201 protein-coding genes, 4 pseudogenes and 1 riboswitch are annotated in these 227918 nt (G+C 62.6%); of the genes and pseudogenes, 109 read left to right on the top strand and 96 right to left on the bottom strand.

The window, feature by feature from the left end:
* Positions 1-176: 176 nt before the first annotated feature.
* From ACR64R_RS00285 to ACR64R_RS00300, 4 genes are all read right to left on the bottom strand, one after another.
* Entirely contained in the window at positions 177-1499 is a 1323-nt protein-coding gene (locus ACR64R_RS00285) for an NAD(P)/FAD-dependent oxidoreductase (RefSeq protein ID WP_487359711.1), read from the bottom strand.
* 103 nt (positions 1500-1602) lie between these two features.
* Complete coding sequence (locus tag ACR64R_RS00290) at positions 1603-2001, bottom strand: RidA family protein (RefSeq protein ID WP_487359712.1); 399 nt, start codon at positions 1999-2001, stop codon at positions 1603-1605.
* Positions 2001-3083 carry an alanine racemase gene (locus tag ACR64R_RS00295; RefSeq protein WP_487362582.1) on the bottom strand — a complete coding sequence of 361 codons (1083 nt, stop codon included), beginning with the start codon at positions 3081-3083 and terminating at the stop codon, positions 2001-2003. The genes ACR64R_RS00290 and ACR64R_RS00295 overlap by 1 nt, the downstream gene beginning before the upstream one ends.
* A 185-nt stretch (positions 3084-3268) precedes the next feature.
* Entirely contained in the window at positions 3269-4708 is a 1440-nt protein-coding gene (locus ACR64R_RS00300; protein WP_487359713.1) for an aldehyde dehydrogenase family protein, read from the bottom strand.
* A 141-nt stretch (positions 4709-4849) separates the two neighbouring features.
* Here ACR64R_RS00300 and ACR64R_RS00305 point away from each other — a divergent pair, with 141 nt between their 5' ends.
* Positions 4850-5755 carry a LysR family transcriptional regulator gene (locus ACR64R_RS00305; protein WP_487359714.1) on the top strand — a complete coding sequence of 302 codons (906 nt, stop codon included), beginning with the start codon at positions 4850-4852 and terminating at the stop codon, positions 5753-5755.
* Between the two features lie 86 nt (positions 5756-5841).
* On the opposite strand, the gene ACR64R_RS00310 is transcribed toward ACR64R_RS00305, so the two are convergent.
* Positions 5842-6951, bottom strand: a complete 1110-nt coding sequence (locus tag ACR64R_RS00310) for an NAD(P)/FAD-dependent oxidoreductase (RefSeq protein WP_487359715.1) — start codon at positions 6949-6951, stop codon at positions 5842-5844.
* A gap of 112 nt (positions 6952-7063) precedes the next feature.
* Between ACR64R_RS00310 and ACR64R_RS00315 the strand changes: the two genes are divergently transcribed.
* The 5 genes from ACR64R_RS00315 (at position 7064) to ACR64R_RS00335 (ending at position 13796) form a co-directional block, all read left to right on the top strand.
* Positions 7064-7960, top strand: coding sequence for a LysR family transcriptional regulator (locus ACR64R_RS00315; RefSeq protein ID WP_487359716.1), 897 nt, complete (start codon positions 7064-7066; stop codon positions 7958-7960).
* A gap of 97 nt (positions 7961-8057) precedes the next feature.
* Entirely contained in the window at positions 8058-10145 is a 2088-nt protein-coding gene (locus tag ACR64R_RS00320; protein ID WP_487359717.1) for a hydantoinase/oxoprolinase family protein, read from the top strand.
* Between the two features lie 5 nt (positions 10146-10150).
* The gene (locus tag ACR64R_RS00325; protein WP_487359718.1) at positions 10151-12136 is read left to right on the top strand and encodes a hydantoinase B/oxoprolinase family protein; all 1986 of its coding nucleotides are present in this window, start codon (positions 10151-10153) and stop codon (positions 12134-12136) included.
* On the top strand, positions 12133-12432 hold the full coding sequence (locus ACR64R_RS00330; RefSeq protein WP_487359719.1) for a (2Fe-2S)-binding protein: 300 nt from the start codon (positions 12133-12135) through the stop codon (positions 12430-12432). Before ACR64R_RS00325 ends, ACR64R_RS00330 begins: the two co-directional genes overlap by 4 nt.
* Positions 12429-13796, top strand: coding sequence for an FAD/NAD(P)-dependent oxidoreductase (locus ACR64R_RS00335; RefSeq protein WP_487359720.1), 1368 nt, complete (start codon positions 12429-12431; stop codon positions 13794-13796). Before ACR64R_RS00330 ends, ACR64R_RS00335 begins: the two co-directional genes overlap by 4 nt.
* Before the next feature lie 26 nt (positions 13797-13822).
* On the opposite strand, the gene ACR64R_RS00340 is transcribed toward ACR64R_RS00335, so the two are convergent.
* Positions 13823-15148, bottom strand: coding sequence for an NAD(P)/FAD-dependent oxidoreductase (locus ACR64R_RS00340; protein WP_487359721.1), 1326 nt, complete (start codon positions 15146-15148; stop codon positions 13823-13825).
* Positions 15149-15371: 223 nt separating this feature from the next.
* On the opposite strand from ACR64R_RS00340, the gene ACR64R_RS00345 reads away from it, so the two are divergent.
* The gene (locus ACR64R_RS00345) at positions 15372-15848 is read left to right on the top strand and encodes an Lrp/AsnC family transcriptional regulator (protein ID WP_127283402.1); all 477 of its coding nucleotides are present in this window, start codon (positions 15372-15374) and stop codon (positions 15846-15848) included.
* Positions 15849-15925: 77 nt separating this feature from the next.
* On the opposite strand, the gene ACR64R_RS00350 is transcribed toward ACR64R_RS00345, so the two are convergent.
* From ACR64R_RS00350 to ACR64R_RS00380, 7 genes are all read right to left on the bottom strand, one after another.
* Complete coding sequence (locus tag ACR64R_RS00350) at positions 15926-17578, bottom strand: ABC transporter ATP-binding protein (protein WP_487359722.1); 1653 nt, start codon at positions 17576-17578, stop codon at positions 15926-15928.
* Positions 17575-18426, bottom strand: a complete 852-nt coding sequence (locus ACR64R_RS00355) for an ABC transporter permease (protein WP_487359723.1) — start codon at positions 18424-18426, stop codon at positions 17575-17577. The genes ACR64R_RS00350 and ACR64R_RS00355 overlap by 4 nt, the downstream gene beginning before the upstream one ends.
* Positions 18423-19373, bottom strand: coding sequence for an ABC transporter permease (locus tag ACR64R_RS00360; RefSeq protein WP_487359724.1), 951 nt, complete (start codon positions 19371-19373; stop codon positions 18423-18425). The genes ACR64R_RS00355 and ACR64R_RS00360 overlap by 4 nt, the downstream gene beginning before the upstream one ends.
* 84 nt (positions 19374-19457) lie before the next feature.
* Complete coding sequence (locus ACR64R_RS00365; RefSeq protein WP_487359725.1) at positions 19458-21068, bottom strand: ABC transporter substrate-binding protein; 1611 nt, start codon at positions 21066-21068, stop codon at positions 19458-19460.
* A 66-nt stretch (positions 21069-21134) separates the two neighbouring features.
* A complete protein-coding gene (locus ACR64R_RS00370; protein ID WP_487362583.1) occupies positions 21135-21827 on the bottom strand; it encodes an HAD-IA family hydrolase in 693 nt (230 codons plus the stop codon).
* A gap of 266 nt (positions 21828-22093) precedes the next feature.
* A complete protein-coding gene (locus ACR64R_RS00375) occupies positions 22094-23467 on the bottom strand; it encodes an aminotransferase class III-fold pyridoxal phosphate-dependent enzyme (protein ID WP_487359726.1) in 1374 nt (457 codons plus the stop codon).
* A gap of 14 nt (positions 23468-23481) precedes the next feature.
* A complete protein-coding gene (locus tag ACR64R_RS00380; protein WP_487359727.1) occupies positions 23482-24321 on the bottom strand; it encodes a GNAT family N-acetyltransferase in 840 nt (279 codons plus the stop codon).
* Between the two features lie 319 nt (positions 24322-24640).
* Between ACR64R_RS00380 and ACR64R_RS00385 the strand changes: the two genes are divergently transcribed.
* Positions 24641-25309, top strand: a complete 669-nt coding sequence (locus ACR64R_RS00385; RefSeq protein ID WP_487359728.1) for a haloacid dehalogenase type II — start codon at positions 24641-24643, stop codon at positions 25307-25309.
* A 16-nt stretch (positions 25310-25325) separates the two neighbouring features.
* The gene (locus tag ACR64R_RS00390) at positions 25326-26600 is read left to right on the top strand and encodes an NAD(P)/FAD-dependent oxidoreductase (protein ID WP_487359729.1); all 1275 of its coding nucleotides are present in this window, start codon (positions 25326-25328) and stop codon (positions 26598-26600) included.
* Positions 26601-26620: 20 nt separating this feature from the next.
* Here the strand turns inward: ACR64R_RS00390 and ACR64R_RS00395 are convergent, their stop codons facing one another.
* From ACR64R_RS00395 to argE, 6 genes are all read right to left on the bottom strand, one after another.
* On the bottom strand, positions 26621-28078 hold the full coding sequence (locus ACR64R_RS00395; protein ID WP_487359730.1) for an NAD-dependent succinate-semialdehyde dehydrogenase: 1458 nt from the start codon (positions 28076-28078) through the stop codon (positions 26621-26623).
* 17 nt (positions 28079-28095) lie between these two features.
* Entirely contained in the window at positions 28096-29139 is a 1044-nt protein-coding gene (locus ACR64R_RS00400; protein WP_487359731.1) for a tartrate dehydrogenase, read from the bottom strand.
* Between the two features lie 10 nt (positions 29140-29149).
* Positions 29150-30613 (bottom strand): aldehyde dehydrogenase family protein, encoded by a 1464-nt coding sequence (locus ACR64R_RS00405; RefSeq protein ID WP_487359732.1) that lies wholly within the window; start codon positions 30611-30613, stop codon positions 29150-29152.
* A gap of 134 nt (positions 30614-30747) precedes the next feature.
* The gene (locus ACR64R_RS00410) at positions 30748-31101 is read right to left on the bottom strand and encodes a cupin domain-containing protein (RefSeq protein WP_487359733.1); all 354 of its coding nucleotides are present in this window, start codon (positions 31099-31101) and stop codon (positions 30748-30750) included.
* Positions 31102-31123: 22 nt separating this feature from the next.
* On the bottom strand, positions 31124-32047 hold the full coding sequence (locus tag ACR64R_RS00415; protein ID WP_487359734.1) for a 2-hydroxyacid dehydrogenase: 924 nt from the start codon (positions 32045-32047) through the stop codon (positions 31124-31126).
* Complete coding sequence (argE, locus tag ACR64R_RS00420) at positions 32044-33186, bottom strand: acetylornithine deacetylase (protein WP_487359735.1); 1143 nt, start codon at positions 33184-33186, stop codon at positions 32044-32046. The genes ACR64R_RS00415 and argE overlap by 4 nt, the downstream gene beginning before the upstream one ends.
* Positions 33187-33463: 277 nt before the next feature.
* On the opposite strand from argE, the gene ACR64R_RS00425 reads away from it, so the two are divergent.
* Positions 33464-34321 carry a GNAT family N-acetyltransferase gene (locus ACR64R_RS00425; protein WP_487362584.1) on the top strand — a complete coding sequence of 286 codons (858 nt, stop codon included), beginning with the start codon at positions 33464-33466 and terminating at the stop codon, positions 34319-34321.
* A 91-nt stretch (positions 34322-34412) separates the two neighbouring features.
* On the opposite strand, the pseudogene ACR64R_RS00430 reads toward ACR64R_RS00425, so the two are convergent.
* The 3 genes and pseudogenes from ACR64R_RS00430 to ACR64R_RS00440 form a co-directional block, all read right to left on the bottom strand.
* A pseudogene (locus tag ACR64R_RS00430) lies at positions 34413-34541 on the bottom strand (ABC transporter ATP-binding protein); the annotation flags it as partial.
* A 140-nt stretch (positions 34542-34681) separates the two neighbouring features.
* Entirely contained in the window at positions 34682-35041 is a 360-nt protein-coding gene (locus tag ACR64R_RS00435) for an ATP-binding cassette domain-containing protein (protein ID WP_487359736.1), read from the bottom strand.
* A gap of 7 nt (positions 35042-35048) precedes the next feature.
* Entirely contained in the window at positions 35049-35867 is an 819-nt protein-coding gene (locus tag ACR64R_RS00440; RefSeq protein ID WP_487359737.1) for a hypothetical protein, read from the bottom strand.
* 258 nt (positions 35868-36125) lie between these two features.
* Here ACR64R_RS00440 and ACR64R_RS00445 point away from each other — a divergent pair, with 258 nt between their 5' ends.
* A complete protein-coding gene (locus tag ACR64R_RS00445) occupies positions 36126-36857 on the top strand; it encodes a glycosyltransferase family 25 protein (protein WP_487359738.1) in 732 nt (243 codons plus the stop codon).
* A gap of 36 nt (positions 36858-36893) precedes the next feature.
* Here ACR64R_RS00445 and ACR64R_RS00450 read toward each other — a convergent pair whose 3' ends face one another.
* Together ACR64R_RS00450 and ACR64R_RS00455 are read right to left on the bottom strand one after the other, a co-directional pair.
* Entirely contained in the window at positions 36894-37982 is a 1089-nt protein-coding gene (locus ACR64R_RS00450; RefSeq protein WP_487359739.1) for a tetratricopeptide repeat-containing glycosyltransferase, read from the bottom strand.
* 28 nt (positions 37983-38010) lie between these two features.
* Positions 38011-41301 (bottom strand): glycosyltransferase, encoded by a 3291-nt coding sequence (locus ACR64R_RS00455; protein ID WP_487359740.1) that lies wholly within the window; start codon positions 41299-41301, stop codon positions 38011-38013.
* Positions 41302-41394: 93 nt separating this feature from the next.
* Between ACR64R_RS00455 and ACR64R_RS00460 the strand changes: the two genes are divergently transcribed.
* From ACR64R_RS00460 to ACR64R_RS00490, 7 genes and pseudogenes are all read left to right on the top strand, one after another.
* Positions 41395-41994, top strand: coding sequence for a hypothetical protein (locus tag ACR64R_RS00460; RefSeq protein WP_487359741.1), 600 nt, complete (start codon positions 41395-41397; stop codon positions 41992-41994).
* Between the two features lie 714 nt (positions 41995-42708).
* Positions 42709-43023 carry a hypothetical protein gene (locus ACR64R_RS00465; protein WP_487359742.1) on the top strand — a complete coding sequence of 105 codons (315 nt, stop codon included), beginning with the start codon at positions 42709-42711 and terminating at the stop codon, positions 43021-43023.
* Positions 43024-43114: 91 nt separating this feature from the next.
* Positions 43115-43558, top strand: a pseudogene (locus tag ACR64R_RS00470) (DUF4347 domain-containing protein); the annotation flags it as partial.
* 3429 nt (positions 43559-46987) lie between these two features.
* Complete coding sequence (locus ACR64R_RS00475; protein ID WP_487362592.1) at positions 46988-47167, top strand: hypothetical protein; 180 nt, start codon at positions 46988-46990, stop codon at positions 47165-47167.
* Positions 47168-47392: 225 nt separating this feature from the next.
* Positions 47393-49699, top strand: a complete 2307-nt coding sequence (locus ACR64R_RS00480) for a peptidase domain-containing ABC transporter (protein ID WP_487359743.1) — start codon at positions 47393-47395, stop codon at positions 49697-49699.
* Positions 49700-49711: 12 nt separating this feature from the next.
* Positions 49712-51118, top strand: coding sequence for an HlyD family type I secretion periplasmic adaptor subunit (locus ACR64R_RS00485; RefSeq protein ID WP_487359744.1), 1407 nt, complete (start codon positions 49712-49714; stop codon positions 51116-51118).
* 1 nt (position 51119) lies between these two features.
* Positions 51120-52850 (top strand): SEL1-like repeat protein, encoded by a 1731-nt coding sequence (locus ACR64R_RS00490; RefSeq protein ID WP_487359745.1) that lies wholly within the window; start codon positions 51120-51122, stop codon positions 52848-52850.
* Positions 52851-52919: 69 nt separating this feature from the next.
* On the opposite strand, the gene ACR64R_RS00495 is transcribed toward ACR64R_RS00490, so the two are convergent.
* Entirely contained in the window at positions 52920-53435 is a 516-nt protein-coding gene (locus ACR64R_RS00495; protein ID WP_487362585.1) for a lipocalin family protein, read from the bottom strand.
* Between the two features lie 334 nt (positions 53436-53769).
* Positions 53770-54642 carry a hypothetical protein gene (locus ACR64R_RS00500; RefSeq protein ID WP_487359746.1) on the bottom strand — a complete coding sequence of 291 codons (873 nt, stop codon included), beginning with the start codon at positions 54640-54642 and terminating at the stop codon, positions 53770-53772.
* Between the two features lie 472 nt (positions 54643-55114).
* On the opposite strand from ACR64R_RS00500, the gene ACR64R_RS00505 reads away from it, so the two are divergent.
* From ACR64R_RS00505 to ACR64R_RS00515, 3 genes are all read left to right on the top strand, one after another.
* Positions 55115-55318, top strand: coding sequence for a hypothetical protein (locus tag ACR64R_RS00505; protein ID WP_487359747.1), 204 nt, complete (start codon positions 55115-55117; stop codon positions 55316-55318).
* Positions 55319-55647: 329 nt separating this feature from the next.
* Positions 55648-56088 (top strand): RbsD/FucU family protein, encoded by a 441-nt coding sequence (locus tag ACR64R_RS00510; protein WP_487359748.1) that lies wholly within the window; start codon positions 55648-55650, stop codon positions 56086-56088.
* Positions 56089-56236: 148 nt separating this feature from the next.
* Positions 56237-57223, top strand: a complete 987-nt coding sequence (locus tag ACR64R_RS00515) for a sugar phosphate isomerase/epimerase family protein (protein ID WP_487359749.1) — start codon at positions 56237-56239, stop codon at positions 57221-57223.
* Here ACR64R_RS00515 and ACR64R_RS00520 read toward each other — a convergent pair.
* Positions 57195-57767, bottom strand: coding sequence for an ATP-binding cassette domain-containing protein (locus ACR64R_RS00520; RefSeq protein WP_487359750.1), 573 nt, complete (start codon positions 57765-57767; stop codon positions 57195-57197). The genes ACR64R_RS00515 and ACR64R_RS00520 overlap by 29 nt on opposite strands.
* Here ACR64R_RS00520 and ACR64R_RS00525 point away from each other — a divergent pair.
* The 4 genes and pseudogenes from ACR64R_RS00525 to ACR64R_RS00540 form a co-directional block, all read left to right on the top strand.
* The gene (locus ACR64R_RS00525; RefSeq protein WP_487359751.1) at positions 57673-58542 is read left to right on the top strand and encodes a MurR/RpiR family transcriptional regulator; all 870 of its coding nucleotides are present in this window, start codon (positions 57673-57675) and stop codon (positions 58540-58542) included. The genes ACR64R_RS00520 and ACR64R_RS00525 overlap by 95 nt on opposite strands.
* Positions 58539-59420: a PfkB family carbohydrate kinase gene (locus ACR64R_RS00530; protein ID WP_487359752.1), complete on the top strand. Its 882-nt coding sequence runs from the start codon at positions 58539-58541 to the stop codon at positions 59418-59420. Before ACR64R_RS00525 ends, ACR64R_RS00530 begins: the two co-directional genes overlap by 4 nt.
* A 290-nt stretch (positions 59421-59710) precedes the next feature.
* Positions 59711-59941, top strand: coding sequence for a KTSC domain-containing protein (locus ACR64R_RS00535; protein ID WP_487359753.1), 231 nt, complete (start codon positions 59711-59713; stop codon positions 59939-59941).
* A 107-nt stretch (positions 59942-60048) separates the two neighbouring features.
* Positions 60049-60232, top strand: a pseudogene (locus tag ACR64R_RS00540) (PQQ-dependent sugar dehydrogenase); the annotation flags it as partial.
* A 41-nt stretch (positions 60233-60273) separates the two neighbouring features.
* On the opposite strand, the gene ACR64R_RS00545 reads toward ACR64R_RS00540, so the two are convergent.
* Together ACR64R_RS00545 and ACR64R_RS00550 are read right to left on the bottom strand one after the other, a co-directional pair.
* A complete protein-coding gene (locus ACR64R_RS00545; protein ID WP_487359754.1) occupies positions 60274-60696 on the bottom strand; it encodes a hypothetical protein in 423 nt (140 codons plus the stop codon).
* Between the two features lie 391 nt (positions 60697-61087).
* A complete protein-coding gene (locus tag ACR64R_RS00550; protein ID WP_487359755.1) occupies positions 61088-61357 on the bottom strand; it encodes a hypothetical protein in 270 nt (89 codons plus the stop codon).
* 124 nt (positions 61358-61481) lie between these two features.
* Here ACR64R_RS00550 and ACR64R_RS00555 point away from each other — a divergent pair, with 124 nt between their 5' ends.
* Positions 61482-62693, top strand: coding sequence for an NAD(P)/FAD-dependent oxidoreductase (locus tag ACR64R_RS00555; protein WP_487359756.1), 1212 nt, complete (start codon positions 61482-61484; stop codon positions 62691-62693).
* A gap of 24 nt (positions 62694-62717) precedes the next feature.
* Here ACR64R_RS00555 and ACR64R_RS00560 read toward each other — a convergent pair whose 3' ends face one another.
* The 7 genes from ACR64R_RS00560 to ACR64R_RS00590 all read right to left on the bottom strand — a co-directional run bounded on the left by ACR64R_RS00560 (position 62718) and on the right by ACR64R_RS00590 (position 68335).
* Positions 62718-63731: an ATP-dependent DNA ligase gene (locus ACR64R_RS00560; protein ID WP_487359757.1), complete on the bottom strand. Its 1014-nt coding sequence runs from the start codon at positions 63729-63731 to the stop codon at positions 62718-62720.
* Entirely contained in the window at positions 63725-63856 is a 132-nt protein-coding gene (locus tag ACR64R_RS00565) for a hypothetical protein (RefSeq protein ID WP_487359758.1), read from the bottom strand. The genes ACR64R_RS00560 and ACR64R_RS00565 overlap by 7 nt, the downstream gene beginning before the upstream one ends.
* A complete protein-coding gene (locus tag ACR64R_RS00570) occupies positions 63850-64098 on the bottom strand; it encodes a hypothetical protein (RefSeq protein ID WP_487359759.1) in 249 nt (82 codons plus the stop codon). The genes ACR64R_RS00565 and ACR64R_RS00570 overlap by 7 nt, the downstream gene beginning before the upstream one ends.
* Positions 64099-64167: 69 nt before the next feature.
* On the bottom strand, positions 64168-64446 hold the full coding sequence (locus tag ACR64R_RS00575) for a low affinity iron permease family protein (RefSeq protein ID WP_487359760.1): 279 nt from the start codon (positions 64444-64446) through the stop codon (positions 64168-64170).
* Between the two features lie 311 nt (positions 64447-64757).
* Positions 64758-65594 carry an alpha/beta hydrolase gene (locus ACR64R_RS00580; RefSeq protein ID WP_487359761.1) on the bottom strand — a complete coding sequence of 279 codons (837 nt, stop codon included), beginning with the start codon at positions 65592-65594 and terminating at the stop codon, positions 64758-64760.
* A gap of 8 nt (positions 65595-65602) precedes the next feature.
* The gene (locus ACR64R_RS00585) at positions 65603-67090 is read right to left on the bottom strand and encodes an NAD-dependent succinate-semialdehyde dehydrogenase (RefSeq protein ID WP_487359762.1); all 1488 of its coding nucleotides are present in this window, start codon (positions 67088-67090) and stop codon (positions 65603-65605) included.
* 18 nt (positions 67091-67108) lie between these two features.
* Positions 67109-68335 (bottom strand): iron-containing alcohol dehydrogenase, encoded by a 1227-nt coding sequence (locus tag ACR64R_RS00590; protein ID WP_487359763.1) that lies wholly within the window; start codon positions 68333-68335, stop codon positions 67109-67111.
* A 159-nt stretch (positions 68336-68494) separates the two neighbouring features.
* On the opposite strand from ACR64R_RS00590, the gene ACR64R_RS00595 reads away from it, so the two are divergent.
* From ACR64R_RS00595 to ACR64R_RS00605, 3 genes are read left to right on the top strand one after another with little or no spacing between them, the layout of a single operon-like run.
* Entirely contained in the window at positions 68495-69193 is a 699-nt protein-coding gene (locus ACR64R_RS00595; RefSeq protein WP_487359764.1) for a GntR family transcriptional regulator, read from the top strand.
* Positions 69194-69201: 8 nt separating this feature from the next.
* On the top strand, positions 69202-69687 hold the full coding sequence (locus ACR64R_RS00600; protein WP_487359765.1) for an ATP-binding cassette domain-containing protein: 486 nt from the start codon (positions 69202-69204) through the stop codon (positions 69685-69687).
* Entirely contained in the window at positions 69653-70246 is a 594-nt protein-coding gene (locus tag ACR64R_RS00605; RefSeq protein WP_487359766.1) for a DJ-1/PfpI family protein, read from the top strand. The genes ACR64R_RS00600 and ACR64R_RS00605 overlap by 35 nt, the downstream gene beginning before the upstream one ends.
* 147 nt (positions 70247-70393) lie before the next feature.
* Here ACR64R_RS00605 and ACR64R_RS00610 read toward each other — a convergent pair whose 3' ends face one another.
* On the bottom strand, positions 70394-70714 hold the full coding sequence (locus ACR64R_RS00610) for a hypothetical protein (RefSeq protein WP_487359767.1): 321 nt from the start codon (positions 70712-70714) through the stop codon (positions 70394-70396).
* 335 nt (positions 70715-71049) lie between these two features.
* Here ACR64R_RS00610 and ACR64R_RS00615 point away from each other — a divergent pair, with 335 nt between their 5' ends.
* On the top strand, positions 71050-71301 hold the full coding sequence (locus ACR64R_RS00615) for a hypothetical protein (RefSeq protein WP_487359768.1): 252 nt from the start codon (positions 71050-71052) through the stop codon (positions 71299-71301).
* Between the two features lie 33 nt (positions 71302-71334).
* Here ACR64R_RS00615 and ACR64R_RS00620 read toward each other — a convergent pair whose 3' ends face one another.
* Together ACR64R_RS00620 and xseA are read right to left on the bottom strand one after the other, a co-directional pair.
* The gene (locus ACR64R_RS00620; RefSeq protein WP_487359769.1) at positions 71335-72453 is read right to left on the bottom strand and encodes a DmpA family aminopeptidase; all 1119 of its coding nucleotides are present in this window, start codon (positions 72451-72453) and stop codon (positions 71335-71337) included.
* A gap of 7 nt (positions 72454-72460) precedes the next feature.
* Positions 72461-74026 (bottom strand): exodeoxyribonuclease VII large subunit, encoded by a 1566-nt coding sequence (xseA, locus tag ACR64R_RS00625; protein ID WP_487359770.1) that lies wholly within the window; start codon positions 74024-74026, stop codon positions 72461-72463.
* 118 nt (positions 74027-74144) lie between these two features.
* Between xseA and ACR64R_RS00630 the strand changes: the two genes are divergently transcribed.
* Positions 74145-76367 (top strand): bifunctional diguanylate cyclase/phosphodiesterase, encoded by a 2223-nt coding sequence (locus tag ACR64R_RS00630; RefSeq protein ID WP_487359771.1) that lies wholly within the window; start codon positions 74145-74147, stop codon positions 76365-76367.
* A gap of 48 nt (positions 76368-76415) precedes the next feature.
* Here the strand turns inward: ACR64R_RS00630 and ACR64R_RS00635 are convergent, their stop codons facing one another.
* Positions 76416-77372: a LysR substrate-binding domain-containing protein gene (locus tag ACR64R_RS00635; protein WP_487359772.1), complete on the bottom strand. Its 957-nt coding sequence runs from the start codon at positions 77370-77372 to the stop codon at positions 76416-76418.
* Between the two features lie 182 nt (positions 77373-77554).
* Here ACR64R_RS00635 and ACR64R_RS00640 point away from each other — a divergent pair, with 182 nt between their 5' ends.
* On the top strand, positions 77555-77845 hold the full coding sequence (locus tag ACR64R_RS00640) for a DUF1127 domain-containing protein (protein ID WP_487359773.1): 291 nt from the start codon (positions 77555-77557) through the stop codon (positions 77843-77845).
* A gap of 371 nt (positions 77846-78216) precedes the next feature.
* Here the strand turns inward: ACR64R_RS00640 and ACR64R_RS00645 are convergent, their stop codons facing one another.
* The 4 genes from ACR64R_RS00645 to ACR64R_RS00660 all read right to left on the bottom strand — a co-directional run bounded on the left by ACR64R_RS00645 (position 78217) and on the right by ACR64R_RS00660 (position 82329).
* Entirely contained in the window at positions 78217-79242 is a 1026-nt protein-coding gene (locus ACR64R_RS00645; RefSeq protein ID WP_487359774.1) for a DUF937 domain-containing protein, read from the bottom strand.
* A gap of 99 nt (positions 79243-79341) precedes the next feature.
* A complete protein-coding gene (locus ACR64R_RS00650; protein ID WP_487359775.1) occupies positions 79342-80715 on the bottom strand; it encodes a glutamate--cysteine ligase in 1374 nt (457 codons plus the stop codon).
* A 203-nt stretch (positions 80716-80918) separates the two neighbouring features.
* On the bottom strand, positions 80919-81653 hold the full coding sequence (locus ACR64R_RS00655; RefSeq protein WP_487359776.1) for a 16S rRNA (uracil(1498)-N(3))-methyltransferase: 735 nt from the start codon (positions 81651-81653) through the stop codon (positions 80919-80921).
* Positions 81654-81684: 31 nt separating this feature from the next.
* Positions 81685-82329, bottom strand: coding sequence for a hypothetical protein (locus ACR64R_RS00660; protein WP_487359777.1), 645 nt, complete (start codon positions 82327-82329; stop codon positions 81685-81687).
* Positions 82330-82416: 87 nt separating this feature from the next.
* Between ACR64R_RS00660 and ACR64R_RS00665 the strand changes: the two genes are divergently transcribed.
* Complete coding sequence (locus ACR64R_RS00665; RefSeq protein ID WP_487359778.1) at positions 82417-83115, top strand: type 1 glutamine amidotransferase; 699 nt, start codon at positions 82417-82419, stop codon at positions 83113-83115.
* A 331-nt stretch (positions 83116-83446) separates the two neighbouring features.
* Positions 83447-83578, top strand: a complete 132-nt coding sequence (locus ACR64R_RS00670) for a hypothetical protein (RefSeq protein ID WP_263498119.1) — start codon at positions 83447-83449, stop codon at positions 83576-83578.
* Positions 83579-83621: 43 nt separating this feature from the next.
* On the opposite strand, the gene ACR64R_RS00675 is transcribed toward ACR64R_RS00670, so the two are convergent.
* From ACR64R_RS00675 to ACR64R_RS00685, 3 genes are all read right to left on the bottom strand, one after another.
* Positions 83622-84389, bottom strand: a complete 768-nt coding sequence (locus tag ACR64R_RS00675) for a metallophosphoesterase (protein WP_487359779.1) — start codon at positions 84387-84389, stop codon at positions 83622-83624.
* A 103-nt stretch (positions 84390-84492) separates the two neighbouring features.
* The gene (locus ACR64R_RS00680; protein ID WP_487359780.1) at positions 84493-85629 is read right to left on the bottom strand and encodes an alpha-hydroxy acid oxidase; all 1137 of its coding nucleotides are present in this window, start codon (positions 85627-85629) and stop codon (positions 84493-84495) included.
* A gap of 23 nt (positions 85630-85652) precedes the next feature.
* Complete coding sequence (locus ACR64R_RS00685; RefSeq protein WP_487359781.1) at positions 85653-86456, bottom strand: FadR/GntR family transcriptional regulator; 804 nt, start codon at positions 86454-86456, stop codon at positions 85653-85655.
* 208 nt (positions 86457-86664) lie between these two features.
* Here ACR64R_RS00685 and ACR64R_RS00690 point away from each other — a divergent pair, with 208 nt between their 5' ends.
* The 5 genes from ACR64R_RS00690 to glcF all read left to right on the top strand — a co-directional run bounded on the left by ACR64R_RS00690 (position 86665) and on the right by glcF (position 93048).
* Entirely contained in the window at positions 86665-87987 is a 1323-nt protein-coding gene (locus ACR64R_RS00690; RefSeq protein WP_487359782.1) for a DUF3422 family protein, read from the top strand.
* A gap of 254 nt (positions 87988-88241) precedes the next feature.
* Entirely contained in the window at positions 88242-89738 is a 1497-nt protein-coding gene (locus ACR64R_RS00695; RefSeq protein ID WP_487359783.1) for an FAD-linked oxidase C-terminal domain-containing protein, read from the top strand.
* Between the two features lie 334 nt (positions 89739-90072).
* A complete protein-coding gene (gene glcE, locus ACR64R_RS00700; protein WP_487359784.1) occupies positions 90073-91326 on the top strand; it encodes a glycolate oxidase subunit GlcE in 1254 nt (417 codons plus the stop codon).
* Complete coding sequence (locus tag ACR64R_RS00705; RefSeq protein ID WP_487359785.1) at positions 91323-91712, top strand: DUF4870 family protein; 390 nt, start codon at positions 91323-91325, stop codon at positions 91710-91712. Before glcE ends, ACR64R_RS00705 begins: the two co-directional genes overlap by 4 nt.
* A 10-nt stretch (positions 91713-91722) precedes the next feature.
* Positions 91723-93048, top strand: a complete 1326-nt coding sequence (gene glcF / locus ACR64R_RS00710) for a glycolate oxidase subunit GlcF (protein WP_487359786.1) — start codon at positions 91723-91725, stop codon at positions 93046-93048.
* Positions 93049-93053: 5 nt separating this feature from the next.
* On the opposite strand, the gene ACR64R_RS00715 is transcribed toward glcF, so the two are convergent.
* Entirely contained in the window at positions 93054-93974 is a 921-nt protein-coding gene (locus tag ACR64R_RS00715) for a bifunctional 5,10-methylenetetrahydrofolate dehydrogenase/5,10-methenyltetrahydrofolate cyclohydrolase (protein WP_487359787.1), read from the bottom strand.
* 423 nt (positions 93975-94397) lie between these two features.
* Positions 94398-95138, bottom strand: coding sequence for a L,D-transpeptidase (locus tag ACR64R_RS00720; RefSeq protein ID WP_487359788.1), 741 nt, complete (start codon positions 95136-95138; stop codon positions 94398-94400).
* 214 nt (positions 95139-95352) lie between these two features.
* Here ACR64R_RS00720 and ACR64R_RS00725 point away from each other — a divergent pair, with 214 nt between their 5' ends.
* Positions 95353-95991 (top strand): DNA-3-methyladenine glycosylase I, encoded by a 639-nt coding sequence (locus ACR64R_RS00725; RefSeq protein WP_487359789.1) that lies wholly within the window; start codon positions 95353-95355, stop codon positions 95989-95991.
* 126 nt (positions 95992-96117) lie between these two features.
* Here the strand turns inward: ACR64R_RS00725 and ACR64R_RS00730 are convergent, their stop codons facing one another.
* Both ACR64R_RS00730 and ACR64R_RS00735 read right to left on the bottom strand, forming a co-directional pair.
* Positions 96118-96300 carry a hypothetical protein gene (locus ACR64R_RS00730; RefSeq protein WP_487359790.1) on the bottom strand — a complete coding sequence of 61 codons (183 nt, stop codon included), beginning with the start codon at positions 96298-96300 and terminating at the stop codon, positions 96118-96120.
* A 242-nt stretch (positions 96301-96542) separates the two neighbouring features.
* Positions 96543-96779 carry a hypothetical protein gene (locus tag ACR64R_RS00735; RefSeq protein WP_487359791.1) on the bottom strand — a complete coding sequence of 79 codons (237 nt, stop codon included), beginning with the start codon at positions 96777-96779 and terminating at the stop codon, positions 96543-96545.
* Between the two features lie 203 nt (positions 96780-96982).
* On the opposite strand from ACR64R_RS00735, the gene hisS reads away from it, so the two are divergent.
* The 6 genes from hisS to ACR64R_RS00765 all read left to right on the top strand — a co-directional run bounded on the left by hisS (position 96983) and on the right by ACR64R_RS00765 (position 103979).
* A complete protein-coding gene (hisS, locus tag ACR64R_RS00740) occupies positions 96983-98482 on the top strand; it encodes a histidine--tRNA ligase (RefSeq protein WP_487359792.1) in 1500 nt (499 codons plus the stop codon).
* A 2-nt stretch (positions 98483-98484) separates the two neighbouring features.
* Entirely contained in the window at positions 98485-99603 is a 1119-nt protein-coding gene (locus ACR64R_RS00745; protein ID WP_487359793.1) for an ATP phosphoribosyltransferase regulatory subunit, read from the top strand.
* Complete coding sequence (gene hisG, locus ACR64R_RS00750; protein ID WP_487359794.1) at positions 99600-100301, top strand: ATP phosphoribosyltransferase; 702 nt, start codon at positions 99600-99602, stop codon at positions 100299-100301. The genes ACR64R_RS00745 and hisG overlap by 4 nt, the downstream gene beginning before the upstream one ends.
* A gap of 80 nt (positions 100302-100381) precedes the next feature.
* Positions 100382-102148, top strand: a complete 1767-nt coding sequence (locus tag ACR64R_RS00755; RefSeq protein ID WP_487359795.1) for an AMP-binding protein — start codon at positions 100382-100384, stop codon at positions 102146-102148.
* A 9-nt stretch (positions 102149-102157) separates the two neighbouring features.
* Entirely contained in the window at positions 102158-102781 is a 624-nt protein-coding gene (locus ACR64R_RS00760; RefSeq protein WP_487359796.1) for a poly-gamma-glutamate hydrolase family protein, read from the top strand.
* A 151-nt stretch (positions 102782-102932) separates the two neighbouring features.
* A complete protein-coding gene (locus ACR64R_RS00765) occupies positions 102933-103979 on the top strand; it encodes a calcium:cation antiporter (RefSeq protein ID WP_487362586.1) in 1047 nt (348 codons plus the stop codon).
* A 51-nt stretch (positions 103980-104030) separates the two neighbouring features.
* On the opposite strand, the gene ACR64R_RS00770 is transcribed toward ACR64R_RS00765, so the two are convergent.
* Entirely contained in the window at positions 104031-104939 is a 909-nt protein-coding gene (locus tag ACR64R_RS00770) for a hydrogen peroxide-inducible genes activator (RefSeq protein ID WP_487359797.1), read from the bottom strand.
* A 139-nt stretch (positions 104940-105078) separates the two neighbouring features.
* Between ACR64R_RS00770 and katG the strand changes: the two genes are divergently transcribed.
* A complete protein-coding gene (gene katG / locus ACR64R_RS00775; protein WP_487359798.1) occupies positions 105079-107280 on the top strand; it encodes a catalase/peroxidase HPI in 2202 nt (733 codons plus the stop codon).
* A gap of 66 nt (positions 107281-107346) precedes the next feature.
* On the opposite strand, the gene ACR64R_RS00780 is transcribed toward katG, so the two are convergent.
* Complete coding sequence (locus ACR64R_RS00780) at positions 107347-108024, bottom strand: MIP family channel protein (protein ID WP_487359799.1); 678 nt, start codon at positions 108022-108024, stop codon at positions 107347-107349.
* Between the two features lie 327 nt (positions 108025-108351).
* On the opposite strand from ACR64R_RS00780, the gene ACR64R_RS00785 reads away from it, so the two are divergent.
* The 5 genes from ACR64R_RS00785 to guaA all read left to right on the top strand — a co-directional run bounded on the left by ACR64R_RS00785 (position 108352) and on the right by guaA (position 112984).
* On the top strand, positions 108352-109638 hold the full coding sequence (locus ACR64R_RS00785; protein WP_487359800.1) for an RsmB/NOP family class I SAM-dependent RNA methyltransferase: 1287 nt from the start codon (positions 108352-108354) through the stop codon (positions 109636-109638).
* A 56-nt stretch (positions 109639-109694) separates the two neighbouring features.
* Positions 109695-110147, top strand: a complete 453-nt coding sequence (locus tag ACR64R_RS00790; protein ID WP_487359801.1) for a TspO/MBR family protein — start codon at positions 109695-109697, stop codon at positions 110145-110147.
* Between the two features lie 84 nt (positions 110148-110231).
* The gene (locus ACR64R_RS00795; RefSeq protein ID WP_371011042.1) at positions 110232-110693 is read left to right on the top strand and encodes a PaaI family thioesterase; all 462 of its coding nucleotides are present in this window, start codon (positions 110232-110234) and stop codon (positions 110691-110693) included.
* A 4-nt stretch (positions 110694-110697) separates the two neighbouring features.
* Positions 110698-111336 (top strand): 5'-methylthioadenosine/S-adenosylhomocysteine nucleosidase, encoded by a 639-nt coding sequence (locus tag ACR64R_RS00800; protein ID WP_487359802.1) that lies wholly within the window; start codon positions 110698-110700, stop codon positions 111334-111336.
* A gap of 70 nt (positions 111337-111406) precedes the next feature.
* Positions 111407-112984, top strand: coding sequence for a glutamine-hydrolyzing GMP synthase (gene guaA / locus ACR64R_RS00805; RefSeq protein ID WP_487359803.1), 1578 nt, complete (start codon positions 111407-111409; stop codon positions 112982-112984).
* Positions 112985-113092: 108 nt separating this feature from the next.
* Here guaA and ACR64R_RS00810 read toward each other — a convergent pair whose 3' ends face one another.
* Positions 113093-113998, bottom strand: coding sequence for a LysR family transcriptional regulator (locus tag ACR64R_RS00810; protein WP_487359804.1), 906 nt, complete (start codon positions 113996-113998; stop codon positions 113093-113095).
* A gap of 243 nt (positions 113999-114241) precedes the next feature.
* Between ACR64R_RS00810 and ACR64R_RS00815 the strand changes: the two genes are divergently transcribed.
* Positions 114242-114703, top strand: coding sequence for a DUF1579 domain-containing protein (locus ACR64R_RS00815; protein WP_487359805.1), 462 nt, complete (start codon positions 114242-114244; stop codon positions 114701-114703).
* 60 nt (positions 114704-114763) lie between these two features.
* Positions 114764-115195, top strand: coding sequence for a hypothetical protein (locus ACR64R_RS00820; RefSeq protein WP_487359806.1), 432 nt, complete (start codon positions 114764-114766; stop codon positions 115193-115195).
* Between the two features lie 189 nt (positions 115196-115384).
* Here the strand turns inward: ACR64R_RS00820 and ACR64R_RS00825 are convergent, their stop codons facing one another.
* The 5 genes from ACR64R_RS00825 to ACR64R_RS00845 all read right to left on the bottom strand — a co-directional run bounded on the left by ACR64R_RS00825 (position 115385) and on the right by ACR64R_RS00845 (position 121263).
* Entirely contained in the window at positions 115385-116572 is a 1188-nt protein-coding gene (locus tag ACR64R_RS00825; RefSeq protein ID WP_487359807.1) for an alpha/beta fold hydrolase, read from the bottom strand.
* A gap of 49 nt (positions 116573-116621) precedes the next feature.
* Positions 116622-117731 carry an alcohol dehydrogenase family protein gene (locus tag ACR64R_RS00830; RefSeq protein ID WP_487359808.1) on the bottom strand — a complete coding sequence of 370 codons (1110 nt, stop codon included), beginning with the start codon at positions 117729-117731 and terminating at the stop codon, positions 116622-116624.
* 8 nt (positions 117732-117739) lie between these two features.
* Complete coding sequence (locus ACR64R_RS00835) at positions 117740-119119, bottom strand: aminotransferase (protein WP_487359809.1); 1380 nt, start codon at positions 119117-119119, stop codon at positions 117740-117742.
* Positions 119120-119149: 30 nt separating this feature from the next.
* The gene (locus tag ACR64R_RS00840; RefSeq protein ID WP_487359810.1) at positions 119150-120643 is read right to left on the bottom strand and encodes an NAD-dependent succinate-semialdehyde dehydrogenase; all 1494 of its coding nucleotides are present in this window, start codon (positions 120641-120643) and stop codon (positions 119150-119152) included.
* A 128-nt stretch (positions 120644-120771) separates the two neighbouring features.
* The gene (locus ACR64R_RS00845) at positions 120772-121263 is read right to left on the bottom strand and encodes an Lrp/AsnC family transcriptional regulator (RefSeq protein WP_487359811.1); all 492 of its coding nucleotides are present in this window, start codon (positions 121261-121263) and stop codon (positions 120772-120774) included.
* A gap of 83 nt (positions 121264-121346) precedes the next feature.
* Between ACR64R_RS00845 and ehuR the strand changes: the two genes are divergently transcribed.
* From ehuR to doeB, 10 genes are all read left to right on the top strand, one after another.
* Positions 121347-122732, top strand: a complete 1386-nt coding sequence (gene ehuR / locus ACR64R_RS00850) for a MocR-like ectoine utilization transcription factor EhuR (RefSeq protein WP_487359812.1) — start codon at positions 121347-121349, stop codon at positions 122730-122732.
* A gap of 136 nt (positions 122733-122868) precedes the next feature.
* Positions 122869-123654, top strand: coding sequence for an ectoine/hydroxyectoine ABC transporter ATP-binding protein EhuA (gene ehuA / locus ACR64R_RS00855; protein ID WP_487359813.1), 786 nt, complete (start codon positions 122869-122871; stop codon positions 123652-123654).
* Positions 123655-123744: 90 nt separating this feature from the next.
* On the top strand, positions 123745-124596 hold the full coding sequence (gene ehuB, locus ACR64R_RS00860) for an ectoine/hydroxyectoine ABC transporter substrate-binding protein EhuB (protein WP_487359814.1): 852 nt from the start codon (positions 123745-123747) through the stop codon (positions 124594-124596).
* Positions 124597-124751: 155 nt separating this feature from the next.
* Complete coding sequence (gene ehuC, locus ACR64R_RS00865) at positions 124752-125411, top strand: ectoine/hydroxyectoine ABC transporter permease subunit EhuC (RefSeq protein WP_487359815.1); 660 nt, start codon at positions 124752-124754, stop codon at positions 125409-125411.
* Positions 125411-126070, top strand: coding sequence for an ectoine/hydroxyectoine ABC transporter permease subunit EhuD (ehuD, locus tag ACR64R_RS00870; protein ID WP_487359816.1), 660 nt, complete (start codon positions 125411-125413; stop codon positions 126068-126070). Before ehuC ends, ehuD begins: the two co-directional genes overlap by 1 nt.
* 5 nt (positions 126071-126075) lie before the next feature.
* Entirely contained in the window at positions 126076-126852 is a 777-nt protein-coding gene (gene eutA / locus ACR64R_RS00875) for an ectoine utilization protein EutA (RefSeq protein ID WP_487362587.1), read from the top strand.
* Positions 126853-126857: 5 nt separating this feature from the next.
* Entirely contained in the window at positions 126858-127844 is a 987-nt protein-coding gene (gene eutB, locus ACR64R_RS00880; RefSeq protein ID WP_487359817.1) for a hydroxyectoine utilization dehydratase EutB, read from the top strand.
* A complete protein-coding gene (locus ACR64R_RS00885) occupies positions 127841-128833 on the top strand; it encodes a cyclodeaminase (protein WP_487359818.1) in 993 nt (330 codons plus the stop codon). Before eutB ends, ACR64R_RS00885 begins: the two co-directional genes overlap by 4 nt.
* A 37-nt stretch (positions 128834-128870) precedes the next feature.
* Positions 128871-130049: an ectoine hydrolase DoeA gene (gene doeA / locus ACR64R_RS00890; protein ID WP_487359819.1), complete on the top strand. Its 1179-nt coding sequence runs from the start codon at positions 128871-128873 to the stop codon at positions 130047-130049.
* A 5-nt stretch (positions 130050-130054) separates the two neighbouring features.
* Positions 130055-131059: a N(2)-acetyl-L-2,4-diaminobutanoate deacetylase DoeB gene (gene doeB / locus ACR64R_RS00895; RefSeq protein WP_487359820.1), complete on the top strand. Its 1005-nt coding sequence runs from the start codon at positions 130055-130057 to the stop codon at positions 131057-131059.
* A gap of 66 nt (positions 131060-131125) precedes the next feature.
* Here the strand turns inward: doeB and ACR64R_RS00900 are convergent, their stop codons facing one another.
* Together ACR64R_RS00900 and ACR64R_RS00905 are read right to left on the bottom strand one after the other, a co-directional pair.
* Complete coding sequence (locus ACR64R_RS00900) at positions 131126-131299, bottom strand: hypothetical protein (protein WP_487359821.1); 174 nt, start codon at positions 131297-131299, stop codon at positions 131126-131128.
* A gap of 46 nt (positions 131300-131345) precedes the next feature.
* The gene (locus ACR64R_RS00905; protein WP_487359822.1) at positions 131346-132482 is read right to left on the bottom strand and encodes a helix-turn-helix transcriptional regulator; all 1137 of its coding nucleotides are present in this window, start codon (positions 132480-132482) and stop codon (positions 131346-131348) included.
* 475 nt (positions 132483-132957) lie between these two features.
* Between ACR64R_RS00905 and ACR64R_RS00910 the strand changes: the two genes are divergently transcribed.
* The 7 genes from ACR64R_RS00910 to ACR64R_RS00940 all read left to right on the top strand — a co-directional run bounded on the left by ACR64R_RS00910 (position 132958) and on the right by ACR64R_RS00940 (position 140326).
* Positions 132958-133971 (top strand): UDP-glucuronic acid decarboxylase family protein, encoded by a 1014-nt coding sequence (locus ACR64R_RS00910; protein ID WP_487359823.1) that lies wholly within the window; start codon positions 132958-132960, stop codon positions 133969-133971.
* The gene (gene galE, locus ACR64R_RS00915) at positions 133972-134958 is read left to right on the top strand and encodes a UDP-glucose 4-epimerase GalE (RefSeq protein WP_487359824.1); all 987 of its coding nucleotides are present in this window, start codon (positions 133972-133974) and stop codon (positions 134956-134958) included.
* Positions 134955-136796 (top strand): glycosyltransferase family 2 protein, encoded by a 1842-nt coding sequence (locus ACR64R_RS00920; RefSeq protein WP_487359825.1) that lies wholly within the window; start codon positions 134955-134957, stop codon positions 136794-136796. The genes galE and ACR64R_RS00920 overlap by 4 nt, the downstream gene beginning before the upstream one ends.
* 16 nt (positions 136797-136812) lie before the next feature.
* Positions 136813-138234 (top strand): UDP-glucose dehydrogenase family protein, encoded by a 1422-nt coding sequence (locus ACR64R_RS00925; protein WP_487359826.1) that lies wholly within the window; start codon positions 136813-136815, stop codon positions 138232-138234.
* Positions 138221-138745: a DUF995 domain-containing protein gene (locus ACR64R_RS00930; protein ID WP_487359827.1), complete on the top strand. Its 525-nt coding sequence runs from the start codon at positions 138221-138223 to the stop codon at positions 138743-138745. Before ACR64R_RS00925 ends, ACR64R_RS00930 begins: the two co-directional genes overlap by 14 nt.
* Before the next feature lie 34 nt (positions 138746-138779).
* A complete protein-coding gene (locus ACR64R_RS00935) occupies positions 138780-139766 on the top strand; it encodes a glycoside hydrolase family 26 protein (protein ID WP_487359828.1) in 987 nt (328 codons plus the stop codon).
* Between the two features lie 62 nt (positions 139767-139828).
* Positions 139829-140326, top strand: coding sequence for a DUF995 domain-containing protein (locus tag ACR64R_RS00940; protein WP_487359829.1), 498 nt, complete (start codon positions 139829-139831; stop codon positions 140324-140326).
* Positions 140327-140402: 76 nt separating this feature from the next.
* On the opposite strand, the gene ACR64R_RS00945 is transcribed toward ACR64R_RS00940, so the two are convergent.
* The 3 genes from ACR64R_RS00945 to ACR64R_RS00955 all read right to left on the bottom strand — a co-directional run bounded on the left by ACR64R_RS00945 (position 140403) and on the right by ACR64R_RS00955 (position 143658).
* A complete protein-coding gene (locus ACR64R_RS00945; protein ID WP_487359830.1) occupies positions 140403-140702 on the bottom strand; it encodes a hypothetical protein in 300 nt (99 codons plus the stop codon).
* Between the two features lie 126 nt (positions 140703-140828).
* Entirely contained in the window at positions 140829-142931 is a 2103-nt protein-coding gene (katE, locus tag ACR64R_RS00950; protein ID WP_487359831.1) for a catalase, read from the bottom strand.
* A 430-nt stretch (positions 142932-143361) separates the two neighbouring features.
* Positions 143362-143658 carry a hypothetical protein gene (locus tag ACR64R_RS00955; protein WP_487359832.1) on the bottom strand — a complete coding sequence of 99 codons (297 nt, stop codon included), beginning with the start codon at positions 143656-143658 and terminating at the stop codon, positions 143362-143364.
* 155 nt (positions 143659-143813) lie between these two features.
* Here ACR64R_RS00955 and ACR64R_RS00960 point away from each other — a divergent pair, with 155 nt between their 5' ends.
* Entirely contained in the window at positions 143814-143990 is a 177-nt protein-coding gene (locus ACR64R_RS00960; protein WP_487359833.1) for a hypothetical protein, read from the top strand.
* 116 nt (positions 143991-144106) lie between these two features.
* Positions 144107-144745 (top strand): hypothetical protein, encoded by a 639-nt coding sequence (locus ACR64R_RS00965; protein ID WP_487359834.1) that lies wholly within the window; start codon positions 144107-144109, stop codon positions 144743-144745.
* 672 nt (positions 144746-145417) lie between these two features.
* On the opposite strand, the gene ACR64R_RS00970 is transcribed toward ACR64R_RS00965, so the two are convergent.
* From ACR64R_RS00970 to ACR64R_RS00980, 3 genes and pseudogenes are all read right to left on the bottom strand, one after another.
* Positions 145418-146056, bottom strand: coding sequence for a Crp/Fnr family transcriptional regulator (locus ACR64R_RS00970; protein WP_487359835.1), 639 nt, complete (start codon positions 146054-146056; stop codon positions 145418-145420).
* Positions 146057-146852: 796 nt separating this feature from the next.
* Positions 146853-149153: a mannose-1-phosphate guanylyltransferase/mannose-6-phosphate isomerase gene (locus tag ACR64R_RS00975; RefSeq protein ID WP_487359836.1), complete on the bottom strand. Its 2301-nt coding sequence runs from the start codon at positions 149151-149153 to the stop codon at positions 146853-146855.
* Between the two features lie 60 nt (positions 149154-149213).
* Positions 149214-149393, bottom strand: a pseudogene (locus ACR64R_RS00980) (phosphomannomutase/phosphoglucomutase); the annotation flags it as partial.
* Between the two features lie 807 nt (positions 149394-150200).
* Here ACR64R_RS00980 and ACR64R_RS00985 point away from each other — a divergent pair.
* A complete protein-coding gene (locus ACR64R_RS00985; protein ID WP_487359837.1) occupies positions 150201-152072 on the top strand; it encodes a GumC family protein in 1872 nt (623 codons plus the stop codon).
* A 128-nt stretch (positions 152073-152200) separates the two neighbouring features.
* Positions 152201-152995 carry a sugar transferase gene (locus ACR64R_RS00990; protein ID WP_487359838.1) on the top strand — a complete coding sequence of 265 codons (795 nt, stop codon included), beginning with the start codon at positions 152201-152203 and terminating at the stop codon, positions 152993-152995.
* Positions 152996-153011: 16 nt separating this feature from the next.
* Here the strand turns inward: ACR64R_RS00990 and ACR64R_RS00995 are convergent, their stop codons facing one another.
* Entirely contained in the window at positions 153012-153242 is a 231-nt protein-coding gene (locus ACR64R_RS00995; protein WP_487359839.1) for a hypothetical protein, read from the bottom strand.
* Between the two features lie 41 nt (positions 153243-153283).
* Here ACR64R_RS00995 and ACR64R_RS01000 point away from each other — a divergent pair, with 41 nt between their 5' ends.
* Positions 153284-153628, top strand: coding sequence for a hypothetical protein (locus tag ACR64R_RS01000; RefSeq protein WP_487359840.1), 345 nt, complete (start codon positions 153284-153286; stop codon positions 153626-153628).
* Between the two features lie 45 nt (positions 153629-153673).
* Here the strand turns inward: ACR64R_RS01000 and ACR64R_RS01005 are convergent, their stop codons facing one another.
* Together ACR64R_RS01005 and ACR64R_RS01010 are read right to left on the bottom strand one after the other, a co-directional pair.
* Positions 153674-154996 carry a polysaccharide biosynthesis/export family protein gene (locus ACR64R_RS01005; protein WP_487359841.1) on the bottom strand — a complete coding sequence of 441 codons (1323 nt, stop codon included), beginning with the start codon at positions 154994-154996 and terminating at the stop codon, positions 153674-153676.
* Between the two features lie 2 nt (positions 154997-154998).
* Entirely contained in the window at positions 154999-155871 is an 873-nt protein-coding gene (locus ACR64R_RS01010; RefSeq protein WP_487359842.1) for a glycosyltransferase family 2 protein, read from the bottom strand.
* Positions 155872-156117: 246 nt separating this feature from the next.
* Here ACR64R_RS01010 and ACR64R_RS01015 point away from each other — a divergent pair, with 246 nt between their 5' ends.
* Positions 156118-157350 carry a glycosyltransferase gene (locus tag ACR64R_RS01015; RefSeq protein WP_487359843.1) on the top strand — a complete coding sequence of 411 codons (1233 nt, stop codon included), beginning with the start codon at positions 156118-156120 and terminating at the stop codon, positions 157348-157350.
* On the opposite strand, the gene ACR64R_RS01020 is transcribed toward ACR64R_RS01015, so the two are convergent.
* Positions 157343-158473 (bottom strand): glycosyltransferase family 4 protein, encoded by a 1131-nt coding sequence (locus tag ACR64R_RS01020; RefSeq protein WP_487359844.1) that lies wholly within the window; start codon positions 158471-158473, stop codon positions 157343-157345. The genes ACR64R_RS01015 and ACR64R_RS01020 overlap by 8 nt on opposite strands.
* A 190-nt stretch (positions 158474-158663) precedes the next feature.
* On the opposite strand from ACR64R_RS01020, the gene ACR64R_RS01025 reads away from it, so the two are divergent.
* From ACR64R_RS01025 to ACR64R_RS01035, 3 genes are read left to right on the top strand one after another with little or no spacing between them, the layout of a single operon-like run.
* A complete protein-coding gene (locus ACR64R_RS01025; RefSeq protein ID WP_487359845.1) occupies positions 158664-159962 on the top strand; it encodes a glycosyltransferase family 4 protein in 1299 nt (432 codons plus the stop codon).
* Complete coding sequence (locus tag ACR64R_RS01030; protein WP_487362588.1) at positions 159949-161013, top strand: glycosyltransferase family 2 protein; 1065 nt, start codon at positions 159949-159951, stop codon at positions 161011-161013. Before ACR64R_RS01025 ends, ACR64R_RS01030 begins: the two co-directional genes overlap by 14 nt.
* On the top strand, positions 161010-161933 hold the full coding sequence (locus tag ACR64R_RS01035; protein WP_487359846.1) for a glycosyltransferase family 8 protein: 924 nt from the start codon (positions 161010-161012) through the stop codon (positions 161931-161933). Before ACR64R_RS01030 ends, ACR64R_RS01035 begins: the two co-directional genes overlap by 4 nt.
* Before the next feature lie 8 nt (positions 161934-161941).
* Here ACR64R_RS01035 and ACR64R_RS01040 read toward each other — a convergent pair whose 3' ends face one another.
* Positions 161942-163420 (bottom strand): oligosaccharide flippase family protein, encoded by a 1479-nt coding sequence (locus tag ACR64R_RS01040; protein ID WP_487359847.1) that lies wholly within the window; start codon positions 163418-163420, stop codon positions 161942-161944.
* A 373-nt stretch (positions 163421-163793) separates the two neighbouring features.
* On the opposite strand from ACR64R_RS01040, the gene ACR64R_RS01045 reads away from it, so the two are divergent.
* From ACR64R_RS01045 to ACR64R_RS01055, 3 genes are all read left to right on the top strand, one after another.
* Positions 163794-164858 (top strand): acyltransferase family protein, encoded by a 1065-nt coding sequence (locus tag ACR64R_RS01045; RefSeq protein WP_487359848.1) that lies wholly within the window; start codon positions 163794-163796, stop codon positions 164856-164858.
* 159 nt (positions 164859-165017) lie between these two features.
* On the top strand, positions 165018-166451 hold the full coding sequence (locus tag ACR64R_RS01050; RefSeq protein ID WP_487362589.1) for a DUF4214 domain-containing protein: 1434 nt from the start codon (positions 165018-165020) through the stop codon (positions 166449-166451).
* 29 nt (positions 166452-166480) lie between these two features.
* Complete coding sequence (locus ACR64R_RS01055) at positions 166481-169120, top strand: apiosidase-like domain-containing protein (RefSeq protein WP_487359849.1); 2640 nt, start codon at positions 166481-166483, stop codon at positions 169118-169120.
* Between the two features lie 57 nt (positions 169121-169177).
* Here the strand turns inward: ACR64R_RS01055 and ACR64R_RS01060 are convergent, their stop codons facing one another.
* On the bottom strand, positions 169178-170164 hold the full coding sequence (locus tag ACR64R_RS01060) for a glycosyltransferase family 2 protein (protein ID WP_487359850.1): 987 nt from the start codon (positions 170162-170164) through the stop codon (positions 169178-169180).
* Positions 170165-170358: 194 nt separating this feature from the next.
* Between ACR64R_RS01060 and ACR64R_RS01065 the strand changes: the two genes are divergently transcribed.
* From ACR64R_RS01065 to ACR64R_RS01075, 3 genes are all read left to right on the top strand, one after another.
* Complete coding sequence (locus ACR64R_RS01065; RefSeq protein ID WP_487359851.1) at positions 170359-171363, top strand: glycosyltransferase family 8 protein; 1005 nt, start codon at positions 170359-170361, stop codon at positions 171361-171363.
* A 235-nt stretch (positions 171364-171598) separates the two neighbouring features.
* Positions 171599-172660 (top strand): NAD-dependent epimerase/dehydratase family protein, encoded by a 1062-nt coding sequence (locus tag ACR64R_RS01070; protein ID WP_487362590.1) that lies wholly within the window; start codon positions 171599-171601, stop codon positions 172658-172660.
* 5 nt (positions 172661-172665) lie between these two features.
* On the top strand, positions 172666-173988 hold the full coding sequence (locus tag ACR64R_RS01075; protein ID WP_487359852.1) for a DUF4910 domain-containing protein: 1323 nt from the start codon (positions 172666-172668) through the stop codon (positions 173986-173988).
* On the opposite strand, the gene rfbC is transcribed toward ACR64R_RS01075, so the two are convergent.
* Positions 173983-174534, bottom strand: a complete 552-nt coding sequence (rfbC, locus tag ACR64R_RS01080) for a dTDP-4-dehydrorhamnose 3,5-epimerase (RefSeq protein WP_487359853.1) — start codon at positions 174532-174534, stop codon at positions 173983-173985. The two genes, ACR64R_RS01075 and rfbC, sit on opposite strands and share 6 nt — an antisense overlap.
* Before the next feature lie 326 nt (positions 174535-174860).
* Here rfbC and ACR64R_RS01085 point away from each other — a divergent pair, with 326 nt between their 5' ends.
* The 3 genes from ACR64R_RS01085 to ACR64R_RS01095 are packed head-to-tail and all read left to right on the top strand — an operon-like array spanning position 174861 to position 177618.
* Entirely contained in the window at positions 174861-176156 is a 1296-nt protein-coding gene (locus tag ACR64R_RS01085; protein ID WP_487359854.1) for a methyltransferase domain-containing protein, read from the top strand.
* The gene (locus tag ACR64R_RS01090) at positions 176153-176968 is read left to right on the top strand and encodes a sugar phosphate nucleotidyltransferase (protein ID WP_487359855.1); all 816 of its coding nucleotides are present in this window, start codon (positions 176153-176155) and stop codon (positions 176966-176968) included. The genes ACR64R_RS01085 and ACR64R_RS01090 overlap by 4 nt, the downstream gene beginning before the upstream one ends.
* Complete coding sequence (locus ACR64R_RS01095; protein ID WP_487359856.1) at positions 176965-177618, top strand: PIG-L deacetylase family protein; 654 nt, start codon at positions 176965-176967, stop codon at positions 177616-177618. Before ACR64R_RS01090 ends, ACR64R_RS01095 begins: the two co-directional genes overlap by 4 nt.
* A gap of 74 nt (positions 177619-177692) precedes the next feature.
* Here ACR64R_RS01095 and ACR64R_RS01100 read toward each other — a convergent pair whose 3' ends face one another.
* From ACR64R_RS01100 to ACR64R_RS01110, 3 genes are all read right to left on the bottom strand, one after another.
* The gene (locus ACR64R_RS01100) at positions 177693-179051 is read right to left on the bottom strand and encodes a glutamate-1-semialdehyde 2,1-aminomutase (RefSeq protein ID WP_487359857.1); all 1359 of its coding nucleotides are present in this window, start codon (positions 179049-179051) and stop codon (positions 177693-177695) included.
* Positions 179052-179277: 226 nt separating this feature from the next.
* Entirely contained in the window at positions 179278-180033 is a 756-nt protein-coding gene (locus tag ACR64R_RS01105) for a LuxR C-terminal-related transcriptional regulator (protein WP_487359858.1), read from the bottom strand.
* Positions 180034-180656: 623 nt separating this feature from the next.
* Positions 180657-180875, bottom strand: coding sequence for a hypothetical protein (locus ACR64R_RS01110; RefSeq protein WP_487359859.1), 219 nt, complete (start codon positions 180873-180875; stop codon positions 180657-180659).
* A 470-nt stretch (positions 180876-181345) separates the two neighbouring features.
* Here ACR64R_RS01110 and ACR64R_RS01115 point away from each other — a divergent pair, with 470 nt between their 5' ends.
* Positions 181346-182767 (top strand): hypothetical protein, encoded by a 1422-nt coding sequence (locus ACR64R_RS01115; RefSeq protein WP_487359860.1) that lies wholly within the window; start codon positions 181346-181348, stop codon positions 182765-182767.
* A 19-nt stretch (positions 182768-182786) separates the two neighbouring features.
* Here ACR64R_RS01115 and adhP read toward each other — a convergent pair whose 3' ends face one another.
* Genes adhP through ACR64R_RS01135 form a run of 4 tightly spaced genes read right to left on the bottom strand, consistent with a single transcriptional unit; the run spans position 182787 to position 188813 of the window.
* Positions 182787-183821 (bottom strand): alcohol dehydrogenase AdhP, encoded by a 1035-nt coding sequence (adhP, locus tag ACR64R_RS01120; protein WP_487359861.1) that lies wholly within the window; start codon positions 183819-183821, stop codon positions 182787-182789.
* Between the two features lie 23 nt (positions 183822-183844).
* Positions 183845-184957, bottom strand: a complete 1113-nt coding sequence (locus ACR64R_RS01125; RefSeq protein ID WP_487359862.1) for an ABC transporter permease — start codon at positions 184955-184957, stop codon at positions 183845-183847.
* The gene (gene rbbA / locus ACR64R_RS01130; RefSeq protein WP_487359863.1) at positions 184957-187749 is read right to left on the bottom strand and encodes a ribosome-associated ATPase/putative transporter RbbA; all 2793 of its coding nucleotides are present in this window, start codon (positions 187747-187749) and stop codon (positions 184957-184959) included. Before rbbA ends, ACR64R_RS01125 begins: the two co-directional genes overlap by 1 nt.
* Entirely contained in the window at positions 187746-188813 is a 1068-nt protein-coding gene (locus ACR64R_RS01135) for an HlyD family secretion protein (protein WP_487359864.1), read from the bottom strand. The genes rbbA and ACR64R_RS01135 overlap by 4 nt, the downstream gene beginning before the upstream one ends.
* An 808-nt stretch (positions 188814-189621) precedes the next feature.
* Between ACR64R_RS01135 and ACR64R_RS01140 the strand changes: the two genes are divergently transcribed.
* Positions 189622-189891, top strand: a complete 270-nt coding sequence (locus tag ACR64R_RS01140) for a hypothetical protein (RefSeq protein WP_487359865.1) — start codon at positions 189622-189624, stop codon at positions 189889-189891.
* A gap of 86 nt (positions 189892-189977) precedes the next feature.
* Here ACR64R_RS01140 and ACR64R_RS01145 read toward each other — a convergent pair whose 3' ends face one another.
* On the bottom strand, positions 189978-190880 hold the full coding sequence (locus ACR64R_RS01145; protein ID WP_487359866.1) for an SDR family oxidoreductase: 903 nt from the start codon (positions 190878-190880) through the stop codon (positions 189978-189980).
* Between the two features lie 98 nt (positions 190881-190978).
* On the opposite strand from ACR64R_RS01145, the gene ACR64R_RS01150 reads away from it, so the two are divergent.
* The gene (locus tag ACR64R_RS01150) at positions 190979-191830 is read left to right on the top strand and encodes a helix-turn-helix transcriptional regulator (RefSeq protein WP_487359867.1); all 852 of its coding nucleotides are present in this window, start codon (positions 190979-190981) and stop codon (positions 191828-191830) included.
* 96 nt (positions 191831-191926) lie between these two features.
* Here the strand turns inward: ACR64R_RS01150 and ACR64R_RS01155 are convergent, their stop codons facing one another.
* Positions 191927-192880, bottom strand: coding sequence for a LysR family transcriptional regulator (locus tag ACR64R_RS01155; RefSeq protein WP_487359868.1), 954 nt, complete (start codon positions 192878-192880; stop codon positions 191927-191929).
* A gap of 84 nt (positions 192881-192964) precedes the next feature.
* Here ACR64R_RS01155 and ACR64R_RS01160 point away from each other — a divergent pair, with 84 nt between their 5' ends.
* Together ACR64R_RS01160 and ACR64R_RS01165 are read left to right on the top strand one after the other, a co-directional pair.
* Complete coding sequence (locus ACR64R_RS01160) at positions 192965-193795, top strand: class I SAM-dependent methyltransferase (RefSeq protein WP_487359869.1); 831 nt, start codon at positions 192965-192967, stop codon at positions 193793-193795.
* Positions 193796-193807: 12 nt separating this feature from the next.
* On the top strand, positions 193808-194311 hold the full coding sequence (locus tag ACR64R_RS01165) for a hypothetical protein (RefSeq protein ID WP_487359870.1): 504 nt from the start codon (positions 193808-193810) through the stop codon (positions 194309-194311).
* Here ACR64R_RS01165 and ACR64R_RS01170 read toward each other — a convergent pair.
* Entirely contained in the window at positions 194308-194847 is a 540-nt protein-coding gene (locus ACR64R_RS01170; RefSeq protein WP_487359871.1) for an Lrp/AsnC family transcriptional regulator, read from the bottom strand. The two genes, ACR64R_RS01165 and ACR64R_RS01170, sit on opposite strands and share 4 nt — an antisense overlap.
* A gap of 48 nt (positions 194848-194895) precedes the next feature.
* On the opposite strand from ACR64R_RS01170, the gene ACR64R_RS01175 reads away from it, so the two are divergent.
* Both ACR64R_RS01175 and ACR64R_RS01180 read left to right on the top strand, forming a co-directional pair.
* The gene (locus ACR64R_RS01175) at positions 194896-196080 is read left to right on the top strand and encodes an MFS transporter (RefSeq protein ID WP_487359872.1); all 1185 of its coding nucleotides are present in this window, start codon (positions 194896-194898) and stop codon (positions 196078-196080) included.
* A gap of 58 nt (positions 196081-196138) precedes the next feature.
* Positions 196139-196561: a GNAT family N-acetyltransferase gene (locus tag ACR64R_RS01180; RefSeq protein WP_487359873.1), complete on the top strand. Its 423-nt coding sequence runs from the start codon at positions 196139-196141 to the stop codon at positions 196559-196561.
* 55 nt (positions 196562-196616) lie between these two features.
* Here ACR64R_RS01180 and ACR64R_RS01185 read toward each other — a convergent pair whose 3' ends face one another.
* Positions 196617-197732, bottom strand: coding sequence for an anhydro-N-acetylmuramic acid kinase (locus tag ACR64R_RS01185; protein ID WP_487359874.1), 1116 nt, complete (start codon positions 197730-197732; stop codon positions 196617-196619).
* 187 nt (positions 197733-197919) lie between these two features.
* On the opposite strand from ACR64R_RS01185, the gene ACR64R_RS01190 reads away from it, so the two are divergent.
* The 8 genes from ACR64R_RS01190 (at position 197920) to ACR64R_RS01225 (ending at position 205863) form a co-directional block, all read left to right on the top strand.
* Positions 197920-198603, top strand: a complete 684-nt coding sequence (locus ACR64R_RS01190) for an SDR family NAD(P)-dependent oxidoreductase (RefSeq protein ID WP_487359875.1) — start codon at positions 197920-197922, stop codon at positions 198601-198603.
* Positions 198604-198804: 201 nt separating this feature from the next.
* Complete coding sequence (locus ACR64R_RS01195; RefSeq protein ID WP_487359876.1) at positions 198805-199644, top strand: substrate-binding periplasmic protein; 840 nt, start codon at positions 198805-198807, stop codon at positions 199642-199644.
* A 29-nt stretch (positions 199645-199673) separates the two neighbouring features.
* Positions 199674-201014 (top strand): dicarboxylate/amino acid:cation symporter, encoded by a 1341-nt coding sequence (locus tag ACR64R_RS01200; protein ID WP_487359877.1) that lies wholly within the window; start codon positions 199674-199676, stop codon positions 201012-201014.
* Positions 201011-201808, top strand: a complete 798-nt coding sequence (gene cuyB / locus ACR64R_RS01205; RefSeq protein ID WP_487359878.1) for a cysteate racemase — start codon at positions 201011-201013, stop codon at positions 201806-201808. The genes ACR64R_RS01200 and cuyB overlap by 4 nt, the downstream gene beginning before the upstream one ends.
* Positions 201809-202009: 201 nt before the next feature.
* A complete protein-coding gene (locus tag ACR64R_RS01210) occupies positions 202010-202861 on the top strand; it encodes a MetQ/NlpA family lipoprotein (RefSeq protein ID WP_487359879.1) in 852 nt (283 codons plus the stop codon).
* Positions 202862-202944: 83 nt separating this feature from the next.
* Positions 202945-204036, top strand: a complete 1092-nt coding sequence (locus tag ACR64R_RS01215; RefSeq protein ID WP_487359880.1) for a methionine ABC transporter ATP-binding protein — start codon at positions 202945-202947, stop codon at positions 204034-204036.
* A complete protein-coding gene (locus ACR64R_RS01220; protein WP_487359881.1) occupies positions 204017-204673 on the top strand; it encodes a methionine ABC transporter permease in 657 nt (218 codons plus the stop codon). Before ACR64R_RS01215 ends, ACR64R_RS01220 begins: the two co-directional genes overlap by 20 nt.
* Positions 204674-204843: 170 nt before the next feature.
* Complete coding sequence (locus ACR64R_RS01225; protein ID WP_487359882.1) at positions 204844-205863, top strand: isopenicillin N synthase family dioxygenase; 1020 nt, start codon at positions 204844-204846, stop codon at positions 205861-205863.
* Here ACR64R_RS01225 and ACR64R_RS01230 read toward each other — a convergent pair.
* The 6 genes from ACR64R_RS01230 to mtnK form a co-directional block, all read right to left on the bottom strand.
* Positions 205824-206093 carry a hypothetical protein gene (locus tag ACR64R_RS01230; protein ID WP_487359883.1) on the bottom strand — a complete coding sequence of 90 codons (270 nt, stop codon included), beginning with the start codon at positions 206091-206093 and terminating at the stop codon, positions 205824-205826. The two genes, ACR64R_RS01225 and ACR64R_RS01230, sit on opposite strands and share 40 nt — an antisense overlap.
* Before the next feature lie 78 nt (positions 206094-206171).
* On the bottom strand, positions 206172-209576 hold the full coding sequence (locus ACR64R_RS01235; protein WP_487359884.1) for an acyl-[ACP]--phospholipid O-acyltransferase: 3405 nt from the start codon (positions 209574-209576) through the stop codon (positions 206172-206174).
* Positions 209577-210293: 717 nt separating this feature from the next.
* Positions 210294-211358: a class II fructose-bisphosphate aldolase gene (gene fba, locus ACR64R_RS01240; RefSeq protein WP_040998092.1), complete on the bottom strand. Its 1065-nt coding sequence runs from the start codon at positions 211356-211358 to the stop codon at positions 210294-210296.
* Between the two features lie 161 nt (positions 211359-211519).
* Positions 211520-211987, bottom strand: a complete 468-nt coding sequence (locus ACR64R_RS01245; RefSeq protein ID WP_487359885.1) for a 6,7-dimethyl-8-ribityllumazine synthase — start codon at positions 211985-211987, stop codon at positions 211520-211522.
* An 80-nt stretch (positions 211988-212067) separates the two neighbouring features.
* Positions 212068-212212, bottom strand: a riboswitch (FMN riboswitch).
* A gap of 88 nt (positions 212213-212300) precedes the next feature.
* A complete protein-coding gene (mtnA, locus tag ACR64R_RS01250) occupies positions 212301-213395 on the bottom strand; it encodes an S-methyl-5-thioribose-1-phosphate isomerase (RefSeq protein ID WP_487359886.1) in 1095 nt (364 codons plus the stop codon).
* On the bottom strand, positions 213392-214660 hold the full coding sequence (gene mtnK / locus ACR64R_RS01255) for an S-methyl-5-thioribose kinase (protein WP_487359887.1): 1269 nt from the start codon (positions 214658-214660) through the stop codon (positions 213392-213394). The genes mtnA and mtnK overlap by 4 nt, the downstream gene beginning before the upstream one ends.
* Before the next feature lie 138 nt (positions 214661-214798).
* Here mtnK and ACR64R_RS01260 point away from each other — a divergent pair, with 138 nt between their 5' ends.
* From ACR64R_RS01260 to ACR64R_RS01270, 3 genes are all read left to right on the top strand, one after another.
* Positions 214799-216310 carry a sugar ABC transporter ATP-binding protein gene (locus ACR64R_RS01260; RefSeq protein ID WP_487359888.1) on the top strand — a complete coding sequence of 504 codons (1512 nt, stop codon included), beginning with the start codon at positions 214799-214801 and terminating at the stop codon, positions 216308-216310.
* A gap of 174 nt (positions 216311-216484) precedes the next feature.
* A complete protein-coding gene (locus ACR64R_RS01265; RefSeq protein WP_487359889.1) occupies positions 216485-217477 on the top strand; it encodes an ABC transporter permease in 993 nt (330 codons plus the stop codon).
* A 39-nt stretch (positions 217478-217516) separates the two neighbouring features.
* A complete protein-coding gene (locus tag ACR64R_RS01270; protein WP_487359890.1) occupies positions 217517-218569 on the top strand; it encodes a substrate-binding domain-containing protein in 1053 nt (350 codons plus the stop codon).
* A 64-nt stretch (positions 218570-218633) separates the two neighbouring features.
* Here ACR64R_RS01270 and ACR64R_RS01275 read toward each other — a convergent pair whose 3' ends face one another.
* The gene (locus ACR64R_RS01275; protein ID WP_487359891.1) at positions 218634-218873 is read right to left on the bottom strand and encodes a DUF1127 domain-containing protein; all 240 of its coding nucleotides are present in this window, start codon (positions 218871-218873) and stop codon (positions 218634-218636) included.
* A 260-nt stretch (positions 218874-219133) separates the two neighbouring features.
* Here ACR64R_RS01275 and ACR64R_RS01280 point away from each other — a divergent pair, with 260 nt between their 5' ends.
* Entirely contained in the window at positions 219134-220639 is a 1506-nt protein-coding gene (locus ACR64R_RS01280) for a winged helix-turn-helix domain-containing tetratricopeptide repeat protein (protein WP_487359892.1), read from the top strand.
* 54 nt (positions 220640-220693) lie between these two features.
* On the opposite strand, the gene ACR64R_RS01285 is transcribed toward ACR64R_RS01280, so the two are convergent.
* From ACR64R_RS01285 to ACR64R_RS01300, 4 genes are all read right to left on the bottom strand, one after another.
* A complete protein-coding gene (locus ACR64R_RS01285; RefSeq protein ID WP_487359893.1) occupies positions 220694-221758 on the bottom strand; it encodes a D-alanine--D-alanine ligase family protein in 1065 nt (354 codons plus the stop codon).
* Between the two features lie 18 nt (positions 221759-221776).
* Entirely contained in the window at positions 221777-222397 is a 621-nt protein-coding gene (locus ACR64R_RS01290) for a cysteine peptidase family C39 domain-containing protein (RefSeq protein ID WP_487359894.1), read from the bottom strand.
* 202 nt (positions 222398-222599) lie between these two features.
* The gene (locus ACR64R_RS01295) at positions 222600-224654 is read right to left on the bottom strand and encodes a bifunctional aldolase/short-chain dehydrogenase (RefSeq protein ID WP_487359895.1); all 2055 of its coding nucleotides are present in this window, start codon (positions 224652-224654) and stop codon (positions 222600-222602) included.
* A gap of 84 nt (positions 224655-224738) precedes the next feature.
* Entirely contained in the window at positions 224739-225704 is a 966-nt protein-coding gene (locus ACR64R_RS01300; protein ID WP_487359896.1) for a sugar-binding transcriptional regulator, read from the bottom strand.
* Positions 225705-225906: 202 nt separating this feature from the next.
* Here ACR64R_RS01300 and ACR64R_RS01305 point away from each other — a divergent pair, with 202 nt between their 5' ends.
* The gene (locus ACR64R_RS01305) at positions 225907-227547 is read left to right on the top strand and encodes an acyl-CoA synthetase (protein WP_487359897.1); all 1641 of its coding nucleotides are present in this window, start codon (positions 225907-225909) and stop codon (positions 227545-227547) included.
* Positions 227548-227918 lie beyond the last annotated feature (371 nt).

The raw sequence follows: 227918 nt of genomic DNA on the forward strand, positions 1-227918 counted from the left end.
GGACGGCATCTTTGCGCCTTCATTTCGGACTGTGCGACGGAGTCTGCCGCATCCTACAAGCAGACGTCATCTTTCTCCTATACTGTCCTACCATCCTGAGGGGTCGAAAATTCGAGTGCTGGCGCTAGGCCAGTCGGTCGCAATGCGATCCCAAGCCGACCGCTCAGGGCGACTCCTCACAGCGGCCCGACGTTGATCATCGAGCCGTCGATTAGCCGAGCGAACCGGAAGGGGGTCGGATCGACGCTTGGCGTCTCATTGGTGATCAGTTCCGCGGCAAGATAACCTACGCCAGGGCCAAGGCCGAAGCCGTGACCTGAGCAGCCGGCTGCCAGGTAAAGCCCTCCAAGCGTATCGATACCGGATATCACCGGTATCGCGTCTGGGGTGCAATCGACATAGGCGCCCCATGCGTGATCGATTTCGAGGCCTGCCAGTTGGGGAAACGTTCCGCGCACATTGTCCATAATCACCTGGACCAGCCGTCGGTTTGGAGCGGGATCGAGAACGCGGTTGCGCTCGAAAATGGTCGCATCGTTCCCGAACAGCGCGCCCAGGGACTCGGGGCCTCCGAAGAACGAGCTGCCGAGTCTCAACTTCACCGACTTGAAGCGCTTGATAAATTGAGGCAAGAACTCGCGGGCGAAGCGAATGCCCTGCGGCGTTATTTCCAAAGTGGCCCGGCCGCTGATGGCCATGGTATAGCTGCCATCAAGCCGCCGCGTCATCGCGACATCGGGACAATAGAGGACCTCTCCGACATTGACCGTCGGCTTTGAGCGGACGACTGTTTGTCTCACGCTCGCCTGAGGGAAGATGACCCCGTGGCGGCGCATGAAGCCGGAAGCCCAGGCACCGGCGGCGCATAGGACGGCATCTGCGCGAATGTAGCCCTTTTCGGTATGTACCCCCGTCACCCTGCCATTGGTGACGTCGAGGCTCCGTGCCGCGCAGTTCTGATGGATTGTCGCGCCCAGCGCGCGGGCGCCTTCCGCAAGCGCCGGCGCGGCGATGGCAGGCTCACCCTTGCCATCCGCCACGGAGTGCAATCCACCCAACCACTTGCGTCGTGCTTGGGGAATCTGTCTGCCGGCTTCAGCTGCGCTCAGCATATGAGTTTCAACGCCGAACTCCTTCGCCGTCGGCCGCCAAGCTTCCCAGTATGCCAGCATGGCGGCGTTGTCGGTGGTGTAGATGAGGCCGGTGCGGCGGAAGCCCAGATCCTGACCTATGTCGGTTGCCAAATTGGCCCAGAGCCGCATGGAGATGAGCGAAAGAGGCATTTCGCGAGGATCGCGGTTCTGCTGCCGACACCAGCCCCAACTGCGGCTTGATTGCTCGCATGCGACATGGCCCTTTTCGAGCAACGCTACGGAGAACCCACGCTTTGCGAGAAAGTAGGCCGAGGCGGTACCGATGATCCCACCGCCTATGACCACGACGTCTACTGCCTTGGGAAGAACCTCATCGCTGGAGACAGAGCGGACGACAGGAGACATATGGAAGAACCTTGTTGGATTGACCCGGACGACGATCGGTGCGCCTTTGCGGTCGTCGTTGTGTGCGACAGAGCAATGGGAGATGTTCCGTTGGCTTGCGCGGTCACCTTTGCATCGGAAGGGTCGCGATCGCGTCCATCTCGACCAGATAGCCATAGTGCAACTCAGGCACAGGAATGACCGTGCGCGCGGGCTTCGCACTACCGAGCATCTCGCTATAGACGCGATTGAACTCAGGCCAGTTCTGCACGCCGACGATATAGGCCGCCACGCGGCAGAGGTCGTCCGGCTTGCCTCCAGCTGCCTCCAGTATCGTGAGTACGTTGGCGATGGTCTGGCGGGCCTGGATTTCGAAGCTTGTGTCAGCGAGTGACGCTTTGTCAGCCCTGGTCGGAAGCTGGCCTGAAATATACAGGCTGTTGCCCGACCGGATTGCCTGTGAATAGTGGCCTGCCGGAGGCGGCGCGTTCTCAGTCAGGATGGTTTGCGGCTTGCTGTCCATTACCAGCCTCCAAAGCGCTGCCACTCACCCTCGACAATGTCGCAGGCGCCGCGGACGACATGATAGCTGCGAAACTGAGCTCCGGTCGCGCAGGCGTGGCTGGGCAAAATCCGAACACGGTCGCCGATCCTGAGGGGGGGCAAGGCCGCCCCGGAGCCTGGACGCACCATGATGATGCCGTGCTCCTGGTTCGCATCTGCCAGTATGAGATTTTCGAATGGTCGGCCATTGCTGTCGCAGACGATGCCATAGCGATGATTGACCTCCTGCCCGGCGGTTCCAAGATCTCGCGACATCGCCATCCAGCCGGCGTCGATCAGGATCCAACCTTTTTCATGCTGATGGCCGATGACGGTCGCCAACACGGAGATCGCAATATCCTCAATCTTGCAGATGCCGATGCCAGCCATCACAAGGTCGAAGAATACGAAAACGCCCGCGCGGACTTCGGTCACGCCGGTCAGGTCGACGGCATGATGGGCGGTCGGGGTTGACCCGACGCTGACGACGGGGCAGGGCAAGCCAGCGTCTCGAAGGATGGTGGCAGCGGTGACGACAGCACACCGCTCTTTCTCGGCGCAACGCTGCAGCGCCTCGTGCCCCTGCACACCATAACTGCCGCCGGCATGGGTCAGAACCCCGCGCAGATCTGCTCCATCCATCAAGGCTCCAGCAATTGCGAGCAGCCGAACCCGGTCGTTGGGCAATACACCCGACCGGTGACCGTCACAGTCGATTTCAATCAGGGCAGGGATGGCGTTGCCGGCTTCTCGCGATGCCGCGGCGACCGCTTGCGCCTGTTCGACCGTGTCAAGAACCAGTGCAAGGTCGACACCCTGTCTTCTTAGCTCGATCACTTTTGCTAGCTTCGCTGGTGCGATGCCCACGGCATAGATGATATCCAGGACCCCAGCATCGGCGAAAACCTGTGCTTCCCTAAGAGTGGAGACGGTGGCCGGCCCCTCTGTCGCGGTCATGACGCGCCGGGCAATTTCGACCGACTTTGCGGTCTTGAGATGGGGGCGCAACGATACCCCAAGAGACGCAAGCCGTTCGCGCAATCGAGCGATATTACGGTCCATGCGATCGGCATCGAGGATGAGGCAGGGCGTTGCCAGATCGCCGAGACGTGTTGCGGTGTTCTCGTCCGGCGTGGCGTCCAGGGTTTCTGCTTCACTCACCGGTTGCTCCCTTGCGTTGAGTGCGACGATCGGGTGCGCTGCCCTCCGGCGAAGCGCGCAGGAGATTGGGCACATATCCGGGCCAGTCATGCCGGGAAATATCCCAGGATGGCTTTCGTCTCGAGATACTCCTCGAGACCAAAAACCCCGTACTCCCGCCCGTTGCCCGACTGCTTGTATCCCCCGAAGGGTGCAAAGCCGTCCCATGCGGGATGATTGATATGCACTTGACCGGCACGAATTTTTCCCGCTACCCGACGCGCACGATCGAGATCGCTCGATTGAACGTGGGCCCCCAGGCCATAGACCGTGCCATTGGCGATACGGACTGCCTCATGCTCGTCCTCATAGGGAACGAGGCAAAGCACCGGTCCGAAGATCTCTTCCTGGGCGATACGCATTCCCGGCCGCACCTCGGAAAATATGGTCGGCTTGACGAAATACCCCCTCGAAAGGCTTTCAGGTCGCCCGGAGCCGCCGCAGACGAGCTTGGCGCCCTCTGCGGTTCCGAGGCCGATCATCGCTTGCACCTTGTCGAACTGCGCAAGATTGGCGACGGGCCCAAGGACGGTGGCTTTGTCGAACGGGTTGCCGACCGTCATTTGAGCCGCCGCCGTCGCGGCCAGTTCTTCTACCTGCGAAAGTCGTCTTCTGGGCACAACCATCCGCGTCGGGGCGCTGCATGATTGGCCAACATTGCGAAACGCGGCGGCAACACCGAGAGGTACGACCCGCTCCAAATCGGCGTCGTCGAGCAGGATGTTGGGCGATTTACCCCCCAATTCCTGGGTTACGCGCTTGACCGTGGGCGCTGCGGCCTGCGCGACCAGCACACCGGCGCGTGTCGAGCCTGTAATCGAGATCATGTCGACGTCGGCGTGGGAAGCAAGCGCGGCCCCAACCTCTTCCCCGGTGCCCGTAACCATGTTGAAAACGCCCGGCGGGGTTCCGGCATCATGCATGATCTGCGCGAACAGCTGTGCGCTGAAGGGAGAAAGTTCACTGGGCTTGAGGACGATGGTGCAGCCGGCGGCGAGTGCCGGGGAAACCTTCGCTGTGATCTGATAAAGCGGCCAATTCCATGGGGTGATGAGACCGCAGACGCCAATCGCTTCCTTGGCGATCGCGGTTGTGCCCTGCTTCTTGATGAAGCTGTAATCTTCCAGCACCTCGATCGCGGCGCGGATATGAGCGAGCCCGAAAGGAACCTGCGAGGCGCGTACAAAGGCGATGGCTGATCCCATCTCATGGCATATCGCCTCAGCCAGATCGTCGAATCGATCTTCGAGAAGGGTGAGAATCCGCTTGAGCAACTTGATGCGTTCGTTCGGTGATGTCGCTGAAAAAGACGCAAACGCGCCCCGGGCGGCAGCAACCGCGATGTCGACATCCAAGGCGCTGCCTCGAGCGACAGACCCGATTACCTCTTCCGTCGACGGGCTAACGATTGGGATCGCAGCGACTGACCTTGCGGGGAGCCTCCAGCCGCCATCGAGATAAAGCCGATCGCATCGCGGCATGCCCATTGATGTGTTCTCCCATCGCCGGCCAAAAAGCGACGCCGTGTCAGGGTGCTCATCGGCAGCCGTTGCCTGATCGGGGAGATTATGCGAAGTCGTAAATAGCGCAATTAATCGATACTATATCATCAATTAACATCGATCTTAATGATAGCCACGGATGATCTGACCTTCTTCCAAGTCGTTGCGAGCGCGGCCTCGCTCGCGGAAGCTGCACGGAGGCTCAACGTTACCCCACCCGCGGTCACGCAGCGTCTGCGAGCCCTGGAGGATCGCATTGGAGTGAGACTCATCGAGCGTACGTCGCGTGGCCTCAGCCTCACGGATGAGGGTGAGCTGGTCGCTTCAGAGGGTGCTTCGATCATTGCAGCCATCGAGGATCTGTCGGAGCGGCTGGCCAGCCGAACCAGCAAGGTGCGGGGACATTTGCGTGTCGCGGCACCCTATGGCTTTGGCAGGCGATACATTGCGCCGATCGTGCAGGAATTCGTAAGGAAGCATTCCGAAGTGTTGGTGACGTTGGAGCTCTCGGAAAGCCCGATACGGCAGATGTCCGAAAGCTGGGACGTCGTCGTGCATATCGGATCACTGCCTGAGAGCGATCGTCTGGTGACCACGCTCGCCCCGAATGAGCGCATTCTGTGTGCATCCCCTGGCTATCTGCAGCATAGCTTGCCGATCCTCCAGCCGGAAGATCTCGTACAGCATCGATGTCTGGCGTTGCGAGAAAACAATGAAGACGTAACGCTATGGCGCTTTGCCCATTCCAAGCATGGCAGCACCACCGTTCGGGTAAAGCCGTGCATGTCGAGCAATGATGGAGAGATCGTCCGTGACTGGGCCCTTGCCGGGCTTGGGGTCATGGTTCGAAGCGAATGGGATGTGGCTGATGATTTGGCAGCGGGGCGACTGCAGGGCATTCTCCCTACTTGGTCATCGCCGTCGGCTGACGTGGTTGCACTGCTTCATGCCCGCCAAGGACGCAGCCGCCGCACGAACGGATTCCTGCAAACGCTCAGAGAGAGGCTGAACTCGCCTCCATGGCGTCGCTGAAATGTCAGTTTCCCGCCGGGCTTCTGCGAAGCTGCCACTGTGATGTCGGCCGCAAATACTGCGATTGATCTGCTCCGTCAGGCTTCTCAGCTGAAGCGATCGATCGTGAAATCGTCCAGCGGCGTTTCGGAACGGCCGGTCGTAATGAGTTCGGCAATCGCGTCGCCCACGCCCGGACCAAGTTGGAAACCATGTCCACTGAACCCGAAGGCGTGGAACAGGCCCGGCGTCGTCGCGGAGCGCCCGATAACCGGCAGCATGTCGCGGACATAGCCTTCGCAACCCGACCAAGTTCGTATGACCGCGACGTTTGCGATCGCCGGCAAGAGTCGCACCACGGCGCGCAATTGCACAGGCAGCCGCATCGGATCGGCACACGCGTGGCCGGGCTCGAGGTCCACTGTCACTCTTTCAGCGGCGCCTCCGAACACGATGTTGCCGCGCTCGACCTGTCGCAGGTAGGCGCCATGGTCCTTGTCCCGGGTCCAGATGCCGACCACAGGCAGAACCCGGTGCGGCAGCGGCTCGGTCACCCCCATTTGCGGTCCGCGAGCGTCGAGCGGGACATGTTCGCCGAACAGCGCGGCGATGCGAGCGCCCCAAGCGCCGGCGGCATTGAGCAGACATGCGGCGGCGAATGACCCTTTTGAGGTGGCGACACGGAAGCTGGAGCCCGTCCGCTCGATCTTTTCGACCCGAGCTTGCTCGACGATTTCGGCGCCGAGCCTGCGGGCCGCTTCGACAAATGCCGGCGCTATCAGCCGCGGATTGCCGCTGCCGTCATGCGGCGAGAACGACGCCGCGATCGCCTCCGGGCCGAGGCCGGGAAAGCGCGCGCGGATCTCGCGCGGCTCGAGTTCCTCCAGCTCGAGCCCCCACGGCCGCGCGGCCTGAGCGTAAGTCCGCATGTCGGCGAGACCGCCCTCGTCGAAGATAAGCCGAACATGGCCGGTGGCGCGGAATTCGACATCGCGCCCGAGCATTTTTTCGGCCTCGCCCCAGAGCCTGAGCGAACGATGGGCCAGCGGAAGCTGAGATAGATGGCGCCCGGTGCGCCGGATGTTGCCGAACGAGGCGACCGTCGCCCCAGTGCCGATTCGGTTGCGCTCGATCAGCGTCACGCGGGCCCCGCGCCTGGCGAGGAAATAGGCTGAAGCGGTCCCCATCAGTCCGCCGCCCAGCACAATCACATCCATACTCGTTCCTTGGCGCTGAGGCTGATCCTTGCAGTGCCATCTTGTCGCCCCCCCGGCATTGCGTCAAAGATGGGTTTGGACAAGACCCATAAGCTTTACCTATGGAGTGGCGATGCGGGCGCGGCAGCTTGAAGTGTTCATCGCCATCATGCGCGCGGGCACTGTGACCGCCGCGGCGCGGATGCTGAACATCTCCCAGCCGGCGCTCAGCCAGATCCTCCTGCATACCGAGGACGAACTCGGCTTCACTCTGTTCGAGCGGGTGAAAGGCCGGTTGCGGCCAACCCCGGATGCGCTTGAGATTTTCCCCGATGCCGAGAGGCTGTCGGCTGGGCTCGACGGGCTGCGCCGCAAGACAACGGATTTGCGGCTGGGGCGCGCCGGGCTGGTGCGGGTCGCGGCGTCCCCGCCGCCGGCTATGGCGATACTGCCGCGCGCGTTCACCATGTTCCGGGCACAGCATCCCGACATATTGCTGCGTTCCCATAGCGCCCCGATCGCCGCGATCGTGGACATGCTGCGCGCCGGCGATGTCAGCCTTGGCGTCGCAATGGACGACCGCCTACCTCCCGACATCGAAGCCGAGGTGATCGGCAGCATCGGCTTCGCCTGCCTGTTGCCCGCGGGGCACGCACTGCAGCGGAAGACCGAGCTGATGCTTGCCGACCTCGCCGGGGAAGAGTTGATCTCCTATCGTGGGAACACCCGCCCTGGCGACGTGCTGGCCCACGCAGCCCGCGCCCAAGGGGTAGCGCTGTCGCTGTCGCTCGAGATCGATGCATCCATTTCCGCCGTCGGCTTCGTCCAGGCGGGTCTGGGTATAGGCCTCGTCGATGCGCTGCTGCCTTGGCATCAGTTCGCGAGGCTTGCCGTCAGGCCTCTCGCGGCAGGGCCGGAATTTCCGATAGCACTCATCACTTCGCGCGCCAGAGCCCTTTCGCGTGCGGACGAGATGATGCGCGATGAAATCCGCGCGGCCTGTTCCGCCGTCCTCAGCGATCGGAGGTAAAGGCATAAGCAAGGCTTATATCCTTGCTCATCATCCGTCTTGGACCTTCACCGTCCTGCCGTGCCAGCTTTTGGTCGGCCAGACAGGAGAACGGTTCATGGACGGTGCCATCGCAAGCGCGGCGGATGAGACGCGAAATGGGGCCGACGACTGGAAGGTCGGCGTCGACATCGGCGGGACATTCATCGATTTCTGCGCGCTCGAAGCCCGCTCCGGCCGCGTCGCCTCGCTCAAGGTGCTGACGACGCCCGAAGATCCGGGCGCCGAGCTTATGACCGGCCTTGCCCTCCTGGCAGAACGCGAAGGGTTCGATCCTGCCCGCATGACACGCTTCGTGCATGGTACGACCATCGGCATCAACACCATCATCCAGCGCAAGGGCGCGCCGCTGGCGCTGTTCACGAATGCCGGCTTCGAGGACGTGATCGAGCTCGCGCGACTGCGGATGCCTGACATGTATTCGCTGTTCTGCTCGCGCCCGGACCCGCTGATCTCGCGCGACATGGTGTTCGGCATCCCGGTCCGCATGCGTGCCGATGGAAGTGAATCCCAGGCTCCGAACATGGCGGCGGTGGCCAGCGCTGTGGCAGCTGCGAAGGCCAGCGGGGCGCAAGGGATCGTCGTCTCCTTCCTGCATGCCTGGCGCAACGGTGCGCAGGAAGCTGCGGTGAAGGCGGCGGTCACGCGTCTGGCGCCCGAGCTCTTCGTCTTCACTTCGGCCGAGGTGTGGCCGGTCATCCGTGAATACGAGCGCAGTTCGACCGCGATCCTCAATGGCTATGTGCATCCGCGCGTCTCGTCCTATCTGACGGCTCTGGAAGAGCGGCTGAAGGACCGCCGAGTGCCGGCCCGCCCGATGCTGACGAAATCGAACGGCGGGCTGATGAACGCCGCTGAAGGCAAACGTGCCTGCGTGAACATGCTTTTGTCGGGAACGGCCTCCGGCGTCATCGGGGCCTCGTGGCTGGCGCGTCAGGCGGGCGAGAACAAGATCCTCACCCTCGACATTGGCGGCACCTCGGCCGATTTCGCGCTCATCATCGGCGGCGAGGCGCAGTTCGGCACCGGTGAGCTGATCGGCGAGTTTCCGCTGCATATCCCGTCCGTGTCGGTCAGCTCGATCGGCGTCGGCGGCGGCTCGATCGCCAGCGTCGATGCGCAAGGGGTGCTGCGGGTCGGACCGGAATCGGCCGGCTCGACGCCAGGACCGTCCTGCTACGGCCGTGGCGGTGAGCGGGCAACGGTGACGGACGCCATGGTGGTTTGCGGATGGCTCGGCCACAGCGAGATGGCTTATGGCCAGCTCAGGATTGATGCCGCCCTTGCGCACCGCGCAGTCGGCGAGCTTGCCACGCGGCTCGGACGCACAGTCGAGCAGACCGGGCAAGCGATCCTCGACATCGCGGTGTCGGAAATGTTCGTCGAGGTCGAGAAGCTCGCCTCGCGCGCCGGCGTCGACCTGCGTGAATTCACCCTGATGCCCTTTGGCGGCGGCGGCCCGATGCTTGGCGCCTTCCTTGCTCGCGAACTCGGCATGAAGCGCGTCCTGGCACCGCGCCGCCCTGGCGTTGTGTCGGCGCTCGGCGGGCTGGTGGCGGATCTGCGCGGCGATTTCATCCGCACCATCTTCAGTCCTTTATCAGCTGCCTCGCTCCCCGCGATCCGCGAGGTATTCGAGGCGCTTGCGTACGAGGGCCGTGACTGGTTGGCGACGCAGGGGCATCAGGCGGCAGCCGAACTCAATCTTTCCTGCGACATGCGCTATCTCGGGCAGAGCTATGAGATCGAGGTCGCGCTCTCGCCGCAATGGCTGGAGACCGGCGATGCAGAGGCCATTAGGCAGGCCTTCCACCGGACCCATGAGCAGCTCTATGATTTCCATGATCCGGAAGGAGCGATCGAACTTGTGAATGTCCGGCTGTCGGCGATAGGGGCGGGGCCGGCGCTTTCCTTGCCGGAGAGCGATGAGATCGACGCTGAGGCCAGTCCGGCGCGTCAGCTTTCAGTCTATACTGGCCTGGGTTTCGAGACCATCGATCTCCACGACCGCCAGGCGCTGGTCCCTGGCAGCACTTTCGAGGGACCCGCCGTGGTGGTGCAGGAAGACACCACCTTCGCCATCCCCGCCGACACGTGGGCACGCGTCGACCGCCACCTCAATCTCCTTCTGACCTTCGCGGAGTGATGTCTTTGTTCGACCGCACAAACCTTCAGGTTCTGGCAAACCATGCCCGCGCGGCGGCCGAGAACATGGCCCACACGCTGCATCGCACGGCGCATTCCGCCTTCGTCAAGGAGACGCAGGATTTCACCGTAATGCTGATGGACCGTTCTGGCGCCACCTTCGCGGTACCGCTGGAACTCGGTGCGACCTGGTTCCCGGGGCTTTCCTATCACCGCGCGATCGCGATGGTCGACGACTACCGGCCCGGCGACATCGCCTTCACCAACGATCCTTATTCCGGCTATGTCGCCACGCATGCTCCCGACACGCATCTCTGGAAGCCGGTCTTCGTCGAAGGCGAGATCGTTGCCTGGACCGGCGGCCACATCCACAACACCGATATGGGCGGCGCAGTGCCGGCTTCGATCAGCCGGGCGCTGACCGAAATCCATCAGGAAGGCATTCGCTTTCCTCCGATGAAGCTGGTCAATGAGGGCGTCTTCGACGAGATGATCCTGCGCATCATGAGCACCAATGTGCGCAAGCCCGACCTCAACATAGGGGACATCAAGGCGCTGGTCGGCGCGCTCAACACCGGTGAGCGCAAGATCAAGGCGATGGTGAAGAAGTTCGGCAAGGCCGGCTTCATTGAAGGCGTTGCCGCACTTCTCGACCATGCGGAGGCGCAGGCGCGCGACGTACTGCGCTCCATGCCCGACGGAACATGGGAGTTCGCCGACTATGCCGACGAGGATTCGGTCGAGGCCAATCCCTGCCGGCTCAAACTGAGACTGACGATCAAGGGTGATGAGGCGGTGCTCGACTTCACTGGCTCCGATCCGCAGCTAGGCTCCTCGCTCAACGTGCCTTCAGGCGGCGATCCGCGACATACCGTGCTGCTCGTCGGCGTCTATTATGTGCTTTACACGCTCAATCCGAAGATCCTGCTCAACAGCGGGCTTACCCGGCCGTTCACCTGCATCACGCCGCAAGGCTCGGTGCTGAACCCTGTCCATCCGGCCGCAGTAGGCATGCGCTCGCTCACCTGCGCCCGGCTGCGCTCGGTCATCTTCGGGGCCTTCTCGCAAGCGCTGCCTGAGCGGCTGCCTGCGGCTCCGGCCGGCAACAACTGCATCCTCAACGTCATGACCACCGATGAGCGCACCAGCCGCAGCGTCATCGCGGCGGTGAACCCCGTTGTGGGCGGTGGCGGCGCGATGCCGCATCGCGACGGCACCAACGGATCGGGCGCGGATGCCGCTTATCTGAAGAACACGCCGATCGAGATCACCGAGGCCGAGACGCCGGTCGAGTTCGTGAAATACGGACTCGCCAGGGACAGCGGAGGCGCAGGCCGTTGGCGGGGCGGGCTGGCGACCGAGATGGCCTTTCGTGTCTTTGCCCCGGACTCCCGGATCACGGCGCGCAATCGCGACCGCAGCTTCTTCCGCCCCTGGGGCGTGCTGGGCGGCAAGGCTGCCGGCCTGTCGGACATGGTCGTCAATCCGGGAACCAAGCACGAGCGGCGGCTAGGCAACATCGACACGGCGGTCCTGCAGCCGGGCGATGTGCTTGAGATCCGCTCCGCCGGCGGCGGCGGACGCGGCGATCCGTTTGAGCGCGAGCCCTGGCGGGTTGCCGACGACGTGCGACGGGGCTATCTCTCGCCGGCCGCAGCCGAGAGCGACTATGGCGTCGTGCTGCGCGGCGGCGCGGTCGACGAGCAGGCGACGGGCCAATTGCGCGCGCGGCACAAGCCGGCCGCCAGCCATTTCCATTTCGGCCCGGAACGCGAGGGCTACGAAGCGCAGTGGACACCGGCGGCCTATGACCGGCTCCACGCCCTATTGGATGCCCTGCCGATCCATTGGCGCTTCTTCGCCAAGACGGAGATTTTTCGGCGCATGAAAGGGCGTTCCGGGGCGGATGGCGTCCAGGCCGCTTTCGATGCGGTCTGCGAACGCTTCCCTGAATTGCCACGTCCGAGGCCGGCACGAGAGGCAGCGGAATGAATACCGGCCGCATCGTCCGGCTGGCCGAGCGCGACCGGGCAAAGGTGCAGTTCTTTCTTGATGGTGAGATGTGCAGCGCACTTGCGGGCGATACCGTGCTGACTGCCATGCTGGCTTCAGGACAAGCATTGCGGAGTTGCGAGTTCGGACCTGAGCCGCGCTCCGGCTTCTGCCTGATGGGCGCCTGCCAGGATTGCTGGGTGTGGCAGGAAGAGGGACCGCGTGTTCGGGCCTGCTCGACGCCTGTCACTGAAGACATGCGGTTGCGCACGACGCCGCCGGAGAACTGGCCGTGAGCGAGCCCTCATCGCCGCGGATCGTAATCGTCGGGGCCGGGCCCGCTGGCATCAGGGCCGCGGCGACTCTGGTGGAGGCCGGGCTCCATCCGGTGGTGATCGACGAAAGCCATCGCGCCGGCGGTCAGATCTATCGGCGCCCGCCGGACGGATTCGTCCGCACGCCGGAGCAACTCTACGGATCGGAGGCAGCGAAGGCACGCACATTGCATGCGCTGTTCGACCAGCTGGCCGAAGACGGGCGGCTTACCCATTGCGCGCGCAGCTCCGTCATCGCCGTGCATGGGGGGCGGCTGCACATGCTGGGGGAGGGTGGCGTGCAAGTGATCGGCTACGACCGCCTGATCCTTGCCACCGGCGCATCCGATCGCGTCGCCCCGGTTGCTGGCTGGCAGAGCGGCGGTGTCTACAGCCTTGGTGCTGCGCAGATCGCGCTCAAGGCGCAGGGAGTGGCGCTTGGGCGGCGCATCGTGCTCATCGGATCGGGGCCTCTGCTGACGCTGGTCGGTGCACAGCTCATCAAGGCCGGAGCGGATGTGGCGACGGTACTGGATACATCCTCCTGGCGCCAGCAGATGCGGGGATTCTCAGGTCTGGCAGCCCGGCCGTTGGTCGCGCTGCGCGGTCTCATCCTGCGGGCGCGGCTTGGCAGCCGCTATCATGCGGGGGTGACGCTCGAGCGGATCGAGGCCGACGGCGGCGGCGTCACGGCGATGCGCTGGCGCGATGCCGAAGGCCGCGAACGCGTCACCGCGTGCGACATGATCGGCATGGGCTGGCATCTGCGCGCCGAGACGCATCTGGCCGATCTGACCGGATGCGCCTTCGCCTATGACGGGCAGTGGCGACAATGGCTGCCGAAAACCGACGCGACGGGGCGCGCCGGCAACGGCATCTACCTCGCCGGCGATGGGGGTCGTCTCCTTGGTGCGGATGGCGCGGAGATCGCGGGCAGGCTCGCCGCGGCGGCGTGCCTGTCCGATCTCGGAATTCTGGCGCCCTCCACCAGCGCCGACCTGCGCAAGCTCAAGCGGCTTGAGCGGTTCGCGCGTGGCTTGGCCACCGCCTTTCCCTGGCCGGAGGCGATGGTCCGGTCGCTCCCCGACGAGACGATCGTGTGCCGCTGCGAGAACGTGACCGCAGGAAGCATACGCCAGACCGTGGAACATGGCGGTGGCGAGGCCAATCGGATGAAATCACTGTCGCGCGCCGGCATGGGCCGCTGCCAGGGACGCTATTGCCAACTGGCCGCCGTCGAACTCGTCGTGGCACAGGCCGGTTGCACCGCGGATGCCGTCGGCCGGTTCCGTGGCCAGGCGCCTGTCCGACCAGCGCCTATCGGGGCGTTTCTGCGGGAAGGCTGAAGCGAATGCGAAACCAGTGCACAGTCCTAGAAGTCGGCGATCTTGCCCCAAGACGAAGCGTCGAAGCGCCGTGGATCATAGGATTTCGGGTCGACGATTGGCTCGGCCCCCGTCATCAGATCGGCCACCAGATGTCCGGCGCCGGACCCGATGCCGAAGCCATGTCCCGAAAATCCGGCGGCCAGAAAGAAACCAGGAATGGTGTCAATCTCGCCGATGGCGGGCACGCCGTCGGGCGTGCTGTCGATATAGCCGGCCCAGGCGGCACTTATCCTGGTCTTTCTGAGGTCGGGCAGCAGTTCGAGCGCCCGGGCGTGGGTCAGGCGGATCGTTGCCTGGTCGGGAGTCGGATCGAGGATGCGCAACTGCTCCATTGGCGTGGGCTGGTCGAGCCGCCAGTGCTTGAGCGTTTCGTGGCCCGAACGCACGCCCTGCAGACCGCCGGGCGCGAGGCTGCGCCACCGCTTGAGAAACATGGGCAAGAACTGAGAGGCGAAACGCAGTTGCTGGGGCGTTACGTCGACGCGGCCGCGTCCACTAATGGCGAGCGTATAGCCGCCGTCGCCGCGGCGCGTGGCCGAGATCCGTGCGGTGTGCAGCGCATCCGGCAAGCCCTCGGCCCCTGGCGAGACCGACAGGATCGAAGAGCGGATCGACGCCTGCGGAAAGCGGAAGCCGAACTGCCGGCAGAAGGAGGACGCCCAGGCGCCGCCGGCCATCACTGCCAGTTTCGTCCGGATCGTTCCGCTTTCGGTGACCACGCCGCTCAGGCGCCCGCCTTCGGTCTCGATGCCGCGCGCGGCGCAATTTTGATGCACGCTGCCGCCGAGCTTCAGAATGGCGCGGGCGACCGCGGGTGCTGCGCGCGATGGATCGGCTGTGCCGTCGCTCGGCGAGAAAACACCGCCCTTCCAACTCCGGCCGGTGGCGCGGCCCCGTTCGGTGGCCGCGTTGCTGTCGAGCATATGCGTGGTGACGCCGGCAGTCCGGGCGAAGTCGCGCCAGCGCGTCCAGGCATCCAGTTCCGCGTCGTCATTGCTGAGATAAAGCAGGCCGCAGCGGCGAAAGCCGGTGTCCTCGCCGGACTCCGCGGCAAAGCGATCCAGGAGATCGAGGCTGCGGGTTGCCATCGGCAACTCTCGGGCGTCGCGGTTCTGCTGGCGGCACCAGCCCCAGTTCCGGCTCGACTGCTCGGCGCCTATGCGCCCCTTTTCGACAAGCGCCACCTTCATGCCGCGCCGCGCCAGGTAGTAGGCCGCAAAGGCACCAACGATGCCGCCGCCGATCACCACAGCGTCCGTGGATTGCGGCAGTCCGTCGGATGTCTCGATTTGCTGCAGCGGTGCGCGCATAAGCCTCTGTGTCCTGGATCGTCAATCTACAGCCTTTGGCAGGCAGCCGCTGCTGCAGTTGAGGCCACGGCAGAATTTTATTCCGGCGCAGCCGCTGGAATCGAGAGCCCCTGCGTTTCGGGCGGTGCCCGTTCGGATGGACTGGCGAGCCGGCTGTGGTAGTGTCGATGGTTGTTGTCACTGCAGCATTTTGTGCTGCGCCATGTTTTCTTCGGAGGCGGTCATGAAGCTGGATCGGATCGACATCAAGATCCTTCACGAATTGCAGAAGAACGGCCGCATAACCAATGTCGAACTGGCCGATCTGGTGCATCTGTCGCCGAGCCCATGCCTGATGCGGGTCAAGAAGCTGCAGTCGGAAGGCTACATCGAGGGCTATTCCGCGCAGATCAATATCGGCAAGTTGGGTCAGACCCTAACAGTGTTCACCGAGATCACCCTGAAGAACCATCGCCAAGTCGACTTCGCCCGCTTTCTCGCCGTTGTGGAAAAGATCGATCAGGTCATCGAGTGCCACCTCGTCTCGGGCGGCTATGACTATTTGATGAAATTCGTCACCGCCGGCATCGGCGAATACCAGACGATCATGGAGCGGCTGACCGACATGGACATCGGCATCGACAAGTATTTCTCGTTCGTCGTGCTGAAGTCTCCCATCGTCAAGGCGCACATGCCGCTGCCCAGCCTGTTTCCGATGTAGGAGCGCACTTCATCGCGCTTCAGATCCGCCAGGCAATTCCTGAGCGAAAAGCGCCGCTGGTCTTCCAGCAGCTGCTCTCAACGGTGGCCGTACCGGCTGACGAGCTCGGGGTCTCGCACGAGGCCGTCGAGCCAGGTGGGATCGAGCTTCGGCACCGATGAGAACAGCAGCTGGGAATAGGGGTGGGTTGGCGCCGTCAGCTTGTCTGGCGTGATCTGCTCCACCCGCTTGCCGTTGTACATGACCATGATCTCGTCGCAGATGGCCTCGACGACGGAGAGGTCGTGGCTGATGAAGATGTAGGAGAGTCCCAGCTCGCGCTGTAGTTCCTTGAGCAATTCGATCACGGCCGCCGCCACTACCGTGTCGAGGGCCGAGGTGATTTCGTCGCAGATGATCAGCTTGGGATTGGCCGCCAGCGCCCGTGCGAAGTTCACCCGCTGCTTCTGGCCGCCCGAGAGTTCCGACGGGTGCCTATAGCGCAAGCCTCTCGGCAGGCGCACCATATCGAGCAATTCGTCGACGCGTTTCGATCGCGCTCGCCTGTCGAGCCGGTGATAGAAGGCCAGCGGGCGGGAGATGATGTCCTCCACCGGCTTGGCCGGATTGAGCGCGGTATCGGCATACTGGAAAACGATCTGCATCTCGCGCAACTGGTCCTGGCTGCGTTTACCGGCGGAGCGCTGTAGTTCCTTGCCGTCGAAGACGATGTCGCCGGCTGCCGCCGGATGGATGCCGGCGATGACGCGCGCCAGCGTCGATTTTCCGCAGCCGGATTCGCCGATGATGCCGAGATTGCGCCCTTTCTCCACGACCAGACTAACGGCGTCGACCGCGCGGATGAGCGGCAGTCCATCCCGCACCGCGCCATAGCCGGCCGTTATATTGTCGATGCGCAGCAACTGCTTCGTTCCAGCACCGACGTCCGCATGCACTTGCCGCGGCTTCGGTTCGAAGGCGGCCAGCAGTTCACGCGTGTAGGGATGTTGGGCAGCCGAAAGGATTGCCGTCGTAGTGCCGGCCTCCTGCACCTCACCGCCCTTGAGCACCACGATGCGGTCTGCGATCTGCGCAACGACCGCGAGGTCGTGGGAAACATAGACACCCGCTATCCGGCCGGCTCGCATGGCCGATTTGAAGGCTTTCAGCACGTCGATCTGCGTCGTCACGTCGAGAGCCGTAGTCGGCTCGTCGAAGATCACCAGCTTGGGATCGCCGATGAGCGCCATGGCAGCTGACAGACGCTGCAATTGCCCGCCCGAAACCTGATGCGGATAGCGCGCGCCGATCCCTTCTGGATCCGGCAGCGATAAGGCCCTGAACAGCTCGACGGCGCGCCGGCGCGCTTGTTCGGGTGGCATCAGCTTGTGGATGCGCGTGACCTCGATGACCTGCTCCATGATGGTGGACGAGGGGTTGAACGAGGCGGCGGCACTTTGCGGAACGTAGGCAATGTCAGTGCCGCGCAGCCTAGCGCGTTCCCTTTCGGAAAGGACGGCCATGTTCTTCCCGTTGACGTTGATCTCGCCGCCGGTAATCCGGCAGCCGGGCCGCGCATAGCCCATCAGCGACAGCGCCACCGTAGTCTTGCCGGAGCCGCTTTCGCCGATCAGCGCGACGATCTCGCCGTCGGCGATGTCGAAGCTGACGCCCTTGATGATTTCGACAAGCCGCCCGGCGTCGGTCTTGGCCTCGATCCGCAGGTTTGTGACCTCGACGAGATTGCTCATGCGTCGCGATCCCTGATCTTCTGTGGAAGGTTGTCGATCAGCAAGTTGACGCTGATTGTAAGGCTGGCGATCGCCAGCGACGGCACGATGACGGCAGGGGCCGCGAAGGGCAGCCCGCCGATGTTCTCGCGCACAAGTGCTCCCCAGTCGGCGAGGGGCGGCTGCAGGCCGAGCCCGAGGAAAGAGAGGCCCGAGAGCAGGAGCACGATGAAGACGAAGCGCAAGCCGAAGTCTGCCAGCACCGGGCGGATGATGTTGGGCAGGATCTCGGACCCGATGAGATAGGCGGTGCTCTCTCCACGGACACGCGCGACGGTGATGAAGTCCATGGTGTTGACGTTGACGGCGAGCGCGCGCGCGAAACGGTAGGCGCCGGGAATATAGATGACGGCCAGCGTCAGGATCAGCACCGGGATCGACGAGCCGACAGCGGCAACGACTACAAGGCCGAACAACTTGCTAGGGATGGAGTTCATGGCGTCCAGGAAACGGCTGAGGCAGGTGTCGAGCCAGCCGCCGGTGACTGCCGCGATCATACCCAGGACGACACCTGAAAAGCAGGCGATAGAGACGGCGGCGAGCGATATGCCGACAGTGTAGCGTGCGCCCATCAGTACCCGCGAGAGCATATCGCGCCCCAGATAATCCGAGCCGAGCCACAGCCCCTGGCGCATCGGGCCGAAATAGTCGTCGTCGACAATGTCGCCGATCGAATGAGGAATGAGGTAGGGCGCGAGGATCGCGACGAGCGTCCACGCCAGGATCACCAGCGCGGCCACGACGCCCACGAGGCTGTAACTGTGGCCCAGGAAGTATCGTCGGGGGGGTGTCGCGCGCGCTACACTCATCTTAGCCTCGGATTGGACATGATGGCGACGACGTCAGCGGCCGTGATGAGGAAGAGATAGCCCAGGCAGAAGATCATCGCGCAGCTCTGGATCAGCGGCAGGTCGCGGGTCGCGACCGCATCGACCATCAGTTTGGCGATGCCGGGATAATTGAAGATGGTCTCGACGATGATGACGCCACCCACCAGATAGGACAGCGAGAGCGCGACCGCGTTGACGATCGGCCCGAGTGCATTGGGGAGCGCGTGCCGCAAGACCATCCGGCCGCGCGAAGCGCCTTTCAAAAGTGCCATCTCGACATAAGGCGTGGAAAGCGTCTCGATCACCGCGGCGCGGGTCATGCGGATCATCTGAGCGGATATGACGAAGGTTAGCGTGATGACCGGCATCGCGTAGATGCGCACGAGATCGGTCAGCGAATGCGCCTCGTTGACCGAGGACAGCGCCGGCAGCCATTTGAGATAGACGGCGAAGAGCAGGACCGCCAGCGTCGCGACCATGAATTCAGGCACGGAAATGACGCCGATCGAAAGCACAGTGACGGCGCGGTCATAGAGCGAGCCGCGCAGCATCGCGGCGGTGATGCCGAGCGTCAGCGCCAGCGGCACCGAGATGAGCGTGGTGATGGCAGCGAGCTTCATGGTGTTGGCCAGACGGCCGCCAATCAACGCTGCGACCGGCATTTGATTGGCATAGGAGGTGCCGAGGTCGCCGTGTAGCAGCCCGAAAAGCCAGCGCAGGAAGCGCAGGATTGCCGGATCGTTGAGATGCATGGCCTCGCGCAGGCCGGCGACAGCTTCGGGAGTTGCCGCCTGGCCGAGCAGGATCGACGCGGTGTCGCCTGGCAGCATGCTGGTGGCGAAAAACACGGCGAACAGCACGATCAAAAGCGTGACCGCCGCGATTCCCAGCCGCTTCAGCACGAGGTTGAGAACCCCAGACTTCATGGAAGCGCTCCCTGCGGTTGTTCGGTCACGCGATCTTGCGCAATAGTGCCGGAGGCCGGCTGACCGGCCCCCGGCTGGCTTCCCTTAGGCTTCGAGCCAGAGATATTCCGCCATTGCGTAGCCCATCATGCCACCGAGCGGGTTCGCCTCCAAACCCTTCACCTTGCTGGAGAGGGCATCCACGTTGGAAATGTAGGCCGGAATGATCGTGCCGGCCTCCTCGGCGACCATAGCCTGCATCTGGCCGTAAATCTCCTTGCGCTTGGCCTGGTCGAGCGAGCCGCGCGCCTCGATGAGCATCTTGTCGAACTTCTCGGACTTATACTGGCTTTCGTTCCACGGCGCGTTGGACGCGTAGAGGAGGGAGAAGAGGATGTCCGGCGTCGGGCGCGGATTGATGTTGCCGAAATGGATTGGTGCCTTCAGCCAGTAATTGTCCCAATAGCCGTCGGACGGAACGCGTTGCACGTCGAGCTTCATGCCGATGTCGGCGCCGGCGGCCTGGATGATCACCGCCATGTCGATCGACGAGGTCGCGGCGTCGGAAGCTATCACCGGGATGGACTGGCCGACCAGGCCCGCCTTCTGGAAATGGAATTTCGCCTTGTCGGGATCGAACGCCTTCGGCTTGAGGTCGGCATTGTGGAAGATGTTGGCTGGCGAGACGGGCTGGTCGTTGCCGATTTCGCCCAGGCCGCGCAATGCCGATTTGACGATCTGCTCGCGGTTGACGAGATACTTCATGCCGGCGACGAAATCGGCCTTGTTGCCCGGGTCCATGTCGAGCCGGATGTTGAGGTCGGTGTAGTTGCCCGAGGTCGACTTCGACAGCTCGAAGCCCTGCTGGCTTTCCAGCAGCTTCATGGCGCGCGGATTGATCGAGGCGGCGAAGGCGATGTCGCCCGAAATCAGCGCGTTGACGCGGGCGCTGTCGTCGCTGATGGCGATGAACTCGAAGGAGTCGAGATAAGGCTTGCCCGACTTCCAGTAGTTCTTGTTCTTGGTGACCACCGAACGCACGCCCGGTTCGAACGTCTGCAGCACGAAGGCGCCGGTGCCGTTGCCCTTTGAGAAATCAGTCGTGCCGTCCTGGACGATCATGAAGTGGTGCAGCGCCAGGATGGTCGGCAGGTCGGCATTCGGATCGGCCAGCGTGATTTCCACGGTCGACTTGTCGACCGACTTGAAGCCCGTCATCTGCGCGGCGATTTTGGCGACCTTTGAGCCGACCGACTTGTCGAGGTGGCGCTTCAGCGAGAAGACGACGTCGTCGGCGGTGAGGTCTTTGCCGTCATGGAAGGTGACTCCCTTACGCAGCTTCACCGTCCAGGTCTTGGCGTCCTTGCTGTCGATGCTCTCGGCCAGCTCCATCTGCGTGACGCCATCCTTGTCGAGGAAGGTCAGGCGGTTGTAGAGCGAGCAGCAGCGGACATAGTCGGTTGAGAGCGAAGCCTTCGCCGGATCGAGCGTGTCGGCGGTCGAGGACGACCACCCGGCGGCCTTGAGGTTTCCGCCTGACACAGGCGTGGCGGCGACAGCATTGGTGGCGCGGCCGAGTACCACGCTGCCCGCGGCCAACGCGGCGCCGCCGGCTAACAGTATCTTGAGCAGTTCGCGGCGGCTCGCGCCCCGCCGGATGGCGTTTTCGACCATGGCATCGTCTGCGCTGGTCCAGTTGGTGATTTTGTCGGTCATGTTCATTCCCCTTTCTGTTGGTATGATCGGCATGCTCGTCTTGCTGCGGCTTTTCCGGGCTTCGGTTCAGGTTCGCTCGTTCAGGCTTTCGCGCACGGCCGCCGCTAATGCGGCCATTGACGTGAAGTGGTAGTCCGGCACGGTGAAGCGCTCGGGCTCGATCGTGCCGCCATAGCCATTCTGGGCATGCCGGCGCTCGATCCAGCAATTGGTCATTCCAAGCGCCCTGGAGATGCCTATGTCGTGGTATTGGCTTTGCGCGACATGCAGGATGTCGCCCTTGCTGCCGCCGTGCGATGCCGCGAAATCGAAGACTTTCTGAAAGAAGGCCGGGTCTGGCTTTTCCGTGCCGGTGTCATCGGCGGTAAAGGTGGCGAAGAAGGGTGATCCAAGCTGCTTCTCGAAATGGTCGAGCGCCCAGCGCCGCGCGTTGGTCATTGCGATCAGCTTGTGCGACTTGGCCAGGTCGGCCAAGGCCGCCGCGCTGTCGGGGAAGCTCTGCCAGCCGCTGGCCGAGTCCCGCAGCAGCACGCCATATTTCTCCTCCGCCGGCAGGCCAAGTTGCGGCGCGATAACCATATACACACGTGCGAGATCGTCGGGAAACAGGCCTGCGTCGGGCATGTAGCGAGCCTGCCGGTACAGGGCCAGCGCTTCCTCACGGTCGATAGAAACGCCTGTCTCGTCGCCAATTCCGGCCAGAGAACCTGTGATGCCGCCCTCGAAGTCGATCAGCGTGCCGACCACGTCGAAAGTCATGTATTTGAATTCGCTGAAGCCCCTGGCCAAGTATGGCTCTCCTCTGCGCGCGGCTCGATTGCGTCATGCTGAACAGAACAGAATTCCGTGCTGTCCGGGGCGTCGGCCAGTTTCAAAGCCCGGCAAATCCGGGCCTCTGGCCTTGTCTTATGGTCAGTCTGGCACTTCCCCCGCGCGGGATTCGCCGAAAAGGCACGGGGCAGCGGCACAAAATTGCGAAATCGTCCGCCCCGGCGATATTTCGAGACGCGAAAATCCACGAATGTTCATGCCAGCGCCTTGCGGACATCGGGATCGTCCAGCGTCTGATCGAGCGTCAGACGCGTGCGCTCGATGATCGCATCGATGTCGCCGTCGGTACAGCATAGCGGGGGCGCATAGCCGAGAACGCCGTGCGCGAAGGCTCGGATGATGAGGCCGTTATCCCACGCCCTATCGAATACCCGCCGCGCCGGCATGGCCGATGCGGGAAGCGGGGTCTTCTTCTGCTTGTCGGTCACCAACTCGAGCGCGGCAAGCATGCCGCGCCCGCGCACGTCGCCGACCAACGGATGGTCGCTCAGCTTGGCCAGTCCAGCCATCAGGCGCGCGCCGGCCTTGATGCCGTTCTCCAGCAGGCCGTCTTCGTAGAGCTTCAACACTTCGAGCGCGACGGCGGCGCTGACGGGATGGGCGGAATAGGTGTAGCCGTGGCCGACCGCCGAAGCGCCTGCGCCATCGGCGATGACCTGGTAGACATGGTCGGCCATGAACACCGCGCCCATCGGCACATAGCCCGAGGTCAGGCCTTTCGCGGTCGTCATGAAATCGGGAACGATGTCCTCGTCCGTGCAGGCGAACAGGGGCCCCGTGCGGCCGAAGCCGGTGATGACCTCGTCGGCAATGAACAGGATGCCGTATTCCCGGCAGAGATCGCGCATCGCCTTGATCCAGCCCTTCGGCGGCACGATGACGCCGCCAGAGCCCTGGATGGGCTCGGCGTAGAAGGCTGCGACCCGTTCGGGCCCGATCGCCTCGATCTTGGCCTTCAGCGCGGCAAGCGATGCGGCGATGATCGTGTCGCCATCTTCGCCGACCGGGTTGCGGTAAGGATAGGGCGACGGGATCTTGTGCTGCCACTCGAAGGGAATGCCGAAACCGGCGTGAAAGGCCGGTAGGGCGGTCAGGCCCGCGCCGACCACCGAGGACCCGTGATAGCCCTGCTCGATCGAAATGAACTGGTCGCGCTGCGGCTCGCACCTGGCATTCCAGTAGTAGCGGACGAAACGGACGGTGCTATCGACCGCGTCCGATCCGCCCAGCGTGAAGTAGACGTGATTGAGATCCCCCGGCGCACGCTCGGCCAGTTCCGAGGCTAGCCGGATGGCAGGCTCCGAGCCGAGATCGAAATAGGCGGTGGCGTAGGGAAGCTCGCGCATCTGCCGGGCAGCAGCCTCGACGATGCTGTCATGGCCGTAGCCGGCGTTGACGCACCACAGCCCGGCGAAACCGTCGACAAGCTGGCGGCCGGACGCATCGGTCACGGTCGCCCCCTTCGCCGATTTCAGCACGCGCACGCCGAGCGCTTCGTGGCCGCGATAGGAGGAGACCGGATGGATGAGATGGGCGCGGTCGAGTTCGATCAGGGAATTGGCGAGCATTTCTGTCCTCGTGACTAGCCGAGCGCCTGGTTGGCGAGGGCGTAAACTTTTGGCCTGGCCTGCGACGCGTCCGTCATGGGCGGGCGATCCATGGCAACGCCGCCGCCGACATGAGCGAGTCCGATTTCCGTGAGCCAGCCGGCGATGCCTGTCCTGCTGTCCGTATCGACGCGCAGGAAGGCGCCGGGGCGCGATGCGGCGAAGAAGCCGATCAGGGCTCTGGCTTCCTCCTCGCTGCCCGCGACGACCGGACCGATCACTTCGCCGCGCCCGAACGGGCGAATGGCGGCATAGGCCTCGATGGCGCCGTTGCGGCGGATGACGGCAAATTCACCGCGTGCGGCCAGCGCGTCGATCAAGGCTTCGCGGTCAGCGCCATAGGCGTCGCGGTCCAGCCCCTTGATCTCTGGCAAGTCATCGATGCTGGCTGGTTCCACGCCCCCGGTCGCGTCAAGCTGAGCGACGCTGCCCTGATGCTGCAGGATGGTGCCGGAGGGCGCAAAGCCCAGTTTCTGGTAAAGCGGCATGCCGTCCGCCGTCGCGACAAGCCGCAGCGGACGATCCTTCGCAAGGGCGAAGGCCTGTTCCATCAGCCGGCGCCCGAGTCCTTTGCCACGCAAGTTGCGGTCTACGAGCACCATGTTGATCATGGCGCAATCCGCACCATAGGGCGTCACCAGGATAGTTCCAGCGACCCGGCCCTGGTCGTCGAGCGCGACCGCGCCCCTCGAAAGCTGCAGCGCCATCTGCCAGTCCTGCGGGCGATGCGGCCAGTTCTCCTGACGAGAAAGCGCCACCGCGCCCTCGATATGGTCGGGCCCAAAGTCCCGGAGTTCGATCTCGCCCTGCTGCATAAGGCATCCTTCCGTCTGCTGGGCAAGTCTCAGTGATAGTGGCGCCGCAGATCGTCTGAAGGTCTCGGTCTCCGCGATATCTTTTGCCTTTGCGCGGGGCGCGCACCGCATCTTCTGCTGGCAGCATGCTCGGTGGCAGTTACTGCGCCGCGACGGCACGATCGTCGTCAGCCAAGATTGCTACAGCGTGCCAAACCGGACGGCGGATACGGAACTTTCTGCTTTCAGAGAGCCGATTTCGGTCAAGTGGCTCGGCGCCTGCCCGCATATGATGACGTAAATCCCAGAGCGGGTGTGCTTCCACCGGAGATCGACGGACATGGCTTCCTTCAGGCCCAAATACATCACCTTCGACTGCTATGGCACCTTGACCTTCTTCCAGATGGCGGAGGCGGCGCGCGACCTCTACGGCAGCCGGCTTGACGAGCCGCGCATGCAAGAATTCATCAAGAACTTCGCGGCCTATCGGCTCGATGAGATCCTGGGCGACTGGAAGCCTTATGCCGTCGTCATACACAACGCGCTGGAGCGCGCTTGCAAGCGCAACGCTGTGGTGTTCAGCCCCGATGACGCCAAAATGGTCTATGAGCGTGTCCCGACCTGGGGACCGCATGCCGACGTTCCGACCGGCCTTGCCAAGGTCGGCAAAGAAATTCCGCTGGTGATCCTGTCCAACGCCATGAACGAGCAGATCATGTCCAATGTCGAAAAGCTCGGCGCGCCGTTCCATGCCGTCTATACGGCCGAGCAGGCGCAGGCGTACAAGCCTCGCTTCAGAGCCTTCGAGTATATGCTCGACATGTTGGGCTGTGGCCCCGGAGACATCCTTCACTGCTCTTCCTCGTTCCGCTACGATCTGATGTCGGCGCACGATCTCGGCATCAAGAACAAGGTCTGGGTCAACCGTGGCCACGAACCGGCCAACCCGTATTACGGTTACACCGAGATCGCCGACATTTCTGGTCTCCCGGCGGTGGTCGGGCTTTGAGACAGGCGGATTGCCTATGAAGCTGGTCTCTTACTGGCACGATACCGCCCCGGTATTTTCGGGCGGGGCGCAAGGCCCGGTCGAGGGGCACTATGATGCGGCAATCGTCGGCGGCGGCTTCACCGGTCTCGCCGCCGCGCGCCAACTGGCGAAAGCCGGCGCCAACGTGGTGGTGCTGGAAGCGGAGCGGGTCGGCTGGGGCGCGTCCGGGCGCAATGGCGGGCATCTTAACAATGGCCTTGCCCACAGCTACCTCTCGGCCAAGGCGGAGCTCGGCAAGGAACGGGCAATCGCGCTCTACCGGGCGCTCGACGACTCGGTCGACGTAATCGAGGCGCTGATTGCCGAGGAAAGCATTGACTGCAATTTCCGCCGCGCCGGCAAACTGAAGCTCGCATCCAAGGCGCAGCATTTCGAGGCGATCGCGCGCAACTTCGAGGCGATCCACGCCGAGGTCGATCCCGATACGGCGCTGCTGTCGGCCGCCGATCTCAAATGGGAGATCGGCTCGCCCTTCCATGGCGCGATGCTGTCGAAGAAGAGCGCCATGATGCATATGGGCCGCTATGTGGCGGGCCTGGCCTCGGCCGCCGTTCGACACGGCGCGGTCATTCATGAGAACGCCAGGGTGATGGACCGCAGGCAAGCCGGAACCAGGCACGAGCTGGCAACGTCCCGCGGCAAGATCAGCGCCGACAATGTGCTTGTAGCGACGGGCGCCTACACAACGCCGAATTTCAGCTATTTCCGCCGCAGGCTCATCTCGGTCGGCAGCTTCATCATCGCCACGCGGCCATTGAGCGATGTCGAGATCGCCGCGACCATGCCGGGCAACCGGACCTGTGTTACCTCGATGAACATCGGCAACTACTTCCGGCTCGCACCGGACAAGCGTCTTATCTTCGGCGGCCGCGCGCGTTTCTCGGCGACGTCGGACCAGCGATCAGACGCCAAGAGCGGTCAGATATTGAGGGCAAGCCTTGCGACGATCTTTCCGCAGCTCGCCGAGGTCGAGATCGACTATTGCTGGGGGGGGCTGGTCGACATGACCAAGGACCGCTTCCCGCGCGCCGGCTATCATGATGGGGTCTGGTATGCGATGGGCTACTCCGGCCACGGTGCGCAGCTTTCCACCCATCTCGGCATGATCCTGGCCGATGCCATGCTCGGCCGCGATGACCGCAATCCGATGAAAGGGCTCGAGTGGCCTTCCATCCCCGGCTATTCCGGTAAGCCCTGGTTCCTGCCGATGGTCGGCCTCTACTACAAGGCGCTCGACCGGATTCAGTGATCTGGATCCGGCGGCCGGGCTTAGCCCAGCCCGCCCATATGAAAGCTCTTCATTTCGAGATATTCCTCGATGCCGGCCTGGGCGCCCTCGCGGCCGAGCCCGGACTGCTTGACGCCGCCGAATGGAGCCACTTCCATCGACACCGAGCCGGTGTTCAAGCCCACCATACCGAACTCCAGCGCCTCGCCGACACGCCAGGCGCGCTTCAAATTCTCGGTGTAGAAGTAGGAAGCAAGCCCGTAGGGTGTGCCGTTGGCAAGCGTGATCGCCTCTTCTTCCGTCTCGAAACGGAAGAGCGGCGCGACCGGGCCGAACGTTTCCTCGCCGGCGAGCTGCATGTCTTTGGTGGCGCCGGTCAGCACCACCGGCGCGACATATTGAGGCCCCTCCGGCAGCGTCACCTTCTCCGTTATGATCGCGGCACCTTTGGCAAGCGCGTCGTCGACATGGCGGTTGATCTTCTCGACCGCCGCCATGTTGATCATGGGCCCGATGGCGACGCCGGGTCGCGTGCCTGGCCCCACCGTCATGGTGTTCACTCGAGCAGTGAGCTTCGCTGCGAACGCGTCATAAACACCGGCCTGGACAAGGATACGGTTGGCGCAGACGCAGGTCTGGCCGCCATTGCGGAATTTTGAGACGAGCGCCCCCTCGACTGCAAGATCGAGATCGGCGTCGTCGAAGACGATGAATGGTGCGTTGCCGCCAAGTTCGAGGCTGAGCCGCTTCACGCCGTCGGCCGCGCCGCGCATTAGCAACGAGCCGACCCGCGTCGAGCCCGTGAAGGAGATTTTGCGCACCGTCTCATTTGCCATGATCTCGTTGCCGATGTCGGTCGGCATGCCGGTGACGATGTTGATGACGCCGGCCGGAATGCCCGCCCGCTCGGCGAGCGCGCCAAGCGCCAGCGCCGAATAGGGCGTGAACTCGGACGGTTTGATCACCACCGTGCAGCCGGCCGCCAAGGCCGGCGCGACCTTGCGGGTGATCATGGCGTTGGGAAAATTCCACGGCGTGATGATGCCGCACACCCCGACCGGTTCCTTCAACACGATGATGCGCCGGTCCGGCGTGGGCGAGGGGATCGTGTGTCCGTTGATGCGGCGTGCTTCTTCCACGAACCATTTCACGAAGGAGGCGCCATAGCGGATCTCACCCTTGGCCTCGTCCAGCGGCTTGCCCTGTTCGGTCGTCAGGATCAGCGCCAGATCGTCCAGATGCGCAAGCATCAGGCCATGCCAGTCTTCGAGCAGCGCCGCGCGCTCGGCGTTGGTCTTGTTCCTCCAGTTACGATAGGAGGCGGCGGCGGCTTCGATGGCCGCACGGGTCTCCGCACCGGCCATGTCGGGCACTGTGCCGATCGCGGCCTGCGTCGCCGGATCGATGACGTCGACCGTCTTGCCGGAGCCGGCAGCAACCCATTCACCGCCAATCAGTCCGGCTTCGCGGAAGAGGCTTTTGTCCTTCAAGGTTTTCATCGAAAGCGACCTTGCGTTCAATTGAGCGCCGCGACGACGGCGGCTGTGATGGTGTCTGTTTTTTCCTTGCCGGCAGTGGTTCCGATGCCGCGCGCGGTCGTCTCTTCGATCGCCTTCATGATGCGGCCGGCGGCGGCGCTCTCGCCGAGATGGTCGAGCATCATCGCACCCGACCAGATCGTCGCGATCGGATTTGCGATGCCGAGATGGGCGATGTCGGGCGCCGAGCCGTGCACCGGCTCGAACATCGACGGCGCCGAGCGGTCGGGATTGATGTTGGCGGAGGCGGCGTAGCCGAGCCCGCCCTGGATCGCCGCGCCGATGTCGGTCAGGATGTCGCCGAAGAGGTTGGAGGCGACGACCACGTCGAGGCTCTCGGGCGCCATGATCATGCGTGCGGCGAGCGCGTCCACATGGTAGCTGGTCACTGTGACATCAGGATAGTCCGCCGCCAGCTTTCGCGTGATCTCGTCCCAGAAGACCATCGAGTATTTCTGCGCATTGGACTTCGTGACGGAGGCCAGCTTGCCCCGACGCGACCGCGCCTGCTCGAAGCCGAAGCGCAGGATGCGCTCGACGCCGACGCGAGTGAAGATCGAGGTCTCCACCGCGACCTCGTCCAATGTGTCCTGATGCACGCGCCCGCCGGCGCCCGAATACTCGCCTTCGGTATTCTCGCGGATGCACAGGATGTCGAAGCGCTCGGCCCGCAGCGGGCCCGTCACACCCGGCAGCAGGCGGTGCGGCCGGATGTTGGCATATTGCACGAATGCCTTGCGGATCGGCAGTAGCAGACCGTGCAGCGAAACGGAATCCGGCACCTCCGCCGGCCAGCCGACCGCGCCCAGCAGGATGGCGTCGAAGCCGCGTAGGGTCTCAATGGCGTCCTGCGGCATCATGCGGCCGGTCTCCTTGTAGAAGCGGCAGGACCAGGAGAACTCGGTGCCTGACAGGGCAAAGCCGGATTGTCCGGCCACCGTTTCCAGCACAGTCCAGGCGGCGGCGGTCACGTCGCGGCCGATGCCGTCGCCGGGGATCAGGGCGATCGAATAGCACTTCATAGGCATCTCTCTAGAGGCTGATCAGGACGCTCTTGGTCCTGCGGTTGGCGAGATACGCCTCGCGGCCAAGGTCTTTGCCGATGCCGGAGCGCTTGTAGCCGCCGGTCGGCAGGATGTGGTCGCGCGAGCGGCTGTAGCGATTGACCCAGACTGTGCCCGCTTCGAGCTTGCGTGCGAGACGAATCGTGCGCGACAGGTCGGAAGTGAATAGGCCGGAAGCCAGTCCGTAGGTCGGATGGCTGGACAGTGCCAGTGCCTCGTCCTCGGTCTCGAATGTCTGGATGGTCAGGACCGGGCCGAATATCTCCTCCACGATCGCGGGATTGGCTTGGTCGACATTGGCAATGAGCGTCGGCTGGTAGAAATAGCCGGGAGCTTCCATGGCCACGCCGCCGGTCAGGCATTCGCCCCCGGCCTCTACCGCGGCCCGCACGATGCCGTCGACACGCGCCCGCTGCCGCTCCGAGATGATGGGCGAATACTGCGTCGCCTCGTCCCAGGTCGGGCCGGGCCGCACTGCCTTCATCTTCTGCACGATGGCGGCCGTCAGCCTATCGGCCACGCTGCTCTCGACGATCAGGCGCGTGCCGGCAACGCAGGCCTGGCCGGCGTTGAGGATGACGCTGCCGGCGATCGCGGTTGCCGCCTTGTCGAGATCGGCATCGGCAAAAACGAGCTGCGGGCTCTTGCCTCCGAGCTCCAGCGTCATCGGCTTGACGCCGGTGCGCGCGACATTTTCCATGATTGCCGCGCCGGCGCGGGTCGAGCCGGTGAAAGAGACCTTCGCGATCTCGGTATGACCGGTCAGCGCCGTGCCGGTCGTCGGGCCGTCGCCCAGCACTACGTTGATCAGCCCGGCGGGCAGACCGGCTCTAACGGCGAGTTGCGCCAGATAGACGGCCGAGAACGGCGTCATCTCAGAAGGTTTTAACACTACTGCATTGCCCGCGGCCAGCGCCGGGCCGAGTTTCCATCCGGCCATCGAGATCGGAAAATTCCAGGGCGTGATTGCGCCGACGATGCCATAGGGCTCGCTCATGATCATGCCGAGACTGGCGTCGTCCGTCGGCACGAGCTCGCTACCTTCCTTGTCGGCGAATTCGGCGAAGAAGCGGATCTGCTCGGCGGTGATGGCAATATCGCCGGCAACGAGCTGGCTGACGGGTCGCGTCGAGCACAGCGCCTCGATCCTGGCCAGGGTTTCGGCTTTCGCCTCGATCAGGTCCGCCCAGGCCTGGAGTGCCCTGGTACGTTCGCGCGGCCGAACGCCGCCCCAGTTGCTGGCTTTCAGCGCCGCCTTGGCGCTCTCGACCGCACGGTCGATCATATCCGCACCTGCCACCGGGCAGGCCGCATAGGCCTTGCCGTCGGACGGACGCCGCATCTCAATAGCCCCCCCGGCCGAAATCAGATCGCCGCCGATGAAGTGGCCGACGGGGAGGGGGATCGTGTCGGGATCGAAGCTTAGGCTCATGGGCAAACCAGTCGGCAGTATCGGCTTGAGCGTAGCGCCTGCCGGCTCGCAACATGCGCTGTTCGCTGATCCACCGCCGACGAATGTTGCGTGTCGGACGTCAGCGACGGCAAAATCTTCCGCGTGGCCGCTCGCTAGCCCACGGTGACGTAGATCTTGCGCACCGTCTCGATGGTCTTCCAGACGCCGGTGAAGCCCGGCTTCATCACGAAGCTGTCGCCGGCTCTGTAGGTCACGACCTCGCCGGCATCGGGCGTGATTTCGACCACACCGGATAGGATGTGGCAGAACTCGAAGGTCGCCCCCTTGATCGAGCGGGTCTCGCCCGGTGTCGCCTCCCAGACACCGGTATGGACGAGATCGTCCTTGGCGACGTCCTGCGCCCAGGTCTTGAAGGCAGGGTCGCCAGCAATCAGTCGCTCGGGCAACGCCTTGGATTCTCGCGGTGAAAAGCTTGGGTTGGTGTCGACGGACTTGAGCAGGGGCAAAGGATGGCCTTTCGGTTGGACTTCAATAACCGCGCGAGCGGTCGACGAGCCCTATGGGATCGAGACCGGCGCGGTGGCGTTTGATATTCTCGATGACGGCGCGCGCGGCCGTTGCCGGCTGGGTGACGCTGGCGACATGGGGGGTCAGGATGATCTTGGGATGCGACCAGAACGGATGGTCGGATGGCAGCGGCTCGGGATCGGTCACGTCGATCATCGCCGACGACAGATGACCGCTGTCGAGCGCGGCGACAAGTGCTTCGTGGTCGAGCTGCGGCCCGCGTCCAGTGTGGACCAGCGCCGCGCCCTTGGGCAATTTCGCGAGCAGATCGGCGTTGATGAACCCTCGTGTTTCCTCAGTCAGCGGCAACAGGCAGACCAAGATGTCGCTGGCCACGACCATCTCTTTCAACCCAAGCTCGCCATGATGGCAGCGCACGCCCTCGATTTGGCGCGGCGAGCGGCTCCAGCCGGCGAGCGGGAAGCCGAAAGGCTTCAGCCGCTCGAGGACGGCCTGGCCGAGCTGCCCTAGACCGAGCATGCCGATCCGGCGCGACCCGGCCTGAAGCTGCGCGATGTCGCGCCATTCGCCAGCGCGCTGTTGCGCCAGATAGGCCGGTAGGTTGCGGTGAAGCGCAAGCACGGCGAGCGTCACATATTCCTGCATCATGCGCACGATGCCTTCCTCGATCATGCGCACAACCTTCACCGTCGGTGGCACCGCATCGAAGCGAAACTGATCGACGCCGGCGCCCATGGAAAACAGGATCTCGAGGTTGCGGTAACGTGCCAGGTTTTCTGGCACCGTCCAGGTGATGAGATAGCGCACCGCGTCGGGATCGACCGTCGCGGCGTCTATGGCGAAAGGGAGCTCCGGTAACTCTTTCGCGATGGCGTCGGCGAAGATGGCGCCGCGCCGCGCGTCGGAATTGAACAGGAAGGTCATCCCGGTTGTTCCTTCAGCCATGCTCGAAGGGCGCCCAGCGCCTCGATCATACGCTGGCACGCAGTGAGCTCGCTGGCCATGATATACTCGTCCGGCTTGTGAGCGCGGTTGATGTCGCCGGGGCCGCAGATGATCGCATCGAGCCCGGCCGCCTGGTAAAGACCGGCCTCCGTGCCGTAGCTGACGGCGGCCAGAGGAGTCTCACCGGTCAATTCTCCCAGCAGCGTCGCCAGGCCCGAGTCTTGCGGCAGTGACAGCGCCGGATAGGCGCTGATCGGCATCCACTCGACATCATAGCCTTGGGCGGCAAGAGCCTCGGCCTGCTTCTTGATGGGCACGAGCAGTTCGGCCGGGTCGATCCCCGGTATGGCGCGCGCCTCCAGGTCCAGAGTGGAGCTGTCTGGGATGATGTTGACCGACTGCCCCCCGGCGATCACGCCAGCCTGAAGCGAGGAATAGGCAGGTTCAAAGGTCGGGTCGAACGGACCTTGAGTCAGCCGCCCGGCTTCGCTAACCGCTAAGGTCAGGACATCGGCCATCGCATGGATGGCGTTGAGCCCGAGATCCGGCCGCGAGGAATGGCCCGATCGCCCCTTAATGATCACGCGGGCGGCCGCCTTGCCTTTGTGGCCGCACACCGCGCGCAGGCCGCTCGGTTCGCCCACGATGACCCCGAGGGGCTTGGCGCAAAGTTCAGGAAGCCGGGCGATCAGATGCGGCACGCCGCGGCACCCGACCTCCTCGTCATAGGAAAGGGCGATATGGATCGGCCGAGCAAGGGGCAGCTCGGCCAACTTGGACACAGCCGCCAGCGCGGCGGCAAGAAACCCTTTCATGTCCGTTGTGCCGCGTCCATAGAGCCGCTCGCCTTCCCGACGCAGCGCGAAAGGGGTTGAGCTCCATTGCGGCTCGCCGGCCGGGACGACGTCCATGTGGCCTGAGAGGATGTAGCCCGGAACCTCGGCGGGCCCGATCGTCGCGAAAAGATTGGAACGGTCGCCTTCCGGTCCGGGAAGCAGGGTGACCCTTGCGCCAATTTCGCTGAGATAGGCTTCGATCCAGCCGGCAATGTCGCCGTTCGGCTTGCCGGCGACCGACGGAAAGGCGACGAGACGGTCGAGGATGTCGAAGACGTCCATTCCAGCCCTCAAGGCATTTTCGGGATCGCCGGGAACGGCGCCGCCGGCCATAACTGCAGAATTGCCGCAGAGAATGGGTGCGTTCTTTCGCGATTGCGTGCCGAAAGCGGAAGTGTTTCAGTCGAATCTTGCGATGGCGCGCGGCTTTCGAGCAAATCGTATCGTACTGGTCGTTTACCGTTGGCAGGGCAGGGGGTGTTGTGTGTCACCCGTTACGCAATCTTTCAGAGGCAAGGAATTGAAGCCGTCCGAAAGCTTGAAAATCGATGCCTTCTCGATGCGGATCGCCGATATCGAAGGCATCGACCTCGATCGCTTGCATGCCCACTCGCTCTCCGTGGGATGGCCACACCGAGCCGAGGACTGGCAGTTCCTGCGGGAATCGGGGCAGGGTTTCGTGGCGCTCGATGAGATTGGCCGCGTTCTCGGTTCGGCCATGTGGTTCCCGCACGGCCCCGATTTCGCAACTATCGGCATGGTCATCACCTCCCCCCGGCTTCAGACGTTGGGGGCGGCGCAATGGCTGATGAAGAGGGTCTTCGACAAGATCCCTGGACGCGACCTGCGCCTCAACGCGACCCGCGCGGCGCGACGGCTCTATCTCTCACTCGACTTCCAGCCGGAGAAGACGCTTTACCAATGCCAGGGCATCGTCCGCGTGCCGACGAAGGGCAGCGCGGCTCAGTCGCGCGGTGACATGCGGACTTTGGATGCGGGCGACATTCGGACGGTGGTCGCCCTCGACGCGGCAGGCTTCGGGGTGCAGCGGACGGCGCTCATTGAAAAGCTCTTTGCGCATTCGACCGGCTATGGGCTTTTCAGGGAAAGCAAGTTGACCGCTTTCGCGCTCTGTCGACCGTTCGGCCGGGGCCATGTCGTGGGGCCGGTAGTGGCCGAAAGCGATGCCGACGCCGCGGCGGTACTACGGCCGCACATGGCCGACCATTCGGGGTCGTTCCTTCGGGTCGATACCCACATGGACAGTGGCGAGTTCGCCGCCTTTCTGTCGCACGCCGGATTGCCGGTCTTCGACACGGTGCTGACCATGTCTTTGGGCAAACGCCTCGCAGATTTTTCCTTGGGCGGCTTGGTTGTGCCCAAGACCTATGCTGTGGCAAGCCAAACTCTCGGGTAATTTGGCGTTGCAGTTGGTCGGCAAAAGAGCCGGCAAAGGAGCAGCCCGGGGGCAGGCAGATCGGATTCGGGGGCTCCCCGTCGAGAAGGCATTCCTCGGGCTTGCAGGGATTGGCGTCATGGGTCGGCACGGCGGACAGCAGCGCCCGGGTATAGGGATTTCCTGGATCATAAAAGGTCCCGCTCGTATCTGCGACCTCGACCATTTTGCCGAGATACATGACGGCGATGCGCGTGCGGACGGCAAGATCGTGTGAGATGAACAGGTAGGTCAGGCCATGCTTGACCTGCAATTGCTCAAAAAGGGCCAGCAGGTGCGACCGTTCCACGGGGTCGAGCGCCGACAACGTCTCATCGAGGATCACAAGACGCGGCTCAAGACCAAGGCGCGAGCGATGTTCACGCGCTGTCGCTGCCCGGCGCTCATGCTTGCGGGCAGCGAATGCAGATCGTCCAACGAAAGTCCGACTTCCCGCATGACATCACGCACGCGTGCGTCGATCTCCTTGCGGGCGACGCCATGGACCTCGAGCCCCAGCCCAATCGAGCGGCCAACGGGCAGGTGCGGAGGCAGGCAGTTGTAGGGATCCTGAATCAGGAGCTGGAACCCGCTGCGCATCGCCAGGCGCTCCCGCCCGTTCATGGCCGAAATGTCGCGGCCTTCGAACAGGATCGAGCCCTCATCGGGTTGCTCCAACATTGTCGCCGCGATGCCGAGCATTTTGCTGCTAACGAAGCGAAATCCGCAAAAGCTCGCCCAAGTGGAGCGGCAGTTGCGGCGAGGCTTGCAACTCGTCACAGCTGTCTTTCCATCGCTGAAGATATTCGCCGGCCGGAACACCGCCGCGGCCGGGCCAGCGGTTAAGTGCGCCAACAGCCTCAATGCACGTTGGAGCCTGCTCATATTTCGAGAGAATGGTCAGTGACATCGCCTGCGCGAACGGATTTAGGCCCGGAATCTCGATTTCGCTTCGATGGTCGACGAACCACGCTGCGGCGTCGCGGGTAAGCCCCTGGCTGTCGGCGAGCGCGGCATAGGCTTTGCGGATGTTCTCACGATACGTGGCAATGGCATCGCCGAAGGCGTTGTCGCCGGCGAAGGGCGGGTTCTGCTTCCAGTCCTTGGCCAGGCGCCCGAGTCCATGCACTGAGAAGGCTTCGACAATGGCTTCCTCGAGCCATTGGCACGGCGGGGCTGGCTTGGCGTCAGCCTGCCAGCTGTTGGCAAGCACATGGCCAAGTTCATGGCCGAACTGGTAGGCAAGCTTCGACCAGTCCCGCTCGCCGATGTCGACGATGACCCAGGCCATATCCCTGTTGTCCGGATGCAGCCAGATGGCGGGCTGCCCCGAAGTATGCTCGTCGACGCGAAGCCGGGTCGGCTGGCGGTCGGAGACGAGGCGAAGGCCATCGAGGCAGGCATACCGCATGCGTTCGAGAACCAGGTCTGCGGAATTGGGGAGCATACGGCCCCAATCGCCTGCTAGTTCAATGGGAGCGGTGAGGAGGGTTGGAGATCGATTGGCAGGCGGGCCCGACGGCGACATTGCATCGTAAACCTTTGTCGGCCCATCTCTAGCGGCAAGCGTGGCAGAAACCAAGCCGCCGGCTGCTGAGCAGCCCAATAGCGTAAGGAAATCCCGCCTCAGCATTGCGATTCCAGATGTTCGACGAACCACGATTGAAATAGCATGCGGATCCTCGAAGGCATGGGGTTGTAGTGGAACTCCGAGTTAAGAATAGACGGCATCATAACTGGCTGGACGTGCGGACGGCACGCTCCGTCGTCGTTCCGTGGTGAGCGAATGCTAGAACGTGTTCACGTCATCAATCTTGATCGTAGCGTAGATCGAATCGAAAGATTCTACAAAGAAAACGCCCATCTAAGTAGTATTCAGAGGGTGCCTGGAGTGGATGGTCGCGCTTTAGATCGCGGCCAGCTTTTGAAAGACAACACCATCTCCTCAGATCTGGATTACACTCCTGGTAGCCTGGGGTGCGCGATGTCTCATGTCGCTCTGTGGAAGGCGGCAGTTGAGCGAGATCAGCCTGTAACCGTCGCCGAGGACGACGCCATATTTTCTCGTCATTTCGAACGCCACATGCATTTGCTCATGGCGACTGTTAGACCTGATTGGGACTTCATCCTGTGGAGTGCAAGCCTGCGATGTTATGCTTGGCTAGATGCTCTTCCAGGTGGAACCGGTGCAAGGTTGCAATTCTTTGCAGGCGAAGTGATGACAAGAACTCAGGATTTTCAGGAGGCCGAGACGGAGCCCAGTCTTCTTCGGGCGCGCTATCTTTTGGGGCTCGTGTGTTATTCAGTTTCCCCAAAGGGCGCCCGCGCACTCCTCGATTGGTGCCTTCCAGTTCGCCCTATGGTCGTGGATTTTACAGGATTTGGCCTCAGGCTGAATAACGCTGGAATTGACTGTATCATCAATGGAGTAATGCCCTCGTTGAAGGCATATGTCTGCCTGCCACCGCTGGTCGTCAGCGACGAACGACCCGAAGAATCGGTCCGGATCAACACCTGAGCTGGCGATCCGATCATTTTGATCGCACATCGGTGGCTACGCGCCCTGCATGTTGCGATTCTCCTCTTGGAGCCGGAGAAAAAAATGGAGATTGTTATTGAGCCGCTGGTTGTCTGGGTCCAGCTCAAGCGCTTTTTGTCCCCACTCCACCGCTCGGTCCAAGGCTTTGAGGTGCCAAGACGCGATAGCTCCGAGATCGTAGAGCCGAAAACTCCAGCAGTTCGCATCATCCAGATAGCTTCCAGTTCGGTGCGTCTTTTCGATGCCGTTGCTGCATGCCCAGAACAGATTCAACCAGTCTTCCCTGCCGTGGAATTCCTCGGCCAGATCAAGCCAAATCTCACGCCTGTGCGGCGCTTCCATCCGGGCTTTGTCCAGCCAAGCTAACCTTTGCTCCGGTTGCATGCGCGCGATATAGCGCATCGCCTCGGAACGTTCCTCGCCCCATCTGCTTGTCGGCAAGGCCAGGTAGCGCTCGAGGAGTTCGACGGCCCGCTCTTGCTGATTGGCCCACATCAAGTCTCGTCCGAGCCAAAAGCAGATCTGGGCGTCTTCGGGATCTTCCTTGTGCGCCACTTCCATCAACGGCAGGTAGTTGCCGCGCGTGGGCTTGGACAAATCCTGCACCTCGTACATCACAATGTCGCTGCTGTTTGCCGTGACCTCCCGCTCTCCGGTGAACACCAGCGCCTCGTGGACGGGCCGCTTGAAGCGATACCCCCAACGGTGATGAAAGTTCTTCGTCGACCAGCCTCGCAGCGGTGTCGGGTCCTCGACACTCGATCTGTATATCGTCTGGCAATAAAGGGCTGTGGTCTCGGAAGTCCAGGCGGCCTCGAGCTTCCTTCGCCAACCGGGCTCGAGAAACCTGTCCATGTCCATCGTGCAACACACGTCGACGTCAGCGGGAAGCAGCGCCATGGCGGCATTGCGGGCGTCGTCAAAGCGCCACGGGCGGATCGCTATCTTGTACACCGTAACCCCAGCAGCTCTCAGCCGTTCCACCGTGTCGTCGGTGCTTCCGGTGTCGGCTACAACCCGGTAGTCGGCATCGGCGGCGGAATTCGCCCAACGTTCCGCGTTGGCGGCTTCGTTCAATGCGATGGTATAGACTGCGACTTTCACGAAGCCTTCCCCGCCCCCTGCGAAGTTCCTATGCGGACATGCCGGACTGGCCGCGCTTTCGGATAGCCACTAGCCCGCCGAGCAATTTTGCCCTGTTAAGCTCGTAGTGGCTGTCGAAAAACAGAATATCGGCAAATTGCCCGGCCAACCTGCTGACACCGAGCGGATCGACCGACTGCGCTACCCCGAATTCCTTGATCTCGCGCAACAATGTCTTGGTCGGCGTGATCTTGGTGGTGTCTTCGCCAGGCGGCTGCCAGTCGAGGTCCTCGATGAAATACCAGCCACCCTCGGCAAGCAGCGGAAAGAACTCGCGCAGCGTCAGTTGTTCGTCATAGGAGGCGTGGCTGCCGTCGTCGATGATTACGTCGAGCGAGCCTGGCTCGACCTTCGCGGCGACGCCGCGCAGATCGTCCAGCTTGGATTGGTCGCAAACGAACGATTTGAACCTTTCGTTGTTCAGACGAGAGAAATCAGTGAGGTCGACGCCGATAACCTGGCAGAACGGAAAGTAGCTCTGCCACAGCGAGACGGATGGGGTTTCGGTCTGGTTGCCCTCTGACAAGCCCCGACAGAGGCCGATCTCCATAAGTCTGCGCATGGACATCCGCCGCGCCGACAACAGGCGATCGTAGACCCTCGCATAAAAATGGCGGTTGCCGGTGTGCCGGTTCTTGTCAGTGTTGAATTGGTCGGCGAGTTTTGTGAACGCGGGGAAGCCGTCGAGCGGGCTGATCAGCTGCGCGATGAATGGGGCGCTTTTTTCTTCAGTCCTCGCTTCGTTGCGCGCCGTCCAAAGGTGGATTCCGAAAACGCGCTCATCGTTCAAATAGTCAGCCAGTTCCGCGATCGGCTTTTCAAACTTGTCTATCTCCGTCCAGTCGATCGAGTTGAAGAACATCGGGCTGAATAGCCAGTCGTGCAGCTCTGAGCCTGCGTCCGAGGCGATGTAATCGGAGAGAAGCTTTGGTCCGATGTCACCGAATTCCTTGCCGGATGCGGCATGGAAGCGCTCGATCGACGTTTCATAAAGCGCCCTGAGGTGTCGGCTGTAGGGTTTGGCATAGATGACGTTGCCACAAACAAAATGGCCCTTGTGCGATCCACGCCACTGCAGATTGAAGAAATGATCGCCGCTGAAGGGAAACGGCCGCAGCATGACAATGTCGGAATCCATCCACAGCCCGCCATGCTCGTACAGCACGGCGTAGCGGAAGAGATCGCTGAAATACCTGATCTCGGAATTGGCGACGATGCGCTCGAACATGGTCCGAGGCATGACATCGTCGGCGGCGCACACCTCAACGCCGTGCGGCAGCAGGAACTCCAACCGCTTCGGCGAATAGCTCCACACGCGCACCGGATGGCCGGCCGCTCTCATCGAGGTGGTGGCGGCGATAAGGGTGCGGTGCTCGGCCTTGTCGGAAAGCACCTCGTAGAAGCAGTGGATCTGCGGCAGTGCCGCGCCGTCGCTGGCGAACGGCACGATGCGCTGATCGAAATCCCGCGACTGCCGGCGCCGTTCCGCCGGGGAGTCGACCGCTGACAGGAAGGGCGCGAGCTTGCGGAAGAATTCCTCTGTTGTCCGGCCCGGACGGAACACGAAAGACCTCGGTGCGGTGGGTGCGTCGGCGCCGTTTGGGCCGTCGTCGCTGATGCGGGATCTGATCCGATCAGCATCTCCCACGCCCCCCGAAGCGAGAGGTGGTGTCGGCTTGACGCCGGCACCGGCAACGGTAAGGCCGGAAGCCAGGTCTGCAATGCTGTCGAGGCAAGCTGCGACCTCGTCAGCCTCTACCGTCGCAATCCATGAATCGCGATCGCCTGAGCCGTAGGAGATCATGAGCCTCCTGGCGTCGGGATGCCAGGCAAGCCCGGCAGCAAACTCCACACCTTTGGCATTGAAGTAGACGGGCCGCGAGACCTTGGTGAGACGGTACGCACTGTCGAACCAGACGAAGCGGTGCTGGTAGTAACGTTGGGCCTCGTTTGCCCTTGCGCGCGCCTCGTGTATCAGCGCCAGCCAGCCGCCGTTGAACGAAATTGCCTGCGAACCGCCGCTGAACTGTGGCGCTGCGATCGCTGGCTCCTGCTCCGAAAACGTCCGACCATCCTCGCCCAGTATCTTCGTGGGGTCGCACAAATAGATGAAACGGAGCCGTTCGCTGCCGTCGGAAGCGCGCTCGACCAGCGGCATCCAGTTCTTCTCGTGCTGCCGTGGGCCGGCCGGGCGGACGACGCGCCAATCGGTGAGGATATGCGGTCCGAGCCCACCGTCTTCAATTCTTGCCAGCACCTGCTCACACCATCCCTCCGGCGTGAGCTGGCGCACGCAGGCGAGCCCCCAAAGCTTGTCGCGCCAGGCGAACAGCCGCATGTCCTCAAAGCCGAGCACCTGATCGTAAGCAGGCGACGGCAGATCGGCCGGCGGCAGCACTTCGCTCACGCTCTTCACTACGAGATCGCTGTCGAGGCGCAGCAAGAAGTTGCGCGTGGTGATCGGCGCGTTGCCGGGCGTGGCGTATTGGCCGTCGTCGGTCAATTTGTAGTTTACGGTGCGCTGCAGCAGCACGATCCCGTCGCCGAGGCGCGCTACAGAAGGGTTGATGGCCACGTAACCCGCCGGCGCGGCAAAATTTATCTGCCGTGCCTTGAAGGACGGCATGATTTCGTTCGCCGGCCGCGTATAAAAATATAGATTGGATCGCGCCAGGTCCCTCGGCGCGTCGCCGATCTCCCGGTTCAGCGCCAGCCAGTTGCAAGCCGCGAAGCCTCGATCCTTACGCGCGGGATCGCGGGAGTAGTTCGCAGCGATCGCATATTCCTCCATCATTCCCGCCGTGTAGACAAAATCCTCCAGGAACAGGATGTCCTGTTCGGGTCGCCTGATCGCCAGTCCGGCTTCCGAAAACAGCACGCTGGCGTCGTTCATGCCTTTCTCGCGATAGTGGTGGGCAAGGTCGTATAGCGGCTCGGCGCGCTGCGGACGCTGGTTGAACGCGGCGAGCGCCTGGCGGATGAAGCCTGCATCGTCGCCCATCTTCTTGAGGCACCGGGCCTCCTGGAGACGGGCGTTCCATGCCTCCTCGTCCCAGCCGCCCATCGCTGCACGCTTGGCGTAGGCCACCGCCGCCTCCGCGGTCCGACCGGCATCACGGTAGGATTGTGCCAGGTAGAACCAGTAGCGATGGTTCTCCGGGTCCTTGTCCAGGGCACCCAACAGAAGTTTGATGTCGCGCTCGAATTTGTCGACGCGGTTCGAACCCGTGGCGTGATCCTTGTACCAGACACGTCCGAGTTCCTGCACGCCGCCGGGCACGTCGATATACTCGTGGGTCACGCCGTGGTAGCGCGCATTGGCGTCGCGCCTGACCAGGCGTGTGTTCCAATAGGCAAGGCCTGAATCCGCCCGTTGCAGCAACCGATAACCGGGCGCGTCGAGGCGTTCGCGGAATCCCGTGTCTTCAACAACAAGCTGCATGTCGGCGTCGTCAAACAGCAGATAGTCATAGGCGAGCGGCGACGCGTAGGCATGGTCGAGCGCGGCGTTGCGCGCCTGCTCGAAATTGTGGAACGGAAATTCATGCAGCTCGCCAGGCACATTGCGCGCGGCGAAGAACGATCGGATGAAGTTCTGCGTTCCATCGGTCGAGCCGGTGTCGCCGATGACCCAGCAATCGATATGGTCGGCAACCGCGCCGAGACAGCGCTCCAGGTTCGCCATCTCGTTCTTGACGATCATGTTGAGGCAGAGGCGCTTGCCGTTTGTCATATGAAGACTGTGGCCTTCCCTGATGCTTCAAGTCTTGGGCGGTTGCGCCGTAAGCCACCCGAAATGGCGATTGCCTTGGAAGAAAATTCTTGCGCCGAGTGCTTTGCTACATGCCCACAGCACAAGTGTCTTCGCCTCATTCATGTTAGTCAGGACTTTCGCGGTGACAAGGACCTGCGGGCCTCGACCGTGTCTCAAGCACACCCAGCCGCACTAACCTCGCCGATCGAACTCTCGTGATTTTTTCGCCGACGCGGCGCTTCCACCCTAAGTGGCGAATTTGCAAAGATATTCGGACACGAGCAGTCATGTCGATGTTCAATTGGCAAGGGCAGTCATGGTCCTGCGATTCATAATTCGGTAACCAAGCCATTTACAAGTTGATAATTTTCGAATTTACTAATACCTAATGCAACCGGGGGTGGGTCGCAGATCAAGCGAAGGGCCGCGCTATGCGGACGTCTGCGAAGCTAGGAAGGAATCCAGGAGCAAGCCACTTTCATGCGTAAGGACGTTGTTATTGGTGGCGTGCCATGGGGACGGGCGCTTTGACTTCAGCTATTGGTCAAAGTCCCGCCAGTTTTCCCAATTGAAGTTTCTTAGCAAGTAGTCGGTTCCCTCGCCGGTTCGTCGCCGCGAAGTCGCGACACGCGTGATGGAGTTGACAGTGTTTCGAGTGTTACCGGCTGCCGGATGGTGCCGTGCCAATGTTGGCGCGCACGACCACATTTCCCGGCCTTTCCCGAACTTTTCCGCTCGCAACGGTGGCCCTGACGAAACGCGTCGTCTAGCGCGGCCACGGGTCCGCGAACCTCTCCTGGAATTGAACGATTCCCAGCCCTGTCACCGGGATCCGGCCGGTTCGTTGGTTGGCCCCCCGCATCGACTGGAGCATGAGACCACGAGACAAAAGAAGACAGCGGCAGAAGCCGCCGTCGATCAAGGAGGATTGTCATGAGCTACACGGCAGGTTTTGCGGTGATGGAAGTTACCATTCGAGGTGTCTTGCCCATCGGCGAGAAGACCGAGAATGAAAACTATTTCATTCTAGATACGGCCAAGAGTGCGATTGTCGGCCAGGTTGTACTTCCAAAAACCGTCCAGCGAAGCCTCGCCGTTGCGCTCACCGTGAAGGTCCCAAGCAGCGCCCAAGCGCTTGCAATCGGCACCTTTGACGACAGCGGGAATTTTCAGGTCGCCGATTTCCTCCGTGTAGAGACCCCGACTGTCGGACATCCAGGCGGCGCTGTCGGTCCATCCGGAAGATGACTGCTCCCTGGCCCCTTTTTCCCAGCGCTCTCCGCCTAAGCCAACGGGCGGTTTCCTTTTGAATCGAATTCAAACCCAACAGGAGCCAGTCATGGCCCGTGCGTCTGAAATTCTATTTCTGGATCCTTCAGTCTCCGACCTCGACACCGTTCTTGGCAACCTCAGGCCTGAGGTTCGGGCTGTCGTGCTCGACAGCCGTAGGCCGGCAGCGCAGCAGATCGCCGCTGCGCTTGCAGATCACGAGGCGCTCGACGCGGTCCATATCATGGCGCATGGCGCGCCGGGACGGGTTCAGTTCACCGCGGGAGAGTGGTCCGCCGCCACGCTGAAGGATGAAGCCGAGGATGTCGCCACGATAGGCAGGGCGCTCGCTGCTGGCGGCGAGCTGCGGCTGTGGAGTTGCGAGACGGCCGCAGGGAATTCTGGCGAAACCTTCGTTGCGGCGCTGGAATCAGCAGTTGGCGCAGACGTTCTGGCGTCCAAATCATTGGTTGGCGCGGCGGCCCTGGGCGGCGCCTGGGAACTGTCCGCCGGCGCGTCCCGGCCCCTACCGCCGCTGACCTCGAATGGGTTGGCGCACTACGCCGGGGTGCTGGACGGGGGAAACCTGACGCTCACAGGCATCACGGATTCTGGTTCCAGTAAAAATATCAACACATACTATCTTATTGATACAAATGGCACGGCTGCTACCACTGATGATACGGTGGTTGGCAGCTTCAATCTTCCATCGGCGGCGAATTCAGCAGCTCCAAATTTTTCGATATCCGTAACTGTACCTGACTCTACTCATACTTATCTCATCTATGATTCTGGTTTTCATCTATACGGTACGCTTACTCCTGTTGTTCCTGCCACCAATCCTCCGACCTATACTTTCACGACCACGGCCATCAATAGTCCTAGCGGTTCGGGCAATGATGGCAACCACTTTACCGGAGGTCTCCTGACCGTCACGTCGACCGGTGCGACGGGCGCAACAGGCCCGGCAGGCCCGACGGGCGCGACGGGTGCTACCGGCGCAACGGGGGCCACCGGTGCGACTGGCGCAACGGGCGCCACCGGCGCAACCGGGGCCACAGGAACGACTGGCAACACGGGCTCAACTGGTGCGACTGGCGCAACGGGCGCCACCGGCGCAACCGGGGCCACAGGAGCGACTGGTGACACAGGCGCGACGGGCTGGACGGGAGCGACCGGTTCGACGGGTGCCACCGGCTCGACGGGAGCAACAGGCGCGACCGGAGCAACTGGCGACACAGGTGCCACCGGTGCGACTGGCCCAACCGGTGCGACGGGCTCGACCGGGGCAACCGGTGCGACTGGTGACACAGGCGCCACTGGCGCCACTGGCGACACGGGAGCGACGGGCTCGACTGGCGCAACTGGCTCGACCGGAGCGACTGGCGACACAGGTGCCACCGGTGCGACTGGCGACACCGGTGCGACGGGCTCGACCGGCGCAACCGGCGCCACTGGCGCAACTGGCGACACGGGAGCGACGGGCTCGACTGGCGCAACTGGCTCGACCGGAGCGACTGGCGACACAGGTGCCACCGGTGCGACTGGCGACACGGGAGCGACGGGCTCGACTGGCGCGACTGGTTCGACCGGAGCAACTGGCTCGACCGGCGCAACCGGCGACACAGGCGCAACCGGTGACACGGGTGCGACAGGCTCGACGGGTGCAACTGGCTCGACGGGCGCGACCGGTTCGACCGGAGCAACTGGCTCGACTGGAGCAACTGGAGCTACAGGTGCGACGGGCTCTACCGGCGCAACCGGCGACACAGGCGCAACCGGTGACACGGGTGCAACAGGCTCGACGGGTGCCACAGGCTCGACTGGAGCGACCGGCTCGACTGGAGCTACCGGCTCGACTGGAGCGACCGGTTCGACCGGAGCAACTGGCTCGACTGGAGCCACAGGTGCGACGGGCTCTACCGGCGCAACCGGCGACACAGGCGCAACCGGTGACACGGGTGCAACAGGCTCGACGGGTGCTACCGGAGCGACCGGCTCGACTGGAGCGACCGGTTCGACCGGAGCAACTGGCTCGACTGGAGCGACAGGCTCTACCGGCGCAACCGGCTCTACTGGAGCAACAGGCTCGACGGGGGCAACTGGTTCGACGGGTGCCACTGGCCCGACGGGGGCGACCGGTTCGACCGGAGCGACTGGCTCGACGGGAGCTACTGGCTCGACCGGAGCGACCGGCTCGACGGGTTCAACCGGCTCGACGGGTGCCACAGGCTCGACTGGAGCGACCGGTTCGACTGGAGCGACCGGTTCGACCGGAGCAACTGGCTCGACCGGAGCGACTGGTTCGACCGGAGCGACCGGCTCGACGGGAACGACCGGTTCGACCGGAGCGACTGGTTCGACCGGAGCGACTGGTTCGACCGGAGCGACCGGCTCGACGGGAACGACCGGCTCGACTGGAGCGACCGGCTCGACGGGTGCCACCGGTTCGACCGGAGCGACTGGCTCGACCGGAGCGACTGGCTCGACCGGAGCGACTGGCTCGACGGGAGCTACTGGCTCGACCGGAGCGACCGGCTCGACGGGTTCAACCGGCTCGACGGGTGCCACAGGCTCGACTGGAGCGACCGGTTCGACTGGAGCGACCGGTTCGACCGGAGCAACTGGCTCGACCGGAGCGACTGGTTCGACCGGAGCGACCGGCTCGACGGGAACGACCGGTTCGACCGGAGCGACTGGTTCGACCGGAGCGACTGGTTCGACCGGAGCGACCGGCTCGACGGGAACGACCGGCTCGACTGGAGCGACCGGCTCGACGGGTGCCACCGGTTCGACCGGAGCGACTGGCTCGACCGGAGCGACTGGCTCGACTGGAGCCACCGGTGCGACCGGAGCGACTGGTTCGACGGGAGCAACCGGTTCAACCGGAGCAACTGGCTCGACTGGAGCTACAGGTGCGACAGGCTCTACCGGCGCAACCGGTGCAACCGGTGACACGGGTGCAACAGGCTCGACGGGTGCCACCGGTTCGACCGGAGCAACTGGCTCGACGGGAGCTACTGGCTCGACCGGAGCGACCGGTTCGACCGGAGCGACTGGTTCGACGGGAGCAACCGGTTCAACCGGAGCAACTGGCTCGACTGGAGCTACAGGTGCGACAGGCTCTACCGGCGCAACCGGTGACACGGGTGCAACAGGCTCGACGGGTGCCACCGGCTCGACTGGAGCGACTGGCTCGACTGGAGCGACTGGCTCGACTGGAGCGACTGGCTCGACTGGAGCGACTGGCTCGACGGGTGCCACCGGTTCGACCGGAGCAACTGGCTCGACCGGAGCGACCGGTTCGACCGGAGCTACAGGTGCGACAGGCTCTACCGGCGCAACCGGTGCAACCGGTGACACGGGTGCAACAGGCTCGACGGGTGCCACCGGTTCGACCGGAGCAACTGGCTCGACGGGTGCCACCGGCTCGACTGGAGCGACTGGCTCGACGGGTGCCACCGGTTCGACCGGAGCAACTGGCTCGACTGGAGCCACAGGTGCGACGGGCTCTACCGGCGCAACCGGTGACACGGGTGCAACAGGCTCGACGGGTGCAACTGGTTCGACGGGTGCCACTGGCCCGACGGGTGCGACCGGAGCAACCGGCTCGACCGGTTCGGTCGGTCCGACAGGCCCGACTGGAGGAACCGGTCCAGGAGGTGAAACCGGCAGTCATGCCAACAACGGCCATGGCAACGGACAACAACCTCCGCCCGGTAATTCCGGCGACCATAACAATGGCGATAACGGCATCCACCAGGGACAGGGCAACTCCGCAGGTGGCCAAGGCAAGGGAGGTGGCGGCGGTAACAATGCCAGCGTCACAGCCAACACGCTTGGGCTCAAGGACACGACGCAGTTCCTGCAGTCGGGTTCGTCCGGCGGCGGCTCTGACGGCCATGGCACCTTCCGGCAACTCGTCGGCCAGGCGGTCAGTTCGATGACGACCGATCTCTTGAACGTTCTCAATGCGGTCAAGGGCTTCGGTGAGAACCAGAACCGGCCGTCCGGCTCCGCGTCCGACCTGACCACGGACAAGGGCAGGCAGGGCGCCGGATTCGGCAACACCGACGACACGCTGAAGAACGCTTTGAAGGATATTCTGAAGCCGCATGGGTAGGGGCGAATGGTGGTCGGACGGACTGAGTTGAAAGTCCGCCCAGGATCCAGAGAGGGTTGCGCGGGCTCTGCAGGAATGCATGGCCCGCGCATCCCCTTTCGCGGGCGAGCGGGACTCGTGCAGTCAGGCCGCTCGGCGTACAGTATAGACAGCCGCAGAGCTCCGGCGCGTGTTGGCCCATTGAGGCAGTCTCGAACGCTCGTCCGAGCGACGGAAGTAGGGTAGATGGTTGGTGTACCTATCAACGCCGAGGGCCAGCCGGTCCTGATCAGGGCCGAGACGAAAACGGATGCGTCCGGCAAGACTGGGCGAGAACGCGAAGCCCTACGAAGTCCTGGCGGGCCTGCCGAGTTCGACCGGCTTTCGCCGCGCTTGAAGGCGATGTCGCGCGTCGCTCGCTATCACGGTGTCGAGCTCGACCCCAACGAATTCAGGGCGGCGAGCGCCAGCCCGGCTCCAAGCGCCGCCGATCTTTCCCAGTGGGCGCAGAATGGCGGTATGTGGGCGCGCGCTGTCCGTATCCGCTGGTCGCATCTTCTACGCTTCGAGCAGACGGGGCCGGTCGTCCTGCTCTTCAGTGACGGTGGCGCGGGCCTGCTTACCGGGGCGAGTGTCGAACGGAATATCGTTTTCCTAAAAAGCGTCGATGCGCCCGACGATGCCGAAGGCGTGCCGATTGACGAGCTTCGGCTTTTGCAGGTTTGGTCGGGTGAAGCCGTTCTCTTGCGGCCGACACGATCCTTCATCGCGGCGGATGCGCCTTTCACCTTTCACTGGCTGGTCGACCTCGTGCGGCTGGAGAGCCGGCCGCTGCGCGATATCGGCATCGCCTCCTTCACGCTCAGCATCCTGACCATCCTGCCGCCCCTCATCGTGATGACGGTGGTGAACAAGGTGCTGCAGTTCAACAGCATATCGACCCTTGTGCTGCTGAGCGCCGTGATCGCCGTTGTCTTCGCTTACGAGACGCTGCTCGGCCACGCACGGCGGATGATCATCAATGTTGTCGGCGCCCGGCTGGACACCAAGCTGAACTTGCACGTCTTCAGCCGGCTCCTGCGCTTGCCGCTTGACTATTTCGAGCGGCATCCGGCCGGCGAAACCATGTACCACCTCGCGCAGGTCCACCGCATACGCGAATTCCTCACCGGAAAGCTGCTGAGCACGTTTCTCGACCTGATCACTCTGTGCGTGCTCATACCCGTGATGTTCTACATAAACGCCACGCTTGCCTGGATTGTGCTCTTCTGCGCGGGCGTGATCATGGCGATCATCTTTGCCTTCCTTGCGCCGCTCCGCCGGCGCTACCAGCAAGTGGTCGACGCAGAGACCTGGAAGTCGGCCGCGCTCGGCGAAACGGTCGTGGGCATCAAGACCGTCAAGGCGCTCGGTCTCGAACCGCAGCGCAAGGCGCTGTGGGATGAGCGTGTGGCGGAGGCAGGCAAGGCGCGCCTCTCTTTCGGGCAACTGGCGAATTGGCCGCAGACCCTCGTAACGCCTATAGAGCGTGTCATGGTCCTCGGCACCATGTTGATCGGCGCTTATCTCGCGATGAACGACCGATCGGGCTATATGGTCGGCAGCCTTTTTGCCTTCATGATGATCGCTCAACGCGTTGCCCAGCCGCTGGTCGGTCTAGCTCGGCTGGTCGAGGACTACGAGGAGGTCGGGGCTGCGATCGGCGAGGCCGCGTCGGTTCTTAACCGCCCGTTGGAAAGCAGTTCCGCTTCCGCGGGCCTAAGGCCAAAACTCGTCGGCGAGATAAAATTCAGCGATCTGACCTTCAGTTACATCGGAACCAAGACGCCAGCGCTCGACAGGGTCAGCTTCGACATTCCGGCTGGCACGATGTTCGGCATCGTTGGTCGGAGTGGGTCGGGAAAATCGACGATCGCGCGCCTGTTACAAGGGATTAATCGCGACTATAGCGGCTTTCTCAAGCTCGACGGGGTCGATCTCAAGGAGATCAACCTACGTCACCTTCGTCAGGGCCTCGGTGTGGTCCTCCAGGACAATTTTCTCTTTCGCGGCTCGATCAGGGACAACATCATCGCCGGACGCGCCGGCTTGACTCTTTCCGACGCCATGCGCGCAGCTCACCTCGCAGGGGCCGCCGAGTTCATCGAACGCATGCCAAACGGCTACGATACCTACATCGAGGAAGGTTCGCCCAACGTGTCGGGCGGCCAAAGGCAGCGGCTGGCAATCGCGCGCGCGCTTATCCACGATCCGACCATCCTCTTACTCGACGAGGCGACCAGCGCGCTCGACCCCGAGAGCGAGGCGGTCGTCAGCGCCAATCTTATGCGCATCGCCCGTGATCGCACCATGATCATTGTCTCGCACCGGCTTGCCTCTCTGACCGAATGTGACCAGATCCTGGTCATGGATCAGGGCAAGGTCATCGACGTCGCACCTCATTCGGTCCTGCTGGAGCGGTGTGGGGTCTACCGCCAGCTCTGGTTCCAGCAGAACCGTCATCTTGACGGCCGGCATGGCCGTCTGGCGGCCGTACCGCCTCGGCTGACGTGAGCCCGGCTAGCCATGAGCAGCACCACCTATCCCATCCTTTCTGTCCGCCGGCGCAAGACGGAAGCACGCGATCCGACACTGCCCGCCATCTTGGAATTCCAGTGGCCATCGACGGCCGTCGCCAATGCGCCCATACCGCGAGTGGCGCGAAACATCGTCTGGATCATCTGCACACTGGTTGTCGCGTTGATAACGGTCTCGGCACTGATACCGGTCGATCAGGTTGTAACGACACGGGGCCTGGTTGTCTCACAATCTCCCAACATCATCGTTCAGCCGCTGGAGACAGCGATCGTCCGCTCCATCGAGGTGCGCGAGGGACAACAGGTAAAAGCCGGGCAGGTGTTGGCTCGCCTCGACGCGACTTTCGCCTCGGCCGATCTCACGGCGTTGGCCACCCAGGTCACGACGCTCGAAGCCGAAGTTGCCCGACTGAAGGCCGAGGCCGATGGACAACCCTTCACCTATGATGGATTGGATCCGAGCTGGACGCTGCAGGCCTCGATCTTCGATCGCCGCAAGGCGGTCTACGATGCGAAGCTGGAAAGCTTTGACCGCCAGAGCGACGAGCTAAGCTCCGTCATTTCGCGCTCTCAGTCAGACGCCGAGGGCTACCGGCAGCGCCTTGCCGTTGCCGGGTCGATCGAGGAAATGCGCAAGCAGCTCGAGGTACGGCAAGTCGGCAGCCGTCTCAATACACTTCTGGCCGAGGACAACTCGGCGGAGATGTCGCGCTCGCTCAGCAACGCCGAGCAGACGACGGAAGCCGCCAAGCGCCAACAGGCCGGTCTTGCCGCAGAGCGCGACGGCTACATCCAGAGTTGGCGGGCCGAAGTTTCGCAAAGTCTGTCGGAAGCCAATTCCCGTATGTCCGATGCCCGCGAATTGCTCAACAAGGCGAAGCTGCGCAAGCAACTGGTGGAACTGAAGAGCGAGGCTGACGCCACGGTGCAATCTGTGGCCAAGGTTTCCGTAGGCTCGGTCCTGCAGTCCGGGGAACGGTTGATCACGTTAGTGCCCGCCGACGCGGTGCTCGAAATCGAGACCAATGTCGTCGGCCGCAGCAGCGGCTTCGTCCACGTCGGCGATCCGGTGGCCATCAAATTCGATACCTTTCCCTATTCTCAATATGGCTTGGCTCACGGAACGGTTCGCACGGTCAGCCCCGACTCCTTCTCGGCCAGGGAGCAGGCGCGCGACCCGAACAGTTCGTTGGCCATGTTGCCGTCCGACGCCGAGCTGTTCTATCGCACCCAGATCTCAATCGATGACGTCGCCCTGCATGGCGTGCCCTCAGGCTTCGCAGTAAGTCCCGGCATGCCGGTCACCGCGGATGTAAAGGTAGGCCGCCGCACGGTCCTCAAATACATTCTCGGCGCTATGCTGCCGATTGGTCAGGAAGCGATGCGGGAGCCTTAAGATGGCGATCCTTGATCGGTTGACTGGGTTGCACCCGTCGTTGGCGTTGCGCAGAGCGGTTCGCCTTGCCGAGAGCGGGAAGCTCGCGGAAGCCTTTCCCCATGCCGCGATCGCCGCTCGCGCCGGTATTCCCGAAGCCGAATATCGCGTCGCCCGCTCTTACCTCGAAGGTTCAGGTGTGCCGCCAAGCCGATCGGAGGGAGCGCGATGGCTGCGTAAAGCAGCTGATCACGGAAACGCAGATGCTCAGGCCCTTCTCGCAGCGCTTTTCGTGGCCGGTCTGGCCGTGAACGAAGACGACCCTCTAGGCAAGAGTTCGCAGCGCCTATTCGAAAAAGAATCCCCACAGGCGCCGGCCTTTTCGATGGCTCTCCACTTCGCCAGCAAAGCGGCCGAAGCTGGATCGGCAACCGGGCAGGCCGTTCTCGGCTACATCCTGAGCAAAGGCCCCAAAGCAATGCGCGACCTCGATGCCGCGCATAGCTGGTACGAGAGATCCGCGGCAGCGGGCTGTCCGGAAGGTTGCCTGGGTCTTGCCCTCTCGCTCGCCAGGCGCAAGCGCCCCGAGGATAGGGGAAGGATCGCCGCCGAGGTGCAACGCGCGGCGGACGCAGGTCTGCCGACAGCCATCTATCTTCTGGCTGCCCTTACTGAGCACGGGATAGGTGTACCGGTTGATCTTCAAGCCGCGGCGCAGCTGTATCAGGTCGCCGCAGAGAAAGGTCTCGCATCTGCACAGTTCAGGCTTGGTCTCGCGTTGACCGAGGGCAGCTTGGCAGGTCACGATCCGGCGGCTGGCGAGGCATGGATGCGTCGCGCCGCGGTGGCCGGAAATCTCGACGCCGCCTATCGCCTCGGCGAACGGTATATAAGAGGCCCCGAGCCCGACTACGCGGAGGCCGCCACTTGGTACAGGCGGGCCGCGGAGGCAGGGCATCCGGCAGCCGCTCGTGCCTTGGGCTCGCTTTATCTCTCTGGAAATGGAGTGGCTCAGGACGCCGAGGAAGGAAAGCGATGGCTGCGCGCGGCCGCAAAAGGAGGCCACCGGGAATCGCAGGTCGACCTTGCGAACCTCGTTCTCGAAGGTGCAGTCGGGCCTGACGACGGTGTCGATGTCGCGCGATGGTTCGAGGCGACTGCCCTGTCAGGTGACTTGGTCGCGGCCTTCAATCTCGGCCTCTGTTTCTCCGAGGGGGTGGGAGTAGGCAAGGACCAGGAGAGGGCGGCGCATTGGATGAGACGCGCCGCCGAAGGCGTGACGCAGGCTCAGTACATGTACGCACGCATGCTTCAAGAGGGGCGTGGTGTAGCCAGCGATCTTGCGCAAGCCCGCCTTTGGTTCAAGCGAGCGGCGGACGCCGGCATGGCCGATGCGCAGGCGGCTCTCGGCGAAATGCTGCTTAATGGGCGCGGCGGAGAACGGTCGTCGCTGGCCGCTGCGCACCTTTTCAAACAGGCCGCTGCCACAGGTCACGTGGGCGCAATGTTCGCGATCGCTGCGCTGTACGAAACTGGCGAAGGCGTGTCTTCCGATCACAAGGCGGCACAGAGATGGTTCGTGGCCGCCGCCGAGCGAGGTCATGGGCATGCACAACTCATGCTGGGCCGCTATCTCTCCAAAGGCGTCGCCGGCGAGCGCAACCCAGCTGCGGCTCGCATTTGGCTCGAGCGCGCGGTCGCTCAAGGTGTCCATGAAGCCGCCGATGAGCTTGCCGACCTCGAGCCGGCTTGAGATGTTCGTACCGTCTCGAGTATTTGGCGGGCTTCGGGGAAGCGGGGCGATTGTCGCGCGGCGCCACCGTCATCTGGCTGGAGGAAACTCCAACTTGCTAACGTCATAGCCTAGGGTTCGAGCCTTCCTTACCATGATCGATAGCTTGTGTCTGGTTGGGGGCCGGCGCGCGTATATCCAAAGATTCTTAAGCTGTGGGTCGGCGCTGATGAACCAGCTCTTATCTGGAGATATATACAAGACCCAATAGTTGAACGTTATAAAGAGGGGGTATCGCACGCGAAGCTTGGCGCGCGTGGTGTCGGCGTCCAAGAGGCGGCCCTTGCCTCTAACCGTCTTGAGTTTGCCGGACGGTGTCCCGGCGTGGCAGCCGTCGAGGACCTCGATCTCTTTCGGGCTTTTGCCTGCGCGATAGGTTGTAAAACCAGCAACACAGCCGTCGGTAATGAACATCGGTCTACGAGCAATCTCCAGCCATGTGCCTCTATAGTGGTCGACCGGGACCTTCGCGACATTAGGCTCGGCGGACAGCGGGACGGGCCCGAGCATGCCCAAGATCGAGATGCAGAACGCTGCCAAACGCATTTTCATTGTAGCCTCTGGTTCTATGGCTCTCGATATCTATTACGCTGCGCCCTGACTTTTGGATCGTTCAGCGCCATGCAAATTTGTCGAGCGTGCAAGGTGTTTATGGGACCGCGATGGTCGCAAGTTGAGTAAACCTTGAACGGCGACCTTGGATCGACGAGACCCAAGGTTGTGAGACGATCTTTATCGGCAGAGCCTTCGGGCGGCTTCTCGGCCGCGCGGCGCCGAAGGCCGGAAAAGCCGAGGATCAGAACCGACGATCTAGCCCTTTTCAGCCTCATCCGCGGGCTCGATATGCCTCCGTGTCGCATCGGCAGGGGCGTTCTGGTCATCACAATGCGCCACCTACAATTGTTGGGGGTGGGCTCTTCGAGAGCGCAGACGGTTGGGGCTTTCGGCCGTTACCACGCCAGCATGCCTCGCGCGCATTGGCCGACATCGGAAGGTGCGCAACCGATTCGGCCCAGAGAGCGTCTATCCGATCGATCTCAGCTTCGCTGAACTCGGCCGTGCGTTCCCAGTAGCGGCCATCCTCTACGAAGTAGCCAAGATTGGTCTCACGCGATTGCGCGAGCGATGCGGCATCGAAATCAATCCGCCCTGCGAAGGCCGCGCGAAGTGCATCGATACGTCGAGCGTTCAGGCGGGCGAGAACCTCAGGCTTGACGCGGGGGAAAACCAGGCGGCTTTCGGGCAGGCTGGAAAGATTGAGGCAAATTGCACCTCCACGCAAAGCCTTTACAAAGAGCCGTCCCGACTTTGCTTCGAGGCTCCGCAATGTGATGTCCCGCCGAAGCGGGTCTGCTGTGCCCTTGCCGTAAAAATGCGTGTGGCCCGTCTTGGGGTAGATCATATCGCAGCCGAGAAAAGCCATGACGTCGGGCTTCAGCGCGTGAAGTGCCCAATAGGCCGCGGTGAATGCCATGGTTCCGCCGGCATAGACGAAACCGCCGAATGCATTTTGCGCAGGCACGAATTCGTCCGACTTCACGATCGAGGCGAAAGGCGATTGCGCCGTAGGCAGACGATCGTCGGGAAAATCGTCGGGATAGATGAGGTAGTCCCAGTCCGTGCGGATAGCCCAGGCGTTGTTTATGGCCACAATGAATCTGAACGGTGAGCGCTCCCATGAACGACTGGCAACCGCATCGGGTGCGCTTCCGAGTATCAGAACAATCCTGGGCGCCTGGCCGGCAGTGTGCATTTTTCACCAGCGACGTTGTAGTTGCGTTGCGTGTACGTTCTTACGCAAGATATTCGCGTTTGGATCTTCGACGCCGTGTAATTCCTCAGCGCGTCAGTCTCTAACACGAGCAGGCAAGCAGGGGATAACTGCGGACAAACGCGAGGGCTTCACCGAAATGGCGGTCATGGCCCGTTTTACAGTTTACAAATATGCTTTAAATGGTCGCGACGCTCGACTTGTCTGACAAGATCGTCGGCGCGCGCGCAAGCCAGCGTCCGGTCTGGCCGCCTGCGAGCGTCCCGGGAGAGATCCAAGGCTGAAGGCTGGGCCGCGGATTTTTGCTCCGATGAAGCTAAGCCCGCTGCAGCAAAGCTGAATGAAATTTTATCGTCGGTCCGACCGTCCTAAGCTTCCTTTGATCTTGGACAAAGAATCTATGGTGAAAAATGATTTAAAATGCCTGTGTATTATCGGTAAGGAATAGAACCAGATGAAAGTTCTCATCGTCGTTTCGATTGGCTTGGCGCTTGCCGGCTGCGTCAACGAGAGTCGCTACGTCTCCGTCCCCGGTCATGCCTACAAGACCGAACCCGGGTGCAAGCGCCACGAAGCCCCTTCAAAGTTTGATCCCAACTGCGATTGTCCCGTGAAAGGATACAAAGGCTTCAAGCAGCCGATACCGTGTCCGCTGTGATACAAGTTGGGAATCGCGGCGCGGATGCAGATGGTAGCTCGCAATTTCCCAGCCTCAGTCTCGCTCGACGATTTGAGGATGATGCGGAGGGTTTTCAACGGGCTGCGCAGATGCGCTCGAACTCGCCGAAGCTACGGAAGTCTAACCGGGTGCGGCTCCATGTCGGAGTGGAGCCGTGGAAGCTATGCGCCTCCAAGTCGGCCATTCAGGGCATCTTGACGGCTATTCCACAACAGACGTCATCGACGGCAAATCTCGAATGGACCGACGAGCCCGGAAATGCTCTTTTAAGCCCATACCAATCGGGGCAGCGCGTCCGGGAGAGGACAATGTTGAAGGGTATTGATCGAACATTGTCGGCTGAAATGCTGATGGTCCTCATGTCAATGGGCCATGGAGACGAGGTTCTGGTCTGCGACGTAAATCACCCCGCCGTCACGATCGCCAAGGAAACCACCTATGGAAAACTCGTCGACATGCCTGGCTGCGACATCCCGCGTGCTGTCGAAGCCATCCTCTCGCTGATGCCTTTGGACACCTTCGTGGCACAACCGGTCAAACGCATGAAGGTCGTTGATAAGCCGGACCAGGTGATGCCGATCCACCAGCGGGTGCAGGAACTGGTCGATCGCCTTGAGGGAAGGGCGGTGCCCTTTGAAGCGCTTGAACGATTCGATTTCTATGCCGCTGCACGGGCAAGCTTTGCCGTCGTCCGAACGTCGGACCCCGGCCCTTACGGGTGCTTCATCCTTCGCAAGGGCGTCGTTTAGCCCGCAACTTTCGCCACTTGAGTACCATGTCGGCTGCAATCTCCCGATTTGCGGTTACCTTGAGGGTAGTACCGAGAAATCAAATCGCCACAACTTGACAGCTTCACAACTTTTGTATTTTTTGTGATGTTATAAGAAGGCGACCGAAATGATTGCTCCGCGTTTTGCCACTCGTTTGAACTCCTTCGGCTCTGCTCCGCAATTGTTCTGGCCCGACCTGACGGTAAAGCCGAGCATGATGCAGATGGTTCAAAGGGCGGCTACCGTCAGAGGTTTGACGGATCTGGATCTGAATTATCCCGACCATGTCAGCGGCAAACCCAAAGCATTGGGGCAGCGCATTGTTGACCTTGGCCTCAATATCAATGGCTTGGCCATGCGCTATTACACGAACCCGGGCTTTAAGAGAGGTGCCTTCACAAATCCTGACGAATCTGTAAGGCGCGAGGCAATCGATCTCACCAAGCGCGGGATAGATGCCGCGCGCGAGATGGGTGTTCATCTCATGACTGTGTGGCTTGGCCAGGATGGGTTCGACTATAATTTCCAGCTCGACTACAAGCAGGCTTGGGACTGGGAGATCGAAGGCATTCGCGAGGTCGCGGAGCACGATCCAGAATGTCAGATTAGCATCGAGTATAAGCCGGACGAGCCTCGCGCGCACAGCCTACTGCGCGATGCCGTGACCACGCTGTTGGCGATCACGGAAGCCGGGGCACCGAACCTTGGCGTCACGATGGATTTTGCCCATTCGCTTTATGCCGGCGAACAACCGGCATTTGCCTCGCATCTCATCCATCGCCGCAGCAAGCTGCTCGGTGTCCATCTGAATGACGCCTACGCCAAGCGTGATGACGGCCTGATGGTCGGTTCCGTGCATCTCCGCTCGACGCTCGAGTTGCTGCGCCAGATCCGACATGACGGCTATAGCGGCGCGCTCTATTTCGACACCTTTCCGGATGTCAGCGGGCTCGATCCCGTCGCGGAATGCGAAGCCAATATCGCCACGGTCAACCGCTTGCTCGCTATCGTCGACCGTCTCGACGGCAACAACCAGCTGGGAGTTGCCATGGCGAGCCAGGATGCGGTCGCCAGCCAGAGAATCGTCAACACGGCATTGATCGGCAGCGCCTGACCGAACGTTCGCTCGCCGGCGGCGTAGTGACCGGCTCAGGCGGGAGGAAGTCTGAGGTCCTTACGCATGAAGTCCCTTTTTGCCGGCTGCGCCTTTGCGCGTCCGAGAAACATGTTCTGTGCGACAGTGAGATCGGGGACGTGTTGCAGTTCCTGTGGATCATCACGATGCCGGCCCGTGCCGCAGCAATCGGGCCCTGGCCGACGACTCGAACCCGATCGATCTCAACGTGACCTGAAGAGGGAGGGAAGACTCCGTAGAGGATGTTCGGCAGTGTCGACTTGCCGGCGCCGTTTGCTCGATCGTTCGCACACTGCTCGGAACGTTTATCCTTGGCAGCCTCCGCAGCAGCCTCACCCTGTTGAATGCCCAAGCGTTCTACCAACTTCTCTCCGCTGGCACTATCATCCCCGTAGCGATGCTGATGATCGCGCGACGAGAGGCCGAGAATGAATATCTCCTTCAATGATCCAAGGACGGTGGGGCCACGCATCAGGATGATGATGCCCCATCTCACACCTCTGGAAGCCCGCGTGGTCGACATGATTCTCGGACGACGGGACTTCGATGCGGCGACGCCGTTGAAGACGATAGCCGACGACGCGGGTGTCTCGGAGGCGATGATCATCAAGATAGTCAAGAAGCTCGGCTTCACAGGCTTCAGGGATTTTCGCAGTGCCCTCGACGACTACAATCGCCTGCCGACTGCCGAATTGCACCAGGAGCTTTCTCCCGAAGATACAGGCCTGGAGATCGCACAGAAGGTCTTTCGGACGTCGATTCATGCGATTGAAGAGACCCTGTCAATTTTCGACCCCGCAGCCTTCGAGCGTGCGGCTGAACTGATCTTCAACGCAAGGCAGCGCGACCTTTACGGCATAGGTGGCTCAGCACAGATCGCCAGGGACGTTTCTCACAAGCTGCTACGCATCGGCGTGCGTACCAGCGTGTTCGACGACGCGCACATGATGCTGATGTCGGCTGCGCTATTGTCGGATGGCGATGTCGCGATCGGCTTCTCTCATTCTGGCACCACTACCGCCGTCATCGAACCGCTGGAACTCGCGCGCAAGAATGGCGCTCGCATCATCGGTCTCACCAACTATGCCGGTTCGCCGATAGCCTCGATTGCGGATGTCGTGCTGTGTTCGACGGCACAGGGTTCTCCGCTGCTTGGCGAGAACGCAGCGGCCCGCATCGCTCAGTTGGTGGTCTTCGACGCCGTGTTCGCGGCTGTTGCGCAGCGCGACCTCGCAGCCGCGGAAAGAAACCTGGCGGCGACGATGGGCGCGGTAACAAGCAAACGGCGGCAAACATGACGGACATGCCAATCGTCGTCGTGGTCGGCAGCCTCCACTACGACATCATGGTCGACGCACCCCACCTCCCGCGAAAGGGCGAGACGGTCACCGGCTATAGCTGGCGACCAAAGTTTGGTGGCAAGGGAGGCAACCAGGCCGTGGCAGCCGCTAAGGCTGGTGCTCAGGTCCGGTTTTCGGGCGCGGTGGGTGATGACGATTTCGGCCGGTTCCTGCTGACAGCATTGGAACAAGGTAATGTCGATATCTCGAAGGTTGCGCGTCTTGCCGATACAGCCTCCGGCATGAGCGTCGCCATCTTGGATGAAGGCGGGGACTACGGGGCGGTGATCGTCTCTGGAGCCAATCTCCAGGTAGATCCCAAGGCAGTGACGCATGCAGAGATATGGCGAGGCGCGCGCGTACTCATCCTGCAGAACGAAATGCCGGAGGCCATCAACATTGCTGCGGCTCGTGCCGCACGGGCTGCCGGCGCTGTCGTCTGTGTCAACGCCGCGCCCTATCGTCCAATGGCAGGCGAGTTCACGGAGCTGATCGACGTTCTGATAGTCAACGCCATCGAGGCCGAAGATCTATGCGGGGTGTCGGTTGCGAGTCTGGCCGACGCTGCTTTGGCCGCTGAAGCCATGTCGGGATCATTCGCCACGGTGATCGTGACTGCAGGCGGCAGTGGCGTGGTTGGGTTGAAGCGTGGCGAGGCTTTGGTCAGCCTGCCTGCACTGCCCGTGAAATTGGTAAGCACCCATGGTGCCGGAGACGTGTTCGTCGGCACGTTGGCAGCAGGACTGGCGACCGGTCTTTCCTTCTCGGCCTCTGTCGGCGCTGCAAACCATGCCGCAGCACGTCACGTGTCGGAGATGCCGCAGAGTCCCGAATAGGGCAGGAGCTGCGAAACACTGTGAGCTCTCGCCAAGCATACGCAGGCAGCGCGCCTCGATCCCGTGCCGCAGCGCCTCCACAAACAGATGGAATGTCGGCCTCCGTGGCGCTGTTGATTGGAACGAGGACACTATGGACCAGGCGACCGCCGAACTCGCCTCGGAGGCCACAGGGCAACAACCATTCGCTGTGACGTTGCGGATGGCGCACAGGCTGAGGCGATCCGAGCGGCCGGCGCTGGCAAGGAACCTCGTAAGCCTCCGGGGATTAGGGACGCAGGAGGTGCGTGATGCCGTCCTCTGCTATCCGCAACACCCACTACGATCCGTCGACGAAAATTCTTTCGATATGGTTCGTCCCAAGCGGCGACCGCTATGAGTACGCGGACGTGGAGCCGCGAACATATCTGGCATTCAAGGCTGCCATGTCGAAAGGGCGATTCTTCAACGAACACATCCGAGACCGCTACAGCTTCCGGCTTGTCGAGCATGGCAACAGACCTCAAGAACGATCAGCTTGAACGGCTCCCGCGTCCGTCGCCAAACCGCGCCAGCGGCCGCTCGCGCATTCTCGCCAGCGGGCTGCGCAACCCCAACGGCCTGTCGTTTGAGCCCGAGAGCAACGCGCTTCGTGCCGTTCAGCGGCGGCCATCCGAACGGCATCGCGCAGGACGTCATAACAGGTTTCCTCAACGACAAGGGCGAGGGGCCGTCCGGTCGGTGTTGCCGTAGACAAGTCCGGCGTGCTGCTCATCGCCGACGACGTGGGGAATACCGTGTGGCGGGTGACGGCCGCGGCTCCGCCTTCGTGAAGAGCTGTTGGGGGCGCCGCATCGGCAGCGTTCGACCCCGCTCAGCCTTCGTCTTTGGTCTTCCGGGCTTCCTCCTTGGCCTTCGCTTTCCCGTGCTCTTTGGCCAAGTCTTTTGCCTGATTTGGGGAAACGTCGGTTTGCTCAGCTATCCGCAGGGCTTCCTTGTCCGAAATGCGATGATCTTTCGAAGGGGTGTTGGCCATAACAAGCTCCATGGCGTTGATGGTGATAAGCGCGTTCCCAAAGCGAACCTTCAGATGACGCTTATGTTCCATGCTGCTGCAGATCGCCTCGGACGGTGCCGGCTGCGGTAGACAGACAACTGGTCGCGATTCCCTCGAGCCCGCGATGGAACCTGCGCTTCGCCAGCAGGTTGTTCCATCAGGCAATCCAAGAAGCAGGTATTCGAGATGGCGAACGAAGTCCCGACAAACGAAGCCCGACAGGGTCGAACCGGCACTCATGTGCTGTACATCCTCATCGGAGGTTTGCTCTTGGCCGGCGTCGCGTGGGGCATTGCCGAACTATATGGAGAGCATGCTAAATCTCCGTCGACGCAGCGCCCCGCCCAAAGTTCAACTGCACCGGCTTCCGACACATCATCCGACCCGGCAACGTCAAAGACCGACACTGTCAACGGCCAGCCGGCAGATCAAAGTACCCAGGTGGACAAGAATCCGACGCCTCAGTCCACGACAGGTGGAGATCAGCCGCGCACGCAGTCCTCGCAGCGTGCATCGCCTTGAGGTGATGAGCCTTGAGACGCCATTGGCGCCAAGTTAGGCGCGACGCACTATTGCGCCCCATCTCACTCGGCGCCGCATTGGATTTATTGAGCCGCAAGTGTCTCCACATCTAAATCTCGTCAAACCGGCTGCCCTCTCTGGAGGAATCCCGAGATAAAGCACGCTCTTCCTCATCGTCAGGAAGGGCATCGTCGCTCTCCTGGAAGGGGTTGTCGTCATCTTCTTCCGCAAGCTCTCCCTCGGCAGGGTCTTGTAAATCACCGTTGATAGTGACGGGCGGGATTCTGGTACCCCCGAGGACATCCCAATCCTGTTCCTTTATAATTGGTGCTCCGGTTTCGTCCTGCTTTGCAGGCCGCTGTTTGTCGCTCGGGCCCATGACTTTCTCCTTGCTCAGCCTCGACTGAGAACCGTTAGCGAGGAGAGAGGTTCCAGTTCGCGCGCCATGTTCGCATGGAACGGCATCGCGCTTTGCGGCTTATCGTGCGCAACCGGAAGTTCTCATGTCTCGCAAACTCGATCTCAGAAGCGGCACTCCAGTCTGGTCGGCCTATCGATCTCCCTCAGTGCCGGCGGATCGCCTGACCCGAGATGTGAAGACCGATGTCCTGATCGTCGGCATGGGTATCAGCGGAGCCATGATGGCCGAAGCCCTTGCCCGCGATGGCCACTCCATGATTTGCATCGATAGGCGCGGGCCGCTGAGAGGATCGACCGCAGCCACGACGGCGCTCGTCCAGTTCGAGATCGATCAACCGCTCATCAGGCTGGCCAGGATGATCGGAAGCGATGCCGCTCGACAGGCTTGGCGGCGCTCGCAACTGTCGTTGCTCAACCTGGGCGGACGCATTGCCGAACTCGAAATCCGCTGTCGATCGGCAAGCACCCCCTCGCTTTATCTGGCCGGCAACAAGCTCGATGCGTCGGACTTGCGCCGCGAGGCGGAAGCACGACGCGAGGCGGGAATCGGAGCGTCCATCCTGACACGCCAGCGCCTTAAAGAGACTTTCGGGATTGATCGCGCCGCGGCGATTCTGAGCCACGGCAATCTGGTGCTCGATCCCCGCAAACTGACTTCCGGACTGCTGAACACGGCCCTGCGGCGCGGAGCGCGTTTCTATGCGCCGGTGGAAGCGACTGCGGTCGAGGACAACCGGCTGGGCGTGACGGTGGCTACCCGAGATGGTCCTCTTATCCGGGCTCGCCATCTTGTTCTCACGACCGGATACGAACTGCTCGATATCGTGCCGAATACCGCCCATCGCATCATCTCGACATGGGCGATCGCGACGCGACCTCAGCCCAAAAAGCTCTGGCCGCTTGCCGCCATGATCTGGGAGGCGTCGGATCCGTACCTTTATGTCCGTGCCACATCCGACGGCCGCGTGATCTGCGGTGGTGAGGACGAGGAGTTCACCGACGAAGAACGGCGCGATGCTTTGACCGCGCAAAAGACGGATCGCCTCGAGGAGAAACTCGGTGAGATGTTCCCCCAACTCGACGCGGCGGCTGAATTCGCGTGGAGCGGTTCTTTCGGAGCCACAAGCACCGGACTGCCCATCATAGGCACTGTGCCTGGGCATCCGCGCGTGCATGCGGTGATGGGCTATGGCGGCAACGGAATTACTTTTTCACAGATCGCATCCGAGATTGTCTCGGCCTCCATCGCCGGCAGTGATGATGCGGACGCAAGTCTGTTCACCTTCGCCACATGACGGCTTCAGGCCGTTGCCAGGGGGCTATTCGATCTGTTCGAATGTGCATTGTTGCGGCGCCTTGTCGGGTCGCCAGCGCAGGAGCCTCGTGCCGTGCCGGAAACGGTCGCCGGTGACGTGGTCGAAGCGCACTTCGACGACCAGTTCCGGCCTCACCGGCTCCCAGTCGCCGCTCCGCTCCGTGCTCCATCGGCTAGGGCCACCCGGCGCCTTGCCGGTGAAGCCCGATCCTCCGCGCAGCTTCTCGAGTTTCGTGGTCAGAGCGGCGCGCTCGTCGTTGGGAATAGTCGAGGTGAAACCTACGTGGTCGAGCATCCCGCTACCGTCGTAGAGGCCGAGCAAGAGCGAGCCCACCTGCCGCTTGCCGTTCAGGTAGCGGAAACCGCCGACCACGCAGTCGGCAGTGCGCAGCCGCTTGACCTTGACCATGGCGCGCTCGCCCGGACGATAGTGGCCGTTGAGCAGTTTGGCGACCACGCCGTCCGTCGCCCCGTGGCCGGCGCGCTGCAGCCATTGCCGGGCGGTGGCGACTTCGATGGTGGACGGCGAGAGCCGCAACCCATCAGCCGCCGCCCTTGCCACCATAGCTTCCAACGCCTTGCGTCGATCGCCCAAGGGCTGTTCCAGCATGATCTTGCCGCCCGGCGCAACAAGCATGTCGAACAGGATCAGCCGTGCCGGCGTCTCGACGCTCAGCTTACGGATGCGGCTTTGCGCGGGATGCAGCCGCATCTGCAGCGCCTCGAAGGAGGCGCTGCCATCAATCTCGATGACTATCTCGCCGTCGACGACAAAGTCTTTGGCGCGCAAACCTTCCAGCGTCGCGACCAACTCGGGAAAATACCGGCCAAGCGGCTTGCCGGACTTCGCCCTGAGATCGATGATTTTGCGATCCTTGAAGGCAAGGCAGCGGAACCCATCCCATTTCGGCTCATAAAGCCAGGGACCATCTTGCTCCGGCAGGATTTCAGCGGTTCGCGCTTCCATCGGAGACGTATCCAACGGCAGCGGAAAATCGTCGTTTCGCGCCGTCACCATCGTTCTTCCGTGTCACGATGCGACAGGTCGATGCCGCCTTGCTCCGGCAGGATTTCAGCGGTTCGCGCTTCCATCGGAGACGTATCCAACGGCAGCGGAAAATCGTGGTTTCGCGCCGTCACCATCGTTCTTCCGTGTCACGATGCGACAGGTCGATGCCGCAGCAAACCCTGCCGAGCCGATGCGAGGAACCGTAATTGTGTCGAGGTTCAAGCTTGGTCGGATCGTCGAAGGTCCCGACATGCATCGCTACTTCGTCGGGGTTTGCATCATAGCCAAGCGTCAGCGGCGTGCCAGATCCGAGAGCATCCTGTCGGTGGAGGATTCCTCCCCGGCCGTCGGTGAGCGCGAAAGCGGTAAGCGACATCATATCTTCCTGTTGGGGTTCGAGACGAGGAGAAGGCAGCGCAGCGCATAGTGGTGCCTACCGCCGCCGCTAAGTGTCCAACCGCGAGCGCTCCGATATGTTCCTGCGCTTGTCGCGCACTTTCTCGATCTCTTCCGGTTCCTTCTCGTCGATTCCCGCGACCGCGTCGCTCGCCGTTCGACTTGATGTGATCAACTCGTCCAGCTTTGCTTGCAGAGCTTGCGTGTCACGGTGCTCGGCTCGCTGGATCAGCAGTGTCATCGCCCAGGTCGCGAGGGTCGCGATGCCGTGCCAGTCGAGGGTCTCCCGCTCGAAGATGAGCCAGGCCCCAGTGAAGCCGGCCAGCACAAGAAATGCCGACGGTCTCGCCGTCAACGTTCCAATGTTGGTGAGAGCTTCGCGTATCCGGTATCTTGCCATTCCTTCGAACGGCGGTTCCGTTCCATAGGTTCCCGTCGAGCTCGCACGACATGTCGCTGCTGCCGATAATTCCTGCTTCGCCCTCGCCACAATTGGGAAGCGTACAGGCGCAGAGTTGCCGCCCAACTCTTGCGCCGAACGCATTTCCGCTTGCGGAAGAAACACCCCGCTTTGAGGGCGCCGGGGCGATATCGATGCCGCTGGCGCGGAAGCAAGGCGTGATCGTTCACGAGCCGCACTTACGGGTGGTCGAAACCTCGCACGCTCGCCATGGTCCTGGTCAACAGCGCCGCGGTCTGCGTGCCGGCCAAACCGATGTCTCGGACACTGCTCATGTGGTTGGCTGCCACAAGCTTGGTTTGGGATGCGCTTAGCCTTTGCCGTTGGAGACTATCCGTGAAGGCAGCGGCCTGGCGATGGAAAGGCAGAGTTTCGTCGGACCCGACCGCGATCTCGACATGGACGGAGGGATCGAAGCGATGGCTGATTGGTGAGTACAGCTCGACTTCTTCGTCGGTGATTGCGATCTCGCTGGCGAGAAACGATGTCTGTAGCGGCTTCAAATCGTAAATGCCGCCCAGCAGGAGTGCGGCTTTGATGCCTGAAGGTCGGATGTCGTCATCGAAAAGCATCGCTGCGAGGTGGGCGCCGGCAGAATGCCCGCTAACGGTCAACATGGCAGGGTCGCCGCCGTGGCTCGCGATATGTTCAGCAACCCATCGTCTGGCGCGACGTATCTGGTCGACGATCGCAGCCATTCTCACTGCCGGCATCAGGGCATAGCCCAGGATGATCGCTATCGCGCCTGCCTTTGTTACAGTCTCGGCGACATAGGAATAGTCGCTTTTCGAGAACATGCGCCAATAGCCGCCGTGAATGAAGATGTGCACCGGCAGCCGATTGCGTCTGCCTTCGGGGAAAAACAGGTCAAGGGTTTCGCGGCGGTCGGCCCCATAAGCCACATCGGCGACCATGGGGATTTTCGCTCTCGTCTCCGCGCTTCTGCGCCGAATCTCGGCGACGATGTCGTCGAACTCCGGGACGTGATCGCGCGTGCGAAACGGATCTTTGTCCATCGGTCTCATCAGATCGTCACGGCTATGTATTTCGCCTCCATGAACTCGGCGATGCCGTGCTTCTGGCCACCCTCGCGCCCTAGTCCGCTCTGCTTGACTCCGCCGAAGGGCGCTGCAGGGTCAGACATCAGGCCGCGGTTGAGCGCGATCATGCCGGACTCGATCTTGGATGCCATGCGCATGCCCTTCGCAAGGTCGCGGGTGTATATATAGGCCGCAAGGCCATACTCGGTAGCATTCGCCTTTTCGATAATCTCCGCTTCGTCCTCGAAGCGGCTGACAGGCGCGACGGGGCCAAATATCTCCTCATGAGCCATCGCGGCGTTTGCTGGAACCTCGCTCAGCACTGTTGGCGGATAGAAGAACCCCCTGTCTAAAGATACGGTGCCGCCGCACATGACTTTTGCCCCTCGGGCGACCGCGTCCTGAACGAGCCTGTCGATCTTGTCCACCGCCTTCCTGGTGATCATCGGCCCACATTCGGTCTCGGCGTCCGTGCCCGGGCCGACTGTCAGCGCCGCCATGCGTTTGCGCAGGCCTTCCACGAACGCCTCATAGATGCCGGCCTGCGCGTAGAGCCTGTTGGCCGCCGTGCAGGCTTCGCCGGCGTTGCGCATCTTGGCAATCATCGCACCGTCCAGCGCCGTCTCGAGATCGGCGTCGTCGAGCACGATGAACGGCGCATTGCCGCCGAGCTCCATCGAACAGGAAATGACGTGTTTCGCGGCCTCCGCAAGAAGCACGCGCCCGACGCCTGTCGAGCCGGTGAAGGAGAGCTTGCGCACCCGTGGGTCGGCCAGCATGGCCGCTGTCACCGGCCCTGGATTCGAAGTGGTGATGACGTTGACGACGCCTGCCGGCACGCCGGCTTCTTCATAGAGGGCCGCGAGCGCATATGCTGTCAGTGGTGTCTCGCTGGCCGGCTTGAGAATGACGGTGCAGCCGGCTGCGAGCGCCGGGGCGATCTTGCGTGTCGCCATCGCGGCGGGGAAATTCCACGGCGTTATCAAAACGCAAATGCCGATGGGCTGGTAGTCGACCACGATCCGGTTCGCGCCTGACGGGGAAAGGTTGTACTCGCCACTGATGCGAACCGCTTCCTCGGCGTTCCAGCGAAAGAACTCGGCCGCATAGGCGACTTCGCCGCGCGCATCACGAAGCGCCTTGCCGTTCTCCAGGGAAATCAATGCCGCCAGGGTCTCGGCTCGCGCGGTCATTAACTCGAAGCAGCGCCGCAGGATCTCGGATCGCCTGCGCGGAGGGGTCTCGCGCCATTTTGTCGCCGCCGCCGCTGCTGCCTCAACCGTGGCTGCGGCATCGGCGAGCGTGGCGTCAGGAACGGCGGCGATCACTGCCTCGGTCGACGGGTCGATCACTTCGATGACGCGGCCGTCGGAGGAGGGGCGCCATTGTCCGCCTATATAGAGTCCATGCGAGAACGCGGTATACTCAGACATGTCGGAATCCTGGTCGAGTGGGTCTATAGAAATGTTCATGGGCTTGGGCTCCATCCCTCACATCGCCACGGGGGAAATATCGCCGTCATAGGCAGCTCTAACCAGGCGCCGCATCGCCTGCAGGTCGAAAGGGCGGGGATTGTTCTTGATCAGGCGGTCGATGCCGAGGGCCTGTTCTGCCGTCCAGTCGATCCTGTCCTCCGGAAGGCCGAGGTCGGCTAGCGTTCGCGTGATGCCGATGGCGCTGAACAGCCTCGCGACTTCCTTGATGGTCGCATCCGCCAGCTGATCGGTGTCCCGGCCTTGCTGCGGCAGGCCAAGAGCAACCCCGATCTCAGCAATCTCCGATGTCGCAGCTGGCAGGTTGTAGCGCATCACGTAAGGCAGCATCGTTGCGACGCCCGCTCCATGCGCAGTGTGCGTGAGCGCGCCGACAGGGTATTGCACGGCATGGGCAGCTGCGGTCCCCGCGGTTCCAAAGGCACAGCCCGCGGCCAACGCGCCCATCATGACGTCGGCGCGAGCCGCTTCGTTGGAGCTGTCACCACAGGCGGTTTCCAGGCTGCGGCCCAGCAGCTTGATCGCCAGAAGCGCGAAATGATCCGTCAATGCGCTCTTGCCGATGAAAACGTGCTTTTGCGGCAAGTCGGCATCGGTGCCTCGTCTTGAAGCGGTGAACGCTTCGATGGCATGGGTCAAGGCGTCGGCGCCGGCGACAGCGGCCAGCGAAGGTGGGCATGTCGAGGTCAGGTCGGGGTCGCAAAGGGCCACCGCCGCGATCAGATGCGGGCTTGAGATGCCGACTTTGAGCGTACGGTCCGGATCGGAGATCACCGCGACCGGGGTGACCTCAGAACCCGTGCCGGCTGTCGTCGGCACGGCGATGAGGGGGAGGGTAGGGCCAGGGACCTTGAACTCGCCATAATAATCCTGGAGCCGTCCGCCGTGGCTGAGCAGCAGCGCGGCGCATTTGGCCATGTCCAGGCAACTGCCGCCACCGATACCGATGACCATGTCCGGCCTGAAGGCCTTCGCTCCGGCTATGCAGCTCGTCACGCTGTCGCGCGGTACATCGGGCAAGGTCTTGTCATAGACCAGGGTCTCGATCGAGGCGGCCTTCAGGCCGGCGAGGATCTCGACAAATTCAGGCGTCCTTGACAGGCGCTCATCCGTGCAGAGGAAGGCCCGACTGCCGTGGCGTGCCGCGATCGCCGGCAGCGCTTTGCGCTGACCTTTGCCGAACAGGATTTCGCGCGGAAGCCGCACGGCTGCAAATAGGGTCATGGGGCGTGGTCCTTTGGAAGTGGGGGACGAAAAGAGGTCGGCCGATATGCAGGGCCGGTCCGTCAGGCCATTCGAATATCCTCGATAAAATCCTATAGGATATAGTATTGAATTGGCCAAAGCATCGTGGTAGGACTTGCCCCTGTCAAGAGGTGACGTATGGAAAATCCGGACCAGATGGTCGATAGCGAGGCCCGCCCGAGTGGCCGCATTCAGCGCGCCAACAGCCTCGCGGGCGACGTCTATGAGGCGATCTTCGCGCAACTGATGTCGCTGAAGATCCCGCCCGGCTCGCGGATCACGGTGGACAGTCTGGTGCGCGAATTCGACGTGTCGCATACGCCGATCCGCGAGGCCCTTGGCCGGCTGGAAGGCGAGGGGCTGGTGATCAAGACCCATCTGATCGGCTTCCGCGCCGCGCCGCAGATCACGCGCCGCCGGTTCGACGAGCTCTATGAACTGCGCTTGCTGCTCGAGCCGGCCGCCGCGGCCAAGGCGACAGCGACGCTGAACGCGGAGCGCCTCGCGATCCTGCAGGAAGCGGCCGGCCTGATGGCCAGGCGAGTCGGCAAGGATGAACGCCTGCGCTATTCCAATTTTGCCAGGCAGGACGCGATCTTCCACGACAAGATCATGGAGTTCGCCCGAAACGAACTCATTCGCGAAACGCTGAGCCACCAGCACACGCATTTCCACATCTTCCGCCTGATGTACCACTCGCGCGTCACCGAAGAGGCGCTGGACGAGCACGAGGCGATCCTCGCGGCCTTCACCTCCGGTGATGCGGATGCGGCCGCGAAGGCCATGCGGGTCCATATCGAGAATTCGCGGGACCGGCTCCTGCCCGCTTTCGAGTAATCCTTCCGATGTCCGTTGCCGCTCGTCTCGACAGAGATCTTGTTGCTGTGCCGACGGCCGACATGCCGGTCGATCCTGCGGTGCTGCGGGCCCCGGGTCTCTCCAAGCAATTCGGCGGCGTGACCGTCCTGTCGGATGTGACGCTCAATATTCTGCCCGGCGAAATCCACGCGATCATCAGTGAGAACGGCGCCGGCAAGTCGACTTTCATGCGGCTCCTCTCCGGCCATATCGAGTCCAGCGAAGGCACGTTGTCGATCGACGGACACGACGTGCGCTTCGCCAAGCCTGATCAGACTCAGGCGCCGGTCCGCGGTCACGTCAAGCTCGATGCAGCCCTGATCACCCAGGCCAACGCCAAGGACCACTACTTCCCCGATTCTCCGTTCTCACACCGTCACCGCAGTCCCTGGCGAGGCGCGGTTCGCGCCTCGCCATCTCAATCGAATAGGAAAAGTCATGCCAGCCAAGAAAATCCTGATGCTGACCGGTGAATTCACCGAGGAATACGAAATCTTTGTCTACCAGCAGGCCATGGAGGCGGTCGGCCATACGGTCCATGTAGTCTGCCCCGACAAGAATGCCGGCGACGTGATCAAGACCTCGCTGCACGACTTCGAAGGCGACCAGACCTACACCGAGAAGCTCGGCCACTATGCTCTGATCAACAAGACGTTCGCCGACGCCGAAAAGCAACTCGACCAGTACGACGCCGTCTATTGCGCCGGCGGCCGCGGACCGGAATACATCCGCACCGACAAGCGCATCCAGGCCATGGTGCGCCATTTCCACGAGACCAGGAAGCCGATCTTCACGATCTGCCACGGTGTGCAGATCCTGATCGCGGTCGACGGCGTGGTGCGTGGCAAGAAGGTCGGCGCGTTGGCCGCCTGCGAGCCGGAAGTCACACTTGCCGGCGGTACCTACATCGATCTGTCCCCAACCGAGGCGTACGTCGACGGCACGATGGTTTCGGCCAAAGGCTGGACCGCCCTCGCCGCATTCATCCGCGAGTGCCTGAAGGTGCTCGGCACGGAAATCCGGCACGGTTAGCCGGAATAAAGCGGTAGGTGCTAGGGGGCTAGGCTGATCCTTGCCCTCATCAATCCAGGAACAGCCCACCCAGTCGAGACGCTCTTCTCCTTCGATCCAGATCGACAGGTGGAGAGCGACTGGAAACGGTGATCCGCCCCCTTTGCATCAGGCATGGCCCTGGATTCCGAGGACGGCGTTGATCAGGCCGGTTCTCTCGCGTGACCCGTGGGCGATGTCGCGCGGATTCTCAGCGAGCGTCGTGCCGTGCGTCGCCAGCTTGGCGATCGGCCGTGGCTCGGGATGAAGAGGCGTTCCTTCTCGCAGGAGCGCCCCGCCATCTATTGCGGCGAGCAAAAGGTCGTCCTGGATGCGCTTCTGGCGCGAGCCGTCGAAGGCGTCGGCAACGCGATGCTTACGTATCTGAGGACCGTCGAGCGCAATCTTCTGGGGAGGTAGCCGCCCGGATGTCGAAGCCCGAGTCGACATTGCGTGAGGATATCACTATATAGCGGCTGCTCAGGCTGAGGCCGGGGCGACGTTGACCGGGACCCTATGATACGGTTTGTGATACAAATGCGTTGTCCAGGATAGAAAAAAGCAAGCAAAAACAACAACGATCCTTCTATCGACCCAATCAACGATCTCAAATTTCTCAACGATCTGAACGTGCACCTTGAACCCTTCCAGTCCTTCGGTTTCGCGTACCACGGGCAAGATGTCTTGCCGGTCGAGGCCGACTCGGCTCGAATGGGGCATGCATCCTTTGCGGGGTGTGGACGTTCATGGCTACCAACCGGCTTTGCCGCCAGGGAAGAAGCAGTATGAGTGAACATGCGATCGAGTTCTTGCGCGGGTGGATTGGCGAGAAAGTCCATTGCCAGCATTCGCCGATCAAGATCGAACAGGCCGAGACCCTCGCCAAGGAGTGCTGCGCCAAGGCGGCCGAGGCAGGCATTCTGCTCGAGGACATTCAGGAAGAGGTCGGCGACATCCAGGAACTGATCGCCTCGCGCCTCGAGGAAGCCGCCGAAGAGGGCGCCGGCGAAACCAAGCTGGACACGCCGGCGGAGTGAAATGCCCCTGCCGGCACGGGCAGACCGTATCTGCTAGCCGGATTTCTTCTCCAGCCAGTATTTGGGCAGCGCCGGCACAAAATTGCCGTCGCGCCCCGTCATATCCCCATTGGCGACCAGCGCGTTGAGGATCGCTTCCTCGACGCCTTGCACGATCGCGTCGAAGAACGGGTCGATGTCGACGTCCGGGATGAACTCGGCCCGCGCGATGCGACCGGAAGCCGCTTGGGCAGCCTCCGGATTGGCGGTCGAGAAGGCGAGAAAAATGTCGCCCGAACTGTGGTAGCCATAGCCGCCGGTCATGGCGATGCCGAGCGGCACGCGCCTGGCGAGCCGCTTCATCTGATGCGGCAGGAACGGCGCGTCGGTGGCGACGACAGCGATGATCGAACCCTTTTCCGCGCGCGCTGTCGCCTCGCGAATGGCCGGCTCGATCAATTCGGGACCGACGCGCCGGCCGCGAATGGTCAAATTGTGTCTTTTGCCGAAATTCGCCTGCACGAACACGCCCAGCGTATAACGCCTGTCGTGCCATTCGACGAGGCGCGAGGCGGTGCCTGACCCGGCCTTGAAGCCGAAAGAGATCATCCCGGTGCCGCCGCCGACGCTGCCCTCCTCGATCGCGTCGCTCGTAGCCCCATCGAGCGCGGCGGCGACATGGTCGAAGCCGACATGATGACCGTTGATGTCGTTGAGGAAGCCGTCATAGGTCTCGGCCGCCACCGGCAGGCCCCAGGCGCTGTCGAGCGCGGCTGGCAGCACCTTGTGCATCCAGCGCAGCGTGCCGTCGCGTGTCACACCGCACGAATGCGTGTTGGTGATGGTGATCGGGAAATTGAACGCACCCGTCTCCTCGATGATGTGCGTGCCCGTCAATTCACCATTGCCGTTCTGGCTGAACACGCCGGCGAACACCGGCGTTGCGAGTTCTTGAACCGGCCTTGGCAGGATGGCGGTGACGCCGGTGCGCACCGGACCGGTGCCGACCCGCAAGGGGCCGTCCCCCGAAATCAGCGTCGTGTAGCCCACCGACACGCCAGGCACGTCGGTGATAGCGTTGAAACGGCCCGGCGTGCCGTCCAGCGCGATGCCGAAGGAGCGCAGGCGCGGCTTGCCCGAGGGCGTGCGAAGATGCGGTTGGTGGTTACTCATGGAAACCTCAGAACAACGAGCCCTGATTGCCAGGCTCCCTGGCCTTCGCGGTCGATTTCGCGGCGAGTTTAGGCCGCGCGCCGCCGCTGGTCGCGATGGCCTCCGCGTTGCCGTCGGCGAACTCCAACTGCAATGCCGCGCCCGGCGCCAGTTCCGCGACCCGCTTGATGACGGCGCCGTCCGCGTCCTTGACCAGAGCGAAGCCGCGCGCCAGCACAGCTTTGTGCGACAGCGTTGAAAGCAGCCGGTCCGCCTGGGTGAGGGACGCGCGCAGCCGATCGAGGCGCCGCGCCATCGCCTGGTCCTGGCGGCGCGACAATCCGGCCAGTGCGTCGGCCTGCAGCTTCTGGCGCCGGATGATTGGCGCCGGCGACAGGCGTGTGGAATTGCGCTGGAAACGCGCGCGCCGTTCGCGGACGATGGCGAAGAACGCGGCTCGTGCCCTGGCAATGTCGCGGCCGGTCAGGGTGCGCGCTTCGTTGAGACGCCGCGACAGGGTCGCAGGTGTCAGTCTTTGCCGATCCAGCGTCGCCCGCTTGCGCTCGATATTCACCGTCAGCCCGCGGCCCAGCCGGCTGGTCGCATCGTCGAAACGCCGGCGCGGCAGCGCAAGCAACTGGTCGGGCGAGGGGAGCGCGCGCGCCGCGGCGCGCACCGCCTGGCGCTTGCGCTCCAGATGCCGCGAGGCGCAGGCGCTGAGCCGCGCGCCGAGGCTGGCCAAGGTGGCTTCCAGGTCGGCCCTGACGGGCACGGCAATCTCGGCCGCGCCCGTCGGCGTCGGCGCGCGCATGTCGGAAACGAAATCGATCAGCGTCCAGTCGGTCTCGTGCCCGACAGCGGAGATCACGGGGATGCCGGACGACGCCACCGCCCGCGCCAGCCCTTCATCGTTGAAGCCCCAGAGGTCTTCCAGGCTGCCGCCGCCGCGCGCCACGATCAAAACGTCGGGCTGGCGGATGGGACCGTCCCAGCTCAGCGCGTTGAAGCCGTCGACGGCGGCAGTCACTTCCCGTGCCGTCGTGTCGCCCTGGACCCGCACCGGCCAGACCAGCACGTGAAGCGGAAACCGGTCCTTGATGCGATGGATGATGTCGCGGATTACCGAGCCGGTCGGCGACGTGATGACGCCGATGACTTTGGGCATGAACGGCAGTCGCCGCTTGCGGCCGGCCTCGAACAGGCCCTCCGCCTGCAGTCGGCGCTTGCGCTCCTCAAGCAGCGCCATCAGCGCCCCGGCGCCCGCCGGCTCCAGATTGTCGATGACGATCTGGTAGTTGGACTTGCCGGGATAGGTGGTCAGCTTGCCGCTGGCGATCACCTCCATGCCTTCCTCGGGGCGGAACTTCAGCCGCGCCATGGTGGTCTTCCATACCACGGCATCGATCCGCGCGCGCTCGTCCTTCAACGCGAAATAGGCGTGGCCGGACGAATGCGGGCCGCGATAGCCGGAAATCTCGCCACGCACCCGTACATTGCCGAAGGCGTCCTCGACAGTGCGCTTCAGCGCTCCGGAAATCTCGCTCACCGTGTATTCGGTGGCGTTGCTGCGTGATTCGGTTGCTGTTTCACTCATCAGGCGATTGGGGATCGCTTATCGCCGCGCGTCAAGCCGGGACAAACCTCGCTAATATCATAACGCGATCTTAAGTCCGATTTGCTTTGACTGACGCGAGCAGAGCCGGCCGGAACGAATGAGCGCAAGCCACAACAGCAGTCCTTTGACTCACCAGGTCACCCTGACCGTGCTGACGCTGGCAGCCTTCGCTTTGGCGATAGTCGTCGGCTTCGGCTTCTACGCGGCCGGCAAGGTCGACGATGACTCGCTCGAACGGCAGAAGATGTTTATCGCCGACGGCCTGCAGGACCAGATCGAAGCCGTGCAGCGGGAGCAGGAAAGCGTATCGGTCTGGGACGAATCCGTCATCAATGCGAAGGCAGGCAACCAAGCCTGGATGGCGGACAATCTCAGCGTCTGGATGTACACTTATTACGGCCATAACCGTGTCTACATCCTTGATGACGCCAATCATCCGATCCACGCCATGCGCGAAGGCAAGGTGGTCGACCTGTCCGCCTATGGTGAGGATAAGCCCACCCTTCTTCCCACCGTTGAAAAGCTCCGTGCCAAACTAGCGCAACCAGCCCGGGCCGACGCGTCCGGCCAGCCTGCCAAGATGGTCGCCGAGGATCTGGTGTCGCTGGACGGCCAGCCGGCGATCTTGAGCGTCATGCCGCTCGTGCCGAACTCGAGCAATGTGACCCAGACGCCCGGAAGCGAATATCTGCATGTGTCCGTCGAATTCATAAACGATGCGGTGATCGGAAAGATCGCTGGAAAGTATCTGCTTGAGGGAGCAAGGCTGGTGCCGCTGTCTCAGCCGGCAGGCGCCGCGGCCGTACCGCTCATCGATTCCCGTGGCGTCATCCTCGGTTACATCGGTTGGCAGCCCTTGCGGCCAGGCCTTGCCTTGGTGCGCCAGGTCGCGCCTGCTTTGGGGATCGCGCTACTCCTCGCTGGCGGCGTGCTGGTGTTCCTGTTGCGCAGGTTGCGTCGCGCCTCGGCCGCGCTGCAGACAAGCCAGGACCAGGCGCAGTACCTTGCCTTCCACGATACGTTGACCGGCCTGCCCAACAGGGCTCTGTTCGAGGATCGCTTGCGGCGCACCCTGCTGTTCGCCAGCCGGGAGAAGACGCGCGTCGCGCTGCTCTACCTCGACCTCGATCGCTTCAAGCACATCAACGACACGCTCGGCCACCCGGCCGGCGACGAGCTTGTACGCCAGACGGCGGCGCGGCTGAGGCACACCATCCGCGAAGTCGACACCGTCGCACGGCTCGGCGGCGACGAGTTCGCCATCATCCTGATTGACGTTCCGGACGTCGCAAGCGCCGAGGACATCGCCGAAAGGCTGCTCCTGAGGCTGCGCGAGCCGTTCCGGCTGATCGACGACCAGGTCTTCGTCAGCGCGAGCGTCGGCATCGCGCTGTCGTCTGGATCGGAGACGGACGCGGATGACCTGTTGCGCAAGGCCGACATAGCGCTTTACGAGGCCAAGAAGAACGGTCGTGGCCGCTACCAGGTGTTCGCCGGCGACATGGACGATCTCCTGTTGCGCAAGCGCAAGGTCGAATCGGAACTTCGCAAGGCGCTGGACGGCGAAGGTGGCATAAAGCTCGCCTATCAGCCGGTTTTTGCGGCGGACGGCCACCGAATACTGGGCGCCGAGGCGCTGATACGCTGGGGGCATGAGGTGCACGGCGCCTTGCCGGCGGCGCAATTCATCGCGATCGCCGAAGAGCGCGGCCTGATCGGCGAGCTTGGCAAATGGGCTCTGAGCGAAGCTTGCCGCTTCGCCGTCGGCACCGAATTGCCGTGGATCGCGGTGAACATCTCGCCGATGCAACTGCGTGATGTCGGCTTTGCCGAGCAGGTCGCTCGAATCCTGAAGGAAACCGGGCTTGATCCGTCCCGCCTGCAGCTCGAGACCACCGAAAGCGTTCTGCTCGAACACAGCGACACGACCAGCACTGTGATTGCCGCGCTGCGCCAGTCAGGCGTGCGCGTCGCGCTCGACGATTTCGGCACCGGCTATTCTTCGCTGAGCTATCTGCGCCGACAGTCGATCGACAAGCTGAAGATCGACCGCTCTTTCGTGCGTCTGCTCGACGAGGATCAGAGCGCCCGCGCAATCGCCAAGACGTTTATCGAGCTGGCGCTGGCGCTGAAGGTCGAGGTGACTGCCGAAGGCGTCGAGACCGACACGCAAAAGGCCCTGCTGGTCCGCATGGGCTGCCACCAGTTGCAGGGTTATCTGCTGTCGCCACCGCTGGAGCCCGGCCAGTTGCTCGCACTGTTGGACGTTTCGTCCAACGCCCAGGAAAGTTCCGCCGTTCGCTCTATCTCCTCGTTTTGAGGCAATTCCGGACGGAAACCGCTCACACTTTTCCTGGAATGCTCCTGCCTACCATCCAGGCATGATCTGATTGGCCTTGACCCGTTTCATCTTGGCAAAGGCGAGCGCGGCGAAGTCGAAGCTTCCCGGCTCTTCGCTGACGGGGACGGAAATGTTGTCGAGGCTCTCTGCGATATGGCGGGCCAAGGCATCGACGATCTCCGGTTGCGAGGTCTGGCCGCGCATGATGCCGATTCGGCAGTCCGGCAACTGGCCGAAGCCGTCGGCCTCGCCAAGCACGCGCATGCCCGGCCTCAGCGCGCATTCCGGCAATACCGAGACCGCGAGGCCGGAAAGCACGGCCGCGGTGATCACCGTGGCCGAGAAGCTGGAGAACAGTACGCGGTACTCGCGGTTCTGGCGGTCGAGCACGTCGACGGCGGCGCGCCGCCAGATACAGTTCGGCCGACCGAAAGCCATCGGGAGGATTTCCTGTTCGTGCGTGGCGTGGTTGGCCGAGGTCACCCACAGAAGCGGCTCGCGCCGCACCACTTCCGATTGGCCGCGCGTGTCGTTGTGGGTCACCAGCGCCAGGTCGAGATTACCGCGCTTGATATGTTCGACCAGCCCCGGCGTCGGCTCGCAGACGACGGTCAGCTCGACGCGCGGGTTGGAGCGCGAGAAGCGGGCCATGATCTCGGGCAGGAAGCGGTCGGCATAATCGTCGGGCGTGCCGATGCGGATCGTGCCTTCGAGGCGCTGGTCGTCGAACGCGGCCAAGGTCTCGCGGTTGAGGTAAATCAGCCGCCGCGCATAGGAAAGCAGCCTGTCGCCCTCCTCGGTCAACTTGTTGGTGCGGCCGTCCTTTTCGAACAGCGGCTTGCCGATCCGCTCCTCCAGCCGCCGCATCTGCATCGACACCGCCGACTGCGTGCGGTGCACCTCTTCGGCCGCGCGGGTGAAGCTGCCAGTGTCGGCGATAGAGATGAAAGTTTGCAACTGATCGAGGTCGAGCGGCGCCTTCATCGGTCCAACCTATCATTGATGTTGATGCTGGAGATTAAAAACATTCGTTGGATTAATCAATCTCAGGGTGGCAAATTGGCATTGTCCACATGAAGGCATGTGCATGGAAACCGGAACGGCGCTTCTGCCAAGGCGCCGTTTACCTGGTTTCGTCCGCTCGACTCCTCGAAGGAGAGATTGACATGACCACGATTGAATTCGCTTCCGAGACCTCGCGCATCACCACGCGTCCGGCTGTTGCGACGCGCGTGCTCAATGCTCTGGGCAATGCCTTCGTCGCCTGGAAAAATCGCCGCGCCTTCTATCGCCTGGGCGAGATGTCGGATGCCGAGCTTGCCGATATCGGCCTGACCCGCGCCGACCTTCACGTCGCCGTCGCCGTGCCGTTCGGCCGCGACCCGACCGTGAAGCTGCGCGCCATCGCCAGCGAGCGCGCCGATACGATCGAGGATCTCGCCCGTTATGTGGCTTGAACGGCCGGACTGCCCGGATCTACCGGTCGCGTGAACCTTTTCACCGCTCGGCGCGGCCAAGTCTCATGCAGGCTCCCACACTCCCTGCCGGTTCCCCGCCGGCCAGCCTGCACATTGCCCGGTTCTCCTCCAGGACCGGGCATTTTTTTTTAGATGTGACGTCATTCAGGTGAGGCCGGTCTGCAAACGGCGTCTTGGGCTTCCGGTGCTGACGGACCAAGAAATGCCCCGCTGCGGCCTTCGCCGGCCGAAGCTCTCGCAGGTGTCTCCGCTCTATGAAGGGCTACGGCCGGCGTAGGCCTGTTCTCGGACTCGCCGTTTTCGACTTCGCCTGACCCGAATGGCGGCACATCTTTAGGGCAGTGCGAGACCTACCGTCGATCCATGTCGCGCTTGAACTGGTCGAAGATCGTACCGACGTTCTTTTCATACTCGTCGCGCTGTTGCGCGCCGGTTTCGAACATCTTGCCGAAGATGTCGTCGAACGGGTTCCGCGGCCGGCCGCTCGGGTTGGTCTGCGGTTGTTGCGGAGCGCTCTGCTGCGGTTGACGCTGTTGCGACTGCGGCGCCGGCTGGCCGCCGGGCAGGCCGAATCCGCCACCCTGGCGCAGCATCTCCTCGAAGATCTTGCCGAGTGGGTTGTCGCCATAGGGGCTTTGCGTCTGCTGGGGCTGCCCTTGCGACTGGGCGCCACCGCCAAACATATCCTGCAACACCTTGCCAAACGGGTTGTCGCCGTAGGGGCTGGGCGCTTGTTGGGTTGCGCCTTGTGACTGTGGTGCGCCGCCGCCGAACATATCCTGCAGCACCTTGCCCAGCGGGTTTTCGCCGTATGGATTGGGCGCCGGCTGCGGCGCTTGCCGCGTTTGCGTAGGGGCGAGGCCGCCTTGCCGCATCATCTGCTCGATGATCTCGCCGAGCGGATTGCCGCTGCCGCCGAAGCCGCCCGCCCCCTGCATCTGCCCCCCACTCAGTTGATTGTTGGTCTGGTTGAACAGCGCGCCCATCATCATTGAGGCCATGGCCGGCAGCATCTGCTGGAGCACCTGCTGGCTCAGCCCCGTGGCCTGCGCGGCTTGGGCAGCCACGGCGCGGGAAAGGTCCTTCGAACCGAACAGATGGCCGAGAATGCCATTGCCCTCATCGATGCCTTGCGGCGAAAAGGCTCTGGTCGCGTCCTCGAAATACTTGGCGTGCTGGCCGCTCGCCATCGCCGTCATGAAGGCGCCCATCCCGTAAGGATCGGCGGTGGTGCGCCGCAACCCTTGCGAGAAAGCCGGCAGCAGCGCCAGGACCGCGGCCTGCGTCTGCTGCATCGAGAGCCCGTATTGCTGCGCCAGCGCCTGCATGGCGGCGCCGTTCTGGGCCTGGGCAAACATGTCGAACAGGGAAGGCATAGGGTCTCCTCCGGGAACATCCTCGTCGAGGGAGACTATTTCCTTTCCATCATGGATTGAAGCGGCTTCTACTGACCACCATCGGGGTAGGCCGGACGTTCAGTAGGCGTATTCCATGAAAACCGGTTCGATCGAGCCGCCCCAGCGGGTGTGATAGGCCGACAGCATCTCCTCGGCGCTGGTGGTGCCGCGCGCCACGACCTCGTCGAGCGTGTTGAGGAAAGACGTCTCGTCATAGCCGTCGCGGTTCTTCTTGCCACGGTTCTTCAGGCCCATGCGCGAGATGGCGAGCACGTCGCGGCCGACGTCGCGCAGGGTGGTGTTGCGGAACGGCGCCGCAATGCCCAGCTCCGGCACTGCGTTGCGCATGGCCAGCGCCTCCTCGTAGGTCCAACTCGCGGTCAGCGCCTCGGCGGCGTTCAGCGCCTGCTCGTCATAGAGCAGCCCGACCCAGAAGGCGGGCAGGGCGCAGATGCGCCGCCACGGTCCGCCATCGGCGCCGCGCATTTCAAGGAAGCGCTTCAGGCGCACGTCGGGGAATAATGTGGAGAGATGGTTCGCCCAGTCGCCCATCGTCGGCAGGCCGTCGGGGATTTCGTTGCGGGCCGCGCCGGCCATGAACTGGCGGAAGGTGTAGCGCGTCATGTCGTGATAGTGGCCATCGCGGATGACAAAATACATCGGCACGTCGAGCGCCCATTCGACATAGTCGGCGAAGCCGAACTCGGGCGAGAAGCAGAATTCGAGCATGCCCGAGCGCTGGTTGTCGGTATCGCGCCAGATGTCGCCGCGCCAGCTCTGCAGCCCGTTCGGCCGGCTCTCGGTGAAGGGCGAGTTGGCGAACAGCGCCGTCGACAGCGGCTGCAGCTTCAGCGACACCTGCATCTTGCGGCGCATGTCGGCTTCGCTCTCGAAGTCGAGGTTCACCTGGATCGTGCAGGTGCGGTACATCATGTCGAGGCCCTTGGTGCCGACCTTCGGCATGTAGCGCGTCATGATCTCGTACCGCGACTTCGGCATTTTCGGCGTGTCGGCGAGCGACCATTTCGGGCTGCCGCCGAGGCCGAGGAAGCGGATCCCCATAGGCTCGGCGATCTCGCGCACCTGCGCCAGATGCGCGTTGCCCTCGCGGCAGGTCTGGTGGATCGATTCCAGCGGCGCCCCGGAAAGCTCGAACTGGCCACCCGGCTCCAGCGAGATCGCACCCTGGCCGGTCGGTTCGACAAGGCCGATGATGCGGCCGGCATCCATGATCGGGTCCCAGCCGAGCTTCTCCCGCATGCCCTCGAGAATGGCGCGGATACCGCGCTCGCCGCCATAGGGCACCGGCGCGTTGCCGTCGACATAGAAGGGGAATTTCTCGTGCTCGGTCCCGATGCGCCATTTGTCGCGCGGCTTGTTGCCGGCGGCCAGATAGTCGACCAGTTCGCCTATGCCTTCGATGGGCCGTGAGTCGGTTGTGTCGCGCGCCATGAAGCCCCTCCGAGCGCACTGCCAGGAAATCGACGTCGATTTCCACCGGGCACCCTGCGCAAGATCTTAGTGCTACAGCGCTTTTAGCACACCAGAAAGACGGCGTGGCGCTGCAGCGGCCGGACGGCCGCCGGCGCTAGATGGACGAAATGCCGTCAGCCGATCAAGCAAAAAATCCTGAGCCACTGCTCAACCGGATTTGATCACCAGTCGCCGATAGTCGCCTGGATCGCGGCAAGCGCTGCCACCGCCGCCGTGTCGGCGCGCAGGATGCGTGGCCCGAGCGGAATGGCGGTGACGAAAGGCAAGGCTCTCAGCATCTTGCGCTCGTCCTCGGAAAATCCGCCCTCCGGCCCGACCAGAAGCGCAAGTTTCTTCTCTTTGACCGCTTGCAACGCCGGCAGCGGATTGTTGGTCGAGGCGTCCTCGTCGCAGAAGATCAGCCGTCGTTCCTTGTCCCAGTTGCCGAGCAGCCGCTCCAGCTTTTCCGCCTCGCGCACCTCCGGCACCGCCAGGATGCCGCATTGTTCGGCCGCCTCGACGACATTGGCGCGCAGCCGATCGATGCCGGGTTTCGCCACCTGCGTATGCCGGGTTATGACCGGCTGCAGGATACCGGCGCCCATCTCGACGGCCTTCTGCACGAGATAGTCGAGCCGGGCTTGCTTCAGCGGGGCGAAGCAATAGAGGAGGTCGGGCAACGGCGGCTGCGGCCGCTGCAATTCGAGCACCTTCAGCCGGACCGCCCTTTTGGACTTTGCGGCGATCGCAGCCGACCATTCGCCGTGGCGGCCGTTGAAAAGCAGGACCTCGGCGCCTTCACCAAGCCGAAGCACATGGGCGAGATAATGGCTTTGCTGCTGCCCGGCGTCGAATTCGAGGCTAGGCCCAAGATCGTCCGGCACGAATAGCCGCTGCATTTTGTAGTTGGCGCGCATCTTTGAGGAATGGGCGAGGCAAGCGGTGCCGTCAAGTATCGGCGGTAGGATGCCAGACAGGCTGGAAGCCTCTCCGCAGCACCGCAATAGTGGTCGCTGGCGTCAGCATGCGCAGCGGCAGGTCGGCGAGGCGGTCGAAGGTAATTGGACTGGCGTAACCGGCAAACGACCATTCGAGCGCCTGGCCGGCACGCAGCGCATAGGCAGCATCGCCATGCGCGATCATCGTTCCATCGGGCAAGCCGCCGAGCTCCGGAGTGGTCACGACAGGAGGTTGTCCGCCCGATGCCAGCCGCTCCTTGTGCAGCCTTTTGTCGACCATCGGCGCGCGCGGCACATCAATGCCGAACGCCTCTCCGAAGCGGCTCACGAAATCTGTCGCCCGTTCTCGCCGGCAGAAGAAACAGGGCCGGTGGCCGGCAGCCAATGCCGTCACCTCGTCGAGGAAGAACAATTCGGTCCAACTGGCTTTTCCTCCCCTATTGCGGCCCATCGGCTCGCGCCGCACATTGCGGAACCGGCACACGCAGATGATCCAGGCCGGCAAGGCCCAGCGTTTCTTGAGGAGCGATTTCGTCTCAGGGTCGTGGATGATGCCGCGATTGCCGGTGAACTGGCCGCGTTCGGGCACCGCGTGGATCGCGCCGAAGGGATCGACCCGGTTCTGCAGTGGCATAGTTTTCTCTCTCGATCCGCATCTTGGCTGAAATATGGGCCGCATGATATCGCTCGCCTCAGCATTGTCATGTCAGCAGGATTCTAGATGCGCGTGCTGGTGGTCCAGAACTACGACAATACCGGCCTCGGTCAGGTCGGTGCCGCTCTGGCCGAAGCGGGCGCCGATCTCGACCTAAGACGCCCCTACCAGGGCGATCCGTTGCCGCAGGATGCAGGCGAGCATGATGCGATGGTCGTGCTGGGCGGTGGGCAGAATGCGCTGGCAGACGAGGAATATCCCTATTTCCCCGCGCTCCTTGAACTGACACGCGATTTCGCTGAGAAGGACCGCTCGGTGCTCGGCATCTGCCTCGGCAGTCAGCTCCTTGCCCGCGCATTTGGTGGCGACAACCACATCGGCGGCGCCACCGAGTTCGGCTGGCACCAGGTCTCGCTGACGCCCGCCGCGAAGTTGGATCCGGTGCTGGCGGCGCTGCCCGAACAATTCCCGATCTTCGAGTGGCACGACGACACTTTTGTGCTGCCTGAGAATGCCGTGCGGCTTGCGGGCAGTCCGGTGGCCGAGAATCAGGCCTTCCGCCTTGGCCGCGCCGTCTATGGCTTCCAGTTCCACTTTGAGGCCGATACGCCGATGGTGCGCGATTGGAGCACCTCCTTCGCGGCAACGATCGCCGAGCGCCATCCCGACTGGAACGACCGGCTCGACGATGAGTTGGCCGGTAATGGCCCCGAAGCCGATGCCGCCGGCCTGGCGATTGCCCGCGCCTGGGTGGCCACGATCTAGGGCGTGTGATGTTCAGCTGATGCCGGCCTGATCTGCATCTCAACACGTCCACGCGGACGCAGCGTGGCATAATTAGCACGCCTCAGCGCTTCCGCCTGGGGACAACGTTCTTCTTTCTTGGTTTGTGTCGGAGCGCTCGCTTAAGAGGGCGCGCCTTGTATCGCCCGTGCAACCGCCATGAACCTCTTGTGTGATCCAGCCGACACACCGGCGATACAGAATCTGCTTAGAAGCGCGAAATCGTCGAAACATTGAGACGCATTTTATCGTTTCAACGCATTGGTAACCGCCTCGTGCCCAGATGCAGAAAGCTTAACCAGAGATGACGTCCGTGAAAGCAGCTCTCCTGTCTTTTGTCATGCTGTCTGCCATCGTGCTCTGCGGCCTGGGCATCTATGCCGCCGACGCCGCGACCAACCACCGGGCCGTCGACGGCTACGGCGTCACCGCCTCGCTGGACTAGGGTTCCGACAAGATCGGAAGCGCGCCCGCGCCGGGGATCGCGCCTAGAGCGCCTTCCCCTGGACGGTCAGGATGCGTTTGTCGCCGCCATTGACGGCAAGCGCGCTCAGCGTTCCCGATTTCCAGGCAAGCGTGTCGACATTGACGCGATTGGCCCGCACATCCGCTTCTGCAACGGGTGTGTGCCCGTGCACGATCACCTTTGGGAAAAGCCCTGGATGGTCGTGGAAGGCGTCGCGGATCCAGATCAAGTCCTGCTGGTTCTGGAGGTCGAGTGGCACGCCCGGCCGGATGCCCGCGTGACAGAAGAAGAAGTCGCCGAAGGTGACGGACAATGTCAGCGATTGCAGGAAGTCTAAATGGCTGCGTGGCACCGCTTCCACGAGCGCCGCATGTCCCCGCCTCACGGCTTCCCCCTTACCGTCGCTGTGGGCGTCGCGGAGAATGTTCACGCCATAGGACTGCGCCGTTTGCACGCCGCCGTAATTCATGAACAGACCGTCCGGTTCGCCGTCGGCAAGGAATTCGAGCATGCCGATATCGTGGTTGCCGGCAAGCATGATGTTGCGCGGATCGCGCTTGTGCGCCTCGATAAGGAAATCGATGACGCTTCTGGAGTCCGGCCCGCGGTCGACATAATCGCCGAGATGAACGATGCGCCAGTCGGACCCGGGCGCATGTTCCAATTCGCTCTCGATGCGCCGGTGCATGGCGGCGAGCAGGTCGGGGCGCCCATGTACGTCGCCAATGGCATAAAGCCGCATGCCATCAGGCCCGCGCGCGTCGAGATAGTGGATGCTGGTTTCGGTCAATGTGGACACGTTCCCAGGGGCAGTTGGGGCCAAGCCTAGTGCCGATCGATGAACAACGCCCTAGCGACGCAAGCGATCCCTGCGATCTTGGCGCTACTGCGTCCTAGCGCCGGAGCTGCTCCTTGCCCATGTCGGTGACCAGCCGCTTGCCGCACAGCGCCATCGTGACATCCATTTCCTTGCGGATGATTTCCAGCGCCTTGGTGACGCCGATCTTGCCCATCGCGCCGAGGCCGTAAAGGAACGGCCTGCCGATATAGGTGCCCTTGGCGCCGAGGCAGAGCGCCTTGAGCACATCCTGGCCGGAGCGGATGCCGCCGTCCATATGGACTTCGATCCTGTCGCCGACCGCATCCGCAATCTCTTCCAGCACCGAGATCGAGGAGGGCGCGCCGTCGAGCTGACGCCCTCCATGGTTGGAGACCACGATCGCATCGGCGCCGGTATCCGCCGCTATCAGCGCGTCCTCCTTGTCGAGGATGCCCTTCAGGATCAGCTTGCCGCCCCAACGCTCCTTGATCCAGGCGACGTCCTTCCACGACAGCTGCGGATCGAACTGCTCATTCGTCCAGGACGATAGCGAGGAGACGTCGCCGACGCCCTTGGCATGGCCGACGATGTTGCGGAAGGTGCGGCGCGGGGTGCCGGCAATGCCCAGGCACCAGCGCGGCTTCAGCGCAAGGTCAATGATGTTGGCGAGCGTCATTTTGGGTGGCGCCGAGAGCCCGTTGCGCACGTCCTTGTGACGCTGTCCCAGAATCTGCAGATCGAGCGTCAGCACCAGTGCCGAGCACTTCGCCGCCTTGGCGCGATCAATCAGGTTGAGCACGAAATCCTTATCGCGAAGCACATAGAGCTGGAACCAGAATGGCTTCTTGGTCGCCGAGGCGACATCCTCGATCGAGCAGATGCTCATCGTCGACAGCGTGAACGGCACGCCGAACTCCTCGGCCGCCTGTGCCGCCAGCATCTCGCCGTCGGCATGCTGCATGCCGGTCAGTCCGGTCGGCGCGAGCGCCACCGGCATGGCCACCTTCTGGCCGATCATGGTCGATTCCAGCGAGCGGTTGCTCATGTCGACCAGCACGCGCTGGCGGAACTTGATCTTGCCGAAATCCTCCTCGTTGGCGCGGTAGGTGCTCTCAGTCCAGGCGCCGGAATCGGCGTAGTCGAAGAACATCTTCGGCACCCTGCGGCGTGCCAGGTCCTTGAGGTCGGCGATGGTAAGGATTTCGCTCATAGTGGTCCCCGCTAAATCTGTGCTCAGGAGCGTTTGCGTGTGGGTTCGATGTCGCCGGCATCCGAGCGTTGCCTGAGGCGCAGCCTGGACACGCGCTGCCAGTCGCCGCTGCGCTCGGCTTCCGCCATCGAGCGCTCGACATAGGTGATGTGGTCCATCGCCGCCTCGCGCGCCCCGACCGGGTCGCCCGCTTTGATCGCGGCGTGGATCGCGCGATGCTGCTGCAGCAGCGCCTCGCGCGCGCCGGGCACGCTGAACACCAGAAGCCTGTTCTGGAACACGCCTTCTGACAGCAGCCGGTAGCAGGAACGCAGCGTGTGCAGGAGGATCATGTTGTGCGCGCATTCGCACACCGCGTGATGGAATTCGACGTCGATCTCCGCCTCGTCGTCGAAGTCTCCGGTCCGGTGCGCCTCGTCCATGCGCGCCATGATACGGTCAAGCAGCGCGAGATCCTCCGGCGTCGCCCGCCGCGCGGCGTATTCGGCCGCCACCGCCTCGATCTCTCGCCGGTATTCCAGATAGTCGGTCACCGCCTTGCGGTGCGTGGAGATGAGGTCCGTCACCGGCTTGGTGAAGATCTGGCCGATGACGTCGGCGACATGCGTGCCGCCGCCCGGTCGGGTCGTCAGCAATCCGCGCCCTTCCAGCGCTTTGAGCGCATCGCGCAGGATGGGCCGCGACACGTCGAACTGGCGCGCCAGTTCGCGTTCGCCGGGCAGCCGATCGCCGGTGCGCAGCACGCCTTCGAGGATCAGGCTCTCGATCTGCTGCACCACCTCGTCGGCGGTGCGCGAATGCTCGATCCTGGAGAAAATGTCGCTCAAGGGAGACGCCTGGAGAACGGAATGGATGTCGTCCAGATTAAAGCGTCCGTCGCCAACTGGTCAAATTATTTATCCAATTCGTCAAACCCGGTCGGATCGCTGGCCGCGCTTCACCATTGCCGGATGCTAATATTTGCTGTTTACGCGTCCCGCCGATTGCCGCAAGACGACCGGGTTGCACGAAGGGTCGAGAACAGGGGGACCAGCCGTGTCCGACGAGATGTCCAGTCTCGAATTCCAGCCGCGCGCGCAAGGCAGCGTGATGGGCTTTCCGGCGCATGAGGGTCGGCCCGGCGCGATTGGCGAGGTCCATGCCCGTCCGCACCCGCTGATCGAAAAGCCGCGCGTGCTGATCCAGCTTTCCTTCATGACCGAGGGCGGCGCCGCGGTCGACCATGCCGTGCTCTCGGAGCTTTCGAGGCGGCTGGGCATAGCCGCGCCCGATCGCTACGCGCGCCACCATGCCATGAAATGGGGCAAGGGCACGCTGCGCTGGGAGCGGCATACGGAATTCTCGACCTATCTCTGGGAAGGGCCGTTGGCCGAGAACGGCCGGGGCCAGGAGGATTCGCCCTTCGGTAACGGCTTCTCGCCGCCGGGTACGGTGATCTCCGGCATCCGCCTCGAAATCCGCAAATGGACGCAGGCGAGCGAGAAGCTGATCGCGGGCTTCGATCCGACCAGCCTATGCTATTCGCTGGTCGAGCGGGGCGCCGCCGCCATCGTCACCGATTTCCGCCAGGACGGCGACGGGCTGACCCGCATGCTGGTGCTCGATCGCGGCCTGACGCCGGCCAGCACCGGCGCCTTGTCGCAGCGGCTGATCGATATCGAAACCTATCGTACGCTCGCCATGCTCGGGCTGCCGCTGGCGCTGACGCTGTCCGTCCGCGCCCGCCGCATTGAGGACCGCCTGGCCCAGACCACGCTGGAAATGAAGGCGGTCGAAACCCGCGACAGCCAGACATTGCTCGCTGACCTCACCGAACTCGCCGCCGAGCTCGAGGCCGACGCCGCGTCCAGCCTCTACCGCTTCGGCGCCAGCCGCGCCTATGACGGCATCGTCACCGAACGCCTCGAGGCGCTGGATGAAGAGCCGGTGCAGGGTTTTGACACCTGGGCGGGCTTCCTCTTGCGGCGCATGGCGCCGGCGATGCGCACCTGCCGCTCGGTCGAGGAGCGCCAGGCCAACCTGTCGCGCAAACTCACACGCGCCACCACGCTTCTGCGCACCTGGGTCGATGTCGAAGTCGAGAAGCAGAATCGGGACCTGCTGGCGTCGATGAACAACCGCGCCCGGCTGCAACTGCGCCTGCAGCAGACGGTCGAAGGCTTGTCCGTCGCCGCCGTGTCCTACTATGTCGTCGGCCTCATCGGCTATGTCGCCAAGGGCGCTTCGGTCTTCGGTCACGTTTTCGCGCCGGAAGTCGTCACCGCGGCATCCGTGCCCGTCGCCATTCTGCTCGTCTGGTGGGGCGTGCGGCGCGTGCGGCGCATGCACTCCGAACCGGCGAAACATCCCGGCGAATAGACGCGCATATCTTATTCCCTCTTTGTAGGTGGTCGATCCGCTCGGCGGTCGGGGTCAAAAGATTCATGAGGTGTCCCGCAGCCGCCAGTCCGCACTTTGTTTAGAACCTCGGCGCAAGGCGCAGCCGGGGAGCGGCAGATTGCCGCTGCGCAAGCTTGGCAATTGGGGTCGCCGCCTCCGCGCATCGAAGCATCGTTGCAACGAGACTGTCAGGCTGGTAAAAGATTTTGACCAGTCGAGCGGAGGAAGTGCCGATGTCCGGCCTTGCCATGCCCAAGCCAGATGCCGGGACACTCAACCGGCGCGCCGAGATCGTCGCCGACATGCGCATCATCGTGCCGGGCGAGGGCGTCGTCGACGCGGCCAATGAAATGCGCGCCTTCGAGAGCGACGGCCTCACCGCCTACCGGCAATTGCCGTTGGTCGTCGTGCTGCCGGAAACGGTAACGCAGGTCTCGCGGATATTGAAATACTGCAACGAGCGCAACATTCGCGTCGTGCCGCGCGGCTCCGGCACTTCGCTGTCGGGCGGCGCGCTGCCGCTGGAAGATGCGGTGCTCCTTGTGATGAGCCGCTTTAACCGCATCCTTGCGATCGACTATCCCAACCGCACCGTCGTCGCCCAGCCGGGCGTCACCAATCTTGGCATCACCACCGCCGTCGAGCAGGAGGGCTTCTACTACGCCCCCGATCCATCCTCCCAGATCGCCTGCTCGATCGGCGGCAATGTCGCGGAGAATTCCGGCGGCGTGCACTGCCTGAAATACGGCCTCACCGCCAACAATGTGCTGGGCATCGAGATGGTGCTTATGAATGGCGAAGTGGTGCGCCTCGGCGGCAATCATCTCGACCAGGAAGGCTACGATCTGCTCGGCGTCATGACCGGCTCGGAAGGCCTGCTCGGCGTCGTCACCGAGGTGACCGTGCGCATCCTGAAGAAGCCGGAGACGGCGCGCGCGCTGCTGATCGGCTTTCCGACCAGCGAGGAGGGGGGTAAATGCGTCGCCGATATCATCGGCGCCGGTATCATCCCCGGCGGTATGGAGATGATGGACCGCCCGGCGATCCACGCGGCGGAGGATTTCGTCCATGCCGGCTACCCGCTCGACGTCGAGGCACTGCTCATCGTCGAGCTCGATGGGCCGAGCGTCGAGGTCGACCATCTGATCGGCCTCGTCGAGGGGATCGCCTACAGGAACGGCGCGACCACCTGCCGCATATCGCAGTCGGAGCAGGAGCGGTTGAACTTCTGGGCCGGGCGCAAGGCGGCTTTCCCGGCGGTCGGCCGCATCTCGCCCGACTATTACTGCATGGACGGCACCATCCCGCGCAAGGAACTGCCGCGCGTGCTGGCCGGCATGCGCGCGCTGTCGGAGAAATACGGGCTCGGCGTCGCCAACGTCTTCCACGCCGGCGACGGCAACCTGCATCCGCTGATCCTCTACGACGCCAATGTGCCGGGCGAACTGGACAAGGCTGAAAGCTTCGGGGCAGACATCTTGCGCCTCTGCGTCGAGGTCGGCGGCGTGCTGACGGGCGAGCACGGCGTCGGCGTCGAGAAGCGCGACCTGATGCCGGAAATGTTCAACCAGATCGACCTTGACCAGCAGATGCGCGTCAAATGCGCCTTCGATCCCAATCACCTGCTCAACCCCGGCAAGGTATTTCCGCAACTGCGCCGCTGCGCCGAACTGGGGCGCATGCATGTGCATCGGGGACAGGTGGCGTTTCCGGATATTCCGAGGTTTTGATGGGGGCTTGGGATCAAAGTTCCTCGCCCCCGCAAAGCGGGGGAGAGGTGGCTCGGGCGAAGCCCGAGACGGAGAGGGGGACGCCCTCTCGGCCAAGCCGCCGCTCGCCCGAAAAGATCGCCCGCGCGCGCGGTCTCCGTCACGGAGACAATCAGGCGGAAGCAACCCTCTGGAACGAACTGAAGGCCAGGAAACTGGGCTTCGGACCTCACATTCGTTTTCGCCGCCACGAAGACGGGAGGCAGCGCTTTATGATGGCCCCCTCTCCATCTCGGGCTTCGCCCGAGCCACCTCTCCTCCGCTTTGCGGGGGCGAGGAACCAGGTCCATGCACCATGACCACCTTCACCCCCTCCACACCCGCCGAGACTCTCTCCACGGTCCAATGGGCGGTGGCGGAAGAAACGCCGCTCGAAATCCTGGGCCACGGCTCCAAGCGCGGCATCGGGCGTCCGCTGCAGACCGAGCACACGCTCGATCTGTCGAAACTCACCGGCATCACGCTCTACGAGCCGGCCGAGCTGGTGCTGTCGGCCCGCGCCGGCACGCCGCTCGCCGAGATCGAAGAACTGCTTGCGGAAAGCGGCCAGCAGTTCGCCTTCGAGCCGATGGATTACGGCCCGTTGCTCGGCGGCGAGCCGGGCAAAGGCACGATCGGCGGGGTGCTCGCCTCGAACCTTTCCGGCCCTCGACGTCTCAAGGCGGGCGCCGCGCGCGACCATATCCTTGGCGTCGCCGCGGTCTCGGGTCGTGGCGAGGCCTTCAAGTCGGGTGGGCGCGTGGTCAAGAACGTCACCGGCTATGACCTCTCCAAGCTTATGGCGGGAAGCTGGGGCACGCTGGCCGTGCTGACCGACGTCACCTTCAAGGTCCTGCCGGCCGCCGAGACCGAGGTGACGCTGGCAATCCGCGGCCTGCTGGACGATGCCGCCGTCGCCGCCATGGCGCTGGCGCTTGGCTCCAGCGCCGAAGTGTCGAGCGCCGCGCACCTGCCAGAGCGGGTCGCCGCGAAGGTTGCCGGCGGCGAGCACGGCAGCGATGCCGCGACGCTGCTGCGCGTGGAGGGTTTTGGCCCGTCGGTCGTCTATCGCATCGAGGCTTTGCGCAAGCTGCTCGGCAGGGCCGGGCCAGTGGAGGAGATCGCCGGCGAGGCGTCGAAGACGATCTGGCGCGACATCCGCGATTGCGTCCCTTTCGCCGACGGCGGCGCGCGGCCGGTCTGGCGCGTCTCAATGGCGCCGTCGCAGGCGCATCACATGGTTATGGCCCTGCGCATGCAGGCGGCGGTCGACGCCTTCTACGACTGGCAGGGCGGTCTTGTGTGGCTGTCAATGCGCGAGGACGAGCCCGAAGCCGACCTTTTGCGCCGCCTGATCCGCAAGCATGGCGGCGGCCACGCGACGCTGGTGCGCGCTACAGCTTCGCATCGCGCGGCGCTGCCGGTGTTCGAGCCGCAGCCGCCACATCTGGCGGCGCTGTCGGCGCGGCTCAAGGCCGAATTCGATCCGAAGCAGATTCTCAGCCCCGGCCGCATGGCCAGCGGTTCCAGCTCTGCTACTCTTCCTCGATCAACGGAGGGAGCACCATGAGTAATGTCAATCCAGGTCCGGACATGGGGTCGCGCCAGACCGATCGCTGGCTGGAGCCGGGCCAGACCAACGCGCTGGTCATCTACATTCTCTACCTCGCCAGCCTCGTCATCGGCGTGACCGGCATCGTCGGCATCGTCCTTGCCTACATCAACCGAGGCAAGACGGGCGGTTTCGTCGAAAGCCACTATACTTTCCTGATCAGGACATTCTGGATCGGCCTCCTCTACGCGCTGATCTCGGTGGTCCTGATGATGCTCGTTATCGGCTTCCTGCTGATGTTCGCCGTCGCCGTCTGGTTCATCGCCCGCTGCATTCTCGGCATCCAGGCGCTGCAACGCGGCGAGCCGGTCAGGAACCCGCAGAGCTGGCTTCTCGGACGGTAAGGATTTTTGTGTGCAGACCAATTTCTCCCTTGCCCAGCTCGCCGACCCGCATGTCGCGGAATCGGAAAAGATCCTGCGCAAATGTGTGCATTGCGGCTTCTGCACCGCCACCTGCCCGACCTATGTGACGCTGGGCAATGAACTGGATTCGCCGCGCGGCCGCATCTACCTCATCAAGGACATGCTGGAGAACGGCCGCCCGGCCGACAAGGAGATGGTCACCCATATCGACCGGTGCCTGTCCTGCCTGGCCTGCATGACGACTTGTCCCTCGGGTGTGAACTACATGCATCTGGTCGATCATGCCCGCGCGCATATCCAGGAGACCTACAGGCGGCCGTTGCTCGACCGGTTGACGCGCGCCATGCTGGCGGCCGTGCTGCCTCACCCGGCCCGTTTCCGGGCGGCGTTGAAACTGGCCGGCCTCGGCCGACCGTTCGTCGGCCTGTTCGAGAAACTGCCGGCGCTGAAGCCGGTCGCCGCGATGCTGAGGCTCGCGCCGTCCTCGATCCCGGCGGCATCGCCGATGTCTTTGCCCGGCACGCATGCCGGGCAGGGCACAAAGCGTGGTCGCGTCGCGATCCTCACCGGCTGCGCGCAATCGGTGCTCGATCCGGCGATCAACGCTACCACCATCTCTTTGCTGACAAGGCTCGGCGTCGAGGTCGTGGTGCCGGAAGGCGAGGGCTGCTGCGGCGCGCTCGTCCATCATATGGGCCGCGAGGAGGCAGCGCTCGCCTCGGCGAGGCGGAACGTCGATGCCTGGACGCGTGCCGTCGACAATGGCGGGCTGGACGCCATAATCATCACGGCATCGGGCTGCGGCACGACGATCAAGGACTACGGCTTCATGCTGCGTCTCGATCCGGCCTATGCGGAAAGAGCAGCCCGCGTTTCGGCGCTCGCGAAAGACGTCACTGAATATCTTGCCGGGCTCGACCTGCCCGAGCCGGTACGCAGGCCAGGCACGATCGTCGCCTATCATTCAGCCTGCTCGATGCAGCACGGCCAGAAGATCACGCGCCAGCCGAAGGAGCTTCTCGCCAAGGCGGGCTTCGTCGTGCGCGAGCCGCGCGAAGGGCATCTGTGCTGCGGCTCGGCCGGCACCTACAACATCCTCCAGCCGGAGATTTCGGCGAAGCTACGCGACCGCAAGGTGAAGAACATCGAAGCGACTGGTGCCGAAATCGTCGCCACCGGCAATATCGGCTGCATCACCCAGATCGCATCGGCCGCGAAGCTGCCGGTGGTGCACACAATCAAGTTGCTCGACTGGGCCTATGGCGGTCCCAAGCCGGAAGGCGTGCCCGACGCGATGCTGGTTGCCGCCGAGTAGTGGAGTTACTCCGCCGCAAGTTGGTCTGGCGCGCCATAGGTCGCGCGGTAAAGCGCGCGCTGGCGATTGAGCGCCACCATGGTGTTGCGCAACAGGATCGCGACCGTCAGCGGGCCGACGCCGCCCGGCACCGGCGTGATCCAGGAAGCCACCTCCTTGACGCTGTCGGTGTCGACGTCGCCGACGATACGTGTTTCGCCGTCGGGCCCGACCTCCGAATTGATGCCGATGTCGATGACACAGGCGCCCGGCTTCACCATGTCGGCCTTGATCAGTCGCGGCTTGCCGACCGCGACGAACAGCGCATCGGCGCGCCGTGCATGCGCCGCCACCGATCGCGTCATGTGATGGCAGACCGTGACCGTCGCGCCCTCGCTCATCAGCAGGAAGGCGATCGGCTTGCCGACGATCTCGGAATGGCCGACGACGACGACTTCGAGCCCCTTGAGATCGAGTCCGGTCTCCTTCAGCAGTTCGACCGAGGCGGCCGCCGTGCAGGGCGCCAGATCGAGCTGGTTGTAGACGATGTTGCCGATCGAGGCCGGGTGCATGCCCTCGACGTCCTTCAGCGGATGCACCGCGCCCTGCAGCGTCTTGATCGGGATATGCGCCGGCACCGGCCGCTGGATGATGATGCCGGTGACGCGCGGGTCGGCGTTGAGGCCGTGGATCGCCGCTTCCAATTCGCCGGCGGTGATATCGGCGGCGAAGCGCCTTTCCTCGAACCCAATGCCGGCCAGCGCCGCCTTGGCGCGCTGGTTGCGCACATAGACTTCGACCGCGGCGGTATCGCCGACGGTGATCGAGACGAGCTTCGGCGCAAAGCCTTCGGCTGTGGCGATTGCCGCATCCTCGCGCACCGAGGCGATGATGCGCTGGGCGACCGGGCCGCCTTTCAGGTAGCGGCTGTCGTCGGTCCGGGTCATGCTGGCGCCTCCGCTTTCTGGGGCAATTCGAGGAAAAGCGCGCATGCGGCTTCCTGTCGAAAATTGCGTGGCAACTGAGATTTGTGCGCTGCAATAGCAGAGGACCGCCCGGAAATCAGCCCCGAATGCGAACCGCATTGCTTTCAGGACGACTTGCCGCTCCATGCATGGCGCCCGAAAGCATGACCTCGGTCCTGACCCGAGGGGTGCGCAGCGGTTTTCGGACAGCGACACGCACCAACAAGAAACGAAAAGGCAGCGCGGGTGACCGCGCTGCCTTTTCGTGACCGGCCGTATCCCCACACGGCCCGTCCCCCGTTAACTCTTTGCCAGTCTAAGCATTTCTTGCTGCCGTGCGCTATGGCTTAAGGGCAACAGCAAGCCCTAAAAGAACCATTCGGCGCATCTGACCGGTCGATTTCGTTATATCACCTCGACTGTGGTTCCGACATTCACGCGCTCGTAGAGGTCGACGACGTCTTCGTTGCGCATGCGGATGCAACCCGAGGACACCGCGCCGCCGATCGTCCATGGCTGGTTGGTGCCATGGATGCGGTATTCCGTGGTGCCGAGATAGAGAGCGCGCGCGCCGAGCGGGTTCTCGATGCCGCCGGCCAGGTAGGTCGGCAGGTAACGGCCCTTGGCCGCCTCACGCTTGATCATCTCCGCCGGCGGACGCCAGTCGGGCCAGACCCTCTTGTCGGTGATCTTGTGGGTGCCCGACCATTCGAAGCCCGGCTTTCCGGTGCCGACGCCGTAACGCCGCGCCTTGCCATTCTTCTCGACCAAATAGAGGAAATTCTGGTGCGTATCGATGACGATGGTGCCCGGCTTCGCCGGCCCGTCATAGGCGACTTCCTGCGGCAGATAGATCGGGTTGATCTGGGGCCGCATCACCATGCGCCTGGCCGGCTGCTGGACGGCCGCCGTCTTCTGTCGGTCGGGCTGCGCCTGGAGGAGGCGCTGCAGCGGCTGCTGCGTCGCCGGCCGCGCGGGCCGCACGATGCCCGGCGCATGGCCAAGCTGCAGCACCCAGGGCGCCGAAAGATCGGGGCTCACCATCACTGGCGGCATGTCGGCATAGCGGTCATTGGCGAGCGAAGTCGAGGCGCCGGCGGCAAGAGAGGCCACAGCACCTAGCAGGGAACAAAACGCTGTCTTCATCGGAATGCACCTTGATCGTCGAACTCATCCGGCGGGCAGGGCGGCCCTCGGCTTCGCGATCCTTGGCGCGCAGCGGCAAGCAAAACATGAATCGGAATGCGTAAAATGCCGCTTTGTCAGTAAACCTTTCGGTGTGGTTACCGGCCGGTTCAGGAATCTGGTAAAGCCACGGTAAAAGCGGCGCCGAGGCGCATCAACGAATGGATTTGCGGCAATGGGACAGGAAAGCTCCGGTATTATCGAAGGCCCGGACGGCAAGACGCGCTGCTTCTGGCACGGCAATTTGCCGGATTATCTCCACTACCACGACCACGAATGGGGTCGCCCGGTAACGGATGATCGCCGCCTGTTCGAAAAGATCTGCCTTGAGGGTTTCCAGTCGGGCCTGTCGTGGCTCACCATCCTGCGCAAGCGCGAGAATTTCCGCGAGGCCTTCGCCGGTTTCGATTTCGACAAGGTGGCTCAATTCACCGACGACGATGTCGAGCGCCTGCTCGGCAATGTCGGCATCGTCCGCCATCGCGGCAAGATCGTCTCGACCATCAACAACGCAAAACGCGCGCGCGAGATGGTGGACGAGTTCGGTTCGCTTGCCGCCTGGTTCTGGAAGTTCGAGCCCGGTCCGCAGGAGCGGCCCGAAATCGTCGACCTCGTGCATTTGCGCGCCAATCCGACGACGGCGGTGTCGGTGAGGATATCGAAGGAATTGAAGAAGCGCGGCTGGAGCTTTGTCGGCCCCACCACGGTCTATGCTTTCATGCAGGCGATGGGCCTGGTCAATGACCATCTCGAAGGTTGCTACTGCCGCACGGAGGTGGAGAAGCAGCGCAGGGCGCTGAAGCGGCCGAAGTAGCCTGCCTTCTCCTTCTCCCCTTGTGGGAGAAGGTATCGCCGCAGGCGACGGATGAGGGGTGCTCCAGCTTGGCGCCGCCGGAGGAGTCGGCAAGTTTGCCAGCGCCACGCTCCGCTGGAACACCCCTCATCCGTCTCGGCGCTGCTTCACGAACCTGCCCTTATGGCCGCTTCCGTTGATGTTCCAGGCCAGGCTCGCGCCCGACACTGTCAGCACCAGCTCTCTGAAGCCGCGATCGTCGGGCGTGTGGTGCGTGGAGGCGGAACTGCGGCCGGCCGGGATGACCTCGACGGTCGAGCCCTTCCTCACCCAGCAGCCCTAGCCGTACTGGTCGTTGGCGCCATAGGCGAGCGCGAACTCGAAGCTGCCGTCTTTCTTCAAGAGCAGTTCGGAACCGACTTCCATGACGCCGTTAAGGTAGTAGTGGCCGGCAAGACGGGCATCGCCCGGCTGGCAGGCGTTGGCCGCGCTGGTCGCGCCAACAGCCAGCGCGCCGGCAAGGGCGCATGCAAATTGCAGACGTATGATGATACCCGATCGTTGGGTGGAGGTCAGAGATTGCCGGCGCCGCTCAGGAACAACCCCGCAATGATGGCCGCCACGGCGGCAAAAGCCGGATAAATGACCAGCAGCCCGGTCACCAGCGCGTCCCGCGTCGTCGGCTTATGTGGCTGCGTCGGCACGTCGAACGGTCCGGCCGGCTGCTGCGCCGGCTTGAGCACGGCGCCCCCGGCAGGCCGCAGCCTGGCTGGTCTGCCGCTCTCGATCATGTCTTCAGCCGTGGTCATGGCCCCGAACCCCTTGTTTCGGCGTGCTTTATGGTCGTCGATTGTGTCGGCAGCATGCCGCGCTGGTGGCGGAATTGTTTCGCTTCAGCTGTGTTTTGTTTCAGCCTCTGGCCACGAGGGGAGAAGGAAAAGGCGCCGACCCTTGCCGCTCCAAGCGCCATCGTTTAGGAAACGCGCGCCCCATTACCAGAGAAGATCATTCCATGGCCGACAAATCGGAAAAGACGAAAGCGCGGCTGCCGCGCGGTTTTACCGACCGCAGCGCCGAAGACATCCGCGCCGTCGAGAAGATGATGGCCACCATCCGCTCGGTCTATGAGCTCTACGGCTTTGAGCCGGTCGACCAGCCGATGATCGAATACACCGATGCGCTGGGCAAGTTCCTGCCCGACCAGGACCGGCCGAACGAAGGCGTCTTCTCATTCCAGGACGATGACGACCAGTGGTTGTCGCTGCGCTACGACCTGACCGCGCCGACGGCGCGCTTCGTCGCCGAGAATTTCGACAAGCTGCCGAAACCCTATCGCAGCTACCGCTCAGGATGGGTGTTCCGCAACGAGAAGCCCGGCCCTGGCCGCTTCCGCCAGTTCATGCAGTTCGACGCCGATACGATCGGCACGCCGGGCGTTGCCGCCGACGCCGAGATGGCGATGATGATGGCCGACGTGATGGAGGCGCTCGGCATCAAACGCGGCGACTATGTTATCCGGGTCAACAACCGCAAGGTGCTGGACGGCGTGCTCGAGGCTATTGGACTCGGAGGCGACGAGAACGCCGGCCGCCGGCTGACGGTGCTGCGCGCCATCGACAAGCTGGACAAGCTCGGAGCTGAAGGCGTCAGGCTTCTCCTTGGTCCGGGACGATGGGATGGCGGCAAGGAAGGCGAAGGCGATTTCGCCAAGGGCGCCGGCTTGAACGATGCAGCGGCAGATGCGGTTCTTCTCGCCACGGCAAGAGACGCCCAGCCCGGCCACGATGCCGGCGTCAGTGCCAACGCTGCCTACCAGGAAGGCGTCGGCGAACTTGCCACGATTGAAGCCCTGGTCAGGGCGGCGGGATACGGCGAAGACCGTATCGCAATGGACCGTTCTGTGGTGCGCGGCCTGGAATATTACACCGGCCCGGTCTTCGAGGCGGAGCTTCTGGCCGAAATCCCCAATGACGAAGGCCAGATCGTGCGTTTCGGCTCCGTCGGCGGCGGCGGCCGTTATGACGGGCTGGTCTCGCGCTTCCGCGGCGAGCCGGTGCCCGCGACCGGCTTCTCCATTGGCGTCTCGCGACTGATGACGGCGCTGAAGAACCTCGGCAAGCTCGACACCTCGGACGTCATCGCCCCTGTCGTGGTGCTGGTCATGGACAGGGACACGGACAGCCTCGGCCGTTATCAGAAGATGGTCGCCGACCTGCGCGCCGCCGGCATCCGCTCCGAAATGTATCTCGGCGGCGCCGGCATGAAGGCGCAGCTGAAATATGCCGACCGCCGCGGCAGCCCGGTCGCCATCATCCAGGGCGGCGACGAGCGCGCCAGGGGCGAACTGCAGATCAAGGACCTGATCGAAGGCGCCCGCATGTCGGCCGAGATCACCGACAACGCCGAATGGCGCGCCGCAAGGCCTGCCCAGGTGACTGTGCCTGAGAGCGAGCTGGTTGGAGAGGTGAAGAAGATCCTGGCGGCGCAAGCCGCCGACCGCGCCAAAGCCTAGCCATGACCACCCGCCCCGCCATCGCAGCCGACATTATTAACCTCTTCGCGTCCCGCGACACGCATGCGGTCGAAGTGGCGGTCCTGCAGCCGGCCGATCCGTTCCTCGACATGGCGGGCGAAGACCTGCGCCGCCGCATCTTCCTCACCGAGAGCGAGACCGGCAAGACCTTGTGCCTGCGGCCCGAATTTACCATTCCGGTCTGCCTCGACCATATCGCCAGCCAGGCCGGCACGCCGCGCCGCTACTCCTATCTTGGCGAAGTCTTCCGACAGCGCCGCGAGGGCGGCAATGAGTTCTTCCAGGCAGGAATCGAGGATCTCGGCGACGGTGACGTCGCCGCCGCCGATGCGCGATCCTTGGCCGACGCGCATGCGCTCTTGTCTCTGGTGCTGCCTGGAAAGCGCCTCGCCATCACGCTTGGCGACCAGACCTTGTTCGAGGCGGTGCTGGCAGCACTTGGCCTGCCGCGCGGCTGGCGCATGCGGCTCGCGCGCGCCTTCGGCTCCGCGCCGATGCTGGAAGCGGCCCTTGCCGATCTCGCCAATCCGCCGCGCAACAGCCAGCTCTCCGGTCCGGTCGCGTTGTTGGTGCTCGACGGCGATGCGGAAGGCCTTGCCGCCCACATTGCGGCCGGCATGGAGGAGGCCGGGCTGTCTGCGTCGTCCGGCCGCGCGCCGGCAGATATCGCGCGCAGGCTCATCGAGAAAGCGCAGCTGCGCAGCGTGCGGCTCTCCGACGAGGCGTTCTCGGCGCTGAAGGGTTTTCTCGAGATCGACGTCGCGCTCGACAGCGCGCCCGCGGCGCTGGAGAAATTCGCCGCCGATGCCGGCCTGTCGCTGGGACCGGCGCTGGAGAATTTCGCCGCTCGCGCCAGGTCCATAGAGGCGCATGGCCTGTCCTCGGCGCAAATCCGCTACGATGCCGCCTTCGGCCGCCCGCTCGACTATTATACCGGCCTTGTCTTCGAGATCGGGGTCCAGGGGGGCGACCGCCCGCTTGCCGGCGGTGGCCGCTACGACCGTTTGCTGACGCTGCTGGGCGCGAGGAAGCCGATCCCCGGCGTCGGCTTCTCGGTCTGGCTCGATCGCATCGAAGCGTTGCGGGAGGGCGCGCGATGATCACGCTGGCAATTCCCTCGAAGGGCCGTCTCAAGGAGCAGTCTCTCGAAGTGCTGGCCAAGGCCGGCCTGGCCGTTGCCCTGCCCGAGGACGACCGCAAATACCGAGCCCGCATCGAAGGCCTCGACGCTGTCGAAGTGGCCTTCCTGTCGGCATCCGAGATCGCCGGCGAGATCGGCCAGGGCGCGGTCGATCTCGGCATCACCGGCGAGGACCTTGTGCGCGAGAACCTCGCCGACTGGGAGGCGCGGGCCGAGATCGTCGCGCGTCTCGGATTCGGCAATGCCGATGTCGTGGTGGCGGTCCCCGACATCTGGCTCGATGTCGACAGCATGGCCGATCTCGATGACGTCGCCGCCGATTTCCGCCAGCGCCACGGCCGGCGCTTGCGGATCGCCACCAAATATTGGCGGCTGACGCAGCAGTTCTTCTCGCTCAAGCACGGCATCCAGGTCTATCGCATCGTCGAAAGCCTCGGCGCCACCGAAGGCGCACCGGCGGCTGGGCTCGCCGATGTCATCGTCGACATCACCACGACGGGCTCGACGCTGCGCGCCAACCATCTCAAGGTTCTGGGCGATGGTACGATCCTGAAGTCGCAAGCCTGTCTCGTCGCTTCGATGAAGCAGCGCGATGCGGCGGACGAGGCATTGTTGCGGGAAATCGCCGCGAAGATGAGCGCTCTGCCTTCCCCTTGAGAGGGGAACACCTCTACCTTCGGCGGGTTTTCACCGTCACGGCAGGCTGATAGGCTGGGTCATCCCGGGAGGATACGGCGATGGCGATCAAACTCGACGAGCTCATGAACGCCACCAATCTGCGAGGGCGCGGCGCGAGTGGCGCCTTCATTGCTCCGCTGGGCGGCAAGGCGCATGTGTCGGGCGACCGGTCGGTGCCTTTGCTCGACAAGACCATTCCGGAGTTGTTCTCGGACACCGTGAGCAAGTACGCCACGCTCGACGCCGCCGTCTTCGTCGGCCAGGACAAGCGCTTCACCTGGAGCGAGCTGTCTGACACGGTCGACGCCTTGGCCGCCGGCTTCCTGGCGCTGGGCCTGGAGAAGGGCGACCGCGTCGGCATCTGGTCGCCGAACCGCTGGGAATGGCTGGTGACGCAGTTCGCCACCGCCCGCATCGGGCTGATCCTGGTCAACATCAACCCGGCCTACCGGCTGGCCGAACTCGAATATGCCCTCAACAAGGTAGGCTGCAAGGCGCTGGTCACCGCCGCGCGGTTCAAGACGTCCGACTATCTCGGTATGATCGAGACGCTGGCGCCGGAAATCGCCGTTGCCGAACCCGGCAGGCTCAAGGCGAGAAAGCTGCCGGCGCTGAAGATCGTCATTCGCATGGGCGACGACAATTCGCCCGGCATGTTCAATTTCGGCGACGTGCTGGCCATGGCCGGCCGCGACGAGCATGACAGTCTCGACCGTATCTCGGAAAGCCTGAAGCCGGGAGATGCCATCAACATCCAATTCACCTCCGGCACGACAGGCGCGCCGAAGGGCGCGACGCTCACCCACGCGAACATCGTCAACAACGGCAATTTCGTGACCTCGGCGATCAGGCTCACGGTCGATGACCGGCTCTGCATCCCGGTGCCGCTCTACCACTGCTTCGGCATGTCGATGGGCACGATGGGCTGCGTCTCCAAGGGCGCGACGATGGTCTTCCCAGGCGAAGGCTTCGATGCCGGCGCGACGCTGAGGGCTGTCGCGCAGGAACGCTGCACAGGCCTCTATGGCGTGCCGACCATGTTCGTCGCCATGCTCGACCACGCCGATTTCGCGACCTTCGACCTGTCCAGCCTGCGAACGGGCATCATGGCGGGCTCGCCTTGCCCGATCGAGGTGATGAAGAAGGTGGTGTCGCTGATGCATATGAGCCAGGTGACCATCGCTTATGGCATGACCGAAACCAGCCCGGTCTCGTTCCAGAGCGGCGTCGACGATCCGCTGGAGAAACGCGTTTCCACCGTCGGTCGCATCCACCCGCACGTCGAAGTCAAGGCCATCGGCGCGGACGGCGCCACCGTTGCGGTCGGCGAGCCTGGCGAGCTCTGCACGCGCGGCTACTCGGTGATGAAGGGCTACTGGGACGACGCTGAGAAGACCGGCGAGGCGATCGACGCCGACGGCTGGATGCACACCGGCGACCTCGCGACCATCGACGCCGAGGGCTATTGCAACATCGTCGGCCGGGTGAAGGACATGGTCATCCGCGGCGGCGAGAACGTCTATCCGCGCGAGGTCGAGGAGTTCCTCTACCGCCATCCCAAGATCAAGGAAGTCCAGGTCTTCGGCATCCCAGATGACAAATATGGCGAGGAACTCTGCGCCTGGATCGTGCTGAAGCCGGGCCAGATCGCCACCGCCGAGGAGATCAAGGCCTTCTGCGCCGGCCAGATCGCGCATTACAAGGTGCCGCGCCACATCCGCTTCCGCAGCGAACTGCCGATGACGGTGACCGGCAAGGCGCAGAAATTCCTGATGCGCGAGGCAATGGTGGAGGAACTGGGGCTGGTGGCGCAGAAGACAGCGTGAACGGCATTTATGGACAACGAGTTTCCAAATTTCGCGGCGCTGAAAGCCGCCAAGATCGAAAACATAGACTATCGAATTGTCGTCCGGCGCGGCGCGCGAACCGGCGGCGCGATCGTCATGGCCCCACATGGCGGCAAGATCGAGCCTCGCACCTCGCTGATCACCGAGACGATAGCGGGGGGCGATCTCGATATGTATTGCTTTGAGGGGCTTATGACGGAATGCAACCGGGAACTGCACATAACCTCGAGGAATTTTGACGAGGCAACCGCGCTGGACCTGTTGCGGACGAAGTCCACGGTCGTTGCTATCCATGGCCGTCAGGATCGGGACGATCTTGCGACGGTCTATATGGGCGGCAAGGACGCCGTGTTGGGTTCAGAGATAATCTGGCGTCTGCGGGAGGCCGGCTTCCAGGCACGGAAGGATAACCATCCTTTTCCGGGTATCCAGGATTCGAACATCGTCAACCGAGGGCTGACAGGGAAGGGCGCGCAGCTGGAAGTGCCCTTCTCGCTGCGCCGCCGTCTGGGGAACGAGCCGGAACTGCTGGAAAGATTCTGTCGGGCGGTTCGCGAGGCCATTGATGTACTCGACGCCGGGAATGGTGCCCGGTCTCCGTTCATGTTTTGACCGGCTGACCTGGCGGGCAAAGATGCCGGTGAGCGGTGCTCACCACCCGCTTTTCCGCTAGGTTCACGGAAACGCGCGGGGTTTGGGGGCTTGAATGACTGGTTGCGGGCGGTCGATGACTTCCTACACGATGCCGTTGGCCGCGCTGGCCATGGCACTCGCGGTGAGGGCCAGCGGCCTTTCGGTTGACGAAGGATGGCTGAACGCCAGGATACTCGTTGGAGCGCTATCGAGCGCGATCATGTTCACCACCATTTTCGTGGTGCTCGACCACGCCGAGGCGGTCGCCCGGCGCGTTGGGGAGCCCTACGGAACCTTGGTGCTGACGTTTGCGGTGACGGCGATCGAAGTATCGATCATCGTCTCCATGATGCTGCATGGAGAAAACAACCCGACGCTGGCGCGCGAGTCCGTTTTCTCGACGGTGATGATCACCTCCACCGGCGTTGTCGGCATCTGTCTCACGCTCGGCGGTTGGCGCTACCGCAAGCAGGCGATCGTCCGGCAGGGCACCAGCGCCTACCTGTCGGTCCTGATCGCGCTGACCGTGCTGACGCTTATTCTTCCGACCTACACCCGGGCTACGGATCCCGGCACGTTTTCGGCGGCTCAGCTTGCTTTTGTAAGCGTTCTTTCGGTTCTGCTCTATGCAAGTTTCGTGTTCGCCCAGACCGTTCGGCATAGGGAGGACTTCGTCCAGGGACAGGCACACGACGTTCCGATGCGAACAGCCTCCGACGGCAGCATTTCCATCAGCGCCTTGCTGCTGCTGTGCGGGCTGATCGGCATAGTCCTGCTCGCCGAGCAGGTCGCCGCGAGCGTGGAGGATGCGCTCGCCGCCTATCAGGTGACGCAGTCCGACAGCATTGTAGGGGCGTTGATCGCGGGGCTGGTTTTGATGCCCGAGGCCATTTCGGCGGTTCGCGCCTCGCTCAACAACGAGCTGCAGCGCGGCTTGAACGTGGCGATGGGTTCGGCCTGCGCCACGATCGGCTTGACGATACCGGCGGTCGCGGCAGCCAGTCTGCTGACGGGCAGAGGGCTGACTTTGGGTCTGCCGGCCTCAGATGCCGTGCTTCTGGTGCTGGCACTTTTCATATGCGGCGTAAGCTTCAGCACCGAAAGAACGACGTTCCTGACCGGCATGGTCCATGTCGTGGTGTTTTTCACCTATGTGTTTCTGATCTTTGTGCCGTGAAAGGCGTCGCGTGCCGAGCATCGGGCGCAGGGATGCCGCCTCGAAAGGAGCTCACGCCGCCAGCACCGCCCGATCCAGCCTGCGTATGATTCGCGCCAGTTCAACGCACTCGTCCTGGCGCACCTTGTTCTTCCGCCAGGCCATGCAAATCATGCGCTGCGGCATTGGCTCCTGGAACGGGACGATCCTCAGGTCCGGCATGACGCCGGCGGCATTTGCCGCCATTTCCGGCACCAGGGTGACGCCGAGCCCATGGGCCACCATCTGCAAGAGCGTGGTGAGGCTGGTCGCGCCGTAGCTTGCCATCGCCATCGGTCGCAATTTGCCGCAGACAGCCAGTGCCTGCTCGCGCAGGCAGTGACCTTCTTCCAGGAGCATCAGCCGCTCCAGCGCCGGGCTTTCCGGCGGCACAGGCGGCGAAGCGAAGGCCGGATCGCCGGCGGGAACGGCGAGGAAGAAGCGGTCAGGAAAAAGCTCTTCGGCGACTATCGCCGGCTGATCGAGTGGCAAAGCCGCGATGAAAGCGTCGAGTCGGCCGGACGTCGTATCCTCGACCAGCGACGCGGTCACCGCTTCGCGCAGTTCGAGCTGCAGGGAAGGGTAGTGCTTCTTCAGCTCCGGCAGCACATGCGGCAGGAGATAGGGCGCGACGGTGGGGATCATGCCCAGCCGGAAGCGACCTTCCATGCTGGGGCGGCCGCGCCGCGCCGTCGTCTCGACGTCACGTATGTCGCTCAGAATGCGCTCGATACGCGGCTGCAAGGCAAGCGCCTCGCCGGTCATGCGCACCGTCTTGCCGCCGCGCTCGAACAACAGGCAATTCAGCCGCTCTTCCATCTCGGCAATCTGCGCGGAAAGGGCCGGCTGGCTGACGCCGGCAAGTTTGGCTGCTCGGCCGAAATGCAGCGTCTGCGCCAGCGCATCGAAATATTGCATCTGCCGAACGGTCAGGCCAATCATAAGGAAAGGTTATCAAAACAAACAGGAAAGGCAATTTGTCTTTATCGCCAAGCCGGCCTAGTCTGGAATCATTCTAGATTGGCGCTGCCCCTGGCTGCCCCGGAAACCCATTCGAAACTCAGCAAAATCGGAGACTAAGATGGACGCGAAAACCGACGACAACAGCGCTGGCAAATGCCCGGTCGCGCACGGAACCACCGGCAGGACCAATCGCGATTGGTGGCCGAACCAGCTGAACGTTCAGGTTCTTCATCAGCAATCGCCGCTGTCCGATCCCATGGGCGAGGCGTTTGACTACGCCAAGGAATTCGAAAGTCTCGATCTCAATGCGGTGATCGAGGACCTCACCGCGCTTATGACGGATTCGCAGGACTGGTGGCCGGCCGACTTCGGCCATTACGGGCCGCTGTTCATCCGCATGGCCTGGCACAGCGCCGGCACCTATCGCATCGGCGACGGCCGTGGCGGCGCCGGCGTCGGCCAGCAGCGTTTCGCACCGCTGAACAGCTGGCCGGACAATGTCAACCTCGACAAGGCCCGCCGGCTGCTGTGGCCGATCAAGCAGAAATACGGCCGCAAGATTTCCTGGGCCGACCTGATGATACTCACCGGCAATGTCGCGCTGGAATCGATGGGCTTCAAGACGTTCGGCTTCGCCGGCGGTCGCGCCGACGTGTGGGAACCGGAGCAGGACATCTACTGGGGCCCGGAAGGCAAGTGGCTTGCCGACGAGCGCTATAGCGGCGACCGCGACCTCGAGAACCCGCTCGCCGCCGTGCAGATGGGCCTCATCTATGTCAACCCGGAAGGGCCGAACGGCAAGCCTGATCCGCTCGCCGCGGCGCGCGACATCCGCGAGACCTTCGCCCGCATGGCGATGAACGACGAGGAGACCGTGGCGCTGATTGCCGGCGGCCACACTTTCGGCAAGACCCACGGCGCCGGCGACGCAGCGCTTGTCGGTCCGGAACCGGAAGCCGCCGACATCGAGCAGCAGGGCCTCGGCTGGGCAAGCAAGTTCGGCACCGGCAAGGGCGGCGACGCGATCGGCAGCGGCCTGGAAGTCATCTGGACGACGACGCCGACCAAATGGAGCAACAACTTCTTCGACAATCTGTTCAATTACGAATGGGAATTGACGAAGAGCCCGGCGGGCGCCCACCAGTGGACGCCGAAGGGTGGCGCCGGCGCCGGCACTGTGCCGGATGCGCACGACGCTTCCAAGCGTCACGCACCATCGATGCTGACGACCGATCTCGCCCTACGGTTCGATCCGTCCTACGAGACGATCTCGCGGCGCTTCCACGAGAACCCCGATCAGTTCGCCGACGCCTTCGCCCGCGCCTGGTACAAGCTGACCCACCGCGACATGGGGCCGCGTGCGCGCTATCTCGGCCCGCTCGTTCCGAAGGAGGAACTGCCCTGGCAGGACGTCATTCCGGCGGTCGACCATGTACTGATTGACGAGCAAGACGCCGCAGCGCTCAAGGGCAAGATCCTGGCATCCGGCCTTTCGGTGGCCGAGCTGGTCTCGACCGCCTGGGCGTCTGCCTCGACGTTCCGCGGCTCCGACAAGCGTGGCGGCGCCAATGGCGCGCGCATCAGGCTTGCCCCGCAGAAGGATTGGGACGTCAACCAGCCCGCCCAGTTGGCGAAGGTATTGGCCAAGCTCGACACGATCCGCGGCGAGTTCAACGCTTCGCAGCGTGGTGACAAGAAGGTTTCGCTGGCCGACCTGATCGTTCTTGCCGGCAATGCCGGTGTCGAGAAGGCCGCCGCTGATGCTGGACATGGCGTCGATGTGCCCTTCACGCCGGGCCGCATGGACGCGTCGCAGGAGCAGACGGACATCCACTCCTTCGCGCCGATGGAGCCGGTCGCCGACGGCTTCCGCAACTACCTCAGGGGGCCACAGCGCCTGTCGCCGGAGGAGTCGCTGGTGGACCGGGCGCAGTTGCTGACGCTGACGGCGCCGGAGATGACTGTTCTGGTCGGCGGCCTGCGTGTTCTTGGCGCCAATGCCGGACAGTCTAAGCATGGCGTCTTCACCAGGCGGCCAGGCACTCTGAGCAACGACTTCTTCGTCAACCTGCTCGACATGGGCACCGACTGGAAGGCGATCTCGGACGCCAAGGACGTGTTTGAAGGACGCGACCGCAAGACGGGCGAGGTGAAGTGGACCGGCACCCGCGCCGACCTCATCTTCGGTTCCCACTCGCAGCTGCGCGCGCTGGCGGAAGTCTATGCGACCGCGGACGCCAAGGCGAAGTTCGTCCGGGACTTCGTGGCGGCCTGGACCAAGGTGATGAACGCCGACCGATTCGATATCGCTTCGAAGTAGGTCTCATCCTCGCACGATAAAGGGCGCGGGCGATGTCCGCGCCCATTATCGTTTCGACGTTAGGCGTCAGTCTTTCTCGAAGATGCCGGCCTTGGCGACGACGCCGGCAATCGCCCCGCCGATCAGCGGCGCGACGATGAACAGCCAGAGCTGGCTGAGCGCGGCAACCCCCGAAAACAGTGCCGGACCGATAGAGCGCGCCGGATTGACCGAGGTGCCGGTCACCGGGATCATGGCGAAGTGGATGCCTGCCAGCGTCAGGCCGATGACCAGGCCGGCGAAAGCGGTCGTGTGCTTGGCGTTGGTGACGCCGAGGATCACCGTGACGAAGGTGAAGGTGCCGATCAGTTCCCAGAGGAAGGCCGAGCTCATACCCCACTTCGTCTCATCCCAGCCATTGGCGCCGAAACCGCCGGTGTGGCCGCCGGCCTGGCCGGAAACGATGATCCAAAGCGCCAGCGAAGCGATGATGGCGCCGATGATCTGCGCGATCCAGTAAGGGACGACATCCTTGGCCGGCATCCGCCCTGCCAGGAACACGCCGAGCGTCACCGCCGGATTGAGATGCGCGCCCGAGATCGGGCCGATCGCATAGGCCGCGGCGATCAGGCCGATGCCGAACGCCAGTCCGATGCCTTCCTGTCCGAGCGGCAGCGCGCCGCCGAAACCGCCCGTGACCACGGAGGCCGTGCCGATGAACACCAACAAGAACGTGCCGAGTACTTCTGCGAGATAAGTCTTCATTGCCCTCTCCTCATAGGATCCGTCGAACTGCGTCTGCCGCGCCGCGAATCACCGCCGGAAGAGTATTACCGTGTCCAAAACTTGGAAAGCAGAGAGGAAATCAAAAAGCTTGCTTGTACCCGCCAATCAAATACATTAGAGATCTTTCATATTCTACCTGATTTTCTTGTTTTTCGGCGGCGCTTCCTGCTTGCAAGACCGTTCGGGTTAAACGGGCGGTTTAAGAACGTGGTTTCATGGCCGGCGCGAACAGAGCTCTTTCAATCCAGGCCTGAAACGCTTTAAGAGCGGGCCGGAGCCAATTTTGCAATGTAGGCGGAAAACGGGATGCGACTGGGCGGAAGGCTGGCGGCGGCCATAGAGGTTCTTGAAGACATCGGCCGGCGCCACCGGCCGGTGGCGGACGCCTTGCGCGATTGGGGCCTGTCGCATCGCTTTGCGGGCGGCGGCGATCGCGCGGCGATCGGCAACATCGTTTATGACGCGCTGCGCCGCAAGCGCTCGGCCGGCTGGCTGTTCGGCGAGGACACTCCGCGCGCCATCGGCTTTGGCGCGCTTCTGTTGGAATGGGGTCAGACGGCGCAGTCGCTCAATGACGCGCTCGACGGTGACAAATTCGCGCCGCCGCTGCTCAGCGCCGGCGAGCTGAAGGCGGCCGCCGGCCGCAGGCTGGCAGATGCGCCCGACGTGGTGCGCGCCGATATCCCCGACTGGTGCGCGCCGCTGCTCGAGCAAGCCTATGGAGAGGCCTGGGTCGAGGAAGGCGCGGCGCTGGCGCGTCGCCCGCCGCTGGATCTCAGGGTAAACACGCTCCAGGCCGATCGCGCCAAGGTTCTGGCCGAACTGAAGGGCACGGGCGCGGCGCCGGCTGCGATCGCGCCGCACGGCATCCGCATCCCGCCGATCGACGGCGACGGCCGGCATCCGAATGTGCAGGCCGAGCCCGCCTTCCAGAAAGGCTGGTTCGAAGTGCAGGACGAGGGTTCGCAGCTTGCCGCGGCGCTCGCCGGCGCCGAGCCCGGCATGCAGGTGCTCGACTATTGCGCAGGCGCCGGCGGCAAGACGCTGGCGCTGTCGGCCGAGATGGGTAATCGGGGTCAGCTCTTTGCCCATGATTCGGAGAAGGTGCGGCTGGCGCCGATCTTCGAACGCATCCGCCGGGCGCACAGCCGCAATGTCCAGGTCCTCAGCAAGCCCACGGAGCTGGCGCCGCTCGCCGGGCATATGGACATGGTGCTGATCGATGCGCCTTGCACCGGCAGCGGCACCTGGCGGCGGCGGCCCGACGCCAAATGGCGATTGACGGAACGGCAGCTGGATGCCCGAAAGGGAGAGCAGCAGTCGATCCTCGACACGGCCCAAGCCTTCGTCAGGCCGGGCGGCTTGCTGGTCTACATCACCTGCTCGGTGTTCGACGCCGAGAATGGCGAGCAGGTCGCGGCCTTCCGCGCGCGCCATGAAGGCTTCACACCGGTCGATCATCGCCATCTGTGGGATAGTCGCTTCCCCGGCCATGAAGGAGCCGCGCGTATCGCCGGCAACGGGGGCATCTCGCTCTCACCGGCGCTGAGCGGTACCGACGGGTTTTATTTCCACGCGTTGCGGCGCTCGTAAGCCTTGACGAAAGTCTGCGTCACCCCAATTTGACTCTGGTCGCTTCGGGGGTGTGCTTGCAGAAATACCTGTCGCTTGTCGTCTTCTTGCTGATCGTCCTCGGCGGCGGCCTGCTGATTGGCTACGCCACCCTGCCTGGCGCGTGGTATGCATCTCTGATCAAACCTCCCTTCAATCCGCCGAACTGGGTCTTCGCCCCGGTCTGGTCGCTGCTTTACGTCCTGATCGCGATTGCCGGTTGGCGGACATGGCTGCTGAAACCGGGCACAGGCGCCATGAGGGTCTGGGCTGCCCAATTGGTCCTTAATTTCCTTTGGTCGCCGACATTCTTCGGCGCCAGGATGATCGGGCTCGCGCTGGTGGTCATCCTGTTGCTGCTCGGGAGCATCCTGCTTTTCATTCGTCGCACTTGGAGCACAGACAGGATTTCCTCCGGCTTGTTCGTGCCCTATGCGGCCTGGGTGGCTTTCGCCACTTTGCTCAACGCCTCGCTGCTATGGCTGAATTGATCGTGCTGCTGCAGTGCAGCAATTGACATTGCGCGGGGTTCCGGGCTCTGCAATAAGCTTCGCCACCTAATGTGAGGCGAAGCCATGGCAGCAGCCAAGATCGTACCCGCTCCCGACTTCGAGGAACGCGTCAGGACCTCGTTTGCCCGGCAGAAGGCAATGGCGACGATCGGCGCCGAACTGACACTGGTGACGCCCGGCATCATCGAGATCGAGATGCCATACTCGGCCGCGCTCACCCAGCAGCATGGGTTCTTGCATGCCGGGGTCATCTCCACCGCCTTGGACTCAGCCTGCGGCTACGCGGCCTTTTCGCTGATGCCGGAGAATTCCGGCGTCCTGACCATCGAGTTTAAGGTCAACCTGTTGGCGCCGGGCAGGGGCGAGCGCTTCCTGTTCCGCGGATCCGTGACAAAGCCCGGTCGCACCATCATCGTCGCTGACGGCCAGGCCTATGCCTTCGCCGCCGATGGCGAGGCCAAGCTGATCGCCACCATGACAGGCACGATGATGACGGTGGTCGGCCGCGACGGGATCGAGGGGTGATCCGATGGGAAACCCCGTGCGGATTGCGGGCACAAACGTTCTCTTCGTCATGGCGGCCGAGGTCGAATACGGCCCGCATCTGAGGAAGCTTTTCACGCCGCTGATGACCGGGGTCGGGCCGGTCGAGGCCGGCGTGAGGCTGGGCGCCGAACTTGGCCGGTTGAAGATTCAGGAAGCACTGCCGGAGCTTGTCGTCTCCCTGGGCTCCGCGGGAAGCCGCACACTTGAGCAGGCCGAAATCTACCAGGCCGTATCAGTCAGCTACCGCGACATGGACGCTTCCCCGCTCGGCTTCGAGAAGGGAGCGACGCCCTTCCTCGACCTGCCCGTGACGGTGCCGCTGCCCTTCGTCATTCCTGGCATCAAGACCGCCGCGCTCTCGACTGGCGGTACGATCGTCTCCGGCGCTGCCTATGACGCGATCGACGCCGACATGGTCGACATGGAGACCTTCGCCTGCCTGCGTGCCTGCCAGCTCTTCGGTGTGCCGCTGATCGGACTGCGCGGCATTTCCGACGGCGCGGCCGATCTGAGGCACGTCAACGACTGGACGGAATATCTGCATGTCATCGACGAGAAGCTGGCGGTGGCGATCGGATTTCTCGAACAGGCGATCGGCGGTGGAGCGATCCGGTTGAGATAGGGCCAAAAGGACGGAAAGCCGCAGCGCGCGGCCCATTGCGCCGACTCGTTTCTTTCTCTAAAGGCTCGCCATGACGACAGCCAATCATCCCGATACCGTTCTGCCTGACACTGTCCTGATCATCGATTTCGGCAGCCAGTTCACGCAGCTCATCGCCCGCCGCATCCGCGAGAGCGGCGTCTTTTCCGAGATCGTGCCGTTCCAATCGGCCGAAGCGGCTTTCAAGCGCATCAGGCCGAAAGCGGTGATCCTGTCGGGCGGCCCGGCCTCGACCACCGACATCGGCAGCCCGCGCGCACCGCAGATCGTCTTCGACGCAGGCGTGCCGGTCCTCGGCATCTGCTATGGCCAGATGGCGCTCTGCGTGCAGATGGGCGGCGTCGCCGAGAGCTCCAACCATCGCGAGTTCGGCCGCGCCTTCGTCGAGATCGAGAAGGAGAGCCCGCTGTTCGAAGGCTTGTGGGCGCCCGGCCAGCGGCACCAGGTGTGGATGAGCCACGGCGACCGCGTCATTGAATTGCCGCCGGGCTTCAAGGTGCTCGGCAAGTCGGAGAGCTCGCCCTTCGCCATCTTCGGCGATGTCGGGCGCAAGATGTACGGCATCATGTTCCACCCGGAAGTGGTGCACACGCCGGATGGCGCGAGACTGCTCCGGAACTTCGTCCACAACATCGCCGGCATCGAAGGCGACTGGACGATGCGCGCCTATCGCGAGCATGCGGTGGAAGCGATCCGCAAGCAGGTCGGCAAGGGCAAGGTGATCTGCGCGCTCTCGGGCGGCGTCGACTCCTCCGTCGCGGCGCTGCTGATCCATGAGGCGGTCGGCGACCAGTTGACCTGCATCCTCGTCGACCACGGCCTTATGCGCAAGGACGAGGCCAAGGGCGTGGTGGAGATGTTCCGCCAGCACTACAATTTGCCGCTGATCCTGGTCGACGCCTCCGATCGCTTCATCTCGGCGCTGGAAGGCGAGGCCGATCCCGAAAAGAAGCGCAAGACCATCGGCCGCCTGTTCATCGAGGTGTTCGAGGAAGAGGCGAAGAAGCTCGGCGGCGCCGACTTCCTGGCGCAGGGCACGCTCTACCCCGACGTCATCGAGAGCGTATCCTTCTCCGGCGGCCCTTCGGTGACGATCAAGTCGCACCATAATGTCGGCGGCCTGCCCGAGCGCATGAACATGAAGCTGGTCGAGCCGCTGCGCGAATTGTTCAAGGACGAGGTGAGGGCGCTCGGCAAGGAACTCGGCCTGCCCGAAAGCTTCATCGGCCGCCATCCCTTCCCCGGCCCCGGCCTTGCCATACGCTGCCCGGGCGGCATTACGCGCGAGAAACTCGAGATCTTGCGCGAGGCCGACGCCATCTATCTCGACGAGATCCGCAAGGCCGGCCTCTACGACGCCATCTGGCAGGCCTTCGCGGTGCTTCTGCCGGTGCAAACCGTCGGCGTCATGGGCGACGGCCGAACCTATGAATTCGTCTGCGCGCTGCGCGCCGTCACCTCGGTCGACGGCATGACGGCCGATTTCTACCACTACGACATGAACTTCCTCGGCGCCGCAGCCACCCGCATCATCAACGAGGTCAAGGGCATCAACCGCGTCGTCTACGACGTGACATCGAAGCCGCCCGGCACAATCGAGTGGGAGTGACGGAAACGTAGTTCCCGCGACTGCCGGGATCCTGTAGCGCAGACATGGTGGGCACATGTCGCGATGGAGGAAAGGCGAGAAAAATACGGTCGGGGACGGGGCTGATCGTTACGTCCCTGAGGGCATGCGCGACTGAAGCCCCTCGACAAAAGAGGTGAATGGCGGGGCCGAGGCCATGGCGGGCCGCGTGACGATGTCGATCCGGCGCAGCAATGCGGGACCGGCCGGGACGCGGACAACGACGCCCGTATCGGGATAGAGTTCGAGCGCGACGGCCGGGACGAAGCTCACGCCAATACCTTCGCTCACCATGCGCAGCAACAGCTCATAATCGTCGACGCAATGCGTGATGCGCGGGGCGAATCCGGCCAGCGCGCAGGCGCGACTGATCAACTCATAGCCGCCGGTTCCCCGCGCCCCGCCGATCCACGCGCAGTCCGCCAGCCCCGCCAGGTCCACGGTCGCCGTCAACGCCCGGTGGCTGGCGTGGAGAGCGAGCAGGATGGGCTCATCCAGCAATGGGAAGACATCGAAGCTCCGATCGATCGCCCTTGGCACGAGGCTGTGCGAATAGACGATCGCCGCATCGCACCGTCCGATGCGCACAGCGTCGATGGCATCTTCCGGCTCCAGCTCATGCAGGACAATATCGAGGTCTGGGTTACGGCTCCTGGCACTGACCATCGCCGGCAGCACGTGCGCTTTCGCAAATGTGCCGAAGCAGCCGATGTTCAAGGTGCCGCTTGGCTGCACGGAGACAGAGGCCAGGTCGAGGCGCGCGGCTTCGACAGCGTGCAGGATTGTTTCGGCATGTGCCACCAGTCGCAGGCCAGCCGGCGTCAGCTTGACCCGTCGCCCAGTGGGCTCGATCAGCGCGAGGCCCGCTTCGCTCTCCAGCGTCGAGAGTTGCTGCGAAACCGCCGACGGCGTGAGGCGACATGCCGCGGCGACGGCGGTCATAGTGCCCCTGTGGGATAGTTCACGCAGGAGCCTGAGGCGCACGAGATCGAACATTAAGTTCAGCTTATCGGAAGCATCATGTCTTTGAAATAGACCTGAAAGAAATGGGATGATCTAGATTGACGAACAGAACACTTCGCTGCCGGACGTCGACATTGTCTCTCAATTCCGTCCCTCGATGACCGAGTTCTGGAGTGCGCGGACGGACCCGGCCTCACTCGACGTTGAGCGGGCACCGTCAACATCATGACCCGGCGAGGCGCCACAGGAAAGCCTGGCTGAATTGAAGGACTTGAGATGGCGGACGAACATGACTTCGATTTCCTGTATGGGACCTGGAAGGTCCGGCATCGGAAACTGGCAACAAGGCTTGCGGGGGCGAACGACTGGTCTGAATTCGACGGCACGAGTTCGACGCGGCCGATCTTGAGCGGGCTTGGCAATGTCGAGGACAATTTCATCGACGACCCTGCTGGCGCGTACCATGCCGCAGCCTTGCGCGCCTTCGAGCGCGACGTCGGCCTTTGGCGGATCTGGTGGCTCGACCTCCGCTCTCCGTCCGAGATCGGGGTCCCCGTCCTAGGCGGCTTCGAGGGAAGCAGCGGCACATTCCTCGCCGACGACCATTGGAATGGCGTGCCGATCAAGGTGCGCTTCGCATGGCTCAAGGCGGCCGGCGCCGGACCACGGTGGGAACAGTCGTTCTCGCCGGATGGCGGGAGAAGCTGGGAGCTGAACTGGTCGATGCAGTTCAGCTGACCGGCATCGGGGCGGCCTGGGGCGGGCCCGCCATCGACAACAGTCCGAGGAGGTTCGATCATGTCTTCAGCCACGCAAATGCGTATCCGGGACTTCTTCGATGCCTATGCCGCGGCAGCCCTGGCGGGCGATGCCGAAACCGTCAGTAATTCATACTTCTCGACCTATCTCGAAGCCGCCCCGTCGACCATCGAGGCGTTCAAAGTCGATGCGGATTACGGACACGCCGTCGAGACCAAGGCGTTGGCGATGCAACGGCTGGGGCTCGCGGCATCGGAAATCAAGGTGATCGGGACGACACCGCTTGCGAGCGATCATTTTCTTGTCGATGCCGAATGGTGGCTGCGCTTTGCGCCCGAGGGTGCCAACGCAGCCGAGTCCCGCTTCAAGGTAAGCTACGTAATCCGAGTAAGGGAGGACGGCCCGAAGATACTTCTGGCGCTGTCGCATGAGGATGAGGAGAAGGCGCTGCGGGGCCTCGGCCTCGCCTGATCCGCCGGCGCTGCGACACAGGGTGAGCCGCGCGCCCGATCCCCTCGAGCACGTAGAGTTTGGCAGGGTATGTGCGCCGTACAGGCCCGGCGGCGCGGCCCGGATTGTAGAAGAGGGATCTTGCGTCAGCCATGCGCTAGCGCGGCCCGCCGCAGCTCTACGTGTCCGTTAAGCGGGGAATTGCCTCGCCTATTGTGGCGCACTCGTGCCGGATGCCCGCGCCAGGAAGTCGGTCATTATTCGGACAACGGCCGGAGCGTGAGTTTCCAACGCGAAATGGCCTGCATCAAGGATATGCGCTTCCATCCGAGGCAGCGCCCGCATCCAGGAGAGGGTTTCGCTCAGATCGAAAAACGCATCGTGTCGGCCCCATATCATGAGGGCAGCGGGCTGGTGTTTGGCAAGGAACATGGCGATCGACGAAAACGTCGCGGTATAGCGACCGTAATCCGCCACTAACGCGCGTTGCATTGCCATCCTACCGGGCAACTGCATTACCCGCCAATCCTCTTCCCAGACTCTGGGGTCAATCCGCGCCGCGATGTCTGAGGGCACGCGGGCAGTATACTGGTCGCGCGTTCCTTCAAGGGTAAGATGGGCTGTGGCCGCCGCCTCGTTTTCCACCGTCGGATCGCGCCAGAAAGCCTTCGTCGCGGCCCATTCCTCGCCCTGTCCGGCCGGTCTCATGGGCATTGGCGTTCTGGATGATGAGGCCGAGCATCTGTTTCGGCGCACGCATGGCTCAAGTCCCACGGGCGCACCGAAATCATGCAGGTAGATGTAGCGCGGCCCGATATGCAGATGATCCAGCAGTTCCGCAACGGCATCGGCGAAGGCGGAGAAGGAGTAAGTGGGCAATAGCTCGGACACGCCGAACCCTGGAAGGTCGGGGGCGATGAGATGAGCGTGGTGGGAAAGCCTCGGAAGAAGCTTCCGAAAGCTCCGCGATGAGCTCAGAAAGCCATGCAGCAGCAATATAGGCGGCTTCTCCGGCGAGCCGGCCGTGCGGTATGCGATCTCAGTGCCTGTCGAGAGCCGCAGTCGCTGCGGATGATTGGTGTCCATGACATTCAGGGAACGCGGGATGGCGTGGCGAGTTCCAACACTCGCCGGCCATCCGCGCCCAGGCGGCAGGCGAGGCGCGACGGTCCCCACCTTGGTCGCGGCCGCTGGGCGGCCGCCGCGATCCGCGCCCACATCCCCGATGAAGTAAAGTGCTTTCGAACCAGGCGCGGGTTGCGGGGCGTAGGACGGCTTGCGAGAAGGCGTGTCTGGTTTGCGCCCAAACCGGGCGTTGAAGCCCTCTTCGCCAGCGCCGAAAAGCAGACATTGCGGGTGGTCGCGCGGGAAGTGGCGATTGTACCGCATCGGAAACATCGAAGGTTCTCAGCGGACAACGATTGAAGTGGCGCCATCCAGCCCCGGTTCAACGATCCTGGCGATCTCCCCACATTGCGTCCGGCACAACCACCAGCTTGCCAACGAAGTCCTTGCCCATGAAGTCGGTCTGGGCGCGGTGGAAATCGGAAAGCTTGTAGACGCCGCCGACCAGCGGCTTGATCTTCTTGTCCTCGACGTAGCGTACGATGCGGCGGAAGTCGGCCCGCGTGCCCTGGCTCGAACCGTGAAGCTGGAGCTGCTTGAGATACATGGTGCGCAGATCGAGCTGCACCACCGGGCCGGCAATGGCGCCCGCCGTGGTGTAACGGCCTTCTGGCCGCAGAATGCGCAGCAGGTCGTTGAAGATGGCGCCGCCGACAAGATCGGCGACCACGTCGATGGGATGGTCGCCAGTCGCTTGGTTAACGGCGGCCGGCAGGTCGGCCACGCCGCGCGTGATCACCTTCTCGGCGCCGATGTCGAGCACGGCCTGTTCCTTGCCCTTGCCGACGACGGCGTAAGGAATGGCGCCGCGGGCCCTCGCCAGTTGCACGATGCCGGAGCCGACGCCGCCGGAGGCGCCGGTGACCAGCACCCGCTCGCCGGTCTTCAATGCCGCGCGTTCCAGCATCTGCTCGCCGGTGAGATAGGCGCAGCAGAAGGTGGCGAGCTCGACGTCGCTCAGATCGGTGTCGACGAGATGCGCGTTCTCGGCCGGCAGCGCCTGGTATTCGGCGTAGCCGCCGTCCCGGCCGTGGCCCATGTAATCGATGTCCGCCAGCGAATCGTCGTCGCGGTTATAGATGGAGAAGTCGACCATGACGCGTTCGCCGACACGCTGCGCAGGCACGCCGTCGCCGACGGCGACGATGGTGCCTACCGTGTCGGTGCCCTGGATGCGCGGGAAGATGAGCGTGTTGCCTTGCCGGCGCCATGTCGACACGGCGGCGGCATCCTCCTCCGTGCCATAGGCGCCCTGGCGCACCCAGACATCGGTATTGTTCATGCCGCAGGCGCTGACCTTGACCAGCACCTCGCCGGCAGCCGGCGTGGGCACTTTCACATCAGTGCGGTAAACGAGCTTTTCCAGGCCGCCATGCCCGGTAAGCTGCACGGCGGCCATGGTGGCGGGAACGGTTCTGGTCATGGCGTTCATGTCGCTTCTCAGATGCCGGCAAGGACGCTGTTCACGGCGTCGGCGGTCCTGGCGACGATGATGTCGGCTTCCTCGCGCGTGAGGCAGAGCGGCGGCGCGAAGCCGAGGATGTCGCCCTGCGGCATGGCGCGGCCGATGACGCCGCTGGCGGCGAGCGCCGTGGCAATCTGCGGCCCGACCTTCAGCGACGGATCGAAGAAGACACGGTCGTCGCGATCCTTGACGAACTCTATCGCAGCCAGCATGCCGTCGCCGCGCACCTCGCCGACATGTTTGTGGCCGCCGACGGCCTTGGCAAGCTCGGCGCGGAAATAGGCACCGGTCTCGCCGGCGTTCCGCACCAGATCCATCTCGTCGATCAGTTCGAGATTGGCCACGCCCGCGGCAACGCAGATCGGATGCGCCGAATAGGTCCAGCCATGTCCCAGAGAGCCCAGCTTGTCTGAACCCTTGACCAGCACTTGCCAGACCTTGTCGGAGACGATGACACCGGAAAGGGGTGCGTAGGCCGAGGTAAGTCCCTTGGCGATCGTGATCAGGTCCGGCTTGATGCCGTAGTGATCCGAGCCGAACATGGTGCCGAGACGGCCGAAGCCGGTCACGACCTCATCGGCGATGAGCAGCACGTCATACCTGTTCAGCACAGCCTGGATCTTTTCCCAGTAGCCGGCCGGTGGCGGCACGATGCCGCCGGTGCCAAGGATCGGCTCGCCGATGAAGGCGGCGACAGTGTCCGGGCCTTCGGCGAGGATCATCTCCTCGAGCTTGTCCGCGCAATGCTGCGAGAACTGCTCCTCACTCATTGACCGGTCGGCGCGGCGGAAATAATAGGGCGCCTCGGTGTGCATGATCGGCGCGCGCGGCAGGTCGAAGGCGTTGTGGAAGAGTTCAAGCCCGGTCAGCGATCCGGTCATGACGCCAGAGCCGTGATAGCCGCGCCAGCGCGAGATGATCTTCTTTTTCTCGGGCCGGCCGAGAACGTTGTTGTAATACCAGATCAGCTTGATGTTGGTCTCGTTGGCGTCGGAGCCGGACAGACCGAAATAGACACGGCTCATGCCCATCGGCGCGCGGTCGATGATCATCTTGGCCAGCGTGATCGAGGCCTCGGTGCCGTGCCCGACATAGGCGTGATAATAGGCGAGGTTCTTTGCCTGCTCGGCAATGGCATCTGCGATCTTCTGGCGGCCATAGCCGACATTGACGCAATAGAGGCCGGCGAAGGCATCGATGCTCTTCTTCCCGGTGTTGTCCCAGATGGTGACGCCTTCGCCGCCGGCCATGATGCGGGCCGGCGACTCGCCACGAGCATGCATGCCCATATGCGTCGAGGGATGGAAGAAGTGATCGCGGTCCCAGGCCGAGAGTTCGTTGGACTGTTCGAGCATTTTCTTGACTCCTGAAGATTCCGGAATGGCCTAGGCCACGTCGAGGCAAAGGTATTTGAGATCGGTGAAAGCTTCGAGCCCGTGGCGCGAACCCTCGCGACCGATGCCGGACTGTTTGACGCCGCCGAAGGGGATCGGCGCCCCGGTTATCTTGACGCGGTTGATGGCGACCATGCCGTATTCCAGGGCGCGGCCCAAGCGCGCCTGCCGGGCGCCGTTCTCGGTGACGACATAGGCGACGAGACCGTATTCGGTGGCGTTGGCACGGGCAACGACTACCGCTTCGTCGTCGAACGGCATCACGGCGGCGACGGGGCCGAACGTTTCCTCATGCATGATCAGCGCTTCGTCTGGCACGTCGACGAGCAGCGTCGGCTGGTAGAACAGCGGGCCGGCAGCGTGGCGCTTGCCGCCGGTCAGGCAGCGCGCGCCGCGCTCCAGCGCATCGGCGACGTGCTCCTCCACCTTCTTGATGGCGCGCTCATGCATCAGTGGCCCGATCTCGGCGCTCACGGAAAGCCCGTTGCCGGTGCGAAGCTGCTCGATCCGGCGCGCAAAAGCAGCGCAGAAACGGTCGTAGATCGGCCGCTGCACATAGATCCGGTTGGCGGCGAGGCAATCCTGGCCGGAGGTGGCGAATTTGGCGTCGAGCGCGATCGTCACGGCCTTCTCGATACCGGCGTCGTCGAACACGATCAGCGGCGCGTGGCCGCCGAGTTCCATCACCAGCCGCTTCATGGTCGCGGCGCTCTGCGCGGCGATCAGTCGGCCGACTTCGGTCGAGCCGGTGAAGCTCATGGCGCGCACGCGCGCATCGGCGCACATCACGCCGACGATGGTGCGCGCATCGCCGGTGACGACGTTGAAGACGCCGGCCGGCAGCCCGGCGCGCTCACCGAGCTCGGCCAGTGCCAGCGCGGACAGCGGCGTTTCCGACGAAGGATGCGCCACCACCGTGCAGCCGGCGGCAAGCGCGGCGGCGGCCTTGCGCGTGAGCATGGCCGACGGAAAATTCCAGGGTGTGACGACCCCGACCACGCCAAGCGGCTCGCGGCGCACCGACATCTCGGCATTCGACAGATGGCTGGTGATGCTTTCGGCGTTGAGGCGCTTCGCTTCCTCGCCATACCACTCGACGAACGAGGCGGCGTAGTCGATCTCGCCCAGCGATTCCTTCAGCGGCTTGCCTTGTTCCAACGTCATCAGGAGCGCCAGATCGTCCTTGGCGGCGACGATCAGCTCAAACCATTTTCGCAAGATTTTCGCGCGCTCCTGCGGCAGCAGTGCCCGCCAGGCGGAAAACGCCCGGGAAGCAGCGTTAATCGCCTTCGTCGTTTGGGCGGCATCAAGCGCCGCCACGAAGGCGACGGTGGCGCCCGTGGCCGGATCGGTGACCTCAAAGGTTGCCGCCGCATCGCTTGCCGTCCAGTGGCCATCGACATAGGCGAGCGCGCGCAGCAACCGGCGATCGGCGAGCCGGTCGAGCGCTTCATGGTGGTTGGTGCGGGCAAAATGCGCGGACATCAGTCGGGTCTCCCGGTGCCGTGGCGATGTGGGGAGACTAGTCGCGCGATCGAGACGGAGAGGCTGTTTCGTCAGGTCCAGAGAGAGATACTGTCTCTATTGGACCGACTGCCCAGACAATCTCTATTCTAAGATTGTCCTGCCAACAGGTCGGCCACTGGCAGCACGGTCGCGTCCTTGACCGTCTTGGTGACGATATAGGTGAAGTAGCGGTCGATGCCGATCTCGCGTCCGAGCAGGCCATCGACCAGCCGCTGATAGGCATCGATGTCGCGCGCCATCACCTTCAGCACGTAGTCGACGCCGCCGCCCACCGACCAGCAAGCGACGATCTCCGGGACATCGCGAACGACGCGCTCGAACCGGTCGAAGTCTGCCTGGCGGTGGTTGGCCAGGGTCACCTCCATGAGCACCGTCGCCACCGGGGCGATCGAGCGCATGGCGATCGAAGCGTGGTAACCGGAGACGATGCCGGCCTTTTCCAATTTGCGCAGCCGCATCCAGCAAGGCGTCGGCGACAGGCCGACCTTCTCGGCCAGCGCCAGCTTGGTGATCCGCCCGTCGCGCTGGATGGCGTCGAGAATCCTGAGGTCGATCGGGTCGAGTTTCGCTGCCGCCATGCGGTATCCGCCTTTCGTCCCCGACACCATGACGATGCATTATTTCGATTGTCAATTGCACTGATTTCGATCTCTAATATGTCATGACATTGTGGCAGCCAGATCCCGCACTCATCCGCCGTCCGGCCTATCTCTCGCTGGCCGACCAGTTCGCCCGCGCCATCCATGACGGTCGGCTTGCGAATGGCACGCGGCTACCGACGCATCGCAGGCTGGCGGACGATCTCAAACTTTCGGTTCAGACAGTCAGCCGCGCCTATGAGGAACTGATCCGCCGTGGGCTGATTTCAGGGGAGGTCGGCCGTGGCAGCTTCGTGCAGACCCAGCGCCGCGAGCCGGAGCCGCCTTACATTCCGGAGCGGCTGGGCGAAGTCATCGACCTCTCCATCCTGAAGCCGGTCTGCGAGCCGATGCATCTGGACAAGCTCAAGCAGGGATTGGGCTGGCTGGCCGAGAACTTGCCGGCCAGTTCAGCGCTGTCCTTCCGGCCGAACATGGTGTTTCCCCGTCATCGCGCGATCGCGGTCGAGTGGCTGAAGCTTTGCGGGCTCGAAGTATCGCCGCAGAATATCAGCGTCACCAATGGCGCCACCGCTGGCATGACAGTTGCGCTGATGAGCGTCGCGCCCCCCGGGTCGACGGTCGCCACCGAGGCCATCGGCCATCATACGCTTATCCCGCTTGCCCGCTATCTCGGCTTCAACCTTGAGGGCTTGCCGATCGACGGAAACGGTTTGATCCCGGAGGCTCTCGACGATGCCTGCCGGCTCGCGGACATCCGCGCCGTCTTCGTCCAGCCTTCGGTGATCAACCCGACGGCGACCTTGATGGACGCCCAACGCCGCGAGCAGATCGCTGCAGTTGCGCGCAAGCACGACATCGCTATCATCGAGAACGACGTGCTTGGGCCGCTGGTTCAGGGCCGGGCGCCGGCGGTCGCCGCCTTCGCGCCTGAAAGGACGCTATACGTCACCTCATTCACCAAAATCACCGTGCCGGGCTTGCGCATCGGCTATCTCGCGGTGCCCGACCGCTATGTCGCGGCCGTCGCCAATCGTCATCTCGTCTCGAACTGGATGGCGACGCCGATGGTGGCGGAAATCGCTACCCACTGGGTGAACGACGGCACGGCTTTGGAATTGGTGAACTGGCAGCGGTCGGCATTGAGGCGGCGCCAGGAGATAGCGGCAGAGGTGCTTGCGGGCGTCGATTACCGTGTCCACCGCGACGGCCTGCATCTCTGGCTCGAATTGCCGGGCGATCGCGCCGAGGAAAGTTTCGTCGCGCAGGCGCGCCTGCGCGGAGTGGCGATCGCGCCGGGTACCTCATTCCGTATCTCCGATACATCCTGGCATCCGGCAGTACGGATCTCGCTCGGATCGACCACCGAGGGGGAACTGCGCGCTGGCTTGAGCGTTGTCGCCAAACTCTTGCTTGGCGACCCGGAGCATCTCCTGCTCGCCATATGATGCACAAGCAGAGCGCAGATTGCCCTGAAATTGTGCCGCGCCAGAAATATTGTCATGATATTATTTTCCCAATTGACATGATTTGGCGGGTTTCGCATCGTTAAGGGCATAGGCTTCTCCAGAACGGGGAAATTGGTTGCCCGCACCCATCATCAAGGTAGACTCCATTTCCAAGAGCTTCGGCATGTTCAAGGTGCTGGACGGCTTGTCGATGCAGGTCATGCCGGGCGAGAAGCTGGCGCTGATCGGCCCGTCCGGCTCCGGCAAGACGACGATCCTGCGCATCCTCATGACGCTGGAAAAGATCGACGGCGGCCACATCCAGGTCGATGGCGAGCAGCTCTACCATATGGAGCGCAACGGCCAGCTGCAGCCGGCCGACGAGCGGCACCTGGCCAGGATGCGCCAGAAGATCGGGATGGTCTTCCAGCTCTTCAATCTCTTCCCGCACAAATGCGTCATGGACAACGTGACCCTGGCGCCGATGCTGACCAAGGGCATCGCGCGCGCCGCCGCCGAGAAACGGGCAATGGAGCTGCTCGACATGGTCGGTCTCGCCGACAAGGCAAAAGCGATGCCGGCGCAGCTTTCCGGTGGTCAGAAGCAACGCGTGGCGATTGCCCGGGCGTTGGCGCTGTCGCCCAAGATCATGCTGTTCGACGAGGTTACCTCCGCGCTCGACCCCGAGCTCGTCGAGGAAGTGCTCAACGTCATGCGCAAGCTTGCCGCCGAGACCGACATGACGATGCTGCTTGTCACCCATGAGATGGGCTTCGCCCACGACTTTGCCGACCGCGTGCTCTTCTTCGACCGCGGCAGGATCGTCGAGGAAGGCAAGCCCGACGAGATTTTCCGCCACCCCAAACAGGAAAGAACGCAGAGCTTCCTGAAGAAGATCATCGCGGCCGGACATCGCGTCTGACCGTTGTGCAGACGGGCGACGTCGTCGTCCCGAGGCGATGCAGTCGCCGCAACCGAGCAAACAAAGAAGAGAAACAAGGAGTTGGGAACGATGAAGAAACTTGGCATTCTGGCTGGCGTTGCCGGCCTCACGGTAAGTGCAGTGTTGCTCGCCTCCGGCGCGCGGTCGGCTGACGACGCAAAGCTCGAACAGCTCAAGCAGCAGGGCTTCGCCCGCGTCGCCATAGCCAATGAGCCGCCCTATACGGCGGTCGCCGCCGACGGCAAGGTCTCGGGTGCCGCGCCGGACGTGGCGCGCGAGATATTCAAGCGCCTCGGCGTCAACGACATCGTGGCCTCGATCTCCGAGTACGGCGCCATGATCCCCGGCCTGCAGGCCGGCCGCTTCGATGTCGTCACCGCAGGTCTGTTCATGAAGCCCGAGCGCTGCGCGGCTGTCGCCTATTCCGAGCCGGTGCTTTGCGATGCCGAAGCCCTGCTCGTGAAGAAGGGCAATCCGAAGGGCTTTAAGAGTTACGAGGACATCGCCAAGGATTCTTCCGCAACGGTCGGCGCGCCAGGCGGTGGCACCGAAGAGAAGCTGGCGCTCAACGCGGGCGTGCCGCGCGATCGCGTCATCGTCGTCCCGGACGGCCAGAGCGGGCTCAAAATGGTGCAGGACGGCCGCATCGACGCCTATTCGCTGCCGGTTCTCTCGATCAACGACCTCGTCAAGAAGGCCAATGATCCGAACTTGGCGGTGATCGCGCCGGTGGTCGGCGCGCCGGTCTATTGCGACGGCGCTGCCTTCAAGAAGGGCGATGAGGCGCTGCGCGATGCTTATGACGTCGAGCTCGCCAAGATGAAGAAATCCGGCGAATTTGCTAAGATCATCGAGCCCTACGGCTTCTCGGCCGCGGCCGCGATGTCGACGACGCGCGAGAAGCTCTGCTCGGCAAAATAAGGCGCCTCCGTTCCTTCTTCCCGTTCGCGGGAAGAAGGTTGTCACGAAGTGACGGATGAGGGGCAGGGCCGCGGCTTCGCAAGCTCCCGCGGCCCCTCATCTGCCTCTCCCCGTGAACGGGGAGAGGGGACTTAAACCGCAAGCTTTGGAACCCTATGACCCAGTGGTCCGGCTATCTCGGCCTTATATTGCAGGGAGCGCTTGTCACCATCGAGCTGACGCTGATGGGGTCGGTGCTCGCGCTGGTCATGGCCTTCCTTGCCGGCATGGGGCGCGTGTCGCGCTTCTTCATCGTGCGCGCGATCGCCACGATCTACATCGAGTTCTTCCGGGGCACCTCGATCTTCGTCCAGCTGTTCTGGGCTTACTTCGTGCTGCCTTTCGCCGGCCTTTCGTTGACGCCGCTGCAGGCCGGCGTGCTGGCACTGGGCTTGAATGTGGGCGCCTATGCAGCGGAAGTGGTGCGCGGCGCCATCCTGTCGGTCGGCCGCGAGCAATACGAAGCCTGCACGGCGCTCAACCTCGGCCGCTGGCAAGGCATGCGCCACGTCATCCTGCCGCAGGCGCTGCTGATCATGCTGCCGACCTTCGGCAACAACGCGATCGAGCTGCTCAAGGCGACCTCGGTCGTGTCGCTGATCTCGCTCGCCGACTTGACCTTCCAGGCGCAGGTGGTGCGCTCGCAGACCGGCAGCACTCTGGTGCCATTCGCTTCGGTGCTGATCATCTATTTCGCGCTCTCGCTGATCATTTCCTGGAGTGTGCGGACGCTTGAACGCCGCATGGCGCGCGGCCTCGACGGAGTGCGCGTCTGATGGATTGGGATTGGAACTTCGTTCGCGAGATCATGCCGACGCTGATCCAGGGCGTGAAGATTACCATATTGGCGACAGTTCTCGGCTCGATCCTTGCCGCCATCGTCGGCCTGGGGATCGCGCTGGCGCGGCGCTCGCCGAACCGTGCCATGGCGCGCGGCGTGGGCTGGTTCGCCGAGTTCATCCGCGGCACGCCGCTCCTGGTGCAGCTCTATTTCATCTTCTACGTGTTGCCCGATATCGGCATCCTGTTGCCGCCGCTGGTGGCTGGCGTCATCGGGCTTGGTCTGCATTACGGGACCTATACGGCCGAGGTCTATCGCGCCGGCATTGACAATGTGCCGCGCGGCCAGTGGGAGGCGGCCAAGGCCTGCAATCTCAGCGGCCACCATACCTGGACGCACATCATCCTGCCGCAGGCGATCCCGCCGATGATCCCGGCCTTGGCCAACTATTTCATCGCCATGTTCAAGGAGACGCCGCTGCTGTCGGCGATCACCGTGCTGGAGCTGATGAATCAGGCCAAGAGCGTCGCCAATACCTACTACCGCTACATCGAGCCGATGACGCTGGTCGGCGCCTTCTTCCTCGTCATCAGCCTGTGCTCGGTCGTGCTGTTGCGCTGGCTAGAGCATCGCTACGGCAGGATCGAAAGATGAGAGTCATGAAAGCATTGCCCGACATCCGCCTCGAGACGGCGCGCCCCGCGCTCGATGCGCGTCCGCTGGAAAAGCGCGTCGGGCTGATCGCGCTTGCGACCGACCACACCAGCGAGGTGGATTTCCGCCGCATGGTGGCTAGCGAGCGCATCGGGGTCTATGTCGCGCGCATCCCCTACGCCAATCCGACGACGCCGGAGAATTTGCGCAGGATGCAGCCTTCGCTTTCGGCTGGCGCGGCACTCATCCTGCCGGACGAGCCGCTCGACGCGGTCTGCTACTCGTGTACCTCGGCCTCGGTGGTGATCGGTGATGCCGAGATAGAGCAGGCTATCCAGGCAACCAAACCCGACGTTCCCGTCGTCACGCCGCCAATGGCTGGCGTGCGCGGCCTGAAAGCCTTCGGGGTGAAGCGCATCAGCATCCTGACGCCCTATACGGTCGAGACCAGCCGTCCGATGGCGGTTTATTTCGCGGCGCACGGCTTCGACATCCAGAGCTTCTCTTGCCTCGGCTTCGAGGACGACCGCGAGATGGCACGCATCACGCCGGCTTCGCTGGTCGAGCTGGCGCGCAAGGTAACGCACCCGCAAGCCGATGCGCTGTTCGTTTCGTGTACTGCGTTGCGTGCCGCGCTCGCGGCGCCATGCATGGAAGAAGCGATCGGGCGTCCGGTCGTCACCAGCAACCAGGCGAGCGCCTGGAACTGCCTGCGGCTGTGCGGCGACGAGACACCGCGGCCCGAGTTCGGCCGGCTGATGACCAAGCCGCTGGCCGTGTGACCGAGATGGAAGTCACGCTTCAGAATATTCGCGCCGCACGCGAACGTATTGCCGGCAAGGTCGAGCGGACACCTTGCATGCTTTCGCAAAGCCTGTCCGAGCGCACCGGTAGCCCGGTTCATCTCAAGCTGGAACACCACCAGACCACTGGCGCGTTCAAGCTGCGCGGCGCCTCGAACGCCATCGCAGTGCTGAGTCCACAGAAGAGATCGCGCGGGGTCGTCGCGGCCTCTACCGGCAATCACGGTCGCGCGCTGGCTCATGCGGCGCAGCTCGAGCGCATCCGAGCCGTGATCTGCATGTCGAAGCTTGTGCCCGAAAACAAGCTCGCCGCCATTCGACAGCTCGGCGCCGATATCCGCATTGTCGGAAACAGCCAGGACGACGCCCAACAGGAAGTAGACCGCTTGGTAGCCGAGGAAGGTCTGGTCATGCTGCCGCCCTTCGACCACCCCGACATCATCGCCGGGCAAGGCACGCTCGGATTGGAGATCATGGAGCAGGTCGCGGATGCAGCGGCCGTGCTGGTGCCGCTGTCCGGCGGGGGGCTGGCGTCCGGTGTGGCGGCCGCGGTCAAAAGCGTTAACCCTGGCACCAAGGTCATCGGTATCTCGATGGATCGCGGGGCGGCAATGAAAGCCAGCCTCGACGCCGGCCGGCCCGTGCAGGTCGAGGAACTGCCGACTTTAGCGGACTCGCTTGGCGGCGGCATCGGCCTCGACAACCGCCTGACCTTTGCCATGTGCGGCGAACTTCTCGACGACGTCATCCTGCTTTCGGAGGACGAGATCGCCACAGGTATCCGCCATGCCTATGAGCAGGAGCGCGAAATTGTCGAGGGGGCAGGCGCCGTAGGCATCGGCGCGCTTCTTGCCGGCAAGGTCAATGTGAGCGGCCCGACCGTTCTCATCCTCTCCGGTCGGAATATCGATATGGGCCTGCACCGCCGCATCGTCTGCGCCGACCTCCCAGGAACGGGGCGCGCCGCATGAGCCGGATGACTATTTTAACCGAGGCGGATCTGCGCAAGGTCGTGACGCTCGATCTGGCAGCTGTCGCGTGTGTCGAGAACGCCTTTCGCGCTTTGGCCACGCAGCCGGTGGCTATGCCGCCGATCCTGCGGCTCGACATTCACGAACATCGCGGCGAGGTCGACGTGAAGTGCGCCTATGTCCCCGGCATAGACGGCTTCGCCGTCAAGATCAGCTCCGGCTTTTTCGACAATCCGACGCTGGGCCTGCCAAGCGGCGGCGGCATGATGGTGCTGCTCTCGGCAAAGACCGGTGTCGTCGAGGCGCTGCTGCTCGACAATGGCTATCTGACCGATATCCGCACCGCCGCAGCCGGCGCGGTCGCAGCCAGGCATCTGTCGCGCAAGGACTCCAAGGTGGCGGCGATCTTCGGCGCCGGATTGCAGGCTGGCCTCCAATTGGAAGCGCTGCGCCTCGTGCGGCCGATCGAGGAAGCGCGCATCTGGGCGCGCGACGCGGCCAAGGCAGAGGCAGCCGCTGCCCGCCTGCGCGAGAAGCTCGGCATTTCAGTGCGGGCCGAACCGGATGCAGCGAAGGCTGCAGCCGATGCGGACATCATCGTCACGACTACCCCTTCAACCGAACCTTTGATCAAGCCCGGCTTCATCTCCGCCGGCCAGCACATAACCGCCATGGGCTCGGATGCCGAGCACAAGAACGAGATTGCGCCGGCGATCCTTCGTATGGCCAACCTCTATGTTGCCGACAGCGCGAAGCAGACGCGACGCCTTGGCGAACTCCGCCACGCCATTGATGCAGGCGTGATGGCGGCCGACGCCGAGGTCACCGAACTCGGCCAGATCATCGCAGGTGACAAGCCCGGCCGGCGCTCGGCGAGCGACATCACAATCGCCGACCTCACCGGCACCGGCGTGCAGGATACGGCGATCGCCACTTTGGCCCGCGACCGCGCCCGAGCGGCCAATGCCGGGACCATTCTTGAGAGCTGATGCTGGCCGTCAGGCCCAACAAACGAGGACCAAGAAAATGCAGCCAAACCTGAAATTCTCGCGGAGCGAATTTGCCGATCGCCTCGCCAAGACTCGCAAAGCCATGGAGGCCAAGGGGATCGACGTGCTGATCGTCAGCGATCCTTCCAACATGGCCTGGCTGACGGGCTATGACGGCTGGTCTTTCTACGTGCATCAGGCGGTGATCGTACCGCCTTCGGGCGAGCCGGTGTGGTACGGCCGCGGCCAGGACGCCAACGGCGCCAAGCGAACCGCCTATCTCGCCCATGACAACATCATCGGCTACGCCGACCATTACGTGCAATCGACGGAGCGGCATCCGATGGACTATCTCGCCGGCGTGCTTGCCCAGCGCGGCTGGGACAAGCTCACCATCGGCGTCGAGATGGACAATTACTGGTTCTCGGCCGCTGCCTTCGCCGCGCTGCAGAAGCATCTGCCGAATGCCCGCTTCGCCGACGCGACCGCGCTTGTGAACTGGCAGCGCGCCGTGAAGAGCCCGACCGAGATCGGCTACATGCGCAAGGCCGCTCGCATCGTCGAGGCAATGCACCAGCGCATCGTCGACAAAATAGAGGTCGGCATGCGCAAATGCGACCTCGTCGCCGAGATTTACGATGCCGGCACGCGCGGCGTTGAAGGCATCGGCGGCGACTATCCGGCGATCGTGCCGCTGTTACCGTCAGGCGCGGATGCCTCGGCGCCACATCTGACCTGGGATGACCAGCCGATGAAGGTCAACGAAGGCACGTTCTTCGAGATCGCCGGCTGCTACAACCGCTATCATTGCCCGCTATCGCGCACCGTCTTCCTGGGCAAGCCGACGCAGGCTTTTCTCGATGCCGAGAAGGCGACGCTGGAAGGCATGGAGGCCGGCCTCGCCGCCGCCAAGCCCGGCAATGCCTGCGAGGACATCGCCAACGCCTTCTTCGCCGTCCTGAAGAAATACGGCATCGTCAAGGACAACCGCACCGGCTACTCGATCGGCCTGTCCTATCCGCCGGATTGGGGCGAGCGCACCATGAGCCTGCGCCCAGGCGACCGCACCGAGCTCCAGCCCGGCATGACGTTCCATTTCATGACCGGCCTGTGGCTGGAGACGATGGGGCTGGAGATCACCGAGTCGATCCTGATCACCGAGACCGGCGTCGAATGCCTGGCCAATGTGCCGCGCAAGCTCTTTGTGAAGGGCTGAAACCGATGTCCGCTTTGCGTCCGTCGCCGATCGCGCCGACCGTGGACTTCGAGCGCGACGGCATCCAGCACGGCTTCCTGCGCCTGCCTTACAGCCGCGACGATTCCGCCTGGGGATCGGTGATGATCCCGGTCTGCGTCATCCGCAACGGCAAGGGCTCGACGGCACTGCTTACCGGCGGCAACCATGGCGATGAGTATGAAGGCCCGCTGGCGCTCTACGAACTTGCCCGAACACTCGATCCGAAGGATGTTTCCGGCACGGTCATCATCGTGCCGGCGATGAATTATCCGGCCTTCCGGGCCGGCACGCGCACCTCGCCGATCGACAAGGGCAACATGAACCGCTCTTTCCCCGGAAAGCCGGACGGCACTGTGACAGAGAAGATCGCCGACTATTTCCAGCGCGAGTTGCTTCCCCGCGCCGACATCGTGTTCGACTTCCACTCGGGTGGGAAGACGCTGGATTTCGTTCCGTTCTGCGCCGCGCACACGCTGCCGGACAAGGCGCAGGAGCAAAAGGCATTCGCCGCGGTCGAGGCTTTCTCGGCGCCGTTCTCGATGCGCATGACCGAGATCGATGCGGTCGGCATGTACGACACGGCCGCCGAGGAGATGGGCAAGGTCTTCGTCACCACCGAACTCGGGGGCGGCGGAACCTCGCGTGCCGAGACCGTGCGCATCGCGCGACGCGGCGTGCTTAACGTGCTTCGCCATGCCGGCATTGTTTCCGGTGCGGTCGAGAAGACTCGAACTAAATGGTTGGACATGCCGTCGGGCGACTGCTTTGCCTTCGCCGAGGATGACGGCATGATCGAAACGATGGTTGATCTCGGCGAAACGGTGGAGAATGGCGATGTGGTCGCACGCATCCATCCTGTCGGCCGCACCGGCCAGGCTCCTCAGGAAATCAGAAGCAGGATGCCGGGATTGCTTGCCGCGCGTCACTTTCCGGGCCTGGTCAAGGCGGGCGACTGCGCTGCGGTGATTGGCGTCTTGATGCCATCGTGACTTGCTTGTGCGCTTATCCAGTCGTTTGCCTCGCCGGCCAGCGGCCATACGAGATAGGCGGCGACCTCAGGTCCCACCGCTTGCCGTCATCCGCTCGATAATCTCGGCCATCAGCGCAAGGTCGCGGCGCGAATCCGCAAGGTCGGTCAGCGGCCTGATGCGGTCGATGATGTGGCGATCGAAAGCCTCGAGCTCGTTGGAGAAGGGGTCGCCATAGAGCGGGCCGATCGCTTTCGTCACGGGGTCGACCGGGCCGGTCTCCGGTCTAAGCCACTGAAATAAAAAATCATTCATGCACCCCGAGCGTTTGCAGCAGACGATCGAAAGTTACAGCACTATTCTCCGGACGCGCGTCGAATTGAACATCAGAGCTCGTGCGATGCGTGCGGATGTTGCTTGGACTGTAACCGAACTGCTGCGTGAAGGCGCGGCTGAAATTCGCGGCCGAGTCGTAGCCTATCGCCAGGCCCACTTCGGCAATCGTCCGCCGGTCGGACGGGTCCGCCAGCATTCTGTGGGCCGCCAGAAGACGATGTTGGCGAATGTACTTCGAAACACCGCCAACGGATTCAAAGAGTTCGTAGAGCCGTGTTCTCGAAATCGCAAGCTCGCGGCTCAAAGCCTCGGGCGTCAGTTCCGACGAGATGAGGTTCTTGCGGATAAAGCGCCGCGCCCGCGTCATCAAGCCGATCTGCGATACACGCTCGCTGTCACCGTCGCGATTTAGGAATGGTGCCATGGTATCGAGGATCATTTCTAGCAAGCGACTCTTGATGCCCGGCAGGTCATCCTGCGAGAGACCGCCAAGATTGGTCTCAAGGCCAGCCATCTGATCGTACAGCAACTTCACCCTGCGACCACCAAGGACGGTATTGCTGCTTGCCGGCGGCAGGCCACCGCGATCCGCAAACTGGTCGTCCGGAACGACAAGCGTAAGCGACCCCGACGCCAGGGCACGCCCCCTGAATGGGTTACCAAGCGAGCGGATCTCCATCATGCCGGGCTCGTTTTCAGCCACCCGTCCGTCGACACTTGTCCATGAGCGACCGGTCTTGAGAAAGGTGATCAGCCAGTGGTCGAGCGGACTGAACCGCACCATGTCCGGCGAGCGTTCGTAGCTGAAGGCAGGCACGGTCTGTTCCAAGAGCAGCATTCCGCCGAGGTTCCAAACCGCCTGCCGGACGGGGAAACCATCATCCGGCGCGACGTTGTCCGGCAACCGCGCTTCCGCCAGCGAGGAGATATGTTCCCGCCACGCGCGGAACTGCTCAGGAGCAGGAAGGCTCTCCGTTTCGAAGCGCAGCGCAACGAGGGACGCTGCGGTGTTCTCGTCCTTGCCGAGAGGCTCTTGAGACACGCGCGGCCAGCGTCGGCGTTCCACGGGCACTGGGGTAGGCGGGGCGGCGTTGTTTTCTTCAGGCATCTTGCAGTCCAGTCACTACCCGGATTGCGACCAACCCAAGGCCTAGAACGGTATTCGTTAAAGTTCTCCTAGTTTTGTTTATCCGCAGACTTTCTGCGCGCCGTCTCGATACGGTGACGTTTGCCCCTTGTTTTGGCGCCGGTCACGGCATGTCTGCGCAGTCCACGCTCTGACTCCGCGGCGATGGTTGCCGGAAGTCCTGAACACGGATCGAAGTATCTGCGCCATCAATTGCAAGCCCAGACGGTGTCGCAACATCCACGGGGCCAACGGCACCCCGCAAATTCACCCTCGCAGATCTTCGGAGAAATGGACGTTTTGATAAGTATCCGGATTTCCCGATATCGCTGCTCCCGGGGGCAAGCTGCTAACTCAGGCATCAGTTGGCCATGAAAGAAAACTCCCGATTGTTCCGGGATCTTCAAGAGTAACGAAGGTCAGAAGGCCGTTCTCGGAGTTAGCAAGGAACCCGGTAATGAGCATATTTTTCAGCCCCAAGAATTTCAACTCTCTGTCTAGTTCTAGGCGCAGGATACTCGTAGCAGGTGGTGCAGGGTTCCTAGGGTCTCATCTCTGCGAGCGCCTGCTGAACGAGGGCCATACAGTCCTTTGCGTGGATAATTTTTCCACTGGCCGGATGGAGAATTTGCGCCATCTCCAGGGCTTCGAAGGGTTCAGCGTCGTGCGCCACGACATCGTCGAGCCGTTCGATCTGCCGGTTGACGAAATCTACAACTTGGCCTGCCCTGCTTCGCCGCCACACTACCAGCGTGACCCGATCCACACGATGAAAACGAGTGTGATCGGCTCCCTCAACCTGCTGGAACTCGCTGTGCGCAATCACGCGCGGATCTTCCAGGCCTCTACCTCGGAAGTTTACGGCGATCCCCTCGTTCACCCGCAGCCGGAAGCTTATTGGGGCAACGTCAACTCGTTCGGTCCGCGGGCCTGCTACGACGAGGGTAAGCGCTCGGCCGAAACGCTGTTTTACGATTTCCACAAGCAGCACCGCCTCGACATACGCGTGGTTCGCATCTTCAACACCTACGGTCCACGCATGCGCCCCGACGACGGCCGCGTCGTGTCCAACTTCATCAACCAGGCCCTGAAGGGCGAGGACATCACGATATACGGCGACGGGTCACAGACGCGTTCGTTCTGCTACGTGGACGACCTGATCGAGGGCTTCCACCGGCTGATGTATTCCGAGCCGGCCATCCACACACCCGTAAACATCGGCAACCCGGGCGAGTTCACGGTCCGTGAGCTTGCGGAGCGCATCGTTGCCATGACGGGCACCAGGTCCAAGATCGTTTATCACCCGCTGCCGGTCGACGATCCGCGCCAGCGCCGGCCCGACATCTCGGTTGCCAAGAAAGAGCTCGGCTGGGAGCCGACCGTCGCGCTGGAAGACGGCTTGACGTCGACGATCGCCTATTTCGAACGCCAGCTGACCAAGACTTCCGCGAAGCTCGTCGAGGCTGCATAAATGTCCGCGAACACTGTGCTTGTGGTCGGTGGGGCCGGCTTCATAGGCAGCCATACGTCCAAACTGCTGTCGAAGCAGGGTTACGAGCCTGTCGTCTACGACAATCTCTCGACCGGGCATCGCGCGGCGGTGCGCTGGGGAGCGTTCGTCGAGGGCGACATCCTCGACACGGCGCACTTGGTGGCTGCGATCGAGGAGCACAAGCCTTCTTCGGTCATCCATTTTGCCGCCTCGGCCTATGTCGGCGAGTCCGTCGAGAACCCGGCCAAATATTACCGCAACAACGTGGCCGGCACGCTGTCCCTGCTTGAAGCATGCCGACTGACGGGCACGCGTAACGTGGTCTTTTCGTCGAGCTGCGCCACCTATGGCGTTCCCGCCAACCTGCCGATCCAGGAACGGGAAATCCAGCAGCCCATCAATCCTTACGGCCGCACGAAGCTGATCGCGGAACATATGCTCGCCGACTATTCGGCGGCCTATGGCCTGCGTTTTGTGGCGCTGCGCTATTTCAATGCATGCGGCGCCGATCTCGATGGCGAGCTGAAAGAAGCTCATGATCCTGAGACGCACCTCATTCCACGAGCGATGATGGCTGCTGCCGGCACGATCGATTTTCTCGAGGTTTATGGCAACGACTACGATACGCCGGACGGCACCTGCATCCGTGATTACATCCATGTCCTCGACCTGGCTCGCGCGCATGTTCTGGCGGTCGAACGTCTCGGCAACGAGGGTGCAAATCTGGCCGTCAATCTCGGTACCGGCCGCGGAACGTCCATCCGTGAGATCCTCGACGCCATCGGCCGTATCACGGGTCGCACCGTGCCGGTCGAGATGCGTGCTCGCCGTGCCGGTGACCCTCCGGCGCTTTATGCGGACCCTTCGTTGGCTGCCGAGAAGCTCGGGTTTCTTGCGCTCTATTCGGACCTGGACACGATCATCCGCTCCGCTGCTCCGACCTTCGGCCTCGAGCTACGAGGATGAGAATGCCCCGGCTCGACATGCCCACAGGGGAGGATTCCTTGATGGTTCCGATATTCACCGGCCGCAAACGCGTCGAATATGTCATCGGCGTGGCGATCTGGGCGACCGCGCTGATCTATTTCTGGCAATGGTGGATCCTGGACGCCGTCCACACCCATCTCCTCGGTTCAATTCTGGTCAGCGCGCTGCTGGCATGGATAACCGTTCTTCCGGTCTACTTCATCACCATCTTCTTCAATGCGCGCAAGCCCGCCGGACCGTTGCGCATCCCTGCCGGGAGCCGGGTTGCGATGGTGGTGACGAAAGCTCCGTCGGAGCCGTTCCACGTCGTGGCCGAAACCTTGCTGGCGATGCTGTCGCAGAACGTGCCGCACGACACCTGGCTCGCCGACGAGGATCCATCGCCCGAAACGCTTGCTTGGTGCCGCGACCATGGCGTGTTCGTCTCCACGCGCAAGGGACGTGCCGACTACCATCGTCAGTCCTGGCCCCGCCGCACGCGGTGCAAGGAAGGCAACCTCGCCTTCTTCTACGATCACTATGGTTACGCGAACTATGATTTCGTGTCGCAGCTCGATGCGGATCACGTTCCCGAGCCGGACTATCTGTTCCAGATGTTGCGTCCGTTTGCGGATCCGGCTGTCGGCTACGTTTCGGCGCCCAGCATCTGCGACCGCAATGCACATGAGAGCTGGTCCGCCCGCGGGCGGCTCTATGTCGAAGCAAGCATGCACGGCTCGCTGCAGGCCGGCTACAACGGAGGCTTCGCGACGGTCTGCATCGGATCGCACTATGCCGTCCGTACGGCTGCGCTGAAGCAAATCGGTGGCCTAGGCCCCGAACTCGCTGAAGATCATTCGACGACGCTTTTCATGAATGCGCATGGCTGGCGCGGAGCGCATGCGCTGGATGCTATCGCCCATGGCGACGGCCCACGCACCTTTGCCGACCTCGTCACGCAGGAGTTTCAGTGGTCGCGCAGCCTGGTGATGATCCTTCTCCAGTACACGCCCAAGCTCATCGGCCGCATGCCGTTGCACTTGAAGGTGCAGTTCCTTTTCTCGCAGTTCTGGTATCCGCTGTACGCGTTCTTCCTGGCCATGATGTTCCTGTTGCCGGTGATCATCCTGGCCCGCGGGGAGAATTTCGTCAGCGTGACTTACCCGGATTTCCTGAAGCACTTCACGCCGCAGTCGCTGATGATACTGCTCATGGCGTTCTGGTGGCGGGCAAGTGGAACGTTCCGGCCCGCCGACGGCAAGATCCTGAGCTGGGAGGCGATGTTGTTTCTACTGGCCCGCTGGCCCTGGGTCCTGGCGGGAACCTTCGCGGCGTTTCGCGACTGGCTGACCGGGACCTTCGTCGACTTCCGGGTCACTCCCAAGGGTGCGGCCGATGTCGACGCGCTGCCGCTGCGAATTCTGGCGCCATACCTGTTCGTGGTGCTGATATCGATCCTGCCGGTGCTGCTCGTCCAGGACAACTATGAGACTCGCGGCTTCTACGTTTTCGCCATCGTAAATGCGTGCTTCTACATCCTGCTGCTGGTCATGATCGTAGTGCAGCATGCACGTGAAAACACGGTCCGCTACCGCACCCGCTTCTATCAGCCAGCGCTCGCGGCCAGCCTGCTCGCTCTGGTCGCTCTGCCGACCCTCGCTACGGCCGAAAGGGGTCGCGACGGCATCGAGGCGCTCGCTTGGGGAACGCGTAGCTTCACGCTCTTCGACGATCGCTTCTCCGTCGCCGGCGCAGGCGTCGGCGGGCGCGATACGCACAAAACCATATTCAGTCCACGCTGGCGCGAAGGCGATGCCGGCGAACAAAGTCAGCAATAGGAAGGAACGTATTCACATGAAGATTGCGATCATCGGAACCGGCTATGTCGGATTGGTGAGCGGCACCTGCTTCGCTGCCTGGGGTAACGAGGTCGTCTGCGTCGACAAGGATGCCAAGAAGATCGAGGCACTTCGCCGCGGCGCCGTACCCATCTATGAGCCGGGCCTGGACGAACTGGTTGAGCGCAATTCGGTCGCCGGCCGGTTGAGCTTCACATGCAACCTTGCCGAAGCCCTCAAGGGAGCCGCGGTCGTGTTCATCGCGGTTGGCACGCCGCCGCGGCCCGGTCACGGCGATGCGGACCTCTCCTTCGTTTACATGGCCGCTCGCGAACTCGCCCCGCTGATCGACGACAATGCGATCGTGGTGGTGAAGTCGACCGTGCCTGTGGGGACCGGCGATATTGTTCAAAAGATCGTCGGATCGACGCGCAGGGCCGGGAGCTTTTCGGTTGCCTCCAACCCCGAGTTTCTTCGCGAAGGCGTCGCCATCAAGGATTTCCTGGAGCCTGACCGGGTGGTGATCGGCGTCGAGGACAAGTTCGCCGAAGAGCGCCTGGTCGCGCTTTACGGAGTTCCGCTCGAGTCTCAGAAGACACCCATCGTCGTCACGCGTCGCCGCACTTCGGAGCTCATCAAGTACGCCGCCAACGCGTTCCTCGCGACCAAGATCACCTTCATCAACGAGATGGCCGATCTCTGCGAGCAGGTTGGCAGCAATGTCGGCGAACTGGCGCTGGGTATGGGTCTCGACAGGCGAATAGGGACCAGCTTCCTGAATGCAGGGCCCGGCTACGGCGGCTCGTGTTTCCCGAAAGACACCATGGCGCTTCTGCGTACCGCACAGGACTATGGGGTGTCGGTGCGTATCGTCGAAGAAACCGTGACGGCCAACGAAGCCCGCAAGCGCCGTATGGCTCTGAAGGTCATGGACGCTCTCGACAACGACGTGCAAGGCCGGACGATCGCCGTTCTGGGTCTCACCTTCAAACCCGACACTGACGACATGCGCGACGCGCCATCGGTTCCGCTGATAGAGACGCTGCAGCGTTTCGGCGCCCAAATCCGCGCCTATGACCCCGTCGGCGTTGAGAATGCCAGCCGCATCCTGTCGGACGTCGAACTCCACGACGATGCCTATGAATGTGCGCGCGGTGCGGACGCCGTGGTCGTCGTCACGGAGTGGGACAGCATCCGCAAACTCGATCTGGCACGCCTGAAGAAGGTCATGCGTCAGGCGGTCTTGATAGATCTTAGAAACGCCTTCGCACCAGACATCGCCGAAGCCCTCGGCTTCCGGGTCTCGGCAATTGGGCGCCCAACCTCCCGACAGGATACGACTGGCAGGGGCCTGCGCGCGCATGCGGGATTCCGGGCAGCATCGACATCGCCGCAAACTCACTCAGAGAGCATGGGAGGCTCCGTTGTTAACACGTAGAAACACGTCCCGTTTCAACCGCTTCGCCAACGCCTTGTCCGCCGCCACCCTCACCTGGCTTCTTGGATCGGTCTGGAGCGCTTCAGCGCAGGAAATCGTGTTGCCCAAGACAGCGCGCGTCATGACGCCAGCCGAAATTCACGACCTCTACCACGACAGGAGTTGGCGGTGGAAAGGTGGCGCGGCTTATCTGGTGGACGAGCATCGGCGGTTCAGCGCCTGGGTCGACGACGACACCGGCAAGTCCTGGGCCGAAGGCCGCTGGATTATCACCGAGGCGGGACAGATGTGTCTCAATGCGACGTGGCATTCCAAGGCCGGCCAATTCCCGGCGACGACCTGCTTTTCACATCGCCTCGATAACGGGACAATCTATCAGAAGCGCGAGCCAGACGGCAGCTGGTACGTCTTTCGCCATGCCCAGCCTCGCGACGAGGACGAGGGAAAAAAACTGGTCCCCACGGACCTCGTGTCATCTCATATCTCAGCTGTGAAGACTGCACTCGACTGAGAGCAGCTCGCTGAATAGTAAAAAGGAGAATCCTGTGAATAGTTTTTTGAAGACAACCTTCATCTTGTTTGGGAGCGTGGTCATTTCGGGCGCTGTCTACGCGGCGAGCGGCGTCTCCGGCGCCAGTGTGGACAGTCGGAACCCGTTCCAAGATAAGCGTCCGTTCATCGCGGCCGATGCCGTCATGCCCGGTGCTTACGATCCGCATGGAGACTATACCAACGACGCCAACTCCAAGATCGAGCATATCTTTCTTCCCTGGGAAGACGTGGATCTGGCAACCCTAAGTGTTGCGGACGATTACGCCAAGCAACGCGGCCGGTCGTTGCTGCTCACCATCGAGCCCTGGTCCTGGGCCCGCGACTGGCGCGTCAGCCCGGAGAACCTGTTGAGCGGAATTCTCGCTGGTCGCTACGACGCTAACATGTCCGCGGTCTGCTCAGCGGCCGCACAGTTGAAGAGCCCGGTCACCATCCGCTGGGCGCAGGAAATGGACGACAAGAACGGCCAATTCACCTGGGCGTTCTGGAATGCCGACGGCTATGTGAAGGCCTACAGGCACGTGATCGACGTCTGTCGCAAGTACCTGCCGAATGCCAAATACATGTGGTCGCCGAAAGGGGACGAGGGTCTTCAGGCCTACTATCCGGGTGACAAATACGTCGACGTGATCGGCCTGTCAGTCTTCGGCTATCAACCATACGACAAGCTGGAAGTCGGCCACGATACGACATTCGTGGAGCGAACGAAGCCGGGCTACGACCGCGTTGCCGGTTTCGGGAAGCCGATTGCCATAGCCGAGCTGGGCTACGAGGGCGACGACAGCTACGTGCGGAACTGGGCTTCGGAAGCGAACAAGCCGCATGCCGAATTCCCCGCCATGACAGCGGTGGTCTATTTCAACGACTTGGAAGTCTATCCCTGGCCGCGAAAGGTCGGCCGGCCTGACTGGCGCGTGGCGGACCACCCGCTGAATCCGGTGACCGAAAATAACGCAGCGGCTAAACCGACTGTGAATTGAACCGCTCATTTCCGTCGCGATCTGCGACGGTCTTTTCCCTGCTACCTATTGGAAAAAAGCAAATGTCTTCAGTCCATTCAACTGTCGTAACTACGGCGCTGCTCGCGCTCCTGCTCGCGGCTGGCAATGCCGCGGCAGCGCCGAAGCCGGTTGTCGATGCCACCGCCAAGCTCGCTGCGGCCGCAGCTCCCATGAAGGCGGATGCGGTTGAGCAGCTTTACGCCAACCGCACCTGGCTGTGGGAGAAGAACGGAGCCGGATATTTTTCCGAGAACGAGCACGGCCGGAAGCGTTTCGTGGCGCGAACGCAGGCCGGTCATGGCGAAGGCGACTGGTATGTAACCAGCGGCGGCAAGCTCTGCATGCGCGCGCTCTGGACCGCCAAGAACGAACGCGGAAGCGGCGCCATTACTTGCTTCCTGCATCGCGAAAAGAATGGCGTCATCTACCAGCGGCCCAGCCTGGGCGGCCAGTGGTATGTCTTCGGCAACAATCCGGTGCGAAAGAATGACGGCGTGCGAAAGTTGGTGAAGGGCGATCGGGTCATCAAAGAGCTCTAGATGCCCTGGACTTCCCGTAAACGCAGAATGGCCGCGCCTGTCCCGGCACGGCCATTCAGTCAGATGTTATCGCAAATCACACGTCCGGCTGCTTGAAAGTGCGCATATAACAACGCGACTTCTGACCGAAACCGCTCGGGGTGCAGACATAGGGGTTGCTGTGCAGGTACTGGAAGAACGAGATCTTGTGCACCATCGCCGGGTTTTTGTTATACCGGACCATGCCGTTGACCCGGTATTTGACCAGATAGACAGTTCGCGTTTCATCGCGGGACTTGCGAACTTCTCCCGCCTGCGCGCTCGTCCCGGCAACCAGTGCAAGCCCGAGGCCGAACGCGACCGCCGCGCCCCACTTCAAACAATTCGAGAAATTCATTTTCCACCTCCAGGTCTTGTCTTTGAAGTGGATTTCGCACGGCCGGTCATAAAATTTCGGCCGAAATATCATTAAAAATGTAAGGGTCCGGATTTTGAACTGGTGAACGAGAGAGGGCCGATCTCCCTAAAGCTTGGTCCCCAGTTCGCGAGCCCAAAGACGGAGCTTTCTGCAGGCCTCGACGAAGGTGTTGATGGTATCGGGACCACCAAGCTCGATCATGCCCTCGTCGGGTTCAATGCCGGCCTTGGCAAACAGCGGCGCGGTGTCAGACGTGAAAGCGATGTATTTGCAGTGCGCGAAGGCATCGGCAACGAAGTCACGAGCCGCTGCTTCCCCCGTCAGGTGCTGTGCCGCCTCTTCGGTGAGCAGCAACGCCACCGCGTCGAAAAGGACGGAGGGCCCGCCATCGAGCATGTGCTTGGCCTCGATCCAGCTGCCGTCGGCGGCCTCCACACCGCCGACCTTTGGGGCGATGATCTCCATGACCGCGCCTTCGGCCTCGACGGCAGATTGCAGTCTCTTGAGGAGCTTGGAATCTACTCCGTTGCCCACGAGCACTCCGAGCTTGCGGCCGGCGAAGCTGTCAGGTCCGTTCTCGATAATGCTGAGGGCTGGCGATGGATCAAGATCGTCGCGCGGCTGCACCGCGGCGTCGGCCGGCTTGGGAAGGTCTTTCATCCCCAGCTTGTCGGCGACCGTCTCGGCTAGCCCGTTGTCGATGTTCAGCAGATGCGACACCATCCGTTCCCGGATGATTGGCGTCTCCACCTTGCTTAGCTCGAAGGTCAGCGCCATGGCGATGTGGCGTTGCTCCGGCTCGGTCTGACTGATGAAGAATTGGCGCGCCTGGCTGTAATGGTCAGCGAAACTCTCCGCCCTTATTCGCTGCTTCTGGCCGCTCTCGGCGTCGGTGAACGAGCGGAAACCGCGCTGCGGCGACTCCCGTGGGCCTTCGCCCCAGGAGTTTGGCTGATAGTTGGCGCGGCCGCTTGGGTTGCGCATCGCCATATGCCCGTCCTGTTGGAAATGGTGGAAAGGACATTTCGGGGCGTTGATTGGAAGGTGGGTGAAGTTGGCGCTGCCGAGCCGTTTCAGTTGCGTATCGAGATAGGAGAAGTTGCGGCCCTGCAGGAGCGGGTCATTCGAGAAATCGACGCCGGGCGGCACATTCTGCGTCATGAACGCGACTTGCTCGGTTTCGGCGAAGAAATTGTCAGGCATCCGGTCGAGGACCAGTCGCCCGATCGGCATCGGCTCGATGATCTCCTCCGGAATGATCTTGGTAGGGTCCAGGATGTCGAAATCGAAGCTGTCGGCGAAACCCTGATCGAAGAGTTGGACGCGCAGCTCCCACTCCGGAAAGTCGCCTGATTGGATCGACTGCCAGAGATCTCGCCGATGGAAGTCCGGATCGGCGCCATTGATCTTGACTGCCTCGTTCCAGACCACCGACTGAAGCCCGGATTTCGGTTTCCAGTGAAACTTGACGAATGTGGATTCGTCCTTGGCATTGACGAAGCGGAAGGTGTGCACGCCGAAACCTTCCATGAAGCGGAAGGACCGGGGGATCGCCCTATCCGACATCACCCACATGATCATGTGCATGGATTCCGGCGTCAGGCTGATGAAATCCCAGAAATTGTCATGAGCCGATTGTGCCTGAGGGAAGGCGCGGTCCGGCTCTTCCTTTACCGCATGCACCATATCCGGGAACTTTATCGCATCCTGGATGAAGAACACCGGGATGTTGTTGCCAACAATGTCCCAGTTTCCTTCCTTGGTATATAGCTTCACCGCGAATCCTCGAACGTCTCGAGCAAGATCGAACGAGCCCTTGCTCCCGGCGACTGTGGAGAAGCGGACAAAGGCCGGCGTCTTCTCGCCGGCCCGCTGGAGAATGTCGGCGCGCGTGTATTTCGCCAAGGAATCATATGTCTCGAAATAGCCGTGGGCGCCGTAGCCTCGAGCATGCACCACCCGCTCCGGAATGCGTTCATGGTCGAAGTGAAAAATCTTCTCCCGGAAATGAAAATCCTCCAGCACGGTTGGTCCGCGCTCACCGATCTTCAGAGAGTTCTGGTCATCGGCTACCAGTCCCCCTTGAGCCGTCGTCAGCGGCGGCGTGTCGCCCTCTGCGATCTGGTGCAGTTCACCGCCGTTGCCGCGGGACAGTTCTTGATCGTGAATAACAGCCTTGCTGTTAGAACTGCGCGAAGGCTTTGCCATTGGGGGCTCCTGCTCCTGGGTTCAATCCCACTGCCAGATTCAGCGGCTGGGAAGTATTTCTGATAACGCGTGCGACGCGGGTCGTTGTTTCACCAGGCGGAGGGTCGCCTCGCCGGTGTCTAACAAGAGGCTGCGGTGTTTGTTCCGAACCGAATATGCTTCGCGGCGCCATCGAAGGCGCAACGGAGAATCTTCAATGGCTCGAAATTTCGGCGGCGACCGACGACAACGCCCTGGCTATGTGGAAGAGCTTCTGTCTCTCGAACTTGCGAACGCGCGCTTCAAGCATTTCTATGCACCAGTTTCGGTCGATCACGCCCTCTGCAATGAGCGCCGCTGACTTTGCCGCCGGCGCCCGGCGGCCAGACATCTCCTGGGGTTGGATGGTTGCTTGCTCCGCGATTGGATGGGCCGGCATAACTGACATCATTCAGGCCTTTACCACTCGTTCGGAGCCGCTATTTCGCACCTTCGCGTCCTTCGAGCGATTGGCAATGGCGGGGCCGGCGCCAGCCACCTTTTGAGTGGCGGGCGACGTAGCCGCCCGCTGTGAATTTTGGCCTTCCGTGCGGTGCATTTCGTGATCGGGTCGCGCGGACAGCCCGAAGCCACCCTTCGGCTTTTTGTTTTCGGCGGCATCTTGGGAAAACTCGGCGGTGGCATCGCTGCCTTCACGAACAGGGTACTTCGTGGCACCAGTCTCGCGGTTGTTCTTGGTCGGAGTCATCGGGTTGCTTTCTGCGTCTGAAGGAGGGTCGATGTTTCCTCAATGTCGCGACTTCGTCTTGGTTCCGGGCGATGAGCGAAACTCTCCGGCCGAGGGGTAAGGAACCGGTTTTTAGGACGGCAGTTTTCGATGCATGCCGCGCGAGTAAGTGACCAATGCCCGAGAAACTGGACGACAACGACAAGCAAAAGCTGACACGACGCTATTTTCGCAATGAGATCATGAGGAGGTATCTCCGAAGCCTTCCGATCTTTTCCGCCGAAAGGTGGCTGCCGGAGCCCATGCGGGCGCTGCTGAAGCGCATCGACGCCGCTGAACGACATAAGAAATGACCACGGTTCAAGGCCACGCCGACGCGTTGGAACAGGCACGCACGCGTAATGTTTGGCCTTGCTGATCGAGCATTTTCCATTGGCGTGGAATGGTTCGAAAACCTATCTAAGGAAGCATGCCCATCCACGGAAAAATCGACGAAACTGCCAAGCTGATCGGTGAGTGGCCGCTGACGCCAGCCGCGACCCTGGGTTCTTCGGTTAGGGCGAGAGGCATCTTCCTCGAAATACGCGCCCGCCTCCCAGCGGCTCTAAGAAAGCTGCTTTACATCGAGTCTCGGGTGCTTACCCTGCGCCTGCCGCAAGGCATGGACTGCGATGTGCGTGCGGCCGCTGCCATCGTGTCGAAAGCAATGAAGGAAATCGAAGATCTGCCTGTGATCCCCCGCGAGGCTGAGAATATTCTCGCCATCAAGCCGGCGGAACGGCATCGGTGGCTGAAGGATGGTCGCTTGCAGAGCGCAGGAACCAGAACTGTGAAACTGCGTGGCCGGACCAGGAAGATCACCTTCCATGTGTTCGATCCGCGCGACATCGAGGATGTGCTCGATCGTGACCTGGTTTCCGTCTGGCGGGAGGAAGATGCAGCCACAGCAGCCGCCAACAGACGTCGAGCCGCGGGAAAAGCTGCCATGAAGCGTGCTCAGAAAAGCGGTCGTGCTTCTGCGGCTTCACCCAACTTAGCGTCGGGAGGATCCTCACACTCCGATCTTCGCGGCTGGGACGACTTTGTGCGAGATGGATTATTGCGGTGAAGCTTTGTCGCCAGGAGTTGAAGAGCAGTCGCTAGCGAAAAGCTCAAGGACCGGTCGAATTCGCAGTTGTTGATATTGCGAATTACGCCCCAGGAACTGTCGGACGGCTTGCGCAGGCTTCTCTGCCCCAGTGGGCGTGCGCCGCCAGTGGGCGTGCGGCCCGGCGCCCGTCGGGGTAGGAGCAAGGCGCCGGGCCTGACCGGCAGGATCCACTAATTCTGCGCGCCGGCGACGTAGAAATTATGCTATTGATTATAAAACAAAAATACATCCAAATGAATGACGGAGTGGTAGAGGCGTGCAGCATGGATTGCCGCCCGGCTACCCACCTCGAAGATATTTGGGTATTTAGGCATATTCCGGGACAAGATGGCTGACGTCGCTGCAAGCCACGGCTTCACTAGCCAAGTAGCTTCCAGGAGGTCGCTTAAGCGGAGCTGCAGGTGCTGAGACGTTAGCAACTCGGCACGGCTCATTCCATTGCCGCAGATATCACCGACGGGAGTCCCATCACCTCCGACGTGTTTGCGGCCTTTCCAGCCAAATCGAATGAGCCGCAGGGCATGCGGCAGTAAGGTCCCTGCGCATCGCTCCCAAAGAAGCTATGCTGAGGTTTCGGATGGCTGCAAGTCCGCGTCTGCGATAAGAGCGTTGGGACAAAGAGCGACCGGCTCAGTTATCGAGATAGCCCCCATCAAACCCAACGAACTTCTTCAGACCGGCATGATCGAGCAGTCGGACGTGGCCCTGTCGAAATTCGAGAAACCTGCGCTCACGAAGTTCCCGTAACATTCGATTGACGTGGATCGGAGTAAGGCCAAGGGCGTCAGCGAGGTCGTATTGCGTGAGCGGGCAGTCAAAGCCGTCGTGGTCAATTGCGCCAACGCGTTGCAGACGTCCTGTCAGTTCGAGCAGCAAATGCGCAGTCCGCTCCAGGGCGGTACGTCGTCCTACGTTGGCCAGATGCTGAGCTATCACAGCACCATTGCGCATAAGCGCCTCAACGATGAACGAGAACAGATGAGGCGATTTCATGGCGGCGAGCGTCAATGTCTTAGTGGGTGCCAGGAGCAAGGCGAGGTCGGTTTGAGCAACGAAGGTTCCGACAGTGCCACTTCCATACGACTGAGCCACAACCACATCGCCAGTCAGTGCAAAATCGAGAATTTGTCGCTGCCCCCCCGAAAGCTCGTGATAAATGCAGCCCCAGCCCGACTCGACGATGTATGTACGATCGTTGCTGTCGCCCTGACTGAAGATCACCGTGTTGGCCGGATATCGCTTGGAAACGAACCCGAGCGTCTTGATCAACGCGGTGTCGTCATCGTTAAGTCCAACGTATGACGGGCGGTGCTCGTCTCCTTTCGAAAAAGAACGTGAAGCAAACGTCATCCGTATCCCTCGCCCCCAAAGGCGTTTATACCTCCCTCAACCTCAATAAGTAAATGAAGTTCCACGCGACGAGCAACCCTTTCGCGAGCGGGTCCAGGAAGGTACTGCGATGCAAAATCGAGCGCCGACGCTGGCTCCCTACGATTTGCGGTCCCATCGATACCCGCTGGATTTGGTGTCATCTATGACTTACTTCTCTTAAAGTTCTCTCTCATAGACTCGACTATTTCACTCGCAACCAGGCAGCTCCGGTTGTCCGCCTGGTCGGCAGCATTGCGCAAAGTCAGCGAGGCGTCCCTCAGTAGCCCCCTGATCTCCGCCGGCGACAACACTTCTGACGCCTCGAGTTCCAAAAGGACCGATTCACTCACATGCAGCGCCGCCAGCGCGACCGCCCGCGGCCTTGTTGCCAGCAACTTCAGGAGATCGCCACTACGCCTGTCTCTCGATTTCTTTTTTGCCATAGTCGTCTTAACTACCCGGACTAAGAGCCTCTGGTTTCCAACATCTTGACGAGTTTGCGCAGCCCAAGAAGCAGAGTGGTCGGACGACCCTTCTCTTTGAGGTGTAGCCAATCGGGACGGTAACCCAGTTAGCGGCGGCGACCCAGAGGCAAGGGGATACCGAATTAGCAGTAGCTGGTATTCCCGCAATTGCCGCGAGGATATCCCGCCAGCCTATCTGCTGCTGTCGCGAGACAGCGCCCGTCGCTTCTTCAGCCATATACCTTCTTCGGCAAGAGGCTGTCCTCTTTACGGGAAGGGACCGGAAACGGTTCGACCTGGCCTTCGGTCTTGTCGAGATACTGCATCAGCGCCGTCACCAGATGGTAGAAGATGCTGGCAGGGACCTCAGTCGCCTGCGAGCGGCCGCGCTCGTCGATCCTGTCCACCCACAGGCCAAGCGGGGCAGGATCGATATGCCATCTGAAAAGACGCGCCACGCGAGCTTCGATCTCGGGTTTCAGATCAGGCCCATCGATGTCGTCCAACGCGATAGCGGCTTTGATCGCCTCGCATTGCGGCCAGCTGCGCGACAGCCGGTTGAGAGGCATCCCTTGTCGCGACACGGCCGCATACGCAAGCCCTGTGGCCCGGTTCAATCCGCTGGCGACCGCTGAGGAATAGAGCTTCCTGGCGTAGGCAGCCAGATCTTTCTGCCCGCTGGCCCGCGCGAAATCCACGAGCAGGGAGGCCCATTCGAAGTGATGCCCCGGTTCGGTCCACTGTCCCTTTTCTCCGGGCGCTGGGAGCCAGTCGGCATCGAAATACTCGCCCAGCGTCCAAGTCTCATGATCGAAGAAATGGCAGCGGAAGAGGTCGATGACGCGAGCTGCCCGACGAAGATATGCGCGATCGCCGGTTGCGGCATACCAGGCGATGAAGGATTCAAGCATGTGCATGTGCGGATTGGAGCATCTGACACCCCTCCAGCCTGGCGCCTCCAGAAAGCCGTTCAGGCTGCCATCCTCGAGGTGGGAGTCGATGAAATGAAATGTCTCTCGCGCAAGCTGAAGGGCAGCTTCGTGACCGCAGTGATAGGCATGGGCAAGCGCGAGGAGCACGCATGAATGGTCGTAAGCATCCTCCACCGGGTCGGCCACACTTCCGTTGGCATTGAGGGTACGCACCCAGCCGCCTCGGTCGGTGCGGCCATGTTTTGCGATGAAGTCGATTCCGTGATCTATGAGCTTGTCGGCTGCTCCGGTCCAACCACGTTCCTTGGCTACGGCGAAAGCATAGATCTGTCGGGCCATCGTCCGCATCCGCTTGGGTTTGTCCAAGGGTCTGGCATCGAAACCGAGCGCTTCGTGGAAGCCACCGTGCAAGCTATCGACCCCTGCGGTTGACCATAGCGGCAGGGTCTCATTGAAAAGCCAGTGCTCGACGCGCTTGCGCCATGACCCACTGACAATGACCCGGTCTTCAGAGGCCGTAAGTTTCGTCTCGAGGCGCCCGCTTTTTTCGAGCTGTTCGACGACTTTCTTCACATTCTGGCTGTGGCTGACAGGGGCCACGAATATTGCGTCAGGTGTTGCGACTACCGCCACATCCTTCATTCCGATCACGGTGAGCAGCCGACCTTGGCTTCTGAGGTAGGAATGGTCGCAATCCATGGCGACGACATCGCCCATCACCACGTTGCCGTTGCCGTCTGCGGGGCTGCACTCCAGCAACGACTGCCACGACCCAAGGTCATTCCAGCGGAAGGAAGCCGTCACCATCGCGATGCCCTGCGCGTGTTCCATGACTGCATAATCGATCGATGTGGAGGGGATCGCCGAGTAGAAGCCTTGGGGCAAGTAAAGCCCGGAGACGTCGGATCTGGCCGCCCTGAAGGCGCGCTCCGCGGTGTCCCAGATCTCCGGCTGAAACTCGAGCAAAGCCTTCTGCATCGTATCGGCGCGAAAGAGGAAGATGCCCGCGTTCCAGTAGAACCTTCCCGACTCCAGGTATCTTTGCGCCGTCTCGATGTTTGGCTTCTCGACAAAGCGCGAAACCGCAGCCGCGCCATCACCATTGGCGGCAACCTCTATGTACCCATATCCGGTCTCGGGATGAGTGGGCTTGATGCCGAACACGACGATGCTTCCCGAGCCGGCGGCCGGCATGCCCGCCTCGACGGTTTCCCAGAACTGCCTCTCGGTCGATATCTCGTGATCGGAAGGGACCACAAGTACAAGCGCATCCTTGCCGTGTTCGGAAATCGTCTGCAGTGTCGCTATGGCCACCGCTGCGGCGGTGTTGCGCCCTAGGGGTTCGAAGATCGGCTTTCCCCCGTTCAGTCCGAGTGGACTTATATCCGAGATCACCCGTTCGGCATGACGCTCGGACGCTATCAGATAGACCGGGGTTTCGCTGTCAGGCCAAGCCTTCAGGCGCCGAACCGTCTTTGCCAGCATGGAACCATTGCCCGAAAGATCGTGGAATTGCTTGGGATTGTCTTCGCGCGAGAGCGGCCATAGTCGGGACCCGACGCCCCCGCTCATGACAAAACTTACGATCCGGTGTGCCATGCTTCAGTTCCTCTCAGAATATCTGGTTGTAGGCTCCGACCTCCGGATTGCGGCGCGGGACGGCGACGTTGTCGGGCACCAAGAAGTTACCGGCAGTGCGCTGTAAGGTCCGGCCAGCGTCTTTCCCGGATTTCGGTCGAGCATCTCGCCAAAGGCGATTGCCGTGACGAGCCCGTCGTCATATCGACGCCCGATCGATGGATTTGAGAAGAAGTGCCCTGACTTCTTAAAGCCGGCGATCCGAAAGCTCGTGGCTTTGATGAGAGCGCTGTCGTCGAACGCGAATGTGTTCGGCATGGCTTTGCCGACTATCGTCAGGGTCACGGCTACCGCTCCGAAACTGCGACCATATTCTTAACATGTCGGAGAGACCCGGCCCCTTCATGAATTCGGGTAGCTCTACCCCCCGGTTCGCACCTCCTCATCCATTAGGTGATGTCGACCGATGATCGAAAGAAGGTCTCGTCCGGGCAGGGCGATCGAATATCCTGAGAGCCAAGGTCCGCGGCGGGCGCCGACCTCAATTGTGGCTATATGGTGCCGCTCACAGCTTTCAGCTTCTCTTTTCGGAAAGACGTCGATCGCAGGCGTTTCAGAGGCTTGGCCCGTGCGCTCGACGATATTCAGCCGGAGATCGAACAGGAATTGGAGCGACTTCGCCGAGCTCGTAGACGGATGATAGACTGCGCCGCATTCTCCCTGGAGGCGACGGAAAACGGGGACAGGAGCGGGTGCATGTCGGCAGGGCTCGATATTCTCACGCGGGATCTTGCGGCCAACCAGACGCGGCTGTTGCGGCTGGATCAGCAGATGTTGCTCCTCGATCGAATAAGGGCCGGTTTGCCTGCGTCTTCTTCGCTCCCATAGGGCGTAGGTCTACGCCAATTGGTGGCGTTTACCTTCCCCCGCGCCAGCGTAGTCTTCCTTGCGAAAGCTTAGGATCGAGGATACTCGGCTCGTGAGAATGTCGGTCGGACACTATACAAATCCTGCCTCGGGGTGCTGCGTGCACGGAAGCCCACCTTCATGCCTCCCCGGAGATGTTGAATGAACCGCTTGTTCGCCAGCCAGTGGCCTTTGACAGCCAATCAGCAGGCCAGTGCCGGACAGGAATTCATCAGTCTATCGGACATAACCGGATTTCTGAGACACTATTTGGGGACAATCGCGTCCTGCGTTGCCGTGGCTCTCTTGCTGGCATGGTTTTACAATTCGACCACTGATCGGGTTTTTACAGCTAGCACTCAGATTTTGATCGAGCCGAAACTGCCGCAACATCTGCAGCAGGACGGGGGCGAAATTAACCTGTCTCTGGATACCGCCCAAATCGAAAGCCAGATCGCCGTGATGCAATCCGAGAAGATCGCATCGATGGTCATCAACCAGTTGAAGCTTGTCGACGATCCCGATTTCAATCGACCACAGGACCCGACCCTGTCGGATAGAATCAAGAAGGTCGGCAGGAATCTCGTTGCGGTTCTTGGGGATGGCTCCTGGGCCACTTCCCTTCAGCGACGCCTGGACGCAGCCGATGCACCGGTGGCGATGACGGACTACCAGAAATCCCGGTACAGCATGTCGATCTTCCGTAATGGCCTCGACGTCCGACGGGTGGGCGTTTCATACGCCATTGACATCTCTTTCACGTCTGCTGACCCCGAGGGCGCCGCAAATATTGCCAACGCGACTGCTGATGCCTTCGTGCATGAACAGATCGACACCAAGGCGGAATCGGCAAAGGAAGGTGGAGCGTGGCTCGAACAGCGCCTCCAGCAACTCCGCACCCAGATGAATGAAGCGAGGGCGAGGGCACAGGCATTCCGTTCCCGACACGACTACAGCGTCAGCGGTGACGCCGGCGCCAGTGACGGCACCAATCCGGAGCCGACCCTCGAAGAGCTTGAGGTCACTGCAGACACTTACCAGAAGATATATGAGAGCTTCCTGCAGGCTTATACAAATTCAGTAAGCCAGCAATCTTACCCGGTTGCTGACGCAAGGGTGATCACGGCCGCGACGGCGCCGCTTTATCCGAGCGCACCCAAGCCCAAGTTGGTGTTGGCTTTTGCGGGTATTGCAGGGCTCCTTCTTGGCATTGGTCTTTCGTTCGTGCGGCATACGTTCGATTGGACTATTCGTTCGCCGCGTCATATTCGCGACTATCTGGGAATAGAATGCGTTGGAGAATTGCCGCCCAAGAGCAAACGGAGGGAATTCGGAAACGTCGACGAGGTGACCAGGCATCCTTGGTCGCGATACAGCCAGAGCCTTAGGAAAGCGCGCACCGAAATCAGCCTTGCGGAAACGAGCCATCCTGTAAGGTTCCTTGGGGTAACAGCTGTTTCGAACAGCAGTCAGAAAAGCTCGGTCGTGAGCAATCTCGCCACGCTCTACTCAATGTCAGGTCTCACGACTTTGGTGGTTGACGCTGATGTTCGCAGATCGACGACTACTACAAGGCTGCTCGGACGCTCGGATATCTTGGGCAAAGAGTGCCTGGATCCCATTCGGCACAACATCGTCCGTGCTTTAGGGCGGCGCTTCGACGTGCTTTCAAGTTCCGTGGTGGACGCAAGAAAACTGCTCGAGCCGAGGAACATGCAGGCATTTCTCTCCGAACTTGGCGCCGAAGATCCGGCAGCCTACGAACTTGCCGCTTACGACGTAGTCATCATCGATCTGCCGACGCTTGAATCTGGGCCGGATGACCTGATCGTCGGATCGGTTCTCGACGGTGTCGTTGTCGTTGCGGAATGGGGAAAAACGCACGTAGACACGCTAAGGGAACTCGTCCGCACCCTGCAAGCCTCCAGGTCGCAGCTACTCGGCGTCCTCCTCACGAGCGCGAGGTCGATGACGTCCAAGCACCGTCGGGTTGCGGCCAAGCATAGCGCCTTCGGAAGTCGGCAAAGCGTGTAGAGCGATCATACGTGAGGATTAGGGTGTAGCCCCTAGACCATTACGCTACCTCCTTTGCATTTCTTGCCCGGGAGCTTCGCCCTTGGAAGACTGTCGAAGTCAAACAAATAGAAAATAGCGACCGTCACATGACAAACGCCTTCGAAGAGCAGTCGCGCCAGGGCGGGCCGATCTGGGGTCAGCCAGCAGTGTCCGTCTCGGTCGAGAACAGGCCTGTCCTGAATGTTGTACCCGCGCGCGACCACGTCAGAGCCGGGGCGGTGGCAAATGAACTGTCGAACGTCATTAATGGGGGAACGACAAATCCGCCGATTGGAGGCCTCCTCAAACGGATCATGGACGTGGTCATAGCCGGCACAGCACTCGTTTTAGCCGTTCCCGTCATGATCATCGTTGGTGTGTTGATCAAGATCACGGCCGGAGGTCCGGCTATATTCTCGCACAGTCGTGTCGGCTTCGGCGGAAGGCCGTTCAATTGCTACAAGTTTCGCTCGATGGTCGCAAATTCGGATCAAGTCTTGAAATCATATCTCGATGCCAATCCTGATGCGCGCAAGGAGTGGGAAGAAACCCACAAGATCAGGAGGAATCCCCGTGTTACGTTCCTCGGACGTTTGTTGCGCAAGTCCAGCCTGGACGAACTTCCCCAACTGATCAACATACTGCGTGGCGACATGAGTTGCGTCGGCCCAAGGCCAATCGTCAGGGACGAGCTAAGGCGGTATGGCGACCACCAAGGCGAGTACCTCGCTGCGAGACCGGGACTCACCGGTCTTTGGCAGGTGAGCGGAAGAAGCAGCCTGGACTATGACAACCGCGTCGCGCTGGACAGCCAGTATGTGCGGAACTGGTCGATCTGGCTGGACCTCGCGATAGTCTTCAGAACCTTCTTCGCGGTGATGCGTTTCGACAGGGCGTCCTGAAATCGCGGCCGGGCAATCAGCCCTCGTTCCGCTTCCAGTGCACGGCCAATGCCAGCCCTATTACGTATGCGCAGGCCAATGCGAATGCCAGAATGATGAATTTGGCGACCGTTACGTAGCCGGGCAAGCCAAGGTCATTCCAGGCGAAGCTCCCAATCAAGAGCAGCGCAGTCAATGCGATCAAGGCAGGAGCCTTGAAGCGCAGTCCGATCAGAATGCCCGACGCAAATACGGCGACTATAGCCATCAGCACCGACGTCTCCAATTGTGCCACCCCTGGGGTGCCGATTGACCGCAGTTCGGAAGAATCAACATGCAATTGGTGCGGAAGCGATCGAGGCACTGATAGGCGGCCTCAAAATGCATGGCAAGCGCCGACGTGAGATGATCCACTTGCATCGGGCACTTGTCTGCACCTTTTTTGGGGGGGCGCAGCAGGCCGTCGCGGCTCAGCCGAAAGAGGGAAGGCTACCTTGGCATTGCGATCGCCACGACCGCGCGCGCGCCAAGATGCGTATAACCAAAGTGCGCAGCGGTCCTCTTGCAGCGACACCCATCAAAGCAACAAGCCAAGCCCTGTCGCCTGAATCCATTTCAAGGCGACGCGCATTAGCGATGGTCGACGACTCTTGAGGAAACAGCAGTCTGCCTTATTCCCTGATGTCGTCCTTCCGGTGCTCAGTTGGTGCCTTGAATCGGTAGCGTCTCCGCCTGCATGGCCCCGGCTGCCGCGGGCAGCGCAGCCACGCCCGACTTGGGTCGAGGAATTTCGATCTTGACGGTGTCACCTGGCTCGATCTGTGTCGTTTCGTCAGCCGAAAGCTCTTCTGACCCGCTGGCCGTCGTCCTGACGATCTTGAAGATGGGCTTGGCGTTTTGGGCGCGCTCGGCAAGTGCGAGCAAAGCGGGTGCGGTGACCTCGGTATCATGGAGCAACTGGACCGCAGTGTCGGCTTTGCTGGTAATTTCACTGAGCTGCTGCTGCGTCTCGCGCAAAGCGCCCGCAATTTCGTTCGCCTTTTGATTGCCGAGGTTGAGAATTTCGATGTCCGTCTTGCTTATGTCCTGCCTGACCCGCAGGAGCGAGGTCTCGGCCACCAGCCTGTCACTCTGCATTTGGGCAAGAGTACCTTCCAACGATAACTCCCGCGGTGCGACAGCCAACCCTTTCTGCACCAAGCTCGAGACGCCGGCGAGTTCCTTCTGGACGAGTTCGATCTGCTTGTCATGGAAGGTCATCTGCTGCCCGAGCGATTCCAGTTCCTTTTGCAGAAATTCCTTAAGTTCGTTCAGCGAACGCAGTTGTGTGGTCATCGCATCTTTACGGACGGCAAAGATTTTCCGCTCCTGCTCCATCGCAGTAGCAACCGTCGGGTTAGAAGCCCTCGCTGTCAGCTCTGGAGGGAAAGAGATGTCGTCGCTGGCAACCTGTTCGGATTCCAGCCTTGCCTTGCGTGCGAGCAGGCTGACACTGGACTGCGCCAACAGATCCACGTCTCCTTGGCCGGTTATGATTTCGCGCTCGAGCCTCGGGAGGTCCTGGTCGCGTGTCCGCAAGCCGCCGGCGATACCCATCGCCTGCAGTACCGTTAGGCCGGGTCTGTAGGGAAACTCGCCGGGCTGCGCGACGTTACCGACGATGTAGAACGGTCTGTACTGGGCAATCTCCACGGCGACATCTGGCGGCCGACCAAGGCCCATCTGCTGCATCAAACGGCTGCCGATCGCGCGCGCCAGATCGCCGGGGGCAGTGCCCTCTGCGCGTATCTGGCCGACAAACGGCAGAAAGAGCATGCCGTCGGCGCCGACGGTAAAGTTATCATTGAGTGCCGTCCACTCGAAGACTACGTCGCGCGACGCACGCCATTCATAGACTTTGAGCCTTACCTTGTCCTGCGGGCCAAAAAGATATTCGTTCGCGATGGTCGGCAGGGTCCAGCCCATCATTGCCGCCAATGACGCCGCCGCCGTCACCACCCATTTGCGCATGGTCTTGCCCACCGTCAGATTTTCAGAATGTATTCGGGTTCGATCCGCCCCATTGCGACATGGAACATCGCCAGCATGTTACCTCTCAGTCTGCCCCTGCGGTCGACATAAGGTTCGGGCCGCAGGCTCCTCGCGAGGTTGGCCGCTATGTTCCTGAACATCAGTGGAAGGGCGAAAGAGGCCGGAACGGAGCCCTTCCTGATCAGGTAGATCGGATTGGCGACCTGGGAGTAGCCGAACCGCTCCCCGCTCACCCGTCCCGTCTTGATGCCGAGATGGACGCCTTTGATCGACGTCACACAAACCACTCGACCCCTAGATCTCATCTGACTTGTGAAGTCGATGTCTTCCTGCCAGCCGTAGAGGACGAGCCTTTCATCAAATCGCAAGTCGCCGACCAACGAGGACCGAAGCGACATGTTGCAGCCGTACGCGCCGACATGGTCGACCACCGATGGCTTGTCAGCCTCATTGCTATTGGTCTCGCGCAGCGCGGCTTCGGCGTCCTGCCACGTAAGGCCCGCATTGCTGGCCCCGTCTCGCACGACTTCGCCCATCACCACTGCCCAGTCGTTATGTCCGGCAAAAGCTTTCTCTACCTGCGCCAGATAGTTGGCCGACGGAACGAAATCGTCGTCGAAGAAGGTGATCACGTCGAAGCGCCCCAAGGACGCGGCAAGGGCCGCGTTCCGCTGGGCGGCTAATCCCGTCGGCCCGAAAACGGTCGACACAGGGAAAGGGTAGCTTGCCGGCAACTCGACATGGGTAGAGTCAGGAGCCGACAATATGACCTCGTCGGGAGGTCTCGTCTGGCCGCCCAGATAGGCAAGCAGCCGCGCGAGTTGTTCCCTGCGGCCGAGAGTCGGGATGATCACAGCCAGTTTCATGCTCGATCCATACGTCGGTCGCCAAGAGGCTAGACCAGCCAGGAGAGCGAAACAGCATGCATAAAAGGAGACGCCCAGGACTCGGCCTACCCCAGTGGATAGGCTTTCGGAGTATTTCGAGCGCGGAACCCACCACCGTAAGTATTAGACAGGCATGCGCCAGAAGCAGCCGGCACCCGATCGGACAGCTTGCGGGAAGGGTGACGCGGAACGGAAATTGCCGGTCTATTGAAGCCAGGGGGACCCATGCTCCACGAGCGCTCTTCGGACTTGGCTGTCGCGGCCAGGCTCGACATGCCCATCAAGGATCTGCCGGCCGTGCCGGAGCTTCGGGTGGATAGACATGCGAGGATAGCCGTCGTTCACGACTGGTGCCCGAATTTTCGCGGAGGCGAACGGGTTCTCGCACAGATCTGCAAGCTGTTCCCCAACGCCGAAGTCTTCACGCTTTTCGATTTTCTGCCTGCCGACGTCAAGGAACAATATTTCCGCGACGTTGAATTTCACACCTCCGCGGCCAACCGAATTCCGATGGTGCAGAAATTCTATCGATCCCTTTTCTTCTTCTGCCCATTCCTGATCGAACAGTTCGACGTGACGGGCTACGACGCCGTGATCTCGTCCTCGGCCGCGTTCTCGCGCGGCGTCATCACCAGGCCGGACCAACCGCACCTATGCTATGTGCACAGCCCCATCCGCTACGCTTGGGATGAGCAGTTCTCCTATCTTCAGCAAGGGCGGCTCGGCTTCGGTCCCAAAGGAGTTCTCTATCGCTACATGCTTCATCGTCTGAGAACATGGGATACCAGGACCGCGCACGGGCCAGACCTGATGCTCGCCAATTCGAACTATGTCCGTTCCCGTATCCAGCATATCTACGGGCGAGACGCGCGCGTGGTTTTCCCTCCGGTCGCCTTGGCGGAGCTGCCGTGCGTAGATGACAAGGACGATTACTACGTCTGTGCGTCCTTCCTCGCTCCGTACAAGCGCACGGACCTGGTCATCCGCGCCTTCAACGAGATGCCGTCGCGGCGGCTGGTCATCGTCGGCGAGGGCCAGCAATCAGCCGGCCTGCGGGCGCTTGCCGGCCCGAACATAACGTTCTCGGGTTACCTGCCTCGGCAAGACTACGTGAACACCGTGGCAAGGGCAAAGGCTATGGTATTCGCCGGTTGCGAGGATTTTGGAATAGCGCTTGCCGAAGCGCAGGCCTGCGGGACGCCGCTGATTGCCTTCGGCCGCGGCGGAGCGGTCGACATAGTGCGGCGCCTCGGTTCATCGCCGGAGCCGACGGGAGTGCTGTTCAAGGCGCAGACCGTCGATCATCTTAAGGGCGCGGTCGAGCTTTTCGAGGAGAACAGCCACGCCATCGCACCGCGCGCATGCTCCAGGAACGCGGGACGCTTCTCCGCGGAGAATTTCGACCAAGCCATCCTGGAATCGCTCGGGGCCGTCCAGACGCTTCACGAGATCACGTGAATTCGCAAACCCTCGAGCTCCTCGTTCCGGTTTCCACGCCATCGGCGGCCGCCATCGCTTCGAGGTAGCGCATGGCCGTTTCCCTCCAACTGTATTTGAGCGCTCGTTCCTTTCCCCTTGCTACCATCCGCAGTTGCAGCGCCAAGGAACTGCGAAGCTCCGTGAACCGCGCGAACCACGCCTCCGGGTCGTCGGGAGGGGCAAAGAGCGCCGCGTCGCCACAGACTTCCGGTAGGCTGGCGCGGTCGGAAACCACGACCGGGCAGCCGATTGCCATCGCCTCGAGGGCCGGCAGGCCGAAACCTTCCGTGAGCGAAGGGAAAGCCAGGCAGAGCGAGTCCGCCAGCAGAGCTGCCAACTCGCTATCGGAGATGCGCCCGAGCCAATGAACGTGTTGCGCTTGGGTCGGGCTCAATCCCGAGCGGAAAACGCGCGAGTCCGACATGCCGACAATCGCGATCCTGAACCCGTTTTCGGCAAGACGGTCGGCCATGTTGAGGATGAGATCCACATTCTTGTGCGGTGCGGCGCTGCCGATCAGGACGATGGTTTCCGGCGAGGCCGCCCGCTGTGTTGCCGGCGAATGTCCAGGCGTCCATCGCAAGACATGTTCATGGCCGTTAGGCGCAACGAAAGACCGTTGCGCCGGAATGACCCTTCGGCCTACCAACTCGCCTAGCGAGTAGCCGGAGACTGTAGAGATGCTCCGCGCCGTCTTCCCGAGTCCCGGCAGCAGGGTCCTGTAGAGGCTCCTGAAGGCAAAGGAATAGCTTTGGGGGGCATTCCAGACGTTTGCGTCGTGGATGCAGACAATGTGCTTCCGCGAAAGAAGCGGCCCCGTGTTGCAGAGGCTGAGCAGTCCGCTGCCGTTGAGGGATGAGGGGAGCTGCGTCTGCTCCCAGACATGGCCGCCCGCGCTGCCGACTTCGCGTCGTACGATCGAGGCGAGGGGCATTTCGTCGGAGCCGGGCGGACAGTGAAGCTGGACTTCGATGCCGCGGGCGAGAGGCGCTCGTTCAGCGATCAAAGCGTCAAGCGAATTCACGATCTCGCGGGCATAGCGCTGGACGCCCGTCGTCGGCTGGGAAAGAAAACGCCCATTGATCGTCCAACGCCGTCCCATCCTGCGCTCCCTTTGCAGGCTTCAATATGGAGCCGCGGCCATGACGCGTCACCATGACCATCGGGTCATTCGCCGGCTTGGAATCATCCTGACGGGCGAGATTTGGAGAGCGGTCGTACCTCAAACGTCTGAGGACCTTCGCGCCTGCTGGAATGCTACTATGGTCCGTGCTGCAGAGAGGAAGGTGGAAATGGCGAAGTTCGAATTCGGCACGGAGTTGATTCTGCCAGCCGGGCCCTCGAAGTTGAACGGGCACGGCGCCAGTATCCCGTTGATAGATTCGCTCGCGGATGACGAACTGATCCTTGCCGGACCCTCGCGCCGCAATTGGGCACAGCCGGAAACGCCGAGGCGACGCTGGACGATAAACGGAGACTTCACGACGCTTAGGCCGACCGGAGTAGCCCGCTACGCCCGGGAGGTCACGATCGCGCTCGACGCCCTTGTTTCCGAAGGTCATCCTCTCGGCCGCGACCTCAACATCGACGTCGTCGTGCCGCGTGTCCCTTCCGAACCTCTCGGTCTGAATGCCATTCCCGTCCGGGTCGTCCCCGAATTCAGCAGTCCGCGACTTCCGCAGTTCTGGGTGCAGGCGCAGCTGCCATGGCATGTGCCTGGCGGATTGTTGAGCTTCTGCAACCTTGCTCCCGTGGTCCTGAGGCGCCATATCGCCTGTATCCACGACATGCACACCCGGCTCATGCCGTCGAGCTACGGACGCGGTTTCCGATGGGCGCACAGGCTGATCCTGCCGGCGCTCGGCAGGAGGGCGGCCCGGATCACCACCGTCTCCGAACTCTCGCGCAGCCATCTCGTCGCGTTCGGCGTCGCGGCAGACGAAAACATAGTCGTCACCTACAATGGCAGTGACCACACAAAGAGATGGGACGCAGCGAGATCGTCGCTGAATGTCGATCGCGGCAGGTCCTATGTCCTCTGCCTCGGAAGGCGGGGCCAGGAATACAAGAACATGGCGCTTCTCGCCAGGCTTGCTCCGCTCCTGGACGATATGGGGCTCGATCTCTGGATGCCTGGCGATGTCGACGAAGCCACGATTCTTCGCTACGTCCCGAGCATGCCCGGCAACATCGTCCTGCTCGGCCGCATCGGAGATGACGACTTCAAGAAAGCGCTCGAGGGCGCACTTTGCTTCCTGTTCCCGTCGCGCATTGAGGGTTTTGGGCTGCCTGCCATCGAAGCAATGGCGTCGGGCTGCCCCGTTATTGCATCGACCTCGCCCTGCCTGCCGGAAATCTGCGGGGACTCAGCGCTCTACGCCGATCCCGATGATGTCTCTTCGTGGGCCGAGAAAGTCCGCCTGCTCTTGCTTAACCCGACATTGCGCGAATGGCTGGTGACCAAGGGGAACGCCAGGGCGAACAGTTATTCCTGGCGCTGGATTGCTTGGAAATATCTCGAACTCATGATCCAGGTCGACGCCGATTTCGACTGCCAGGCCCCGTCCTTTGTTCGTGATGGAGCAAGCTGATGCCTTGTCCTGGGCCGACAAAAAAGCGCAGCCGGCCGGTCAGAAGGCCGCGCTGATGCCTTGCGTCGATGTCGTTATACCTTGCTACAACGCGGGAAGGTACCTCGCGCAAAGTATACGCAGTGCGCTTTCGCAGCAGATAGACGACCTTCGCATTATAATAATTGACAATGACTCGACCGACGACAGCTTGGAGGTGGCGGGCCGCTTTGCTGCAGAGGATAGTCGGATTGAAATCGTCCGCCATGACAGAAATCTTGGCCCGGTAGCATCTTTCAATGAAGGTATTGACCTTGCGCGTGGCGATTACTTCATTATCCTGTGCGCCGACGACCTCCTGGCTGATGGTTCGCTCCGGCGCGCCATTGTCGCGCTCGAAAGCAATCCGAAGGCTGTTTTTGCAATTGGTTCTGAACTTAGCATGGTCGACGGAGAGGATTTCGTCGAACCAAGTCAACCGGATCGATGGCGAGTCAGGGAAGGGGCGGGCTTCATTGAGGATTGCTGCCACCATCTAGGGTTATCCCTGGCCTTGGGAGCGATGGTGGTCAGGACGGCCGCGCAAAAAGCGGTGGGGCATTACCGGGCCTCGCTTCCCCATGCAGACGATCTGGAGATTGCACTTCGCCTTGCCCGGTTGGGTTGCGTCGTGGAGTTCGAAGGCGCCCTCGGCATTCGCCGCCTGCATCCGGGGCAAATGACGGTTGTCTACTTTTCAGACAAACTGATCCAGTTGAAGGAACGGGAGGCTGTCTTCAACAGCTTCTTCACAAGGGAAGGAGCAGCCATGCGGGAATCAAACCGGCTGCATCGCATAGCCATCCATAGAATTGGCGACGCTGCCTATTGGTCAGCAATCTCCCATCTGTTTCGGGGAAAGACAGCGTACGGTGTCGAACTGCTTAAATATTGCTTTTCGCTAACGCCGTTATCGAGCCTCTTCCCGCCGATGGGACATTTCTATCGAAAGAAGGGGACCTTTAAGCGAGCGCTGTCGGTGATTTCGGGTCGGTTGGGCTCGATCGCCAACCACTCGGAGGATCGCGCATGAGCAAGAGGCGGCTCGGTGTCGTTTACCTGACGGACGGCAGGCGTGACGATCTGACCTATGCCAGTGCTGTCGCGCTAGGCTTGAACCAAGCGCGCGAGATAGACATCCACATCGTTCAGGCTGGTTTCCGCTCCGACCCGCCGGCAACCGTGCTCAGGTTCCTCCAGGCGAAGGGGCATCGGCTGGCGACACACGCCCTGCTGACGGTCGATCGGGGTTTGCCAGGCCGCGGCCACATAACGCCCACTGCATACGCAAAGACCGACGCGATCGCGATGGCTTTAGGCGAACACGATGTCGTCTGTTACCTGGACAATGACACGCTGGCCGTGCGACCTCTCGATCTGGAAACTGCCGCGCCAAAAACGCAACCGCTGGCGGCGGCGCCCGACCTATCCGTGTCCACGGGCAGCGACAATCCCGCCTTTTTCGCTAACTGCGACAAGCACGGCCTTCAGCGACGCTACTTCAACTCCGGCCTGCTGGTCATCAATGCCTCCCGGTGGATTGCTTCGGGAATTCCCGAGCGGTACGAAGCCGCGGTCAAGGCTCATGCGGACTTCTGCCCCTATTGGGATGGACCATGCAACGATCTCGACCAATGCGCCCTCAATATCGCCGCCGGCGGATCATGGGAAACACTGCCGGTGGAATTCAACGTGCAGAAGTCCGCCTTTCAGACTGCCTATTGGGACCGTGCATTGATCCGTCACTATACCGGGCCCCAGAAATTCCTCCCCGCGAGAGCTCACCGCGCCGACCGAAAGGAGCGGTCCATACTTCGTGGCATAGCGTATGAATGCGAGGATCTCGGCCTGAAAATTCCCTCCGGCTATTTGGGCTTGCCATACTGGGCAAACCGACTGCGCAGGAAACCCGAGCGGGTCAGGATTTTACGGCTGATTGAGCAGCTATCTTGATCCAATCCCTACGATTCGGCGGGCTCTGCGGTGTGCGAGCCTGCCGAGGCACGAACCCGCCGAAAATCAGGAATGGTTCTGACGATCTCGCCGAGCAGCGGGTGCCTGGTGAGGACCAGTGCGGCTGCCCATCCGATCAGTGCCAGCAATCCCGCGCCAAATGCTTGCCCGTGGGAAAGGCCTGCACCGTAAGCCCAGGTGACGGCGAGCGGAGGGAACACGCTCGCCGCAGCCACTACAGCGCTTCTCCATATCGCCGCGGCAATATCTCTGCGTCTCAGTCCCAACCTGCGACGGACGAAGCTCAGAGCGACAAATGCCTGAAAAGGAACGGTCACCAGCATGCACCATATGGCTGCGTGCAGTCCGCCAGAAATTACGGCTATCGATACAATGACCCCGGAAAGCGGGAAGGCGATCAATGCCCGAATGAGCAAGTCGCGGATCGCGCCCACCGCCACCGTCACCGGATAATTGAGCTGGAAACTGAATGAGAAAAGAAGGGCAATAGCGACGACCTGGACGAGGGGGGCGGCCTCGACCCATTGGTGACCGAGCGTGATTTCTACGACGGGACGCGCCAGCACCGAAAGCACCAGGAGCGCGGGCCAGTGGAGCCCGGTGATGAGGGAAAGGGCGGTGAGATATGGGCGTTTCAAATCCCTGCCTTGCCTGACCTCGGCCGAAAAGGCCGGCAGCACCACACTCATCGCTCCTCCGAGGACGAGTTTGTCGGGTATCTGGCCGATCAACAAGGTGCGGCTGAACAGGCCCGCGGCATTCGGTGACACGAAGCGGCCCAGGAGCAGCAAAGGCAGGGCATCGAAGATGTAGAAGATGATGGCGATGGCGCCATTGTATCCGCCGAACGAGATCATCCCGCGCCAGTTGGCGAAAGACGGCTTGAACATCCAGAAATGGGGGCGCATGGCCAGCGCGAGCGCCGCGGCAAGCCCGCTGCCGATGAGCCATCCCCAAGCGAAGCTCATGTAGCTGAAGCCGTCAAACGCAAGCATGATTGTTGCTGCCGAAGACGTCACCGCCCCAGTGATGTTGATGGCCGCCACCTTGCCAAAGGACATTTCCCGCCGGAGGAGGGCGTTGACTAGAATGAAGCAAGCATCGAGGAACAGGCAGAGCGAGACGATGTGAAAGTATGGGACAAGGTTCGGCTGCCGATAGAATAGAGCAATTGCAGGGGAGACGGCGACGAGAATAGCCGCGATGACCCCTGTAAGGATGAACATAACCGTAAATGTCGCCGCGATATCTTCGCGGCTCAGCTCGTCGCGCTGTATCAGGTAGCTCGAACTTGAGAATTCCCTGACGGACAAGACAATCGCCAGGATAGCGGTGCCGATCGCCGATACCCCGATCTCTTCGGGCGTCAGTATCCGCGAGACCGCGGCAGCCGTGGCAAAATTCGTGGCAAACAGGACGTAGCGTTCACCCGTGCTTATCAAGAGTGCGCGTTTTACGCCGAGCATGGGTGCTGTTTTCTCCAGTCAGGCGGGGGCCGCCTCGATCACCGATAGTCCGACAAACGAGTTGGAAGATCATGCCGCCAAAAAGGCTAAGGGACGTACCCGCCCAAAGGGGTAGCGCGCACGTCACGGTTCTGCCTGTCGACCACTCGGAGCGACCTGCATCTGTCGCGCAGCAACTGAGACATGCTGCCCGATGCTCGAAGCTATGAGGACAGCCGAGTGAGGCGCTTCGCATGGCGCTGTTATCACCTCGGTCAGCAGCGGCCCTTCAGATATCCATTGGACGTAAGGCGCCCTCGCCGGAGGGATGGGTTGTGTTGCGGCAGGATCGACCTAGGATCGACAGCCTTGTTCTGACACGGCTGGGAATGCGATGGGCAGGCAGAACCGCGAGCTGTATGGGTTGCAGATGCTCCGCGCGATTGCGGCTCTTGCTGTGGTCGTTCGCCATACCTTTGACATGTCGGAGGGATCGGAAGCTGGGCGCTTCGGCCCCTACTGGATAGCAACCTCCGGTGGCGCCGGAGTCGATCTGTTCTTCGTGATCAGCGGGTTTATCATGGTGTATGTGAGCTTCCCTTTTGGCCGGCTCCCTGATTCACCAAGGGATTTCATCATCAAGCGGGCAACGCGCATTTTCCCATTGTACTGGATATGCAGCGCCGCCATATTTGCATTATCGGCAGTTGGGTTTCTGCACAACAAGCACATAGATTCGTACACTATATTAAACTCGGTTCTATTGCTCCCAGGAGACAAGCTAGTGTTTGTCGCATGGACGCTTTCGTACGAGGTATATTTCTACGTGGTATTTTCGATTTGTCTAGCGCTGGGCAAGATGGGCCCAACATCGATTGCGGCTATACTCCTGATGATCGTTGGGATTGCGTTTGGGGGTCAGATTCAGGATCCGAGATTCGCCAATTTCGTCTCCAGCCCTCTCATTCTGGAATTCTGCTTCGGTATCATTTTGGCGCTGTTGTTCGGCGCTGGAAGAAAGTGGAAAGTCCCGCAAGCTCTCGGCATCATTGGATTTATGGTTATAATAGCGGCCTCGATTTTCACGATGCCCCACGATGCCGCGCCAAATGCCACTCGGGTCGTCATGTGGGGGATTCCAGCGACCTTGATTGTGGCGGCCTTTCTCGACGTCGAGCGGCCGCGGTCTAGACTGGGCCGAGCCGCCGTGTTCCTCGGCGACGCATCTTACGCGCTCTATCTGACGCACATCTTCGTCATGTTGGCATATGGCTGGCTAATCAAGTCGACATTCGTTGGAGGGGTATCGCAAGTCCCGGTTGTCCCCACAATCATATGCGTGTGCATTATTGTCGGCGTGCTGACACATCTGTTGCTGGAAAGGCCGATTCTGGATTTCATCCGGAAGGCTATAAAACGCCAGCGCAGCCCAGCGGTCGTTGGCAGTGTGCCAAGATAATCCAACCGACTGCTGCCATAACGACGCAGCCGGGACTTGGAGTTACGTCCGAAAGGGGTAATACGGCGACTCTCTTCACCCGTATGGGCAAATTGCTTCCCACGATCGCAAACCAGACTATCGAGCCTGAGTTTGGAATCGAGCATCGAGGCGCTTGCCATGTCTCTTCGTTTTGCAGCCGCTGCGACTTGCCTGCTTGTGGCCGTAGCGCCCGCCTCCGCTGATCTCCTCTGGGGTGTCAACGGACACCCTATCGTTGCCTATCCGGGTGTCCCGTTTGAAAGGCAACTCGACTTCCTCAAGGATCTGGGCCTGAAATCGTACCGCGTGAACGTGACCAGCGCGGACAACGCGAATGAGCTCGCCGCCCTCGTCGACGCCGGAAAGGCGAGAGGGATCGAGATCCTGCCTGTCATCACGCCGGCGGGCGTCAGTATGGACAAGGACAGTCCGCAAGATCTCTATGAGAAGAGCCGGAAGCTGGCGATCGCTCTTGGCACCAGGTTCAAGAACGACATCCGGGTTTGGGAGCTCGGCAACGAGATGGAGAACTATGCCATCATCCAGCCCTGCGAAAAGCGCGACGACGGCACCCAGTATCCGTGCGCATGGGGACCGGCGGGAGGAACGGGAGCGCTCGACTATTACGGCCCGCGCTGGGTGAAGGTTAGCGCCGTCCTCAAAGGCCTGTCCGAAGGCATGACGGAGGTAGATCCCGGCATAAGAAAGGCGATCGGCACAGCGGGATGGGGCCATACGGGCGCGTTCGCGCGGATGAAGCAAGATGGGATCTCCTGGGACATCTCTGTCTGGCATATGTACGGCGAAGACCCGGAATGGGCCTTCCGTGAAATCTCGGGCTACGGCAAGCCGATCTGGGTCACCGAATTCAATAACCCCTACGGAAGTCAGCGGGGGGAGCGGCAGCAGGCCGACGGCATCAAGCAGACGATGACGCGGCTTCGCGAACTCAGCGCGAAATACAAGGTCGAAGCGGCCCACATTTATGAACTGCTCGACGAGACCTATTGGGCGCCAAGCTTCGAAGCCAATATGGGGTTGGTCAGGCTCACCGCCGCACCTGAAGGCAAATGGAGGGCCGGCGAGCCGAAGCCCGCCTACAGGACGGTGCGTAATTTGCTCCGCGGCCCGCAGCCGTCGCCCAAGCCGCTTCGAGAATGCGACCCCCAGACCACGGCTGCGGACAAGCCAGTCTATGCTAGGCAGGCAAGCTTCGCCTACTGCCTCGTTCTTGGCCGTCAGGCCGACGCGGACAGCGTGGCACGGTGGTCGGCAGCACTCGAAGACGGAAACAGCAAACTTGCCGACATGATCGTGCAAATGCTGGGCACGGACGAGTTCGAAGCCAAATACGTGACGATCAGCCTTACGGACAGCGCCTACGTCAATTTCCTTTTTCAGTTGCTTCTCGGCCGTGGCGCGGACGGTTACGGGCTGGAGACCTACGTCACTCAGTTACGTGCGGGATCCATGACACGGGAGATGGTGGCCTTCGGCATCGTCAATTCGGCCGAGTTCAACTCCAGATACGCGGCGACCCGTGCGGTTTCCACGGTGCCGGCCCCAGGTTAGACAGGAAGGTCAGCCGGAAGGAGGGTACCATGGTGATGCGCCTCGCCACCACCGCTCTCATGGCCATTGTCCTTTCTGCGGCCATTGCCACCGCAAGTTCGGCATGCGAACGCAATGGCGCGACGCAGTTCCCGTTGAGGGTCGAACCCGGCAAGAATTATCCAGTCGACCGGAATGGCCGTCCGTTCTTCATGCAAGGTGAGGCGGCGTGGTCTCTCATCGCCGATCTCAAGGATGACGAAGCTGAGCTCTATCTCGAGGACCGCAAGGCGCGCGGGTTTAACACGATTCTGGTGAACCTCATCGAACACCGGTTCTCCCGCAACGCTCCCGCAAATGCTTATGGCGAGAGGCCATTCGCGGACAACGGAAATTTTGTACTTCCGAACGAAGCATATTTTGCCCGTGCCGACCGCATCCTGCAGAGGGCATGCGACCTTGGTTTCCTCGTGCTCCTTGTTCCGGCATATCTCGGGACCGGCGGCGGTGACGAAGGCTGGTATCAGGAAATGGTGGCCGCGGGCGCGGGAAGTCTCGCCACCTACGGCCATTTTGTCGGGAGCCGTTACCGGCGTTTCGACAACATCATGTGGGTCAACGGGGGTGACTATAATCCTGTCGACAAGGAATTGGTCAGGGCCCTCGCTCGGGCCATCATGGAAGAGGACCCAGGCGCCCTTGGTACCGTCCACGGCGCTCCGGAAACGGCACCTTTGGACTTCTGGGGCTACGAACCCTGGCTGAAGGTCAACGACATCTACACATACGAGCCCACCTATGCGGCAGCGAGCCGGGAGTACGAGGCCGACAGGGGCATGCCCTTCTTCCTCATCGAGAGCGCCTATGAGTTCGAACACGGTGCCGACGAGCACCGGGTTCGCGTGCAGGCCTACCAGGCGATCCTCTCCGGTGCCTTCGGGCACGTCTACGGCAACAACCCGATCTGGCATTTCGGCGGCCCGAGCATTTTTCCGACGGAAATGACTTGGCAGCAAGCCCTTGATAGTCCGGGGACACGGAGCATGCAGATTTTGCAAGAATATTTCTCGTCCATCAAATGGTGGGATCTGGACCCTGACACAGGCAACGATTTGCTGATCAGGAGGGGCAACTACCACACCCGAACGACTGCCGCTCGGACCAAGGACGGCTCGCTCGCTGTCATCTATCTCCCCGCCGGCAGGGGCGTCACCCTCGACCTGGCAAAGCTCGCCGGGCCCGAAGTCTCGGCTCGCTGGATCGATCCTTCCACCGGAGGGAGCGAGACAGCTGCTGGATTCTCCATTTTCCACGGACGTCCTGTATCTCGCTCCGCCAAAAGGCAATCATGCCGATTGGATATTGGAACTCCGCTCGCCGCCGGTGCAAAGCCAATGATCGCCAGAATTGATGCCGACAGGTTTGATAGCTTCCTCACCACCGACGCGAAGATGGCGATGCCCCATGATGCAAGCGCAGGGGGTACCGGCTTGCGCAGGGCGCCGCAGAGAATAGCTTTGTTCGGACTCTTCGGCAGCGGCAACCTCGGCAATGAAGGCTCACTCGAGGCGATGGTCGGGTTTCTAACGAGGGAGCGGCCGGAGGCGGAACTGTCATGCATCTGCCGGGAACCCGAAATCGTCAAGGAAGCGTTCGGGATCGAGACCCTGCCTATCCGCCGGAATGGTCCGAGGGGCGGCTTTGCCGGAATGATGAACCGGCTGTTCCTGAAAATTCCGGGAAAACTGGCCGATTTCGCGCGCGCGTTCCGCTACATCCGCAAAGCGGATGTGATGATTCTCCCAGGCACCGGAATCCTGGATGATTTCGGTGAAAGGCCGGCTGGGATGCCCTATGACATCCTGAAATGGTGCCTGGCGGCCAGGCTCGCTGGCACGCGTATTGCATTCGTCAGCATCGGGGCAGGGCCCATCAGGAACCGCCTCAGCCGCCTGTTGATGATCTCGGCGGCCCGCCTGGCCCACTATCGGTCTTATCGCGACCTGCAATCCAAGGAATTCATGGCGAGCGCCGGCTTCGATGCCCGCGCAGATGCGGTCTATCCAGACCTGGCCTTTGGCCTGCCCGCGCCAACGCCCGTCCCGCCGATCGACCCGAACGTTCTGAGGGTGGGTGTCGGCGTCATGGCCTACCGAGGCTGGTTTGGTTTCGCCGAAGGCGGCCAGTCGATCTTTTCGCGATACATCGGCAAGCTGGCAATGTTCGTCGTCTACCTCCTGGACAGCGGGCACGACGTCAGGCTTCTCACGGGCGATGACGATGACATAATCGCGGTCGACGCCATCCAGGCTGCCGTGAGAGAGCTCAGGCCGGACTCGAAGCTCGCGTATGCGCAGGTCAATTCGCTGAGTGACGTGATGGGGCAGATGGCGCTTACCGACATCGTCGTCGCCACGCGCTTCCATAACATTGTTTGCGCATTGAAGATGTGTAGGCCGACTATCTCGCTCGGCTACGCCAGGAAGAACGACGTGCTGATGGAAGAAATGGGCCTGGGCGAGTACTGCCAGCACATTGAAACTTTCGATGTTGAAACGCTGGTCGCGCAGTTTTCGCAACAGGTGGCAGCTCGGGAAAAACACGAACACACAATCAGTGCGCGGTTGGTCGAGCTTGGGGCACAGATAACCAGACAAGACGCCTGCCTTCTATCCAGCGTGATCGGTTGAAGCGCGCCACCGCTCTGGATAACCGCCGTGATAGCGGAGCGGCGCAACCGCCTGCGATCAGCTGCGGGCGAGCAGCCTTGCTGCGATTTCATGCCCCCGAGTTGCGACTAGATGCCCAACGTTTTCGACCCGCCACAGGTAAGAGACGGGTGGCATGAATCTTGTGGCTGGTTCGATCGACCAGGCGAACTGCAGAAGTTCGGCCGCGCCGTGGCCCTTGCCTCGCAAACGGTGCGACACGCCAGCCCAATAGGCACGGTGCGCGATGTTGCGCCTTGCCCTTCTTCGCATCTCGGTTCCCCATGGGTAGGCGGACCCTTCGTTGGCAAAGAAGCTTTCAAACGCGGCCAAGAGTTCTTGAAGTTCGCGTTTCCAACTTCCCCAACAATCCGCGGAGATGTTCTCGCCGTGTCTCCTGCGTATTCCCTGTGTCGCGTCCATCTGTGCTGCGTTGCCAAAAGACACGAGCCGCAGCAGCATTTCCAGGTCGTCAGTGTAGTAAAGCTCCGGCCGATAGTATCCGACTTGTTTCTGAACTGACGTTCTGACCACGAACGAACCGGTTCCAATCGGCTTGTGCGGCATCGATAATATCTCGACAAATTGCCGTCCGGAGACCAAGCTGGCGTGCACTGCTCCATCGATGGCCGCTGGCACGGGACACGGATTGGGCTCCTCCCAGATGACTTGGCCGCCGTAGGCAAGAGCAACGTCGGCATTGGCTTCCAATGCCGACAGTGCTCGCTTGAGACAGCCCGGAGCAAGCAGATCATCAGCGCATAGGATCATAAAGTAGTCGCTTTCCGCCCAATCGATCCCAGTATTGAACGAAGCGTGAGGACCCAAGTTTCGTTCTCGCAGGAGCAACTCGACACGGCTGTCCGCGGTTGCGAGGCGGCGCGCGGTATCCTCGCTCCCGTCGGTTGATGCGTTGTCGATGATGAGGACACGGACATCCGTCCCCTGGCTGAGCACACTGGCGATGCATTCGGGGAGGAACCGTCCGTGATTATAGCAGGGAATGGCTATGTCGATTTTAGGCATTCGCCCAGTGTCCGGTGCCTGAGGATGACGATCTTGGTGTGCCATGAACTGGGATGGCCGAGACCCGCCGTTTTCGGATGATCCTCCTCAAACGGGTTACGACCGATCTCGCGCACCTACTTCGTTCTGCCAACTCTCGCCTACCCCCTGCACTATGCAATCAATGAATGGACGACTGAAAGACGCCAGTGCCAATGTTGAGTAATCCGAGCACGGGTTCGCCGCTGCAGTCCTGGCCGAGGATTGCAGCTGCTTATGTTTGCGATGCGAACTACCACGACATAACCCTCTATTCGGTGGCTTCGTTCGCCCGCAGTCACAGTCGCCCACTGGACTTTTACTTTTTCCAGGTCGACTACCGCAAAGACGTACCTGCCCGTCTCAAGGATTTCCTTGGGTCCCGCAACCACACGATCCGTGTGCTGGAAGCTCCCTTTGCGCGCCCGACCCCCGAGATCAGAGAACGGCCTGGCAAACATCGGCACATTACCGGAACCGCGCTTCTCAAGGAGCGTGCAATCGGGGAACTCTCTCAAGCTTACGACTACGTGCTCTATCTCGATGGAGATGTGCTCGCTTTTGGAGATCTTCATTGCGAACAGGTTACCGGGTTCAGTCAGATCGCCGCTGCCTGCCTCGACCTTTCGATCGGCACTGGGATCTACGACCCCCGGATATTCGATCGGTGCAGCGCAGCCGGCCTGTCTGCCCGTTATTTCAATTCCGGTCTCATGTTGATCAACTCTCGCAGGTGGCGGGAGACGGAAGCTGAGCGGCGATTCTTGGAAAACCTCGAACGACACCTCGATCAGTGCCCGTATATGGGCGCGTGCCCGACGCATGATCAGTGCGTCTTCAACATGACTTTCGATTCCGACACCATTCTGCTGCCCGCATCGCTCAACGTGCAGAAATGCGCCCTTCACACGCACGCCTGGCGGACGGCCACGGTCAGGCACTACACCGGACCCAGAAAGTTCCTTCCCATGCGCGCTCGCACCTGCGATCCAAGGGAACATAGGTTATTGTGCGCGATCAGCAGAGAAACAGGTCTACCCGCGCCCAAGGGGATTTACGACCACGGTCTCTCTTATCTCGTCAACCAGGTGAGGCGGCGTCGGGAGATCGCGAAATACGAGGACGCTCTCGCCCAATTGGCAATTGACGTTATGCAACCGGAGAATCTCGACGCGGGATAGTCAGTGCATTATGAGCGCGGCGCATCGCAAGCACCTCGCGGGACCCGCGGGCTCTTGGCCTCCAAGGTCCGTTGCGGAAATTCTCTCAAAGGATTAACCGCGCTCTACCCGAAAGACTTAGCCGCTGGCAAGGCTTCGTCCAACGGAGCATCCTGATCTCCCATTGGCGTCCTCCCCCGCTTCTTTGAGCCCAAGTAGCCTTTTCGCGACTGTTAGCGTCGAGAAAAGGTGCACGATGAAAGTCATGGTAACCGGCCATCAAGGCTATATTGGGTCGGTGATGGTGCCGATGCTGCTTCGCGCGGGGCATTCGGTGACCGGCTATGACAGCGATCTCTACCGGCGCTGCACCTTTGCCGCGGGAGGCGAGCGGGCGTCCGTTCCGTCGATCCAGAAAGACGTGCGAGACGTGAAGCCGCGTGATCTCGAAGGTTTCGACGCCGTCATCCACCTGGCTGCTCTTTCGAATGATCCCCTTTCCAATCTCGATCCAGAAATCACTTACGAGATTAACCACAAGGGCAGCGTTCGTTTCGCCAGAGCGGCCAAGGAAGCGGGCGTGTCGCGCTTCCTCTTTGCTTCGTCATGCAGCAATTACGGGCAGGCTGGCGATGACATGGTGGACGAAACCGGAGAACTGAAGCCGGTCACACCTTATGGCTGGTCTAAGGTGCTTTCCGAAAGGGACATTTCCGAACTGGCCGACGAAAGCTTCTCACCGGTCTACTTCCGCCCGGCCACGGCCTACGGCCTGTCGCCCCGGATCCGTTTCGACATCGTACTGAACAATCTTGTCGCCTGGGCGGTGACCAAAGGCGTGATCCTTTTGAAGTCCGATGGGACGCCGTGGCGGCCGATCGTTCACATCGAGGATATTTCCCGGGCGTTTATCGCCGGCCTTGAGGCACCGCGAGACGCCATCCACAATGAAGCTTTCAATGTAGGGCAGACGGACCACAACTACAGGATCCGCGACATCGCCGAGATCGTCGCCGAGGTGGTGCCCCGCTGCCGACTGGAGTTCGCGCCCGATGCCGGCCCCGACAAACGTTCCTATCGCGTGAGCTTCGAGAAAATCGCGCGCGCCCTCCCAGGCTTCAGGCCGCAATGGGACGCCCGCAAAGGCGCCGAGCAGCTTTACAGGGCCTATCGGCAATCGAATGTCACTCTTGAGGAATTCGAGGGCCCGCGCTTCCAGCGTATCGGCCACATCAGGTATCTGTTGGCGAACGGACTTCTGGACGAGCGTATGCGTGCCCCAGAAGCGTCGAGAACCCTGGAGGCTGCGGCGGGCTAGTCCAGATGGAACACGTGGATCCTGAGGCGATCGGCTCGGCGCCGCCGGCGGCCGTCGGGGTCGGCCAGGAAATCTATGACCTGGCCGCACGGCTTTTTCCGATTTGCAGAAGCATCACCGGCGATGGCGTGCGGGAGACCTTGGACATCCTGTCTGGGCACATAGACTTGCAACGGCATGAGGTGCCCACCGGTACGCAGGTATTCGACTGGACTGTTCCGAAAGAATGGACCATCCGGTCCGCCAGGATCACCGCCGCTGATGGGCGGACGATCGTGGATTTTGCCGACTCCAACCTCCACGTCGTCAACTACAGCCTACCCTTCCAAGGTATCCTGCCTCTCAATGAGTTGAGACAGCATATCCATACCTTGCCCGAGCAGCCGGAAGCGATTCCCTACCGCACCAGCTATTACGCCCCGGCATGGGGGTTCTGCATGGCGCATGATCGGCTGATGTCGATGTCCGACGGTCTCTACCAGGTAGAGATCGATGCGGAGCTCAAGGATGGCAGCTTGACGTACGGCGAATATCTGCACCGCGGACAGACCGAGCGGGAGTTCCTTCTTTCAGCCCATATATGCCATCCGTCACTTGCCAACGATAACTGTTCGGGCCTCGCTCTGCTCGCAACGCTGGCGAGGATCCTGAGCACCAGGAAGACAAAGTACAGCTACCGTTTCCTCTTTGCTCCGGGGACGATCGGCGCGCTGACATGGCTGTCCCGAAACGAGGACCGCGTGGAACTCATCGACCATGGTTTGGTGCTGTCATGCGTGGGCGATGCCGGATGCCCCGCATACAAGCGCAGTCGCCGAGGCGACGCCTTCATTGACCGCGCCATGGCAAATGTGCTCGGCCGCGAAGACGGTGCGAAATTGATCGATTTCTCCCCTTACGGCTACGATGAGCGGCAATATTGTTCGCCGGGCTTCAATCTCCCCGTTGGCATGTTCCAGCGTAGTGTCCACGGAACCTTCCCCGAGTACCATACGTCGGTCGACAACCTCGACTTCATCAAGCCGGACTGCTTGGAGAGCTCGTTCCGTATCCTGAACGACGTGATCGACATCGTCGAGGAAGACTGGACACCGTCGAATCTCTGCCCCAAGGGTGAACCCCAACTCGGCCGGCGCGGCCTTTACGCCGCCTTGGGAGGGGAGAAGTCGTCGGGCATAACCTCGATGTCTCTGCTCTGGGTACTCAATCTCGCTGACGGGAAACACTCGCTTTTGTCGATGGCCGAGCGCTCCGGCCTGTCGTTCAAGGAGTTGGCAGCCGCTGCGAGGCTGCTGTCGGAGCATGGGCTCTTGGCTGCGGCCTTATAAGGCCTCGATGGCGATCCGCTGCTTGACCAGGGGCCATGTGCTGTCCCTTTCCGACATCGCGGTCGGCATCAAGGGCCAATTTATTGAAAAGGCGGGATCGTTGTACCGAACGCCTGTCGATGCATGCGGCGTGTAGAACTGCGATATCAGGTACGAAACCTCGGTATCGTCAGTAAGAGTCTGGAGCCCATGTGCGAATCCGGCGGGAATATAGACTTGCCTCATGTTCGCGGGCGTCAGTTCGAAGCCCAACCAATGGTAACGCGTCGGCGAGTTCGCGCGCATGTCCACCACGACATCATAAATTGCGCCGCGGACGCAGGAGACCAGTTTCACCTCGGCATAGGGGTCTTCCTGAAAATGTAATCCCCGCAGCGTTCCTTTTTTGACCGAATGTGCCCGGCTGTGCTGGACAAAGCGCGTCGCCAAACCGCAATCGGCCATCTCCTTTTCGCAGAACAGGCGCGTAAAGGAGCCTCGATCGTCGACCACGGGTGTCGGCTCGATCAGCCACACACCTTTCAATTCGGTCTCGGCAAACTGCATGTCGCCTGAAGCCCCTTTGGCAGGCAAAAACTGAGGGGATTCTTGGCATAGCGAGTACTGACCGGAAGAGCTACCTAAGCGTTAGACGGCATCATCGATAGCGGTATGCCGGATAGGCGATCCTACTCATTCGGTTTGCCTGGTGGCGCCATTGCCTCACCCACTTGCCCTTTAAGGATTAAGGCAGCCGACGCATTGGCAAATCGAACTCGAAGGCGCACCGCCTTAGGCTTCCGTAACATTCCAGGGAGGCGAGGCGGCAGCAGGTTCATCGTCAGACCACCTCGCCTCCACCTTTCTTCAGCCAGGCGGACAAGGAGCAGCTAATGAACATTCAAGCCGTCGAAGTCGTCCGCGATCAAAACGCGATACACCGCGGTGTCGGCTGCAGGCTTTGTGGTTCGCGTCTGCGGCATCCGCTGGTCGATCTCGGAATGTCACCGCCTTGCGAGAGCTTTCTACGGGCCGACCAGCTGGACCAGATGGAATTATACTATCCCCTTAACGTCCTGGTTTGCGACACCTGCTATCTGGTGCAGCTCAAGGAGTACATGAGCCCCGAAACCATCTTCAGCGAGTACGCATATTTCTCTTCTTTCTCGACAAGTTGGGTGGCTCACGCGAAAGCCTATTGCGAGGCGATCACAACACGTCTCGGCCTTGGCTCCGGCAGCCTGGCGGTGGAGCTTGCCAGCAACGACGGCTATCTGCTCCAGCACTTCCAGCCGCTCGGTGTTCCTGTTCTTGGTGTAGAGCCGGCCGCCAATGTTGCGCGCGCTGCGCTTGAGAAAGGCGTGCCGACCAGGATCGATTTCTTCGGGGTTCGCCTGGCTCTCCAGATGGTGGCCGAAGGCCTGCGCGCCGACCTCATCATCGGCAACAACGTTCTGGCGCAGGTGCCGGACCTCAACGACTTTGTCGCCGGAATGAAGGTCCTGCTCAACCCGGAAGGTGTCGTCACCCTCGAGTTCCCGCACATCGAACGACTGATGGCCGAGAACCAGTTCGACACAATCTACCATGAGCACTTTTCATACTTCTCGTTGTTGACCATCGATCTGATGGCCAGTCGCCACGGACTGCGGCTGATCGACGTCGAGGAATTGCCGACCCATGGCGGCTCGCTACGCGTCTATCTCGCCAACGAGGAAAGCAGTTGGACCGTAAACGACCGCGTTGGCCAACTGCTCGACCGTGAAAAGCGACATGGGCTGACGGAGATGGCGACCTACGCCTCTTTCGGCGAGAAGGCTCAGCGCGCGAAGCGGGACCTGCTTGCATTCCTGATCTCGGCCAAGAACGAAGGGAAGAAGATTTGCGGCTATGGCGCGCCCGGCAAAGGCAACACGCTGCTCAACTACTGCGCAATCGGCCCTGATTTCCTCGACTTCACGGTCGATCGAAACCCCTACAAGCACGGTCGTTTCACGCCCGGCATGCACATCCCGATCAGACCGATCGACGCGATCGACCATGCCAAGCCGGACTACATCCTCATCCTTCCATGGAACTTGAAGGACGAAATCATCAGGCAGATGCATCACGTCGCCGGCTGGGGCGCGAAATTCGTGGTGCCAATTCCCTTCGTGACAGTGATCGATCCATCGGAGTTGCCGAGATGAAAGTCGTCCTTTTCTGTGGTGGCCGCGGCACGCGCATTCGCGACTATTCGGACAGCATACCGAAACCGATGATTCCGCTCGGGCATCAGCCGATCCTGCGCCACGTGATGCAGTGGTACAGCGAATACGGACATGATGAGTTTGTCCTCTGCCTCGGCTACAAGGCCAACGCCATCAAGGACTTTTTCTTGAACACCAGACCGCAGACCTTTTCTGACTGCGTCGTCACGCAAGGCGGTCGGGATGTTAAGCTGCTCGGTGACACTCCAAAGGACTGGAGCATTACCCTGCTCGACACGGGCATCTGGCGCAACATTGGCGAGCGACTTTGGGCCGCCAGGGAGCATGTCAGGAATGAGAGGATGTTCCTGGCCAACTACTCTGACGGCTTGACCAACGTAGATCTCGACGACGTAATCGCGAAATTCGAGGCAAGCGGCAAGATTGGCTGCTTCCTCGCCGTGAGGGCGCCCCTGACATATCACCTGGCCGATATCGCGGAAGATGGCCGTGTGCGTGAGTTCCGCACGACGGATACGTCCGAGATCTGGATCAATGGTGGGTACTTCGTGTTCCGGCCGGAAATCTTCGACTACATGCGCGACGGCGAGGAACTTGTCGTCGAGCCGTTCAAGCGACTGATCGATGACAACATGCTGATGGCTTACAAACACGAAGGGTTCTGGCGCTCGATGGATACGCTGCGCGATTGGCAATCGCTCGAGGACATGGTCGAAAAAGGCGACATGCCCTGGAACCGCAAGATCGTGGCCGAGAAGATCAAGCGCGGCATGGTGATGGCTGCATCATGAAGGGGCTTGGCCTCGCGCGCCGAGGGGAGCAACTCTCCGTCCTGTGCTTGGGAGCCCATTCCGACGACATCGAAATAGGCGCCGGAGGTACGATACTCACCCTGATCGCTTCAGGAGTGAAACTCGACGTCCATTGGTGCGTGTTGAGCGGCGGCGGTCAGCGATCCGCTGAGGCCAGGGCATCGGCCGAGGCCTTCCTCGAAGGATCGAACGCGTCCAAGGTAGAGGTTGCGGATTTTGAAGACAGCTACTTCCCAGTCCATAGCCGATCGATAAAACACTGGTTGATCGATGTGAGGTCACGGGTCAATCCCGACATAGTGCTCACACACGCCAGGTTCGATGCCCATCAGGACCATCGGGAAGTCAATCAGCTGACTTGGAACGTCTTCCGCGACCATCTGGTGCTCGAGTATGAGATACCGAAGTGGGATGGCGACCTCGGTCAGCCGAATGCATATGTTCCGCTTACGGCCGACGTGCTGGAACGCAAGGTTGAACTTCTCCATCAGCACTTCGGGACGCAACGTTCCAAGGATTGGTTCGACCGTGACACATTCGCGGGGCTTGCCAGACTGCGCGGAATGGAATGTAGGGCGCCCGAGCATTTCGCCGAAGCGTTCACAGTAAGAAAAGCCAAGCTTTTCTAATCCGGCGCTCGATACGGTTCTGTCAATTTGGGGGTTTCCCAATTCGCGCGCGGGGAAGCCGCACGCTATTCGGCTTAGCTCGCCGCCGCGGAAATCCGCACCTCGCCGCCCTCGTTAAATCGCCGGAAGACTACCTGGGACGGGCGTCCGACCAGGAACCGGTCTGTCCCCGATTCCAAAGCCTGCGCATACACGGCCAATGCGCTGTCAACTGCCTCTATGGTCTTGGAGATCGCGGTGTTGTCGTGGGTATAGCTGACAACCAGAGATGGCATCAGTACCCCGCGTTTGATCGTTTCCTGGAGAAAAAGCGACCGGTATGCCTGCGACGGCTTGCCGTTGGGGTCAAGCGTGGCAAATGCCAGGCAACAGGGGCGGCCGACAACCTTGAAGTGGCTATCCACGCCGTGCCGACGGGCAGCCTCCGTAATTCCCTCCTTGAGCTTTGTCCCTTGAACGTGAAGGTGCTCGATGACAGGCTCGCTCTGATATGTTCGCATGGTCGCTATGGCTGCCGCGAGCGCATGGGTCTCGGCGCCGTGCGTGGTTGACAGCAGAAATACCCTCGGGCGGTCCGTATGCTCCAGGCCGCCAAGCCGCATGTATTCGCGCTTGCCTGCCAAGGCAGAGACCGAGAAGCCATTGCCAAGTGCCTTGCCGAACGTCGTCAAGTCCGGTTCGATGCCATAGAGTTTCTGGGCTCCGGCGGCATGCCATCGGAATCCGGTTATCATCTCGTCGAGGATGAGCAGCGCCCCTTTTTCCCTGCAAAGCCGCTGAACCTCGTGCAGGAAGCCGTCTGCCGGGTCATCGCCGCGGGACGGCTCGAGGATCAAGGCTGCGAGCTTGCCCGGATATCGATCGAACAGATCTCTTACACTGGCGATGTCGTTGTAACGAAAGGTGACGGTGAGATTTCGGACCACCTCCGGAATGCCGGCATTCATCGGTGTCGTTCCGATGAACCAATCGTCCGTCGAGAAGAATGGATGATCGGCGCAGCAGGCCACGAGGTCGCGGCCCGTATATGCGCGGGCAAGGCGCACCGCTCCGGATGTCGCATCCGAGCCATCCTTGCAGAACTTTACCATCTGCGCGCCGATAAGCTCCAGAAACGTCTCGGCGCAGTCGACTTCGATCCTTGCTGGTCGCGTGAAATTGGAACCGCCACTCAACGCTGCCTCAACCGCTCTCAGCACGGTCGGGTAGGCATGCCCGAGTCCAACGGACCGGTTGCCCATGCCATATTCGATGTATTCGTTGCCGTCGACGTCCCAGACATGGCACCCGAGACCATGTTCGATAAAACCCGGCGCCAGAACAGGATACTGGTCGTCGCCCTTGGCGTAAGTGTGGCACCCACCCGGGACCAATCGGCGCGCGCGATCCTGCAAGCGGATGGATTTGCGGAAACGAAGATCCTGCTCGGACATCTATGACACTCCAGCCTCTCGGAAAGTCTACATGTCTGGTTCAGAATTTCTCGATCACCATAAGGCTGCGGATTAGCACTTATGGTGGATAACAGAGACTGTATTGGCGATCATCAATGGTGCAAACAAGGCGCCCACCACCGGCGAAATAGCCAAATGGCGAGGACAGTCCGCACAATACTACGGCCCGCCGGGAAGGCTCCCTGGCGGGCTGTCTGAACCGTTATTATTCTGCGCCGGGAGCGCCGTCTCCGAAAAGGTCGTTGACCTTGTAAGCGACCTCAGTCCTGTTGGTCGCCTTCAGCTTCTTCATGATGTTCCGGATGTGAACCTTCACGGTGCTTTCGCGCAAGTTAAGTTCGTAAGCTATGATTTTGTTAGCCTTCCCGCGCCGAAGCGCCTGAGCCACTTCAGCTTGGCGGTGCGTAAACATAGTCGTCAACGGACGCGCGTCGCGGCTGCCTGAATCGATCAGATGCCGCATGGCCAACACGCTGCTGGCCGGTACAAAGATGCCGCCGGCAGCTGCAAGGTTGACGGCTTCAACGCAGACGTCGATGCCGACGGAAGTCGGAATGTATCCACGCGCGCCGCATTCAAGGGCCGCCAAGATCTGGCCAAGGTCGTCAGTGTCGGAAAGAAGTACTACCGCAACCGATTTGAACTCAGATGAGATGAGCCTTATCTCATCCGCAATGCAGTGATCGGTAACTTTGCGACCGCCAAGATTGAATAGAATTGCGGCCAGTGGCGGGTGGCGGTCCCTGTTTCTGCGCCATTCTTCGATCGTGCCCATAGCGGCAACGGCCATGCCAAGATCATGATCCTCAAGGGCCGAAGCAAGACACTCGCGGTCCAAGGCCCTCCCGTCTAAAATAAGCAGGCACCCTTTGTCTGCTTTTTCATCACCCCTTACAGCGTTCGACGAAATTTCAGGTTGATTTGTCGAAGCGAAATTATGCAGTTCGATTGCAGAACTCATACCCGTACCCCAACTTTTGCCCAACGAGACCGCCTTCGTGACGGCCGACATAGCCCCTCAAATTCACAGGTTTATTGAAGTTTTCTGATTAACCCCTCGCGAAGGCCCTGCCGGACTTCTCCAGCTAGAGCGCTCATCGTCTCTCCCCTTTGCCACCTAGAATTGAGTAATTTATGCTTCTCAAACCGGTGCTAATTTAGGTTAACTTTTTGATAATTTTTTGTTCCCGCGATTTCTAGAAAGGCTCGAATCGGTTCCGCTGCAAATGTGGGTGGCCGGTTTGGATCGGTTCGGGCCAGGCGAGCAGTTCCTGATGCCGCAGCCATCACGCTCATCCTATAGGCGGAAGCTGGCCCGGTAGACCTCTGCGGTGTTTCACCCCAAAGGCTTCCTTGACGACATGCATTTCTCAGGTCGAACATCGGGCTTGCCAGCGTCTGCCCGGGCTTACGCGGTCTGTCTGCGGATAAAGCGAAGACAGGGTAGGGGAGCCACTCGCCCGCCCCAGTGGCTCCCCTATCGCTTTTGAATCGGGCGACACACCATCAAGGTAGAAAATAGCAATCCGCCTGCCAGCGTGGCTGACAGGCGGATAGACGCTGGTAGAATTGAAGCTCTAGGCCTCAGGCGTTTCCCTGAGGGTCTGTCTCGCTCAGCCAGCGGCCGCCGGTTTCATCGCCGAGGGTCAAGGCTTCGAAGGCGTCGATCAGCTTCTTGGCGGCCCTGTTGGCAACGTGGGTTTCAGGGTACCTAGCGGTCACAGACCGCGCCAACTCATAGATTTCCTTGAGTTGCTTCACCTGCTTTGGACCAAATGCGCTACGTACAACCGGGGTGGTCATACTGCTTATCCTCCTCCTTCTGGAACTTCTAGAGAACCCACCCCGTTATCCAGAACTCCCATTAGTCTCCATTTAACACGACGTTTTTCGATTGTAAGCAGATACGTGCCCGCAAACTGTGTATAAGTGGCAGGCTCACCGCCGTCGAGGCGTTCTTTAGTGTGCCCTCGCCAATTAGCCGTTTGCAGGAAGGAGTAGGCCGGGATCGAAAAGTGCCCGCCGCTCGAACGCGCATGTCTCTCCGCAGAAGCGGACACCATCGGCAACCGGCTCAATGACCTATCTCTGCCTCACCTGTCTCAGCACCGCTGCGCTATGGGACGTGCCGCGCAAGACGGCTTGCTGTGGGATCCAGGACTACGCCATTTGGCTCTCTTGCCCGAGGTACGTCGCTGTCGAAAGATGGATCATCGAGTAGCGTCATTCGTCAACATCGCCGCGACCAACCGAAGGCGGAGGACCGATCAGCAATGCAGGTTTCCTTGCCGGGTCTGCTGGTATGCGCAGCTGTTCTGGCCATTGCTTACTATTCGCGTGGAATGCTGATTATCGGGCTGATTGCTTCGCAGGCGTTCGGCGCTACGGCCGTCATGACCCTCACCTTCTTGGGTGGGTCGTCGCCCCTCATCTATACCTTATTCGAGGCTCTGTTGATCGCCGCCGTCGCCGCGAGACGGCGTATATGGTTCGACCTCGGGAGCGTGTTCGGTAGCATCCGCACAGTCTGGATTCTCGCGAGCCTGATGGTTTACGCGATGATCGGAGCGTGGCTGTTCCCAAGGTTCTTTGCCGGGCAGACAACCGTCTTTGTCCAGTCCAAGATGCGCGGCGCCGTGGTGGAAGCCTCGCTGGCCCCGGTTTCGGGCAATATCTCTCAGGCGGGCTACTTCATTCTCGGCGGGCTCACAACGGTGGCGCTATGCACTCTCCTGCTGCACGCGGACAGGATCGACCAACTGCGCCGCGGTTTCCTCTTGTGGTGCAGCCTGCATGCCGGCATGGGATTGATCGATTTTGTGGGCAAGAGTACAGGCTTGGGTGACGTGCTTGCCCCGATCAGAACTGCCAACTACGTGATAATAAACGGTGCTTACGAGGCCGGTTTCGCACGCATTACAGGACCGTTCTCCGAGGCTTCTTCGTTCGCAGCCGCGTCTCTGGCTTGCCTGGCATTCAGCTACACGTACTGGAGAATGGCCAAGTCGCGTCTTGCTCGGTGGCTGTCGGGCATCCTGCTTTTTCTGATCATTCTCTCGACGTCTTCCACGGCCTATGTCGGCCTCGTTTTGCTGTGCATCCCGGTCGCCCTATCGATGTCGGCATCGGTTCTCCGGGGAAAGATCGAGCGGGAAGAGGTGCTGATTGCCGTCCTCATGGTGATGGGCGTGGTCACTGTTATGGGTATCAGTCTCTACCGCGCCGACGCGCTGGATCCCCTCGTCAGGCTTGTCAACAGCACGATCATCAACAAGGCCGATTCCGCCTCGGGGCATGAGCGGACCTATTGGAATGTCAAAAGCCTGCAGTCCTTCGTCGACACCAGCGGACTTGGAGTTGGGTTCGGCAGCTCGAGGGCATCAAGCTGGCCGATTGCAGTTCTGTCCCAGCTCGGTTTCTTCGGGTCGCTGATGATGGCGATGCTACTTGGTGTTCTGGCGAGGGGATTGAGCGGGGTGCAACAATGGGTGGCGCCTGAGAAAGCTGCGGTCGTGACGAGCATCAGGAACGCCTCGTTGGCCGGGATAATAGCAAACTCGGTATCCGGCGGTAGCGCCGACCCCGGCATCCTCTTCTTCGTTGCTCTCGCGGTCGTTTCCGCCACGAGGGTCAGCGCCTTGCGTATGGCGACGAGTTATGAGCGGGGCAATCGAGCGGCTGAACTCGCGTTTTGAAGTTGCAGCCGCTTGTGCCTCAGGCCTCCTTTTCGAAGTCGATGACGATACGGCCCTGGATGTCGCCCTTGTGCATGCGCGAGAAGATGTCGTTGATGTTCTCGAGCTGCTCGGTCGCGATCGTCGCCTTGACCTTCCCATCCCTCGCGAAGTCCAGGGCTTCCTGCAGGTCGAGCCGGGTCCCGACGATTGAACCGCGGACGGTCACGCCGTTGAGCACGGTATCGAAGATCGACAGTGGGAAGTCGCCTGGAGGCAAGCCATTGAGCGATACCGTTCCTCCGCGGCCGACCATTCCGAGCGCCTGCTCGAATGCTTTCGGCGACACGGCGGTGACCAGAACTCCCTGAGCGCCTCCGACCTCCTTCTTGACGAAGGCGGCGGGATCGGCCAATCGCGCGTTAACGGCCAGCGCGGCGCCGAGGCTTTTGGCGAGATCGAGCTTCGCATCGTCGATGTCCACGGCGATGACGTTCAGCCCCATGGCCTTGGCATATTGGACCGCCAGGTGACCGAGGCCGCCGATGCCCGAGATCACCACCCAGTCGCCAGGCTTGGTGTCCGTGACCTTGAGGCCCTTGTAGACGGTGACGCCCGCGCACAGGATCGGCGCGATATCCGTGAATGATACATTATCCGGCAGATGACCGACATAGTTGGGATCGGCAAGGACGTATTCGGCAAAGCTGCCGTTCACTGAATAACCAGTGTTTTGCTGCTCCTCGCAAAGCGTTTCCCATCCGCCCAGGCAGTGTCTGCAGTGGCCGCAGGCGGTATAGAGCCAAGGCACGCCGACGCGGTCGCCTTCCTTGATATGTCTGACGCCCGATCCGACCGCCACGACGTGCCCGACACCCTCGTGGCCGGGAATGAAGGGAGGCTTGGGCTTCACCGGCCAATCGCCTTCGGCGGCATGCAGGTCGGTGTGGCATACGCCGGTGGCGGCGATCTTGACGAGGATCTGGCCGGCTCCAGGCGTTGGCACCGGAACCTCCTCGATCACGAGGGGCTTGCCGAACTGGCGAACGACGGCGGCTTTCATAGTCTTGGCCATGGGATACTCCTGGGGGTGGGCGGTTACTTCAGGAACTGACGGAAGCGGCGGAGCGAGAAGGCGAACAGGAGCGCGCTGATGACCAGCAGCGCCGCGAGCTGCGGCCACACGACATCGAGGCCCGCGCCGCGGAAGAGCACGGCCTGTGCCAGCATGACGAAATGTGTGTTGGGCGCTGCGGACATGATGATCTGGATGGCCAAGGGCATGCTCTCTCGCGGCGTGACGCCGCCGGACAGCACCTGCAGGGGCAGGAGGACCATCATCAGCAGCAGGCCGAATTGCGGCATGGATCCGGCGACCGTGGCAAGGAAGATCCCCAGGCAGGTCATGGCGACGATGTCGAGCGCCGCGCCCACCATGAACAGCGTGATCGATCCGTTGATCGGAACCGACAGCAACCCCTGGATGACGAACACGAGCGCGAGGCCCGACGCCAACAGAACCACGACGCCCATCGACCAGATCTTGCTCGTCATGATTTCGAAGGGGGTCACTGGCATGACCAGGAGATGTTCTATCGTTCCGTGCTCGCGCTCGCGGATCAGCGCTGCGCCGGTGAGCACGATCGACAGCATCGTGATGGAGGAGATGGCGTTGGTGATGGCGCCAAACCAGCCCTTGTTGAGCTCGGGATTGAATCGCGCCCTTAGGTCGAGGTCGACAGGGAGCGACGTCTCGGAGCGGTAGCGGCTCAGGAACTCGCTCACTTCTCCGGACACGATCGACTGGACGTAGCCCCCGCCGGTAAAGGCCTGCGACATGCGGGTGGCGTCGATGTTGAGCTGGACCGTTGGCGATCGGCCGGCCAGGAGATCGCGCTGGAAGTTCGGCGGGATATCCAGCGCGAATGTGTCCATGCCTGAGTCCATGCGGCTGTCCATCTCCGACTGGGAGATAAGCCGCGGCGCGGTGAAATAGGGTGGGTAGAATGCCGTGACGATACGCGATGATACCGGCGACTGGTCCTCGTCGACGATGGCGATCGGGGCGCGATTGAGCGTCTCGGGCATCGCCTTGGAGGCGGTGTAGATGGCTGCGGTGAATGCGTAGACGATCAGCACCAGCATCATCGGGTCCCGGGCGAGACCGCGCAGTTCCTTGACGCCGAGATTGTATATGTTGGCAATGCGCATCAGCGGGCCTGTTTTCTCAAGAAAGCCGCTCCGAGGCCGAGCAGCACCGGGATTGCGACAAGCAGCGGAACATACGCGCCGGACAGGTCGGCGAAGCTGAGCGCCTTGGAGAAGACGCCGCGCGAGATCGTCACGAAATAGGTTGTCGGATAGATCCGGCCGATGAACGCGCCAGCGCCCTGGAGGGACGACACCGGGTCGATCATGCCCGAATATTGGGTGGCGGGGATCATGGTGATCAGCGCGGTTCCGAAGATCGCCGCGATCTGGCTGCTCATGAAGGTCGACAGAAAGAGCCCGATTGCCGTCGTAGCCACGACATAGAGAAGCGCCGCGGCGGCGAAAGCCGGAAGGCTGCCGGTCAACGGTACGCCAAAGATGAAGACGGCGGCGACCGTCAGCAGCACGAAGTTCAGCATCGCCAGGGCAACGTAGGGGATCTGCTTGCCTATCAGGAATTCCAGCCGGGTGACCGGCGTGACGTAGAAATTGATGATCGAGCCGAGCTCCTTCTCCCGCACCACGCTCAGCACGGCGAGCATCGCCGGGATCAGCAGCAGGAGCATCGGGATAACCGCCGGGACGATGGCATCGAGACTGCGGACGTCGGGGTTGTAGCGGTAGCGGATGTCGAGCTGGAATCCGCTGGCGGTGGCGGCGTCGCCATAGATTTCGCGCGCCTTCTGTGTCAGCCAGGCGGCATGCATTCCCGAAACATAGCCTTGCACCGTTTCGGCCCGTGTCGGCATGGCGCCGTCGATCCAGGCGCCGACCGTGACGTGGCGCCCGCGCGCGAGGTCGCGTCCGAAGCCGGGCGGAATTTCAATGGCGAGGCCGAGCTCCCCGTCCTCCATGCGCCGGTCGAGATCGGCATAGTCGGTGATCGGCGCCTTTTCGGTGAAGTAGCGCGAGCCGGCGATCTGCAGCACATAGTCCCGGCTGATCGTCGTGTCGTCGCGGTCGAGGACGGCGAAGGAAAGGTTCTCGACATCCATGTTGATGCCGTAGCCGACGACGAACATCAGGATCAGGCTGCCGACGGTGGCCAGCGTGGCGCGGATCGGATCGCGCAACAGTTCAAGGGCCTCCCGCCGCGTGTACGCGAACATGCGGCGCAGATCGAAAAAGCGGCGGCCGGCTCCGCTCTTTCCGGAGCGGCTGACCGACGCCTCCGGCGCTTCCGGGACCGCCACTTTCCCGCCGGCTGCGTCCGGCGTCTCGGCTTGTGCGCCGGTCGCCTCCTCCAGATATCCGACAAAGGCTTCCTCCAGCGTCGCCGCCGATCGCCCTTTGACGATTGCGTCCGGTGTGTCGCTGACCAGCACCTTGCCGGCGTGCATGAGCGAGATGCGATCGCAGCGTTCCGCTTCATTCATGAAATGCGTTGACACGAAGATGGTCACGTTACGCTTGCGGGACAGGTCGGCGAGAATCCGCCAGAACCCATCGCGGGCAACCGGGTCGACGCCGGAGGTCGGCTCGTCGAGGATCAGCATCTCCGGAGAGTGGATCATCGCCACCGCCAGCGACAGCCGTTGGCGGATGCCGAGCGGGAGCGCATCGGGCAGCGTGTCGACATTGTCCGTCAGGCCGAATTGCTGCGCGACCTCCTCGACCCGGGACGGGATCACGGCATCGGCCATGCCGAAGAGGCGTGCATGGAGCTCGAGATTTTGCCGGACCGTCAGTTCCGAATAGAGCGAGAAGCCTTGCGACATGTAGCCGACGCGCCGCCGCACCTCGATGTCGCGGGGGTCGATCTCGCGTCCGAACAACCGTGCCTTGCCCTCCGATGGCTCAAGCAGCCCGGTCAGCATCTTCATCGTGGTCGTCTTGCCGCAGCCGTTCGATCCGAGGAATCCGAAAATTTCGCCGCGGCCGATACGGAAGCTCACATTGTCGACGGCGGTAAAATCGCCGAAGCGCATCGTGAGGTGCTCAGCCTCAATCGCGGATACGGCGTCCGCGTCGGCGGGCCGCGGCGGGATTACCACCGTCTCATGGCTGTCCCGCTTCTCCGGCGGGAGAAGGGCTATGAAGGCGGCGTCCAGGTCGGGCGCGCCGGTCCTGTGGAGCAGGTCGGCTGGGGTTCCGGTGGCGAGCACCCGGCCTGCGTCCATGGCCACCAGCCAGTCGAAGCGCGAGGCCTCCTCCATATAGGCCGTGGCGACGACGACGCTCATGCCTTCACGGCTCTTGCGGATATCGCCGATCAGTTCCCAGAACTGGCGTCGCGACAACGGGTCGACGCCGGTGGTCGGCTCGTCGAGGATCAGGAGGTCCGGATCGTGGATGAGGGCGCAGCAAAGGCCGAGCTTCTGCTTCATGCCGCCCGAAAGCTTGCCGGCCTGCCGATCGGCGAAAGGCGCGAGGCCGGTGCGCTTCAGAAGCTCGCCGATGCGGCGCTCGCGTTCGCGCCGGTCATGCCCGAACAGGCGGCCGAAAAAGTCGATGTTGTCGAAGACCGACAGTGTCGGATAGAGGTTCTTGCCGAGGCCTTGCGGCATATAGGCGATCCGGGGGTAGGCACCCTGTCTGTGGCGCAGATCGGCCATGTCGCCGCCCAGCACCTCGATATGCCCCTGCTGTATCGTTCGCGCCCCGGCGACCAAGGAAAGCAGGCTGGATTTGCCGACGCCGTCCGGGCCGATCAGGCCGACCATGCAGCCGGCGGGGAAGTCCAATGTTATGGCATCGAGAGCCCTGACCTTTCCGTAGGCGTGAGCGACATTCTCCAACCGCGCGACATGGCTTGACGGAAAGGCCTCGCCGGCATCCGGCCGCGCATTCATTGCACGAGCTTTCCCTTGAGACCGGCCGGCCATTCGGCCTGCGGGTCGAGCCGCACATAAGCCACGCCGGGCAGGCCGGTCTTGACCTGCTGGATATATTTGCGCAGCAGCTCCGGCGAGATGTGCGCCTTGATCCGGAACATGAGTTTCAGGCGCTCCTCCTCCGTCTCGACCGTCTTGGGCGTGAACTGCGCGACGTCCGCGACGAAGGTCACCTTGGCGGGGATGATGTATTGCGGCGCGGCGTCGAGCACGAGACGGACGTCGGAGCCGATCGCGACGCGTCCAGCCTGCGCGGTCGACAGGAAGAAGGTCATGTAGACATCGCCGAGGTCGACGAGGTTTAGCACGCGTCCGCCGCCCGCCAGCACCTCGCCGGGTTCCGCCACACGGTATTGGATGCGCCCGTCGCGCGGCGATTGCAGCGTGGCGTCGGCGATATCGGCATCGATGCTTTCGATCGCGGCCTGCGCGGCATCGACCGCGGCCCTCGCATCGACCACTTGCGCCCGCGCGGCGTTGATGGCCGCGTCGCTGGCGGCGAGCTGTGCCTGCGCCGCGGCAACGGCGGCCTTGGCGCTCCGCTCGGCCGCGCGGTCGTTGTCCAGAACCTGTTGCGAGACGGTGTTGTTGACGGCGAGCTGCTGGGAGCGCGCCAGGGTCCGATCGGCGGCGTCGAGTTCGGCGGCGCGTTGCTCCACGACAGCGGCGGCGGCCGTCTTTTCGGCTTCGCGTTGCGTCACCAGGCTGCCGGCGGTCTCTACCCCGATCGTCGCGCGCTGAAGCTGCGCCTCGGCCTGGCGGCGCTGCGCCTCGAGCTGCGCGGTGTCCATGCGGGCCAGCACCTGGCCGGCCTTGACGAAATCGCCCTCGCCGACAAGGATTTCCTTGATCCGACCCGCTGCCTTCGTCGAGACGTCGATTTCGACGGCCTCGATGCGGCCGTTGCCGCTGGCTATGCCTTCCGGCAGCTGTCCGTCCTTGGACCGCTGCCACGCATAGTAACCGGCTGCTCCGAGGACGATCAGGCCGCCGAGGATCAGCCATCGCGGGGAAGTCCTCATGACCGGCCTCCGGCGTTGCGCGACGCGTCAGAAACGGCTGGCGCCTGCCTGGCCGCTTCGCCACGAATGGGTTGCCGCAGCGCAATCCCCCTCCGCCAGACGCCGATCCGTTCGGCGCTCAAGGTAAAGCCGTTCATGTCAGGGACTCCGTTCAAGTTGCCGGGGCAGACCAAAACAGAGACAGCCTATGCCAACCTTGATCCACATCAATCGTGAAAGCGGTCCGGCGCCGGAGCGGTGGCCGGAACCTTCTCCGGTTCTTTGGAATTTGATCCAAATCGCTGGGATGATGCCATCCCAAGCGCTCCGCGAAGAGTTACCCCGAACAGTGCGTCTGATAATCGCGGAAAACCACTGCGTTGGATGGCGTTGCCGCGATCTGGATGTCGGTCCCTGCGCCGCGGCCCGGACGCCGTCGCGCTGCCGGGACGGCAGCTATTTCAGAGCGTCGAGGGATGGGTAGAGGTCTCGCGTCGAGGCGCCCGGTCGACCGACCGACAAGGTCGCCACCGCAGGCTCAGGCGTGTGCCGGATTGGGTAAAGGTGCTGTATTGGGTGTGCCGCGACACCGCGAACCGCCGGCCAATCGCTCCAGGCAGATCGCTACGCCCTGGCCGCCGCGCTTCTCCGGCGATCGCCGGCAGCCTCGATCCGGCGCTTGCCAAGCTCATCGAGATCCGATCCTCGCAGATCAATGGCTGCGTTCCGCGAAACCCGGCCAGGCCTGCCGGAAGCAGGAAGCGGGAACTTTTGCTCCGCTGGCGATTTTGGATATGCTGCGGATCCAAATTGCCAGAAGGTGCCGCTTATGACGAAATATCTTGCGATCGCCGCGCTCGTGCTTGCCGCCGCGGCCACGATGGCGGGCCCGGCTTCCGCCGGCGAACATCGCCACCGGGTCACCGAGCAGGAGCGTTATGTTCCGGCCAGCGACGACATCATCGAGACGCTGTTCGGCGGTCCGCGCTACTACGACCAGCAGATGTCCACCACCGCGACGGGCGCCTGCTCGTATCACCGCGTCGGACCGGATGCGAATGCGGTCAACGACATCAACGACCACTATTGCGGCAAGTAGTTCGCGGCCGCCAAGAGCGGTTCAGCCGCCAACACGGCTGACCCCGCTCTGATCGCTTTCGGATGGAACCGGACGTGCGGGTCCGATCAGGCCGCTGCCGCCTGCGAATAATCCATCCGTTCCAGGTCGGCGATCAGGCCAGGTCCTGCCGGCTGCCAGTCGAGATGCGCACGCGTCCATTCGCTCGCAGCCGGCATATCGAGGCCGGCGAACATGGAAAGCCATCCGAAATGGTCGGCCGCCTCTTCCTGTGACAGCGAGACCACCGGCACGTTGAGACCGGCCCCGATCACTTCAGCGATCTCACGCAACGGAATGCCTTCCTCGCCGACGGCGTTGTAGCGCACGCCGGCTTCCTGCTTGTCCAGCACCAAGCGGTAGAGTCGCGCTACGTCGAGCACATGGCCCGCCGGCCAGCGGTTCCGGCCTTCGCCGATATAGGCGGACACGCCCTTGGCGCGCGTCTGCGCGATCAGCGGCGTGATCAGGCCTTGCCTGACCGTGTCATGCACCTGTGGCAGCCGCACCACCGATACTTTGACGCCCTTCTCGGCCATGGCCGCGCCGGTGAGTTCGGACAGGATGCGCGGGTTGGGATGCTCCGTATTGAACACCTTCTCTTGCGCCGGCTGACCGGGTTCGGCATTGCCCATGCCGGTCCCGGATGTGATGACGAGCAGCCGGTCCGAGCCGGCCAGCGCGCTGCCCAGCGCCTCGATCGCGCGTTTGTCATTCTCGCAATTCGCCACGAAATTCGAGAAATCGTGATCGAAGGCGGTGTGGATCACCGCATCCGATTTAGCCGCGCCGTCGCGCAGGCTGTCGAGGTCTTCGAGGTCGCCGCGATGGGGCTCGGCGCCGGCGGCCGCAAGGGATCGGGCGCCGGCGTCGGAGCGGGTGAGGCCGAGCACCTGATGCCCGGCGGCAAGAAGCTCGGGCACGATCCTGGAACCGATGAAGCCGGTCGCGCCGGTAAGGAATACGCGCATTGGAGGGTCTCCTCTGTTGTTCGGAGGCCCTTCTTGCCCTATAAATCATTCTGTTAAAGTAGTGACTTTATCATGGTATAATTCCCAACAGGATCGCGATGTCCTCTCAAGAGATCGCCAACAAAGCGACGACCAACAGGCTTGGCACCTTTCTTCGGGATCGTCGCATGCGTCTGGATCCCGCAGCCTTCGGCTTCGCCACGGGGCGGCGGCGCACGCAGGGGCTGCGCCGCGAGGAGGTGGCGCAGCGCGCCAATATCAGCCCGACCTGGTACACCTGGCTGGAGCAGGGGCGGGGCGGCGCTCCGTCCCCGGACGTGCTCAACCGCATCGCGACCGGGCTCATGCTGACCGAGCCCGAACGCGAGCATCTGTTCATGCTGGGCCTCGGGCGGCCGCCGGAAGTCCGCTACAAAGGCGTGGACAGCGTGACGCCGCGCCTCCAGCGCGTCCTTGACGCACTGAACCCCAGCCCGGCAATCATCAAGACCGCGACATGGGACGTGGTGGCCTGGAACCGTGCCGCCGCGGCGATGCTGACCGATTATTCCAAGCTGCCGCGCGAGCAGCGCAACATCCTGCGCCTGATGTTCGGCAATCCCCGCGTGCGCGATGCACAGGACGACTGGCAGAGCGTCGCGCGTTTCGTTGTCGGGTCTTTCAGGGCCGACGCCGTCCGCGCCGGCGCCGGCGCGGAGGTCACCGGACTCGTCGAGGAGCTTTCCCGGGTGAGCCCGGAGTTCGCCGCGCTCTGGCGCGACAATGACGTCGTCCCCGCGCATGGCGAGGGCGTGAAGCGCCTGCGACATCCCGAGATCGGGTTGATCGAGCTGGAGTTCTCGGTCTTTGCCGTTGACGGTCGGCCAGAACTCGGCATGATCGTCTACAATCCCGCGACGCCATCGGACGCCGAACGGATTCGATCGTTGATCGCATCCCGCTCAGGGTGATGGCGTGCATCCTCAGGCCCTCGTCGCCGCAGCCTCTCCACAATGCGCTCGAGCGGCACATTGCCGGCGCCACCGTCTTCGCGCGGCCGCGAGACGTCAGCTTTGCCGCCTGCCATGACGCTTCGGGGAAGCATCGGCCCCCGCGCCCGGTTGCCTGATGTGGTCGATGAAGGCACGCAGCTTGGGCAGGACCTGGTGCCTTTCCGGGTAATAGAGAAAAACGCCCGGCGTGGTCACCGCGAAGCGGCCGAGCAGGCCCTGCAGTCGGCCGTCGGCGATCGGCGCCTCGGCGATCGGGCTCGGCACTTGCGCCAGCCCGACACCCTGGATCGCCGCGCCGAGCAGCGACGGGTAGTCATGCGCGATGAGCGGCCCCGACACGATCGCCTCGACGGCCTTGTTGCCGTCGGCAAACGACCAGGGCGCGACCGAGCCGTTCGAGCGGCGCAGGCGCAGGCAGGCATGGTCGCGCAGATCCTCGATGCGCTCAGGCGCCGTGCGCCGGCGCAGATAATCCGGACTGCCGACGACCGCCATCGGGAAGGACGGCGTCAGCCGGACCGCCACCATGTCGGGCGCGATCAGATCGCCCATGCGGATGCCGGCGTCGAACCCTTCGGCGGCGAGATCGGCCAGCTCACCGCTGGCGACGATCTCCAGCTCGATCTCGGGATAAGCCTGACAGAAGGAGGCGATCATCGGCTCCAGCAAAACCGGCACCACGGCCGGCGGCACCGAAAGACGCAACAGCCCGGCCGGCCGCTGGCCTATGCCGCGCGCGATCTCGCTCGCGGCGACCAATTCCTCGAAGGCGGGCCGGGCGCGCGCGAAAAAGCGCTCGCCTGCTTCCGTCAGGCCGACGCTGCGCGTGGTGCGGATGAAGAGCGCGGCGCCGATGCGCGCCTCGAGCGTTCGTATCGCCTGGCTGATCGCCGACGGGGTGACGGCAAGCTCGGCCGCCGCCTTGCGGAAATTGCGGTGCCTGGCCACGCTCAGGAAGGCCTCGACGCCGTCGAGCGCGCCGTGCCTGACTGTGAAGTTCTGCTTCATGACCCATCGACATTATCGCGGATAGTTCTTGGCAGAAAGCGGCCGTAATTGTTCCGTGACCTGGAAGCTTGAAAGGAAGCGGCAATGACCGATGAACTGGATCGCGTGCGCGATCACTATCGTGCGGCCGGCCTGACCAATCGGCTGAAGACCGCACTTGCTGTGTTTGGGCCGGAGGAGCAGGGACTGAAGCCCGACCAATTGGCCACGCTCGACCAGTTCCACACCCGCGGGCTGGCCGCCACGGCGGAGCTCGCCAACCTGGCGGTCATCGCCGCGGACATGTCGGTGCTCGACGTCGGATCCGGCGTCGGCGGACCGGCTCGCTTCCTCGCGGCGACCTATGGCTGCAAGGTGACCGGCGTCGACCTCAGCGAACCTTTCGTCGAGGCCGCGCGCTATCTGACCGCGCGAACCGGACAGGACGACAAAGTGACGTTCGAAACCGGCAGCGCCTTGTCGCTTCCTTTCGAGGACAGCAGCTTCGACGCTGCGCTCTTGCAGCACGTGGCGATGAACATCGCGGATCGTCCGCGGCTCTATCGGGAGATCAGGCGCGTGCTGAAGCCGGGCGGAAAATTCGCGACCTTCGACGTCGTGCTGAACAGCGGCGATCCGCTCTATCCAGTGCCGTGGGCGAAGACTCCCGGCGAAAGTTTCTTGCTGCCGGCCGAAGCCACCTGCGAGGCGATCGAAGGCGCCGGCTTCGGCACGCTCATTCGCCGCGACGACACGGCCATGGCCAAGGCCTGGTTCGCCGAGCTCCGTGCCTCCGGCCCGGCGCCTTCGCTCAATCTCGGCGTCGTCATGGGGCAGGGTTTTGCCGAACTCGCCGCCAATCTCGGACGCAACCTCATGGAGGGACGGCTGGGCATTTTGACCGCGGTGTTCGAAGCGCTCCCGATCAAGGTTTAACAGGAGGCGAGGATGTCACCAGCGATGATCTTCAACATCCATCTCGCGTTGGGCTACGTGCCGTGGCTGCTTTGTTTCGCCGCCTATATCTGGCCAAGGCTGAGGTCGATGGAGCCGATGGAGGCGCAGCGCGCCATCGCCACGCTGCACAGCTTCCGTTTCTTCGGGCTCGTCTTCCTCGTTCCTGGCGTCACCGGCCCGGACCTGCCGAGCGGCTTTGCCGGTTTTGCCGCCTATGGCGACATCGCCACCGGCCTGCTCGCCATGCTGGCGCTGCTTGGCGTCGCGAGACCCGCGATCTTTTGGCCGCTCGTCGTCGCCTTCAACCTCGTCGGCGTGGTCGACCTTGTCGGCGACTACTATCACGGCGCCATGCTCGACCTCCCTGGCCATGCCGGGCAGTTGGGCGCGACCTATGCGATCCCGATCCTCTACGTGCCGCTTTTGATGATCACCCATGTCGCGGCCTTCTACCTACTGGCGCGTTCCAGGCGCCGTCAGGTCGCGGCGACCTAATACATAGGCGTCGCCATGTGCTTCGGCGCCGGCCATTCGCTCGTGATCTCCGGCTGCACCGGACGCTCGAGATAGGTCGACAGCACGACATAGCTGCGCGTCGAGGTGACGCCCGGCGTGTCGTAGAGACGGGCCAGCAGGCCCTCCAGCGCGCGCGTATCCTCGGTGCGCACCTTGAGCAGCATGCAGGTGTCGCCGGCGACCGTGTGGATCTCCTCGACCTCCGGATATTTGGAGACCGCCATCAGTTCCGGCGTCTTGCCCCAGCCCCTGGTGTCGATATGCACGAAGGCGAGCAACGGCTTCTTCACCGCCCTCGGATCGATGATCGCCGATGTGGCGCGGATGGCGCCGCTGCGCTTCAGCCGCTTGACCCGCTCATGCGCCGCCGGCGGCGACAGGCCGACGCGCTCGCCGAGCTCGGCGTAGCTGATGGTCGCGTCCTCGACGAGAACGCCTAATATCTTTCGGTCGATCGGGTCGATCTCACGGGCCGGATGCTTGTTCCGCTGAATGTCATCTGTTTCTGCGTCCATATGGAAATTCTCCGTTGATGCGGAATTTAGTTCGGCCATTATGGAGGTATGTCGAACGCCAATCAATCAGCGATTACAACTGCGACGCCGCGCGCCCCGATCCCGGCCGCCGCCTATCTGCTGACGGGCTGCATCGCCGTCATCGGCTCCAATTCGCTGGTCCTGGGACCGATCGCGCCGGCCGTCGCTGCATCCTTCGGCGCCAGCGTGCCGGCGGTGATGACGGCTGCTGCCGCCTTCGGCCTCGGCACGTCGGCCAGCGCGCTCTTCCTGGCCCGCTACATCGACCGGATCGGCGCGCGCCGCATGCTGCAGGGCGCATTGTTCTTGCTGGCCATCGCGCTGGTCGCCAGTGCCCTGGCGCCGACCGTGACGGCGCTTGTGGCCGCCCAGCTCGTCGCCGGTATCGCCGCCGGCATAGCCATGCCTGCGATTTATGCCAGCTCGGCCGCCATCGCGCCGCCCGGCCGCGAGAGCGGCACCATCGGTGTCGTGCTGACCGGCTGGACGCTTTCGATGGTCGCAGGCGTCTCGCTGTCGGCCGTCTTGGCCGACCTGATCCACTGGCGCGCGGTTTTTGCGGCCGTGGCGCTGCTGGCGGCAGCGGCCGTTGCCGGCCTGGCGATGAGTTCGTTGCACGACACCAGGAAAAGCGGCCCGGCGCCATCGCCGCTCGGCGCGCTCGCCGTTCCCGGCATCGTGCCGCTGCTCATCGCCTGCGGCGCCTTCATGACCGCCTTCTACGGCGTCTATGGCTATCTCGGCGATCATCTGCATGAAGCCCTCGGCGAACCAGTCAGCGCCAACGGCCTGGCCGCCGTCGCCTATGGTCTCGGCTTCGGCGCGGCCGCCTTGCTCGATGGCGTCATCGACCGCCTGGGCGCTCGCCGGGTCATGCCCTTCGCCTATCTGCTGGTTGCGGCCGTCTATGTCGCGATCGCCCTGGCCAGCACCGGCTTCGGCCTGCTGATCGCGACGATCGCGGTCTGGGGCCTCGCCAACCATTTCGGGCTGAACGTGCTGGTCATGCGTCTGACCGCGCTCGACCCGTCGCGCCGTGGCACCATCATGGGCCTGAACAGCGCGGTCACCTATCTCGCCGTCACCGTCGGTACGGCTGGTTTCGGCCCGCTCTATACGAGCCTCGGCTTCGCGGATTGCGCCTTGATCGCCGCGGGACTGACGCTGGTTGCGGCGGCCGCCGCGGCATGGCGGTCATCCGCCCGGCAATAGGCTTGCATCTGCGATCGCACCTTCGCTAAGGCTGGCTTGCGAACCGGAGTCGCAGCCGATGAAGACGACGCTCGAGATCACCGCCGAGCCCTTGCCGCAGGACCTCGTTTTCCTGAGCGGAAGCCTCACCGCCTTCAACGATGCCGATGTCGGCGCGTCGGGCCGAAAGCCGCTGGCGGTTTTTGTGCGCGACGAAACCGGCGCCATCGTCGCCGGCATTTCCGGCTACACCGGCTGGGGCTGGCTCTACGTGCAGTGGCTGTGGGTCGACGAAATTTTGCGCGGCCGCCGCATGGCCGCGAGTATGCTCGACGCCGCCGAACAGGAGGCGATCGCACGCGGTTGCCACGGCGCCTGGATCGACACCTTCAATCCGATCGCCGAGAAGGTCTATCGGCGCCAGGGCTACGAGCCGTTCGGCGAACTGCCGGATTTCCCGATTGGCCGCCGCCGCGTATTCTTGCAGAAGAAGCTGCCGTAGAGCAATTCCAGGAAAGTGTGGAGCGGTTTTCCGTCCGGAATTGCGTCAAGGGAAATCAGCCCGCCAGCTTTCCGCCGCGCATCGGCTTCGGCGCGCCGGTGGTGCTCGGAAAGCTGATCGGCAGGCCGCGCAGCACGCGCACGGCGAGGAAAGCAAAGCACTCCGCTTCCACCGCGTCGCCCTTCCATCCAAGCGTTTCGGCCTGCACGACTTCGACGCCGGCGCGGCTTTCGAGCATGGCCATCATCGTCGGATTGTGGCGGCCGCCGCCGCTGACCGCGAGCCGCTTCGGCCGGCGAGGCAACAGTTCGAGCGCCTTGCCGACGGCCGACACGGTGAAGGCCGTCAGCGTCGCCGCGCCATCCTCGGCGCCGAGCCCCTCGGCCATCGCCGCGGTGAAGTCGAAGCGGTCGAGCGACTTCGGATAGGCTTTGGTCAGGTAGGGATGCTTGAGCAGCCGGGCCAGCCTTTCTTCATCGACCTTGCCGGCGGCGGCCAGCCTACCGTCGCGATCCATTTCGCCAAGGCCTTTCGACTTGATGAAATCGTTGACCGGCGCGTTGGCCGGACCGGTGTCGAAGGCGACGATATTGTCCTTGCCGTCCCACCAGGTGATGTTGCCGACGCCGCCGAGATTGAGCACGGCGGTGTCGCCGCTCGCGTCCGCTTCCTTGAGCAGCGCCGCGTGATAGGCGGCGGCGAGCGGCGCGCCTTGCCCGCCGGCCGCGACATCGGCCGAGCGGAAGTCGTACGCGACCTTTGTGCCGAGCAGCGAAGCCATCAACTCGCCGTCGCCGAGCTGGCGCGTGCGGCCGATCCGTCCAGGCTGCGGTGCGCGATGCAGCACCGTCTGGCCGTGGAAGCCGACGACGCCGATATCGGCCATCGTCATCCCCTGGCTCTCGACCAGATCCTTTACCGCCGCCGACTGTGCGCGCGTCAATGCCTCCTCGGCTTCGCGGAAGATCGCCGGTTCCGGCCCCTCGAAATTCCAGGCGCGTGCCTGGCGAAGCGTCTCTTCGAGCAGGGCGCGGATCGATCGCGGGTAGGGGGCGAGCGTGTAGGTGCCTGTGTCGGCGATGCGCTCGCCATCCGTCCTGATCAGCGCCACGTCGATATTGCCGTCGAGCACCGTGCCGGTCATCAGCCCGACGGCCCAGATTGGTTCCATGGTCGTTCCTCGAATCGCCGTTCATTCACCTGTCGGACGGATCGCACCGGCAGGCAAGTCTTTCGCCTCGTCCATCCAGGCCGCCTTTTGCGCCAAATGACGAAAATCGAGCATCCACGTCCTTGCCTCTTGCCGCCAATGGCGCCAGCCTGCGGATCCGACACCAAGCGATCTCAAGGAGGAAGCCATGGCAACCAATGTCGCAGTGATCGCGGGCGCCGGCTCCGGGCTGAGCGCTTCGCTGGCGCGGCTTCTCTCCAAGGAAGGCTTGCGCGTCGTCCTCGCCGCGCGCGACGTCGACAAACTCGCCGGGCTGATCAAGGAAACCGGCGCGCAAGCCGTGGAGACGGATGTTTCGGACGCGGGTTCCGTCGAGAGGCTGTTCGAGGCTGCGGACAAGGCTGGCCCGCTGGAAATTGCCGTCTTCAACGCCAGCGGCCGCACGCGCGGCCCGATCGCCGAGCTCGATCCCGAGGCGGTCAAGCAGGCTCTGCTGGTCGGCGCCTATGGCGGCTTCCTGGTCGGCCGGCAGGCGGCGCGCCGGCTTCTTGCACGTGGTTCCGGCTCGATCCTCTTCACCGGCGCCAGCGCGAGCCTCAAGGGCTTTTCCGGGTCCGCCGGTTTCGCCATGCCGAAATTCGGCTTGCGCGGGCTGGCGCAATCGATGGCGCGCGAGCTCGGTCCGAAGAACATCCACGTTGCGCATTTCATCATCGACGGCCAGATCGCCTCGCCCGCGAGGACGCCCGAGCGGCCGGACAGCCACCTGTCACCCGATGCGATAGCCGAGACCTACCTCGCGGTCCATCGCCAGCATCGCAGCGCGTGGAGTTTCGAGGTCGAACTGAGGCCCTGGGTCGAGACCTTCTGACGACCTACTGCCCGAACCGTACAATAACGCGCCCAGCCGCTTCCATATTATTTTAGAAAGCATGCATATATTTTGAGGTCATTTTAGCGATATGCAATATACAAAAGAGAAAGTGAAAGATACTTTTACTTAACTTCGGCGTGCATACTGCGGACTGGTCAGAATTGTTGTCCGGCTCTCTTGCACGAATTGAGAATGGGCATGCCGCTTACACGTCGCACGCTGTTTGCAGCTGGAGGCGGAGGGCTGCTGATCGCGCAGGCGCAAGCCATGGCCACGCCGGCGGCCCAGGCGCAAGACGCTCCAAAATTAATCGTGAGCGACAAGAAGCTGCGCATCGCGATGCCGGCCTTCGCTTCCGATCCGTTTTTTCCGGCCGATGGCACAGGCGACAAGGGCATCGACATGGACCTGGCGCGCGGCATAGCCGCGGAGCTTGGCGTGGAAGCTGTGTTCGACCGGTCCGCCGTGACCTTCGACGCCATGGTGCAAAAGCTGGCTTCCGGTGAGGCGGACCTGGCGATCGGCAAGCTCAGCCGTACGCTACAGCGCGGCCGCTCGATCCTCTATTCCCGGCCTTATGCCATGCTGCATCAGGGCCTGCTCGCCAATCGCGTGAACCTGGCGCGCATCACGCAAGGCAAGCCGCCCGAACAGATCATCCGCGATTTCTCCGGCGATCTCGGCGTGATCGAAGGCTCGTCCTTCGCCACCTATGCGGCGGCGACCTTTCCGCACGCCAAGATCCGGCGCTTCGCGGGCTGGAACACGGTCATCGATGCGATCCGCAACGGCACGATCGATTTGGCCTATCGCGATGATTTCGAGATCAAGAAGCTGATGGTCGACGATCCGTCGATGACCGTGGTCGCGCGCTCCATCACGCTGACCGACAAGGTCGACACGATCGCGGTCGGCGTCAGCCCGGCCAATCCGCATCTTGCCGCCTTTGTCGATCTCTATCTCGATCTCGCGCGAGGCCAGCGGGTCCTCAACACCGACGAGATCATCGCGCGCTATCGCCAGGGGAGCAAAGCCTGACGATGGCCGTCTCGGATGCAGCCGCACCCATGCCTCTCGATTGGCGCCTGTCGGCAAAGCGCATCCTGCGCTCGCCGTTGACGACGATCATCATGATCCTGGCCGGGATCCTGTGCGGGCTCTACTACCCGGCCTTCGCCCATGCGATCAGCCCAGTGGCACAGGTCTACCTGAATTTCCTCAAGATGGTCGTCCTGCCCTATCTCGTTTCGTCGGTGATCTTCTCCATCACCGCGATGGTCCAGGACCCGAAATCGGTCCGCTATCTGGGCAAGGTCGGCATAACGGTGCTGGTCGTGTCGTTCCTCGCCGTGCTGGTCAGCGGCACATATTCGCTGATTCTCAAGCCCGGCCAGATCGAGAATCCGCAGTCGCGCATCGAGCTCGGCGAGTTCATCAATTCGCAAGGCAGCGTCTCCACCGATCTCGCCTTCCCGTTCCAGCCGCCGCCGTCCACCGGCGGCTCGGTCGGCGAACGTTCGATCTTCCTGGATCTGGTGCCGAACAACGTCTTCAACGCGTTGGCCTCGGGCCAGACCATCCAGGTCCTGCTGTTTTGCCTGCTTTTCGGTTTGGCGATGGGCAAGATTCCCCAGCCCTCGTCGCTGAGCCTGTCGCAGGCGCTCAACGCGGTGTACCGGGCCTGCACGGTGCTGACCAACTGGTTCGTCTGGGGGTTGCCCTTCGCAACCTTCGTCCTGATCGCGGACCAGACCGCGTCGACCGGCACCAAGCCGCTAATGCTGATGGGCGGCTACCTGCTGGTTATGGGGCTTTCCTGCCTGACATTCCTTGCCGGCGCGTTTGCTGTCATCGCCATACGCTCGCGGCGAAGCTACTGGGCCACGATCAAGACCCTTCAACCGCTTCTGATGGTAGCCATCACGACGCGCTCCTCGGTGGCCTCGCTGCCCTGGGTTATCAACCTGTTGAGCGAGCGGCTGCGCTTCAACCTGGTGGTGGTCGAGCTGCTCGTGCCGTTGCAGGCGGCGCTGCTCCGAACGGGTCCGGCGCTGGTCTACACCTCGGGCACGCTGTTCATCGCCCAGCTCTACGGCCATCCGCTGGCGATCCCGGATCTGTTGCTCGTTGGCACCGTCTCGGCGCTTCTGGCGCTGACGACCGGCGGCATGGGCAGCCTGCTCATCCTGTCCCAGATGTCCATCGTCTGTGGCTACCTCAAGCTGCCCTTCGAGGCGGCGTTTGCCCTGTTCGTCGCGGTGGATGCAGCTGTCGATACGTTCATGACCTTGTCCAGCGTCTGCACCGTGGCGGCGAGCACGGCAATCATCGCGCCCAGCCACAGGGAGGAGGCCGCGCAGCCCGCCGAAGCCGAGGCGGAAACGCTCGAGGCCGAGCCCGTCCGATGATCGCCGACAGCATCCGTCCCCAGCTGGGCATCATCGGTGGCCTCGGGCCGCTGGCATCGGCCGACTTCTATTTCAAGCTGACCCGGATGACCGATGCGCTGCGCGACAACGAGCATGTGCCGGCCGTCATCCTCAGCGTGCCGCAACTGCCCGACAGGACCGAAGCGATGCTGGCCGGTGAAGACGGGCCGCTGGCGCCGCTGGCAGCCGCGGTCTCGACGCTCAACGAACTCGGCATCGCCTGCATCGCCATGCCCTGCAACACCGCTCACCATTGGTACGACAAGCTGGCGGCGAATTCGCGAGCCGAGATCATCCACATCGGCGACGCGGTGGTGGCGGAAATCCACCGCACCCTGGGCCGGGGCAGGGTCGCGAACCTCGCGACGCGGGGCACGCTGGCGTCCGGCTTCTATCAGGACAGGATTTCGGTGGCGGGGTTCGAAGTCTGTGTTCCGGAGGACGCCGCATTCCAGGAATGCGTGGACAGTGCAATTGCGCTCGTCAAAGCCGGGTCGATCGCGCAGGCAGCGGCCGAGACCGAAAGCGCGCTTCATCTCGCGCAAGCGGCCGGCGCCGACGCGGCACTTCTCGGCTGCACCGAATTGTCGGTGGTGGCGGCGAGCCTCAACGACACGAACGGATTGATCGTGATCGACAGCAACGCGGCCTTTGCGCGAGCGAGCCTGACGCGATTGGGCTTCGGCGTCCGGGAAGCCCGCGGCCTGCCGACGTTCCATCATTTGCGGGGAAGCGATCGGCTGAGCTGGCCCGCCGAGCAGCAGGCCTCCTAAGCGTTTACCGCTTGATCGGGTCGAAACCGGCCGCCAGCGGCCAATGTGCTCCAAGTCACAACATCTTTGAGAGAATATTTTCCGAGCCTCGCCCAAGAGGAAAAGCGCTTCTTTGCCCGGCTGGGCAGCATTGGTGATGCTGATATCAAGGCTTCGCATCCAGCCAGGCCGAAATGATTTCAGGATCGCAAGGAACGCATCATGCCCGAACGCGGCTACGCTTCAAATTCTCTCGTTACGTCAACTACCAGGCGCGCCGGACTTGCCGCGCTTTTCGCCACGGCGCTCGCCGTTGTGGGCTTCGCCGGACCTTCGCCATCTTTCGCGGAGGACAAGAAGGCGATCAAGGTCGGCATCATCAGCGGCGAGGACGAGGACGTCTGGCGCGTCGTCACCGCCGAAGCGGCCAAGAAAGGGCTGACCATCGAAACCGTCGTCTTCAACGACTACACGCAGCCCAACGAGGCGCTGGAGCGCGGCGAGATCGACGCCAACGCCTTCCAGCACAAGCCCTATCTCGACAACCAGATCAAGACTCAAGGCTATCACATCGTGCCGGTCGGCTATACCGGCGTGTGGCCGATCGGCCTCTATTCGAAGAAGCACGCCAAGGTCGCCGATCTGCCGGAAGGCGCCGTCATCGGCCTGCCCAACGATCCCTCCAACGAGGGCCGCGCGCTGCACGTGCTGGAGCACGAAGGCCTGATCAAGCTCAAGGATGGCACCGGCATCCTGGCGACCACCGCCGACATTGCCGACAACCCCAAGAAGCTCGAGATCAAGGAACTCGACGCCGGCATCGTCGGCCGCTCGGTCGAGGATCTCGACGCCGCCGTCGTCAACACCGACTGGGCGTTGAAGAGCGGCCTCGGCCCCGATAACCGCATCGCGCAGGAACCGGTGGCCGACAATCCGTATCGTAACTTCATTGCGGTCAAAGCCGGCAACGAGAGCGAGCCCTGGGTCAAGACTCTTGTCGCCTCCTACCAGAACGACGCGGTGAAGGCAGAGTTCGACAAGGTCTACAAGGCCACCGGGATCAGCGCCTATTGATCGGGGCCTGGATGGCGCAGATGGGCGGTCCGTCGCTGAGCGGGCCGCCGTCGCGCTTGCGCGGCGTTGAAACGGAAACAGAGATGAACCAGCATGTCGCGACCGGACTCGCCGATCCGCTCCCCATCCATGCGGCCGGGCCGGAGGACGTCGTCCGCCTCGTCGACCTGAAGCGGCGCTTCGGCGCGACTGCCGCGCTCGACGGCGTTTCGCTCACCGTGAAGAAGGGTGAGATCCTCGGGATCATCGGCCGCAGCGGCGCCGGCAAGTCGACGCTGATCCGCTGCCTGAACGGGCTGGAGCGGCCGGATTCCGGCGAGGTTTTCATCGAAGGTCGCGAGATCGGCCGTCTGGGCGAACGCGAGTTGCAGCCGCTGCGCCGTCGCATCGGCATGGTGTTCCAGCACTTCAATCTCTTGTCGGCGAAGACCGTCGAGGAGAACGTCGCGCTGCCGCTCAAGATCGAAGGGCGGCCACGCGCCGAGCGCATGGCTCGCGCGGCCGAGCTTCTGCAGCTCGTCGGCCTGTCGGAGAAGGCCAGGGCCTATCCTGCGTCACTGTCGGGCGGACAGAAGCAACGCGTCGGCATCGCCCGGGCCTTAGCCGCACGGCCGGCGTTGCTTTTGTCCGACGAGGCGACATCGGCACTGGACCCGGAGACGACACGCTCGATCCTGGCGCTTCTCAAGGACATCAACCTCAAGCTCGGCCTGACTATCCTGCTGATCACGCATGAGATGGAGGTGATCCGCTCGATCGCCGACCGCGTGGCGGTGATCGATGCCGGCCGGATCGTCGAGGAGGGTGCCGTCTGGCGGGTCTTCGCCAACCCGAAATCGGAAATCACGCGCAGCCTGCTTGGCGGCATCCGGCCGCAACTGCCGCCCGAGATCGCCAGCCAATTGGCGGCGGGCGAGGGCACCGAAACGATTATCAGGATCGATGTCGCCGGAGAAGCAGCGCATCGCCCGCTGCTGTCTGAGCTAGGCGCCAGCGTCCCCGGCCCGTTCCGGCTTGTGCATGGCGGCATCGACCATGTGCAGCGGCAGCCGGTGGGCACGCTGTTCGTGGCGATCCCCGGAGCGGACGCCGCGCATCTGGCGGCGGTTATCGCGTTCCTGACGAGCCGCGGCGCGCGGGTGGAGGTGCTTGGTCATGTCGCCGGTCCTGTTTGAACTTCTGCTCCGCTCGATCTGGGAGACGGTGCTGATGATCGGCGCGTCCGGTCTCATCTCGCTGGTCTTCGGCCTGCCGCTCGGCCTTGCCCTGGTCGCCACCGATCGCGGCGGCATTGCCGAGAGCCTATGGGTCAACCGCATCCTCGGCGCCGTCATCAACGGCTTCCGTTCGGTGCCCTTCATCATTTTGCTGGTGGCGCTGATCCCGCTGACGCGGCTGATCGTCGGCACCTCGATCGGCACCTGGGCGGCGATCGTGCCGCTGTCGATCGCGGCGACGCCCTACTACGCCCGCATCGCCGAAGTGTCGCTGCGCGAGGTCGATCACGGGTTGGTCGAGGCGGCGCGCGCCATGGGCGGCAATCGCTGGACGATCATCCGCGAGGTTCTGGTTCCGGAGGCGCTGCCGGGCATCGTCGCCGGCTTCACGGTGACACTGGTGACGCTTGTCGGCGCCTCGGCCATGGCAGGCGCCATCGGCGCCGGCGGGCTCGGCGACCTCGCCATCCGCTATGGCTACCAGCGATTCGAAACCAGCGTAATGGTCGCCGTGGTCATTGTGCTGATCGTGCTGGTTTGTGGCATCCAGTGGATCGGCGATCGGCTGGTCTCACGTCTGGATCATCGCGGATAGGGGCGTGCACCGGATGCGAACGCAATTTGCCGCAAAAGCCGGGAATTGAGCGCCGACATGCTCCGTTCGCAAGGAGATTGATCGGTGTGTTTCTTCTCCGGCAATGGCGCGCATGTCATCGTGCGGGCGGGGCGCTAGAACAAAGAGTTACCGCCAAGAGGAGCCTGTCCATGCCCAGAATAATTCCGGTGCTCGATCTCGACCGCCTGGAGCAGGGGCCGTCGGAGCTTCGGACCTTCTTGTTCGACCTGCGCACCGCTGCCCGCGATGTCGGCTTCTTCTATCTGAGCGGCCATGGCATCACTCAGTCGGAGATCGATGCCGTGCTCGACGCGGCGCGCCGCTTCTTCGCTTTGCCGGAGGCCGATAAGCTCGGCATCGAAATGGTGAAGTCGCCGCAGTTCCGTGGCTATACGCGCGCCGGCGGTGAACTGACCAGAGGCAAGGCCGACTGGCGCGAGCAGCTTGATATCGGCGTCGAGCGCGCGCCCATTGCGCAAGGGCAGGGGGTGCCCGCGTGGACGCGGCTCCAGGGCCCGAACCAGTGGCCGGCGGCCCTTCCCGATCTCAAGCCGGCGCTGCTTGCCTGGCAGGCCAAGGCAACCGACGTTGCGATCCGGCTGCTCAAGGCCTTCGCCGCGTCGCTCGACCAGCCGGAGGAGGCCTTCGATTCGATCTACCGCGGCGAGCCGAATCATCGCATGAAGATCGTGCGCTATCCCGGCCGCGACACGACCGGGGACGACCAGGGCGTCGGCGCGCACAAGGACGGCGGCTTTCTCACCCTTTTGCTGCAGGACGAGAACAAGGGCCTCCAGGTTGAATATGACGGCAGCTGGGTCGATGTGGATCCGATCCCGCGAACGCTCGTCGTCAACATCGGCGAGCTGCTCGAACTCGCCTCGAATGGCTATCTGAGGGCAACCGTGCACCGCGTCGTCACGCCGCCGGCCGGCGTCGAACGGATTTCGGTTCCCTTCTTCTTCGGCGCCCGGCTCGATGCGACGATCCCGCTGTTGGACCTGCCCGAGGAACTGGCTGCCGAAGCGCGCGGTCCGGCCAGCGACCCCGACAACCCGCTGTTCCGCAATGTCGGAACCAACGTGCTCAAAAGCCGGCTGAGATCTCATCCCGACGTCGCGCGGCGCCACTATGCCGATCTGTTGGAAAAAGCAGCGGCCGCCGGCTGACGATTGAGATGCGTCGGAGCGAGATTTTCCGCATTTTTGAGTTTTTTTGGAATTTCATTCGTGGAAAATAGACCGCAGAGACCCCAAATACACGTCATCGCTCGGTGTTTTCCTCCCATTGCGCCGGGCGATGTTCCCCTCTGAAGGTTATGACCTTCATGCTTGGCCGGGCCGATTTTGCGCCCGGCCTTTTTCTTTTGGGCAAACCCACCCGGATGCGCCTTGGACATGCCGGCCATCTCAGCCGCGCCGGGGAGACGAGCAACGAGCAGGCCGGCCTCCGTCGCCGGCCTGTTCCCGTGTCCCGGTCAGGCGGCCTTGACCTTCAGCTCTTCGTCGCCGCGCACCATCCTGGTCACGCCCGCGAAGTCGAGCTTGCCGGAGCCGAGCACCGGCACTTTCGGCACGACGCGCACCTCGGCCGGCACCATCAGGTCCATGGCGCCATTCGCCTTGGCGAAGGCAAGGAATTCCGCGCGGGTCGCGCCGGAAGCTTCCGTGATCAGGATCAGCTTCTCGCCCTTGCGCGCGTCTGGCACCGTCGCGACGGCCACCGGCGAGCCTTTCCAGAGTTCACCTGCCAGCGCCTCGACCGCCGCCAGCGAAATCATCTCGCCGCCAATCTTTGCAAAGCGCTTGGCACGGCCGCGTATTGAGACGAAGCCGGCGTCGTCGACGGTGACGATGTCGCCGGTGTCGTGCCAGCCGTCTTTCAGCGGCTCGATCACGCCGGGATTCTCGGCGCGCAGATAGCCTGACATGACGTTCGGACCCCGCACGAAGAGCCGTCCGCCCTCCTCGACGCCGGGCACCGGATCCAGGCGATATTCCATGCCGGGCATGATTTTGCCGACGCTGCCGGACTTGTTGTACATCGGCGTGTTGATGGCGATCACCGGCGCCGCTTCCGTCACGCCGTAACCCTCGAGGATGCGCAGCCCGAACTTCTCCATATAGGTCGTGCGCGTCGCGGCCTTGACCGGCTCGGCGCCGGCGAAGCAGTAACGCACCGAGCGGAAATCGTAAGGATGGGCGGTGCGCGCATAGCCGGCGAGGAACGTGTCGGTGCCGAAGATGATCGTCGCGTTCGACCCATAGATCAGTTCCGGCACGATCCGGTAGTGCAGCGGCGAGGGGTAGAAATAGACCGGCACGCCCGAGATCAGCGGCAGCACCGTGCCCGCCGTCATGCCGAAGGAGTGGAAGATCGGCAGCACGTTGAACACCTTGTCGCCCGAGTGGAAGTCGATGCGTGACGCGGCCTGGGCGGCATTGGCCAGAATGTTGCGATGGGTCAGCACCACGCCCTTGGGCGTGCCTTCCGAGCCCGAGGTGAACAGGATCGCCGCCGCGTCGTCGGCCTTGCGAGCCACCCGCGGCGTCGCCTTGCGCAGGAGGCCGAGCAGCTTGTCCTTGAGGCCGATCGTGGCCCGCAGGTCGTCCAGCCAGACGATGTCGACCGACCTGCCGATCTCCTCGACCACGGGCCCGAGCTTTGCCTGTTCGACGAAGGCGCGCGAGGTGAGCACGGTGCGCACCCCCGCCGCCTTGCAGGCCGACAGGATGTTCGCCGCGCCCGCGGTGAAGTTGATCATCGCGGGCACCTTGCCGGCCGACATGACGCCGAGCAACGTGGCGCACGAGCCATTGGCGTTGGGCAGCATGATGCCCAGCGTCTGTTGTCCGGCGTAGAGATGCTCGAACTTCTGGCCGAGCACGGCTGCGGCCGTCAGCAGCTTGCCGTAGCTCAGTGAGCCGGTGACCGGATCCTGCACGGCGAGTTCCTTCATGCCTCGCTCGTTGGCCGTCTCGATGATCTTCTGAAGCACCGTCTTGTCGATGTCCTGGGTGCGGAAGACGAGGTCCGACATCACCCCATAGAGCGCGGAGCCGGCCGCGGCGCGGCGCTGGCGTCCTTTCAGCTCCTGCGGCACTTCGAGCCTCACCGGTTCCAGGATGGTCACCTTGACCTTCGGGAACAGGCGATGGCGCACATGCTGCGAGGAAAGCCGCGAGAAATAGCTCTTCTCCAGACCCTCGATGCGCACCGGCACTACCATCGAGCCGGTCTTGTCGGCGACCATGGCGGCGCCGTCATAGACCTTCATCAGGCCACCGGTGACGGTGATGCGTCCCTCGGGGAAGATGACCAGCGGATCGCCGCCCTGCACGATCTTGATCAGCGTGCGTGTCGACATCGGCTTGGCCGGATTGAGCGGCAGCGCGCGGGCAAGCTTCATGAAGGGCTTCATCCACCAGGCCTGGGCGATCGTGTAGTCGATGGCGAAGACCGGCTCCTCGTCGGTCAGCGTCAGCGCCAGCGGGCCGTCGAGGAAGCTGACATGGTTGAGCGCCAGGATCGGCGCCTTGCCGGCGGCCTTGAGGTTGTCCAGCCCTTCCACCTCCAGGCGCAGGAATGCGCGAAACAGGATCGAGACGAAGTCGCGGAACGGATTGGTCGGCAGGAATTTCAGCATCAGCCAGGCGGCGACGGCATTGATCACGGCAAGGCCTGCGAGCACGCCCGCGATGGAGATGCCGGCTCCCTGGATGGCGGCGACGAGGCCGCCGCCGACTGTCATGAAGCCGGCGCTCACGACATTCACGGCCGCGACGATGCGGGCGCGCCGGTCTTCCGGCGCCCACGCCTGCACGGCCGCGAAGGCCGGCACGACGAGGAAGGCGCCAGCGATCGCCAGCCCCGCTAGGTCGATGGCGACGCGAACGGTGTTCTGTCCGGCAAAGAAGGCGCTGAGCGTCTGAGCTTGGGCAGCGCTCTGGAGGCCCCACACGTTCCAGGCGAGGTCAATCCCGAACATGGCCATCAGCGCGGTGCCGACAGGAGCCGGCAACAGCACGATGCGTCCCTGCGACATCCAGGCCGCGATGGCCGAGCCGATGGCAACCGCGACCGCGAACACCGCGAGATAGGCGGTGACGGCGATCTCACCGCCGCCAAGCGAATTCTTGACCAGCGGGGGCAGGACGGAAAGGATGATGGCGCCGACCAGCCAGAACCAAGAGGCCATCAGCGCCGCGCGCCAGATGCGCTGGTTGGTGCGCAACTCGGCGACCAGTCGCCAGGTGGAGCGCAGGATGTTCTTGTCGATCGCGAGGTTAGGCGCCGCCGAGCCTGTCGAAGGGATGTAGCGGCTGATGAACCAGCAGCCGACGGCAAGGATCATCATCATCGGGCCGAAGACGGCAACGCCGATGCCGTCGGCCGAGACGATGCCGCCGACAATCGTGCCGCCGAGAATCGCGGCGAAGGTGGCCGACTCGATCCAGGCATTGGCCTTGGCCAGCTCCTTGCGCTCCAGGTGATCCGGCAGGATGCCGTATTTGATCGGCCCGAACAGCGCGGAGATGATGCCGAACATCAACAGCGCCGTCATCAGCACCGGGATCGATGACAGCGCGATGCCGGCGACCGCGACGGCGGCCGCGGCGATCTCGGTGAACTTCAACCGGCGCGCGATGAGCGCCTTGTCGAAGCGGTCGGCTATCTCGCCGCCCAGCGCCGAAAGCAGCAGGAAGGGCGCCATGAAGACGGCGCCCGCCAGCGTCACCAGGGACGCGGCCTGGTCCTTGGCCAAGGTGAAGAGAATGAGGAAGACCAGCGTGTTCTTAAGGAAATTATCGTTGAAGGCCGAGAGGAATTGCGTCCAGAAGAGAGGCGCGAAGCGCCGCGACATCATGAGATGGTTGTTCATGGCAATTTCCATTAGGCAAGGTCATCCCGAGATCCGATCTGGATTGGAAGGACACTTGCGTGGTTGAGCCTCGTTTATCTGGAAGCGGTTAAACTTCGTTGCTGCGATTCAATCCGATCCATTTGTTTCTCGTTCTTGGCGCCGCGCATCTGTCGCCCGCGATTGGTCTCCAGCCTATGCGGGCACTCGAAAATTTGCGGGCTCGGCTGTCGGTGAGCATCGATACGATCCTTTCGTTTCAGGGATGGTGTGGCCAGGCGCGGGCTTGTTTCAGGGCTGATACAATCGGAGCGGCTTGGCCTTCTCTTTGCCGACGCCTCCGTGGGCAGGTCGGCACTCCTGCCTTGAACGTTGTTCACGGATGCACAATAGCATAGTTTGAACGGCGTTCAAGAGAAAAATGAACGACGTTCATAGTATTTCAGGGCGTCGGTTGAAAATGAAAGAAACAGGGATTGGCGGCTTCGAGCGCTACCGGAGTGCCTCACGCCTCGCTGGTCATTGGCGTTAAGATCGGATGCGAGGCTTGTCGGCGCCGGGGCGGGATCGCCCGCACCGGCCCTGTCCCGGTGAGGCGGAGATAGCCGACATGCCTTGAAACCGCTCAGGACCACGACCTTCGCCGGTCATGTCGAACGGCTCGACTGTGCAATGCCCTTCCACCAGGGGGACGGGTTGCCCGCGACCGGGATTGAGCCGGTCGCGGGACACAACGCCTCAGCCGAATTTCGGGTCGAGGCTGCCTGACTTGTAGCGCTTGGCCATCTCCGCCAGCGGGATCGGCTTGATCTTCGGCGCGTTGCCGGCGGTGCCGAACTGCTCGAAGCGCTCCTTGCAGAGCTTCTTCATCGCCGCCATCGCCGGCGTCAGATATTTGCGCGGGTCGAATTCCGACGGATTCTCGGTCAGCACCTTGCGGATGGCGCCGGTCAGCGCCATGCGGTTGTCGGTGTCGATGTTGATCTTGCGCACGCCGTGCTTGATGCCGCGCTGGATCTCCTCCACGGGCACGCCCCAGGTCGGCTTCATCTGGCCGCCATATTTGTTGATGATCTCCTGCAATTCCTCTGGCACCGAGGACGAGCCGTGCATGACGAGATGCATGTTGGGCAGGCGGCGGTGGATCTCCTCGATCACGTTCATCGCCAGCACCGCGCCGTCCGGCTTGCGCGAGAATTTATAGGCGCCGTGGCTGGTGCCCATGGCCACCGCCAGGGCATCGACATGCGTGTCGCGCACGAACTGCTCGGCCTGCACCGGGTCGGTCAAAAGCTGGTCGTGGCTGATCGCGCCCTCGACGCCGTGGCCGTCTTCCTGCTCGCCGCCGCCGCTTTCCAGCGAGCCCAGCACGCCGATCTCGCCTTCGACCGACACACCGCCCCAATGCGCCATATCGACGACGCGGCGCGTGATGCCTGAATTATAGGCGTAGTCGGCCGGCGACTTGCCGTCCTCCTTCAGTGAGCCGTCCATCATGACCGAGGTGAAGCCGTACTGTATCGCGGTGACGCAGGTCGCTTCGTTGTTGCCGTGGTCGAGATGCATGCAGACCGGGATGTCGGGGTGGATCTCGACCAGCGCATCGATGAGCTTGGCCAGCACCACGTCATTGGCATAGGCGCGGGCGCCACGGCTGGCCTGCAGGATGACCGGCGACTTGGTCTCCTCGGCCGCCTCCATGATGGCGAGGCCCTGTTCCATATTGTTCATGTTGAAGGCAGGCACGCCATAGCCGTGTTCGGCAGCATGGTCGAGCAATTGTCTCAGTGTGATGCGAGCCAACGAATAGTCTCCCGTATCTGGTTGCAGGCGCGATTTAGCAGCTTTGGGCCGAAGTCCGGCCCAACTGCTTCTGGCCGGATTTCCGACGGACCGCAACCCACTCAAGGCGCGGTCCTGAAATCCAAATCGGTTTAGTTTGGATGCGCCGTGCGCGAAGCGGTTCAGGCCGCTATTCGGGCACGCGCGGCAAGGATCTCGACGCAGGCTTTCGCGGCTTCCTTGCCCTTCACCTTGAAATGCTCGTGGAAGAAGCGGTGATGCTCGGCACTCTCATGGTAGTTGTGCGGCGTGAGCACCGCCGACAGCACCGGCACGCCGGTCGCAAGCTGCACCGACATCATGCCCTCGATGACGGCGCTTGCCACGAAGTCGTGCCGGTAGATGCCGCCATTGACGACGAAGGCGGTGCCGAGGATCGCGGCATAGCGCCCGGTCTCGGCGAGCGTCTTGGCATGCAGCGGGATTTCATAGGCTCCCGGCACGTCGCAGACCTCGACGACGAAGCCGCCAAGCGCGGCAAGCTCCGCCTCGAACGCCGCCACGCATTGGTCGACGATGTCGGCATGCCAACGCGCGCGAATGACGGCGATGCGGGGAGTTTCATAGTCTTTTGGGGAATGCTGATTCATGGGTCCTTCCTTCCGTTTCGAACCAGAATCAGGACGCACGACGCAAAAAAATCCGGCCGCATGCGCAAACCGTCTCCTGCGTACGTTCTCTTCCATCCGGACTGTAACCGTCGGCTCCGGATTCGCACCGGATCTGCTGACCCTCCTGCAGCCAGGAGGCGCTCGCGGGCTCGGGTCGAAACCCTTACCGCCGGTGGGGAATTTCACCCCGCCCTGAGAACTTTAACGCGGGCTTTATGGGAGAGGAGGGCGGCGCTGTCAATTGACGATGACATCCCGGTCGTGACGATGTGCTGGGAGGGAGACCAGCCGATCACCCACGCTCAGGGAACATTGCCTTAAGCGCCTCGCGCGAGGCCTTGGCCACGCCGCGCTCTGTGATCAGACCTGTCACCAGCCTTGCCGGCGTCACATCGAAGGCGGGGTTGGCTGCCTGCGTCGCATCGGGAGAAATGCGCACCTGCGCGATCCTCCCGTCCTCGGTCTTGCCCCACACCAGCGAAACCTCATCGCCCGAGCGCTCCTCGATCGGGATTTCCGCAAGGCCGTCGGCCACGGTCCAGTCGATCGTGGGCGAGGGTAGCGCGACATAGAACGGCACGTCGTTGTCGGCTGCGGCAAGCGCCTTCAGATAGGTGCCGATCTTGTTGCAGACGTCGCCATTGGCCGTAGTGCGGTCGGTGCCGACGATCACCATGTCGATGTCGCCATGCTGCATCAGATGGCCGCCTGCATTGTCGACGATCAGCGTATGCGGCACGCCATGGCCAGCCATTTCCCAGGCGGTCAACTGGGCGCCCTGGTTGCGCGGCCTCGTCTCGTCGACATAGACATGCACCGGGATGCCGGCCTCGATCGCGAGATAGATCGGCGCGGTGGCGGTGCCGTAGTCGACGGTCGCCAGCCAGCCGGCATTGCAATGGGTGAGGATGTTCACGGTCTCGCCCGGCTTCTTGCGCGCAGCGATCTCCCTGATGATGGCAAGTCCGTTCTCGCCGATGGCGCGGTTCAGCCCGACATCCTCGTCGGCGATCTCGGCGGCGCGCCGGTAGGCGGCCCCCGCGCGCTCTGCCGGCGCCAGGGGCTTCAGGAAGCGCCGCATCTCGTCCAGCGCCCAGCGCAAATTGATCGCCGTCGGCCGCGTCTTATGAAGCGTCTCCCAAACCGCATCGAGCGCTTCGTCCGACGGATCGTCCTTCATCTGGATAGCGACGCCATAGGCGGCGGTGACGCCGATCAGCGGCGCGCCGCGCACCCACATGTCGCGGATCGCGGTGGCGATGCCGGCGACCGTTCCGACCGTCTCGATGCGGAACTCATGGGGCAGCCAGCGCTGGTCGATGATCTCGACCGACCGCTTGTCGTCGCTGAGCCAGATGGTGCGGTAGTGGCGTTCGCCGACGTTCAAAGGCTCTTCTCCTTTTCGATCAGCGCGGCCAGATTGTTGACCTCGTCGATGCTGTGGATCTGGCGCCGGTTGACGGCAATGTGGCGGCCGAAACGCAAAGCCTTGGCCTCGCATCTGGCGCGCAGGTCTTGATCGGCAATGGTCTCGAAATCGGCATTGTGGGCGAGGCCCAGGATGCGCCGGTGCACCTCGATGCCGGCGAAACCAAGTAGGTCGGTCCATATGGAATGCAGCATGTGGTCGAGTGCCTGTTCGGAACCGAGCACGTCGCCCTGATCCTCGAACAGGCTCTTCTGGTAGAGGATGCCGGTGCGCTCGGTGCGCCATAGATGCGAAAACTCGGCGCGGAACACTGCCCATGTCTCGGCGGTGACACCGAGCAGATAGGCGCGCATTGAGTCCCGGCTGCCTTGGTCCTCATGGCCGCGTTGGGAGAAGAATGCCATCCAGAAATTGGCGAGCAGCATGCCGATGTCGAAGGCGATCGGACCATAGAAGGCGAACTCTGGATCGATCATCCGGGTCTCGGTGTCCGTCACCATGATCGAGCCGGAGTGCAGGTCGCCATGCAACATCGTCTCGGCATTGGCGGCGAAGAGATGCTTCAGGCGCTGCGCTTCGACCTTCAGGTCGCGGTCAGCGCGCAATTCGGCGACCAGCCTGTCGAGCTGCGGGCTGGTGTGCCGGTTCATCTTGGCGTCGAAATAGGGGTCGGAGAACACCAGGTTCTCGGTGATGTCGCAGAGCTCGGCATTGTCGGAAAACAGCGCCAGGTCGGCCTTGCGCTCTTTCGTCACCATCGACAGGTCCGAGCCGCGAAACAGCGTGCGGGCCATGAACAGGCCGATGTCGCGCGCGATGTTCGGCAGCTCGCGGCCGTCGATCAGCGCGCGCCGAAGGATAACGTGCGGCGGCGCCAGATACTCCATCACGATCAGCGCCTGCGCCTCGTCGAAATGATAGATCGCCGGCACCGAGCCGGGCGCTCGGCGCTCCTGCCTGGTCAGCGCGTGATATTCGAAGAAGGAGCGCTTGAGCGGCAGCGGCCAGCTGTCGCCGACCAGCCGCACATAGGGCAGCGCCTGCTTGACCACCGCGGCACCTTGGTCGCCCTCGACGATGAAGACGAGGTTGAGATTGCCGTCGCCGACCTCGCGCACCTTCCAGCGACCGGTGTCCCTTCCGATCCGCCCGGTCAGCGCCCCGGTCTCCCCAAGGCGCTTCGGCAGCGTCTCCACCGACAATGCTTCGAACTTCCCGGCCATTCTCTCCCCTCCTGCGCGTGGTGTCCGACGATAGCGGAGCCACGGCGGCGGGGCCAAGCTAGGAAGCGCTCTGGCAAATGTCAATCGTGTTGACAATTGCCGAATGAGCCCATAGCGTCACGGACCAGGGAGGAAGGAATGGGCGCTGATGCCGTGTTCCATGTGGAGGGCCTGAGGAAATCCTTCGGCCAGAACGAGGTGCTTGGCGGCATCTCGCTAGACCTCTTTGCGGGTGAGGTCACGGTGCTGATGGGCGCGAACGGCGCCGGCAAGTCGACCCTGGTCAAGATCGTCAGCGGCGTCTATGCGCGCGGCGCAGGCTCGATGCGGCTCGCCGGCCAGGCCTTCAACCCGCAGACCCCCGCCGAAGCCATCCGCGCCGGTGTCGTCACCGTGCATCAGAACATCAATGACGGCGTGGTGGCCGATCTCGATGTCGCCACCAATCTCACGCTCGACAGGCTGAGCGGCAAGGGCGCGTCGTTGCTGTTCAAGCCGCGCAATGTCCGCGCCGAGGCGAGAGCTGTCGCCGACCGCATGGGGCTTGCCATCGATCTCAAGGCGCGCGTCAGCGACTTGCAGTTGGCGGACCGGCAGATGGTCGCCATCGCCCGCGCCATGGCGCATCAGCCCAAGGTCCTGATACTCGACGAGCCGACCTCTTCGCTGTCGAGCGCCGAGGCTGACCGGCTGTTTTCGCTGATCGACCGGTTGAGAGGGCAGGGCGTCGCCATCCTCTACATCTCGCATCGCATGTCCGACATCAGGCGGCTGGCCGACCGTATCGTGTCGATGCGCGACGGCGTCATCTCCGGTGTGTTCGAGACGAAGCCGCTCGACTATGAGGGCGCCGTCAACGCCATGCTCGGCCGCAAGATCCACCTCGACCGGGTGGTGGCCAGAAGCTCGGCGCGCGCCGTCTTCACCGCAGAGGGCCTGCGGATCGCGCAAGGGTCGAGGCCCATCTCGATGACGCTTGGCGCCAGCGAGGTGGTGGCGATCACCGGCCTGGTCGGGGTCGGCAAGACGGCTCTGGCGGAAACGCTGTTCGGCGTGCGCCGGCCGCTTGCCGGCACCATGCATATGGACGGCAAGCCCTACGCGCCGGGGTCGGCGCGCGAGGCGGTCGCCGCCGGCGTTTTCCTGGTCGCCAAGGACCGCGCCGCGAGCGGCATTGTCGGCGGCTTCAACATCGAGCGCAACATCAGCCTGCCGTTCCTGAAACGCATGTCGGGCTTCGGCGTGATGAAACGGCGCGCCGAGCGCGCCGTCGCGCGCCGCCAGATCGAGGAGCTCGGCATCCTCTGCCGCTCGGAGAAGGACGAGCTGTCGGCGCTGTCCGGCGGCAACCAGCAGAAGGTGATGGTGGCGCGCTGGATGTCGCAGGCTTCTCGGCTCTTCATCCTCGACGAGCCTTTCCAGGGCGTCGACATTTCGGCGCGTCGCGACATCGCCGCCAAGCTGAGAGCCAGCGCCGACGGCCGCGCGACGCTCATCTTCGTTACCGAGATCGACGAGGCGCTGGAGACCGCCGACCGCATCCTGGTGATGTCGGAACATACGATCGTCGGCGAGCATCGCAACGCCGATATCGACCTCGACCGGCTGCTGGCGGAAGTGGCCGGCGGTCCGCTTCACAGCGCGGCATGAGGTCCAATGCATGTCGCCCAAAAGTGCGCAGCGGTTTTGGAGAACGACATGCATCAGAAAAGAGAACTTGAAGCGCGTCGCGTGAATCCGTTTCGACGCGACGCGCATTGGATTTGCACGGAGTGGAGTTGGAATGAGCTTTTGTCGGATAGCCGCGCGGCAGGGCGCTGAGTGATGGTGCGCGATTATGCCATCCGCTACGGCTTCATCGTCCTGCTGGTCGGGCTGATCGCCTATTTCGCGATCGCCGCCGACGGTTTTTCTTCGCCGCAAAGCGCCGTCTTCATCTTCCAGTCGGTGGCCATCACCGGCGTGCTGGCGCTCGGCGTCACCGCCACCCTCGTGGTCGGCGGCTTCGACCTTTCGATCGGCTCGGTCGCCACCAGCGCCATGATGGCGGCTTCCTATGCCATGGTCGTGCTGGAGCAGAATGCCATCGTCGCCGTCATCGCCTGCCTGGTCATCGGCGTCATCGTCGGCCTGATCAACGGCTGGCTGATCGTCTATATGCGCGTGCCCGATTTGCTGGCCACGCTCGGCATGATGTTCCTGCTGCTTGGCCTGCAGCGCATTCCGACGGAAGGGCGCTCGATCGCCACCGGCATGACCATGCCCGACGGCTCGGTCGCCAACGGCAAGTTCTCGGAAGCATTCCTGGCGCTCGGCCGCCACCGCATCGACTTCTTCATCCCGAACCTGATCCCGGTCTCTGTGGTGGTACTGGTGGTGCTCGCGGCGCTGATCTGGTTCTTCCTCGAATACACCCGCTTCGGTCGCATGATGTATGCCGTCGGCAGCAACGAGAGGGCGGCTGAACTCGCCGGCGCGCCTGTCAAGGCATACAAAATCTGGGCCTACGTCATTTCGGGAGTTTTTGCCTCGATCGGCGGGATTTTGCTCGCCGCCCGGCTTGGACGCGGCGACATCGCCTCGGGTAATAATCTGTTGCTCGACGCAGTGGCGGCGGCGCTAATCGGCTACGCGGTGCTCGGCGCCGCCAAGCCCAACGCCTTCGGCACGGCCGTGGGCGCGGTGTTCGTCGGCGTCCTGCTGCAAGGCCTGACGATGATGAACGCTCCCTACTACACGCAGGATTTCGTCAAGGGCGCGGTGCTCGTCGTCGCCCTTGTCTTCACCTTCGCCCTATCCGGCAGGGGCAAGAGATAGTTTCGACCGGGGCAGTGAGACAAAACGGAGGAAAACGAAGTGAGCATTACAAGAAGACTTTTGGGGAAGGCCGCACTCGGCCTCGCCGGTGCGGCGCTGCTGGCGCAGGGGGCGGCATTGGCGGCGGATCGCCCCGCGCCGTTCGACAAGCCGGGCGTCAAGATCGCGCTGGTGCGTTACCTTTCGACCGGCGACTTCTTCCAGGCCTATCTCTCCGGCGTCGAGGCGCAGGCGAAGGCGCTCGGCGTCGACCTGCGCGTGCTGGACAGCCGCCAGGATGCAGCGCTCCAGGCCGACATGGTCGACCAGGCGATCGCGCTCGGCGTTCAGGGCATCATCATCCAGCACGGCCTGACGGAATCGATGAAGGACGCCGCCCAACGCGCGGTCGATGCCGGCATCAAGGTCGTCGCCTTCGACGTCAATGTCGAGAACCCGAAGATCCCGCAGATCGAGCAGTCGGACAAGGATCTCGCCAAGCTGGCGCTCGAGCAGGCGGTGAAGGACAATGGCGAGAGCTGGAAGGCCGGCTATGTCTATGTCGCCGGCATCGCCCCGCTCGACCGCCGCAACGAGACCTGGGTGGACGTGAAGAAGAAGTACCCGGGCATCAGCGAGGTCGCGCAGTTCGGCACGCTCGACAACCCGATCGCCAATTCCGTCGCCAACCAGGCGCGCTCGGTGCTGCAGGCGCATCCCGACATCAAGGTTATGTTCGCGCCATATGACGAGTTCGCCAAGGGCGTGAAGATCGCGGTAGACGAGGCCGGCCTGAACAAGGGCATCAAGATCTATTCGGCCGACATCTCGACGTCCGATATCGCGGCGATGCGCGAGCCGGACAGCGCCTGGGCTGCCACTGCAGCCACCAATCCGGCCGTCGTGGGCCAGGTCTCGGTACGCGCTCTGGCGCAGCTTCTCGCCGGAGAGGATCCCGGCCACAACGTCATCGTGCCGCCGACGCTGATCACCCAGAAGGAGCTGATCGACAAGGACATCAAGAACATGGAAGACCTGTCGGCCAAGCTGCCGCAGTTCGCCCATGCCGATGTCGCGATGCCTGCCTGGATGCCGAACCCGAACGCCAAGTAAGGGGTCTGCTTGTCGCTGCTGAAGAGAGCGGTCCAACGGGCCGCTCTCTTTTTTCTTTTCCACCTCATCGCTGCCAGAATGGCAGTTTGGCGATCTCCGCCTCGACCTCTTTTCTCGTCAGTCCGATGTCGTCGATCAGATGCGGATTGTCCTTCGCGATCCGCTTCAGCTCGAAGCGGAAATAGGCCTGCTCGCGACGCAGCGCGATGAGACTGCGCAAGGCTGAGAGGCTGTAGCGCCGCCGGCCTTTGATCTCGGTTGGGCGAGCAGCCAAAAGTGCGCAAGGCGCAAGAATACCGTTCATGGCAACCTCCATGCAGTGGCCGGTTTGGAGACTCGTGACCTGATTGAGATTGCAGTGTGCCGCGGGCGGTCGGCGGCGTAATTAAGCCCTCCCAAATAGTTCTAAAAACTTCCAAATCGGCTGCAGCGTTTCACTGTTTCATGGAAACGGCAAAACCGCTCTATCCCTTTGTTTTTACGCAATTCCGGCCGCAAGGTTGCGGTGCAAGCGGCGAACTTAACCGCTCACACTTTCCCTGGAATTGCTCTATAGATTTGCGCATGCAGGGATCGCGCTTTGCTTTTGGACCGTTCGTATTTGATCCGGGCGCGGGAACGCTGCTGCGGGGCGATGTTCCCGTCGCCGCCAGCCATCGCGGGCTGAAGCTCCTCGAGGCGCTTGTCGCACGCCCGGGTGAAATTCTGGCCAAGGCTGAGCTGATGGACGCGGCATGGCCGGGCACGGCCGTCGAGGAAGGCAATCTCACGGTACAGATCGCGCAGCTCAGGAAGCTGCTCGGTCCGGCCACCGGCGGTGGCGAGTGGATCGCCACGGTGCCGCGCGTCGGCTATCGCTTCACCGGTACCGTCGAACAGCCCGCCGCCACGCGTAAACTCCTGCCGCTGCCCGACAAGCCCTCGATCGCCGTGCTGCCCTTCGTCAATCTGAGCAACGATCCCGACCAGGATTCTTTCGCCGACGGCCTGACGGAAGACCTGATCACCGATCTCTCCCGGATCCCGGGCCTGTTCGTCATCGCGCGCAATTCGGTGTTTGCCTACAAGGGCAAGGCCATGGACGTGCGCGCCATCGCTGGCGAACTTGGAGTGCGTTATCTGCTTGAGGGCAGCGCCAGGCGCGCCGCCGGGCGCGTGCGCATCAACGCGCAGCTGATCGATGCGCTGAGCGGCGAGCATCTGTGGGCGGAGCGTTTCGATCGCGGCCTGGAAGACATTTTCGCCGTCCAGGATGAGGCGACCGCCAAGATCGTCGAGGCGTTGCTCGGGCGGCTGCGCGAGCCGCCGGAGCGCAACCGGCCGAAGAACCTCGAAGCCTACGATCTCGTCGTGCGGGCGCGTAAAATGTTCGACGAGTCACCGCAGATGGCGCGCGAGGCCGACCTGATGCTGACGCGCGCGGTCTCGCTCGACCCGGACTACGCCGAGGCCTATCGCTGGCTCGCCATGAACCAGTGGATGGGATGGGTGCATTGGGGCGAGCCGTTCGAGCCTGCCCGCAGCAAGTCCCTGGAACTGGCGCGCAAGGCCGTGGCGATCGACCCCAACGACGCCGGTTGCCGCTGGGTTCTGGCGAACCTTCTTGCCTATCAGCGTGATTTCGAGCAGTCCGAGGCGGAATTCTCCAAGGCGATCGAGCTCGACCCGAACGAGGCCGATATCTGGGCGACATTGTCCGACATCGAAGTGCTGGCGGGACGGGTCGAACTGGGCCTGGAGCACATTCGCAAGGCGTTCCGGCTCAACCCGTTTCCACCAAGCTGGTATTATCTGACGCTTGGCCAGGCGCAGTATGCGGCCGGCGACTACGAGGCGGCCGTCAAGACGCTGCGCCGCGACGAGACCTATCGCACCAGCTCGCGCCGCTTCCTGGCGGCAGCCCTTGCTCAGCTCGACCGGCTCGACGAGGCGCGCACCGAAGTCGCGCTATTCCTCGTCGGCAATCCGCATTTCTCCACGCAGCGCTGGGTCGAGACCGAGCCGTTCCGCGACGACGCGGTGCTCGAGCATTTCGTCGACGGCTTCCGCAAGGCCGGCCTGCCGGAGTGATGCGGCGACGTGGCCAACTGGCCGCGACCGAGATTTCGAATCCTCGGGTCTTTTTCAGCGGCCGGCGCGCGCCAGCCCATGCGCCACCAGCCGGTCGATGAGCTCCGGATAGCTGATGCCGCTGGCCGCCATTGCCTTGGCGTACATGCTGATGTTGGTGAAGCCCGGAATGGTGTTGAGCTCGTTGATCAGGAAATTCATGTCCGGCATCAGGAAGAAGTCGACGCGGGCCATGCCGTCGCAGCCGAGCGCCCGGAACGCCCTGGCGGCCATATCGCGCATGCCATTCTCGACTTCCTGCGGCAGCTCGGCCGGCACGATCAGGGCCGCGCCATTCTCGTCGATGTATTTGGCGTTGTAGTTGTAGAAGCCGTGGCTCTCCGCGGGCACGATCTCGCCCGGCCGGGAGACGAGGAGCTCGCCCGCGGGGCTCTCCAGCACGCTGTACTCGATCTCGCGGCCGCGAACGAATTCCTCCGCCAGCAGCTTGCGGTCGTGCTGGAAGGCTTCCGTCAACGCGCGATCGAATTCCTGGCTGCCGTTGACCTTCGCGACGCCGACCGACGAGCCCTGCCGCGCCGGCTTGATGAACAGAGGCAAGCCGAGCTTGTCTTCCAGTTCGGCAAACGACGGCCTCGCGACCTCATCTATCGTCACCGAGCGCGCGACCGGCACGCCCGCCGCCTTCAGCAGCCGCTTGGCGATGTCCTTGTCGAGCGCCGTGGCAGAACCCAGTATGCCGCAGCCGGCGAGCGGCACGCGCGCCACTTCTGCCACTCCCTGCACCGAGCCGTCTTCGCCATGCAGGCCGTGCAGCACCGGAAACAGGATGTCGAGGGCAGGCAACTCGTGGGGCGCACCGCCGGCGGGGATCGCCAGCATCCGCCCATGGCCACCGGGCACCAGGCAGATCTCAGTGCCGCTGGAAGGCGTGGCGAGAGCGCCGTTCTCGAAACGGCTTAGCAGCCATTGCCCTTCGCGGGTGACGAAGATCGGGACAGCATCGTATTTCGCCGGGTCGAGCGCGGCCATGACATTGGCCGCCGACAGCAGCGACACCTCGTGCTCGGCGGATCGACCGCCGAAGAGCACGCCGATACGAAGTTTCTTCTCTGCCACTGTTATCTCCAGGATTGATCAGGGCCGAAATTCTACGGCGATGCCGCGATTGGCAAAAAAGCGGTCGAAGCTGACGAGTGGAAGCCTGGCGTTCGCCTGACTCTGCTCGTCGTGGCCGGACGGATTGTGGAAGCGGATTTCCCCCGAGGAGGCTGCCGTCACCAGCACCAGATGCCCGCCCTTCGCTGGCGGCTCTCGCTCGGGCCAGCGAACGCTGCTGCTCACGGACGCGATGAAGAACCGATGCTTCGACAGCAATCCGGGAAGGGCGGCAACGTCGACATTCGTCATCGTCTCTGCGGCCAGCCCGAAGCGTTCGGCCACGAAAGTTACGAACGGGGCGTAGATCAATCCCTTGATCGAGCCGGAGGCCTCGTTGACGACATAGCCGCCATAGGCCGTGCAGGCGCGGGCAAGCTCCAGTGTCGGGTAGATGTCGCCGCGCGTGGCAAGGATCATCTTCAGACAGGCCATGCCGCAAACATTGACCGCCCAGCGCGCATAGTCTTCGACCGTCTCGGCGCCGGAGTTGCGCCACAGCGGATCGCGGAGAAGCGCCGACGGTCCCTCCGCCAGAACAGGCAGGGTCATGTCGGGCGATTCCCACTGGCTGAAGAACGGCACTTCCCTGGACTGCATGTCAACTCCACTTTGCGCTCGGATGCGAGACGCAAGTCATCCCGAAGTTACGCAAACAATGAGCAAAGGATTGGGCCGGGAATTTGATCTGCTAAAGCAGTTTTCCAGCAGAAGGCGCGAGACCGCTTTCCTTCGGAACACATCAACACGAAGAGGCGGTCCATCGTTGCCAGAAACGATGAACCGCCCCACGTTCACATCGTTAACGCAGCGCCGCCGCGATGTTGCCGCCGTCCACCGTCGTCACGTCCGCCGTGGTGCGCTCGGCCAGTGCCTGGTGCAGGAAGGCCTGTGCCACGTCGTCGGCCGTCACCTCCTGGCCGAGCAGATTGCCGGACATGTATTCCTTCTCAGACACGCCTCGCGCGCCGGAGCGGCTGGCAATCATGGCGTCGGTCAGGAGGCCCGAGCGGATGCGGTCGGCGTTGACAGCATTGGAGCGGATACCATAGGCGCCGTAGTCAAGGGCGTACTGGCGCGACAGGAACAATGTCGCCGCCTTCGGGATGCCATAGGCGCCGAACTTCGGCCCGGGATTGATCGCCTGCTTGGAGGTGTTGAACAAAAGCACGCCGCCTGTGCCCTGTTCCAGCATGATGCGCACCGCATTCTGCGCCGCCGACTGGTGGGCGAAGAAGTTGAGCTCGAAGCTCTTGCGCAGCGTGGCGTCGTCGAGCTCGCCGATGCGCCCTTCCCAAGCCGCTCCCGCGTTCGAGACCAGAATGTCGACGCCGCCATAGACCGCGACCGCCTTGTCGAAGGCGGCTCGCATTTCGGCAGGCTTGGTGATGTCGGCGCCGACCCCGATCGAGTTGTTGCCCGCGGCCTTCGCCGCGTCCGCGGCCTTGGCTTGGTCGAGATCGACGATTACTGCATGCGCGCCATTGGCGGCGAACAGCTTCGCCGTCGCGGCGCCGATGGCGCCCGCACCGCCGGTGATCAGCACCACCTGGCCGGTCAGCGGCTTCGGCTTGTTCGAGGCAAGTTTGGCCTGCTCCAGGGACCAGTATTCGAGCGGGAACAGGTCGGCCTTGGAGAGCGGATGGAAATTGCCGACGGCCTCGGCGCCGCGCACCGCCTCGATCCACATCTCGCCGACATCGGAGGCGATCTTCGCGTCCTTCAGCGTGCGGCCATGGCCGAACATGCCGAGGCCTGGCACCAGCGTCAGGCGCGGCATCGGGTCGAGCATGGTGCGCTTGACGTCGTCCAGCGCGTCATTGGTCTCGAAATAGGCGGTGTAGTCCTTGACGAACGCTTCGACATGGCTGCGCAAGGCGCCCTTGTAATCGCCGAGCTTGTCTGCATCGGGCGCCGGCACGGCCATTGGTCCCGTCTTGATGCGGATCGACAGATCGGGCGTCGACACGCCGCGGGCCGCATAGTCGGCGATCTTGGCGGAATTGATGAAATCGACGATCGCATCCGAGGTGCGGAAGTCGCTGATCATACGGTCGAAGCGGCCTTCGCCGCGCGCCACGGCAACGGCGCCGCGCAGCATTGGCGCGATGTCGGCGGGCTTCGCCAGCTTCGCGGGCAGCGCCGCCTTGGCCGCCTTGGGTTTGCCGTTCCTGGCGACATATTCCTCGGCGACATTCACATAATGGATCATGCGGTCATAGGCTTGCCTGGCATCGTCGCCGAAGGTGAAGATGCCGTGCTTGTCGAGGATCAGACCCTCGACGCTCGGGTCGGCGTCATAGACGTCGGCCGCGACCTTGGCGAGGTCGAAACCAGGCTTGATGTAGGGCACGTAGCCCATCTTGTCGCCAAACACGGCCTTGATCAGCGGCTTGCTGTCTTCCTGATCGACGATGGCCAGGATCGCCGTCGAATGCGTGTGGTCGACGAATTTGTGCGGCAGGAAGGCGTGCAGCAGCGTTTCGACCGACGGATTGGGAGAGGACGGATCAATCAGGTTGGAGCGCTGCAGCGCCACCATGTCCTCGTCCGAGAGCTTGTCAAGTCCACGCGCCTTGAGCAGCGCGCTCATCTTCACCGCCGGCAGGCCTTGCGGCTCGATGACGGCCATGTCCCAGCCGCTGCCCTTGACGCACAGCACGTCCCATTCGTCGCCGACGAGATCGGTGGCCTTTGTCTTGCAGGACGTGTTGCCGCCGCCATGCAGCACCAGCCGCGGTTCGCCGCCGAGCAGACGGGTCGTGTAGACGCGCAACGCAAGGTCTCCGCCGACGCCCTTCCTGGCGTAGTCGGCAACCATCTTTTCCGCGTCGGCGTCGTTCCAAAGGTTCTTCATATCGTACCGTCCGATTCCGTTTTTCTGCTGCTCATGAACTGGAAGCCGCGACGCCGCGATGACAGAAGCGGCGAGGGTGCTTTTCTACGACGCCTTTTTGGTTGCCGCGCCGGCGTGCTGGAGCAGGCGCTCGGCCATATGCGCGCCGATCACCAGATGCGTGCAGAGCCCGCCGGCGATTGCCGCAAGCAGCGGCTCGAACTTGGTGTCTTCCTGCACCACCATCAGCCGCTTGCCTATGGCGCGCAGCGAAGCGAGTTCAGCGGAAATGACGCGCCGGTTGTAGCTGCAGTCGAGCACCTCGCCCCTGTCGTCGATGATCTGCCCGGCGATGACGCCGGCCGCACCCTGGCTGCGCAGCGCTTCCATCTCGGTCGCCGTCAGCGCGCCGCATTTCACCAGATGGCTGTCGGCGTCGACCGCGCCGACGGAGTAGAGCGCCAAATCGCAGTCGGCGATGCCGGCCAATTGGTCGCGGATCACCGGCTCGGCGCGCAGGCCTCGCGCCAGTTCCTCGGTCGACAGCACCAGCGGCGCGTAGAAGTTCAGCCCCTTGGCGTTGAGCCGCCGGGCGATCTCCATCGTGCACTGGTCGGGCCGGTAGGAATAGGGCGCGCCGAGATTGCCGCAGAGCTGCACAACGGTGACGTCCTGCAGGTCGGCATAGGACATGATGTCGGCGATGGTGTAGACGGTGCGCCCCCAGGCGACGCCGATGCGATCGCCTTTTTTCGCCAGTTCGAGAAAGACGCTCGCCGCCAGCACCGCGATATCGGTCGAGGGATCGGCGAGATAGGCGTTTTCCGGTGCGATCCAGACGGCGTCGAGCCCGAAGGCGTCTTCGACCTTGCGCGCCATGACGTCATCGGTGAAGAGCTGGGTCGAGGTCGAGATGTTGACGATGCCGGTCTCGCGCGCCTTGCGCAGATACATGGCGACCGAAGCACGCGAAATGTTGAGCTGGCTCGCCACTTCGTCCTGACGCAGGCCATGGGCATAGTAAAGCCAGGCGGCCTTGTGGATGAGCTGTTCTGCCGGTCTGATCGCCATGCCGTCTCCTCGGCTGACATTAGTCACGGCTCTCGACAAAAGTCAAATTTGGGTTGCGGGAGGCTCTTACCTGTAGGCACGGGTCCATGTGGATCGCCGTTCTGTCAAGCGGCGGGATCATAGCATTTTCAGCTATTCGTAGGGATAGCGTGACAGAGGACCAGAGTTTAGAAGGTTCGAAAAGAACTTTGGGGAGAACGGGATGGCCAATCCCTACGAACAGGATCTCGACAGGAATGCTGCCAACCATCAGCCGCTGACGCCGCTCACATATCTTGAGCGCGCGGCAAGAACCTATCCCGACCATATCGCCATCATCCATGGCCGTCAGCGCGTATCCTATCGTGATTTCTGGCGCCGTTCGCTGAAGCTTGCCTCGGCGCTGGCGAAGCACGGCATCGGCAAGGGCGACACGGTGACGGTGATGCTGTCCAACACGCCGCCGATGCTTGAGGCGCATTTCGGCGTGCCGATGACCAAGGCGGTGCTGCATTCGCTGAATACCCGTCTCGACGCAGCCATCATCGCGTTCCAGCTAGATCACGCCGACACGAAGGTGCTGATCGTCGACCGCGAATTCTCGGGCGTGGTCAAGGAGGCTCTGGCGTTGGCCAGGGCCAAGCCATTGATCATCGACTATGATGACCCCGATTACGCCGCCGACGCGCCCTATCCGAAGGGCGACCGGATCGGCGTGCTCGACTATGAGGACTTCGTCCCCGCGGGCGACGAGGCTTACGCCTGGTCGATGCCGGATGACGAATGGGACGCCATCTCGCTCAACTACACGTCCGGCACCACGGGCAACCCGAAGGGCGTCGTCTACCATCACCGTGGCGCCGCGCTGATGGCCTACACCAACACAATCCATGCCGGCATGGCCAAGCATGCGGTCTATCTGTGGACGCTGCCGATGTTCCACTGCAACGGCTGGTGCTTCCCCTGGACTTTGGCCGTGCAGGCCGGCACCCATGTCTGCCTGCGCTGGGTGCGGGCGAGGCCGATATATGACGCCATCGCCGACCATGGCGTCACCCATCTGTGCGGCGCGCCGATCGTCATGTCGGTGCTGATCAACGCCAAGGACGAGGACAAGCGCCAGTTCCCCCAGACAGTCACCTTCAACACGGCAGCCGCGCCGCCGCCGGAGGCTGTGCTCTCCGGCATGGCCGACGCCGGTTTTGCCGTCACTCATCTCTACGGCCTCACCGAGACCTACGGCCCGGCCGTCGTCAACGAATGGCACAATGAATGGGATGCGCTGGAGAAGGGGCCGAGGGCAGCGAAGAAGGCCCGTCAGGGCGTACGCTATGCCGCGCTCGAAGGGCTGACGGTGAGGGACCCGGAGACGATGGTGGAGACGCCGGCCGACGGCGAGACCATCGGCGAGGTCATGTTCCGCGGCAACATCGTCATGAAAGGCTATCTGAAGAATCGCAAGGCGACCGACGAGGCCTTCGCCGGCGGCTGGTTCCATTCCGGCGACCTCGGCGTCATGCATCCCGACGGCTACATCCAGCTCAAGGATCGCTCCAAGGACATCATCATCTCCGGCGGCGAGAACATCTCGTCCATCGAGGTCGAGGACGCCCTCTACAAACATCCCTCCGTCGCGTCCTGCGGCGTGGTTGCCCGTGCGGACGAGAAATGGGGCGAGGTGCCGATCGCCTATGTCGAGATAAAGCCGGGTAAGACGGCCACCGAAGCCGAGATCATCGAACATTGCCGCTCGTTGCTTGCCCGCTTCAAGGTGCCGAAGGCGGTGGTGTTTGCCGAGATCCCCAAGACCTCCACGGGCAAGATCCAGAAGTTCCGGCTGCGGGAAATGGCGAAGGGGGCGTAATTTGCTCCTATGCAGTGGCTGCGACGTCGACAGTTTGCGCCAGCAACCTCGACGTTCATACTAGGGTGGAGCGGTTGCGAAGTAAGGTTGCGGAACCCCGGGTATCCATCGTGACCGTGCGGCCGTGTTCCGGTGGCTGAGAATTGCCGCCGGCGGCACTACGCAATGGCGTAACATCTTGATCCGCCTCACTTGAGCGCGTCGCTTCGCTCCTTGCTCCTCCGTTGGGTGAGGCCGTCGCGGGCGGCAATGGCCAATCGTCCCCGTACCCGCTGTCCACCTCGCAACTGTCACCATCTGTCACCAAATTATACGCGTACGTCGATTCCACGTTGACTCCTCATCTGTTTCGTTTTACGAGTGACGAAAAT

This window comes from Mesorhizobium sp. MC2-1-1 (genome assembly GCF_057597255.1).

Excerpts from the sequence above, each read along its gene's own strand:
- ACR64R_RS00285 (WP_487359711.1), bottom strand. The coding sequence starts at position 1,499 with ATGTCTCCTGTCGTCCGCTCTGTCTCCAGCGATGAGGTTCTTCCCAAG.
- ACR64R_RS00290 (WP_487359712.1), bottom strand. The coding sequence starts at position 2,001 with ATGGACAGCAAGCCGCAAACCATCCTGACTGAGAACGCGCCGCCTCCG.
- ACR64R_RS00295 (WP_487362582.1), bottom strand. The coding sequence starts at position 3,083 with ATGGACCGTAATATCGCTCGATTGCGCGAACGGCTTGCGTCTCTTGGG.
- ACR64R_RS00300 (WP_487359713.1), bottom strand. The coding sequence starts at position 4,708 with ATGGGCATGCCGCGATGCGATCGGCTTTATCTCGATGGCGGCTGGAGG.
- ACR64R_RS00305 (WP_487359714.1), top strand. The coding sequence starts at position 4,850 with ATGATAGCCACGGATGATCTGACCTTCTTCCAAGTCGTTGCGAGCGCG.
- ACR64R_RS00310 (WP_487359715.1), bottom strand. The coding sequence starts at position 6,951 with ATGGATGTGATTGTGCTGGGCGGCGGACTGATGGGGACCGCTTCAGCC.
- ACR64R_RS00315 (WP_487359716.1), top strand. The coding sequence starts at position 7,064 with ATGCGGGCGCGGCAGCTTGAAGTGTTCATCGCCATCATGCGCGCGGGC.
- ACR64R_RS00320 (WP_487359717.1), top strand. The coding sequence starts at position 8,058 with ATGGACGGTGCCATCGCAAGCGCGGCGGATGAGACGCGAAATGGGGCC.
- ACR64R_RS00330 (WP_487359719.1), top strand. The coding sequence starts at position 12,133 with ATGAATACCGGCCGCATCGTCCGGCTGGCCGAGCGCGACCGGGCAAAG.
- ACR64R_RS00340 (WP_487359721.1), bottom strand. The coding sequence starts at position 15,148 with ATGCGCGCACCGCTGCAGCAAATCGAGACATCCGACGGACTGCCGCAA.
- ACR64R_RS00345 (WP_127283402.1), top strand. The coding sequence starts at position 15,372 with ATGAAGCTGGATCGGATCGACATCAAGATCCTTCACGAATTGCAGAAG.
- ACR64R_RS00350 (WP_487359722.1), bottom strand. The coding sequence starts at position 17,578 with ATGAGCAATCTCGTCGAGGTCACAAACCTGCGGATCGAGGCCAAGACC.
- ACR64R_RS00355 (WP_487359723.1), bottom strand. The coding sequence starts at position 18,426 with ATGAGTGTAGCGCGCGCGACACCCCCCCGACGATACTTCCTGGGCCAC.
- ACR64R_RS00360 (WP_487359724.1), bottom strand. The coding sequence starts at position 19,373 with ATGAAGTCTGGGGTTCTCAACCTCGTGCTGAAGCGGCTGGGAATCGCG.
- ACR64R_RS00365 (WP_487359725.1), bottom strand. The coding sequence starts at position 21,068 with ATGACCGACAAAATCACCAACTGGACCAGCGCAGACGATGCCATGGTC.
- ACR64R_RS00370 (WP_487362583.1), bottom strand. The coding sequence starts at position 21,827 with ATGACTTTCGACGTGGTCGGCACGCTGATCGACTTCGAGGGCGGCATC.
- ACR64R_RS00375 (WP_487359726.1), bottom strand. The coding sequence starts at position 23,467 with ATGCTCGCCAATTCCCTGATCGAACTCGACCGCGCCCATCTCATCCAT.
- ACR64R_RS00380 (WP_487359727.1), bottom strand. The coding sequence starts at position 24,321 with ATGCAGCAGGGCGAGATCGAACTCCGGGACTTTGGGCCCGACCATATC.
- ACR64R_RS00385 (WP_487359728.1), top strand. The coding sequence starts at position 24,641 with ATGGCTTCCTTCAGGCCCAAATACATCACCTTCGACTGCTATGGCACC.
- ACR64R_RS00390 (WP_487359729.1), top strand. The coding sequence starts at position 25,326 with ATGAAGCTGGTCTCTTACTGGCACGATACCGCCCCGGTATTTTCGGGC.
- ACR64R_RS00395 (WP_487359730.1), bottom strand. The coding sequence starts at position 28,078 with ATGAAAACCTTGAAGGACAAAAGCCTCTTCCGCGAAGCCGGACTGATT.
- ACR64R_RS00400 (WP_487359731.1), bottom strand. The coding sequence starts at position 29,139 with ATGAAGTGCTATTCGATCGCCCTGATCCCCGGCGACGGCATCGGCCGC.
- ACR64R_RS00405 (WP_487359732.1), bottom strand. The coding sequence starts at position 30,613 with ATGAGCCTAAGCTTCGATCCCGACACGATCCCCCTCCCCGTCGGCCAC.
- ACR64R_RS00415 (WP_487359734.1), bottom strand. The coding sequence starts at position 32,047 with ATGACCTTCCTGTTCAATTCCGACGCGCGGCGCGGCGCCATCTTCGCC.
- argE (WP_487359735.1), bottom strand. The coding sequence starts at position 33,186 with ATGGACGTCTTCGACATCCTCGACCGTCTCGTCGCCTTTCCGTCGGTC.
- ACR64R_RS00425 (WP_487362584.1), top strand. The coding sequence starts at position 33,464 with ATGCGGATCGCCGATATCGAAGGCATCGACCTCGATCGCTTGCATGCC.
- ACR64R_RS00435 (WP_487359736.1), bottom strand. The coding sequence starts at position 35,041 with ATGCTCGGCATCGCGGCGACAATGTTGGAGCAACCCGATGAGGGCTCG.
- ACR64R_RS00440 (WP_487359737.1), bottom strand. The coding sequence starts at position 35,867 with ATGTCGCCGTCGGGCCCGCCTGCCAATCGATCTCCAACCCTCCTCACC.
- ACR64R_RS00445 (WP_487359738.1), top strand. The coding sequence starts at position 36,126 with ATGCTAGAACGTGTTCACGTCATCAATCTTGATCGTAGCGTAGATCGA.
- ACR64R_RS00465 (WP_487359742.1), top strand. The coding sequence starts at position 42,709 with ATGAGCTACACGGCAGGTTTTGCGGTGATGGAAGTTACCATTCGAGGT.
- ACR64R_RS00475 (WP_487362592.1), top strand. The coding sequence starts at position 46,988 with ATGACGACCGATCTCTTGAACGTTCTCAATGCGGTCAAGGGCTTCGGT.
- ACR64R_RS00480 (WP_487359743.1), top strand. The coding sequence starts at position 47,393 with ATGGTTGGTGTACCTATCAACGCCGAGGGCCAGCCGGTCCTGATCAGG.
- ACR64R_RS00485 (WP_487359744.1), top strand. The coding sequence starts at position 49,712 with ATGAGCAGCACCACCTATCCCATCCTTTCTGTCCGCCGGCGCAAGACG.
- ACR64R_RS00490 (WP_487359745.1), top strand. The coding sequence starts at position 51,120 with ATGGCGATCCTTGATCGGTTGACTGGGTTGCACCCGTCGTTGGCGTTG.
- ACR64R_RS00495 (WP_487362585.1), bottom strand. The coding sequence starts at position 53,435 with ATGCGTTTGGCAGCGTTCTGCATCTCGATCTTGGGCATGCTCGGGCCC.
- ACR64R_RS00500 (WP_487359746.1), bottom strand. The coding sequence starts at position 54,642 with ATGCACACTGCCGGCCAGGCGCCCAGGATTGTTCTGATACTCGGAAGC.
- ACR64R_RS00505 (WP_487359747.1), top strand. The coding sequence starts at position 55,115 with ATGAAAGTTCTCATCGTCGTTTCGATTGGCTTGGCGCTTGCCGGCTGC.
- ACR64R_RS00510 (WP_487359748.1), top strand. The coding sequence starts at position 55,648 with ATGTTGAAGGGTATTGATCGAACATTGTCGGCTGAAATGCTGATGGTC.
- ACR64R_RS00515 (WP_487359749.1), top strand. The coding sequence starts at position 56,237 with ATGATTGCTCCGCGTTTTGCCACTCGTTTGAACTCCTTCGGCTCTGCT.
- ACR64R_RS00525 (WP_487359751.1), top strand. The coding sequence starts at position 57,673 with ATGAATATCTCCTTCAATGATCCAAGGACGGTGGGGCCACGCATCAGG.
- ACR64R_RS00520 (WP_487359750.1), bottom strand. The coding sequence starts at position 57,767 with ATGTCGACCACGCGGGCTTCCAGAGGTGTGAGATGGGGCATCATCATC.
- ACR64R_RS00530 (WP_487359752.1), top strand. The coding sequence starts at position 58,539 with ATGACGGACATGCCAATCGTCGTCGTGGTCGGCAGCCTCCACTACGAC.
- ACR64R_RS00535 (WP_487359753.1), top strand. The coding sequence starts at position 59,711 with ATGCCGTCCTCTGCTATCCGCAACACCCACTACGATCCGTCGACGAAA.
- ACR64R_RS00545 (WP_487359754.1), bottom strand. The coding sequence starts at position 60,696 with ATGAGTGCCGGTTCGACCCTGTCGGGCTTCGTTTGTCGGGACTTCGTT.
- ACR64R_RS00550 (WP_487359755.1), bottom strand. The coding sequence starts at position 61,357 with ATGGGCCCGAGCGACAAACAGCGGCCTGCAAAGCAGGACGAAACCGGA.
- ACR64R_RS00555 (WP_487359756.1), top strand. The coding sequence starts at position 61,482 with ATGTCTCGCAAACTCGATCTCAGAAGCGGCACTCCAGTCTGGTCGGCC.
- ACR64R_RS00560 (WP_487359757.1), bottom strand. The coding sequence starts at position 63,731 with ATGGTGACGGCGCGAAACGACGATTTTCCGCTGCCGTTGGATACGTCT.
- ACR64R_RS00565 (WP_487359758.1), bottom strand. The coding sequence starts at position 63,856 with ATGGTGACGGCGCGAAACCACGATTTTCCGCTGCCGTTGGATACGTCT.
- ACR64R_RS00570 (WP_487359759.1), bottom strand. The coding sequence starts at position 64,098 with ATGTCGCTTACCGCTTTCGCGCTCACCGACGGCCGGGGAGGAATCCTC.
- ACR64R_RS00580 (WP_487359761.1), bottom strand. The coding sequence starts at position 65,594 with ATGGACAAAGATCCGTTTCGCACGCGCGATCACGTCCCGGAGTTCGAC.
- ACR64R_RS00585 (WP_487359762.1), bottom strand. The coding sequence starts at position 67,090 with ATGAACATTTCTATAGACCCACTCGACCAGGATTCCGACATGTCTGAG.
- ACR64R_RS00590 (WP_487359763.1), bottom strand. The coding sequence starts at position 68,335 with ATGACCCTATTTGCAGCCGTGCGGCTTCCGCGCGAAATCCTGTTCGGC.
- ACR64R_RS00595 (WP_487359764.1), top strand. The coding sequence starts at position 68,495 with ATGGAAAATCCGGACCAGATGGTCGATAGCGAGGCCCGCCCGAGTGGC.
- ACR64R_RS00600 (WP_487359765.1), top strand. The coding sequence starts at position 69,202 with ATGTCCGTTGCCGCTCGTCTCGACAGAGATCTTGTTGCTGTGCCGACG.
- ACR64R_RS00605 (WP_487359766.1), top strand. The coding sequence starts at position 69,653 with ATGCCAGCCAAGAAAATCCTGATGCTGACCGGTGAATTCACCGAGGAA.
- ACR64R_RS00610 (WP_487359767.1), bottom strand. The coding sequence starts at position 70,714 with ATGTCGACTCGGGCTTCGACATCCGGGCGGCTACCTCCCCAGAAGATT.
- ACR64R_RS00615 (WP_487359768.1), top strand. The coding sequence starts at position 71,050 with ATGAGTGAACATGCGATCGAGTTCTTGCGCGGGTGGATTGGCGAGAAA.
- ACR64R_RS00620 (WP_487359769.1), bottom strand. The coding sequence starts at position 72,453 with ATGAGTAACCACCAACCGCATCTTCGCACGCCCTCGGGCAAGCCGCGC.
- xseA (WP_487359770.1), bottom strand. The coding sequence starts at position 74,026 with ATGAGTGAAACAGCAACCGAATCACGCAGCAACGCCACCGAATACACG.
- ACR64R_RS00630 (WP_487359771.1), top strand. The coding sequence starts at position 74,145 with ATGAGCGCAAGCCACAACAGCAGTCCTTTGACTCACCAGGTCACCCTG.
- ACR64R_RS00635 (WP_487359772.1), bottom strand. The coding sequence starts at position 77,372 with ATGAAGGCGCCGCTCGACCTCGATCAGTTGCAAACTTTCATCTCTATC.
- ACR64R_RS00640 (WP_487359773.1), top strand. The coding sequence starts at position 77,555 with ATGACCACGATTGAATTCGCTTCCGAGACCTCGCGCATCACCACGCGT.
- ACR64R_RS00645 (WP_487359774.1), bottom strand. The coding sequence starts at position 79,242 with ATGCCTTCCCTGTTCGACATGTTTGCCCAGGCCCAGAACGGCGCCGCC.
- ACR64R_RS00650 (WP_487359775.1), bottom strand. The coding sequence starts at position 80,715 with ATGGCGCGCGACACAACCGACTCACGGCCCATCGAAGGCATAGGCGAA.
- ACR64R_RS00655 (WP_487359776.1), bottom strand. The coding sequence starts at position 81,653 with ATGCGCGCCAACTACAAAATGCAGCGGCTATTCGTGCCGGACGATCTT.
- ACR64R_RS00660 (WP_487359777.1), bottom strand. The coding sequence starts at position 82,329 with ATGCCACTGCAGAACCGGGTCGATCCCTTCGGCGCGATCCACGCGGTG.
- ACR64R_RS00665 (WP_487359778.1), top strand. The coding sequence starts at position 82,417 with ATGCGCGTGCTGGTGGTCCAGAACTACGACAATACCGGCCTCGGTCAG.
- ACR64R_RS00680 (WP_487359780.1), bottom strand. The coding sequence starts at position 85,629 with ATGAGCGAAATCCTTACCATCGCCGACCTCAAGGACCTGGCACGCCGC.
- ACR64R_RS00695 (WP_487359783.1), top strand. The coding sequence starts at position 88,242 with ATGTCCGGCCTTGCCATGCCCAAGCCAGATGCCGGGACACTCAACCGG.
- glcE (WP_487359784.1), top strand. The coding sequence starts at position 90,073 with ATGACCACCTTCACCCCCTCCACACCCGCCGAGACTCTCTCCACGGTC.
- ACR64R_RS00705 (WP_487359785.1), top strand. The coding sequence starts at position 91,323 with ATGAGTAATGTCAATCCAGGTCCGGACATGGGGTCGCGCCAGACCGAT.
- ACR64R_RS00715 (WP_487359787.1), bottom strand. The coding sequence starts at position 93,974 with ATGACCCGGACCGACGACAGCCGCTACCTGAAAGGCGGCCCGGTCGCC.
- ACR64R_RS00720 (WP_487359788.1), bottom strand. The coding sequence starts at position 95,138 with ATGAAGACAGCGTTTTGTTCCCTGCTAGGTGCTGTGGCCTCTCTTGCC.
- ACR64R_RS00725 (WP_487359789.1), top strand. The coding sequence starts at position 95,353 with ATGGGACAGGAAAGCTCCGGTATTATCGAAGGCCCGGACGGCAAGACG.
- ACR64R_RS00735 (WP_487359791.1), bottom strand. The coding sequence starts at position 96,779 with ATGACCACGGCTGAAGACATGATCGAGAGCGGCAGACCAGCCAGGCTG.
- hisS (WP_487359792.1), top strand. The coding sequence starts at position 96,983 with ATGGCCGACAAATCGGAAAAGACGAAAGCGCGGCTGCCGCGCGGTTTT.
- ACR64R_RS00745 (WP_487359793.1), top strand. The coding sequence starts at position 98,485 with ATGACCACCCGCCCCGCCATCGCAGCCGACATTATTAACCTCTTCGCG.
- hisG (WP_487359794.1), top strand. The coding sequence starts at position 99,600 with ATGATCACGCTGGCAATTCCCTCGAAGGGCCGTCTCAAGGAGCAGTCT.
- ACR64R_RS00755 (WP_487359795.1), top strand. The coding sequence starts at position 100,382 with ATGGCGATCAAACTCGACGAGCTCATGAACGCCACCAATCTGCGAGGG.
- ACR64R_RS00760 (WP_487359796.1), top strand. The coding sequence starts at position 102,158 with ATGGACAACGAGTTTCCAAATTTCGCGGCGCTGAAAGCCGCCAAGATC.
- ACR64R_RS00765 (WP_487362586.1), top strand. The coding sequence starts at position 102,933 with ATGGCACTCGCGGTGAGGGCCAGCGGCCTTTCGGTTGACGAAGGATGG.
- ACR64R_RS00770 (WP_487359797.1), bottom strand. The coding sequence starts at position 104,939 with ATGATTGGCCTGACCGTTCGGCAGATGCAATATTTCGATGCGCTGGCG.
- katG (WP_487359798.1), top strand. The coding sequence starts at position 105,079 with ATGGACGCGAAAACCGACGACAACAGCGCTGGCAAATGCCCGGTCGCG.
- ACR64R_RS00780 (WP_487359799.1), bottom strand. The coding sequence starts at position 108,024 with ATGAAGACTTATCTCGCAGAAGTACTCGGCACGTTCTTGTTGGTGTTC.
- ACR64R_RS00785 (WP_487359800.1), top strand. The coding sequence starts at position 108,352 with ATGCGACTGGGCGGAAGGCTGGCGGCGGCCATAGAGGTTCTTGAAGAC.
- ACR64R_RS00795 (WP_371011042.1), top strand. The coding sequence starts at position 110,232 with ATGGCAGCAGCCAAGATCGTACCCGCTCCCGACTTCGAGGAACGCGTC.
- ACR64R_RS00800 (WP_487359802.1), top strand. The coding sequence starts at position 110,698 with ATGGGAAACCCCGTGCGGATTGCGGGCACAAACGTTCTCTTCGTCATG.
- guaA (WP_487359803.1), top strand. The coding sequence starts at position 111,407 with ATGACGACAGCCAATCATCCCGATACCGTTCTGCCTGACACTGTCCTG.
- ACR64R_RS00810 (WP_487359804.1), bottom strand. The coding sequence starts at position 113,998 with ATGTTCGATCTCGTGCGCCTCAGGCTCCTGCGTGAACTATCCCACAGG.
- ACR64R_RS00815 (WP_487359805.1), top strand. The coding sequence starts at position 114,242 with ATGGCGGACGAACATGACTTCGATTTCCTGTATGGGACCTGGAAGGTC.
- ACR64R_RS00820 (WP_487359806.1), top strand. The coding sequence starts at position 114,764 with ATGTCTTCAGCCACGCAAATGCGTATCCGGGACTTCTTCGATGCCTAT.
- ACR64R_RS00825 (WP_487359807.1), bottom strand. The coding sequence starts at position 116,572 with ATGTTTCCGATGCGGTACAATCGCCACTTCCCGCGCGACCACCCGCAA.
- ACR64R_RS00830 (WP_487359808.1), bottom strand. The coding sequence starts at position 117,731 with ATGAACGCCATGACCAGAACCGTTCCCGCCACCATGGCCGCCGTGCAG.
- ACR64R_RS00835 (WP_487359809.1), bottom strand. The coding sequence starts at position 119,119 with ATGCTCGAACAGTCCAACGAACTCTCGGCCTGGGACCGCGATCACTTC.
- ACR64R_RS00840 (WP_487359810.1), bottom strand. The coding sequence starts at position 120,643 with ATGTCCGCGCATTTTGCCCGCACCAACCACCATGAAGCGCTCGACCGG.
- ACR64R_RS00845 (WP_487359811.1), bottom strand. The coding sequence starts at position 121,263 with ATGGCGGCAGCGAAACTCGACCCGATCGACCTCAGGATTCTCGACGCC.
- ehuR (WP_487359812.1), top strand. The coding sequence starts at position 121,347 with ATGACATTGTGGCAGCCAGATCCCGCACTCATCCGCCGTCCGGCCTAT.
- ehuB (WP_487359814.1), top strand. The coding sequence starts at position 123,745 with ATGAAGAAACTTGGCATTCTGGCTGGCGTTGCCGGCCTCACGGTAAGT.
- ehuC (WP_487359815.1), top strand. The coding sequence starts at position 124,752 with ATGACCCAGTGGTCCGGCTATCTCGGCCTTATATTGCAGGGAGCGCTT.
- ehuD (WP_487359816.1), top strand. The coding sequence starts at position 125,411 with ATGGATTGGGATTGGAACTTCGTTCGCGAGATCATGCCGACGCTGATC.
- eutA (WP_487362587.1), top strand. The coding sequence starts at position 126,076 with ATGAAAGCATTGCCCGACATCCGCCTCGAGACGGCGCGCCCCGCGCTC.
- eutB (WP_487359817.1), top strand. The coding sequence starts at position 126,858 with ATGGAAGTCACGCTTCAGAATATTCGCGCCGCACGCGAACGTATTGCC.
- ACR64R_RS00885 (WP_487359818.1), top strand. The coding sequence starts at position 127,841 with ATGAGCCGGATGACTATTTTAACCGAGGCGGATCTGCGCAAGGTCGTG.
- doeA (WP_487359819.1), top strand. The coding sequence starts at position 128,871 with ATGCAGCCAAACCTGAAATTCTCGCGGAGCGAATTTGCCGATCGCCTC.
- doeB (WP_487359820.1), top strand. The coding sequence starts at position 130,055 with ATGTCCGCTTTGCGTCCGTCGCCGATCGCGCCGACCGTGGACTTCGAG.
- ACR64R_RS00905 (WP_487359822.1), bottom strand. The coding sequence starts at position 132,482 with ATGCCTGAAGAAAACAACGCCGCCCCGCCTACCCCAGTGCCCGTGGAA.
- ACR64R_RS00910 (WP_487359823.1), top strand. The coding sequence starts at position 132,958 with ATGAGCATATTTTTCAGCCCCAAGAATTTCAACTCTCTGTCTAGTTCT.
- galE (WP_487359824.1), top strand. The coding sequence starts at position 133,972 with ATGTCCGCGAACACTGTGCTTGTGGTCGGTGGGGCCGGCTTCATAGGC.
- ACR64R_RS00920 (WP_487359825.1), top strand. The coding sequence starts at position 134,955 with ATGAGAATGCCCCGGCTCGACATGCCCACAGGGGAGGATTCCTTGATG.
- ACR64R_RS00925 (WP_487359826.1), top strand. The coding sequence starts at position 136,813 with ATGAAGATTGCGATCATCGGAACCGGCTATGTCGGATTGGTGAGCGGC.
- ACR64R_RS00940 (WP_487359829.1), top strand. The coding sequence starts at position 139,829 with ATGTCTTCAGTCCATTCAACTGTCGTAACTACGGCGCTGCTCGCGCTC.
- ACR64R_RS00945 (WP_487359830.1), bottom strand. The coding sequence starts at position 140,702 with ATGAATTTCTCGAATTGTTTGAAGTGGGGCGCGGCGGTCGCGTTCGGC.
- katE (WP_487359831.1), bottom strand. The coding sequence starts at position 142,931 with ATGGCAAAGCCTTCGCGCAGTTCTAACAGCAAGGCTGTTATTCACGAT.
- ACR64R_RS00955 (WP_487359832.1), bottom strand. The coding sequence starts at position 143,658 with ATGACTCCGACCAAGAACAACCGCGAGACTGGTGCCACGAAGTACCCT.
- ACR64R_RS00960 (WP_487359833.1), top strand. The coding sequence starts at position 143,814 with ATGCCCGAGAAACTGGACGACAACGACAAGCAAAAGCTGACACGACGC.
- ACR64R_RS00965 (WP_487359834.1), top strand. The coding sequence starts at position 144,107 with ATGCCCATCCACGGAAAAATCGACGAAACTGCCAAGCTGATCGGTGAG.
- ACR64R_RS00975 (WP_487359836.1), bottom strand. The coding sequence starts at position 149,153 with ATGGCACACCGGATCGTAAGTTTTGTCATGAGCGGGGGCGTCGGGTCC.
- ACR64R_RS00985 (WP_487359837.1), top strand. The coding sequence starts at position 150,201 with ATGAACCGCTTGTTCGCCAGCCAGTGGCCTTTGACAGCCAATCAGCAG.
- ACR64R_RS00990 (WP_487359838.1), top strand. The coding sequence starts at position 152,201 with ATGACAAACGCCTTCGAAGAGCAGTCGCGCCAGGGCGGGCCGATCTGG.
- ACR64R_RS00995 (WP_487359839.1), bottom strand. The coding sequence starts at position 153,242 with ATGGCTATAGTCGCCGTATTTGCGTCGGGCATTCTGATCGGACTGCGC.
- ACR64R_RS01010 (WP_487359842.1), bottom strand. The coding sequence starts at position 155,871 with ATGAAACTGGCTGTGATCATCCCGACTCTCGGCCGCAGGGAACAACTC.
- ACR64R_RS01015 (WP_487359843.1), top strand. The coding sequence starts at position 156,118 with ATGCTCCACGAGCGCTCTTCGGACTTGGCTGTCGCGGCCAGGCTCGAC.
- ACR64R_RS01020 (WP_487359844.1), bottom strand. The coding sequence starts at position 158,473 with ATGGGACGGCGTTGGACGATCAATGGGCGTTTTCTTTCCCAGCCGACG.
- ACR64R_RS01025 (WP_487359845.1), top strand. The coding sequence starts at position 158,664 with ATGGCGAAGTTCGAATTCGGCACGGAGTTGATTCTGCCAGCCGGGCCC.
- ACR64R_RS01030 (WP_487362588.1), top strand. The coding sequence starts at position 159,949 with ATGGAGCAAGCTGATGCCTTGTCCTGGGCCGACAAAAAAGCGCAGCCG.
- ACR64R_RS01035 (WP_487359846.1), top strand. The coding sequence starts at position 161,010 with ATGAGCAAGAGGCGGCTCGGTGTCGTTTACCTGACGGACGGCAGGCGT.
- ACR64R_RS01040 (WP_487359847.1), bottom strand. The coding sequence starts at position 163,420 with ATGCTCGGCGTAAAACGCGCACTCTTGATAAGCACGGGTGAACGCTAC.
- ACR64R_RS01045 (WP_487359848.1), top strand. The coding sequence starts at position 163,794 with ATGGGCAGGCAGAACCGCGAGCTGTATGGGTTGCAGATGCTCCGCGCG.
- ACR64R_RS01050 (WP_487362589.1), top strand. The coding sequence starts at position 165,018 with ATGTCTCTTCGTTTTGCAGCCGCTGCGACTTGCCTGCTTGTGGCCGTA.
- ACR64R_RS01055 (WP_487359849.1), top strand. The coding sequence starts at position 166,481 with ATGGTGATGCGCCTCGCCACCACCGCTCTCATGGCCATTGTCCTTTCT.
- ACR64R_RS01060 (WP_487359850.1), bottom strand. The coding sequence starts at position 170,164 with ATGCCTAAAATCGACATAGCCATTCCCTGCTATAATCACGGACGGTTC.
- ACR64R_RS01065 (WP_487359851.1), top strand. The coding sequence starts at position 170,359 with ATGTTGAGTAATCCGAGCACGGGTTCGCCGCTGCAGTCCTGGCCGAGG.
- ACR64R_RS01070 (WP_487362590.1), top strand. The coding sequence starts at position 171,599 with ATGAAAGTCATGGTAACCGGCCATCAAGGCTATATTGGGTCGGTGATG.
- ACR64R_RS01075 (WP_487359852.1), top strand. The coding sequence starts at position 172,666 with ATGGAACACGTGGATCCTGAGGCGATCGGCTCGGCGCCGCCGGCGGCC.
- rfbC (WP_487359853.1), bottom strand. The coding sequence starts at position 174,534 with ATGCAGTTTGCCGAGACCGAATTGAAAGGTGTGTGGCTGATCGAGCCG.
- ACR64R_RS01085 (WP_487359854.1), top strand. The coding sequence starts at position 174,861 with ATGAACATTCAAGCCGTCGAAGTCGTCCGCGATCAAAACGCGATACAC.
- ACR64R_RS01090 (WP_487359855.1), top strand. The coding sequence starts at position 176,153 with ATGAAAGTCGTCCTTTTCTGTGGTGGCCGCGGCACGCGCATTCGCGAC.
- ACR64R_RS01095 (WP_487359856.1), top strand. The coding sequence starts at position 176,965 with ATGAAGGGGCTTGGCCTCGCGCGCCGAGGGGAGCAACTCTCCGTCCTG.
- ACR64R_RS01100 (WP_487359857.1), bottom strand. The coding sequence starts at position 179,051 with ATGTCCGAGCAGGATCTTCGTTTCCGCAAATCCATCCGCTTGCAGGAT.
- ACR64R_RS01105 (WP_487359858.1), bottom strand. The coding sequence starts at position 180,033 with ATGAGTTCTGCAATCGAACTGCATAATTTCGCTTCGACAAATCAACCT.
- ACR64R_RS01110 (WP_487359859.1), bottom strand. The coding sequence starts at position 180,875 with ATGACCACCCCGGTTGTACGTAGCGCATTTGGTCCAAAGCAGGTGAAG.
- ACR64R_RS01115 (WP_487359860.1), top strand. The coding sequence starts at position 181,346 with ATGCAGGTTTCCTTGCCGGGTCTGCTGGTATGCGCAGCTGTTCTGGCC.
- adhP (WP_487359861.1), bottom strand. The coding sequence starts at position 183,821 with ATGGCCAAGACTATGAAAGCCGCCGTCGTTCGCCAGTTCGGCAAGCCC.
- ACR64R_RS01125 (WP_487359862.1), bottom strand. The coding sequence starts at position 184,957 with ATGCGCATTGCCAACATATACAATCTCGGCGTCAAGGAACTGCGCGGT.
- rbbA (WP_487359863.1), bottom strand. The coding sequence starts at position 187,749 with ATGAATGCGCGGCCGGATGCCGGCGAGGCCTTTCCGTCAAGCCATGTC.
- ACR64R_RS01135 (WP_487359864.1), bottom strand. The coding sequence starts at position 188,813 with ATGAGGACTTCCCCGCGATGGCTGATCCTCGGCGGCCTGATCGTCCTC.
- ACR64R_RS01140 (WP_487359865.1), top strand. The coding sequence starts at position 189,622 with ATGACGAAATATCTTGCGATCGCCGCGCTCGTGCTTGCCGCCGCGGCC.
- ACR64R_RS01145 (WP_487359866.1), bottom strand. The coding sequence starts at position 190,880 with ATGCGCGTATTCCTTACCGGCGCGACCGGCTTCATCGGTTCCAGGATC.
- ACR64R_RS01150 (WP_487359867.1), top strand. The coding sequence starts at position 190,979 with ATGTCCTCTCAAGAGATCGCCAACAAAGCGACGACCAACAGGCTTGGC.
- ACR64R_RS01155 (WP_487359868.1), bottom strand. The coding sequence starts at position 192,880 with ATGAAGCAGAACTTCACAGTCAGGCACGGCGCGCTCGACGGCGTCGAG.
- ACR64R_RS01160 (WP_487359869.1), top strand. The coding sequence starts at position 192,965 with ATGACCGATGAACTGGATCGCGTGCGCGATCACTATCGTGCGGCCGGC.
- ACR64R_RS01165 (WP_487359870.1), top strand. The coding sequence starts at position 193,808 with ATGTCACCAGCGATGATCTTCAACATCCATCTCGCGTTGGGCTACGTG.
- ACR64R_RS01170 (WP_487359871.1), bottom strand. The coding sequence starts at position 194,847 with ATGGACGCAGAAACAGATGACATTCAGCGGAACAAGCATCCGGCCCGT.
- ACR64R_RS01175 (WP_487359872.1), top strand. The coding sequence starts at position 194,896 with ATGTCGAACGCCAATCAATCAGCGATTACAACTGCGACGCCGCGCGCC.
- ACR64R_RS01180 (WP_487359873.1), top strand. The coding sequence starts at position 196,139 with ATGAAGACGACGCTCGAGATCACCGCCGAGCCCTTGCCGCAGGACCTC.
- ACR64R_RS01185 (WP_487359874.1), bottom strand. The coding sequence starts at position 197,732 with ATGGAACCAATCTGGGCCGTCGGGCTGATGACCGGCACGGTGCTCGAC.
- ACR64R_RS01190 (WP_487359875.1), top strand. The coding sequence starts at position 197,920 with ATGGCAACCAATGTCGCAGTGATCGCGGGCGCCGGCTCCGGGCTGAGC.
- ACR64R_RS01195 (WP_487359876.1), top strand. The coding sequence starts at position 198,805 with ATGCCGCTTACACGTCGCACGCTGTTTGCAGCTGGAGGCGGAGGGCTG.
- ACR64R_RS01200 (WP_487359877.1), top strand. The coding sequence starts at position 199,674 with ATGCCTCTCGATTGGCGCCTGTCGGCAAAGCGCATCCTGCGCTCGCCG.
- cuyB (WP_487359878.1), top strand. The coding sequence starts at position 201,011 with ATGATCGCCGACAGCATCCGTCCCCAGCTGGGCATCATCGGTGGCCTC.
- ACR64R_RS01210 (WP_487359879.1), top strand. The coding sequence starts at position 202,010 with ATGCCCGAACGCGGCTACGCTTCAAATTCTCTCGTTACGTCAACTACC.
- ACR64R_RS01215 (WP_487359880.1), top strand. The coding sequence starts at position 202,945 with ATGAACCAGCATGTCGCGACCGGACTCGCCGATCCGCTCCCCATCCAT.
- ACR64R_RS01220 (WP_487359881.1), top strand. The coding sequence starts at position 204,017 with ATGTCGCCGGTCCTGTTTGAACTTCTGCTCCGCTCGATCTGGGAGACG.
- ACR64R_RS01225 (WP_487359882.1), top strand. The coding sequence starts at position 204,844 with ATGCCCAGAATAATTCCGGTGCTCGATCTCGACCGCCTGGAGCAGGGG.
- ACR64R_RS01230 (WP_487359883.1), bottom strand. The coding sequence starts at position 206,093 with ATGTCCAAGGCGCATCCGGGTGGGTTTGCCCAAAAGAAAAAGGCCGGG.
- ACR64R_RS01235 (WP_487359884.1), bottom strand. The coding sequence starts at position 209,576 with ATGAACAACCATCTCATGATGTCGCGGCGCTTCGCGCCTCTCTTCTGG.
- ACR64R_RS01245 (WP_487359885.1), bottom strand. The coding sequence starts at position 211,987 with ATGAATCAGCATTCCCCAAAAGACTATGAAACTCCCCGCATCGCCGTC.
- mtnK (WP_487359887.1), bottom strand. The coding sequence starts at position 214,660 with ATGGCCGGGAAGTTCGAAGCATTGTCGGTGGAGACGCTGCCGAAGCGC.
- ACR64R_RS01260 (WP_487359888.1), top strand. The coding sequence starts at position 214,799 with ATGGGCGCTGATGCCGTGTTCCATGTGGAGGGCCTGAGGAAATCCTTC.
- ACR64R_RS01265 (WP_487359889.1), top strand. The coding sequence starts at position 216,485 with ATGGTGCGCGATTATGCCATCCGCTACGGCTTCATCGTCCTGCTGGTC.
- ACR64R_RS01275 (WP_487359891.1), bottom strand. The coding sequence starts at position 218,873 with ATGAACGGTATTCTTGCGCCTTGCGCACTTTTGGCTGCTCGCCCAACC.
- ACR64R_RS01280 (WP_487359892.1), top strand. The coding sequence starts at position 219,134 with ATGCAGGGATCGCGCTTTGCTTTTGGACCGTTCGTATTTGATCCGGGC.
- ACR64R_RS01290 (WP_487359894.1), bottom strand. The coding sequence starts at position 222,397 with ATGCAGTCCAGGGAAGTGCCGTTCTTCAGCCAGTGGGAATCGCCCGAC.
- ACR64R_RS01295 (WP_487359895.1), bottom strand. The coding sequence starts at position 224,654 with ATGAAGAACCTTTGGAACGACGCCGACGCGGAAAAGATGGTTGCCGAC.
- ACR64R_RS01300 (WP_487359896.1), bottom strand. The coding sequence starts at position 225,704 with ATGGCGATCAGACCGGCAGAACAGCTCATCCACAAGGCCGCCTGGCTT.
- ACR64R_RS01305 (WP_487359897.1), top strand. The coding sequence starts at position 225,907 with ATGGCCAATCCCTACGAACAGGATCTCGACAGGAATGCTGCCAACCAT.